The organism is Streptomyces sp. NPDC052079 (genome assembly GCF_040680275.1).
In the GTDB taxonomy this organism is placed as follows: Bacteria; Actinomycetota; Actinomycetes; order Streptomycetales; family Streptomycetaceae; genus Streptomyces.
This window is the reverse complement of the sequence record NZ_JBFAWL010000003.1, coordinates 113,070-338,778: the sequence shown is the minus strand read 5'-3', so window position 1 is coordinate 338,778 and position 225,709 is coordinate 113,070. Positions and strand designations below refer to the sequence as shown.

Annotated in this window: 208 protein-coding genes, 8 tRNA genes and 6 pseudogenes (1 of these 222 running past the window's edge); 76 read left to right on the top strand and 146 right to left on the bottom strand. The window is 71.1% G+C overall.

Annotation, left to right across the window (positions count from 1 at the left end; translation table 11 throughout):
* From AB0L56_RS08975 to AB0L56_RS08895, 17 genes are all read right to left on the bottom strand, one after another.
* Positions 1-935, bottom strand: the 5' portion of a protein-coding gene (locus tag AB0L56_RS08975; protein ID WP_365420558.1) for an aminopeptidase P family protein. 172 nt of this gene lie to the left of the window's left edge; the window shows 935 of its 1,107 coding nt (coding positions 1-935); it begins with the start codon at positions 933-935; the stop codon falls past the left edge of the window.
* A 484-nt stretch (positions 936-1,419) separates the two neighbouring features.
* Positions 1,420-2,184: a Pro-rich N-terminal domain-containing protein gene (locus tag AB0L56_RS08970; protein ID WP_365420555.1), complete on the bottom strand. Its 765-nt coding sequence runs from the start codon at positions 2,182-2,184 to the stop codon at positions 1,420-1,422.
* Positions 2,185-2,308: 124 nt separating this feature from the next.
* On the bottom strand, positions 2,309-3,403 hold the full coding sequence (aroB, locus tag AB0L56_RS08965; RefSeq protein ID WP_365420552.1) for a 3-dehydroquinate synthase: 1,095 nt from the start codon (positions 3,401-3,403) through the stop codon (positions 2,309-2,311).
* The gene (locus AB0L56_RS08960; protein WP_365420696.1) at positions 3,400-3,882 is read right to left on the bottom strand and encodes a shikimate kinase; all 483 of its coding nucleotides are present in this window, start codon (positions 3,880-3,882) and stop codon (positions 3,400-3,402) included. Before AB0L56_RS08960 ends, aroB begins: the two co-directional genes overlap by 4 nt.
* Before the next feature lie 26 nt (positions 3,883-3,908).
* Positions 3,909-5,093 (bottom strand): chorismate synthase, encoded by a 1,185-nt coding sequence (gene aroC, locus AB0L56_RS08955; protein WP_365420549.1) that lies wholly within the window; start codon positions 5,091-5,093, stop codon positions 3,909-3,911.
* Between the two features lie 162 nt (positions 5,094-5,255).
* Positions 5,256-5,579, bottom strand: coding sequence for a hypothetical protein (locus AB0L56_RS08950; protein WP_365420546.1), 324 nt, complete (start codon positions 5,577-5,579; stop codon positions 5,256-5,258).
* A gap of 51 nt (positions 5,580-5,630) precedes the next feature.
* Positions 5,631-6,458: a shikimate dehydrogenase gene (locus AB0L56_RS08945; protein ID WP_365420543.1), complete on the bottom strand. Its 828-nt coding sequence runs from the start codon at positions 6,456-6,458 to the stop codon at positions 5,631-5,633.
* Positions 6,458-8,137, bottom strand: a complete 1,680-nt coding sequence (gene mltG / locus AB0L56_RS08940; RefSeq protein WP_365420540.1) for an endolytic transglycosylase MltG — start codon at positions 8,135-8,137, stop codon at positions 6,458-6,460. Before mltG ends, AB0L56_RS08945 begins: the two co-directional genes overlap by 1 nt.
* A gap of 128 nt (positions 8,138-8,265) precedes the next feature.
* Complete coding sequence (ruvX, locus tag AB0L56_RS08935; RefSeq protein ID WP_361033520.1) at positions 8,266-8,730, bottom strand: Holliday junction resolvase RuvX; 465 nt, start codon at positions 8,728-8,730, stop codon at positions 8,266-8,268.
* 35 nt (positions 8,731-8,765) lie between these two features.
* Positions 8,766-11,438, bottom strand: coding sequence for an alanine--tRNA ligase (gene alaS / locus AB0L56_RS08930; protein WP_365420537.1), 2,673 nt, complete (start codon positions 11,436-11,438; stop codon positions 8,766-8,768).
* A complete protein-coding gene (locus AB0L56_RS08925) occupies positions 11,438-11,797 on the bottom strand; it encodes a hypothetical protein (RefSeq protein ID WP_361033260.1) in 360 nt (119 codons plus the stop codon). Before AB0L56_RS08925 ends, alaS begins: the two co-directional genes overlap by 1 nt.
* A gap of 7 nt (positions 11,798-11,804) precedes the next feature.
* Positions 11,805-12,257, bottom strand: coding sequence for a DUF948 domain-containing protein (locus AB0L56_RS08920; protein ID WP_365420534.1), 453 nt, complete (start codon positions 12,255-12,257; stop codon positions 11,805-11,807).
* 200 nt (positions 12,258-12,457) lie between these two features.
* Positions 12,458-13,072 (bottom strand): 30S ribosomal protein S4, encoded by a 615-nt coding sequence (gene rpsD, locus AB0L56_RS08915; RefSeq protein WP_019523761.1) that lies wholly within the window; start codon positions 13,070-13,072, stop codon positions 12,458-12,460.
* 303 nt (positions 13,073-13,375) lie between these two features.
* Positions 13,376-14,731, bottom strand: coding sequence for a replication-associated recombination protein A (locus AB0L56_RS08910; protein WP_365420531.1), 1,356 nt, complete (start codon positions 14,729-14,731; stop codon positions 13,376-13,378).
* A 43-nt stretch (positions 14,732-14,774) separates the two neighbouring features.
* Positions 14,775-15,443, bottom strand: a complete 669-nt coding sequence (locus AB0L56_RS08905; protein ID WP_365420528.1) for a vitamin K epoxide reductase family protein — start codon at positions 15,441-15,443, stop codon at positions 14,775-14,777.
* Between the two features lie 284 nt (positions 15,444-15,727).
* The gene (hisS, locus tag AB0L56_RS08900; RefSeq protein ID WP_365420525.1) at positions 15,728-16,990 is read right to left on the bottom strand and encodes a histidine--tRNA ligase; all 1,263 of its coding nucleotides are present in this window, start codon (positions 16,988-16,990) and stop codon (positions 15,728-15,730) included.
* A gap of 11 nt (positions 16,991-17,001) precedes the next feature.
* Complete coding sequence (locus AB0L56_RS08895; protein ID WP_365420523.1) at positions 17,002-17,712, bottom strand: MBL fold metallo-hydrolase; 711 nt, start codon at positions 17,710-17,712, stop codon at positions 17,002-17,004.
* Positions 17,713-17,896: 184 nt separating this feature from the next.
* On the opposite strand from AB0L56_RS08895, the gene AB0L56_RS08890 reads away from it, so the two are divergent.
* Positions 17,897-18,718: a peptidylprolyl isomerase gene (locus AB0L56_RS08890; protein ID WP_361033241.1), complete on the top strand. Its 822-nt coding sequence runs from the start codon at positions 17,897-17,899 to the stop codon at positions 18,716-18,718.
* Between the two features lie 137 nt (positions 18,719-18,855).
* Complete coding sequence (locus tag AB0L56_RS08885) at positions 18,856-20,085, top strand: DUF349 domain-containing protein (protein WP_365420520.1); 1,230 nt, start codon at positions 18,856-18,858, stop codon at positions 20,083-20,085.
* A 75-nt stretch (positions 20,086-20,160) separates the two neighbouring features.
* On the opposite strand, the gene relA is transcribed toward AB0L56_RS08885, so the two are convergent.
* From relA to pgsA, 15 genes are all read right to left on the bottom strand, one after another.
* The gene (relA, locus tag AB0L56_RS08880) at positions 20,161-22,695 is read right to left on the bottom strand and encodes a GTP pyrophosphokinase (RefSeq protein WP_361033235.1); all 2,535 of its coding nucleotides are present in this window, start codon (positions 22,693-22,695) and stop codon (positions 20,161-20,163) included.
* A gap of 194 nt (positions 22,696-22,889) precedes the next feature.
* Positions 22,890-23,438: an adenine phosphoribosyltransferase gene (locus AB0L56_RS08875; protein ID WP_365420517.1), complete on the bottom strand. Its 549-nt coding sequence runs from the start codon at positions 23,436-23,438 to the stop codon at positions 22,890-22,892.
* On the bottom strand, positions 23,435-24,547 hold the full coding sequence (gene secF, locus AB0L56_RS08870) for a protein translocase subunit SecF (RefSeq protein ID WP_365420514.1): 1,113 nt from the start codon (positions 24,545-24,547) through the stop codon (positions 23,435-23,437). Before secF ends, AB0L56_RS08875 begins: the two co-directional genes overlap by 4 nt.
* A gap of 3 nt (positions 24,548-24,550) precedes the next feature.
* Positions 24,551-26,353 carry a protein translocase subunit SecD gene (secD, locus tag AB0L56_RS08865; RefSeq protein ID WP_365420511.1) on the bottom strand — a complete coding sequence of 601 codons (1,803 nt, stop codon included), beginning with the start codon at positions 26,351-26,353 and terminating at the stop codon, positions 24,551-24,553.
* A 134-nt stretch (positions 26,354-26,487) separates the two neighbouring features.
* On the bottom strand, positions 26,488-26,988 hold the full coding sequence (yajC, locus tag AB0L56_RS08860; RefSeq protein ID WP_361033223.1) for a preprotein translocase subunit YajC: 501 nt from the start codon (positions 26,986-26,988) through the stop codon (positions 26,488-26,490).
* A 166-nt stretch (positions 26,989-27,154) separates the two neighbouring features.
* Positions 27,155-28,249 carry a Holliday junction branch migration DNA helicase RuvB gene (gene ruvB / locus AB0L56_RS08855; RefSeq protein WP_365420507.1) on the bottom strand — a complete coding sequence of 365 codons (1,095 nt, stop codon included), beginning with the start codon at positions 28,247-28,249 and terminating at the stop codon, positions 27,155-27,157.
* A gap of 42 nt (positions 28,250-28,291) precedes the next feature.
* The gene (gene ruvA / locus AB0L56_RS08850; protein WP_361033217.1) at positions 28,292-28,897 is read right to left on the bottom strand and encodes a Holliday junction branch migration protein RuvA; all 606 of its coding nucleotides are present in this window, start codon (positions 28,895-28,897) and stop codon (positions 28,292-28,294) included.
* Positions 28,894-29,460, bottom strand: coding sequence for a crossover junction endodeoxyribonuclease RuvC (ruvC, locus tag AB0L56_RS08845; RefSeq protein WP_361033214.1), 567 nt, complete (start codon positions 29,458-29,460; stop codon positions 28,894-28,896). The genes ruvA and ruvC overlap by 4 nt, the downstream gene beginning before the upstream one ends.
* 109 nt (positions 29,461-29,569) lie before the next feature.
* On the bottom strand, positions 29,570-30,322 hold the full coding sequence (locus AB0L56_RS08840) for a YebC/PmpR family DNA-binding transcriptional regulator (protein ID WP_361033211.1): 753 nt from the start codon (positions 30,320-30,322) through the stop codon (positions 29,570-29,572).
* A gap of 48 nt (positions 30,323-30,370) precedes the next feature.
* The gene (pdxT, locus tag AB0L56_RS08835; protein WP_361033208.1) at positions 30,371-30,979 is read right to left on the bottom strand and encodes a pyridoxal 5'-phosphate synthase glutaminase subunit PdxT; all 609 of its coding nucleotides are present in this window, start codon (positions 30,977-30,979) and stop codon (positions 30,371-30,373) included.
* A gap of 7 nt (positions 30,980-30,986) precedes the next feature.
* Positions 30,987-31,898 carry a pyridoxal 5'-phosphate synthase lyase subunit PdxS gene (pdxS, locus tag AB0L56_RS08830; RefSeq protein ID WP_361033205.1) on the bottom strand — a complete coding sequence of 304 codons (912 nt, stop codon included), beginning with the start codon at positions 31,896-31,898 and terminating at the stop codon, positions 30,987-30,989.
* Positions 31,899-32,036: 138 nt separating this feature from the next.
* Positions 32,037-32,579 carry a hypothetical protein gene (locus tag AB0L56_RS08825; RefSeq protein ID WP_361033202.1) on the bottom strand — a complete coding sequence of 181 codons (543 nt, stop codon included), beginning with the start codon at positions 32,577-32,579 and terminating at the stop codon, positions 32,037-32,039.
* A gap of 361 nt (positions 32,580-32,940) precedes the next feature.
* A complete protein-coding gene (locus AB0L56_RS08820) occupies positions 32,941-34,104 on the bottom strand; it encodes a glycosyltransferase family 4 protein (protein ID WP_361033199.1) in 1,164 nt (387 codons plus the stop codon).
* Positions 34,101-35,042, bottom strand: a complete 942-nt coding sequence (locus tag AB0L56_RS08815; RefSeq protein ID WP_365420499.1) for a phosphatidylinositol mannoside acyltransferase — start codon at positions 35,040-35,042, stop codon at positions 34,101-34,103. Before AB0L56_RS08815 ends, AB0L56_RS08820 begins: the two co-directional genes overlap by 4 nt.
* A complete protein-coding gene (gene pgsA, locus AB0L56_RS08810) occupies positions 35,039-35,776 on the bottom strand; it encodes a phosphatidylinositol phosphate synthase (protein ID WP_361033193.1) in 738 nt (245 codons plus the stop codon). The genes AB0L56_RS08815 and pgsA overlap by 4 nt, the downstream gene beginning before the upstream one ends.
* A gap of 240 nt (positions 35,777-36,016) precedes the next feature.
* Here pgsA and AB0L56_RS08805 point away from each other — a divergent pair, with 240 nt between their 5' ends.
* Positions 36,017-38,215, top strand: coding sequence for an elongation factor G-like protein EF-G2 (locus tag AB0L56_RS08805; protein ID WP_361033190.1), 2,199 nt, complete (start codon positions 36,017-36,019; stop codon positions 38,213-38,215).
* Positions 38,216-38,431: 216 nt separating this feature from the next.
* Complete coding sequence (locus AB0L56_RS08800) at positions 38,432-40,087, top strand: hypothetical protein (protein WP_365420495.1); 1,656 nt, start codon at positions 38,432-38,434, stop codon at positions 40,085-40,087.
* Positions 40,088-40,206: 119 nt separating this feature from the next.
* Here AB0L56_RS08800 and AB0L56_RS08795 read toward each other — a convergent pair whose 3' ends face one another.
* The 4 genes from AB0L56_RS08795 to AB0L56_RS08780 form a co-directional block, all read right to left on the bottom strand.
* Positions 40,207-40,752, bottom strand: a complete 546-nt coding sequence (locus AB0L56_RS08795) for an HIT domain-containing protein (protein ID WP_365420493.1) — start codon at positions 40,750-40,752, stop codon at positions 40,207-40,209.
* Positions 40,753-40,841: 89 nt separating this feature from the next.
* Entirely contained in the window at positions 40,842-42,818 is a 1,977-nt protein-coding gene (thrS, locus tag AB0L56_RS08790; protein ID WP_365420490.1) for a threonine--tRNA ligase, read from the bottom strand.
* A gap of 94 nt (positions 42,819-42,912) precedes the next feature.
* The gene (locus AB0L56_RS08785) at positions 42,913-44,148 is read right to left on the bottom strand and encodes a hypothetical protein (RefSeq protein WP_365420487.1); all 1,236 of its coding nucleotides are present in this window, start codon (positions 44,146-44,148) and stop codon (positions 42,913-42,915) included.
* Positions 44,145-44,711 carry a DUF4365 domain-containing protein gene (locus tag AB0L56_RS08780; protein ID WP_361033175.1) on the bottom strand — a complete coding sequence of 189 codons (567 nt, stop codon included), beginning with the start codon at positions 44,709-44,711 and terminating at the stop codon, positions 44,145-44,147. Before AB0L56_RS08780 ends, AB0L56_RS08785 begins: the two co-directional genes overlap by 4 nt.
* A 168-nt stretch (positions 44,712-44,879) precedes the next feature.
* Here AB0L56_RS08780 and AB0L56_RS08775 point away from each other — a divergent pair, with 168 nt between their 5' ends.
* Positions 44,880-45,605, top strand: a complete 726-nt coding sequence (locus AB0L56_RS08775) for a 3'-5' exonuclease (protein ID WP_361033172.1) — start codon at positions 44,880-44,882, stop codon at positions 45,603-45,605.
* A gap of 91 nt (positions 45,606-45,696) precedes the next feature.
* Here the strand turns inward: AB0L56_RS08775 and AB0L56_RS08770 are convergent.
* Positions 45,697-45,768: transfer RNA gene (locus AB0L56_RS08770), tRNA-Val, on the bottom strand.
* Positions 45,769-45,807: 39 nt separating this feature from the next.
* Complete coding sequence (locus AB0L56_RS08765) at positions 45,808-46,257, bottom strand: SRPBCC family protein (protein ID WP_365420484.1); 450 nt, start codon at positions 46,255-46,257, stop codon at positions 45,808-45,810.
* Here AB0L56_RS08765 and AB0L56_RS08760 point away from each other — a divergent pair.
* The gene (locus AB0L56_RS08760) at positions 46,256-46,591 is read left to right on the top strand and encodes a hypothetical protein (protein ID WP_361033166.1); all 336 of its coding nucleotides are present in this window, start codon (positions 46,256-46,258) and stop codon (positions 46,589-46,591) included. The genes AB0L56_RS08765 and AB0L56_RS08760 overlap by 2 nt on opposite strands.
* A gap of 116 nt (positions 46,592-46,707) precedes the next feature.
* Here AB0L56_RS08760 and AB0L56_RS08755 read toward each other — a convergent pair.
* Positions 46,708-46,779: transfer RNA gene (locus AB0L56_RS08755), tRNA-Val, on the bottom strand.
* A 79-nt stretch (positions 46,780-46,858) separates the two neighbouring features.
* Positions 46,859-47,317: a TIGR02611 family protein gene (locus AB0L56_RS08750; protein WP_361037240.1), complete on the bottom strand. Its 459-nt coding sequence runs from the start codon at positions 47,315-47,317 to the stop codon at positions 46,859-46,861.
* 191 nt (positions 47,318-47,508) lie between these two features.
* On the opposite strand from AB0L56_RS08750, the gene AB0L56_RS08745 reads away from it, so the two are divergent.
* Positions 47,509-47,922 (top strand): SsgA family sporulation/cell division regulator, encoded by a 414-nt coding sequence (locus AB0L56_RS08745; protein ID WP_004002642.1) that lies wholly within the window; start codon positions 47,509-47,511, stop codon positions 47,920-47,922.
* A 283-nt stretch (positions 47,923-48,205) separates the two neighbouring features.
* Positions 48,206-48,766, top strand: a complete 561-nt coding sequence (locus AB0L56_RS08740; protein WP_361037242.1) for a CGNR zinc finger domain-containing protein — start codon at positions 48,206-48,208, stop codon at positions 48,764-48,766.
* Positions 48,767-48,834: 68 nt separating this feature from the next.
* On the opposite strand, the gene AB0L56_RS08735 is transcribed toward AB0L56_RS08740, so the two are convergent.
* A complete protein-coding gene (locus AB0L56_RS08735; protein WP_365420702.1) occupies positions 48,835-49,008 on the bottom strand; it encodes a hypothetical protein in 174 nt (57 codons plus the stop codon).
* A gap of 130 nt (positions 49,009-49,138) precedes the next feature.
* A complete protein-coding gene (locus AB0L56_RS08730; protein ID WP_365420479.1) occupies positions 49,139-49,576 on the bottom strand; it encodes a hypothetical protein in 438 nt (145 codons plus the stop codon).
* A 193-nt stretch (positions 49,577-49,769) separates the two neighbouring features.
* On the opposite strand from AB0L56_RS08730, the gene AB0L56_RS08725 reads away from it, so the two are divergent.
* A complete protein-coding gene (locus AB0L56_RS08725) occupies positions 49,770-50,297 on the top strand; it encodes a DsbA family protein (protein ID WP_365420476.1) in 528 nt (175 codons plus the stop codon).
* A 13-nt stretch (positions 50,298-50,310) separates the two neighbouring features.
* On the opposite strand, the gene AB0L56_RS08720 is transcribed toward AB0L56_RS08725, so the two are convergent.
* The 3 genes from AB0L56_RS08720 to AB0L56_RS08710 are packed head-to-tail and all read right to left on the bottom strand — an operon-like array spanning position 50,311 to position 53,051.
* A complete protein-coding gene (locus AB0L56_RS08720; RefSeq protein WP_365420473.1) occupies positions 50,311-51,135 on the bottom strand; it encodes a GNAT family N-acetyltransferase in 825 nt (274 codons plus the stop codon).
* Between the two features lie 45 nt (positions 51,136-51,180).
* Positions 51,181-52,002 (bottom strand): aminodeoxychorismate lyase, encoded by an 822-nt coding sequence (locus tag AB0L56_RS08715; RefSeq protein ID WP_361037252.1) that lies wholly within the window; start codon positions 52,000-52,002, stop codon positions 51,181-51,183.
* On the bottom strand, positions 51,999-53,051 hold the full coding sequence (locus AB0L56_RS08710; RefSeq protein ID WP_365420470.1) for a chorismate-binding protein: 1,053 nt from the start codon (positions 53,049-53,051) through the stop codon (positions 51,999-52,001). The genes AB0L56_RS08715 and AB0L56_RS08710 overlap by 4 nt, the downstream gene beginning before the upstream one ends.
* A 165-nt stretch (positions 53,052-53,216) precedes the next feature.
* On the opposite strand from AB0L56_RS08710, the gene AB0L56_RS08705 reads away from it, so the two are divergent.
* The 5 genes from AB0L56_RS08705 (at position 53,217) to AB0L56_RS08685 (ending at position 53,679) form a co-directional block, all read left to right on the top strand.
* A tRNA-Gly gene (locus AB0L56_RS08705) sits at positions 53,217-53,289 on the top strand.
* Positions 53,290-53,326: 37 nt separating this feature from the next.
* A tRNA-Cys gene (locus tag AB0L56_RS08700) sits at positions 53,327-53,400 on the top strand.
* Position 53,401: 1 nt separating this feature from the next.
* Positions 53,402-53,473, top strand: a tRNA-Val gene (locus tag AB0L56_RS08695).
* Positions 53,474-53,492: 19 nt separating this feature from the next.
* Positions 53,493-53,564 (top strand) — tRNA-Val (locus tag AB0L56_RS08690).
* Between the two features lie 43 nt (positions 53,565-53,607).
* A tRNA-Val gene (locus AB0L56_RS08685) sits at positions 53,608-53,679 on the top strand.
* A 44-nt stretch (positions 53,680-53,723) separates the two neighbouring features.
* Here the strand turns inward: AB0L56_RS08685 and AB0L56_RS08680 are convergent.
* From AB0L56_RS08680 to AB0L56_RS08670, 3 genes are all read right to left on the bottom strand, one after another.
* Complete coding sequence (locus tag AB0L56_RS08680; protein ID WP_361037256.1) at positions 53,724-53,990, bottom strand: zf-TFIIB domain-containing protein; 267 nt, start codon at positions 53,988-53,990, stop codon at positions 53,724-53,726.
* Between the two features lie 99 nt (positions 53,991-54,089).
* On the bottom strand, positions 54,090-55,007 hold the full coding sequence (locus AB0L56_RS08675) for an aminoglycoside phosphotransferase family protein (RefSeq protein WP_365420466.1): 918 nt from the start codon (positions 55,005-55,007) through the stop codon (positions 54,090-54,092).
* A gap of 634 nt (positions 55,008-55,641) precedes the next feature.
* A complete protein-coding gene (locus tag AB0L56_RS08670) occupies positions 55,642-55,821 on the bottom strand; it encodes a hypothetical protein (RefSeq protein WP_184765605.1) in 180 nt (59 codons plus the stop codon).
* Positions 55,822-56,264: 443 nt separating this feature from the next.
* On the opposite strand from AB0L56_RS08670, the gene AB0L56_RS08665 reads away from it, so the two are divergent.
* Positions 56,265-57,566, top strand: a complete 1,302-nt coding sequence (locus AB0L56_RS08665; RefSeq protein WP_365420462.1) for a protein kinase — start codon at positions 56,265-56,267, stop codon at positions 57,564-57,566.
* Positions 57,567-57,604: 38 nt separating this feature from the next.
* Here AB0L56_RS08665 and AB0L56_RS08660 read toward each other — a convergent pair whose 3' ends face one another.
* The 8 genes from AB0L56_RS08660 to AB0L56_RS08625 all read right to left on the bottom strand — a co-directional run bounded on the left by AB0L56_RS08660 (position 57,605) and on the right by AB0L56_RS08625 (position 68,616).
* The gene (locus AB0L56_RS08660; RefSeq protein WP_365420460.1) at positions 57,605-58,423 is read right to left on the bottom strand and encodes an RNA methyltransferase; all 819 of its coding nucleotides are present in this window, start codon (positions 58,421-58,423) and stop codon (positions 57,605-57,607) included.
* Position 58,424: 1 nt separating this feature from the next.
* Entirely contained in the window at positions 58,425-59,657 is a 1,233-nt protein-coding gene (gene cobA, locus AB0L56_RS08655) for a uroporphyrinogen-III C-methyltransferase (RefSeq protein WP_365420457.1), read from the bottom strand.
* A 174-nt stretch (positions 59,658-59,831) separates the two neighbouring features.
* Positions 59,832-63,473, bottom strand: coding sequence for a nicotinate-nucleotide--dimethylbenzimidazole phosphoribosyltransferase (gene cobT, locus AB0L56_RS08650; RefSeq protein ID WP_365420455.1), 3,642 nt, complete (start codon positions 63,471-63,473; stop codon positions 59,832-59,834).
* A gap of 368 nt (positions 63,474-63,841) precedes the next feature.
* Positions 63,842-65,053, bottom strand: coding sequence for a precorrin-6y C5,15-methyltransferase (decarboxylating) subunit CbiE (gene cbiE / locus AB0L56_RS08645; RefSeq protein WP_361037268.1), 1,212 nt, complete (start codon positions 65,051-65,053; stop codon positions 63,842-63,844).
* Positions 65,054-65,180: 127 nt separating this feature from the next.
* Positions 65,181-65,819 carry a GNAT family N-acetyltransferase gene (locus AB0L56_RS08640; RefSeq protein ID WP_361037270.1) on the bottom strand — a complete coding sequence of 213 codons (639 nt, stop codon included), beginning with the start codon at positions 65,817-65,819 and terminating at the stop codon, positions 65,181-65,183.
* A 132-nt stretch (positions 65,820-65,951) separates the two neighbouring features.
* Positions 65,952-66,779 carry a MetQ/NlpA family ABC transporter substrate-binding protein gene (locus AB0L56_RS08635; protein ID WP_361037272.1) on the bottom strand — a complete coding sequence of 276 codons (828 nt, stop codon included), beginning with the start codon at positions 66,777-66,779 and terminating at the stop codon, positions 65,952-65,954.
* Positions 66,780-66,844: 65 nt separating this feature from the next.
* The gene (locus AB0L56_RS08630) at positions 66,845-67,582 is read right to left on the bottom strand and encodes a methionine ABC transporter permease (RefSeq protein ID WP_365420450.1); all 738 of its coding nucleotides are present in this window, start codon (positions 67,580-67,582) and stop codon (positions 66,845-66,847) included.
* The gene (locus AB0L56_RS08625) at positions 67,579-68,616 is read right to left on the bottom strand and encodes an ATP-binding cassette domain-containing protein (protein WP_361037276.1); all 1,038 of its coding nucleotides are present in this window, start codon (positions 68,614-68,616) and stop codon (positions 67,579-67,581) included. Before AB0L56_RS08625 ends, AB0L56_RS08630 begins: the two co-directional genes overlap by 4 nt.
* A gap of 625 nt (positions 68,617-69,241) precedes the next feature.
* On the opposite strand from AB0L56_RS08625, the gene AB0L56_RS08620 reads away from it, so the two are divergent.
* Positions 69,242-69,601, top strand: a complete 360-nt coding sequence (locus tag AB0L56_RS08620) for a hypothetical protein (RefSeq protein WP_365420447.1) — start codon at positions 69,242-69,244, stop codon at positions 69,599-69,601.
* A 1-nt stretch (position 69,602) separates the two neighbouring features.
* Positions 69,603-70,031, top strand: coding sequence for a hypothetical protein (locus AB0L56_RS08615; RefSeq protein ID WP_361037280.1), 429 nt, complete (start codon positions 69,603-69,605; stop codon positions 70,029-70,031).
* Here AB0L56_RS08615 and AB0L56_RS08610 read toward each other — a convergent pair whose 3' ends face one another.
* The 3 genes from AB0L56_RS08610 to AB0L56_RS08600 form a co-directional block, all read right to left on the bottom strand.
* Positions 70,032-70,529, bottom strand: a complete 498-nt coding sequence (locus AB0L56_RS08610) for a GNAT family N-acetyltransferase (protein ID WP_365420693.1) — start codon at positions 70,527-70,529, stop codon at positions 70,032-70,034.
* A gap of 57 nt (positions 70,530-70,586) precedes the next feature.
* Positions 70,587-71,099 carry a sigma-70 family RNA polymerase sigma factor gene (locus tag AB0L56_RS08605; RefSeq protein ID WP_365420445.1) on the bottom strand — a complete coding sequence of 171 codons (513 nt, stop codon included), beginning with the start codon at positions 71,097-71,099 and terminating at the stop codon, positions 70,587-70,589.
* Between the two features lie 77 nt (positions 71,100-71,176).
* Entirely contained in the window at positions 71,177-72,346 is a 1,170-nt protein-coding gene (locus tag AB0L56_RS08600; RefSeq protein WP_365420442.1) for a glycerophosphodiester phosphodiesterase, read from the bottom strand.
* Positions 72,347-72,762: 416 nt separating this feature from the next.
* Here AB0L56_RS08600 and AB0L56_RS08595 point away from each other — a divergent pair, with 416 nt between their 5' ends.
* Positions 72,763-73,434: a lysophospholipid acyltransferase family protein gene (locus AB0L56_RS08595; RefSeq protein WP_361037286.1), complete on the top strand. Its 672-nt coding sequence runs from the start codon at positions 72,763-72,765 to the stop codon at positions 73,432-73,434.
* A 22-nt stretch (positions 73,435-73,456) separates the two neighbouring features.
* On the opposite strand, the pseudogene AB0L56_RS08590 reads toward AB0L56_RS08595, so the two are convergent.
* The 4 genes and pseudogenes from AB0L56_RS08590 to AB0L56_RS08575 all read right to left on the bottom strand — a co-directional run.
* Positions 73,457-73,821: pseudogene (locus tag AB0L56_RS08590) on the bottom strand (MFS transporter); the annotation flags it as partial.
* A 3-nt stretch (positions 73,822-73,824) separates the two neighbouring features.
* Positions 73,825-74,796, bottom strand: coding sequence for an aldo/keto reductase (locus AB0L56_RS08585; RefSeq protein WP_365420438.1), 972 nt, complete (start codon positions 74,794-74,796; stop codon positions 73,825-73,827).
* 106 nt (positions 74,797-74,902) lie between these two features.
* Positions 74,903-76,333 carry an argininosuccinate lyase gene (gene argH, locus AB0L56_RS08580; RefSeq protein WP_365420435.1) on the bottom strand — a complete coding sequence of 477 codons (1,431 nt, stop codon included), beginning with the start codon at positions 76,331-76,333 and terminating at the stop codon, positions 74,903-74,905.
* A gap of 106 nt (positions 76,334-76,439) precedes the next feature.
* Positions 76,440-77,633 (bottom strand): argininosuccinate synthase, encoded by a 1,194-nt coding sequence (locus tag AB0L56_RS08575; RefSeq protein ID WP_365420432.1) that lies wholly within the window; start codon positions 77,631-77,633, stop codon positions 76,440-76,442.
* 136 nt (positions 77,634-77,769) lie between these two features.
* Here AB0L56_RS08575 and AB0L56_RS08570 point away from each other — a divergent pair, with 136 nt between their 5' ends.
* The 4 genes from AB0L56_RS08570 to AB0L56_RS08555 all read left to right on the top strand — a co-directional run bounded on the left by AB0L56_RS08570 (position 77,770) and on the right by AB0L56_RS08555 (position 81,442).
* Positions 77,770-78,363, top strand: coding sequence for a pyridoxamine 5'-phosphate oxidase family protein (locus AB0L56_RS08570; RefSeq protein ID WP_365420429.1), 594 nt, complete (start codon positions 77,770-77,772; stop codon positions 78,361-78,363).
* A 74-nt stretch (positions 78,364-78,437) separates the two neighbouring features.
* Positions 78,438-79,820 carry a ferredoxin reductase family protein gene (locus AB0L56_RS08565; RefSeq protein WP_361037296.1) on the top strand — a complete coding sequence of 461 codons (1,383 nt, stop codon included), beginning with the start codon at positions 78,438-78,440 and terminating at the stop codon, positions 79,818-79,820.
* A gap of 52 nt (positions 79,821-79,872) precedes the next feature.
* Complete coding sequence (locus AB0L56_RS08560) at positions 79,873-80,649, top strand: FMN-binding protein (RefSeq protein ID WP_365420425.1); 777 nt, start codon at positions 79,873-79,875, stop codon at positions 80,647-80,649.
* Positions 80,650-80,704: 55 nt separating this feature from the next.
* On the top strand, positions 80,705-81,442 hold the full coding sequence (locus tag AB0L56_RS08555; protein WP_365420690.1) for an FAD:protein FMN transferase: 738 nt from the start codon (positions 80,705-80,707) through the stop codon (positions 81,440-81,442).
* Positions 81,443-81,871: 429 nt separating this feature from the next.
* Here AB0L56_RS08555 and AB0L56_RS08550 read toward each other — a convergent pair whose 3' ends face one another.
* The 6 genes from AB0L56_RS08550 to AB0L56_RS08525 all read right to left on the bottom strand — a co-directional run bounded on the left by AB0L56_RS08550 (position 81,872) and on the right by AB0L56_RS08525 (position 88,778).
* A complete protein-coding gene (locus tag AB0L56_RS08550) occupies positions 81,872-82,414 on the bottom strand; it encodes an arginine repressor (RefSeq protein ID WP_361037300.1) in 543 nt (180 codons plus the stop codon).
* 7 nt (positions 82,415-82,421) lie between these two features.
* Positions 82,422-83,627 (bottom strand): acetylornithine transaminase, encoded by a 1,206-nt coding sequence (locus AB0L56_RS08545; RefSeq protein ID WP_365420421.1) that lies wholly within the window; start codon positions 83,625-83,627, stop codon positions 82,422-82,424.
* The gene (argB, locus tag AB0L56_RS08540; RefSeq protein WP_365420418.1) at positions 83,624-84,553 is read right to left on the bottom strand and encodes an acetylglutamate kinase; all 930 of its coding nucleotides are present in this window, start codon (positions 84,551-84,553) and stop codon (positions 83,624-83,626) included. Before argB ends, AB0L56_RS08545 begins: the two co-directional genes overlap by 4 nt.
* 74 nt (positions 84,554-84,627) lie before the next feature.
* A complete protein-coding gene (argJ, locus tag AB0L56_RS08535) occupies positions 84,628-85,779 on the bottom strand; it encodes a bifunctional glutamate N-acetyltransferase/amino-acid acetyltransferase ArgJ (protein ID WP_365420415.1) in 1,152 nt (383 codons plus the stop codon).
* Between the two features lie 88 nt (positions 85,780-85,867).
* On the bottom strand, positions 85,868-86,896 hold the full coding sequence (gene argC / locus AB0L56_RS08530) for an N-acetyl-gamma-glutamyl-phosphate reductase (protein ID WP_365420412.1): 1,029 nt from the start codon (positions 86,894-86,896) through the stop codon (positions 85,868-85,870).
* Between the two features lie 94 nt (positions 86,897-86,990).
* Positions 86,991-88,778 (bottom strand): helix-turn-helix domain-containing protein, encoded by a 1,788-nt coding sequence (locus AB0L56_RS08525; RefSeq protein ID WP_365420409.1) that lies wholly within the window; start codon positions 88,776-88,778, stop codon positions 86,991-86,993.
* A 245-nt stretch (positions 88,779-89,023) separates the two neighbouring features.
* Here AB0L56_RS08525 and AB0L56_RS08520 point away from each other — a divergent pair, with 245 nt between their 5' ends.
* Genes AB0L56_RS08520 through AB0L56_RS08475 form a run of 10 tightly spaced genes read left to right on the top strand, consistent with a single transcriptional unit; the run spans position 89,024 to position 99,147 of the window.
* Entirely contained in the window at positions 89,024-89,512 is a 489-nt protein-coding gene (locus AB0L56_RS08520) for a general stress protein (protein ID WP_365420406.1), read from the top strand.
* A gap of 52 nt (positions 89,513-89,564) precedes the next feature.
* On the top strand, positions 89,565-91,475 hold the full coding sequence (gene dnaK / locus AB0L56_RS08515) for a molecular chaperone DnaK (protein ID WP_365420403.1): 1,911 nt from the start codon (positions 89,565-89,567) through the stop codon (positions 91,473-91,475).
* Positions 91,476-91,484: 9 nt separating this feature from the next.
* Positions 91,485-92,102 carry a nucleotide exchange factor GrpE gene (gene grpE, locus AB0L56_RS08510; protein WP_365420401.1) on the top strand — a complete coding sequence of 206 codons (618 nt, stop codon included), beginning with the start codon at positions 91,485-91,487 and terminating at the stop codon, positions 92,100-92,102.
* 6 nt (positions 92,103-92,108) lie between these two features.
* The gene (locus AB0L56_RS08505) at positions 92,109-93,062 is read left to right on the top strand and encodes a J domain-containing protein (RefSeq protein ID WP_365420398.1); all 954 of its coding nucleotides are present in this window, start codon (positions 92,109-92,111) and stop codon (positions 93,060-93,062) included.
* Positions 93,059-93,466 (top strand): chaperone modulator CbpM, encoded by a 408-nt coding sequence (locus tag AB0L56_RS08500; RefSeq protein ID WP_361034246.1) that lies wholly within the window; start codon positions 93,059-93,061, stop codon positions 93,464-93,466. Before AB0L56_RS08505 ends, AB0L56_RS08500 begins: the two co-directional genes overlap by 4 nt.
* The gene (clpB, locus tag AB0L56_RS08495) at positions 93,457-96,096 is read left to right on the top strand and encodes an ATP-dependent chaperone ClpB (RefSeq protein ID WP_365420394.1); all 2,640 of its coding nucleotides are present in this window, start codon (positions 93,457-93,459) and stop codon (positions 96,094-96,096) included. Before AB0L56_RS08500 ends, clpB begins: the two co-directional genes overlap by 10 nt.
* Positions 96,093-96,551 (top strand): thioredoxin, encoded by a 459-nt coding sequence (gene trxA, locus AB0L56_RS08490; protein WP_365420391.1) that lies wholly within the window; start codon positions 96,093-96,095, stop codon positions 96,549-96,551. Before clpB ends, trxA begins: the two co-directional genes overlap by 4 nt.
* A gap of 6 nt (positions 96,552-96,557) precedes the next feature.
* A complete protein-coding gene (locus AB0L56_RS08485) occupies positions 96,558-96,818 on the top strand; it encodes a UBP-type zinc finger domain-containing protein (protein ID WP_361034255.1) in 261 nt (86 codons plus the stop codon).
* Entirely contained in the window at positions 96,818-98,602 is a 1,785-nt protein-coding gene (locus tag AB0L56_RS08480; RefSeq protein WP_365420387.1) for an FAD-dependent oxidoreductase, read from the top strand. The genes AB0L56_RS08485 and AB0L56_RS08480 overlap by 1 nt, the downstream gene beginning before the upstream one ends.
* A gap of 47 nt (positions 98,603-98,649) precedes the next feature.
* Positions 98,650-99,147: an Hsp20/alpha crystallin family protein gene (locus AB0L56_RS08475; RefSeq protein WP_365420384.1), complete on the top strand. Its 498-nt coding sequence runs from the start codon at positions 98,650-98,652 to the stop codon at positions 99,145-99,147.
* Between the two features lie 90 nt (positions 99,148-99,237).
* On the opposite strand, the gene AB0L56_RS08470 is transcribed toward AB0L56_RS08475, so the two are convergent.
* Positions 99,238-99,459: a hypothetical protein gene (locus AB0L56_RS08470; RefSeq protein WP_365420381.1), complete on the bottom strand. Its 222-nt coding sequence runs from the start codon at positions 99,457-99,459 to the stop codon at positions 99,238-99,240.
* Between the two features lie 145 nt (positions 99,460-99,604).
* Here AB0L56_RS08470 and AB0L56_RS08465 point away from each other — a divergent pair, with 145 nt between their 5' ends.
* The 3 genes from AB0L56_RS08465 to AB0L56_RS08455 are packed head-to-tail and all read left to right on the top strand — an operon-like array spanning position 99,605 to position 102,487.
* Positions 99,605-101,536 (top strand): MFS transporter, encoded by a 1,932-nt coding sequence (locus tag AB0L56_RS08465; protein ID WP_365420378.1) that lies wholly within the window; start codon positions 99,605-99,607, stop codon positions 101,534-101,536.
* Positions 101,537-101,556: 20 nt separating this feature from the next.
* On the top strand, positions 101,557-101,949 hold the full coding sequence (locus AB0L56_RS08460; RefSeq protein ID WP_365420375.1) for a DUF2267 domain-containing protein: 393 nt from the start codon (positions 101,557-101,559) through the stop codon (positions 101,947-101,949).
* A 34-nt stretch (positions 101,950-101,983) separates the two neighbouring features.
* The gene (locus AB0L56_RS08455; protein WP_361034273.1) at positions 101,984-102,487 is read left to right on the top strand and encodes a DUF2267 domain-containing protein; all 504 of its coding nucleotides are present in this window, start codon (positions 101,984-101,986) and stop codon (positions 102,485-102,487) included.
* Here AB0L56_RS08455 and AB0L56_RS08450 read toward each other — a convergent pair.
* Together AB0L56_RS08450 and AB0L56_RS08445 are read right to left on the bottom strand one after the other, a co-directional pair.
* A complete protein-coding gene (locus tag AB0L56_RS08450; RefSeq protein WP_365420687.1) occupies positions 102,450-103,643 on the bottom strand; it encodes a PP2C family protein-serine/threonine phosphatase in 1,194 nt (397 codons plus the stop codon). The genes AB0L56_RS08455 and AB0L56_RS08450 overlap by 38 nt on opposite strands.
* An 82-nt stretch (positions 103,644-103,725) precedes the next feature.
* Positions 103,726-104,175, bottom strand: coding sequence for a DUF1931 family protein (locus tag AB0L56_RS08445; RefSeq protein ID WP_361034279.1), 450 nt, complete (start codon positions 104,173-104,175; stop codon positions 103,726-103,728).
* Positions 104,176-104,386: 211 nt separating this feature from the next.
* Between AB0L56_RS08445 and AB0L56_RS08440 the strand changes: the two genes are divergently transcribed.
* From AB0L56_RS08440 to AB0L56_RS08430, 3 genes are all read left to right on the top strand, one after another.
* A complete protein-coding gene (locus tag AB0L56_RS08440; RefSeq protein WP_365420371.1) occupies positions 104,387-105,538 on the top strand; it encodes a hypothetical protein in 1,152 nt (383 codons plus the stop codon).
* A gap of 169 nt (positions 105,539-105,707) precedes the next feature.
* Complete coding sequence (locus tag AB0L56_RS08435; protein WP_365420368.1) at positions 105,708-105,890, top strand: hypothetical protein; 183 nt, start codon at positions 105,708-105,710, stop codon at positions 105,888-105,890.
* 105 nt (positions 105,891-105,995) lie between these two features.
* Positions 105,996-106,436, top strand: a complete 441-nt coding sequence (locus AB0L56_RS08430) for a DUF6314 family protein (RefSeq protein WP_365420684.1) — start codon at positions 105,996-105,998, stop codon at positions 106,434-106,436.
* Here AB0L56_RS08430 and AB0L56_RS08425 read toward each other — a convergent pair.
* The 3 genes from AB0L56_RS08425 to AB0L56_RS08415 all read right to left on the bottom strand — a co-directional run bounded on the left by AB0L56_RS08425 (position 106,418) and on the right by AB0L56_RS08415 (position 109,055).
* Entirely contained in the window at positions 106,418-107,011 is a 594-nt protein-coding gene (locus AB0L56_RS08425; protein ID WP_365420365.1) for a histidine phosphatase family protein, read from the bottom strand. The two genes, AB0L56_RS08430 and AB0L56_RS08425, sit on opposite strands and share 19 nt — an antisense overlap.
* A 129-nt stretch (positions 107,012-107,140) precedes the next feature.
* The gene (locus AB0L56_RS08420) at positions 107,141-107,578 is read right to left on the bottom strand and encodes a GNAT family N-acetyltransferase (RefSeq protein WP_365420362.1); all 438 of its coding nucleotides are present in this window, start codon (positions 107,576-107,578) and stop codon (positions 107,141-107,143) included.
* Between the two features lie 40 nt (positions 107,579-107,618).
* The gene (locus tag AB0L56_RS08415) at positions 107,619-109,055 is read right to left on the bottom strand and encodes a PLP-dependent aminotransferase family protein (RefSeq protein WP_365420359.1); all 1,437 of its coding nucleotides are present in this window, start codon (positions 109,053-109,055) and stop codon (positions 107,619-107,621) included.
* Between AB0L56_RS08415 and AB0L56_RS08410 the strand changes: the two are divergent.
* A pseudogene (locus tag AB0L56_RS08410) lies at positions 109,054-109,965 on the top strand (DMT family transporter); the annotation flags it as partial. The gene AB0L56_RS08415 and the pseudogene AB0L56_RS08410 overlap by 2 nt on opposite strands.
* A 15-nt stretch (positions 109,966-109,980) precedes the next feature.
* Complete coding sequence (locus AB0L56_RS08405) at positions 109,981-110,175, top strand: DUF1918 domain-containing protein (protein ID WP_361034469.1); 195 nt, start codon at positions 109,981-109,983, stop codon at positions 110,173-110,175.
* Position 110,176: 1 nt separating this feature from the next.
* Here AB0L56_RS08405 and AB0L56_RS08400 read toward each other — a convergent pair whose 3' ends face one another.
* Positions 110,177-111,403 (bottom strand): family 10 glycosylhydrolase, encoded by a 1,227-nt coding sequence (locus AB0L56_RS08400; RefSeq protein ID WP_365420357.1) that lies wholly within the window; start codon positions 111,401-111,403, stop codon positions 110,177-110,179.
* A gap of 212 nt (positions 111,404-111,615) precedes the next feature.
* On the opposite strand from AB0L56_RS08400, the gene AB0L56_RS08395 reads away from it, so the two are divergent.
* The 4 genes from AB0L56_RS08395 to AB0L56_RS08380 all read left to right on the top strand — a co-directional run bounded on the left by AB0L56_RS08395 (position 111,616) and on the right by AB0L56_RS08380 (position 116,755).
* Positions 111,616-112,476, top strand: a complete 861-nt coding sequence (locus AB0L56_RS08395; RefSeq protein WP_361034297.1) for a 3-hydroxybutyryl-CoA dehydrogenase — start codon at positions 111,616-111,618, stop codon at positions 112,474-112,476.
* 70 nt (positions 112,477-112,546) lie between these two features.
* Entirely contained in the window at positions 112,547-114,655 is a 2,109-nt protein-coding gene (locus tag AB0L56_RS08390; RefSeq protein WP_365420354.1) for a hypothetical protein, read from the top strand.
* Entirely contained in the window at positions 114,652-115,914 is a 1,263-nt protein-coding gene (locus AB0L56_RS08385) for a CHAT domain-containing protein (RefSeq protein WP_365420351.1), read from the top strand. Before AB0L56_RS08390 ends, AB0L56_RS08385 begins: the two co-directional genes overlap by 4 nt.
* 46 nt (positions 115,915-115,960) lie before the next feature.
* Complete coding sequence (locus AB0L56_RS08380; protein WP_365420349.1) at positions 115,961-116,755, top strand: hypothetical protein; 795 nt, start codon at positions 115,961-115,963, stop codon at positions 116,753-116,755.
* Positions 116,756-116,800: 45 nt separating this feature from the next.
* On the opposite strand, the gene AB0L56_RS08375 is transcribed toward AB0L56_RS08380, so the two are convergent.
* The 9 genes from AB0L56_RS08375 to infC all read right to left on the bottom strand — a co-directional run bounded on the left by AB0L56_RS08375 (position 116,801) and on the right by infC (position 127,050).
* A complete protein-coding gene (locus AB0L56_RS08375; RefSeq protein ID WP_361034308.1) occupies positions 116,801-117,343 on the bottom strand; it encodes an NUDIX hydrolase in 543 nt (180 codons plus the stop codon).
* Between the two features lie 181 nt (positions 117,344-117,524).
* The gene (locus AB0L56_RS08370; protein ID WP_365420346.1) at positions 117,525-118,865 is read right to left on the bottom strand and encodes a transcriptional regulator; all 1,341 of its coding nucleotides are present in this window, start codon (positions 118,863-118,865) and stop codon (positions 117,525-117,527) included.
* A gap of 612 nt (positions 118,866-119,477) precedes the next feature.
* On the bottom strand, positions 119,478-121,991 hold the full coding sequence (pheT, locus tag AB0L56_RS08365; RefSeq protein ID WP_361034314.1) for a phenylalanine--tRNA ligase subunit beta: 2,514 nt from the start codon (positions 121,989-121,991) through the stop codon (positions 119,478-119,480).
* The gene (pheS, locus tag AB0L56_RS08360; protein ID WP_365420342.1) at positions 121,991-123,112 is read right to left on the bottom strand and encodes a phenylalanine--tRNA ligase subunit alpha; all 1,122 of its coding nucleotides are present in this window, start codon (positions 123,110-123,112) and stop codon (positions 121,991-121,993) included. Before pheS ends, pheT begins: the two co-directional genes overlap by 1 nt.
* A 175-nt stretch (positions 123,113-123,287) precedes the next feature.
* Entirely contained in the window at positions 123,288-124,433 is a 1,146-nt protein-coding gene (locus AB0L56_RS08355; RefSeq protein ID WP_365420339.1) for an ATP-binding protein, read from the bottom strand.
* A gap of 90 nt (positions 124,434-124,523) precedes the next feature.
* Positions 124,524-125,384, bottom strand: coding sequence for an RNA methyltransferase (locus tag AB0L56_RS08350; RefSeq protein WP_365420336.1), 861 nt, complete (start codon positions 125,382-125,384; stop codon positions 124,524-124,526).
* 229 nt (positions 125,385-125,613) lie between these two features.
* Positions 125,614-125,997: a 50S ribosomal protein L20 gene (gene rplT / locus AB0L56_RS08345; RefSeq protein WP_004933571.1), complete on the bottom strand. Its 384-nt coding sequence runs from the start codon at positions 125,995-125,997 to the stop codon at positions 125,614-125,616.
* Between the two features lie 96 nt (positions 125,998-126,093).
* Positions 126,094-126,288, bottom strand: coding sequence for a 50S ribosomal protein L35 (gene rpmI / locus AB0L56_RS08340; RefSeq protein WP_361034327.1), 195 nt, complete (start codon positions 126,286-126,288; stop codon positions 126,094-126,096).
* A gap of 108 nt (positions 126,289-126,396) precedes the next feature.
* Positions 126,397-127,050 (bottom strand): translation initiation factor IF-3, encoded by a 654-nt coding sequence (infC, locus tag AB0L56_RS08335; RefSeq protein ID WP_361034472.1) that lies wholly within the window; start codon positions 127,048-127,050, stop codon positions 126,397-126,399.
* A 394-nt stretch (positions 127,051-127,444) separates the two neighbouring features.
* Between infC and AB0L56_RS08330 the strand changes: the two genes are divergently transcribed.
* Entirely contained in the window at positions 127,445-127,822 is a 378-nt protein-coding gene (locus AB0L56_RS08330) for a DUF1844 domain-containing protein (protein WP_361034330.1), read from the top strand.
* A gap of 18 nt (positions 127,823-127,840) precedes the next feature.
* Here the strand turns inward: AB0L56_RS08330 and AB0L56_RS08325 are convergent, their stop codons facing one another.
* Positions 127,841-128,572, bottom strand: a complete 732-nt coding sequence (locus AB0L56_RS08325) for an SseB family protein (RefSeq protein ID WP_361034333.1) — start codon at positions 128,570-128,572, stop codon at positions 127,841-127,843.
* Between the two features lie 62 nt (positions 128,573-128,634).
* Between AB0L56_RS08325 and AB0L56_RS08320 the strand changes: the two genes are divergently transcribed.
* The gene (locus AB0L56_RS08320) at positions 128,635-129,297 is read left to right on the top strand and encodes a serine hydrolase (RefSeq protein ID WP_365420332.1); all 663 of its coding nucleotides are present in this window, start codon (positions 128,635-128,637) and stop codon (positions 129,295-129,297) included.
* A gap of 327 nt (positions 129,298-129,624) precedes the next feature.
* On the opposite strand, the gene mycP is transcribed toward AB0L56_RS08320, so the two are convergent.
* Positions 129,625-130,815 carry a type VII secretion-associated serine protease mycosin gene (mycP, locus tag AB0L56_RS08315; RefSeq protein WP_365420329.1) on the bottom strand — a complete coding sequence of 397 codons (1,191 nt, stop codon included), beginning with the start codon at positions 130,813-130,815 and terminating at the stop codon, positions 129,625-129,627.
* Positions 130,812-132,032 carry a hypothetical protein gene (locus AB0L56_RS08310; protein ID WP_365420326.1) on the bottom strand — a complete coding sequence of 407 codons (1,221 nt, stop codon included), beginning with the start codon at positions 132,030-132,032 and terminating at the stop codon, positions 130,812-130,814. The genes mycP and AB0L56_RS08310 overlap by 4 nt, the downstream gene beginning before the upstream one ends.
* Positions 132,033-132,931: 899 nt before the next feature.
* Here AB0L56_RS08310 and AB0L56_RS08305 point away from each other — a divergent pair.
* Positions 132,932-134,134 carry an amino acid deaminase/aldolase gene (locus tag AB0L56_RS08305; RefSeq protein WP_365420323.1) on the top strand — a complete coding sequence of 401 codons (1,203 nt, stop codon included), beginning with the start codon at positions 132,932-132,934 and terminating at the stop codon, positions 134,132-134,134.
* Between the two features lie 4 nt (positions 134,135-134,138).
* Here the strand turns inward: AB0L56_RS08305 and AB0L56_RS08300 are convergent, their stop codons facing one another.
* The 4 genes from AB0L56_RS08300 to AB0L56_RS08285 are packed head-to-tail and all read right to left on the bottom strand — an operon-like array spanning position 134,139 to position 138,620.
* Positions 134,139-135,050, bottom strand: a complete 912-nt coding sequence (locus AB0L56_RS08300; protein ID WP_365420680.1) for a DUF2510 domain-containing protein — start codon at positions 135,048-135,050, stop codon at positions 134,139-134,141.
* A 28-nt stretch (positions 135,051-135,078) separates the two neighbouring features.
* Complete coding sequence (locus tag AB0L56_RS08295; RefSeq protein ID WP_365420320.1) at positions 135,079-135,861, bottom strand: 3-oxoacyl-ACP reductase; 783 nt, start codon at positions 135,859-135,861, stop codon at positions 135,079-135,081.
* Positions 135,862-135,867: 6 nt separating this feature from the next.
* A complete protein-coding gene (locus AB0L56_RS08290) occupies positions 135,868-137,241 on the bottom strand; it encodes an aldehyde dehydrogenase family protein (RefSeq protein WP_365420317.1) in 1,374 nt (457 codons plus the stop codon).
* 8 nt (positions 137,242-137,249) lie between these two features.
* A complete protein-coding gene (locus AB0L56_RS08285; RefSeq protein ID WP_365420314.1) occupies positions 137,250-138,620 on the bottom strand; it encodes a glutamine synthetase family protein in 1,371 nt (456 codons plus the stop codon).
* Between the two features lie 85 nt (positions 138,621-138,705).
* Here AB0L56_RS08285 and AB0L56_RS08280 point away from each other — a divergent pair, with 85 nt between their 5' ends.
* Positions 138,706-139,440: an FCD domain-containing protein gene (locus AB0L56_RS08280; protein ID WP_361034357.1), complete on the top strand. Its 735-nt coding sequence runs from the start codon at positions 138,706-138,708 to the stop codon at positions 139,438-139,440.
* A 112-nt stretch (positions 139,441-139,552) separates the two neighbouring features.
* The gene (locus AB0L56_RS08275) at positions 139,553-140,248 is read left to right on the top strand and encodes a gamma-glutamyl-gamma-aminobutyrate hydrolase family protein (protein WP_365420311.1); all 696 of its coding nucleotides are present in this window, start codon (positions 139,553-139,555) and stop codon (positions 140,246-140,248) included.
* A 317-nt stretch (positions 140,249-140,565) separates the two neighbouring features.
* On the opposite strand, the gene AB0L56_RS08270 is transcribed toward AB0L56_RS08275, so the two are convergent.
* From AB0L56_RS08270 to AB0L56_RS08250, 5 genes are all read right to left on the bottom strand, one after another.
* Positions 140,566-141,501 (bottom strand): LysR family transcriptional regulator, encoded by a 936-nt coding sequence (locus AB0L56_RS08270; protein WP_361034362.1) that lies wholly within the window; start codon positions 141,499-141,501, stop codon positions 140,566-140,568.
* A 9-nt stretch (positions 141,502-141,510) separates the two neighbouring features.
* Positions 141,511-142,245 (bottom strand): helical backbone metal receptor, encoded by a 735-nt coding sequence (locus AB0L56_RS08265; RefSeq protein ID WP_365420308.1) that lies wholly within the window; start codon positions 142,243-142,245, stop codon positions 141,511-141,513.
* On the bottom strand, positions 142,242-142,811 hold the full coding sequence (locus tag AB0L56_RS08260) for an XRE family transcriptional regulator (RefSeq protein ID WP_361034368.1): 570 nt from the start codon (positions 142,809-142,811) through the stop codon (positions 142,242-142,244). Before AB0L56_RS08260 ends, AB0L56_RS08265 begins: the two co-directional genes overlap by 4 nt.
* Before the next feature lie 402 nt (positions 142,812-143,213).
* Positions 143,214-145,832, bottom strand: coding sequence for an ABC transporter permease/substrate binding protein (locus AB0L56_RS08255; protein ID WP_365420305.1), 2,619 nt, complete (start codon positions 145,830-145,832; stop codon positions 143,214-143,216).
* Positions 145,825-146,916: a glycine betaine/L-proline ABC transporter ATP-binding protein gene (locus tag AB0L56_RS08250; RefSeq protein WP_365420302.1), complete on the bottom strand. Its 1,092-nt coding sequence runs from the start codon at positions 146,914-146,916 to the stop codon at positions 145,825-145,827. The genes AB0L56_RS08255 and AB0L56_RS08250 overlap by 8 nt, the downstream gene beginning before the upstream one ends.
* A gap of 179 nt (positions 146,917-147,095) precedes the next feature.
* On the opposite strand from AB0L56_RS08250, the gene AB0L56_RS08245 reads away from it, so the two are divergent.
* The 4 genes from AB0L56_RS08245 to AB0L56_RS08230 all read left to right on the top strand — a co-directional run bounded on the left by AB0L56_RS08245 (position 147,096) and on the right by AB0L56_RS08230 (position 150,808).
* The gene (locus AB0L56_RS08245) at positions 147,096-148,025 is read left to right on the top strand and encodes a 5'-3' exonuclease (protein ID WP_365420677.1); all 930 of its coding nucleotides are present in this window, start codon (positions 147,096-147,098) and stop codon (positions 148,023-148,025) included.
* 59 nt (positions 148,026-148,084) lie between these two features.
* On the top strand, positions 148,085-148,930 hold the full coding sequence (locus tag AB0L56_RS08240) for a siderophore-interacting protein (RefSeq protein ID WP_365420299.1): 846 nt from the start codon (positions 148,085-148,087) through the stop codon (positions 148,928-148,930).
* Between the two features lie 638 nt (positions 148,931-149,568).
* Complete coding sequence (locus tag AB0L56_RS08235) at positions 149,569-149,835, top strand: hypothetical protein (protein WP_365420296.1); 267 nt, start codon at positions 149,569-149,571, stop codon at positions 149,833-149,835.
* Between the two features lie 22 nt (positions 149,836-149,857).
* Complete coding sequence (locus AB0L56_RS08230) at positions 149,858-150,808, top strand: RluA family pseudouridine synthase (RefSeq protein ID WP_361034384.1); 951 nt, start codon at positions 149,858-149,860, stop codon at positions 150,806-150,808.
* Here AB0L56_RS08230 and AB0L56_RS08225 read toward each other — a convergent pair.
* The 17 genes from AB0L56_RS08225 to AB0L56_RS08145 all read right to left on the bottom strand — a co-directional run bounded on the left by AB0L56_RS08225 (position 150,802) and on the right by AB0L56_RS08145 (position 168,291).
* Positions 150,802-152,304, bottom strand: coding sequence for a cytochrome P450 (locus tag AB0L56_RS08225; RefSeq protein WP_365420293.1), 1,503 nt, complete (start codon positions 152,302-152,304; stop codon positions 150,802-150,804). The genes AB0L56_RS08230 and AB0L56_RS08225 overlap by 7 nt on opposite strands.
* Before the next feature lie 54 nt (positions 152,305-152,358).
* A complete protein-coding gene (locus tag AB0L56_RS08220) occupies positions 152,359-152,979 on the bottom strand; it encodes an ATP/GTP-binding protein (protein ID WP_361034390.1) in 621 nt (206 codons plus the stop codon).
* Positions 152,960-153,370, bottom strand: coding sequence for a DUF742 domain-containing protein (locus AB0L56_RS08215; RefSeq protein ID WP_361034393.1), 411 nt, complete (start codon positions 153,368-153,370; stop codon positions 152,960-152,962). Before AB0L56_RS08215 ends, AB0L56_RS08220 begins: the two co-directional genes overlap by 20 nt.
* Entirely contained in the window at positions 153,367-153,774 is a 408-nt protein-coding gene (locus tag AB0L56_RS08210; RefSeq protein ID WP_361034396.1) for a roadblock/LC7 domain-containing protein, read from the bottom strand. The genes AB0L56_RS08215 and AB0L56_RS08210 overlap by 4 nt, the downstream gene beginning before the upstream one ends.
* Positions 153,771-155,378 (bottom strand): ATP-binding protein, encoded by a 1,608-nt coding sequence (locus AB0L56_RS08205; RefSeq protein ID WP_365420289.1) that lies wholly within the window; start codon positions 155,376-155,378, stop codon positions 153,771-153,773. The genes AB0L56_RS08210 and AB0L56_RS08205 overlap by 4 nt, the downstream gene beginning before the upstream one ends.
* Before the next feature lie 387 nt (positions 155,379-155,765).
* Entirely contained in the window at positions 155,766-158,624 is a 2,859-nt protein-coding gene (locus tag AB0L56_RS08200) for a DEAD/DEAH box helicase (RefSeq protein WP_365420286.1), read from the bottom strand.
* A gap of 40 nt (positions 158,625-158,664) precedes the next feature.
* Positions 158,665-159,555 (bottom strand): diacylglycerol kinase, encoded by an 891-nt coding sequence (locus AB0L56_RS08195; RefSeq protein WP_365420283.1) that lies wholly within the window; start codon positions 159,553-159,555, stop codon positions 158,665-158,667.
* A gap of 31 nt (positions 159,556-159,586) precedes the next feature.
* Positions 159,587-160,456, bottom strand: a complete 870-nt coding sequence (gene tatC / locus AB0L56_RS08190) for a twin-arginine translocase subunit TatC (protein ID WP_365420280.1) — start codon at positions 160,454-160,456, stop codon at positions 159,587-159,589.
* 92 nt (positions 160,457-160,548) lie between these two features.
* Positions 160,549-160,830: a Sec-independent protein translocase subunit TatA gene (gene tatA / locus AB0L56_RS08185; protein WP_361034411.1), complete on the bottom strand. Its 282-nt coding sequence runs from the start codon at positions 160,828-160,830 to the stop codon at positions 160,549-160,551.
* Between the two features lie 643 nt (positions 160,831-161,473).
* Positions 161,474-161,668 (bottom strand): hypothetical protein, encoded by a 195-nt coding sequence (locus tag AB0L56_RS08180; protein WP_365420277.1) that lies wholly within the window; start codon positions 161,666-161,668, stop codon positions 161,474-161,476.
* Positions 161,669-161,677: 9 nt separating this feature from the next.
* A complete protein-coding gene (locus tag AB0L56_RS08175; protein ID WP_365420275.1) occupies positions 161,678-161,971 on the bottom strand; it encodes a hypothetical protein in 294 nt (97 codons plus the stop codon).
* The gene (locus tag AB0L56_RS08170) at positions 161,964-162,995 is read right to left on the bottom strand and encodes a WYL domain-containing protein (RefSeq protein WP_365420272.1); all 1,032 of its coding nucleotides are present in this window, start codon (positions 162,993-162,995) and stop codon (positions 161,964-161,966) included. Before AB0L56_RS08170 ends, AB0L56_RS08175 begins: the two co-directional genes overlap by 8 nt.
* 17 nt (positions 162,996-163,012) lie before the next feature.
* Positions 163,013-163,966 (bottom strand): WYL domain-containing protein, encoded by a 954-nt coding sequence (locus AB0L56_RS08165; RefSeq protein WP_365420269.1) that lies wholly within the window; start codon positions 163,964-163,966, stop codon positions 163,013-163,015.
* Between the two features lie 121 nt (positions 163,967-164,087).
* Positions 164,088-164,459, bottom strand: a complete 372-nt coding sequence (locus AB0L56_RS08160) for an FKBP-type peptidyl-prolyl cis-trans isomerase (RefSeq protein ID WP_361034426.1) — start codon at positions 164,457-164,459, stop codon at positions 164,088-164,090.
* Positions 164,460-164,521: 62 nt separating this feature from the next.
* Positions 164,522-165,523, bottom strand: a complete 1,002-nt coding sequence (locus AB0L56_RS08155; protein WP_361034429.1) for an FKBP-type peptidyl-prolyl cis-trans isomerase — start codon at positions 165,521-165,523, stop codon at positions 164,522-164,524.
* Between the two features lie 137 nt (positions 165,524-165,660).
* Positions 165,661-167,022: a Pup--protein ligase gene (gene pafA / locus AB0L56_RS08150; RefSeq protein WP_361034432.1), complete on the bottom strand. Its 1,362-nt coding sequence runs from the start codon at positions 167,020-167,022 to the stop codon at positions 165,661-165,663.
* A 9-nt stretch (positions 167,023-167,031) separates the two neighbouring features.
* Positions 167,032-168,291, bottom strand: coding sequence for an MFS transporter (locus AB0L56_RS08145; protein ID WP_365420264.1), 1,260 nt, complete (start codon positions 168,289-168,291; stop codon positions 167,032-167,034).
* A gap of 94 nt (positions 168,292-168,385) precedes the next feature.
* On the opposite strand from AB0L56_RS08145, the gene AB0L56_RS08140 reads away from it, so the two are divergent.
* Positions 168,386-169,399, top strand: a complete 1,014-nt coding sequence (locus AB0L56_RS08140; protein WP_365420262.1) for a LacI family DNA-binding transcriptional regulator — start codon at positions 168,386-168,388, stop codon at positions 169,397-169,399.
* A 389-nt stretch (positions 169,400-169,788) separates the two neighbouring features.
* On the opposite strand, the gene prcA is transcribed toward AB0L56_RS08140, so the two are convergent.
* The 6 genes and pseudogenes from prcA to arc all read right to left on the bottom strand — a co-directional run bounded on the left by prcA (position 169,789) and on the right by arc (position 175,668).
* The gene (gene prcA / locus AB0L56_RS08135) at positions 169,789-170,532 is read right to left on the bottom strand and encodes a proteasome subunit alpha (RefSeq protein ID WP_361034442.1); all 744 of its coding nucleotides are present in this window, start codon (positions 170,530-170,532) and stop codon (positions 169,789-169,791) included.
* A 45-nt stretch (positions 170,533-170,577) separates the two neighbouring features.
* The gene (gene prcB / locus AB0L56_RS08130) at positions 170,578-171,423 is read right to left on the bottom strand and encodes a proteasome subunit beta (RefSeq protein ID WP_361034445.1); all 846 of its coding nucleotides are present in this window, start codon (positions 171,421-171,423) and stop codon (positions 170,578-170,580) included.
* Positions 171,375-171,561 (bottom strand): annotated as a pseudogene (locus AB0L56_RS08125) (endonuclease domain-containing protein); the annotation flags it as partial. The pseudogene AB0L56_RS08125 and the gene prcB, both read right to left, overlap by 49 nt.
* A gap of 197 nt (positions 171,562-171,758) precedes the next feature.
* On the bottom strand, positions 171,759-171,977 hold the full coding sequence (locus AB0L56_RS08120; RefSeq protein ID WP_361034448.1) for a ubiquitin-like protein Pup: 219 nt from the start codon (positions 171,975-171,977) through the stop codon (positions 171,759-171,761).
* A gap of 179 nt (positions 171,978-172,156) precedes the next feature.
* The gene (gene dop, locus AB0L56_RS08115; RefSeq protein ID WP_365420257.1) at positions 172,157-173,668 is read right to left on the bottom strand and encodes a depupylase/deamidase Dop; all 1,512 of its coding nucleotides are present in this window, start codon (positions 173,666-173,668) and stop codon (positions 172,157-172,159) included.
* 233 nt (positions 173,669-173,901) lie between these two features.
* Entirely contained in the window at positions 173,902-175,668 is a 1,767-nt protein-coding gene (arc, locus tag AB0L56_RS08110; protein ID WP_361034454.1) for a proteasome ATPase, read from the bottom strand.
* Positions 175,669-175,913: 245 nt separating this feature from the next.
* Between arc and AB0L56_RS08105 the strand changes: the two genes are divergently transcribed.
* Entirely contained in the window at positions 175,914-176,219 is a 306-nt protein-coding gene (locus AB0L56_RS08105; RefSeq protein ID WP_361034457.1) for a ferredoxin, read from the top strand.
* A gap of 79 nt (positions 176,220-176,298) precedes the next feature.
* On the opposite strand, the gene AB0L56_RS08100 is transcribed toward AB0L56_RS08105, so the two are convergent.
* The 3 genes from AB0L56_RS08100 to AB0L56_RS08090 form a co-directional block, all read right to left on the bottom strand.
* The gene (locus AB0L56_RS08100; RefSeq protein WP_365420252.1) at positions 176,299-176,877 is read right to left on the bottom strand and encodes a hypothetical protein; all 579 of its coding nucleotides are present in this window, start codon (positions 176,875-176,877) and stop codon (positions 176,299-176,301) included.
* A gap of 198 nt (positions 176,878-177,075) precedes the next feature.
* Positions 177,076-177,978: a tRNA (adenine-N1)-methyltransferase gene (locus AB0L56_RS08095; protein WP_004933426.1), complete on the bottom strand. Its 903-nt coding sequence runs from the start codon at positions 177,976-177,978 to the stop codon at positions 177,076-177,078.
* Between the two features lie 99 nt (positions 177,979-178,077).
* Entirely contained in the window at positions 178,078-179,979 is a 1,902-nt protein-coding gene (locus AB0L56_RS08090; protein WP_365420248.1) for a site-2 protease family protein, read from the bottom strand.
* A 197-nt stretch (positions 179,980-180,176) separates the two neighbouring features.
* On the opposite strand from AB0L56_RS08090, the gene AB0L56_RS08085 reads away from it, so the two are divergent.
* A complete protein-coding gene (locus tag AB0L56_RS08085; protein ID WP_361033134.1) occupies positions 180,177-181,121 on the top strand; it encodes a RecB family exonuclease in 945 nt (314 codons plus the stop codon).
* Between the two features lie 14 nt (positions 181,122-181,135).
* On the top strand, positions 181,136-181,807 hold the full coding sequence (locus tag AB0L56_RS08080; RefSeq protein WP_361033132.1) for a response regulator transcription factor: 672 nt from the start codon (positions 181,136-181,138) through the stop codon (positions 181,805-181,807).
* 68 nt (positions 181,808-181,875) lie between these two features.
* Here AB0L56_RS08080 and AB0L56_RS08075 read toward each other — a convergent pair whose 3' ends face one another.
* The 4 genes from AB0L56_RS08075 to metH form a co-directional block, all read right to left on the bottom strand.
* The gene (locus AB0L56_RS08075; RefSeq protein ID WP_361033129.1) at positions 181,876-183,456 is read right to left on the bottom strand and encodes an ABC transporter substrate-binding protein; all 1,581 of its coding nucleotides are present in this window, start codon (positions 183,454-183,456) and stop codon (positions 181,876-181,878) included.
* Positions 183,457-183,521: 65 nt separating this feature from the next.
* Positions 183,522-185,129, bottom strand: coding sequence for an ABC transporter substrate-binding protein (locus AB0L56_RS08070; RefSeq protein WP_365420243.1), 1,608 nt, complete (start codon positions 185,127-185,129; stop codon positions 183,522-183,524).
* 443 nt (positions 185,130-185,572) lie between these two features.
* Positions 185,573-186,274, bottom strand: a complete 702-nt coding sequence (locus AB0L56_RS08065) for an HAD family phosphatase (RefSeq protein WP_361033123.1) — start codon at positions 186,272-186,274, stop codon at positions 185,573-185,575.
* A 344-nt stretch (positions 186,275-186,618) separates the two neighbouring features.
* Entirely contained in the window at positions 186,619-190,131 is a 3,513-nt protein-coding gene (gene metH, locus AB0L56_RS08060; RefSeq protein ID WP_361033120.1) for a methionine synthase, read from the bottom strand.
* A gap of 298 nt (positions 190,132-190,429) precedes the next feature.
* On the opposite strand from metH, the gene AB0L56_RS08055 reads away from it, so the two are divergent.
* Complete coding sequence (locus tag AB0L56_RS08055) at positions 190,430-191,194, top strand: IclR family transcriptional regulator (RefSeq protein WP_361033117.1); 765 nt, start codon at positions 190,430-190,432, stop codon at positions 191,192-191,194.
* A gap of 181 nt (positions 191,195-191,375) precedes the next feature.
* Here the strand turns inward: AB0L56_RS08055 and AB0L56_RS08050 are convergent.
* A pseudogene (locus AB0L56_RS08050) lies at positions 191,376-191,723 on the bottom strand (hypothetical protein); the annotation flags it as partial.
* Positions 191,724-192,171: 448 nt separating this feature from the next.
* On the opposite strand from AB0L56_RS08050, the gene AB0L56_RS08045 reads away from it, so the two are divergent.
* The 4 genes from AB0L56_RS08045 (at position 192,172) to AB0L56_RS08030 (ending at position 197,469) form a co-directional block, all read left to right on the top strand.
* A complete protein-coding gene (locus tag AB0L56_RS08045) occupies positions 192,172-192,966 on the top strand; it encodes an MIP/aquaporin family protein (protein ID WP_361033114.1) in 795 nt (264 codons plus the stop codon).
* Positions 192,967-193,049: 83 nt separating this feature from the next.
* Positions 193,050-194,609, top strand: a complete 1,560-nt coding sequence (gene glpK, locus AB0L56_RS08040) for a glycerol kinase GlpK (RefSeq protein WP_365420238.1) — start codon at positions 193,050-193,052, stop codon at positions 194,607-194,609.
* 9 nt (positions 194,610-194,618) lie between these two features.
* Entirely contained in the window at positions 194,619-196,235 is a 1,617-nt protein-coding gene (locus tag AB0L56_RS08035; RefSeq protein ID WP_361033108.1) for a glycerol-3-phosphate dehydrogenase/oxidase, read from the top strand.
* A gap of 241 nt (positions 196,236-196,476) precedes the next feature.
* The gene (locus tag AB0L56_RS08030; RefSeq protein ID WP_361033105.1) at positions 196,477-197,469 is read left to right on the top strand and encodes a PAC2 family protein; all 993 of its coding nucleotides are present in this window, start codon (positions 196,477-196,479) and stop codon (positions 197,467-197,469) included.
* Positions 197,470-198,067: 598 nt separating this feature from the next.
* Here AB0L56_RS08030 and mshC read toward each other — a convergent pair.
* The 4 genes from mshC to AB0L56_RS08010 form a co-directional block, all read right to left on the bottom strand.
* Positions 198,068-199,297 (bottom strand): cysteine--1-D-myo-inosityl 2-amino-2-deoxy-alpha-D-glucopyranoside ligase, encoded by a 1,230-nt coding sequence (gene mshC, locus AB0L56_RS08025; RefSeq protein WP_361033102.1) that lies wholly within the window; start codon positions 199,295-199,297, stop codon positions 198,068-198,070.
* A gap of 140 nt (positions 199,298-199,437) precedes the next feature.
* A complete protein-coding gene (locus tag AB0L56_RS08020) occupies positions 199,438-200,268 on the bottom strand; it encodes an SCO1664 family protein (protein WP_365420234.1) in 831 nt (276 codons plus the stop codon).
* Positions 200,232-200,822, bottom strand: coding sequence for a DUF3090 domain-containing protein (locus AB0L56_RS08015; protein ID WP_361033096.1), 591 nt, complete (start codon positions 200,820-200,822; stop codon positions 200,232-200,234). Before AB0L56_RS08015 ends, AB0L56_RS08020 begins: the two co-directional genes overlap by 37 nt.
* Before the next feature lie 119 nt (positions 200,823-200,941).
* Positions 200,942-201,628, bottom strand: coding sequence for a histidine phosphatase family protein (locus AB0L56_RS08010; protein WP_365420231.1), 687 nt, complete (start codon positions 201,626-201,628; stop codon positions 200,942-200,944).
* Positions 201,629-201,690: 62 nt separating this feature from the next.
* Between AB0L56_RS08010 and corA the strand changes: the two genes are divergently transcribed.
* Positions 201,691-202,686, top strand: a complete 996-nt coding sequence (gene corA, locus AB0L56_RS08005) for a magnesium/cobalt transporter CorA (protein ID WP_361033090.1) — start codon at positions 201,691-201,693, stop codon at positions 202,684-202,686.
* Positions 202,687-202,734: 48 nt separating this feature from the next.
* Here the strand turns inward: corA and AB0L56_RS08000 are convergent, their stop codons facing one another.
* On the bottom strand, positions 202,735-203,523 hold the full coding sequence (locus AB0L56_RS08000) for a ferritin-like domain-containing protein (RefSeq protein ID WP_361033087.1): 789 nt from the start codon (positions 203,521-203,523) through the stop codon (positions 202,735-202,737).
* Positions 203,524-203,764: 241 nt separating this feature from the next.
* A complete protein-coding gene (locus AB0L56_RS07995; protein ID WP_365420228.1) occupies positions 203,765-204,820 on the bottom strand; it encodes an LLM class F420-dependent oxidoreductase in 1,056 nt (351 codons plus the stop codon).
* A gap of 665 nt (positions 204,821-205,485) precedes the next feature.
* Here AB0L56_RS07995 and AB0L56_RS07990 point away from each other — a divergent pair.
* A complete protein-coding gene (locus AB0L56_RS07990) occupies positions 205,486-206,472 on the top strand; it encodes an aldo/keto reductase (RefSeq protein WP_361033082.1) in 987 nt (328 codons plus the stop codon).
* Positions 206,469-208,481: an ATP-dependent RecD-like DNA helicase gene (locus AB0L56_RS07985; protein ID WP_365420224.1), complete on the top strand. Its 2,013-nt coding sequence runs from the start codon at positions 206,469-206,471 to the stop codon at positions 208,479-208,481. The genes AB0L56_RS07990 and AB0L56_RS07985 overlap by 4 nt, the downstream gene beginning before the upstream one ends.
* 24 nt (positions 208,482-208,505) lie before the next feature.
* Here AB0L56_RS07985 and AB0L56_RS07980 read toward each other — a convergent pair whose 3' ends face one another.
* Positions 208,506-209,186: a hypothetical protein gene (locus tag AB0L56_RS07980; RefSeq protein ID WP_365420222.1), complete on the bottom strand. Its 681-nt coding sequence runs from the start codon at positions 209,184-209,186 to the stop codon at positions 208,506-208,508.
* A gap of 47 nt (positions 209,187-209,233) precedes the next feature.
* Between AB0L56_RS07980 and AB0L56_RS07975 the strand changes: the two genes are divergently transcribed.
* A complete protein-coding gene (locus AB0L56_RS07975; protein ID WP_004933366.1) occupies positions 209,234-209,422 on the top strand; it encodes a DUF5703 family protein in 189 nt (62 codons plus the stop codon).
* A 69-nt stretch (positions 209,423-209,491) separates the two neighbouring features.
* Here AB0L56_RS07975 and AB0L56_RS07970 read toward each other — a convergent pair whose 3' ends face one another.
* The 3 genes from AB0L56_RS07970 to AB0L56_RS07960 all read right to left on the bottom strand — a co-directional run bounded on the left by AB0L56_RS07970 (position 209,492) and on the right by AB0L56_RS07960 (position 212,074).
* Positions 209,492-210,196 (bottom strand): chaplin family protein, encoded by a 705-nt coding sequence (locus AB0L56_RS07970; RefSeq protein ID WP_365420219.1) that lies wholly within the window; start codon positions 210,194-210,196, stop codon positions 209,492-209,494.
* 167 nt (positions 210,197-210,363) lie between these two features.
* Entirely contained in the window at positions 210,364-210,597 is a 234-nt protein-coding gene (gene chpH, locus AB0L56_RS07965) for a chaplin ChpH (RefSeq protein ID WP_215205942.1), read from the bottom strand.
* A gap of 151 nt (positions 210,598-210,748) precedes the next feature.
* On the bottom strand, positions 210,749-212,074 hold the full coding sequence (locus tag AB0L56_RS07960; RefSeq protein WP_365420215.1) for a M20/M25/M40 family metallo-hydrolase: 1,326 nt from the start codon (positions 212,072-212,074) through the stop codon (positions 210,749-210,751).
* Positions 212,075-212,253: 179 nt separating this feature from the next.
* Here AB0L56_RS07960 and AB0L56_RS07955 point away from each other — a divergent pair.
* A tRNA-Leu gene (locus AB0L56_RS07955) sits at positions 212,254-212,341 on the top strand.
* A 119-nt stretch (positions 212,342-212,460) separates the two neighbouring features.
* On the opposite strand, the gene AB0L56_RS07950 is transcribed toward AB0L56_RS07955, so the two are convergent.
* Together AB0L56_RS07950 and AB0L56_RS07945 are read right to left on the bottom strand one after the other, a co-directional pair.
* Positions 212,461-212,679, bottom strand: coding sequence for a DUF397 domain-containing protein (locus AB0L56_RS07950; RefSeq protein ID WP_365420212.1), 219 nt, complete (start codon positions 212,677-212,679; stop codon positions 212,461-212,463).
* Positions 212,676-213,488, bottom strand: coding sequence for a helix-turn-helix transcriptional regulator (locus AB0L56_RS07945; protein WP_365420674.1), 813 nt, complete (start codon positions 213,486-213,488; stop codon positions 212,676-212,678). Before AB0L56_RS07945 ends, AB0L56_RS07950 begins: the two co-directional genes overlap by 4 nt.
* 312 nt (positions 213,489-213,800) lie before the next feature.
* Between AB0L56_RS07945 and AB0L56_RS07940 the strand changes: the two genes are divergently transcribed.
* Positions 213,801-214,187: an ATP-binding protein gene (locus AB0L56_RS07940; protein WP_365420671.1), complete on the top strand. Its 387-nt coding sequence runs from the start codon at positions 213,801-213,803 to the stop codon at positions 214,185-214,187.
* 82 nt (positions 214,188-214,269) lie between these two features.
* Entirely contained in the window at positions 214,270-214,644 is a 375-nt protein-coding gene (locus tag AB0L56_RS07935; RefSeq protein WP_365420210.1) for a YchJ family metal-binding protein, read from the top strand.
* On the opposite strand, the gene AB0L56_RS07930 is transcribed toward AB0L56_RS07935, so the two are convergent.
* Positions 214,641-215,342, bottom strand: coding sequence for a FadR/GntR family transcriptional regulator (locus AB0L56_RS07930; RefSeq protein ID WP_365420207.1), 702 nt, complete (start codon positions 215,340-215,342; stop codon positions 214,641-214,643). The genes AB0L56_RS07935 and AB0L56_RS07930 overlap by 4 nt on opposite strands.
* A 137-nt stretch (positions 215,343-215,479) precedes the next feature.
* Between AB0L56_RS07930 and AB0L56_RS07925 the strand changes: the two genes are divergently transcribed.
* Positions 215,480-215,998 carry a gluconokinase gene (locus tag AB0L56_RS07925; protein ID WP_361033052.1) on the top strand — a complete coding sequence of 173 codons (519 nt, stop codon included), beginning with the start codon at positions 215,480-215,482 and terminating at the stop codon, positions 215,996-215,998.
* 76 nt (positions 215,999-216,074) lie between these two features.
* Entirely contained in the window at positions 216,075-217,472 is a 1,398-nt protein-coding gene (locus AB0L56_RS07920) for a gluconate:H+ symporter (protein ID WP_365420203.1), read from the top strand.
* Between the two features lie 108 nt (positions 217,473-217,580).
* Here the strand turns inward: AB0L56_RS07920 and AB0L56_RS07915 are convergent.
* The 3 genes and pseudogenes from AB0L56_RS07915 to AB0L56_RS07905 form a co-directional block, all read right to left on the bottom strand.
* A pseudogene (locus tag AB0L56_RS07915) lies at positions 217,581-217,877 on the bottom strand (oxidoreductase); the annotation flags it as partial.
* A 76-nt stretch (positions 217,878-217,953) separates the two neighbouring features.
* Entirely contained in the window at positions 217,954-219,495 is a 1,542-nt protein-coding gene (locus tag AB0L56_RS07910; protein WP_361033046.1) for an APC family permease, read from the bottom strand.
* Between the two features lie 71 nt (positions 219,496-219,566).
* Positions 219,567-220,517: a hypothetical protein gene (locus AB0L56_RS07905; RefSeq protein ID WP_361033043.1), complete on the bottom strand. Its 951-nt coding sequence runs from the start codon at positions 220,515-220,517 to the stop codon at positions 219,567-219,569.
* Positions 220,518-220,719: 202 nt separating this feature from the next.
* Here AB0L56_RS07905 and AB0L56_RS07900 point away from each other — a divergent pair.
* The 3 genes and pseudogenes from AB0L56_RS07900 to AB0L56_RS07890 form a co-directional block, all read left to right on the top strand.
* Positions 220,720-221,232, top strand: a pseudogene (locus AB0L56_RS07900) (NUDIX domain-containing protein); the annotation flags it as partial.
* A gap of 24 nt (positions 221,233-221,256) precedes the next feature.
* Positions 221,257-221,703: a DUF202 domain-containing protein gene (locus AB0L56_RS07895; protein WP_365420669.1), complete on the top strand. Its 447-nt coding sequence runs from the start codon at positions 221,257-221,259 to the stop codon at positions 221,701-221,703.
* Positions 221,700-222,041 carry a DUF202 domain-containing protein gene (locus tag AB0L56_RS07890; RefSeq protein ID WP_365420199.1) on the top strand — a complete coding sequence of 114 codons (342 nt, stop codon included), beginning with the start codon at positions 221,700-221,702 and terminating at the stop codon, positions 222,039-222,041. Before AB0L56_RS07895 ends, AB0L56_RS07890 begins: the two co-directional genes overlap by 4 nt.
* Before the next feature lie 124 nt (positions 222,042-222,165).
* Here the strand turns inward: AB0L56_RS07890 and AB0L56_RS07885 are convergent, their stop codons facing one another.
* A complete protein-coding gene (locus AB0L56_RS07885) occupies positions 222,166-223,095 on the bottom strand; it encodes an NADP-dependent oxidoreductase (RefSeq protein ID WP_361033031.1) in 930 nt (309 codons plus the stop codon).
* Between the two features lie 196 nt (positions 223,096-223,291).
* Here AB0L56_RS07885 and AB0L56_RS07880 point away from each other — a divergent pair, with 196 nt between their 5' ends.
* Both AB0L56_RS07880 and AB0L56_RS07875 read left to right on the top strand, forming a co-directional pair.
* The gene (locus AB0L56_RS07880; protein WP_361033028.1) at positions 223,292-224,314 is read left to right on the top strand and encodes a phosphotransferase family protein; all 1,023 of its coding nucleotides are present in this window, start codon (positions 223,292-223,294) and stop codon (positions 224,312-224,314) included.
* 6 nt (positions 224,315-224,320) lie between these two features.
* Positions 224,321-225,535, top strand: coding sequence for an acyl-CoA dehydrogenase family protein (locus AB0L56_RS07875; protein ID WP_365420194.1), 1,215 nt, complete (start codon positions 224,321-224,323; stop codon positions 225,533-225,535).
* A gap of 13 nt (positions 225,536-225,548) precedes the next feature.
* Here AB0L56_RS07875 and AB0L56_RS07870 read toward each other — a convergent pair whose 3' ends face one another.
* Positions 225,549-225,695: a hypothetical protein gene (locus tag AB0L56_RS07870; protein WP_361033022.1), complete on the bottom strand. Its 147-nt coding sequence runs from the start codon at positions 225,693-225,695 to the stop codon at positions 225,549-225,551.
* Between the last annotated feature and the right edge of the window lie 14 nt (positions 225,696-225,709).

The following is a 225,709-nucleotide window of genomic DNA, read 5'->3' as shown; positions in this document are numbered from 1 at the left end:
GTCAATTGAGGGTCCTCGTCGATTTCGAGTCCTACGCCGTGACCGGTGACCGCGTGCAGGGCCTCGGCGTAGCCGGCGGAGTCCAGGACCTGGCGTGCCGCGCGGTCCACGTCGCGGCAGGCCGCGCCGGGGACGAGGGATTCCCGGCCGGCGCGCTGGGCCGAGAAGACGAGGTCGTACAGCTCGATCTGCCAGCCCGCGGGGGCCGTGCCGATGACGAAGGTACGGCCGATCTCGCAGCGGTAGCCGCGGTAGGTGGCGCCGAGGCAGACGGAGAGGAAGTCGCCCTCCTCTACGCGGCGGTCGGTGGGGCGGTGACCGGGGCGGCCGGCGTTCGGGCCGGTGGCGACGGAGGTGGGGAAGGCGGGGCCGTCGGCGCCGTGGTCGACGAGGCGGCGCTCCAGTTCCAGGGCGAGGTGGCGTTCCGTGCGGCCGACGAGGATGGATTCCAGGAGTTCGCCGAGGGCCTGGTCGGCGATTTCCGCGCCGATGCGGAGGCAGGAGATCTCTTCTTCGTCCTTGACGACTCTGAGCTGTTCGACCGCGCCGGCGATGCCGGTGAGGCGGAGCCGGGGAGCGACGGAGCGGATCTCGCGGTGGCGGGTGACGGTGAGGTGGTGCTCCTCGACGGCGAGGGAGTCGGTGCCCTGGGCGAGGGCGAGGCTGGCCGCCGCGATGGCGGGGTCGCCGGTGAGGCCGGGCATCACATGGATGCGGAGTGACTCGTCGGGGCGGGTGTGGGGGGAACGGTCGTCCGGTGGACCCGCGCATACGAGGACGTCCTCGGTCCTGCCGAGCAGGAGGACGGCGCCGTCGGGGGCGGCGCCGGCGAGGTAGCGCACATTGGCGGGGCGGGACACCAGCGCCGCCGCGCTGCCGGCCGCGGTGCAGCAGTCCCGTAGCCGCGTCCGGCGGATCGCGTAGACCTCTGACATTCTTCGAGCGTAGGAGCGGTGGCTGGATGTCGCCGGTCGAGCGGGGCCGAGTGGGGGTGCGGCGGGGGCGCGTGCGGTGTGTGGTGGGGTCGGGGGTGTGGGGGTGCGGCTCGCCCGCCGCAGTCGCGCCCCTCCGGCGCTGCCACAGTGCCCCGGCGCGGGGCCCAGCTAAGCGGCGGCCTCCGCCCCACCCCCACACCCCCTCCCGCCCGTCGGCGGCTGCGGCCCACCCCGCCCCCGCTGCGGGCAGTCGTGCCGCTGGGGCGGCACGGGTGGGCGCAACGGCACCCGCCAACGCGGGAAGTGAAACCCCCGACGGCCACCCACGACACGGGCCAGCCACCCCCGCCACGGGCACCCGCCATCGCCGGCTGCAGGCCGCCCCGCCGCAGCTGCGGGCAGTCGTGCCGCTGGGGCGGCACGGGTGGGCGCAGCGGCACCCGTTAACGCAGGGAGTGGAACCCGGTCGCCGGTGCCGACGCGGTCACCACTGGGGTGGGCTCGCTATGGAGCCGGTCAGGACGTCGTCCAGGATGCGGGCCGTTTCGGGTATGTCCAGCTGGGAGTTGTCGATGATGGGCAGGCCCGAGCCGTACCAGCCGGCCATGCGGCCGTGGATACGGGCAACTTCCTCGTCGCTGAGACGGCGATTGCCCGTGCGTTCCGCGTTGCGTTCGAGGACGATGTCCAGGCCCGGCAGGAGGACCACCGGGAGCAGCCCGGGACCCACGTGCCGCTTCCAGCCGCCGAGGCCGACGACCGGACGGTCGGGGAAGACCGCGTCGTCGAGGATGCACGAGATGCCGTTGGCCAGGAAGTTGCGCGCGGCGAAGCCGCAGGTGCGGCGGGCCAGACGGTACTGCGCCTCGGAGTGGTCGTTCCACCCGGACTGCGGATCGGCGAAGCCCGAGCGGACCCACTCACGTACGTCGTCGAGGCTGATGTGCGCGGTCGGGACCCGGCGGTGGTCCGCCCAGTACTTGGCCACACTCGTCTTGCCCGCGCCCGCGGGGCCGATGAGCAGGACGGCCATGATCGTCCCGGCGGGGTCGGGCGCGGCCGGTGCCTGCGGCATCGCGACCGGGCCGCCGGGCGGCAGCGGCACATGGCCGGTGGTGTCCGGGGGCGGGGGCGCGGGGAAGCCCCCGGGCGCGGGTCCCGGGTGGTGTGCGGCCGGTGACCAGCCGACGGCCGGTCCGTGCCCCGGCTGATGGGGCGGCGGCAGCGGAGAACCCACTGCGTGCTGCATCCGGTGCCACTCCGTCTCGTACAGGCGATGGGGCGCTGACAGCGGGGGTTCCCGCGTGTTACCGAACGGTACCGCCCCCTGCCGTCGTTGTGTGAACGGCCGGGGGCGGTGATGAGTGCCCGTGTTACTCCCCCACCTCGCCGTACGCGGCGAGCAGGACGGCCGGGTCGGGTCCTTCGAACACCGTGGGCTTGGCGAGCCCGTCGAGGACGATGAAGCGCAGCAGGTCGCCGCGGGACTTCTTGTCGACCTTCATGGTCTCCAGGAGCTTGGGCCACTGGTCGTAGCGGTAGTGCAGGGGCAGGCCGACCGACGCGAGGATCGTGCGGTGGCGGTCCGCGGTGGCGTCGTCCAAGCGGCCTGCGAGGCGGCCCAGTTCGGCGGCGAAGTGCATGCCCACCGACACGGCGGCGCCGTGGCGCCACTTGTAGCGCTCGTTCTTCTCGATGGCATGGCCGAGGGTGTGGCCGTAGTTCAGGATCTCGCGGAGGCCCGATTCCTTGAGGTCCGAGGAGACCACGTCGGCCTTGACCCGGATCGAACGCTCGATCAGTTCCGCGGTGTGCGGGCCGGCGGGGGTGCGGGCGGACTCGGGGTCGGACTCGATGAGGTCCAGGATCACCGGGTCGGCGATGAAGCCGGCCTTGATGACCTCGGCCAGCCCGGAGACGTAGTCGTTGACCGGGAGGGAGTCCAGCGCGGCCAGGTCGCACAGGACGCCGGCGGGCGGGTGGAAGGCGCCCACCAGGTTCTTCCCCTCGGCGGTGTTGATGCCGGTCTTGCCGCCGACGGCCGCGTCCACCATGGCGAGGACCGTGGTGGGGATGGCGATCCAGCGGACGCCCCGCAGCCAGGTCGCCGCCACGAACCCGGCCAGGTCGGTGGTGGCGCCGCCGCCCACGCCGACGATGACGTCGGTGCGGGTGAACCCGGACTGGCCGAGCGCCTTCCAGCAGTAGGCGGCGACCTCGGCGGTCTTCGCCTCCTCCGCGTTGGGCACCTGGATCGCGATCGCCTCGTAGCCCTGCCCGGCGAGGTCCACGCGCAGCGCGTCGCCGGTCTCGGCGAGTGCTTCGGGGTGCACGATCGCGACGCGCTTGGCCTTCTCGCCGATCAACCCGCCGAGCTCGCCCAGGAGCTGACGGCCCACCAGGACGTCGTAGGGCTCCGTGCCCGCCGTCGCGCCGATGTGGATGCGCGTCACTGCCTCGTTGCTCATGCTTCCTTCAGCTCCAGTGCGTTCAGGACGGCCTCGGTGACCTCTTCGGGCGTCCGGCCGTCCGTGGCGACCACGGCCTCGGCGACATCCTCGTACAGATGCCGCCTGGCCTCCATCAGCTCACGCCACTGCTTGCGCGGGTTGACCGCGAGGAGCGGGCGGGCCACGCCCAGGCCGGTACGCCTGACCGCCTCCTCGACGTCCATCGACAGGTAGACGACCGGCTGTCCGGCGAGCAGGGTGCGGGTGTCCTCGTCGAGGATCGCGCCGCCGCCCAGGGAAAGGACTCCGTCGTGCCCGCTGACCGCCGCGCGCACCGCCCGCTTCTCGAGCGCACGGAAGGCGGGTTCGCCCTCGTCGACGAAGATGTCGGCGATGGTCCTGCCCTCGGCCGCGACGATGTCGTCGTCGGTGTCGCGGTAGCCGACGCCGAGGCGCTCGGCCAGCAGTCGGCCGACCGTGGACTTGCCCACGCCCATCGGGCCGACCAGCACGACCAGCGGGCTCACCGGACGGCCAGGTGGTCGAGGTACGACGTCACATTGCGGCGGGTCTCGGTGACGCTGTCACCGCCGAACTTCTCCGCCACCGCGTCCGCGAGGACCAGGGCCACCATCGCCTCGGCGACGATGCCGGCGGCCGGCACGGCGCACACGTCGGAGCGCTGGTGGTGGGCGGCCGCCTCCTCGCCGGTGACGACGTCCACGGTCCGCAGCGCGCGCGGCACGGTCGCGATGGGCTTCATCGCCGCCCGTACGCGCAGCAGCTCACCGGTGGTCAGTCCGCCCTCGGTGCCGCCGGAGCGGCCCGACGCGCGCTTGATGCCGTCGGGGGTGGCGAGGATCTCGTCGTGCGCCTTGGAGCCGGGCACGCGGGCGAGGTCGAAGCCGTCGCCGACCTCGACGCCCTTGATGGCCTGGATGCCCATGAGGGCGGCGGCCAGGCGTGCGTCCAGGCGGCGGTCCCAGTGGACGTGGGAGCCGAGACCGACCGGGACGCCGTAGGCCAGCACCTCGACCACGCCGCCGAGGGTGTCGCCGTCCTTGTGGGCCTGGTCGATCTCCGCGACCATCGCCTTCGAGGCGTCCGCGTCCAGGCAGCGCACCGGGTCGGCGTCCAGCCGCTCCACATCGGCGGGGGTCGGGTACACGCCGTACGGCGCCTTGGCCGCGGCCAGCTCGACGACGTGGCTGACGATCTCGATGCCGGCCGTCTCCTTGAGGTACGACCGGGCCACCGCTCCCAGTGCCACGCGGGCGGCCGTCTCACGGGCCGAGGCGCGCTCCAGGATCGGCCGCGCCTCGTCGAAGCCGTACTTCTGCATGCCCGCCAGGTCGGCATGGCCGGGGCGGGGGCGGGTCAGCGGGGCGTTGCGCGCCAGGCCGGCGAGCACTTCGGGGTCGACCGGGTCGGCCGCCATGACCTGCTCCCACTTCGGCCATTCGGTGTTGCCCACCATGACCGCGACCGGGGAGCCGAGGGTCAGTCCGTGCCGGACGCCGCCGAGGAAGGTGACCTCGTCGCGCTCGAACTTCATCCGGGCACCGCGGCCGTAGCCCAGCCGCCGCCTCGCGAGGTGGTCCGCCACCATGTCGGTGGTGATCGGCACGCCGGCGGGAAGACCCTCCAGCGTCGCGACGAGTGCGGGACCGTGGGACTCCCCCGCGGTCAGCCAGCGCAACCTGCTCAACGGTGTTCCTCCGTGCTTCGCGCCCCGGTATGCCCTGCGTACGCGTCCCTTCGCGTACGGCGGTGGCGTGACGGGGTGCGCGGCCCCGGTCCGCCACCTCCGATCCTCCCATGTCCGGCCGGGGTGTCCGGCCGCCGGTCCATCAGGCGGACGGCGGAGAGATCACGCCGGGCCGTCGCCCTGCCGCTGTCCGGGTGCGTAGGCGCCGAGGAAATCGGCACCGCTCGGCTGCTGCGGCTGCGGCGCGTACGGGCCCAGGTGGTCGGCTCCGCTTCCCTGGCCGTGCGGGGCCGCGGCCCCGAGCGGCGGGCCCGAGCGGACGGCGCGGCGGTGTGCGATCCTGCGTTTGATCTTGATGACCCGGGAGGTCACGACGGCGAGCACGATCAGGGCCAGCACCGTGATCTGCACCCAGTCGGGCAGGAAGCCCAGCGTGGACTCGAGTATCTGGGTCTTCCAGGATGCCAGCGGTATGCCTGCGGACATGGAACGCGATCCCCTCCCGCGTTCCGCCCCCTGCGGAACCGACAGTGGATCTTAGCGGGCGGCGAGGGCCCGTTCTCCCGCTTTTCGCATGGCGTTCAGCGGTGCCGGTGAGCGCCCCGTCATCTGCTCCACCTGGAGGACCGCCTGGTGCACCAGCAGGTCGAGTCCGCTGATCACGGCTCCCCCGTAGGCGGACCAGCGGGCGGCGAGAACGGTCGGCCACGGGTCGTAGAGCACGTCGAAGAGGGCCGTCGGGCGTTCCGGGACCGCCCGGGCGAACAGGTCGGTGACTCCGGCCGGGGTGGTGCTGACGACCAGCGGGGCGTGCAGGCCCCGTTCGGCGTCGTCCCAGTCGGCGATGCGTACCGCGACGTCGAGCCGTTCGGCCCACTGGCGCATCTCGGCGGCGCGGGCCTCGCTGCGGACGTAGACGGTGACCTCGCCCGAGCAGATCCGGGCCAGGGCGGCCAGCGCGGAGGAGGCGGTGGCTCCGGCGCCGAGGATCGCGGCGGTCTCCACCCTGTCGATTCCGTGCTCGCGCAGGGCGGCGACCATGCCGGGGATGTCGGTGTTGTCACCGGTCCTGCGGCCGTCCGGCGTGAGGACGACCGTGTTGACCGCTTCGACCGAGGCCGCGGTCTCGCTGACCGAGTCCAGCAGGGGAATCACGGCTCGCTTCAGCGGCATGGTCAGCGACAGTCCCGCCCATTCGGGGCCGAGCGTGTCGAAGAACCCGGGCAGTGCCTGCTCGTCGATCTCGAAGCGGTCGTAGGTCCACCCTTCGAGTCCCAGTTCCCTGTACGCGGCGCGGTGCAGCACCGGAGACAGGGAGTGGGCGATCGGGGAGCCGAGGACGGCGGCCCTGCGGGCGGCCGGCATCAGTTGCCCCTCGACGCGTTGAACTTGTCGACGAGCTTCTGGTGCTCCTCGATGGTCTTGGCGAACTCGGTCTTGTTCATGCCGTCCGTGGCGACGAAGTACATCCAGCCGTCGCCGGTCGGGTTCAGCGCGGCCTGCAGTGCCTCCTCGCCCGGGTTGCCGATCGGGCCGGGCGGCAGGCCCTTGTTCGTGTACGTGTTGTAGGGGTCGGGGTTGCTGTTGATCTCCGACTCGGAGATGTCGATCTCGCTCTGGCCCAGGAGGTAGTTGAACGTTGAGTCGAACTGAAGTTCCTGGTTCGTCTCTGTGTTGGTGGTCTTGAGGCGGTTGTAGACGACCTCGGACATCTTGCGGAAGTCGTCGTGGGTCTTGCCCTCGGCCTGCACCAGACTCGCCACCGTGACCAGTTCCCACGGTCCGTCGAGGCCGAGGCTCTCGGCCTTCGTCTCGAAGCCCAGCTCCTCGTACTTCTCGGTGGCACGAGCCACCATCTGCTGCAGCACGGCCTCGGGTTTCTGACCCTTGGCGACGGCGTAACTGGACGGGTAGAGGAAGCCCTCCAGCGGATCCTTGACGTTCTTGTGGTTCACGGCCCAGTCGGGCAGTCCGAGGGTCTTCCACTTGGTCTCGGCGACCTTGGCCGTGGTGCCCTTCTTGAGTTCGAGGCGCTTGTCAATGAGCTGGTAGACGTCGGCGTTGCGCTTGCCCTCGGCGATGATCAGGTTGTTGCGGCTCTTCGGGCTGAGCATGAGCTCGACGGCGCTCGCGGCCGACATCTCCTTCTGGAGCGTGTAGACGCCGTCCTGGATGGCCTTGCCCTGTGGGTGGGACGCCTGGGCCGCGACGAACGCTTCGACGCTCTTGACCACGCCCTCCTTCTTCAGCGCCTGGCCGATGGCGTAACCGCCGGAACCCTTGGGGATGGTCACGGTCACCTGCTCACCGTTGCCGGCTCCCGCGAAGTCGGCGGGGCTGCCGAAACGATCCTGGTAGAACTGGTAGCCGAAGTAGCCGACACCGGCCAGGCCGCCGCCGAAGACCACGACCACCACGAGACAGGCCAGGCCGCTGCGTCGCTTCTTCTGCTTGCCGCCCCGGCGCTCCCCGCCTCCGCGCCGGTCGTCCGGCTCGTCGTCGCGGCCGTCATCGCCGTCGCCCGCGAAGAAGGCGTGTTCCCCCTGGTCGGGGCCCGGGTCCCAGTCGGTCTCCGGCTCGGGTTCGGTGCGACGCCGGCGGCTGGGCGGTTCGGGCGGCGGGTAGGCGTCGGGGGTTCCGTAGTCGTCGGTCCGGTCCCCGCCGTACGGCCCGGTCTGCTGCCCGTACGGGTCCGTGGGGCCGACGGCGTACGGATCCTGGGGGCCGGTCGCGTACGGGTCCTGTGGGTGGGAGCCCATGGGCCAGCCGTTCTGGTCGTACTGCGGCTGTTGCTGCTGGTGCGGCGCGTACTGCTGGTCGTACTGCGGGTACTGCTGCTGTCCGTACCCGTGCTGCTGCTCGCCGGTGACCCAGTCGCCGTACTGCTGCTGCGTCTGCGGCTGCTGCGGATAGTGCTGCGGCTGGCCGCCGTAGGGAGACCGCTGACCCTGCTGGGCCTGCTGTCCTCCCCATCCGCCGTCCCCGTACAACGGGTCGTCCGGATGCCACGGTTCGGAGCCTGGGCCCCGGCCATACTCAGTCATCGATCCCCTAGAGCCGCGAGGCGGCGGTCGCCCCGGCCACCTGACGACCACGGCTCCCGATCCGCCTCTCTTTGTGCGGCGGCTGTTCGAACACCGGCCGCATCGCGCGGAACGTTACCGTATCGCGATCAGATGACCACTTCGACGCCCTCGCCGGGTGGCTTGCCTGACACCCGTTCGGATTCCAGTGCCTGCTGGAGGATGATCACAGCGGCCGCCTGGTCGATGACGGAGCGTCCCTTCTTCGACTTCACTCCGGAGGCGCGCAGCCCCTGACTGGCCGTCACCGTCGTCATGCGCTCGTCGACGAGCCGCACGGCGACGGGCGTGATCAGGCGGGCGAGCTCCCGTGCGAAGCCGCGGACCTTGGCGGCGGCCGGGCCCTCGCCGCCCTTGAGGGAGCGAGGGAGACCGACGACGACCTCGATCGGCTCGTACTCCTCGACGAGCTGCTTCAGCCGGCGGTGCGCGGCGGGGACGTCCCGGCCGGGGACGGTCTCGACCGGTGTGGCGAGGATCCCGTCGGGGTCGCAGGAGGCGACCCCGATGCGGGCGTCCCCGACGTCGACGGCAAGACGGCGGCCACGGCGCATCGCCGGGCCGTCCGTCCGCTCCTGCTCGGGTCCGTTCACTTGGCGGTGTCCGCCACAAGGCGCTCGACGGCGTCGATGGCCGGGCCGACGGCGGCCGGGTTCTGGCCGCCGCCCTGGGCGACGTCCGGCTTGCCGCCACCGCCGCCGCCGAGGGTCTTGGCGGCGGTGCGCACCAGGTCACCGGCCTTGAGGCCGCGCTCACGGGCCGCCTCGTTGGTGGCGATGACCGTCAGCGGCTTGCCGTTGTTCACGGCGAAGAGGGCGACGACGGCGGGCCGGCCGCCCTGGATGCGTCCGCGCACGTCCAGGACGAGCTTGCGCAGATCGTCGGCCCCGGTGCCGTCCGGGACCTGGCCGGTGACGACGGCGACCCCGCGGATGTCCTTGGCGGACTCGGCGAGACCGGCGGCGGCCTGGAGCACCTTCTCGGCGCGGAACTTCTCGATCTCCTTCTCGGCGTCCCTGAGCCTGCCGAGCATGGCGGAGACCTTCTCCGGCAGTTCCTCCGAGCGGCCCTTGAGCAGTTCGGTCAGCTGGTTGACCACCGTGTGCTCACGGGCGAGGAAGTTGTAGGCGTCCACGCCGACCAGGGCCTCGATACGGCGCACACCGGAGCCGATGGACGACTCGCCGAGCAGCTTCACCAGACCCAGCTGGGCGGTGTTGTGCACATGGGTGCCGCCGCACAGCTCCTTCGAGAAGTCGCCGATGGTGACCACGCGGACGCGCTCGCCGTACTTCTCGCCGAACTCCGCGATGGCGCCCTGCCTCTTGGCCTCGTCGATGCCCATGACGTCGGCACGCACGTCGAGGTCGCGGGCGAGCACCTCGTTGATCTTCTGCTCGACGTCGAGCAGCACCGTCTGCGGCACGGCGGACGGGGAGCCGAAGTCGAAGCGGAACCGGCCGGGCTGGTTCTCGGAACCGGCCTGGGCGGCCGTCGGGCCGAGGGCGTCGCGCAGCGCCTGGTGGGTGAGGTGGGTGGCCGAGTGGGCGCGGGCGATGGCCTTGCGGCGGCGGTCGTCGATGGAGGCGTGGGCCTTGGCGCCGACGGTGACCTCGCCGACCTGGACGACGCCCTTGTGGACGTAGACGCCCGGCACCGGCTTCTGGCAGTCGCGGACCTCGATGACGGCACCGGAGTCGGCCCTGATCCGGCCGGTGTCGCCGATCTGGCCGCCGCCCTCGGCATAGAACGGGGTGCGGTCGAGGACGATCTCCACCTCGTCGCCCTCGGTGGCCGCCGGGGAGGAGACACCGTCGACGAGGATGCCGACGACCGTCGACTCGCCCTCGGTGTCGGTGTAGCCGATGAAGTCGGTGGCGCCGGCCCGGTCGGCGATCTCGCGGTAGGCGCCGAGGTCGGCGTGGCCGGTCTTCTTGGCCTGGGCGTCGGCCTTGGCGCGCTCCCGCTGCTCCTTCATCAGGCGGCGGAAGCCCTCCTCATCCACGGACAGGCCCTGCTCCGCGGCCATCTCCAGGGTGAGGTCGATCGGGAAGCCCCAGGTGTCGTGGAGCAGGAACGCCTTCTCGCCGGGCAGGACGGTGGAGCCGGCGGCCTTGGTGTCGGACACGGCGGTGTCGAGGATATTGGTGCCGGCCTTCAGCGTCTTGAGGAAGGCGTTCTCCTCGGCGACGGCGACCTTCTCGATCCGCTCGCGGTCGGTGATCAGTTCCGGGTACTGCTGCCCCATCATGCCGATGACGACGTCGACGAGGTCCTTGACGACCGGGCCGGTGGCGCCGAGCAGCCGCATGTTGCGGATGGCGCGGCGCATGATGCGGCGCAGCACATAGCCGCGGCCCTCGTTGCCGGGGGTGACGCCGTCGCCGATGAGCATGGTGGCGGTGCGCATGTGGTCGGTGACCACGCGCAGGGACACGTCCGAAGCCTCGGAGTCGCCGTAGCGGACGCCGGTCAGCTCGGTGGCCTTGTCGATGACGGCCATGGAGGTGTCGATCTCGTACATGTTCTGCACGCCCTGCAGAATCATGGCGAGCCGCTCGAGGCCGAGGCCGGTGTCGATGTTCTTGCTGGGCAGTTCGCCGAGGATCTCGAAGTCGTCCTTGCCGGTGCCCTCGCCCCGCACGTACTGCATGAAGACCAGGTTCCAGATCTCCACGTACCGCTCGTCGTTGACGGCGGGACCGCCCTCGACGCCGAAGTCGGGGCCGCGGTCGTAGTTGATCTCGGAGCAGGGTCCGCACGGGCCGGGGACGCCCATGGACCAGAAGTTGTCCTTCTTGCCCAGGCGCTGGATGCGCTCCTTGGGCACGCCGATGATCTCGTGCCAGATCCGCTCGGCCTCGTCGTCGTCCTTGTAGACGGTGATCCAGAGCTTCTCCGGCTCGAGGCCGTAGCCACCCTTGTCCTGGGGCGTGGTGAGCAGCTCCCAGGCGAACTTGATGGCGCCTTCCTTGAAGTAGTCACCGAAGGAGAAGTTGCCGCACATCTGGAAGAACGTGCCGTGGCGGGTGGTCTTGCCGACCTCTTCGATGTCGGGGGTGCGTACGCACTTCTGCACGCTGGTGGCGCGGGCGAAGGGCGGCTTGACCTCGCCGAGGAAGTAGGGCTTGAAGGGCACCATGCCGGCCGGGACGAGGAGCAGAGTCGGGTCGTCCGCGATGAGCGACGCCGACGGGACGACGGTGTGCCCGCGCTCCTCGAAGAAGCTCAGCCAGCGGCGGCGGATCTCGGCCGACTCCATCAGTGGTCCTCATTCCGGTTGTACGGGTACGTCTTGTACGTCAGGCCCTCGGCGTACGGGGGGCTGTTGCGGTTCTCGATGACGGCGTAGCCCCGGGGCGGGGGCAGTTCGCGGTCGACGCGGGCGTTCAGCCCGAGCGCGTCGCCCAGTTCGGCCTCGCGCCGGTCCATGTGGTCGCGGACCTCGAGGGCGAAGTCAACCGCGCGGTCCTTGAGCCGGCCGCCGGCCTCGATCGCCTTGTTGGCCGCGGTGACGGCCAGGTTCTCGGGGGTGAGCTGCTTGAGCTTCCGGTTGACCTTGGTGGTGGCCCACACGCCGGCGGCGACACCGGTGGTGAACCAGAACGTTCGGCGGAACATCGTCGGGTCAGTCCCTCTTTCCCCGGGTCCGCTTGCTACGCCGCGCGCCCGGGACGGTGCGGCCCACGATCACGTTGCGCCTCGGCTCCTTGGCCGGGGCGTCGTCCTTGCGGCCGCTCATGGCCCGGCGTACGCCGTAGCCGAAAGCGGCGACCTTGACCAGGGGGCCGCCGAAGGTGGAGGCCACGGTGGTCGACAGCGCGGACGCGTTGGAGGTGACCTCCTGGACGTCGGAGGCGATCGCGTCGACCCGTTCGATCTGGGTCTGCGCGGACCGCACCGCCGCGGAGGCGTCGGCCAGCAGCGGGACCGCCTGGTCGGTCACCTCCGCCACGAGCTTGGTGGTCGCCCGGAGCGTCTGGGCCAGCCTCGCCAGCGCGACGGCGAGGAAGGAGACCAGGATCGCCCAGAACACGGCCACCAGGATTCCGGCCACCTCGCCACCGGACACTGTGTGCACCCGCTCCCTTGAAACGCGCCTGAACATCGAGAAAGTCGTGTGCACGAGCCTATCGCGCCGGTGACGTCAGTCCGTACCGGATTACCTCCCGTCACCGGCACAGTCGCGGGACGCCAGGCGGGGACGGAGCGAGCCCGCCGCCTCGTCCGCCCGGAAGGGCGGGGAGACGGCGGGCTCGGGATACCGCGTGCCTGCTGGAATCAGCGGGCGTAGTACTCGACGACGAGCTGCTCGTCGCAGATCACCGGGATCTCCTTGCGGTTCGGCTCGCGGTCCAGGCGGAACGCCAGGGCCTTGAGGTTCACCTGCAGGTAGCGCGGGATCTCACCGTCGGGGGCGAAGCCACCCTCACGAGCGATCGTGAAGAGGGTCTTCTCCTTGCTGCGCTCGCGCACCTCCACGACGTCGTCCGGGCGGACACGGAAGGAGGGCTTGTCGACCTTCTTGCCGTTGACCTGGATGTGGCCGTGGGTGACCATCTGGCGGGCCTGGTAGATCGTGCGAGCGATGCCCGAACGCAGGACCAGGGCGTCGAGACGGCGCTCGAGCTCGATGACAAGGGCCTCGCCCGTCTTCATCGACGTCTTGGAGGCACGCTCGTAGGCACGGACGAGCTGGCGCTCGGAGAGGTCGTACTGCGCGCGCAGACGCTGCTTCTCCAGCAGACGGACCTTGTAGTCCGAGTTCTGCTTGCGGCCACGGCCGTGCTCACCCGGCGGGTAGGGGCGGGCCTCGAAGTACTTGACGGCCTTCGGGGTCAGCGCGATGCCGAGGGCACGCGACTTCTTGACCTTGGGGCGGGACTGGTTCGCCACTTCTCTTCCTTTTCCTTTTCGGCTGCCTCAGGGTTACGGGAGGTCGCATCCGCAGCCGGGGAATTCCCGGCAGGTCCGCGCGGGACTTGCCAGGCAGCCGCTCCCCTGGTCTGGGCACATACGTGCAGCACACGAACGGCCCACCGACCGGTCCCGGAACTCAACGGGTGGTGGTGGGCTGCCCGCGACACCTACGACGGTGCGCGACGCTCCTGGATCGAAGGATCCGGCTGGATGTCCCGCCTGAGGCGCCGACCGGGGCCGGACACGGGACGCAGCACTGCGGGACAGTCTACAGGGTGGTCAGGGCCGCTTCCGACCGAGGTGCTTCCTGGTCCACTCCACCGCGTCCGCGTAACGCGCCTCCGCGCCGTGCCGGGTGGGCTCGTAGTACTCACGGTCCTTCAGGGCATCCGGCGCGTACTGCTGCTCGGCGATGCCCTCGGGAAGGTCGTGCGGGTAGGTGTAGCCCTTTCCGTGCCCGAGCTTCGTCGCGCCCTTGTAGTGGCTGTCGCGCAGATGGGACGGCACGGGCCCGGCCAGTCCCTTGCGTACGTCGTCCAGTGCGGCGCCGATGGCGGTGGTCGCCGCGTTGGACTTGGGGGCGAGGGCGAGCGCGATGGTGGCGTGGCTGAGGGTGAGGGCGGCCTCGGGGAAACCGATCATGGCGACGGCCTGGGCGGCGGCGACCGCGATGGGCAGCGCGTTCGGATCGGCGAGGCCGATGTCCTCGCTGGCGGAGATCATCAGCCGGCGGGCGATGAAGCGGGGGTCCTCGCCCGCCTCGATCATGCGGGCCAGGTAGTGCAGGGCGGCGTCCACGTCGGAGCCACGGATGGACTTGATCAGGGCGCTGGCGACGTCGTAGTGCTGGTCGCCGTCGCGGTCGTACTTCACCGCCGCCCGGTCGACCGTCTCCTCCAGCGTGGCCAGCGCTATCTCCGCCTCGCCCTTGTCGAGTGCGGCCCCGGCGGCGGCCTCCAGGGCGGTCAGCGCGCGGCGGGCGTCGCCGCCGGCGATGCGCAGGAGGTGGCTCTCGGTGTCCTCGGGCAGGGTGACGGCGCTCTTCAGGCCCCGCTCGTCGGCGAGGGCGCGCCTCAGCAGGTCCCGGATGTCCTCGTCGGTGAGCGGTTCAAGGGTGAGCAGCAGGGACCGGGAGAGCAGCGGGGAGATCACCGAGAAGTAGGGGTTCTCGGTGGTCGCCGCGATCAGCGTGACCCAGCGGTTCTCCACGGCGGGGAGCAGGGAGTCCTGCTGGGCCTTGCTGAAGCGGTGGATCTCGTCGAGGAAGAGGACGGTCTCCTGGCCGTACCCGCCGGAGGCGCGGCGGGCGCCGTCGATGACCGCGCGGACCTCCTTGACGCCCGCGGTGATTGCCGACAGTTCGACGAAGCGCTTGTTGGTGGCCTTGGAGACGACATAGGCCAGGGTGGTCTTGCCGGTGCCGGGCGGCCCCCACAGGATCACCGAGGAGGGGCCCGCGGGACCGGACCCCCCTTCGCCCACCAGTCTGCGCAGGGGGGAGCCCGGCTTCAGGAGATGCTGCTGACCCACGACCTCGTCGAGGGTGCGCGGGCGCATCCGGACCGCCAGGGGGCTGCCGGTCGGGTCCTTCTCCTGGCGTTCTTCTGCTGCGGCGGTGAACAGGTCGGGCTCCACGCTGAAACCCTAAAGCACCGCACCGACAACCCGGGGCGGGCGGTCAGCTGGTCCAGAAGTCCCACCAGCGGGTCAGGATCAGCATCCCGATGATGCCGATGTGCAGGACCGGCAGGACCCAGGTGAACTCGCCGAAGAAGCTCTTCAGCCAGCCCGGAGCCGGCAGGAAGCCCTGGCGGATGTTGAACGACGTCACGTACCAGAACATGATGATCGTGGCGACCCAGGCCAGGCAGCACCACAGGCACAGCGCGTTGATCCGGTAGAGCGACTGGAACATCAGCCAGGCGCAGAAGACCACACCGAAGAGCGTGCCCGCGTTGAGGGTGAGCCAGTACCAGCGCGGGAAACGGGCCCCGGCGAGCAGGCTCATGCCGACGCAGACGACGATGCCGTAGGCGACGAGACCGAGCATCGGGTTGGGGAAGCCGAACACGGAGGCCTGGTCGCTCTCCATGACGCTGCCGCAGGAGACGACCGGGTTCAGGCTGCAGCCGGGGACGAACGTCTCGCCCTTGACCTTGGCCTCGAGCAGCTTGAACTTGTCGAGCGTGATCACCCAGGAGGCGAGCACACCGGCGGCACCGGTGATCACCAGGAGCAGGGCGAGCGCCCGGCTCGCGCCCTCCGTGCGCGGCGCGGAGGCGGTGCGCTCCGGCGGGGCCGCGGGCTCGGGCTCCATGTCGACGTCCCTGACTGTCGTCTTGCTCATACGCCGATTCCGTCACTGGGAGTGGGGACTGCTTCGGGCAGGGGCCATTGTGCCGTACGGGACTGTGGTCCGCCGTTGCGCGGGCATAAGGACCTACCGGTCGTCACCCGTGAGCGTTCGGTTTCGGCCGATGTCCGTCGGAGCGCCGTACGGGCGTTTGTCCGTGGGAGCGCCGTACGGGCGTTCCGCACCGCGTCCCCCGTCAGGGTGTTCCGGCGTTCCACGCGGTGGACGACGAAGGCGTCGGGCACCCCCGGAGGTGCCCGGCGCCTTCGCGAGCCGTGTCAGCCGAGGCGTGACTCCAGCTCCGCCACGATCTCGTTGACGCCGACCGCCGTCTGCTCGCCGGATTCCATGTCCTTGAGCTGGACGACGCCCTCGGCGAGGTCGCGTTCGCCGGCCACGATCGCGTAGCGGGCGCCCGAGCGGTTGGCGGCCTTCATCGCGGCCTTGAGGCCCTTGCCGCCGTAACTGAAGTCCGCGGCCACGCCGTTCTTGCGCAGCTCGGTGACCTTCGCGAACAGCACACGGCGGGCCTCCTCGCCGAGCGGTACGGCGAACACGCTGGTGGTGGCGGGAAGTTCGAGCTCGACGCCCTCCGCCTCCAGGGCCAGCACGGTGCGGTCGACGCCCAGGGCCCAGCCGACGGAGGGCAGCGCGGGGCCGCCGATCATCTCGGACAGCCCGTCGTAGCGGCCGCCGCCGCCCACCGCGGACTGGGAGCCCAGACCGTCGTGGACGAACTCGAAGGTGGTGCGCGTGTAGTAGTCCAGGCCGCGCACCAGCTTGGGGTCGTCCTCGAAGGCGACGCCCGCCGCCGTGATCAGCTCGCGGACCTCCTCGTGGTACGCCTTGCACGCGTCGCAGAGGTAGTCGCGCAGCAGGGGGGCGCCGGTCAGCTGCTTCTGCACCGACTCGCGCTTGTCGTCCAGCACGCGCAGCGGGTTGATCTCCGCGCGGCGCAGGGTGTCCTCGTCGAGGTCCAGGCCGCGCAGGAAGTCCTGCAGCGCGGCCCGGTACACCGGGCGGCACTCCTGGTCGCCGAGGCTGTTGAGCAGGATGCGGAAGTGCTGCAGGCCCAGCGAGCGGTACGCCTGGTCCGCGAGGATGATCAGCTCGGCGTCGAGCGCCGGGTCCTCCGCGCCGATCGCCTCGGCCCCGACCTGGGAGAAGTGGCGGTAACGGCCCTTCTGGGGGCGCTCGTAGCGGTAGTAGGAGCCGGAGTACCAGAGCTTGACCGGGAGGTTGCCCGCCTTGTGCAGGTTGGCCTCCAGGGCGGCGCGCAGCACGGAGGCGGTGCCTTCGGGGCGCAGGGCGAGGCGGTCGCCGCCCTTGGTCTCGAAGGCGTACATCTCCTTGGTGACGATGTCGGTGGACTCGCCGACACCCCGGGCGAACAGTTCGACGTTCTCGAAGCCGGGCGTCTCGATGTAGCCGTAGCCGGAGCGCCGCAGCGGGGCGGCGATGGCCTCGCGGACGGCGAGGTACTTGGCACTGTCCGGCGGGATGAGGTCGTACGTGCCCCTGGGGGCCCTGAAGGTGCTCACGGAAGGTCTCGTCACATTCCTCGTCGGGGAGCCTCAGTGGTGGCTCCCTGGCCGGCGGCCACCTGCCGCAGATACGGGTTGGTGGCGCGCTCCTGGCCGATGGTCGTCTGGGGGCCGTGGCCGGACAGGACCACGGTCGAGTCGTCGAGCGGCAGGCACACGCGGGCCAGCGAGTCGAGCATCTCGGCCATGTCACCGCCGGGCAGGTCGGTGCGTCCGATGGAGCCGGCGAACAGCAGGTCGCCCGAGAACATGATCGGCGGGATGTCCGCCGCCTCGGGCAGGCCGAAGGTCACCGACCCCTTGGTATGGCCCGGTGCGTGCGCGACGGAGAACTCCAGGCCGGCCAGCTTCAGCAGCGCGCCGTCGGTGAGTTCCTTGACGTCGTCCGGTTCCCCCACGGTCAGCTCGCCCATGAGCGGCATGCCGATGGCACGGCCGATGCCCTTCTCGGGGTCGCTCATCATGTACCGGTCCTCGGGGTGGATCCAGGCCGGTACGTCGTGCGCTCCGCACACCGGGACGACCGACGCGACGTGGTCGATGTGGCCGTGGGTGAGGACGACGGCGACGGGCTTGAGCCGGTGCTTGCGGACCGCCTCCGCGACGCCGTCGGCGGCCTGGTGGCCGGGGTCGATGATCACGCACTCCTCACCGGCGGCGGGGGCGACGAGATAACAGTTCGTCCCCCAGGCCCCGGCGGGGAACCCGGCAATGAGCACGATCGTCCTTCGTTTGGGTCGTTACGGGAGGCTTGCGACGGGGCTGCGCCCGTGGTCAGAGCCTACCGGCGCTGCCGATTCCTCAGCGAACCCATATACGGTACGGGGCACACGCAGGCGGTCGGCTCACCGCACGCACGCACGCGTACCGGCCGGCACACAAGACGCATGAGGAGAGAACCCGGTGGTCAGCCAGGAACAGCGGCGGCGTCAGCTCGCCCGGGAGAAGTTCTTGCGGCAGCAGCAGCGGCGCACCGAAGCGCGTCGCAAGTCGCGGATCCGCAACGCGGTGATCGCGTCGGTGCTCGGCGTGGTCCTCGTGGGCAGCGGCGCGCTGTACGCGACCGGGGCACTGCAGCAGGACGACGACAAGGCCAACGCGAACGCCGAGGTCTCGCCGAGCGCAGCGCCGACCACCAAGGCGCCGGACCCGTGCGACAAGCCCGCGGAGGGCAAGGTCAAGTCGCAGACCTGGAAGAAGGAGCCGGCGATGTCCATCGACACGTCGGCGAAGTACACGATGAAGCTCGACACGACCTGTGGCGAGATAGACCTGGCGCTGAACGCGTCGGGGGCGCCGCACACCGTCAACTCCTTCGCGTTCCTCGCCAAGAAGGGCTACTTCGACCACACCAAGTGCCACCGGCTGACCACGAACGGCATCTACGTGCTGCAGTGCGGTGACCCGACAGGCACCGGCACCGGTGGTCCCGGGTACACGATCCCGGACGAGAACCTGAAGGACAAAAGCCTGAAGGACAACGTCTACCCGGCGGGCACGGTCGCGATGGCGAACACCATGCAGAAGGACAGTGGTGGCAGCCAGTTCTTCCTCGTCTACCAGGACAGTCAGCTTCCGCCCAACTACACACCGTTCGGCACCGTCTCGGACGCCGGCATGAAGGTGCTGAAGAAGATCGCCGGCGCCGGGGAGAGCACCGGAGCCGGTGACGGGGCGCCCAACGCGACGGTCGTGATCGACAAGGCGACCGTCACCGCATCCTGACCCCCAACTGCGAAATTTCGGTCGCGCGGGATGCGGACAGGCATCCCGTCGGTCGCCTATGTTGGCCGTGACGAAACTGTGGACGATGCCCGGGGGAGCTCGCAGGCCCCTCGACGGCATCATGTGGAGGAGGCGCTGTGAGCAGCGACCCGTGGGGCCGCGTCGACGAGACGGGGACCGTGTACGTGCGTACAGCCGATGGCGAGAAGGTCGTCGGTTCCTGGCAGGCAGGCTCCCCCGAGGAGGCGCTGGCCTACTTCGAGCGCAAGTACGAGGGCCTGGTTGTCGAGATCGGCCTCCTCGAGAAGCGAGTGAAGACCACCGACCTGTCGTCCAAGGACGCCCAGACCGCGATCGAGCATCTGCGTGAGCAGGTGGACGCCCATCACGCGGTCGGTGATCTGGACGCCCTCAGGGCCCGGCTGGACAAGCTCGTGGAACTGGTGGAGGCGCGTCGCGAGGAGCGCAAGGCGCAGCGGGCCCGCCAGTCCGACGAGGCGCGCCAGGCCAAGGAGGCGCTGGTCGCCGAGGCCGAGGAGCTGGCACAGTCCGATCAGTGGCGGGCGGCCGGTGAGCGGCTGCGGTCCCTGGTGGACACCTGGAAGGGCCTGCCGCGGCTGGACCGCAAGTCCGACGACGAGCTGTGGCACCGGTTCTCGCATGCGCGGTCGGCGTTCTCGAAGCGGCGCAAGCAGCACTTCGCGCAGCTGGACGCGCAGCGCGAGGAGGCCCGCAGGACCAAGGAAGGGCTGGTCGCCGAGGCCGAGTCGCTGTCGAACTCGACGGACTGGGGCCCGACGGCCGCCCGGTACCGCGAGCTGATGACGGAGTGGAAGGCCGCGGGCCGCGCCCAGCGCGAGCACGAGGAGGACCTGTGGAACCGCTTCCGCGGCGCCCAGGACATCTTCTTCGCCGCCCGCAGCTCGGTCTTCGCCGAGCGTGACGCGGAACAGGCGGAGAACCTGAAGCTGAAGGAGGAGCTGGCCGGGGAGGCCGAGAAGCTTCTGCCGATCACGGACCTTAAGGCCTCGCGGGCCGCCTTCCGCACGATCAACGAGCGCTGGGAGGCCATCGGTCATGTGCCGAGGGACGCCCGCCCGAAGGTCGAGGGCCGGATGCACGCCGTGGAGCGGGCCCTGCAGGAGGCCGAGGAGGCCGAGTGGCGCCGGACGAACCCGGAGGCGCGCGCGCGTGCCGCGGGTCTTACCGGTCAGCTCCAGGCCGCCGTGGACAAGCTGAAGGGCCAGATCGAGCAGGCGCGGGCGCAGGGCAACACCGCCAAGGCGGACAAGCTCGAGCGTGAGCTGGAGGGCCGCCAGGCGCTTCTGGACCAGGCCCTGAAGGGTCTGCAGGAGTTCGGCGGCTGAGGGGCTGGGGCACACCCGCCCGCACAGCCCGGAAGGGGCCGGCGCACCCGTGGTGCGTCGGCCCCTTCCGTGTGACTACGTGCGGTTGCGCGCCGAGGTCACCCGGTAGACGTCGTAGACGCCTTCCACGCCGCGTACGGCCTTCAGGACGTGGCCGAGGTGTTTCGGGTCGCCCATCTCGAAGGTGAAGCGGGAGGTGGCCACGCGGTCGCGGGAGGTCTGGACGGCCGCGGAGAGGATGTTGACGTGCTGGTCGGACAGCACGCGCGTGACGTCCGAGAGCAGCCGGGAGCGGTCGAGGGCCTCGACCTGGATGGCGACCAGGAAGACGGAGGACTGGGTGGGCGCCCACTCGACATCGAGGATGCGCTCGGGCTCACGGGACAGCGAGTCGACGTTGACGCAGTCGCTGCGGTGCACCGAGACGCCGCTGCCGCGGGTGACGAAGCCGATGATCGGGTCGCCGGGGACCGGGGTGCAGCATCGGGCCAGCTTGACCCACACGTCCTCGACGCCCTTGACGATGACCCCGGGGTCGGCGCTGGAGCGGCGCTTGCGGCTGCGCCCGCGGGCCGGCGGGACGCTCTCGTCGATCTCCTCGGTGGCCGCCTCCTCGCCGCCGAGGGCCTGGACGAGCTTCTGCACGATGTTCTGTGCGGAGACATGGCCCTCGCCGATCGCCGCGTACAGCGCGGAGATGTCCGAGTAGCGCATCTCGTGCGCCAGCGTGACGAGGGAGTCGCCGGTGAGGATGCGCTGGATCGGCAGGTTCTGTTTGCGCATGGCGCGGACGATGGAGTCCTTGCCGTGCTCGATGGCCTCGTCGCGGCGTTCCTTGGAGAACCACGCGCGGATCTTGTTGCGGGCGCGGGGCGACTTGACGAAGCCGAGCCAGTCGCGGGAGGGACCCGCGCCGGCCGCCTTGGAGGTGAAGACCTCCACCAGGTCGCCGTTGTCGAGGGTCGATTCGAGCGGTACGAGCCGGCCGTTGACCCGGGCTCCTATGGTGCGGTGGCCGACCTCGGTGTGCACCGCGTACGCGAAGTCCACGGGCGTGGCCCCGGCGGGGAGCGCTATGACGTCACCCTTGGGGGTGAAGACGAACACCTCGTTGCGGGACAGGTCGAAGCGCAGGGACTCCAGGAACTCGCCCGGGTCCTCGGTCTCCTTCTGCCAGTCCAGGAGCTGGCGCAGCCACGCCATGTCGTTGAGGTGGTCGTCCTTGCCCTTGCCGGACGACTTCGGGGCGTCGCTGCGCACCTTGGAGGCGCCGGCCACGGCCTCCTGCTTGTACTTCCAGTGCGCGGCGATGCCGTACTCGGCGCGGCGGTGCATGTCGAAGGTGCGGATCTGCAGCTCGACGGGCTTGCCGCCGGGGCCGATCACCGTGGTGTGCAGCGACTGGTACATGTTGAACTTGGGCATCGCGATGTAGTCCTTGAACCGGCCGGGGACCGGATTCCATCGCGCGTGCACCGTGCCGAGGGCCGCGTAGCAGTCGCGGACGGTGTCCACGAGGACGCGGATGCCCACCAGGTCGTAGATCTCCGCGAAGTCACGGCCGCGGACGATCATCTTCTGGTAGACGCTGTAGTAGTGCTTGGGGCGGCCGGTCACCGTGGCCTTGATCCGGGCCGCCCGCAGGTCCTGCTGCACCTCGTCGGTGACGATGGCGAGGTACTCGTCGCGCTTGGGGGCGCGCTCGGCGACCAGGCGGACGATCTCGTCGTACATCTTGGGGTAGAGGATCGCGAAGGCGAGGTCCTCCAGTTCCCACTTGATGGTGTTCATGCCCAGGCGGTGGGCGAGCGGCGCGTAGATCTCCAGGGTCTCGCGCGCCTTCTTCTCCTGCTTCTCGCGCTTGAGGTAGCGCATGGTGCGCATGTTGTGCAGCCGGTCGGCCAGCTTGATGACCAGGACCCGGGGGTCCTTGGCCATGGCGACGACCATCTTGCGCACGGTCTCGGCCTGGGCGGCCTCGCCGAACTTGACCTTGTCCAGCTTGGTGACGCCGTCGACGAGGAGGGTGACCACGTCGCCGAAGTCGCGGCGCAGGTCCTCCAGGCCGTACTCGGTGTCCTCCACGGTGTCGTGCAGCAGTCCGGCCATCAGGGTGGGCGGGTCCATGCCCAGCTCGGCGAGGATGGTGGTGACGGCCAGCGGATGCGTGATGTACGGGTCGCCGCTCTTGCGCTTCTGGCCGCGGTGCCAGCGCTCGGCGACCTGGTAGGCCTTCTCGATCTGGCGGAGCGTGGAGTTCTCGATCTTGGGGTCGTTGCCGCGCACGATCCGCAGCAGCGGCTCCAGCACCGGGTTGTACGGGTTGGCGCGCTGCACGCCGAGCCGGGCGAGACGGGCGCGGACGCGGTTGGAGGAGCCGGAGCGGGGCGGCTGGCCGGTGTTGGGCCGGGTCAGGGGGGCGGGGCGCTCGGGCGGGCCCGGCTTGGGGCGGGGCTGCTCGGGCTTGTCGACGGGAGCGGACTGGGCATGCTGGACCGGCCCGCGCGTGTCGTTCTTCGTCGCGTGGGGCGCGCTCGGCGCGGGCTTCGCCGCGGCCGCCGAGGCGGGCTCGGGCTTGGCGGCGGTCAGGTGCTGGGCCTCGTCTGGCAAGAGGACTCCTCGTGCGCGATCCGGGTCCCCCGGTCAGGCTCCGGAGACCCCATGGTAGCGATCCGCTGTCCGCGGATCGCCTTCGGAGCAATGTGACGACCGTCTACCCCGGAAACGCACGAGGCGGACGCCGGATTCCTCCGGGTCCGCCTGTGTGGTGCGGTAAACGTCGGATTCGCCTGTTCGATGGCCGGTCAGAGGGTGAGCAGCGCCTCCAGCGGGGCGCCCGCCAGGGCCGGCTCCACCCGGGCGCGGCCGCCGAGGAAGCCGAGCTCCATCAGCACGGCGAGGCCCGCGACGTCGGCGCCCGCCCTGCGGATGAGCTGGATGGACGCCTCTGCGGTGCCGCCGGTGGCGAGGACGTCGTCGACCACCAGGATCCGGTCGTCGGCGCTCAGGTCCTCCGCGTGCACCTCGATCTCGGCGGAGCCGTACTCCAGGTCGTACGCCTGGCGGAGGGTCGCCCCGGGGAGCTTGCCCGCCTTGCGTACGGGGATGAAGCCGAGGCCGGCCTGGACCGCGACCGGGGCGCCCAGGATGAAGCCCCGGGCCTCCAGACCGACGATCTTGGTGGCGCCGGTGCTCCGGGCGATGCCGGCGAGGGCGTCGCTGAGCGCGGAGAACGCCGCGGGGTCGGCCAGGAGCGGGGTGATGTCCTTGAACATCACCCCCGGCTCCGGGTGGTCCGCCACGTCACGGATCCGGCTGAGCAGCAGGGCGGAGACGTCGGTGATCCCGGTCATCGGCGCTTGCCCGAGGGACGGCCCCGGCCGCGGGCGCGGGAGGCGGGCTGGCTGCGCGGACCGACGACCGCAGGGGCGTCCTCCGGCTCGTCCTGGTCCCCGCCGACGGTGACCGGGGCCGGCTGGGCCTCGCCCGCGTCACCCTGGGCGCGCTTGGCCATGACGCGCTTCTTCAGGCTCTTCATTCCCGGCTCGAGCTCCTTGAGGTCGGCGACGAGCGGGGTCGCGATGAAGATCGAGGAGTACGCGCCGGCGGCGAGGCCGACGAACAGCGACAGCGAGATGTCGTTCAGCATGCCGGCGCCGAGGACACCGCCGCCGATGAACAGCAGGCCCGCGACCGGCAGCAGCGCGACCACCGTGGTGTTGATGGAACGGACCAGGGTGCTGTTGATGGAGCGGTTGGCGATCTCGCTGTAGGTCCAGCGGGTCTGTTTGGTGATGTCCTTGGTCTGTTCCTTGAGGCTGTCGAAGACGACGACCGTGTCGTACAGCGAGTAGCCGAGGATCGTGAGCAGACCGATCACCGTGCCCGGCGTGACCTCGAAGCCGACGAGGGCGTAGACGCCGACGGTGATGGTGATGTCGTGGATCAGGGCGACGAACGCGGCGAGTGCCATGCGCCACTCGAACGCGATCGCCAGGTAGATCACCACGAGGAACATGAAGATGCCGAGGCCCTGCCAGGCCTTGTTGGCGATCTCCTCGCCCCAGCTGGGGCCGACCAGCTCGGCGTTGATCCGCTCGCCGTCGACCTTGAGGTCCTCCGCGAGCTGGTCCTTGATGTCGTCCGAGGTCTTGGTGTCGATGCCGGCGACCTGAATGCGCAGGCTGCCGTCACCGAGCTTCTGGACGATGGCGTCGTGGCCGGAGGCGTTCTCCGCGTACTCCTCGGCCGTGGCGACCGAGGCGCTCATGTTCTTCGGGGTGGTGAAGACCGCTCCGCCCTGGAACTCGATGCCCATGTGCAGGCCGCGCACCGCCAGGCCGAGGATGGCCGTGATGGTGATCAGGATGGAGATGCCGTACCAGATCTTGCGGTTCTTGACGAAGTCGTAGCCGATTTCACCGTGGTGCAACCGGGCGCCGAGGGTGCCGAGTTTCGACATCGCTCAGGCCTCCTTCGTCTGGGCGGGGGCGGAGGGACGGCGGGTGCGGCGCAGCGGTGGTTTGGCACCCAGCGCCTTCGGGTCGAGACCGGACCACTTGTGGCCGCTGGCGAAGAACTTGCGGCGGGCCATCAGCGTGAGCAGCGGCTTGGTGAAGAGGAACACCACCACGACGTCGAGCAGGGTGGTCAGACCCAGCGTGAACGCGAAGCCCTGGACCTTGCCGACGGTGACGACGAAGAGCACGGCCGCGGCGAGGAACGACACGAAGTCGGAGACCAGGATGGTGCGCCGGGCGCGCGGCCAGGCCCGTTCCACGGAGGGACGCAGCGTGCGGCCCTCGCGGATCTCGTCCCGGACCCGTTCGAAGAACACGATGAACGAGTCCGCCGTGATGCCGATCGCGACGATGGCGCCGCACACGGCGGGCAGGTTCAGCGCGAAGCCGATGGTCGGGCCGAGCAGCGACATGATCACGTAGGTGAGGGCCGCGGAGACCAGCAGGGAGGCGATGGCGATGAAGGACAGGCCGCGGTAGTAGACCAGCAGGTAGAGGACGACCAGGGCGAGGCCGATGGCACCGGCGATCAGTCCGGCCTGGAGCTGCTCGCCGCCGAGGGCGGCGGTCACGGTGGTGACGCTGTCCTCGCGGAAGGTCAGCGGCAGGGCGCCGTAGGACAGCATGTTGGCCAGTTCCTGCGCCGACTGCTGGTTGAAGTTGCCGGAGATCTCGGCGTTGCCGCCGGTCAGGGCCTGGCTGACGTAGGGGTCGGAGACGACCTCGTTGTCCAGGACGATGGCGAACTGGTTCTGCGGGGACTGCTTGGTGGCGAGTTGGCCGGTGATGTCGGCGAACTTCTTGGCGCCCCCGTCGGTGAACTTCATCGTGACGACCCAGCCGGCACCGGTCTGGGTGTTGAGGACGGCGTCGGCCTCGTCGACGTCCGTGCCGTCGACCGCGGCGGGACCTAGGATGTACTTCTGCCACTGGCCCTGGGCGTTCTGGCCGCAGGCCACGGTCGATTCGCCGGCCTTGGCGCCGTCACCGGCCTTGGCGCGGACGCTCTCCTTGGTGCAGTCGAGCGCGGCGTACTGGGCCTGGAGCTTGCCACCGGCGTCGCCGGGGGCACCGCCGGTGGCGGACGGGGAGGGGGCGGCCTTCTTGTCGGCCTTCTCGCCGGCCTTGCCGCTCGGGGAGGCGGCCGGGGTCTCGTCGGCCTTGAGGGCGTCAGTGACCGCGCGGCCCTGGGTGGTGGCGCTCGCCGACGGGCTGCCGGAGGCGGACGGGGAGGAGCCGTCGGTGGCCTTGTCCTTGCCCTTGTCGGTCGCCTTGTCCTTGCCGGAGTCCTTCTTGGAGCCGTCGCCGGTCGCGCTGGGCGACGGAGCGGCTCCGCCGCCGGCCAGCTCGGTGGTGACGACGGGGCGGAAGTAGAGCTTGGCGGTGGTGCCGACCTGTTCCCGGGCCTGCTTGGAGTTCGTGCCCTTGGGAATGTTGACGATGATGTTGCGGGTGCCCTGCGTCTGGACCTCGGCCTCGGAGACACCGAGACCGTTGACACGCCGCTCCATGATGGAGACCGCGGTCTTCATGTTGGTCTCGTTGATCGCGGACTCCTGGCCGGCCTCCGGCACCGCTGCCAGCGTGATGCTCGTGCCGCCGGCCAGGTCGATGCCGAGACGCGGGGTGGTGTGACCCGAGGCGAACATGCCTCCGGTGAGCGCCACGATGGCGATCAGGATCAGAGCCAGCGAGCGCCACGGCTTACTTGTGGCGCTCGCGTTCCGTCCCTTTTTGACTGCTGCCACCTTCTCGTACTCCCTCTCGGGCCGCCTCGCGCCGGGTCAGGGGTGCGGGCGGCCATGACATGGTGTCGGGATTCCGTGCGAGCTGGGCATGTCCCGGGGCGCGCGGGCCCTGCCCGCGCGCCCCGGGAACACGACTACTTCGCTTCGGAGTCGCCTTCGGACTTCTTCGGCTGTGCGTCCGCCTTGGCCTGGTCGGCGGTGTCGGCGTCGGCCGGCTCGTCGGCCGAGTCCATCTTGCCGAGGTCGACCGGCGTGTCGTCGGAGGCGGCGGCAGCGTCGGAGGAGTCATCGGTCTCGGTGAGGGAGGAGGCGTCGTCGGGGACGACGTCGGCGTCGGACTTCAGGTCGTGCTCGATGCCGTGGACGATGCGGTTGTACTCGTCGTCGGTGAGGACGGCACCGATCGAGTTCTTGGCGAACAGCAGTTCCACACCCGGGCCGGCGTCGAGGAGGACGGTGTCCTCGTTGACCTCCTTGACCGTGGCGTACATGCCCCCGATGGTGCGGACGCCGGAACCGGGCTGCATCTGGTTCCGCATCTCGATGGCCTGCTGCTGCTTCTTCTTGGCCGACCGGGTCATCAGGAACATGGCCCCGATGAGCACAATGAACGGGAGGAGGGTCAGGAGACTCACGGGTCGGAACTTCCTTCACACGACCGCGATGGTGAACGGCCTGATGGTTGGGGGTATGTGGTGCCGCCGACAAGGGGCGGCACCGGCGGAGTCTAGGCGAGTCCGCACCAAGGGAACAACGCTCAGCATGGCACCGGGGTTCCTGCCTGGGCCAGCGTGCTCCCCGTCACGCCCCGAACAGGTCCCCTTGTCCGTTTCCGGCGGCCCCTGAGCGGGGCGGTGCGAGGCCGAGGTGGGCCCACGCCGCGGGGGTGGCGACCCGTCCGCGGGGGGTGCGGGCGAGCAGTCCCTCCCGTACCAGGAAGGGCTCCGCCACCTCCTCCACGGTCTCACGCTCCTCCCCCACCGCGACGGCGAGCGTGGACAGGCCGACCGGTCCGCCGCCGAACAGCTTGAGCAGGGCCTGAAGCACCGCCCGGTCCAGCCGGTCCAGACCCCGGGCGTCGACCTCGTAGACGGCGAGGGCCGCCGCGGCGATGTCCTGGGTGATCAGGCCGTCGGCCTTGACCTGCGCATAGTCCCGGACGCGGCGCAGCAGGCGGTTGGCGATGCGGGGCGTGCCGCGGGAGCGGCCGGCGATCTCCGCGGCGCCGTCCGGATCGATCTCCACGTCGAGCAGGCGCGCCGAGCGGTGGACGACCCGCTCCAGTTCGGCCGGCTCGTAGAACTCCATGTGCGCGGTGAAGCCGAAGCGGTCGCGCAGCGGGGGCGGCAGCAGGCCGGCCCGCGTGGTGGCGCCGACCAGGGTGAACGGAGGCAGCTCCAGCGGGATGGCGGTGGCGCCGGGGCCCTTGCCGACGATGACGTCGACGCGGAAGTCCTCCATCGCCATGTAGAGCATCTCCTCGGCGGGCCGGGACATGCGGTGGATCTCGTCGAGGAAGAGGACCTCGCCCTCCTGGAGGGAGGAGAGGATGGCCGCGAGATCGCCGGCGTGCTGGATGGCGGGGCCGGAGGTGATGCGGATGGGGGCTTCCATCTCGGCCGCGATGATCATCGAGAGGGTGGTCTTGCCGAGGCCGGGGGCGCCGGAGAGCAGTACGTGGTCGGCGGTGGCGCCCCGCGCGCGTGCGGCGCGCAGCACCAGGTCGAGCTGTTCGCGGACCTTCTCCTGGCCGATGAACTCACCGAGGTCCTTGGGGCGCAGGGCGGCCTCGACGGCCTGGTCCTCACGGTCGGCGACAGATCCCACCAGCCGCTCCCCGGCGGGGCCCGCGAGGGGCTCGTCGTCGGAGGTGCCGGTCGTGTCGTCCCAGTTCATGTGCGTGTGCCTCAGCTCTCCGTACGGGTGATCGGGCGCGGGCTATCGGGCGCGGTTCAGCGTCTGGAGGGCGGCCTTCAGCAGCTGGCCCACCTGTGGGGCGCCCCCGGCGGCCTCGGCCTGGGGCGCGACGGCGGAGACGGCCTCGTCGGCCTCGCGGGTGGCGTATCCGAGGCCGATGAGGGCCGCGTGCAGCTGGTCGCGCCAGCCTGCGGTGACCGGTGCGCCGACGGCGGGGGCGCCGACCGGCTCGCCGAGGCGGTCCTTCAGCTCCAGGAGCAGCTTCTGGGCGCCCTTCTTGCCGATGCCGGGGACGGCGGTCAGCGCCTTCTCGTCCCCTGTGGCGACGGCTCTGCGCAGCGCGTCGGGGGTGTGCACGGCGAGCATCGCCTGGGCCAGCCGGGGGCCGACGCCGCTGGCGGTCTGGAGCAGTTCGAAGACCTGGCGCTCGTCGTCGTCGGCGAAGCCGTACAGGGTCAGGGAGTCCTCGCGGACGACAAGGGAGGTGGCGAGTTTCGCGGGCTTGCCGACGCGGAGCGCGGAGAGCGTGTTCGGCGTGCACTGGACGGCCATGCCGACGCCGCCGACCTCGACCACCGCGGCGTCGGGGGCGAGGGCGGCGACGGTGCCGCTGACGAAGGCGATCATGCCGTACGGCCTTTCGATGCGTGCGGGGAGTGGGGTGCGCGGGGGGCTTTGGAGGCGTGCAGGGCGGCGGCCTGCTGGAGCCGGTTCTGTGCGGGGGCGCGCCAGATGTGGCAGATGGCGAGGGCGAGGGCGTCGGCGGCGTCGGCGGGTTTGGGCGGCGCGTCAAGCCGCAGCAGCCGGGTGACCATGGCGCCGACCTGCGCCTTGTCCGCGCGGCCTGAGCCGGTGACGGCGGCCTTGACCTCGCTGGGCGTGTGCAGGGCGACGGGGATGCCCCGGCGGGTGGCGCACAGGATCGCCACCGCGCTGGCCTGGGCGGTGCCCATCACCGTACGCACGTTGTGCTGGCTGAAGACGCGCTCCACGGCGACGAACTCGGGCCGGTGCTCGTCCAGCCACTGTTCGAGGCCCTGCTCGACGGCGACGAGGCGGTGGCCGAGGCCGGCGTCCGCCGGTGTGCGGACGACGCCCACTGCCAGCATGGTGAGCGGCCGTCCGGCCACGCCCTCCACGACGCCGACGCCGCAGCGGGTCAGCCCCGGGTCCACCCCCAGCACGCGCACGCGTCCGCCCCCTTCCCTCGATCACCTGTTTGTGCAGGCTATCGGGTGCCGCTGACAAAGCGACGGGCCGGCGGAGTGTGTCCGCCGGCCCGTTCGAGCAGTGGACGCGTTACGCGTCGACCTTCTCCATGATCTCGTCGCTCACGTCGAAGTTGGCGAAGACGTTCTGCACGTCGTCGCTGTCCTCCAGGGCGTCGATGAGCTTGAAGATCTTCTTGGCGCCCTCCTCGTCCAGCTCGACCTGCATGGTCGGGACGAAGTTGGCCTCCGCGGAGTCGTAGTCGATGCCGGCGTCCTGCAGGGCGGTCCGCACGGCGACCAGGTCGGTGGCCTCGCTGAGCACCTCGAAGTTCTCGCCGAGGTCGTTGACCTCTTCGGCGCCCGCGTCCAGGACGGCGGCGAGGATGTCGTCCTCGGTCAGCTCGCCCTTGGGGACGATGACCACGCCCTTGCGGTTGAACAGGTACGACACCGAGCCCGGGTCGGCCATGGAGCCGCCGTTGCGGGTCATCGCGACGCGCACGTCCGAGGCGGCACGGTTGCGGTTGTCGGTGAGGCACTCGATGAGCACCGCGACACCGTTGGGACCGTAGCCCTCGTACATGATCGTCTCGTAGTCGGCGCCGCCGGCCTCAAGACCGCCGCCGCGCTTGATCGCGGAGTCGATGTTCTTGTTGGGCACGGACTGCTTCTTGGCCTTCTGGACGGCGTCGTAGAGCGTGGGGTTGCCGTCCAGGTCGACGCCGCCCATCCGCGCGGCTACCTCGATGTTCTTGATCAGCTTCGCGAAGAGCTTGCCGCGCTTGGCATCGATCACGGCCTTCTTGTGCTTCGTCGTGGCCCATTTAGAGTGGCCGGACATCTGCCTGTCTCCTTCGCGTAACCCATCTCTGCAACGAACGCAGGAATCCTACAAGGACTCGGCTGTCCGCTTCGCCCGTGTCATCTCGACGAACAGGGCGTGCACGCGGTGGTCTCCGGTGAGCTCCGGGTGGAACGACGTGGCCAGGGCGTTGCCCTGGCGCACCGCGACGATGTGTCCGCCGTGTTCGGCGAGCACCTCGGCGCCCGCGCCCACGGACTCCACCCAGGGGGCGCGGATGAAGACGCCCTCCACCGGTTCGCCCGTGATGCCCTTGACGTCTACCGCCGCCTCGAAGGACTCGTTCTGCCGTCCGAAGGCGTTCCGGCGCACGATCATGTCGATGCCGCCGACCGTCTCCTGCCCCGAGCGGGGATCGAGGATCTTGTCGGCCAGCATGATCATGCCGGCGCAGGTGCCGTAGACGGGCATGCCGTCCCGCACGCGCGCGCGGAGGGGTTCCATGACTCCGAAGAGGACGGCCAGCTTGGAGATCGTGGTGGACTCGCCGCCCGGGATGACGAGGCCGTCGACCTCGGCGAGTTCCTCGGGACGCCTGACCGGCCTGGCCACGGCATCGGCCGTGGCCAGGGCGGCGAGGTGCTCCCGTACGTCGCCCTGGAGGGCCAGGACGCCTATGACAGGTGCGTCGCTCATCAGCGGATTACCAGCCGCGGTTGGCGTAGCGCTCGGTCTCGGGGAGGGTGTCGCAGTTGATGCCGACCATGGCCTCGCCGAGGTTGCGGGACGCGTCCGCGATGATCTTCGGGTCGTCGTAGAAGGTGGTGGCCTTGACGATGGCGGCGGCGCGCTTGGCCGGGTCGCCGGACTTGAAGATGCCGGAGCCGACGAAGACGCCCTCGGCGCCGAGCTGGCGCATCAGCGCGGCGTCGGCGGGGGTGGCCACGCCGCCTGCGGAGAACAGCACGACGGGGAGCTTGCCCAGCTGGGAGACCTCCTTGACCAGCTCGTACGGGGCGCGCAGCTCCTTGGCGGCGGCGTACAGCTCGTTGTTGTCGAAGCCGCGCAGCTTGGCGATCTCGTTCTTGATCTGACGCAGGTGGCGTACGGCCTCGACGACGTTGCCGGTGCCGGCCTCGCCCTTGGAGCGGATCATGGCGGCGCCCTCGGCGATGCGGCGCAGGGCCTCGCCCAGGTTGGTGGCACCGCAGACGAAGGGGGTGGTGAACGCCCACTTGTCGGAGTGGTTGACCTCGTCGGCCGGGGTGAGCACCTCGGACTCGTCGATGTAGTCGACGCCGAGCGACTGCAGCACCTGGGCCTCGACGAAGTGGCCGATCCGGGACTTGGCCATGACGGGGATGGACACCGCGTCGATGATGCCCTCGATCATGTCCGGGTCGGACATGCGGGCCACACCGCCGTCCTTGCGGATGTCGGCGGGGACCCGCTCCAGGGCCATGACGGCGACGGCACCGGCGTCTTCGGCGATCTTGGCCTGCTCGGGCGTGACGACGTCCATGATCACGCCGCCCTTGAGCTGCTCGGCCATGCCGCGCTTCACGCGGGCGGTGCCGGTCTCGGGACCCTGGTTTTCGGAGAGCGTGCTGGACACGAATGACCTCGCTGAGGGGGGAAGGGGATTCTGCAGCACTGAGGAAACGTGAAGGGACCAGGCCACAGCAAGGGCCAATGTGAAGCCGGTGGATCCTTTTCGGTCGGCGGCGCTCTGCCGCGTGGCCGGATCCGGTCGCTACGCGGCCCGCTCGATCAGGGCGGCCGGCGGCTCGTCGTCCATCTCGAAGGCCATGGGGAAGGGCGCGTGTCCGGCCAGCCGGAACCAGCGGACCTTGCGATGCCGCCGCAGGGCGCGTGCGGCCCGTACGGCGTCGTTGTGGAAACGGCGGGCCATCGGCACCCTGCGGACCGCCTCGGCGAGCTCGAGGGCCGCGTCCTCGCCCCCCGGTGCCTCCTTGACGGCGTCCACCTGCTGCGCGTCGGCGAAGACCGCGCGCAGCGCCTGGGTCAGCTCGCTCTCGGCGACTTCGCGCTGTTCCTCCACCGCCTGCCGCGCGGCGTGCGCGGCCTCGTAGAGCACGATCGAGGCGGCGGGGTCGAGCACGCCCGAGGTGGCCAGTTCCTGTGCCACGGAGGCGCGGCGCAGCAGTTGCGCGTCGAGCGCCGCGCGGGCGGCGTCGATCCGGGCGTGCAGCCGGTCCAGGCGTCCCGCCGTCCAGCTCAGGTAGAGGCCGATGGCGACGAGGGCGACGAGGATCCAGATCAGGGTTGAGGTCACGGGCGGAAAGGCTAGTACCGGCTCGGCCGGTAGCGGTTTTTGGGGCGGCACCCCGGGTGCGGTCCGACGCCGGGTGCGGCCCGTCCGGGGCCGGTCGCGCAGTTCCCCGCGCCCCTGGGGACGTTCAGCCCCCGCCGTCAGCACAAGCTCCCGCCGCCTGCGGGCCGTACGCCGGGTGCGGCCCGTCCGGGGCCGGTCGCGCAGTTCCCCGCGCCCCTGGGGGCGTTCAGCCACCGCCGTCAGCACAAGCTCCCGCCGCCTGCGGGCCTCGCCTCCAGCGCTGTACCCGCGGCCAAGAGGGTGCCTCGCATCGTCGTACGCCGGGTGCGGCCAGCGCAGTTCCACGCGCCCCTTTGGGGCGTCAGTCCCGCGCCAGCCCCAGCCGGGCCCTCAGCCCCGTTGCCCGGTCGTCCGCCGCCACCGCCGCCGCGCCCGCCGTGACCGTCTCGTAGACCGACAGGATGTCCGCGCCGACGGTCGACCAGTCGAAGCGGCGGACGTGGGCGCTGCCGCGCTCACGCAGTTCCGCGCGGCGTCCGGGGTCGTCCAGGAGCCGCACCGCGGCGTCGGCGAGGGCGTCCGCGTCCTCGTTGGCGAACAGCTCGCCGGCCGCGCCCCGGTCGAGGACCTGGGCGAACGCGTCCAGGTCGGAGGCGAGCACCGGCGCGCCCGCGGACATCGCCTCGACCAGGATGATGCCGAAGCTCTCGCCGCCGGTGTTCGGCGCCACGTACAGGTCGACGCTGCGCAGGAAGCGGGCCTTGTCCTCGTCGCTGACCATGCCGAGGAACTCCACGCGCGGGCGCAGCTCGCGCGGCAGCGACTCGACGGCCTCCTTCTCGTCGCCGCGGCCGGCCACCAGCAGCCGCGTCCCCGGGCGGGCGGCGAGGATCTTCGGCAGGGCCTTCATCAGCACCGGCAGGCCCTTGCGCGGCTCGTCGATGCGGCCGATGAAGCCGATGGTGTCCCCCTGCCATTCGGGCCGGGGCTCGGCCTTGGCGAAGAAGTCGACGTCGACGCCGTTGGGAATGACCACCGCGTCGCCGCCCAGGTGCTCGACGAGGGTGCGCCGGGCGTACTCGCTGACCGCGATCCGCGCGCTGATCTTCTCCAGGGCGGCCTGGAGGATGGCGTACGCGGCGATCATCGCACGGGAGCGCGGGTTGGACGTGTGGAAGGTGGCGACGATCGGCCCCTCGGCCGCCCAGCAGGTCAGCAGGCCGAGCGAGGGCGACGTCGGCTCGTGGATGTGCACGACGTCGAAGCCTCCCTCGTGCAGCCAGCGCCGCACCCGCGCGGCGGACAGGAAGCCGAAGTTGAGCCGGGCCACCGAGCCGTTGTAGGGCACCGGCACCGCGCGGCCGGCCGAGACGACGTACGGCGGCAGCGGGGTGTCGTCGTCGGCCGGGGCGAGGACGGACACGTCGTGCCCCAGGCGGATGAAGTACTCGGCCAGGTCGCGGATGTGGAACTGGACGCCACCCGGCACGTCCCAGGAGTACGGGCAGACGATGCCGATCCTCACGAGGTCCCCTTCCGGTCCTGCTCCGGGGCCGTCGCGGGATCCCGCGCGGGGTCGAGGTCCTTCAGCCACAAGCGCTGCAGCATGTGCCAGTCCTCCGGGTGGTCGGCGATCCCCGTGGCGAAGGCATCGGCCAGCGCCTGTGTCATCACAGACGTCTTGTCGGCCCGCGTACCTGACACGGGGACCTCGACCGGCGGGTGGACCCGGCCGTGCATCACCGGCGGGTCGTCGTACCAGAGGGTCACCGGCAGCAGCCGGGCCCCGGTCTGCTGGGCCAGCAGGGCGGGACCGGCCGGCATCCGGGCGGTCTCGCCGAAGAAGCCGACCTCGACCCCGGAGGAGGACAGGTCGCGGTCGGCGACCAGGCAGACCAGTCCGCCGTCGCGCAGCCGCCGGGCCAGGGTGCCGAAGGCGGAGCCGCCGCTGTGCGGGAGCACCTCCATGCCGAGGCCCTCGCGGTAGGCGACGAACCGGTCGTAGAGCGTCTCCGGCTTCAGCCGTTCGGCGACGGTGGTGAACGGTATGCCCAGCTTCGTGGTGACCCAGGCGCCGGCGAGGTCCCAGTTGGCGAGGTGCGGCAGCGCCAGGATGACGCCCTTGCCGGCCGCCATGCCGTCGGTCAGATGGTGAAGGTCCTTGACATCCAAGGCGTCCCCGATGCGCTCCCGGCTCCAGGAAGGCAGCCGGAAGGACTCCATCCAGTAGCGCAGATACGACCGCATCCCCGCGCGGGACAGCTCGGCCAGCCGCTCCGGCGTCGCGTCGGGTACGACGCGCGCGTAGTTGCCCTCCAGCCGGAGCACACCCGTGCCGCGCTGTCTCCACGCCAGGTCGGCGATGGTCCTGCCGAGGCGGACGGCGACCGGCTCGGGAAGTTTCCTGACGGTGCCCCAGCCGGCGCCGTACAGGGCGTCGCTGAGCCGCTCCTGGGCACTCACTTCGCGGCCTCGCTCCCCCGCGTCTCCTGCGCCTCGGCGGCCTCCGCCGCCTCCGCCTCCGCGGACTCGCGGCGCACCGTGACGACCCGCTGGATCAGCGTGACCATGCTGCCCACGGCGACGATCCACAGGGCGACGGGCAGCAGGTACTGGATGCCGGGTACACCGAAGGCGTGCAGGCCCGCGAGGCCGGCCGCGACCAGCGAGATCACCAGCCGCTCGGCGCGCTCGACCAGACCGTTGACGGCGACCGGCAGGCCGATCGACTCGCCGCGCGCCTTGGTGTACGACACCACCTGGCCGCTGGCCAGGCAGAAGATCGACACCGCGCAGAGCGCGTTGTTGTCGCCGTCGCCCGCGTACCACAGGGCGAAGCCGCCGAAGACGGCGCCGTCGGCGACCCGGTCCAGGGTGGAGTCCAGGAAGGCGCCCCAGCGGCTGGACCGGCCCAGCTGACGGGCCATGTTGCCGTCGACCAGGTCGGAGAAGACGAACAGCGTGATCACGACCGTGCCCCAGAAGAACTCGCCCATGGGGTAGAAGACCAGCGCGCCCGCGACCACTCCGGCGGTACCGATGAGCGTGACCGTGTCCGGGCTGACCCCCCGCCGGATGAGAAACGCGGCGAACGGTGTGAGGACACGCGTGAAGAATGCACGCGCGTACTTGTTCAGCATGGCCTTCCCGACGGTCGGTGTGGCCGCATGGCCCCTGCTGGCCACCGGCGGGCCCAATCGTAGCCACGCGGACCTGCGGGCGAGGGCCGGGCACCCGAGCACACCTCGGGGCGCGGGCGGGGGCCCGCGGTCGTACGGCCGTGAACAGGACGGACGCCGGGATCGCGTCCTTCGTATGGACGCACCGTGACGGGAGTGGAAAGCTCGAATCACCGCGGGCGCCACCGGAGCCGCACCGCACGCGGGTTCCTCGGGTCCGCGCCCACAGTGACCTCACCGTGCACGGGAGGCAGGATCATGGGCGACAAGGCGCACACACACCCCGGAGCCGCCGGCAGGGCACAGGCGGCCGACCACCCCGCGTCCATACGGAATGTGGTGCTGGTCGGCCACTCCGGATCGGGCAAGACGACCTTGGTGGAGGCTCTCGCGCTGACCGCGGGGGCCGTGAACCGGGCGGGCCGCGTGGAGGACGGCGGCACCGTCTCCGACTACGACGACATCGAGCACCGTCAGCAGCGTTCGGTGCAGCTCTCCCTGGTGCCCCTCGAATGGGACGGCATCAAGATCAACGTATTGGACACCCCCGGATACGCCGACTTCGTCGGGGAACTCAGGGCCGGTCTGCGAGCGGCGGACGCGGCCCTTTTCGTCGTCTCGGCCTCGGACGGCGTGGACGGCTCCACCCGCATGGTGTGGGACGAGTGCGCCGCGGTCGGCATGCCGCGCTCCATCGTCGTCACGCACCTGGAGGCGGCCCGCGCGGACTTCGAGGAGATGACCCGGGTCTGCGCGGAGGCCTTCGGCGGGGACGACCCCGACGCCGTGCTGCCGCTGTACCTGCCGCTGCGCGGCCCCGAGGGGCCCGACGGACACGCGCCCGTGCACGGTCTGATCGGGCTGCTGACCCAGAAGCTGTTCGACTACTCCAGCGGCGAGCGCAAGGAGTCCGAGCCCGGCGGGGAGCAGCTGCCCCTCATCGAGGAGGCCCGCGGCCGGCTGATCGAGGGGATCATCGCCGAGAGCGAGGACGAGACCCTCATGGACCGCTATCTCGGCGGTGAGCAGGTCGACGTCGGGACACTGATCGAGGACCTGGAGCGGGCGGTCGCGCGCGGGGTGTTCTTCCCCGTCCTGGCCGCCGCCCCCGCCGCCGAGGGCGCCCGCCAGGGCCTCGGCACGGTCGAGCTGCTGGACCTCATCACGCGCGGCTTCCCCACCCCGCTGGAGCACGCCACCGTGGGGGTGACCACGGTGGACGGCAAGCCGCGCGAGCTAAAGCCGTGCGATCCGGACGCGCCGCTGGTCGCCGAGGTCGTGAAGACCTCCTCCGACCCCTACGTCGGCCGGATCTCCCTGATCCGCGTCTTCTCCGGCACCCTGCGCGCCGACCAGACCGTCCACGTCTCCGGGCACGGGCTCGCCGACCGGGGCCACGAGGACCACGACGTCGACGAGCGGATCGGCGCCCTGTCCACGCCGTTCGGCAAACAGCAGCGGCCGGTGTCGCACGTCATCGCCGGCGACCTCGCGTGCGTGGCGAAGCTGAGCCGCGCGGAGACCGGGGACACCCTGTCCGCCAAGGACGACCCACTGCTCATGGAGCCCTGGGAGATGCCCGATCCGCTGCTGCCGCTCGCCATCCAGGCGCACAGCAAACCGGACGAGGACAAGCTGTCGCAGGGCCTGGCCCGGCTGGTGGCCGAGGACCCGACGATGCGGCTGGAACAGAACCAGGACACCCACCAGGTGGTCCTGTGGTGCCTGGGCGAGGCCCACGCGGACGTGGCCCTGGAACGGCTGCGCAGCCGCTACGGCGTCCAGGTGGACGTCGTACCGCACCGGGTGTCCCTCCGGGAGACCTTCGGCGGCAAGGCGGCCGGGCGCGGCCGGCACGTCAAACAGTCCGGCGGACACGGGCAGTTCGCCATCTGCGAGATCGAGGTGGAGCCACTGCCGAACGGCTCGGGCATCGAGTTCGTGGACAAGGTGGTCGGCGGCGCGGTGCCGCGGCAGTTCATCCCCTCCGTCGAGAAGGGCGTACGGGCCCAGGCCGTCAAGGGCGTCGCCGCGGGACATCCGCTCATCGACGTGCGGGTGACCCTGCTGGACGGCAAGGCGCACTCGGTGGACTCCTCCGACGCCGCCTTCCAGACGGCGGGCGCACTGGCCCTGCGGGAGGCCGCCTCGGACGCGAAGATCCATCTGCTGGAGCCGGTCGCCGAGGTGAGCGTCTTGGTCGGCGACGACTACGTCGGCCCCGTGATGAGCGACCTGTCCGGCCGGCGCGGCCGGGTGCTCGGCACCGAGCAGGCGCCCGGCGGACGCACCGTCATCAAGGCCGAGGTGCCGGAGATCGAGATCGGCCGGTACGCCGTCGACCTGCGCTCCCTGTCGCACGGCACCGCACGCTTCAGCCGCCGCTACGCGCGGCACGAACCCATGCCGCCGCAGATCGCGGAACGGGTCAAGGAGGAGGCCCGCAAGGCCTCTTGACGCGCCGGGCGCGCGCCGGGTTTCCCGGCGCGCGCCCGCGTACGCGCCCTGTTCCGGGGTGACGTCGGAACGCTTCACTCACACCGGTGGGCCGCTTGGGCGGTCCGACGACGGACGACACCGGCTGCGGATACGCTGAAGACCTGATCAACAGGTGTGCGCAGCAGGGAAGTCGGGAAGGCCGCATGACGACAGTCGCGGCGATCGGGGGCGGGAATGACCGTTGAGAGCGGTTACGCGGAGTTCTTCGGTCCGCAGGTGCCGCGCACGGGCGACGACGGGCAGACGCCGACCTTCGCTCTGGCCTCGGCGGCGTACCGGGACAACGAGGCCGAGGAGATACTCAAGGCCAACAACGAGTGGCACAAGTCGGAGGTCGGCAAGCCGCGGATCAAGCTGTTCCGGCCCAACCTGGGCGAGGCGTTCTCCAGGGCGATCATCGACCGGATGCTGGGGGCGGAACGCGCACCGCTCATCCAGTCGTTCGGCACCCAGCCGCAGGTGGTGGTGGAGCACGCGCTGGCGGCGCACCGCATCCGCCGCGAGCGGGACAACTGGCTGAGCGCCGTCATGGTCCTGTGCGGACTGCTGTTCCTGCCCGGTCTGCTGGTGTGGCTGCTGGTCTTCCAGATCCGTACGACGATGGCCAGGCGCGAGGACAAACGGGCCGGCGCGCTGGCCACCACGCTGCTGCTCGCGGTGGGCGCCCTCGCCGTGCTGTTCCTGCTCCGCATGCCGTTCGACGGGTTCTGGGGCTGGTACGCGCGTGCGTCGATCGTCGCACCGGTGCTCGGCTGGTTCTGGGCCAAGCGGATCTGCGAGCGCACGGCGAAGGACCTGCGCGACCGCTGGGACAGTCTGCTCTCCGGCAGCAGCGTCGGCGCCAAGGTGCCCGAGGCGGTGCCGAGCAGCCCTGGCGAGACGGCGGCCGAGCAGCTGCGCCAGTCACTGGCCCGGCTCAGCGCCGAGCAGCAGTCCAACTCCGTCTTCTACGCCGGGCCCAAGGGCATACTCGGCATGGGCACGCGCTGGGGCAGCTGGCAGCTCGCCGAGGACCTGGTGCAGGCCGGCCCGGAGCGGGAGATCCACCCGTTCCGCAGCTGGGACGTCATCAAGTCGATCCACGACCGGCTGCGGATGCTGGAGCGCGGACCGCTGAACACCGGCGGCTTCACCAAGCCGTCGATACGGCACTGGATCGTCACGCCGATCGGGGAGAACGCCACGGCGGTGTCCCGGCCCGAGGGCACGGACGTCGAGGCGTACCAGATCAAGTCGCACGCCATACAGGAGATCTGCAACAAGCAGCAGTTCGGCGCGGGCGACCGGCACTACCTGGGCGTGCAGTGGACGCTCTGGGACGGCCAGTTGGTGATCACCATGCTGATCACCGTGACCGTGCTGCACGAGACGCTCCGCATCGAGGTCACGGGGCATGCGCTGGGTCCGGTGCACGCGCTGTTCACGACGAAGCCGGAGGCCAAGGAGAAGGAGGTCCAGAAGTCGATCAAGTTCTGGGAGACCCGGAAGGTGAAGCTCCCGCTGGTCGACTCGGACGAGGTGGTACGCCTGGCCGCCCGGGCGCCGCTGACCTGGTATCCGCCGCTGCTGTACTGGCTGGGCGGCAAGCTGACCCTGCCGGAGCCGTTCGGTCTGCGTCATGCGTGGGCGGACAAGCCGTGGCGGCACCGGTTCATGGCGGACGACGCGTTGCGGGCGGCCGCGCCGGTGCTGCGGGTGGTGCACTCGGCGGCGATCAAGGTGCTGGAAGAGAACGGGGTGGACACGGAGAAGTTCGGGGCGCGGTCGTCGTTCCTGAGCACGGCGGTGCAGGATGCTGCGCCGCGGCAGGCCGACGTATACGAAGCGTGAGGTCAGGCACCGCAGGTCGTGCTGCGCGGGGGTGGGTGCGCGGCTCGGCGCCGACGAGGTGCTGCTGCGTCCACCCCTGCCGCCCCTGCGGCACGAATGCCCGCAGCTGGACAGAACAACTAGGCCGGCCAGGCATCCGCCAGCATCTTCCGCGTGTCCGCGAGCAGCTGCGGCAGCACCTTCGTGTGGCCCACGACGGGCATGAAATTGGTGTCGCCGCCCCAGCGCGGGACCACATGCTGGTGCAGGTGGGCGGCGATGCCCGCGCCCGCGACCGTGCCCTGGTTCATGCCGATGTTGAACCCATGGGCGCCCGAGGCCGCGCGCAGGGCCGTCATCGCCTGCTGGGTGAGCCGGGCGAGCTCCGCCGTCTCCGCCGTGGTGAGGTCCGTGTAGTCGGCGACGTGCCGGTAGGGCACCGTCATCAGATGGCCGCCCGTGTACGGGTACAGATTGAGCACCGCGTACACCAGCTCACCCCGCCGGAGGATCAGCCCGTCCTCGTCGGACTTGGCCGGCAGCGAGCAGAAGGGGCAGCCGTCGTCGGCACCCGAGCCGCTGGGCTTGTTCTCGCCCTGGATGTAGGCCATCCGGTGGGGCGTCCACAGACGCTGGAACGCGTCCTGCGTGCCCACTCCCAACTGCTGCTCCGGCTCACTCGTCATGCGTGCAGCATATGGCGTCGCGAGGGGGGCGCGGAAAAGGCCCCCGGGATCGCTCCCGGGGGCCGAGCCCCGCGTGTGCGGTGACCTACTCAAACCTGAATACGACGCTCCACCACATCAACGAGCTTCGCCAGCGCCTGGTCACGCGGGATGCTGTTCTCCTGCGAACCGTCGCGGTAGCGGAACGACACCGTGCCCGCGTGCATGTCCTCGTCACCGACGATGATCATGAACGGCACCTTCTGCTTCTGGGCCGTACGGATCTTCTTCTGCATCCGGTCCGAGGAGGAGTCCACCTCGACGCGCAGCCCCTGGCGCCGTGCCTCGCCCGCGAACTCCTCCAGGTACTGCACATGAGCGTCACCGACCGGGATGCCCACCGCCTGGACCGGGGCGAGCCACGCCGGGAACGCGCCCGCGTAGTGCTCGAGGAGCACCGCGAAGAACCGCTCGATGGAGCCGAACAGCGCGCGGTGGATCATGACCGGGCGGGTCTTGGAGCCGTCCGCGGCCGTGTACTCGAGGTCGAAGCGCTCCGGCAGGTTGAAGTCGAGCTGGATGGTCGACATCTGCCAGGTGCGGCCGATGGCGTCCTTGGCCTGGACCGAGATCTTCGGGCCGTAGAAGGCTGCGCCGCCCGGGTCGGCCACGAGCTCCAGGTTCTGCTTCTCGGCGACCTGGCGCAGCGTCTCGGTGGCCTCTTCCCAGGCCTCGTCGGTGCCGACGAACTTCGTCTCGTCCTTGGTGGACAGCTCCAGGTAGAAGTCGGTCAGGCCGTAGTCGCGCAGCAGGTTCAGGACGAAGGTGAGGGTCTTGTCGAGCTCCTCGGACATCTGCTCGCGCGTGCAGTAGATGTGCGCGTCGTCCTGGGTGAAGCCGCGGGCCCGGGTCAGGCCGTGCACGACGCCCGACTTCTCGTACCGGTACACGGTGCCGAACTCGAACAACCTCAAAGGCAATTCACGGTAGGAACGCCCGCGCGCGTCGAAGATCAGGTTGTGCATCGGGCAGTTCATGGGCTTGAGGTAGTAGTCCACGCCCTCGTCGAGCTGCATGGGCGGGTACATGCTGTCGGCGTACCAGTCCAGGTGGCCCGAGGTCTCGAAGAGCTTCCCCTTCGTCGCGTGCGGGGTGTAGACGAATTCATACCCCTCCTCCTCGTGCCGCCTACGGCTGTAGTCCTCCATGACCCGGCGGATGATGCCGCCCTTGGGGTGGAAGACGGCGAGGCCGGAGCCGATCTGCTCGGGGATGGAGAACAGGTCGAGCTCGGCGCCGAGCTTGCGGTGGTCGCGCTTCTCGGCCTCGGCGAGGAACTCCAGGTGCGCCTTCAGCTCCTCCTTGGAGGGCCAGGCGGTGCCGTAGATGCGCTGGAGCATGGGGTTCTTCTCGCTGCCGCGCCAGTAGGCCGCCGCGTTGCGCATCAGCTTGAACGCCGGGATGTGGCGGGTGGTGGGCAGGTGGGGACCGCGGCAGAGGTCCTTCCAGCGCACCTCGCCCGTCTTGGGGTCCAGGTTGTCGTAGATCGTCAGCTCACCGGCGCCGACCTCGACGTCCGCGCCGTCGTCGTGCGAGGCGGCGCCCTTGAGGCCGATCAGCTCCAGCTTGTACGGCTCGTCGGCGAGCTCCTTGCGGGCCTCGTCGTCGGTGACGACGCGCCGGGAGAAGCGCTGGCCCTGCTTCTGGAGGGCCTGCATGCGCTTCTCGATGGCCTTGAGGTCATCGGGGTGGAAGGGCTTCTCGACGTCGAAGTCGTAGTAGAAGCCGTCCTTGACCGGCGGGCCGATGCCCAGCTTGGCCTCGGGGAACAGGTCCTGCACGGCCTGGGCCATGACGTGGGCGGTGGAGTGGCGCAGGATGTTCAGGCCGTCCTCGGAGGAGATCTCCACCCCCTCGACGGTCTCGCCGTCCTGGACTTCGTAGGAGAGGTCCTTGAGCTCGCCGTCCACACGCGCGGCGATGATCGAGCGCTCGCCGGCGAAGAGCTCGGCGGCCGTAGTGCCCGTCGTCACCACGCGTTCTTCCCGCTCGGAATCGCGTTGGATGATCACACGGACGTCTGACACCGGTCTCTCCTGACTGAAGGCTGAGGTTGCGGCGCCATACCGGAGCGCACGCATTGGGTGCGATGGTACCGACCCGGGACGGCCGACCGCGAAATCATTCCCCGCAGTCCGGCCCGCAGGCCTCTCCGAAGAAGGCCGCGGTCTCGGCGTTCGCCTGGAGCGCCTTGAGCAGCCGGTCCCGCTCGGCCTCGTCGACGGGCACCGGCACCAGCTCGCCCGCGCCGGTGAGCCGGCGGAAGCCGCCGCGGCTCTCCAGGCGCCCCCGCACGCGTACCGGCAGTCCGACCAGGTGCGCGTGTCCGGCGATGCGGTAGTCCTCCTCGCCGAGGGTGATCCGGACCTGGCCGATCTCGGCGCCGGCCAGCACCCGCAGCCGGATCGTGCCCTCGCCGCGAGGTCCGGAGCGGTGCATCCGTACGACGGTGCCGGTGATCCGCACGGTGACGGACGGTTCCGCGCGCCGGTAGCGCAGGCCGGCCTCGCGCAGGGCGGGCAGGTCGCCGGGCGAGAACTCGACGGGCTCCGCGGCGGCCGCGCAGCCCTCGGGCACCCCGGCGGCCGGGGCCCAGGCGACGCCGACCCGGGCGCCCTCGGTGCCCCGGACCAGGGCGACGAGGGCCTCGGTGAGCTCATGGCTGACGCCCGCGGCGACGGCCGTGTCGAAGGCGTCCATGCCGCCGGTCGCCCGGCGGTAGTCGACGGCCTCGCGGGCGGCGTGCAGGGCGTGGTGGAGGCAGACGGCGAGGGACCGGCCGGTGGTGACGGGGGCGAACGCGGTCAGCCGGCGGCCGCCCGGTGCGGGTCCGACGAGGACGGTGTCCAGCGCGGCGGCGGCCGGGCGGCGATGCCGGGCGCCGTGGAATCCGGCCCGGGCGCGGGTGGCGAGGGCGGCCGCGAGCAGGGTGCGGCGGGCGGCGGAGCGCAGCTGTTCCTCGGCGGTCCAGGCGGTGGCGCCGCCGGGGCCGGCCGGTATGTCACGCCACCAGTGGATCTCGTCGCTGGGCACGGTGAGGGAGAGCAGGATCTCGCGGGCGGAGGGTGTGCCGCTGCGGGACAGGGCGAGCAGGGCCTCGGTGAGCAGGTCCTCGCTGTCGGGGAAGGCGCGGCTCACGGGTACCAGCAGGCTGGTGCCGGTGCCCGGTCCGGGCGGGGTCCAGCGGCCGTAGCGCCCGGTGGCGCCGCCGCGTCGCTGCCAGCCGTGGCGGTGCAGCAGGGCGGTGAGCACGGCGGGGTCGATGTCGGCCGGCTCGGGCGGGGTGCCGTCGAAGAGGGTGTCGGCCGGATGCGGGCGCACGGGCCGCAGGGGATCCCTGGTCGGGCGGTGTGTCACGGTGTTCCTCCCGTCCCGACCCGCGTCATGATCTCGCACAGCGCCCGGTCGTCGAAGATGCGTGAGGTGGGGATCCGTACGGTGGTGCGGTGCCGGCCGGTGACCGGGTGTCCGGCGAGGTTGGTCCAGTAGCAGCAGTGCCGCAGATCGAGCCGGTCGTGGCCGGCGCGCAGCCAGTCGTCCTGCGAGCGCGGAACGATCATCACGACGAGGATCTTGTGCACCGTCACCGGTGTGCGGGCGAGCTTGGCCAGGTGGGCGTTGTCGAGCGTGAAGGAGAAGAAGCGGCCCGGTGGGTCGGGGGCGATCTGGTAGGTAGCCTTCAGCTGCACCTTGATGGTGACCTCGTCGTCGAGGATGTGTCCGGCGGCGCTGTGGCTGACGTGCCAGTCGATGCCGTTGTCCGGGAAGGGCTGCGAGAGTGAACAGCCCGCGGCTGCCGCGACGGCGTGGAGATAGCCGACCTGCAGCGTCTCCATGCAGGCGGTGGTGGCGAGGGTGCCGCGCGTAGGTGGCGTGCGCTCGGGCAGCAGCCCGCCCCGTTCGGGCTGCGCGATGGCCATGACCAACAGCCTTCCAGAACAGTGGTGTTCCCCGGGCGGGTCGCTGAACTGCGGCGACCCGTACTCCTGTTGTCTCCTTCCGGCGTACGGTGCAAACAGCCCGGGTATCACCGGATCGGGCAGTGGACGATGCGTCAACTGCCGATGGTGAACGAGGGGTTGTTGGGTATGGCGTGCTGGTATGAGGGGCCGTTGGCCGCTTTCGACACGGAGACGACGGGTGTGGACGTCGAGACCGACCGCATCGTGTCGGCCGCCCTCGTCGTCCAGGACGCGCCGGGCACCCGGCCGCGGGTGACCCGTTGGCTGGTGAATCCGGGGGTGCCGGTGCCGGCCGGGGCGACGGAGGTGCACGGGCTGACGGAGGAGCATCTGCAGCGCAACGGCCGCTGGCCGGCGCCGGTGATGTACGAGGTGGCGGAGGCGCTGGCCGAGCAGGCCCGGGTGGGCCGGCCGCTGGTGGTGATGAACGCGCCGTTCGATCTCACCCTGCTGGACCGGGAGTTGCGCCGGCACCGGGCGTCGTCGCTGAGCCGCTGGTTCGAGCGGACACCGCTGCTGGTGCTGGATCCATGGGTGCTCGACAAGCACCTGGACCGCTACCGCAAGGGCCGTCGCACGCTGACCGACCTGTGCGCGCAGTACGGCGTCGAGTTGGAGGCGGCGCACGACGCGGCGGCGGACGCGGTGGCGGCGCTGGAGGTCGCTCGGGCGGTCGGGCGGCGTTTCGCGTCCCGGCTGGAGCGGCTGTCCCCCGGTGAGCTGCACACCCTGCAGGCGGTGTGGCACGCGGCGCAGGCGCGGGGTCTGCAGGCGTGGTTCGCGCGCAGCGGCACGGAAGAGGTGGTCGACCCGGCCTGGCCCCTGCGCCCGGACCTGCCCGCGGCGGCGTGACCTCGTATCCCCTGCTGGGGGATGTGGCGCACAACACAAAGAGAGCGACGTGGTCCGCGATGTCTGCGGATACACGTCGCTCTCGCGAGCGTGGGCGATACTGGGTTCGAACCAGTGACCTCTTCGGTGTGAACGAAGCGCTCTCCCACTGAGCTAATCGCCCGGGAACGCACTGAACAATACAGGTCCGGGGACGCTTCCTTCAAACCGCTTCCAGGTATGCGGCCAGTCCGCGTCGGCCGGCCCGCATCATCCGTGCGTGGTTGACGCGGAAGACGGGCCGGCCCGGCACGGCGAGCAGGCGCAGCAGCGGCTTGCGGACGTCGACCTCCTGCTCGTAGTGGGCGAAGCAGCCGTGGGCTCCGAGGGGGGTGACCGTCCAGCGGGCCCAGCCGTCGAGGTCGCCGGACAGGCCCGCCTCCAGGACCCCGGTCTCCCGGTCGCGCCGTCCCTCCCGCACGGTCGAGGTCAGGTCGTACGGCAGGAGGGAGCGGATGGTGACGATGCCGCTGGTGTCGTCGAGGCGGGTGACCTCGCGTACCTGCGGCCACCACAGGGGGTAGTCCTCGATCCGTTCCAGTGCGCCGTACACCGTGGCCGCGGGCGCGGACAGGGTCCACAGACTGCGCAAGCGGTAATGGTTCCAGTCCATGGACGCAGTGTTCCCGCCCGCGCCTTGGGTAGCCGGTGTCACCGGTACTAGTCCCAGGTCCAGCCCAACTTCGCGTCCAGCCCGGCCTTTTGGAAGGCTGGCTCGGATTCCCGGCGTCCGCCTGCGTCTTGAGGTCGAGCAGAACACCGCGCTTGTTGTACTTGCGCAGGAAGCCCACCGCATTCTGGAAGACATCCGGAGGATTCCTTCCGGATACCTGGGTCTGGAACTTCCCCGGGAACGCTTCCTGGTCGGTGAATTCAGACCTCTTCCCGAAGACCGCGACCCTCTTTTTGATGGCGATGGTGCGCGGTTCACCGCGCACGACGCGTAACGGATCGTGACCGTCCGCTCTCCGAAACCGCTGCCACCGCCCGCGTCTGCGTACCCGGCGCACACGACGAAGCGGCCCGGCTCACGGGTCGTGAGCCGGGCCGCCTGATGATCCGGTGGGCGATACTGGGTTCGAACCAGTGACCTCTTCGGTGTGAACGAAGCGCTCTCCCACTGAGCTAATCGCCCGGACGCAGGAAGAAGATTACCCCATGTCAGGGGGTGCCCGTGACCAGCGGGGAGCGGTGCACCCGCCCCCCGCCGCGCCTCACTGGCCCTCGATCTTCCAGGGCATCACGAAGCCGAACTTCCACAGATAGGCCCCCGCCAGTCCCGCCGCGATCACCAGGCCGATCGAGGTCAGGATGATGTTGCGGCGCCGCACCTTGGGATCCAGGGCCCGCTGGGCCGCTTCGGTGACCTTGCGCTTGGTCCAGCGCAGCACCAGCTGGGCCCAGACGAACTCGGTCGCCCAGATCGCCATACCGCCGAAGATCACGACCCAGCCCGGGCCGGGCAGCACCAGCATCGCCGCACCGGCCGCCACGACCGCGAGACCGACTACGAAGACGCCGACCTGCCAGCTCAGATGCAGTGCGCGGCGCGCCTTGACGAACTCGGGCGCCCGCGATCCGAGCGGTCGCTCCTCCCGGTCTTCACTCTCGTCCACCGTCACCCCGTGGGCCACTGCCGCGGCCTCGCCAGACATATCACTCCCCGTGTTCATGCAGCCGAACACTACCGGAGCGAAACACATCACCGGAATGGGCGCATGCCGCGAACGATCTCTCGGCCGGAAGAGTTACGTAAACACACGCAAAACACTCAGAGGGGTTTACAACGGCACCGTAGGTGGCATGTCGATTTCGCCGACGTGCGAATCCCCGAGCGCACACTGAGCGAAAGGCCCTGGCGCTTATGAACACCACGGTCAGCTGCGAGCTGCACCTGCGCCTCGTTGTGTCGAGCGAGTCCTCCCTGCCTGTCCCCGCAGGCCTGCGGTACGACACGGCCGACCCCTACGCCGTGCACGCCACCTTCCACACCGGAGCCGAGGAAACCGTCGAGTGGGTGTTCGCCCGCGACCTCCTCGCCGAGGGACTTCACCGCCCCACGGGCACCGGCGACGTCCGCGTCTGGCCGTCGCGCAGTCACGGCCAGGGCGTCGTGTGCATCGCCCTGAGCTCACCGGAGGGGGAAGCCCTGCTCGAGGCCCCCGCACGGGCCCTGGAGTCCTTCCTGAAGCGCACAGACGCCGCCGTGCCGCCCGGCACGGAGCACCGGCACTTCGATCTCGACCAGGAGCTCTCGCACATCCTGGCGGAAAGCTAGGCGAGGCTCACCGAAGCCGCCCGGCGCCGTCGACTCGGGGAGACGGCTCGGGCCCGGACAGCCGCTTACGCGCAGTCGTAGGCGGCTCCAGCACAACGGCGCCGACGTCGCGGGTCTCCGCGGCCGGCGCCGTTGTGCTGTGCGCGACCGGGAACGACTGGGGGTGCTCGGGCGTTGGATTCGAAGCCATGTGCGGAGCGGGGAGGTGCGGGGTGCGCCGGAGCCACTACCATCGGCCAGCATCGGCGGGCGCCCGCCCGACCCCCAGGCCAGGGAGCGAATCGTGCTGATCACCCACGACACCCGGTGCGCGCTCGACACCGTGGTCGATCTGGTGAACACCGCGCCGGAGGACGACACGACGCCGGACGGACTGCCGGACGTCGGGGCCCTCGAGGTTTTCGTGCGGGACCACGAGGTCAGCGAGGTCGGGGTGCTCACCGAGTTCGACCTGGTCGCCGTGCGCAAGATCCGCGGCCGGTTCGCGTCGGTCTTCGCCGCGCCCGACGCCCGTACCGCGGCCGGACTGATCAACGAACTGATCGCGGCCGCGGGCACCACGCCCCGGCTCACCGACCACGACGGCTACGACTGGCACGTGCACTACTTCGCGCCCGGCGCCTCCGTGGCCGACCATCTCGCCGCCGACGGCGGGATGGCGCTGGCGTTCTTCGTGGTCGCCGGGGAGCAGGAGCGGCTGCGCCGCTGTGAGGCGCCGGACTGCCGGCACGCCTTCGTCGACCTCTCCCGCAACCGGTCACGCCGGTACTGCGACAGCCGCACCTGCGGCAACCGCCTCCATGTCGCCGCCTACCGGGCGCGACGCAAGGAAGCGGCGGGCTGACCGGACGCTTCCCCGGATGCCGTGCCGACGCGGTCCCGACGGGTGACGCCGGGTACCGCGGGTACGGCTCACAGCCACAGCAGGTCGTGCAGGGCAGCCGTGAGCAGCAGACACCCGATCACCGCAAGGAAGATCATCAGCGGTGGCTGGGAAAGGGCGAAGAGGCATCCGCGCGGCTCGTCCTGCTGCTGCGCGGCATCGCACTGTGTCGTGTCCAGCATCTCGCCGTGATGATGACGCATCGGGAGCGCACCACGCGATCAACACTCACGGAAAGAATGCGAGTTCGCCGAATCCGCAATCTACGGTTCGGGTTGTGATCACTTCCGGGCGCTCCCGGACGGCCTGTGACGCTTCGGCCGCCCCACCTCGTCATATGCCGTGCTTCTTGAGGATGGCCTCGATGTCACTGAAGTCGTCGTCACCCCGGGACGCCGGTGCCTGCCGGGACTCCGGGCGGGTGCTCCCCAGGGCAGGCGCGGAGGCACCGCGCGCCACGGCATCGGGGGCTTCTGCCGCCCTGGCGGCGGCCTTGCGCTCCTTGCGTGTGCCGCCACGGCGGCGCTCGACCGTCCGTGTGGTCGCGAAGAGGAACCAGGACAGACCCAGCACACCGAAGCCGGCCCAGGCAGTGGGGCTGAAGGCGGTGTCGGCCAGCCAGTCGACGACGCCGGTCATCACCAGGCCGATCGGCACGAGCGAGTACGCGGCGATGCGGGCGGCGGCGAGGAAGCGCTTGCGGTAGGCCGTGACCACCGCGATGCCCAGGCCTGCCGCGGAAACGGCGGAGCAGACGGTCTCGGCAATCATCCGGTCCTCCAGGCAGCGTGCGGTCGCGGCGGTACTTTCCTCCCTTCCATCCTGCACCTGCCTGACCTCGTGGGGCCATGCTCCGGCCGGACATCAGGGACATCTCCGGGTCGGCTCCTCCGCGGGTGCCGTGCGGCCGAAGCCGCCCGGGGCCGATTGGGTGGTCGCGGACCGGACTGGGAGACTGTGCCCCATGAGCGACTCCTCCCCCGTCCGCCCCGCGGCCCCTCCCGTCCTCGACGTCTGGTGCGAGCTGCAGTGTCCCGACTGCCGCGGCGCCCTCGATGACCTGCGCGCACTGCGGGCCCGCTACGGCGACCGGCTGGAGGTGCGGCTGCGGCACTTCCCGCTGGAGAAGCACAAGCACTCCTTCGCCGCCGCCCAGGCCGTCGAGGAGGCCATCGAGCAGGGACAGGGCTGGGCGTACGCCGAGGCCGTGCTGGAGCGGGTCGAGGAACTGGACCGCCGGGGCGAGGCCTTCCTCGTCGAGGTCGCCCGGGAGCTGGGTCTGGACGCCGAGGAGTTCGACACCGCCCTGATCGACGGACGGCACATCCTGATCGTGGACGCGGACCAGGCCGAGGGCAAGGCGATCGGGGTGACCGGCACCCCGACGTACGTCATCGACGGTGAGCGCCTCGACGGCGGCAAGAGCCAGGAGGGCCTGCGGGAGCGCATCGAGGAGATCGTGGACCGCCTGCTCGCCGGGCAAGAGGACTGACGACCGCCGACGGCTACACGAGCGCCTTGTAGACCGAGTACTGCGTCGTGGCGTAGCCGAGGGAGTCGTAGAGGCGCTCGGCCGGTGTGTTGCCGGCGAACACGTTCAGCGCGATGAGGCGCCGGCCCGCGGCGACCGCCTGGGCCTCGGCGAGCTGCATGAGGGTGCGTCCGTGCCCCCTGCCGCGGTGTGCGGGGTCGGCCTCGACATCGAAGACGTAGGCCCGCTTCCCCGTCACCGACAGCCACAGGGTGCCCACCGCGGTGCCGTGGTGTTCGAGGACGCTGAAGAGCATGCCGTCGGTGTCCCGCCCTCCGGGGAGCAGCACGGCGTGGTCCCGCACGGCCTTGGCCCGTGCCTCGGCCTCCGGCACGCCGCGCCGGGTCCAGTCGCGCGCGTAGGTGTCCTGGCCCCTGGCCATCCAGGGGCCGTACTCGGCCTCGGTCATGGGCCGTGCCACGCTGCCCTCGGGCAGGGCGGGCGGGGTGTCGCCGAGCGGCTTCTCCATGGTGCGGTTGCGTATGACGTAGCCGAGCGCCGTGGCGAGCGCGAGCGCCGTGCCGGAGTCCGCGGGGACGGTCGCCTCGATACGGCGGCACCCCCAGCCGCGCGCGACCTCCTCCGCGGCGAGGGCGGCCACCGTGCCCCGGCCGCGCCGCCGGTCCGGTTCGTCGATGCGCAGACTCATGATCCGGGCCACGGCATCGCCGAACACGGGATGCGTGCCCAGGTGCACGGCTCCGACGGGACGGCTGTTCACACACACCCGATAGCGGCGCGAACGCGTACCGTCGGCGTTCTGCTGAAGCGGCTCGGCCGGCCGCAGGGTCGTCGTCATCGGGGAAGTTCTACCCGCCCGTCCGTCGCCCACCACCGCCCCCGCTCACGGGTCGAGGTCGGCCCCGGAACGCTCGTCGAAGATGCGCATGGCCTTGGCGGTCACCGGGCCGGGCGCGCCGGACAGGTCGCGGTCGTCGACGCGGTGCACCGCCTGCACGTCGCGCAGGGTCGAGGTGAGGAAGATCTCCTCGGCCCGCTCCAGGACGTCCAGCGGCAGGTCGGTCTCCTTGGCGCCGGTCCATTCGGCGGCCAGGGCGCGGGTGATTCCGGCGAGGCAGCCGGAGGCGAGCGGCGGGGTGTGGATCTCTCCGTCGAGAACGACGAAGACGTTGGAGCCGGTGCCCTCGCACAGCTGCCCCACCGTGTTCGCGAACAGCGCCTCGGAGGCGCCTCGTTCCCGCGCGCGGGCGAGCGCGACGACGTTCTCGGCGTACGAGGTGGTCTTCAAGCCGGTGAGCGCGCCGCGCTCGTTGCGCGTCCAGGGGACGGTGATGACTGCGGTGGAGTCGGGGCGGCGGCTGGTCTCGCCGAGGGCGACCAGGAGGGTCGGGCCCTGCTCGCCGCGGTCGGAGCCGAGCGGGCCGTGGCCGCCGGTGTAGGTGATGCGCAGCCGGCCGAGCGGCATGGGGTTGGCCTCGATGACGGCGGCGCAGGCGCGGCGGACCTCGTCGAGGTCGGGGTCGGGCAGTCCGAGACCCCGGGCCGACCTGGTCAGCCGGTCGAGATGCCGGGTGAGCGCGAACGGGCGTCCGTCCACGGCCTTCACCGTCTCGAAGATGCCGTCGCCCACGGTCAGTCCGTGGTCGAAAACGGAGACACGGGCGGACTCGATGTCCTGCAGCCCGCCGTCGAGCCAGATCTTCACCGCTGGGTCCCTTCACTCACCTCGTACACTCCCGACGCTACCGCGAGCAGCCGGGAGGCCTTCAGTTCGGTCTCCCGCCACTCCCTCTCGGGGTCGGAGCCCCAGGTGATGCCGGCGCCGGTGCCGAACCGCAGGACGGCGGCGCCGTCCGGGCCCCGGTCGATCCAGAAGGTGCGGATGCCCACCGCCAGCTCACCGGTGCCGTGATCGGCGTCGACCCAGCCGATTCCTCCGCAGTAGGGGCCGCGGGGCGCCGTCTCCAGGGCGTCGATGATCCGCAGGGCGCTCGACTTGGGGGCGCCGGTGACGGAGCCGGGCGGGAAGGCGGCGCCGAGGAGCTCGGGCCAGCCGGCACCGGCTCGCAGCTCGCCGCGCACCGTCGACACGAGGTGGACCAGCCCGGGGTGCTTCTCCACGGCGCACAGATCGGGCACCGTCACCGTTCCGGTGCGGCAGACCCGGCCGATGTCGTTGCGGACCAGGTCGACGATCATGACGTTCTCGGCGTAGTCCTTCTCCAGCAGGTCGGCCTCGGTCCGGCCGGTCCCCTTGATCGGCCCGGACTCGACGGCCGACCCGTCCCGGCGCAGGAACAGCTCGGGTGACGCGGTGGCGATCTCCACGCCGTGCCCGGGCAGCCGGATCGTTCCGGAATACGGTGCCGGATTGCCCCGGGCCAGCAGGGCGGTCAGGGCGTCCACGTCGGCGTCCGGCGGCACGGGCGCGGAGAGCACACGGCAGAGGTTGGCCTGGTAGACGTCGCCGGCGGCTATGTGGTCCCGTATGCGGCGGACGCCCGCCGTGTATGCGGCGCGGTCCAGGGAGGACGTCCAGTCACCGGCCGCGGGACCCCGCCAGGCCCCCGGTACGGGTGCCGGGACCGGCCGCTCCCGGACGTCACGGAAGCGTGCACAGGTCAGCCGGCCCTCGAAGTCCGCGACGACCGCCCAGAAGCCCGTTGAGTCCAGGGCCGCGGGGTCGTCCGTGACGTCGAGGAGCCCGGTGGCGAGGCGCCGGCCGAAACGGGCAAGAGGCGGGAGGTCAAGCACGTGACGAGTCTATGGCGGGCATGCTTGGGTGACGTGGTCACGCCCGTCGGCACGTCCGTGAGCAGGCGCAGCGCAGCACGCTGGACAAACGGGTTTTTGTACTGGCCCCGGAATCCGCTAGAGTTCAGTTCGTCGCCGGGAAGCGCAAGCCGACCGAAACGACAGGCGGACGTAGCTCAGTTGGTAGAGCGCAACCTTGCCAAGGTTGAGGTCGCGAGTTCGAGCCTCGTCGTCCGCTCGAAGGAAGAGGGGGCTTCACGGTCCCCTGCACTCCTGGTGGAGTGGCCGAGAGGCGAGGCAACGGCCTGCAAAGCCGTCTACACGGGTTCAAATCCCGTCTCCACCTCCAAGGACGATTAGCTCAGCGGGAGAGCGCTTCCCTGACACGGAAGAGGTCACTGGTTCAATCCCAGTATCGTCCACTGGATCTCCGGATCCCCCGCGCGATTAGCTCAGCGGGAGAGCGCTTCCCTGACACGGAAGAGGTCACTGGTTCAATCCCAGTATCGCGCACGCAGTGCCCATGATCCGCTCCGTTGAGCGATCGTAGTCCCGAGGACGATTAGCTCAGCGGGAGAGCGCTTCCCTGACACGGAAGAGGTCACTGGTTCAATCCCAGTATCGTCCACACTTCGAAGCCCCCGGTCCTGCGACCGGGGGCTTCGGCGTGCGTCAGCTGGAGAAGAGCATGTGCCCGAAGCTCTTGTGACGGCGGTGACCGTAGTGGCCGCCGTGACCGGCGCCCCAGGCGGGCGGCTGTGGGGCCGGGTGCGCCTGGGGGGCGGGAGGTGCGGGCGGGGCCCACTGGGACTCCAGGCGGGTCAGCGACTCCAGCTCGCCGTAGTCGAGGAAGATCCCTCGGCATCCGCTGCACTGCTCGATCTGAACACCGTTGCGGTTGTAGGTGTGCATGGGGGCATGGCACTTCGGACACTGCATGATCGGTTCAACTCCTCGCCGGTCGTTCCCGCTTCGCGTATCGCCAGGACAGACTCCGCCCGGGCGCGGGTCGGTTGCACCCTACGTCGCGAAATTGGCTCAATCCGGCGGGGAGGACGGCATGCGCCCGCAGGCGTCGACGAGTTCCTGCTCCCCTTCGTCCAGCGGCCGCTCCGCGAGGACCGCCTTGGTGATGGCCCGGGCGGCGGTCTGCGCCGTGAGGGCGCGGGCCGGGACGTCCAGCACGGTCCAGGGATCACCGTCGGCGGGTACGGCGGGGCCGTCGGCCGCGCGGTAGGCGGTCAGAAAACGGTGCCACTCGTCGGGGGCGAGCAGTCCGCACGCGAACCAGGCCGCTGGACGGGCCAGGTCCCATGCGGGGACGCCGGTGCCGAGGTCGTCGGCGTCGATCAGCAGCCAGGGGCCGTCGGGGGCCGGGTGGCGTATGAGCTGGCCGAGATGGAAGTCGCCGTGGCAGAGGGTCGTGGCGTCCGGCATGGGGGCCTCGCCGCGGGCCCAGGGCGGGAGGGCGGACCAGGCCCGCAGTATCGGTGCGGTGCCGGGGTGGCGGGGGGCGGTGGCCCGGAGGCGGTCGACGGCGTGGGCGGCCTTCGCGGGGCCGCGCATCGGGGGTACGGCGATGGGGGGTGCGGTGCGGTGGAGGTGGGCGAGGAGTACGGCCGCGGGCTCCCAGGGGGCGGCCTCGGGGTCGTCCGGGTCGACGGGGATGCCGTACGGCCAGAGGGTGACGAACCGTCCGTGCAGTTCGACGGGCGTCGGGGCGAGTGGGGGGAGGAGGATGCCGGGGAGTCGGGCGGCGGTGGTGACACGGAGGCCCAGGTGGGCGGGGTCGGTGCCGGGGGCGTGGGCCTTGGCGACCGTGTCGGCGTGGCGGACGACGGTGGTGTCGTCGCGGGTTGTGAGGGTGGCTGCTGTGCAGGGACACGGGTGGGGTGCGCGGGCGTGGGCCGTTGTCGCGGCGTGCGCTGTCAGCGCGGGGAGGAGGTCCGTGGTCACGGGGGTGAGGGTACGGGGGCCTGCCGGGCGGGGTTGTATGGATGGCCTGGGTGGTCCGCGCGGACCTGCGCAGAGGGGGTGCCCCGGGGTGAGGGGGGCCGGGGGTGGTCCACGCGGACCGGTGCGAGCGGGGTGCACGGGGTGGGTGCTGGCCGGGGGGTGATTGCGCAGCCCGGCGCAAGCAGGGTGCCGTCGCGCCCACCCGTGCCGCCCCAGCGGCACGACTGCCCGCGGAGGGCGGCAGCGGCCCGCGGAAGCGGCTGCCCGCGGAGGGCGGCTGCCCGCGGATCGCGGCATGGGCGCGGGAGTGGCGGCGCGACTGCCCGCGGAGCACGGGAGGGGACGGGGTGGGGGTGCGGGGTGGGGGTGTTCGCCCGCAGTGGCTGGCGCGGCCGTGCCCTCGGCTTCATCAACAGGCACAGTCGCGCCAGTCCGAGGACGGACACCCACGGCCCGGCCCCGCACCACCCACCCGCCGTGGGCGGCAGCGACAGCTGCGCCGCAGACGAAAGCAATGCCGGCGCAGCTCCCCAGCTGCGCCGGCATTTTGCCGTCCGCCGCACCCCCGTCCCCACGGGGTTTCATGGGTGGATGTCCCCGCCCGGACCGCTCTTCCGGGCCTGGGGTCGCTGGATCAGCGCCCCAGCATCTCGCCCACGGACGACGCCTGTGTGGTCACCGTCTCCCACCCGTCGAAGACGAGGAGGAGCAGGACCGCCAAGGGAAGGGCCATCAGCGTCGCCACCAGCGGATGACGCCGGCCCTCGCCGCGCTCCCGCGTGCGGATCGCTGTCCGCGGTGCCGTGTGCGCCATGGCCCCTTCTCCTGACCGTTCTGTTGTCCTTGGCAGCGGCGGGCGTCTGACCTCGGGGGACGAGTACCGCACCCGCCGCTTGACCTCAAATCTAGGCGCCCGCCACTCCCCGGGCGTCATGCCCTCGTACCGATTGCCGGGCCTCCCGGAGGATGAGCTGTGACCTGCGCTGTACTCCCCTGGGTGGAGACGGGGTCCTACGTCTCAGGGACATCCCCGAAGCGCCGCCCGCTCCAGCCCCGGTCCGGGTGACTTCGCTCACTGCGACCACCCCTCACGTGATCAATCCCCCTGCGGCGTCGGGTGGTTGGGATCACCCGCCGTGCGAACCCGGCCTGCCCGTACGCTCCCTGACAATCGATCGGTTCGGGAGGGCGCGGCCTCTGCGCACCGGCCGCTGTGGAAACGTAAGCTGTGGCACGTCACAGGACCGGGCAGCGGGGATGAACATGGCGATGATGCGCCTGAGGCGCGAGGACCCGCGCGTCGTCGGCTCTTTCAGGCTTCACCGACGGCTCGGCGCGGGCGGGATGGGTGTGGTCTACCTGGGCTCCGACAAGAAGGGGCAGCGGGTCGCGCTGAAGGTCATCCGTCCCGATCTGGCGGAGGACCAGGAGTTCCGCTCACGTTTCGCCCGCGAGGTCTCGGCGGCCCGGCGCATCCGTGGCGGCTGCACGGCCCGGCTGGTCGCCGCCGACCTCGACGCGGACCGGCCGTGGTTCGCCACGCAGTACGTGCCCGGCCCGTCGCTGCACGACAAGGTCGCCGGGGAGGGGCCGCTCGGCGCGGCCGAGGTCGCCGCCGTCGGCGCGGCGCTCTCCGAGGGACTGGTCGCCGTGCACGAGGCCGGTGTGGTGCACCGCGATCTCAAGCCGTCCAACATCCTGCTGTCCCCGAAGGGGCCGCGGATCATCGACTTCGGCATCGCCTGGGCAACGGGCGCCTCGACCCTCACGCACGTCGGTACGGCGGTCGGCTCGCCCGGCTTCCTCGCCCCGGAGCAGGTGCGCGGGGCGACCGTCACCCCGGCCACGGACGTCTTCTCGCTGGGTGCCACCCTCGCGTACGCGTCGATGGGCGACTCCCCCTTCGGGCACGGCAGTTCGGAGGTGATGCTGTACCGGGTGGTGCACGAGGAGGCCCAACTGCACGGTGTACCGGACGCGCTGGCCCCGCTCGTCCGCGCGTGCCTGGCGAAGGACCCCGAGGAGCGGCCCAGCACGCTCCAACTGTCGCTGCGGCTCAAGGAGATCGCCGCGCGGGAGGCGCAGGGCCTCGCCGATGTCCGACCGCCCGCGCCACGCACCCCCGAGTCGGACCGCCCCACCGGACGCCTCGCGGACACCTACCCGGAGCGGGCACAGCGCCGGCAAGGTGGGCAGAGCGGGCAGGGAACACAGGGAACCCCACCCCCACGCGGACGCGGCCCCGCATCCCGGAACGACGGCTCGTCCCCCGGGCGCAAGAACCGAACCGTGCCCCCTTCGCGAGGCGGTGGCCCCGCCCGCGACGGTTCCCCGCGCGGAGGCACACCGTCCCGGAATGGCTCGCGCCCCACCCCGGCGTCCCGGAGCACCACGCGGTCCGGCAGCGGCGCCCGTCGCCCGGGCCCCCGGACGACGGGGACCGGCCTGCGCCCGGCCAACCCCCGCCTGCTCCGGCAGCGGCTGTTCGTGTTCGTCGTCGTGACGCTGGTCGTCGCCCTGGGCATCGCGCTGGTCCAGGGCTGCCAGGGCCCCGGCTGAGAGCGGCTGAGAACACCCGCCGAAGCCACCGATGCCGCCTACTCCCGCGGACGCCCCGTGGCCACCGCGTAGAAGGCGACCGCAGCGGCGGCTCCCACGTTCAGGGAGTCGACGCCGTGCGACATCGGGATGCGCACCCGCTCGTCGGCGGCGGCCAGGGCCCGGGCGGACAGACCGGTGCCTTCCGCGCCCAGCATCAGGGCGACCCGGTCCATGCGGTGCGGTGCCACCTCGTCCAGGGCCCTGGCCCCCTCGCCGGGGGTGAGGGCGAGCAGCCGGAACCCGGCCTCGCGCACCGACTCCAGCCCCCGGGGCCAGGCCTCCACCCGTGCGTATGGCACGGAGAAGACCGCGCCCATGGAGACCTTCACGCTGCGCCGGTACAGGGGGTCCGCGCAGTCCGGGGAGAGCAGGACGGCGTCCATGCCGAGTGCGGCCGCCGAGCGGAAGATCGCACCGATGTTGGTGTGATCGTTGACGGACTCCATGATCACGACCCGGCGGGCGGTCCGGAGCACCTCGGAGGCGGGAGGCAGCGGGGTGCGCTGCATGGAGGCGAGGGCGCCGCGGGGCACGTGGTAGCCGGTGACCTTCTCGGCGAGCGCGGGGTCCACCACGTACACCGGGGCGTCGGACCGGTCGATGACGTCCCGCATGACGTCGACCCACTTCACCGACAGCAGCATGGACCGCATGGCGTAGCCGGCTTCCCGGGCGCGGCGGATGACCTTCTCGCCCTCGGCGATGAACAGGCCCTCGGCGGGCTCGCGTCGGCGGCGCAGTTCGACGTCGGTCAGGCCGGTGTAGTCGTGCAGACGCGGGTCGTCCGGGTCCTCGACGATGATGGGCTCGGCCATGTCAGGCCGTCCCGCGCGGGCCCACGGCGACGACCTCGCCGATGACGATGACGGCCGGCGGCCGGACCTCCTGCGCGACGACGGTCTCGGCGACCGTGGCGAGTGTGGCGTCGACGCGGCGCTGGGCGGCGGTGGTGCCCTCCTGGACCAGGGCCACCGGGGTATCCGGGGACCTGCCGTGCGCCATGAGGCTCTCGGCGATCCGGCCGATCTTGTCGACGCCCATGAGGACGACGAGGGTGCCGGTGAGTTTCGCCAGCGACGGCCAGTCGACGAGGGAGCGTTCGTCGTCGGGGGCGACGTGGCCGCTGACCACCGTGAACTCGTGCGCCACTCCGCGGTGGGTGACGGGGATGCCGGCCGCGCCCGGGACCGAGATGGAGCTGGAGATGCCGGGGACGACGGTGCACGGGATGCCCGCCTCGGCGAGTGCCTGGAGCTCCTCCATGCCGCGGCCGAACACATACGGGTCACCGCCCTTGAGGCGGACCACGGACTTGCCCTTGCGGGCGTGTTCGATCAGCGCGTTGTTGATGGCCTCCTGGGCCATGAAACGGCCGTAGGGGATCTTCGCGGCGTCGATCACCTCGACGTGCGGCGGAAGTTCGGCGAGCAGGTGGCGCGGGCCGAGCCGGTCGGCGATGACGACATCCGCCTCGGCGAGCAGGCGGCGGCCGCGCACCGTGATCAGGTCGGGGTCGCCGGGGCCGCCGCCGACGAGGGCGACGCCCGCGGTGCGGGTGCGGTGGTGCGGGGCGACGAGGGTGCCGTCGCGCAGGCCTTCTACCACGGCATCGCGGATGGCGGCGGTGTGGCGGGGGTCGCGGCCGCGCGCCCGGGTGGTGAGGACGGCCACGGTGACGCCCTCGCTGGTGCCGGTGGCCGGGGTCCAGGCCGTGGCCGCGTCGGCGTCGTCGGCGCGGACGCACCAGACACGGTGCTGCTCCGCTTCGGCGGACGCGGCGGAGTTGGCGTCGGGGTCGCTGGTGGCGATGAGGGCGTACCAGGCGTCCGCGAGGTCGCCCTCGGCGTAGGGGCGCCGGTGCCAGGTGATCTCGCCGGCGTCCGCCATGGCCTCGACGGAGGGGGTGGCCTCGGGGGACACGACGTGGAGGTCGGCTCCGGCGGCGATGAGGGCCGGGAGGCGGCGCTGGGCGACCTGGCCGGCGCCGAGGACGACCACGCGGCGGCCGGTGAGGCGCAGGCCTACGGGGTAGGCGGGGTGTTCGGCCATCAGGGAGGCTCCTCGGACAAGCGGTGGGTCAGCGGGCGCGCTGCGGCGTCGGAGCGAGCCTGACGTGGGAATTTTATGTGCGCGTGGCAAGGGGGTGGGTGTGGTGTTTCCCCCACACCCGCCCCATGCCGTTCCGTTCCGCCCCGCGGAACGGCCGCGCACAGCCGCTCAGGGCTATTTCTCCGTCACCCCGGCCGAATCGAAGGTCGCCACCTCGTGCATGGCCCGTGCCGTGCTCTGCACGAACGGGAGGGCCAGCAGTGCCCCCGTGCCCTCGCCGAGGCGGAGGTCGAGGTCGACCAGGGGGCGCAGGCCCAGCCTGTTGAGGGCGGCGACATGGCCGGGCTCCGCGCTGCGGTGGCCCGCGATGCAGGCGGCCAGGACCTCGGGGGCGATGGCCCGGGCCACCAGCGCGGCGGCACCGGCGCTGACGCCGTCCAGGATCACCGGCGTACGCAGCGAGGCCCCGCCGAGGAGCAGGCCGACCATGGCCGCGTGCTCGAAGCCCCCGACGGCGGCGAGGACTCCGAGCGGGTCGGCCGGGTCCGGCTGGTGGAGTTCGAGGGCGCGGCGCACTACCTCGGTCTTGCGGGCGAGGGTCTCGTCGTTGATGCCGGTGCCGCGGCCGGTGACCTCCGCCGGGTCGGCGCCGGTGAAGACGGAGATGAGGGCGGCGGACGCGGTGGTGTTCGCGATGCCCATCTCGCCGGTGAGCAGCGCCTTGTTGCCGGCCGCCACCAGGTCCCGGGCGGTCTCGATGCCGACCTCGATGGCCTGCTTGGCCTCCTCGCGGGTCATCGCGGGACCGGTGGTCATGTCGGCCGTGCCGGGGCGGATCTTGCGCGGCAGCAGTCCGGGCGTGGCCGGGAGGTCGGAGGAGACACCCACGTCGACGACGCAGACCTCGGCACCCACCTGTGCGGCGAAGGCGTTGCAGACCGCTCCCCCGCCGAGGAAGTTGGCCACCATCTGGGCGGTGACCTCCTGCGGCCAGGGGGTGACGCCCTGGGCATGCACCCCGTGGTCGCCGGCGAAGATCGCGACGGCCGCGGGTTCAGGGATGGGCGGCGGGCACTGGCGGGACAGGCCGGACAGCTGGGCGGAGATGATCTCCAGCATGCCGAGCGCCCCGGCCGGCTTGGTCATGCGCTTCTGGCGCTCCCACGCCTCGCCGAGGGCCTTGGCGTCCAGCGGGCGGATCTGTGCGACGGTCTCGGCGAGCAGGTCGTGGGGGTCCTCTCCGGGCAGGGCGCGACGGCCGTACGTCTCCTCGTGCACGACCCAGGACAGGGGGCGGCGCTTGGACCAGCCGGCCTGCATCAGCTCGGGCTCGGCCGGGAATTCGTCGACGTAGCCGACGCACAGGTAGGCGACGACCTCCAGGTGCTCGGGCAGCTCCAGCGCGCGCACCATCTCGCGCTCGTCGAAGAAGCTGACCCAGCCGACGCCGAGGCCCTCGGCGCGGGCGGCGAGCCAGAGGTTCTCCACGGCGAGCGCGGAGGAGTAGGGCGCCATGCGGGGCTGGGTGTGGCGGCCGAGGGTGTGCCGTCCGCCGCGGGTGGGGTCGGCGGTGACGACGATGTTGACCGGGGTGTCGAGGATGGCCTCGATCTTCAGTTCCTTGAACTGCTTCGCCCGGCCCTTCGGGAGGGACTTGGCGTACGCCTCGCGCTGGCGCATGGCCAGTTCGTGCATCGCGCGCCGGGTCTCGGCGGAGCGGATGACGACGAAGTCCCAGGGCTGCGAGTGGCCGACGGAGGGTGCGGTGTGGGCGGCCTCCAGGACGCGCAGCAGCACCTCGTGCGGGATGGGGTCGCTGCGGAAGCCGTTGCGGATGTCGCGGCGCTCGCGCATGACCTTGAGCACGGCCTCGCGCTCGGCGTCGTCGTACCCGGGGGCGGCCGGACCGGCGGGCGGTGCCGCCTCCGGCTCGACACCGGCGCCCTGGGTGTCCAGGTCGTCGGGGTCCTGGGCGAGCTCGGGATCGGCTACGACGTCGGGGCCGGCCGCCTCTTGGGGCTCCTCCCCGGGGACACTCACGCCCTGCGGCGGGGTCGGCGCGAGCTGCGGTCCGGTGGGCACCGTGCCGTCCACGGGAACGAACCTGCCGAGGGGCTGGTCCGGCTCGGGCACGAGGGGGACGGTGCCGGGGAGCGGGGTGTCGGGGGCCTGCTGGGGACCCTGGACCGGGTTGGGGCCGGGCGGGGGCGGTGTGGGGCCCGCATCTGTAACGGTGGTGGGAGCGTCCGGGCCGTCGGCCACGGGGGTCTGGGGCGGCGCGGGTGCCTCGGCGGTGGCTGCGTCGTCCGTCGTTCCGGGGGCGTATTCGGCAGGCTCCGGTGCGGCGGGGGCCGCCTCGGCAATAGGCGAGGCGGTGTCCGGACCGGCGACGGCAACCTCGAGCGGTGCGGCGGTGTCCGGGGAAGGTTCGCTCTCGGGGGCCGGTGCCTGCGGTACGTCGTCGGCGTGGGCGTACTCCGGCGCGGCAGTCCCCGCGACGGTGTCCGCGTCCGGCACCTGAGCGGCACCGGGCTCCTCGGCCACCGGGGCGGGCTCCGGCGCGCCCGGCGCGGTGTTTTCGGCGCCGGGTACGTGAACGGCGTGGGGGTCCTCCTGCACCGGGGCGGTCCCGGGCACCGTCGCGTCCTCGGGCACCTCCGGCTCCTGCACGGCGGGCTCCGTGGCGGCGGCCTCCGCGGCCTCGGTCACGTCCGGTGTCGGGACAGCGCCGCCCGGTGCCTCGGCGTCCTGGGGGGCTCCGGCGGGAGCCACGCTGTCGGCCACGGCGTCCGCCGGCCGGCCGGTGTCCGGCGTCTCGACCGCCTGGACGGGCTCCGGCGCCACGGGTGCCGCGTCCGGCTCCGACACGTACTCCGGAGCCGCATCCTCCGCGGACGGAACTTCAGTGGCCCCCGGCGCCTCGGCACCCGGCGCGTACCCGGGCACGGTGGCCTCCGCGCAAACCTCGGCGGCCGCGAAGCCCTCCGCAATCGGAGTCGGGACCGCCTCGGACGTCTCCCCCGCAACGCTCTGCTCCGGCACGGCAACCGGCGTATCGGATCCCGCACCCGGTACCCCCGCACCCGGCGCCTCGCCGCCCGACGACGCCGGAGGCACCTGCGCGTACTGCGCCCCGGGCTCGGTGACGGCGACCCCCGCGACCCCCGCACCCTCCGCGACCCCCGCGCCCTCCGTGTCCTGTACCGCGACCGCCTCCGTCGCGACGCGGGTGACGACACTCTGGGCCGCATCGATCGGCTCCGCCGACGGAATAACCGTTTCGGCAGCCGGCGCCCCCGCACTCACCGTGGCCTGCGCGCCCCAGGGCGCCGCCGCCTGGGGTGCGGCCGCCTCCCGCGCGCGCGGGATGTCGAGGTACTCGGGGCCGAGGGTCGGCGAGGCCGCCTGGCGGATCGGCAGGTCCGCGGGGCCGCGGTCGGCGAGGGAGCGGACCGGGCTGGCGGAGACGTCGGGGATGGGCGGGCCGAGGTGCAGCGGGCGGCGCGGCGCGGCCGGGGCGGTCTCCGGCCGGTCCGGTGCGGGGAGCCGGACGCCGCCGAGGTCGACCGAGCCGCTGTCGCGGCCGGCCGTCTCGTGCGGGCCCGGTTCGTGCACGGTCTCCACGACCGGCTCGGGTGCGGGCGGAGCGATCTCGTTGCCCCAGGCGCCCTGGGCGCCGGGCAGCAACAGGTCCTCGTCCTCGGCAGAACTGTCGGAGAGGTAGGTGTACGCGTCGGGCGCGGGGACGCCCGGCTGCTCCACCATGCCTGCGTTCTCCGGCAGTCCCTCGCCCGGGACCTGGCCGGTGTCGGTCATGCGTACCCCTCGCCCATCGGTTAGTGCTCCTACGACCAGCTCACCCGGAACGGCGCACCGACCGCCCCACACTGAAGAACGAGCGTGCGTCCCCAGCGGCACGAACGGCCCGCCCGAAAAAGGCGACAAAGCCATTCACTCGCATTCTCGCGGTCGCACGGCCGTCGCGTCAGCTTGATCGGCGACGGTTCCGCTGTGGACTGCGCCACGTTGCGCGTCCTCGGGTTCCTGCCGTACCACGACCCACCCCAAAACGGGCGCGTTTTCCGGACATTGGCCGACGAAGCGTCGGGCGTCCGGCGCGGTACAACGATCGGCCAGCCTACCGCGCGCGGTACGACATTCCGATCACGGGGACGGTCATCGGATCAGTTGCCGCGCGCGGGCAGCACCCCGCTGAGCAGGAAGGCGACGCTCCGTTCCTTCTCCGTCCAGGCCCGGGTGTCGAGTTCGACGGACTGCAGCAGGGCGCACTCGACCTGATAGCCGTGTTCCGTCAGGTCCCGGCCGATGAGTTCCGCCTCGTCCCGGGTGGCGGCGTGGGCGACGATGCGCTGCGGGCGGCGGTCCGCCACCGCGGAGACCACGGCCGCTCCCCCGCCGCCGACCCGGACGACGTCGGGCTCCGGGAGGTTCTCCAGTACGTGCGGGGCGGTGCCGTGGACGATCTGGAGCTGGACTCCCTGCCGACGGGCGGCCGAGTCGGTGCGGGCGCAGGCGCGCGGGTCGCTGTCGACGGCGATGACGGCGGCGCCGGCCCGGGCGGCGTCGGTGGCGAAGGCGCCGCTGCCGCAGCCGATGTCCCAGACGAGGTCGCCGAGGCGCGGACCCAGCCGGGCGAGTTGGGAGGTGCGCAGGGGTTCGCGTTCCCCCTCGCCGAGTTCGCCGCCGTACTCCTCGGCGGGCAGCGTCCAGCCGCGCGGGCCGCGCGACGGGTCGCGTCCGGCGATCCAGCCGCCGGATTCGCCGGTGGCGGCCGTGCCGCCGATGACGATGACGACGTTGGGATCGCGCCAGGTGTGGTCGGCGGCCTTGTCGGAGGTCACGACGCTGACCTGCTCCCGCGGGGTGCCGAGTTCCTCGCAGATGACGAAGGTGCGGTGGATCCCCTCCAGGAGCAGGCCCAGTTCGGCGGGTCCGGCGCCGGGTGAGGTGAGAACCGCCACTTTGGTGTGGGCCCGGCATACGTTCACCGCGCGGCGCAGGGTGCGGGGATGTGCGACCACTACGTGGGCGTCGTCCCAGGGCATTCCGGCGCGGGCGAAGGCGGCGGCGACGGAGGAGACAGCGGGCACGACCTCGACCTCCAGGCCGAACTCCGGTGCGCGCAGGGTCCGTACGACGCCGAAGAAGCCGGGGTCACCGTCGGCGAGGACGACGGCCGTGCCGCGGTGGGCGGCGATACGGCGGGCGGCGAGGGCGACGGACCCGAGCCGGATGCGTTCGGCGCCGGCGGGCACTTCGGGGAGAGCCAGATGGTGGGCGGCGCCGGCCACCAGCGTGGCGGCGCCCAGCGCGGCGCGGGCCGCATCGGTCAGCGGCGAACCGTCCCAGCCGATCACCGTGACCCGGTCGGCCATCGTCGTCAGTCTCCTGGGGTTTGCGCAGGTCGTCGTCGGCTGTCCCGCTCGGGGCGGGTCTGCTGAGATTACCTGGTGCGGCCACGGACCGCTTCGGCGGGAGGGGCCGGCAGCGGGCTCCGGGAGATCAGTTCCAGTCCGTGTAGGTGGTGAACCCACCGGTGTCGGCCAGTTGACCGTCCGCACCCTCGATGTCCTCCGGCAGCAGGCTCCATACGATGTAGTCGGTCCGTACCTCGCTCCAGCCGCCGTCGTCGGTGCGGACGCGGGCTATGCAGGCGTTGCGCAGCACGCCCTCGCTGATGCAGCCGATCTTCTGGGCGACCTGCTGGGAGGCGGTGTTGTCGGCCGCGGTCCGCAGCTCGATGCGCTGAAACTTCTGGTCGCCGAAGAGCCACTGCGCGGTGGCGAGCGCGGCCTCGGAGGCATAGCCCTCGCCGCGGGCCCAGGGGGCGACGATGTACGACAGCTCGGTGGAGCGGATGTGCCAGTTCGTCTTGGTCAGCTGGACGACTCCGACGAGGCGCTGGGTGAGGAACTCGGCGACGGCGAGGTCCAGGCCGCGGCCCGACTCCCGTTCGGTGGGCGCGTACTCGGTGATCCAGGTGCGCGCGCCGTCCTCGGTGAACGGCTGCGGGACGGCCGTCCAGGCGGCGACCTGCTCGTCGTTCATCATCGCGGCCAGGGCGGGGACGTCGTCCGTGTCGAGGGGACGCAGCACCAACCGCTCCGTGCTGATGGAGATGTCGGGGAAGGTGCTCGTCATGCGCCGCTCCGTAACCTGAGGAACCGTCGGGTGCTGCTGAACTGCCCAGCATGCAGCATGAAAGCACTGAACCGCACCACGGGGCCCCTCCCTGCGCAGGGAGGGGCCCCGACGGGCGGCGGGCGGGCCGGATCAGAAGGAGGCGAGCACGGAACCGGCGTACTTGTCCTCGATGAACTTCTTCACCTCGGGGGAGGTGAGGAGCTTCGCGAGCTTCTTCACGCGCGGGTCGTCCTCCTGGCCCTCCTTGACGGCGAGGAGGTTGTTGTTCGGGTTGTCCTTGGCCTGCTCGAGGACGAGGGCGTCCTTCGCGGGCTTCAGGTCGGCCTCGATGGCGTAGTTGCCGTTGACGACCGCCGCGTCGACGTCTTCCAGGGAGCGGGGGGTCTGGGCCGCCTCCAGCTCCTTGAACTTCAGGTCCTTGGGGTTCTTGGTGATGTCGCCGGGGGTCGCGGCGGTGCCGACGCCGTCCTTGAGGGTGATCAGCCCGTTGGCGGCGAGCAGCTGCAGGGCGCGGCCCTCGTTGACCGTGTCGTTGGGGATCGCGACGGTCGCGCCCTTCTTCAGCCCCTCGGCCTTGTCGACCTTGTGGGAGTAGAGGCCGAGCGGCTCCAGGTGGACGTCGACGACGGACACGATGTGGGTGCCGTTCTTCTTGTTGAAGTCGTCGAGGTACGGCTGGGTCTGGAAGAAGTTGGCGCCCACGGAGCCGTCTTCGGTGGCCGTGTTGGGCGTGACGTAGTCGGTGAACTCCTTGACCTCGAGGTCGAGGCCGGCCTTCTCCGCCAGGTTGTCCTTGACGAAGGTGAGGATCTCGGCGTGCGGCACGGGGCTCGCGGCGACGATCAGCGGGCCGGAGGTGTCCGAGGCGGCGTCCTTGCCGGCTCCGCAGGCGGTGAGCCCGAGGGTGAGGGCTCCGGTGGCGAGGACAGCGGTGGTGATCTTGGCGGTGTTACGCACGAAAAGTGCCTTTCCTTGGGTGGTGCGGTGGTACGACCCCGGGGTGCGGGGAGTTCTGGGGGGAGTTACGCGACTTTGCCGACGTCGGCCGCGGCGGGCTCCTCGGCCTTGAGGAGCCGCAGCTTCGGGCCGGGTCCGGAGCGGGCGCCGCGGCGGTGCAGGGCGCGGGCCGCGAGGTCGCCGGCGAACTGGATGACGGAGATGACCACGGCGAGGATCGCGACGGTGATCCACATCAGTCCGCTGTCGAAGCGCTGGTAGCCGTAGCGGACGGCGAAGTCTCCGAGACCGCCGCCGCCGACGGCACCGGCCATGGCCGAGTAGCCGATGAGGGCGATGACCGTGGTGGTGGTGCCGGCGATCAGGGAGGGCAGCGACTCGGGGACGAGGACCTTGCGGACGATCGTCCAGGTGTTGCCGCCCATGGCCTGTACGGCCTCGACGAGCCCGTGGTCGACCTCCCGCACGGCCGTCTCCACGAGGCGCGCGAAGAAGGGGATGCCGCTGATGGCGAGCGGCACGATCGCGGCCTCGCTGCCGATGGACGTGCCCGTGATCCAGCGGGTGAAGCTCGTCAGGGCGACCATGAGGATGATGAACGGCATCGAGCGGCCGATGTTCACGGTCTGCCCGATGACCTTGTTCACCACGGTGTTCGGCAGCAGTCCGCTCTTGTCGGTGAGGACGAGCAGGATGCCGAGCGGAAGGCCGCCGGCGACGGCGATCACGGTGGACCAGCCGACCATCATCAGCGTCTCGATACACGCCTGTTCGAGCAGCGGCTGCATCTCGGACCAGGTCACTTGGCACCCTCCTTCACCAGCGTGGGCCGGTCGCGGTCTACGACGTCGATCTGGAGGCCCTGTTCGCGCAGGAAGCCGACGGGTACGACGTTGTCCTCGTAGCGGCCGGGCAGTTCGATGCGCATCCGGCCGACCTGGAGGCCGCCGACGGTGTCGATGGCGGCGCCGAGGATCGATATGTCGATGTTGTAGGTGCGCGACAGCTGGGAGATGACCGGCTGGGTCGCGCTGTCGCCGTGGAAGGTGACGTCGAGGACGGTGCGGTCGTCGCCGGAGGCCTCGCCGCCGACCGGGAAGAGTGCGGAGGCCAGCTCCGAGCCGGGGGTGGCGAGCAGGTCGCCGACCGTGCCGGACTCGACGATGCGGCCCCGGTCCATGAGGGCGGCCGAGTCGCAGACCTGCTTGACGACGTCCATCTCATGGGTGATGAGCAGGACGGTGAGGCCGAGCCGGCGGTTCAGGTCGCGCAGAAGCTGCAGGATCGAGCGGGTGGTCTCCGGGTCGAGGGCGCTGGTGGCCTCGTCGGAGAGCAGCACCTTGGGGTCGCCGGCGAGGGCGCGGGCGATGCCGACGCGCTGCTTCTGTCCGCCGGAGAGCTGGGCGGGGTAGGCCTTGGCCTTGTCGGCGAGGCCGACCAGGTCAAGCAGTTCCAGCGCCTTGCGGGAACGTTCCTTCCCCGAGATGCCGAGGATCTCCAGGGGCAGTTCGACGTTGTCCTGCACGGTGCGCGAGGACAGCAGGTTGAAGTGCTGGAAGACCATGCCGATGCGGCTGCGCGCCTGCCGCAGTTCCCGGCCGGCGCGCGGGCCGCGCCCGGCGAGGGCGGTGAGGTCCTGGCCGGCCACGGTCACGGTGCCCGACGTCGGGCGTTCCAGCAGGTTGACGCAGCGGATGAGGGAGGACTTGCCGGCACCGGACTGGCCGATGACGCCGTAGACCTCGCCTTCGCGGACGTGCAGGTCGACGCCGTCCAGGGCGGTGACCTCGCGGCCGCGTGAGCGGTAGACCTTGGTGAGGCCCGAGGTGGTGATCACGTGGATATCCGTCACTGTCGAGTGCGCGGCGCGTCGTGGGCGCCGGGCACGAGGCATTCAGGGTCGAAAGCAGCCGGGCGGCACGGCTCTTCGGACACGGCGGAGGAAACCGTGGGGAATCGTGCGCGCGGGGGCGTCGGCCCATCACGCATGCGGGTCATGCGGACGGACGCGAGCGGGCTCTCGCTTCGGGGCGCGAGGCTCAGCTGGTGCGGGGGCCCTCTAGAAGGCGCACATTCGGCTCTGACACATACAACGAGCACCGGGCGTCATGGTCGCCTCGGTCGCAGGGATGCGGTCGCTCGTCGTGGTCATGCGATCAGTAAAGCAGACGTTTGGTCCTCAACTGTCCCGGCCGTCCGGATGCTGGACAGCCGTGGACAGCGGCACGCGCACGTCAGGGGCGTACGGAGATCTCCACTGCCCCGTCCGTGACCAGTGCGGACAAGGCCGGGAGGTCCTTGACCACCAGGTCCCCGGCCGGCTCGTGCGCCGGTGGGTTGTGGCCAAGGCCACGGTGGTCGTGCCGGCGGCGCGGCCGGCCGTGCGGCTCGCGAGGGCGGCGGCCCGGACGGTGCCGGGGGCGGGCGCACCGGGGCTTTTCCGGCGTAATAAGGTCGCTGGCATGCTTGATGTCCTGACGCTGGTGACCGGTGTCACCGCGTTGTCGCTGGCCGCCTGGTGCGGCTGGGCCGCCTACCGTGATCAGCCGACGAAGGACTGGCACTTCATCGGGATGGCCGTGGTCACGCTGGTGGCGCTGGTGCAGCTGATCGTGGGGATCGTGCAGCTGGCCCGGGGCGAGAAGCCGGTGCAGGGCACGACGATCTTCGTGGCGTATCTGCTGGGCTCGTTCGCGTGCGTCCCGGCGGCGGGTTTCCTGTCGCTGGGCGAGCGCTCCCGCTGGGGATCGCTCACGGTCTCCGCGAGCGGGGTCGTGCTGGCCGTGCTCGAGGTGCGGCTGTATGACATCTGGGGAGGCTGAGATGGCCGCGACGCAGGACGAGCCGCAGCGGACGCGGCTGATCGGCGGGCCCGGACTGCTGCTGGTGTGGCTGTACGGGGTGATGGTCGTCGGCGCGGTGTCGCGCTCCGCGTACCAGATCGCCACCGAGTTCGACCGGGCGCCACTCGCGTACACGCTCTCCGCGCTGGCCGGGGTGGTCTACGGCTTCATCACCTACACCCTGGTCCGCGGCGGGGAGACGGCCCGCAGGGCGGCGCTGGTGTGCTGCGCCGCCGAGCTCGTGGGCGTACTGACCGTCGGCACCTGGACGCTGGTGGAGCCGTCCGCCTTCCCGGACGCGACCGTGTGGTCGGACTACGGGATGGGGTACCTCTTCATTCCCGTGCTGCTGCCCCTGACCGCCGTCTACTGGCTGCGCCGGGCGCGGCCGCGGCGGTCCGGGGACTGATCAGGCGGTCGTCGCGTACTCCTCCGCCTTCTTCTCCAGGACGATCATCGGTACGCCGTCCGCGCCCTGGGAGGTGCCCACCCGCTGGTAGCCGACCCTGCTGTACAGGCGCAGGTTGCTCTCGCTGCGGTGCCCGGCGTGCAGGCGGAACGTCCGGGCTCCGCGCTCGCCGGCGAGGGCGGCTTCGGCGGCCTTCAGCAGACGGGCGCCGATGCCGTGCCCCTGGAGGCGGGGGTGGACGCAGAGCTTGCCGATCGCGGCGGCGCCGTCCTCGGTGATCCTGCCGTGCACCGAGCCGACGATCTCGTCGCCGAGCCGGGCGACGAAGACGCAGTCGCCGGCGACCTCCTCGCGCACCGAGTCAAGGGTCTGGACGAGGGGGTCGATGCGGTAGTTGCCGTAGAGCGCCGCTTCGCTCTGGAAGCACAGGTACTGCAACCTGAAGATCTGCTCCGCGTCCTGCCCGGCGGCCGCAGAGATGGTCACGCTCATGCCCATGTGCGCATGCCTCCCGCTCACCTGATCACCTGTCGTTCCTCACTCCTATCCCCGTCCTCAGCGCGCCGCAACCTCCGGTGTGAGCAAACGACGTAGACATCCCAGGCATCTGGAACGTTCCGGGCCGAGACTGCCTTGTGAGATACCCAACTCCCCTGCGATTTCCCGGTATGTCGGATCCCCCGGGGACAGCAGCGCCTCCATCAGCCGCGGGCAGCGGCCGGGCAACCGCCGTACGGCGTCCCGCAGGGCGCGGCGGCGGGCGGCGGCGAGTGCGAGGCGTTCGGGATCGTGATGGCCGGCGTCCGCGGGCTCGCCGGTCAGCGCCGTTTCCCGGCGGGCGGTACGGCGGGTACGGCGGGCCTCGGTACGGACGGCCCGGCGCAGCCAGCCCGGCGGGTCCGGCGGCGGGCCGTCCGTGCCCAGGCGTTCCAGCAGGCGCAGCCAGACCGCCTGTTCGAGATCGCCCGCGTCGGCCCCGCAGCCCGGTGCCTCGGCCGAGGCCTCCGCGCTGAGCAGCGGACGGAGAAAGACGACCAGCTCGTACGCCATGACCGGCTCGTGTGTCATACGCGCAACGACGCGGCCGCCCCGGGCAGGGTTGCCCAAGGCGGCCGATGGTTCACCCCCACCGGGGGCACGGCGCGTCAGTCGTTGACGAAGTCCTCGCGGGCCAGCAGCCCGGTGTCCGGGTGGTCGGTGAAGACGCCGTCGATGCCGGTGGCGAAGTAGGTCCGGTAGGCGCCGAAGACGTCACCGTAGGCGTCGGGGTCGGTGCCCTTGCGGAAGTCCGCGGGCAGGAAGGGGTTCTCGTTGCGCATCGTGTAGGGGTGCAGGATCAGGCCGGCCCGGTGGGCGTCGCGGACCAGGTTGGTCGGCTCGGTGAGCCTGCCTCCCGCGTCGCGCGGGATGACCAGGTCGAGGGTGGGGCCGATGCCCTGCGCGTACGAGGCGATTTCGTGCAGGCCCTTGGGGGTGATGAGGTCGGCGACGGTGCGCGGGTCGCCCGACTCGACGAAGTCCCAGGGGCGCGTGTCCGCGCCGGACAGCAGCACCACGAGCGGGTTCTCCACGAGCCTGCTGAGCCGCTGGACGCCGGTCGGCTCGAACGACTGGAGGATGACCGGCGAGTTCCTGCGGTGCTTTCCGTGCTTGCGCAGGATCTTCGCGACCCGCTCCTCGAGACCGAGGCCGAGGCCCCGGAAGTACGTGGGGTGCTTGGTCTCGGGGTAGATCCAGACCTGCCTGCCGCGCTTGCGGGTCTGCTCGTCCTGCCAGCGCAGCACCTCCTCGAAGGTGGGGATCTCCCAACGGCCGTTGTAGAGGGTGTTGTGCGGGCGGTTGGCGGGGATGCGCTCGACGGCGCGCAGCCGCTTCAGTTCGGCGAGGGTGAAGTCCTCGGTGAACCAGCCGGTGACGGAGACGCCGTCCAGCGTCTTGGTGGTCCGCCGGCCGGCGAACTCGGGATGGTCGGCGACGTCCGTGGTGCCGCCGATCTCCGGTTCGTGCCGGCAGACGAGGTGACCGTCCTTGGTGGGCACCAGGTCGCCGGCCTCGACGACGTCCGCGCCCATGTCGAGGGCCAGCTGGTAGGAACCGAGCGTGTGCTCGGGCCGGTACCCGCTGGCCCCCCGGTGGCCGATGATCGTCGGGACGGGAAGGCTGCTCAGCCCCCTGCCGCCGTCGTGCCGGGCGTCGGCGGCTCTCGCCGTGCCGCTCGAACCGAGGACCGTTCCTGAGGCGCCCAGCACCGCCGCGCCGAGGAGGGCACGCCGCCCGGTCCCGCCCGTCCGTTCCTTCGACTCCCGCATGGCCATGAGTGTCCTCCTGGTGTCGGCTCGTCCGGTGCGGGCCGATCGTAGGTGGGTGTAGGTGATCTGCGGGAGACCCCGGACCGAACATACGGGTGACGTCGCACGGCCGGGTGCCCCTCATGTGGATGACGTACGTCTGGCGTATTCCGGCGGGGATGTGACGGCTCGTCCGGTTGGCCCGTCCGGGGGTGGGCACGCGTGCGGGGGTGCCGGTCCCGGCGAGGTACGTCACAGCGTGACGGCCGTGTTGCGCGCCGCCGGCGGACAGGCACCGCAGGTGAACCCGGGTCAAGAGTGAGTAAGACCTCGGTGAACTCCCATGAGCCCGATGTGCGCAACCACCCGGGCCGCGAGTAATGTCCTCACCTGCACAGACTCATACGGCATTCGTCGACGTCCGCTTCCCACCGGAGGGCCCGTTGTCCCGCTTCGCGCTCATCAAGGCAGTGCTCGGTCCGATCATGCGCCTGATGTTCCGCCCACGGGTGGAGGGCGCGGAGAACATCCCGGGCGACGGTCCGGTCATCCTGGCCGGCAACCATCTGACGTTCATCGACTCGATCGTCCTGCCCATCGTCTGCGACCGCCAGGTCTTCTTCATCGGCAAGGACGAGTACGTCACCGGCAAGGGCCTCAAGGGGCGGTTGATGGCGTGGTTCTTCACCGGCGTCGGCATGATCCCGGTCGACCGTGACGGCGGCCGGGGCGGGGTGGCGGCGCTGATGACGGGGCGCCGGGTGCTGGAGCAGGGCAACGTCTTCGGCATCTACCCGGAGGGCACCCGCTCCCCCGACGGCCGGCTGTACCGGGGCCGTACCGGCATCGCCCGGCTCACCCTGATGACCGGCGCCCCCGTGGTGCCGTTCGCCATCATCGGCACGGACAGGCTCCAGCCGGGTGGCGCGGGCCTGCCCCGGCCGGGCAAGGTCACGGTCCGCTTCGGCGAGGCGATGGAGTTCTCCCGCTACGAGGGCATGGACCGCGACCGCTACGTCCTGCGTGCGGTGACCGACTCGGTGATGGCCGAGGTGATGCGGCTGTCCGGCCAGGAGTACGTCGACATGTACGCGAGCAAGGCGAAGGCGGCGTAGCGCCGCACCTTGGGTTCGTCGGTCAGACGTTGGCTGCAGGTGCCCGCTTCTGGATCCGCTGGTCGCGGAGCATGAACCAGGAGGCGACCGCCGCTGCCGGCAGGACCGTTGCTCTCACGCCCGCGGCGCGGGTGAGGCCGTCGACGAAGAACTGGCGGGCCGCGTCCAGCAGGGGCTCGGCGACGTTCGCGGGCAGCCGGGACGCCGCTTCCGCCGCGCCGCCCAGCGACTCATGGCCCCCGCCGGGGTACCCGTCACGGTGGAGCCGAGTACGGCGATGCCGAGGGCCGCGCCGAGTTCGTAGGCCGTCTCGGAGACGGCGGATGCGGCGCCCGCCTGTTCCTTGGGCAGGCTGGAGAGGATCAGGTCGGCGGTCACCGTTGTGGTGGCTCAGTGCCACGGCAGCTGTGCGCGCCGCTCCCAGTAGGCTTCCGGCTCCTCGGCCAGGGTGGCGAGGCGGGCCGACTGCTCGTCGGTGAGGTCGACTGCGGCGGCGTGCAGGTTGGAGGCGAGCTGGGTGGTGGTCGCCGCTCCGGACAGGACGACGCCGGTCCACGGCTGCCGCAGGATCACCGCGAGGGCGACGGCGTCGGGGCCAAGCCCGGTCTCGTCGGCGACGGCGCGCAGCGCCTCGGGGGCGTCCGGCGCGGCCAGCCGGCCGTTGGCCATGCCCTCCTTGACGATCACCGTGAGTCCGGCGTCGTGCGCCTCGGCCAGCGCGGGGCCGGCGGAGGTCTCCAGCACGTTGTAGGTGGACTGCACGGTACGGAAGAGGGGTTCGCCGTCGACCGTGACGGCGAGGGCGGTGCGGATGGCGTCCGCCTGGGCCGGGCCGCTGGTGGAGAAGCCGATGGTGAGTCCCTGGGCCGCGGCCTCCGCGAGCCGGGCGTGCAGTTCCTTGTCGGTGAGGGCGGGGCTCTCGGGCGTCACGGAGTGGATCTGGTAGAGGTCGAGCCGGTCCCCGAGCAGCGCAAGGGACTCGGCGCGCTGACGCTCGTACGCGGCGAGCGAGTGGTCCTTGACCTCGTGCCGCTCGGCGTCGGTGGACCAGTCGGCGGTGTAGGTGTAGCCCCATTTGCTGCCGATGACTACGTCGTCGGCGTCGGGCCGCTTCTTCAGCCACTCGGCCAGGAACTCCTCCGAACGGCCGTAGGAGCGGGCGGCGTCGAAGTAGCGCACGCCCTGGGCGTAGGCGGCGTCGAGGAGTTCGTGGGTGCGGGTGCGCAGTGCCTCGACGCTGCGGTTGTCTCCTAGGTCGCGGTCCCGGCCGAGGTTGATGTAGCCGGGGCGGCCTACGGCGGCCAGACCGAGGCCGATGTGGCAGGTGGGGGTCGTCGCTGTTGCCAGTCGGGCGAAGGGCATCGCGGGGCTCCGTTGGTCGGGACCGGATCGGCGTTCCGACCAACGTAACCCGCGATGCCGCTCCGCTCAGGTAGCGGGGCGCCGAAGAGCCCGGGAGGGGGTTGTCCTACTGCTTCTTCGCCGTTGCCCAGGCGTGCTGGGCTGCCACGTCCGCCTTCACCTCGGCCAGCTGGGCCGCGACCGCGCTCGGGGCCGTGCCGCCCCTGCCGTTGCGGGAGGCGAGGGCGCCCGGGACGTTGAGGACCGTGCGCACCTCCGGGGTGAGGTGGGGGGAGATCTTGGCGAACTGCTCGTCGGTCAGGTCGTCCAGTTCCTTGCCCTCGGACTCGGCGACCTTGACGCACTCGCCGGCCACCTCGTGGGCGACGCGGAACGGCACGCCCTGCTTGACCAGCCACTCGGCGATGTCGGTGGCGAGGGAGAAGCCGGCCGGAGCCAGTTCCTCCATCCGCTCGCGATGCACGGTGAGGGTGGCCATCATGCCGGTGAACGCCGGGAGGAGAATCTCCAGCTGGTCGATGGAGTCGAACACCGGTTCCTTGTCCTCCTGGAGGTCGCGGTTGTACGCGAGCGGGAGGGCCTTGAGGGTGGCCATCAGGCCGGTCAGATTGCCGATCAGGCGGCCGGACTTGCCGCGCGCCAGCTCGGCGATGTCCGGGTTCTTCTTCTGCGGCATGATCGACGAGCCGGTGGAGAAGGCATCGTGCAGGGTCACAAAGGAGAACTCCTTCGTGTTCCAGATGATGACCTCCTCGGCGATCCGGGAGACGTTCACCCCGATCATCGCGGTGATGAAGGCGAACTCGGCGACGAAGTCCCGGGAGGCGGTGCCGTCGATGGAGTTGGCGGCGCTGCCGTGCTCGAAGCCGAGCTCCCTGGCGACCGCCTCCGGATCCAGGCCGAGGCTGCTGCCCGCGAGCGCTCCGGAGCCGTACGGCGACACCGCCGTGCGCTCGTCCCACTGGCGCAGCCGCTCCGCGTCCCGGGACAGCGCCTGGACATGGGCGAGCACATGGTGGGCGAAGAGCACCGGCTGGGCGTGCTGGAGGTGGGTGCGGCCCGGCATGGCCACGTCCGGGTGCGCCTCGGCGAGGCCGGTCAGCGCGTCCTGGAGGTCGGCGATCAGGCCGCCGATGATCCGGGCGTGGTCCCGCAGGTACATGCGGAAGAGGGTGGCCACCTGGTCGTTGCGGGACCGGCCGGCGCGCAGCTTGCCGCCGAGGTCGGGGCCGAGGCGCTCCAGCAGGCCGCGCTCGAGGGCGGTGTGGACGTCCTCGTCGGCGATGGTGCCGGTGAAGGAGCCGTCGGCGACGTCCGCCTCGAGCCGGTCGAGACCGTCGATCATGCGGGTCAGCTCGTCCTCGGTGAGCAGGCCCGCCGTGTGCAGCACACGCGCATGGGCTCGCGAGCCGGCGATGTCGTAGGGCGCGAGCCGCCAGTCGAAGTGGACGGACGCGGACAGCTTCGCCAGGGCCTCGGCGGGACCGTCGGCGAAACGGCCGCCCCAGAGCCGTACGTCACCGCTGTTGCTGCTCACTGCCTGTGCTCCTCAAAGATGGTGATGTAACCGCCCGGAAAACGGCGCGGGGAACGGCGCGACCAGCCGCAGCCACACCGCTCCACCGCGCCGTGACAAGGAACGCTCAGCCCAGATCCCGCTTCGCGGCGATCTTCGCCGACAGACTGTAGATGTCGATGAACCCCTTGGCGGCGGCCTGGTCGAACGTGTCCCCCGTGTCGTACGTCGCCAGGTTGAAGTCGTACAGCGACGACTCGGAGCGCCGGCCGGTGACGACGGCGCGGCCGCCGTGCAGGGTCATCCGGATGTCGCCGTTGACGTGCTGGTTGGCCTCGGCGATGAAGCCGTCCAGGGCGCGCTTGAGCGGGGAGAACCACTGGCCGTCGTAGACCAGTTCGCCCCAGCGCTGCTCGACCTGCCGCTTGTAACGGGCCAGCTCGCGCTCGACGGTGACGTTCTCCAGCTCCTGGTGGGCGGTGATCAGGGCGATGGCGCCGGGCGCCTCGTACACCTCGCGGGACTTGATGCCGACGAGACGGTCCTCGACCATGTCGATCCGGCCGATGCCCTGGGCACCGGCGCGCTCGTTGAGCTGCTGGATCGCCTGGAGGACGGTGACGGGCTTGCCGTCGATGGCGACCGGCACACCTTCCTTGAAGGTGATGACGACCTCGTCGGGCTCACGCGGCAGGGCGGGGTTCTGCGTGTACTCGTAGACGTCCTCGATCGGCGCGTTCCAGATGTCCTCGAGGAAGCCGGTCTCGACGGCGCGCCCGAAGACGTTCTGGTCGATGGAGTACGGCGACTTCTTGGTGGTCGCGATCGGCAGGCCCTTGGCCTCGCAGAAGGCGATGGCCTTGTCACGGGTCATGGCGTAGTCGCGGACCGGGGCGATGCACTTGAGGTCGGGCGCGAGGGCGACGATGCCGGCCTCGAAGCGGACCTGGTCGTTGCCCTTGCCGGTGCAGCCGTGGGCGACGGTGGTGGCGCCGTGCTTCTGCGCGGCGGCGACGAGGTGCTTGACGATCGTCGGCCGGGACAGCGCGGAGACCAGCGGGTAGCGGTCCATGTAGAGGGCGTTGGCCTTGATCGCCGGGAGGCAGTACTCGTCGGCGAACTCGTCCTTGGCGTCCGCGACCTCGGCCTCGACGGCGCCGCAGGCGAGGGCGCGCTTGCGGATGACGTCCAGGTCCTCGCCGCCCTGGCCGACGTCGACCGCAACGGCGATGACCTCGGCGCCCGTCTCCTCGGCGATCCAGCCGATGGCGACGGAGGTGTCCAGACCGCCTGAGTAGGCGAGTACGACGCGCTCGGTCACGGGTTTCTCCTCACAGTGCATTCGCTGATATGCATGAGTATGCAGGAGGCCGCATGATTCGTCAATCCGCTCACTCGGAGGGTCGCGGTGACAATTCCTTAGACAAGCGAAAGGTTTAGGTCCATCATCGTTGACCATGGGAAAGACCTATGAGCGCATAGACGGCCGCCTCCGTACGTTCATCGAGGAACAGCCGGTCTTCTTCACGGCCACCGCCCCCCTGTCCGCCAACGGCACGGTCAATCTCTCCCCCAAGGGGCTGAAGGGGTCCTTCGCGGTCCTCGACGAGCGCACCGTGGCCTACCTGGACTTCGCCGGCTCCAACGCCGAGACCATCGCCCATCTGCGCGAGAACGGCCGCATCACCCTGATGTGGTGCGCCTTCCAGGGACCCCCCAATATCGTGCGCATCCACGGCCGCGGCGAGCCCGTCTTCCGTGACGACCCCCGTTTCGCCGGGCTGGTCGCCCGCTTTCCCGGCATCGACCCCACCTCGCACGGCCTGCGCGCCGTCGTCGTCGTGACGGCCGAACTGATCCGCGACACCTGCGGGTACGCCGTGCCCTTCATGGCGTACGAGAAGGAACGCGACCTGCACGAGAAGCGGTTCGCGCGGGAGGACGACGCCTCGCTCGACGCGTACTTCACCAAGAAGGAGCACGTCGCGAGCAGCCTGGACGGACTGCCCGGATTGCCGTTGCCGCTGCCCCCGTCAACGACCCGGCACTGAACCCTGAATTCCTCTGAACGCGCAGGCGGTGCGGCACGTATCTGTGGGCCAAGGGTCAAGTCCACGGAGGAACCGTGACCACCACGCTCGCCGGCGGCCGTGCCGCCCGCCGCCAGACGATGCGCCGCATCCGTCCGCGCCGCTCCCCCGCCGTCCCCCTGCTGCTCGCCGTGGGCGCGGGCGCGGTGGCCGTGCTGTGGTTGTGGTGGACCAACACACCGTCCATCGCGGACACCACCGGGAAGATCATCGCCGCGGGCCGGATCACCGGCCTGCTCGCCGGCTATCTGATGGCCCTGGTGGTGCTGCAGATGGCGCGGGTGCCCGCCCTGGAGCGGCGGGTGGGTTCGGACCGGGTCGCCCGCTGGCACGCGATGAGCGGCCGCTACACCGTCAGCCTGGTCATCGCCCATGTCTTCCTCATCATGTGGGGCTACGCCCGCCAGGCGGGCAAGAGCCTCGGCGACATCGTCGGGCAGACCATCACCTCCATCAACACGCTGCCGGACATGGGCAAGGCCGCCATCGGCACCGGTCTGCTGTTCCTGATCGCCTTCCTCTCCGTCGGTCCGGTCCGGCGCCGGCTGCCGTACGACGGCTGGTACCACGTGCACCTGCTGACCTACGCGGCGGTGTTCCTGACGTTCTGGCACCAGATCACCACCGGCAACGAGTTCGCCGTCGAGCCGACCGCCAAGACCTTCTGGTACGGGCTCTACGGCGCCGTGACCGCGCTGGTCCTGTGGTACCGGATCATCACGCCCGTGCGGCTCAACCTGCGGCACCGGATGCGCGTCCAGGCGGTCATCGAGGAGACGCCGGGCATCGTGTCGGTGCTGATCAGCGGGCGCAGGCTGCACCGGATGGGGGCGGAGGCCGGACAGTTCTTCCGGTGGCGGTTCCTGGCGCCCGGGATGCGGTTCAGCTCCCACCCGTACTCGCTGTCGGCGGCGCCCCGCCCCGACACGCTGCGCATCACCGTGAAGGCGATCGGCGACCACACCTCCCGGCTGCGCGAACTGGAGCCCGGCACCCGGGTGTGGGCGGAGGGCCCCTACGGAGCGCTGACCGCGCAGCGCCGCAGCCGCGGAAAGGTGCTGCTGGTCGCGGGCGGGGTGGGCATCACCCCGATGCGTGCGCTGTTCGAGACGCTGCCCGGCGCCGCCGGTGACATCACCCTGCTCTACCGGGCCAACAGCACCCAGGACCTGGCCCTGTGGAGCGAGCTGGCGAAGATCGCCGATGAGCGGGGCGCGCGGCTGATGTACGCGGTGAACAGCCCCGACGGGGAACGCCCCGACATCTCGGCGGAGAGTCTGCAACGGAAGATTCCGGACGTCGACCGCCACGACGTCTTCATGTGCGGGCCGCCCGGGTTCGCCCAGTCCGTGTACGACGCACTGCGCGGCGCCGGCGTCCCCGCCCGCCGTATCCACCACGAGTCGTTCGAGATGTGAGCGACGGGTCATCCACCCGGGTCATCCACACCCATCAGGAGCTTGAGAAGCGATGAGGAAGAGTCACCCCGTCCGGCGCGCCGTGCTCGCGACCGCCGCCACCGTGTCCGGGATCGTGCTGCTGCTGTCGCTGAAGCCGGCGTCCGATCCGGGCTCGGCCGAGGCGGCGGGCGGCGCGGTCCCGCCCGCGGCGGCCCAGCCGCAGGGTGGTTCCCAGCCCGTCGGCGACGGCACGGTCACCGGGGACGCGGCGAGCACCCAGTACGGCGCGGTGCAGGTCCGGCTGACGGTGAGCGGCGGGAAGATCACCAAGGCCGAGGCGGTCCAGGCCCCCAAGGGCGGACAGAGCGACCAGATCACCTCCAACTCCGTGCCCAGGCTCAACCAGGCGGCCGTGGCGGCGCAGAGCGCGGAGATCGACACGGTGTCCGGGGCCACGTACACCAGCACGGGGTACAAGAAGTCGCTCCAGTCGGCGCTGGACAAGGCGCGGGCGGCCGGGGCGCAGGGGTCGTCGTCGGGTTCGGGTGGCGGCGGAGGCGGGGGCGCCGGTGAGGCGCGCACCGTCACCGGGGACGCGGCGCAGACGCAGTACGGGCCGGTGCAAGTCCGGATCACGGTCAGCGGCGGGAAGATCACCAAGGCCGAGGCGGTCCAGGCCCCCAAGGGCGGACAGAGCGACCAGATCACCTCGAACTCCGTGCCCAGGCTCAACCAGGCGGCGGTGACGGCCGGCAGCGCGGAGATCGACACGGTGTCGGGGGCCACGTACACGAGCACCGGGTACAAGCAGTCGCTCCAGTCGGCACTGGACAAGGCCGGTGGCTGACACGGTGGCGGAGCCGGCGGAGGCTCCCGCCGGGGTGCGTCATGTGGAGGAGACGATGGGGACCGTCTTCTCCCTCGACGTCCGCGGCGGGGAACCGGTTGCGGTCCGCGCGGCTCTGGAGGAGGCGGTCGCGGGGCTGCACCGGGTCGACGAGGTGTTCAGCACGTACCGGGACGACAGCCAGGTCTCCCGGCTGGCGCGGGGTGAGCTGGACGTCGGGGAGTGCGACCCCGAGGTCGCCGAGGTGCTGGAGCTGGCGGCGGAGGCGGAGCGGGTGAGCGACGGCTGGTTCAGCGCGCGCTACCGGGGGCGGCTGGATCCGACCGGGATCGTCAAGGGCTGGGCCACGGAGCGGGCCGCGCGGCGGCTCGCTGCCGCGGGGGCGGCGGGGGTGAGTGTCAACGGCGGCGGTGACGTGCAGTTGCTGGGGGCGCCGGGAGCGGGGCGGCCGTGGCGGGTGGGGGTGTCGGATCCGCTGCGGCCGGGCGGGCTGGCGGCGGTCGTCTCGGCGGCCGGGGCGGGCGAACTGGCGGTGGCGACGTCCGGGACCGCCGAGCGGGGGGATCACATCGTCGATCCTCGTACGGGGCGGTCGGCGGTGACGGATCTGGTGGCGGTGACGGTGGTCGCGCCGCGGCTGACGTGGGCGGACTGCTGGGCGACGGCGGCGTTCGCGATGGGGTCGCGGGAGGGGTTGCGGTGGCTGGAGTCGTTGCCGGGCGTCGAGGGGCTGCTGATCACCGCGGGTGACGAGGTGCGGTGTACGGGGGGCTTGGCGGGTTGGCTGGGCTGAGCGGTGCCGGCGGCTGAGGTACGGGCGTGTCACTCACGGCGTTCGCCGAGTGCCGCTGCGCCCACCCGTGCCGCCCCAGCGGCACGACTGCCCGCAGCTAAGCGCCCAAGGGGCGCGGGGAACTGCGCGATCAGCCACCACGCGCCCCAGCCGCGCCACGACTGCCCGCATCTACGGCGTCCTGGGGGCGGGTTGGCTGGGCTGAGCGGTGCCGGCGGCTGAGGTACGGGCGTGTCACTCACGGCGTTCGCCGGGTGCCGCTGCGCCCACCCGTGCCGCCCCAGCGGCACGACTGCCCGCAGCTAGGTGGGAGCGCCGCGACCAGCCGCCGACGGGCGGCAGGTCAACACCCCAAGGGGCGCGGGGAACTGCGCGATCAGCCACCGACGGGCCGCAGCCGCAGCACTGTCCCCCGCCCACGCGGAGTGGTTAGTGGCCGTTTTGGGAGGCCAGGCGTAGCAAGTGGTTGGCCAGTGGCTGGCCGCCTGTTGGGTCGCGGCTGATCAGCAGCACCGTGTCGTCGCCGGCGATCGTGCCGAGGATGTCGTGGAGTTCCGCCTGGTCGATGGCCGAGGCCAGGAACTGGGCCGCACCCGGCGGGGTGCGCAGCACGACCAGGTTCGCGGACGCCTCCGCGGAGATCAGCAGCTCCTGCGAGAGCCGCCGCATCCGCTCCTCCTTCGCCGACTCCCCCAGCGGCGCCCGGGGGGTGCGGAAACCCCCCTCGCTCGGCACCGCGTAGATCAGGTCGCCGTCGTTGTTGCGGATCTTCACCGCGTTCAGCTCGTCGAGATCCCGCGACAGCGTCGCCTGTGTGACGCTCAGCCCGTCGTCGGCGAGCAGCTTCGCCAACTGGCTCTGCGACCGCACCGGCTGCCGGTTGAGGATGTCCACGATCCGGCGGTGGCGTGCGGTGCGCGTCTGCGGCACAGCAGCCCCGGCGTGCTGGCCCTGGTCCTGCTCCTGGCTCATCGTCGTCTCATTCTCCGGATCGTCCTTCCCCGCCCGCCGTACCGGCCTCGTCCAGGATGCCGGGCAGCGCCTCGAGGAAGGCGTCCACCGCGTCGTCCCCGAGGGTCAGCGGCGGCATGAGCCGTACGACATCGGGGGCCGGCGCGTTCACGAGGAATCCGGCGTCCTGGGCCGCCTGTTGCGCCTGGGGTGCGAGCGGCTCGGTGAGCACGATACCCAGGAGGAGGCCCGCGCCCCGGACATGGTCGACCAAGGCGTGGCCGAACGCCTCGATTCCGTCGCGGAGTTTCTCCCCCTGCCGCTTGACGTTGTCCAGCAGCCCGTCGTTCTCGATGGTGTCGAGAACGGCGAGTCCGGCGGCGCAGGCGACCGGGTTGCCGCCGAAGGTCGTGCCGTGGTGGCCGGGTCCCAGCAGGTCCGCGGCCCGGCCGAAGGCGACCGTCGCGCCCAGCGGCAGGCCGCCGCCGAGGCCCTTGGCCAGCGTGACGACGTCGGGCAGAACTCCCTCGTGCGCCTGGTACTCGAACCAGTTCCCGGTGCGGCCGATGCCGGTCTGCACCTCGTCCAGCACGAGCAGCGCTCCCGTGGCCGCCGTGATCGCGCGGGCCGCCTTCAGGTACCCGGGCGGGGGTACTACCACCCCGTTCTCGCCCTGGACCGGCTCGATGATCACCAGCGCGGTGTCCTCGGTGACCGCGGCGGCCAGCGCCTGCGCGTCGCCGTACGGGACGTAGGTGACGTCCGCGGGCAGCGGCAGGAAGGGTTCCCGTTTGGCGGGCTGGCCGGTGAGCGCGAGGGCGCCCATGGTGCGGCCGTGGAAGCCGCCGTCGGTGGCGACCAGGTGGCTCCGCCCGGTCAGCCGGCCGATCTTGAAGGCGGCCTCGTTCGCCTCGGCTCCCGAGTTGCAGAAGTAGACCCTGCCGTCCCGGCCGAAGAGCTGCAGGAGCCGTTCGGCGAGCGCGACGGGCGGTTCGGCGACGAACAGGTTGGAGACATGACCGAGGGAGGCGATCTGACGGCTGACGGCCTCGACGACCGCCGGGTGGGCGTGGCCGAGCGCGTTGACCGCGATACCGCCCACGAAGTCGGCGTACTCCTTGCCGTCGGCGTCCCACACCCGCGCGCCCTCGCCGCGCACCAGCGGCAGTCGCGGGGTGCCGTAGTTGTTCATGAGCGCGCCCTGCCAACGCTGCGTCAGCTCTTCGTTGCTCACGACGTCCCCTGTTCGTCGGGCACGACCATGGTGCCGATGCCCTCGTCCGTGAAGATCTCCAGCAGGATGGAGTGCTGGACCCGGCCGTCGATGACGCGGGCGGTGGTCACGCCGTTGCGTACGGCGTGCAGACAGCCCTCCATCTTCGGCACCATGCCGGAGGACAGCTCCGGCAGCAGTTTCTCGAGCTGGGAGGCGGTGAGGCGGCTGATCACCTCGTCGCTGTCCGGCCAGTCCTCGTAGAGTCCCTCGACGTCCGTGAGGACCATGAGGGTTTCGGCGCCCAGTGCCGCAGCGAGTGCCGCAGCCGCCGTATCAGCATTGATGTTGTAGACATGGTGGTCGTCCTGGCTGCGGGCGATCGAGGAGACGACCGGGATACGGCCGTCGGCGAGCAGTGCCTCGATCGCGCCCGTGTCGATCTCGGTGATCTCGCCCACCCGCCCGATGTCGACCGGCTCGCCGTCGATCTCGGGCCGGTGCTTGGTGGCGGTGAGGGTGTGCGCGTCCTCGCCGGTGAGGCCGACGGCGAGCGGTCCGTGCCGGTTGAGCAGCCCGACCAGTTCCCGCTGCACCTGTCCGGCGAGCACCATGCGAACGACGTCCATGGCGTCCTCGGTGGTGACGCGGAGGCCGGCCTTGAACTCGCTGACGATGCCGTGCCGGTCGAGCGCGCGGCTGATCTGCGGGCCGCCGCCGTGCACGACGACCGGCTTGAGACCGGCGTGCCGCAGGAAGACGACGTCCTGGGCAAAGGCGGCCTTGAGGTCCTCGTCCACCATGGCGTTGCCGCCGAACTTGATGACGACGGTCTTGCCGTGGTGCCGGGTCAGCCAGGGCAGCGCCTCGATGAGGATCTGCGCCTTGGGCAGCGCGGTGTGCTTGCGGGTCGGGGACTTTCGCTCTTCTTTGGGATTGACCGTCATAGCCGACTTTCGGGAAGTTCTCGAATCAGCCGCCGGGAGGGCGGTGTTGGCCTGTGCGAGACCAGGCGGGCACGTCAGGAGGAGTAGGCGCTGTTCTCGTGGACATAGTCGGCCGTCAGGTCGTTGGTCCAGATCGTCGCCGACTCACTGCCCGCCGCCAGGTCCGCCACGATGTGCACCTCGCGGTAGCGCATGTCGACCCTGTCGCGGTCCTCGCCGACGCTGCCGTTCTTGCAGACCCAGACGCCGTTGATGGCGACGTTGAGCGCGTCGGGCTCGAAGGTGGCCTTCGTGGTGCCGATCGCGGAGAGCACCCGGCCCCAGTTGGGGTCCTCACCGTGGATGGCGCACTTGAGGAGGTTGTTGCGGGCAATGGAGCGGCCCACCTCGACGGCGTCGTCCTCGGTCGCGGCGTTGATCACCTCGACCTTGATGTCCTTGCCGGCGCCCTCGGCGTCGCGGATGAGCTGCTGACCGAGGTCGTCGCAGACGGCCCGCACGGCCTCGGCGAAGTCGTCGTGGGCGGGGCTGACACCCGAGGCGCCGGAGGCGAGCAGCAGCACGGTGTCGTTGGTGGACATGCAGCCGTCGGAGTCGACGCGGTCGAAGGTGACCCTGGTGGCCGCGCGGAGGGCCCGGTCCAGGCTCTCGCTGTCGACGTCGGCGTCGGTAGTGAGGACGACGAGCATGGTGGCGAGACCGGGGGCGAGCATGCCCGCGCCCTTCGCCATGCCGCCGACGGTCCAGCCGTCCTTGCTCACCACCGACGTCTTGTGGACGGTGTCCGTGGTCTTGATGGCGATGGCGGCCTTCTCACCGCCGTGCTCGGAGAGCCGGCCGGCGGCCGTCTCGACGCCCGGGAGCAGCTTGTCCATGGGGAGCAGGACGCCGATCAGTCCGGTCGAGCAGACGGCGACCTCGCCCGCGCCCACGCCCAGTACCTCGGCCGTCTTCTCGGCGGTGGCGTGGGTGTCCTGGAAGCCCTTCGGTCCGGTGCAGGCGTTGGCGCCACCGGAGTTGAGGACGACGGCGGTCAGCCGGCCGCTCTTGAGCACCTGCTCGGACCAGAGGACGGGGGCGGCCTTGACGCGGTTGGAGGTGAAGACGCCCGCGGCGGCGCGGCGGGGGCCGTTGTTGACCACGAGGGCCAGGTCGGGGTTGCCGTTCTCCTTGATCCCGGCGGCGATGCCCGCCGCCGTGAATCCCTTTGCTGCCGTCACACTCACTGTGTCTCCTCGTTCACTTCTCCGCCCGTGCAGCGCAGAGGTGCGGGCATCGTGCTCGTCTGCGGCCCGGCGGCTGCGCGTGCGTCGCTCACGGCGCGACTCCGGTCGTCGTCAGCCCGGTGGTCTCGTCGAGACCCAGGGCGATGTTCATGCTCTGGACGGCACCGCCCGCGGTGCCCTTGGTCAGGTTGTCGATGGCGCTGATCGCGACGATCCGGCCCGCGGCGGCGTCGTACGCGACCTGCACGGCCACGGCGTTGGAGCCGTACACGGAGGCGGTCGCGGGCCACTGTCCCTCGGGGAGGAGGTGGACGAAGGGCTCGTCGGCGAAGGCCTTCTCGTACGCGGCGCGCACCCCGTCGGCGGTGACGCCGGGGCCGGCCTTCGCGGTGCAGGTGGCGAGGATGCCCCGGGGCATCGGCGCGAGGGTCGGGGTGAAGGAGACGGAGACGCGCTCGCCGGCCGCCGCGCTGAGGTTCTGGATCATCTCGGGGGTGTGCCGGTGTCCGCCGCCCACGCCGTACGGCGACATGGAGCCCATGACCTCGGAGCCCAGCAGGTGCGGCTTGAGGGCCTTGCCGGCGCCGGAGGTCCCGGAGGCGGCGACGATCACCGCCTCGGGCTCGGCGAGGCCGGCGGCGTACGCCGGGAAGAGGGCCAGGGAGACGGCGGTGGGGTAGCAACCGGGCACCGCGACGCGCTTGGACCCCTCCAGCGCGGCGCGCGCACCCGGCAGTTCGGGCAGGCCGTAGGGCCAGGTACCGGCGTGCGGGGAGCCGTAGAAGCGGACCCAGTCGTCGGCGTTCCGCAACCGGAAGTCCGCGCCCATGTCGATCACGAGCACGTCCTCGCCGAGCTGCTCGGCGACGGCGGCGGACTGTCCGTGCGGCAGCGCGAGGAACACGACGTCGTGGCCCGCCAGCGCCTCGGGGGTGGTCGGCTCCAGCACGCGGTCGGCGAGCGGCAGCAGATGCGGCTGGAGCGCGCCGAGCCGCTGCCCGGCGTTGGAGTTGCCGGTCAGGGCGCCGATCTCGACCCCGGGGTGGGCCAGGAGCAGACGCAGCAGTTCCCCGCCCGCGTATCCACTCGCCCCGGCCACTGCGGTACGTACGGTCATGGATCCTCCTCCCACAGGGCATGACTATACGCAGCACCGCAGTTTTATGCAACGGCATCACGACAGCCGAGCCGGGCCCGGCGCCGTGGGCTCCTCAGCCGGACCCGCCCAGCATGATCTTCCAGACCCGGGTCGCGACCTGCAGGTTGAGGCGGTCCTCCACATTGGTGAGGTCATGGCCGCTGATCTCGCGGATGCGCTGGAGGCGGTAGCGAAGCGTGCTGCGGTGGATCGTGAGGGACTCGGCGGTCTCGGCGTAGTTGCCGCCGTAGTCGAAGTACCGGGACAGGGTCTCCACGAGCTCCGCACGGTGCCGGCCGTCGTAGTCGATGAGCTGTCCGAGCCACTCCCGGACGAACCCCTCCAGCTCCTGGTAGTCGTTCCCCGGCCCCAGGATGCGGTAGAGGCCCAGATCGTCGAAGAACGTCGTGCCGTACCGGCTTCGGGACTGGCGGCGTACCTCCAGGGCGCGCAATGCCTCTTGGTAGCGGCCGGGGATGACGCCGGGGGTGTCGCAGCGGGAGCTGACCCCGATCGTCCCGTCGATGGTTCCGGTCTCCCGGGCGAGCGCCTCGTACAAGGCGTGGTGGTCGGGCCTGCCCTCGGCGACCAGGACCACATGGTCGGAACGCCGGGTCACCAATGACGGCATGCCCACGCCCGAGGCCGTCCGGCCCACGGTCCGCACGAAAGCGTCGTCGGGGATCTGGCTCCCCCACCGCACGACGACCACGTACTGGGTGCGGTGCAGATCGTGTCCGAACGCCTCGGACCGGGCGTAGGCGCTCGCCTCGTCCGTGCCCGCCAGGAGATCGTCGACCAGTTCGCGGCGCAGTCGCAGCTCCGTCCCCGCGAGATGGCGCAGGTGCGACAGTTCCAGGGCGAGTGAGGTGGCGGCGTGCTCCAGAGCGAACACGGCGTAATCGTCGGCCTCGTCCCGGGGATCGACCAGGGCCAGCACTCCCAGGATCTCACCGCGGGGGCGCATCACGCAGATGAGCCGGTCCTTGATCCGCGCGGGTCCGCCTCTCCGGGCGACCCCCTGGAGCATTTCCTCATGGCGTGCGGGGTCCGGGTCCGGATAGGGGTCGGGCCGACCGGGGCCGGTCCAGGAGCGCAGCCGGCCGAAGCGGTCCTCCACCAGCACAGGAAATCCGGTGAGCTCGTGCAGGGCGCCGGTGATGGCCTTCTCGCCGCCGCCCGCGGCCGCGACCTGGGCGAGCGCCTCGTGCACGGCCCGCTGATATCCCGCCTTGACCTCGAGGGAGATCAGCCGCCGCTGGAGGGTTGCCCGTTCTTGTCGCAGTCGCTGCAGCTCCAGCGCGTCTTCCTGCCGGCGGCGGTGCGCGAGGGCAGCCGACAGGGCCGCGGCGGTGAGGCCCACCAGCAGGGCGAGCAGGACGTGCTGGGCATGGGTGGGCCGGGAGTGGGACGTCACCACGAGGTATCCGTGCAGTCCACCGGGTCCGTGGAGGGCCAGGGCGCGGCCCCGTGACCGGCCGGGAACGGCCACGGGGCCGTCCTGCCCCATCAGCTCGCGCACCGTCCGGTCGACGGCTGACGCATGGTCGGGCCCGCCCTGCGGATTGGGAACCAGCTGGACCAGCTGGCCGTGCACCTTGAGGTATCCAGCCTCGGCTCGATACGGGCCGACGTCCGACACATGGTCCATGGCCAGGCGCAGGATCTCGCCTTCGTCGCGGGTGTCGAACAGGGCGCGGGAGAGCGCCAGCAGTTCGTGTGGAGGGTCGGCAGGGCTGGGAGGGTGCGGGCGGGCCCCCGTCCACGGGGCCGTCGGGTACCGCCCGGGGCGGCCCCGTGGAAGGCCGGCTTCCTGGACGGGGCGGCCTCGGCGCATGTTCCGGGCCGAGTGACCGACCATGGGATCACTCCCTTTTCCGAGCTCTCACAGAGGTGAGCGGACTCTTCAGCTCCCACAGAGGTGAGCCGACTCCCGCGTACCCCTCTGCGACCGGCTCACCCGGGGCTTCGGAGTTTTACCTCATGCTCGCGGGGCGACCGGTTTCGCTGTTCTTTGACCTGCCGGGTGCAGGCGTACAGCTGCTCGGTTCGCGAGTCTGGAGGGTGTGCCGGGCGGCCGTGCACGCCGGCAGGAAGGACTGGGCCATGACCGAGCAGCCTCGCAGGCCGGTGGCCACGTACGAGACGTACCAGGAGGCCGAACACGCCGTCGACCACCTCGTGGACCAGGGGTTCCCTGTGGACAGGGTGGCCATCATCGGCCAGGACATCCGCCTCGTCGAGCGGGTCATCGGACGTATGGACTACGGCCGTGCCGCCCTGCACGGTGCGGCGACCGGGGCCCTTCCCGGTGCGCTGATCGGCTGGCTCTTCGGCTTGGTGGACTGGGTGGACCCGCTCGTCTCGGCCCTGCTCGTCGCCCTCTACGGCCTGATTTTCGGGGCGCTCGTGGGCGCGCTGTTCGGTCTGCTGCTGTACGCCATGCAGGGTGGCCGCCGGGACTTCGCCTCGGTCCGCTCGATGGAGCCCAGCCGGTACGACGTCGTCGTGGACGAAGACGTGGCCGATGAGGCCGAACGGCTGCTCGGCGGGCCCAAGACCAGCGGCGCCGGCGGACGTCCAGCCCATACGTGAACGATCGGATCCGCAGGGTGCGGCGCATGCCGCGCACCGGGAGGAGTTCCTCATGGCCAAGGCAGTGGGCATCGACCTGGGCACCACGAACTCGGTGATCGCCGTGTGGGAGGGCGGCGAGCCTTCCGTCGTGCCCAACAGCGAGGGCCACCGTACGACACCGTCCGTGGTCGCCTTCACCGACACCGGGGAACGCCTGGTGGGCCAGATGGCCCGGCGCCAGGCGATCCTCAATCCCAAGGGCACCATCTACTCGGCGAAGCGGTTCATCGGCCGGCACTACGACGAGATCTCGGACGAGGCCAAGGCGGTGGCGTACGACGTCGTCGAGGGCCCGGGCGGCGTCGCCCGCTTCAAGGTCCGCGACAAGCTCTACGCGCCCGAGGAGATCAGCGCCCAGGTACTGCGCAAACTCGCCGACGACGCCTCCAAGCAGCTCGGGGAGCGGGTCACGGAGGCGGTCATCACCGTGCCCGCCTACTTCAACGACGCCCAGCGCACCGCCACCAAGGACGCCGGGCGGATCGCGGGACTGGAGGTGCTGCGGATCATCAACGAGCCGACCGCGGCCGCTCTCGCGTACGGCATGGACAAGAAGCAGCACGAGACGGTGCTGGTCTTCGACCTCGGCGGCGGCACGTTCGATGTGAGCATCCTCGACGTGGGCGACGGCGTGGTGGAGGTGCGTTCCACGGCGGGCGACAGTCACCTGGGCGGTGACGACTTCGACCGGCGTCTGGTGGATTACCTCGCGGACGACTTCCAGAAGGAGAACGGCATCGATCTGCGCAAGGACCCGCAGGCCCTGCAGCGCCTGTTCGAGGCGGCGGAGAAGGCCAAGACCGAGCTGAGCTCGGTGACGCAGACGCAGGTCAGCCTGCCGTTCATCACGGCCGATGCCTCGGGGCCCAAGCATCTGACCGACTCGGTGATGCGGTCCACGTTCGAGCAGATCACCAGCGATCTGGTGGAGCGCTGCCTGGGACCGGTCCAGCAGGCCATGGGCGATGCCAAGGTCGGCGAGAGCGACATCGACGAGGTGATCCTCGTCGGGGGTTCCACCCGTATCCCCGCGGTCCAGGCGCTGGTGCGCCGGCTGACCGGCGGCAAGGAACCCAACATGAGCGTCAACCCCGACGAGGTCGTGGCCCTGGGCGCCGCGATCCAGGCCGGGGTGCTCAAGGGCGAGGTCAAGGATGTCCTGCTGCTCGATGTCACGCCCCTTTCGCTGGGTGTCGAGACACGGGGCGGCGTGATGACGAAGATCATCGAGCGGAACACCACCATCCCCGTGCGCCGCACCGAGACCTTCTCCACCGCCGAGGACAACCAGCCCGCCGTCGACATCGTCGTCCTCCAGGGCGAGCGCGAACGGGCCGCCGACAACCGGGTGCTCGGCCGCTTCCAGCTCACCGACATCCGCCCGGCGCCGCGCGGCGAACCGCAGATCGAGGTCACCTTCGACGTCGACGCCAACGGCATTCTCAACGTCACGGCCCGGGACAAGGACACCGGCAAGGAACAGGGCATCACCATCACCGAGAGCTCCAACCTCGACCGCGGCGAAGTCGAGCGCATGGTCCAGGAGGCCGAGCGCAACCGCGGCGAGGACCAGGCCCTGCGTGAGGCCGTCGACGCCCGCAACGAGCTCGACGCCGTCGCGTACCAGGTCGACAAGCGCCTCGCCGAGCTGGGCGACGCCGCACCCGCGCATGAGAAGGCACGCGCCGAGATGCTGGTGTCGGATGCCCGGGCGGCGGTCAAGGAGGAGGCAGGCGTGGAGCGGGTGCGGCCCCTGACCTCCGAGCTCCAGCAGGTGCTGTCGGCGCTGACGGCACAACCGGGCGGCGCCGCCGCGGGCGGCCCCGAGCAGGACACCACCGGGGGCGCTGCGACCGGTGAGGGCCCGAGTGGCGGTGGCGGTGAGGAGGACGTCATCGATGCCGAGTTCGACAAGGACTGAGGAACCGCCATGCCGATGCACCCCAGGCAATCCGACCCGGCCGTGCCGGACCCGGCCGACCCGGCTCCGGAGGGCGCCGTAAGCCCTCCCCACGAGGATCTTCCGCCCTCGGGCGGGCCGGCGGGGACGGGGCCTGACACGGATGCGGAACCCGGCCCCGACGCGGCCGGCGGCCCCGCCCCGGCCGAGGACGAGTACACGGCCGAGCTCAAGGAACTCGAGGACCGCTGGCGGCGCGCACTCGCCGACCTCGACAACCTCCGCAAGCGCCATGTCAAGGAACTGGAGCGGGAGCGGCTGACCGAGCGGTCCCGCACGGCCGCCGCCTTCCTGCCCGTCCTGGACAACCTCGAACTCGCCCTGAGTCATGCCGGATCCGACCCCGGCGCGATCGTGGAGGGCGTCCAGGCGGTCCGCGACCAGGCGGTGAACGTCCTCGAACTGCTCGGCTACCCGCGGCACGCGGAGACCGGCGTCGCCTTCGACCCGGCCCGGCACGAGGTGGTCGGCGTCGCCCACGACCCCGACGCAGCACCGGGGACGGTCGTCGAGGTGCTGCGTCCGGGCTATGGGGACGGTGAACGCCAGCTCAGGCCCGCCGCGGTGACGGTCGCGAAGCGGGAGTGACCGGTCATGGCACGGGACTTCTACGAGACGCTGGGCGTGTCGCGGAACGCGAGCCAGGACGAGATCCAGCAGGCCTATCGCAAACTCGCCCGCAAGTACCACCCCGACGTCAACAAGGACCCGGGGGCGGAGGAACGCTTCAAGGACCTCAACGAGGCATACAGCGTCCTGTCGGATCCCAAGACCCGGGCCCGTTACGACCGCTTCGGCGAGGACTTCCGGAAGGTCCCCGAGGACTGGGAGGAGCGGGTCGGTGCCGGCGCCGGACCCGGCGGCGGCTTCCGCGCTCGGAGGACGGCGGGTGCGGGCGGCCCTCGTGTCCGGTACGGCTTCGGCGACGCCTTCGGAGCGGAAGGCATCGACATCGAGGACCTGCTCGGTTCCATGTTCGGAGCCGGCGGCGCCCCGGGCAGCGTGCCCGGAGCGGACCAGGAGGCCGAGCTGCCGCTCACCGTCGAGGATGCGTACAGGGGCGGCCGCCGCACCGTCACGCTCGCCGGTCCCACCGGGCAGCCGCGCCGGTACGAGGTCGATGTACCGCCCGGCGTCATGGATGGGCAGCGCATCCGCCTGGCGGGCGAGGGCGGACGGGGCAGCGGTGGAGCCCCGCCGGGGGATCTGTATCTGCGGGTGCGTATCCAACCGCACCCCCGGTTCCGGCTGGACGGGCGGAACGTGTATGTGCAGCTTCCGGTCACCCCCTGGGAGGCCGCGCTGGGCGCCACGGTTCCGGTGCCCACCCCGGGCGGCCGCACCGCCAAGGTCACGGTGCCCGCGGGATCGTCAAGCGGCCGCCGGCTGCGGCTGCGCGGCGAGGGCATGCCGAACCCGCGCGGTGCCGACGGCGACCTGTACGCCGAGCTCAGCATCATGGTGCCGCCCAAGCTCAGCGACCGTGAGCGCGAGCTGTTCGAGGAGCTCGCCGCCACCTCTTCGTACGACCCCAGGAGGACGTCATGAGCGACCGAACCTCATGGGGGGCGTCCGGTGGTCGGACCGCCCGGGCCGACGCGGGCGGGCGTCCCGTACGGGCGAGCGCCGGCTCCACGGCCGTGCGGTACGCGCTCGTCCCCGTGCCCAGGCTTTCCGTGGACACCGCGGCAAGCCGCGCCGGCCTCCATCCCGACCTGGTCCGGCGGTTCGTCGCCCTTGGCCTGGTCGACGCCGAGCGCGACGCTGCCGGGCGCCTGGTGTTCGACTCCGCGGCCCCGGCGGTGCTCGCCCGCGTTCAGCGGCTGCGCTCGGGTCTGTGTCTCAACTACGCATCCATCGGTCTGGTGCTCGATCTGCTGGACCGCATCAGCCTGCTCGAAGCCGCACTGCGCCGCGCCGGTACGAGGAGTGACATACCGCCATGGACATGAACCGTCTCACCCAGAAGTCACAGGAAGCCCTCCAGGAGGCGCAGACCACCGCCGTCAGCATGGGCCAGACCGAGGTCGACGGTGAGCATCTGCTGCTCGCGCTCCTCGAGCAGGAGGAAGGGCTGATCCCGCGGCTGCTGCAACAGGTGGCCAGGAATCCCGAGGAGCTCCGTGCGGCTGTGGGTGACGAGCTTGCCCGCCGGCCCAAGGTGACCGGCCCGGGTGCGGCTCCGGGCCAGGTGTTCGTCACCCAGCGCCTGTCCCGGCTGCTGGACGCGGCCGAGCGGGAGGCCAAACGCCTCAAGGACGAGTACGTGTCCGTGGAGCACCTGCTGCTCGCCCTGGCCGAGGAGGGCTCGGCGACCGCCGCCGGACGGCTGCTCAAGGAGCACGGCGTCACCCGGGACTCGTTCCTGAGCGCGCTGACCCAGATCCGCGGTAACCAGCGGGTCACCTCCGCCAACCCCGAAGTGGCGTACGAGGCTCTGGAGAAGTACGGCCGCGACCTGGTCGCCGAGGCCAGGGACGGCAAGCTGGACCCGGTGATCGGCCGGGACGGCGAGATACGCCGCGTCACCCAGATCCTCAGCCGCAAGTCCAAGAACAACCCGGTCCTCATCGGCGACCCCGGCGTCGGCAAGACCGCCATCGTCGAGGGTCTGGCCCAGCGCATCGTCCGCGGCGATGTGCCCGAAGGCCTGCGCGACAAGACCGTGTTCGCGCTCGACATGGGCTCTCTGGTGGCCGGAGCCAAGTACCGCGGCGAGTTCGAGGAACGCCTCAAGGCGGTGCTGTCCGAGGTGAAGGCGGCCCAGGGGCGCATCCTGCTCTTCGTCGACGAGCTCCACACCGTGGTCGGCGCGGGCGCCGCCGAAGGAGCCATGGACGCGGGCAACATGCTCAAGCCGATGCTCGCCCGCGGCGAACTCCACATGATCGGTGCCACCACCCTCGACGAGTACCGCAAGCACATCGAGAAGGACGCCGCCCTCGAACGCCGCTTCCAGCAGGTCCTGGTCGACGAGCCGAGCGTGGAGGACACCATCTCCATCCTGCGCGGACTGCGCGAACGCCTGGAGATCTTCCACGGCGTGAAGATCCAGGACACCGCGCTGGTGTCCGCGGCCACCCTCAGCCACCGCTACATCACCGACCGGTTCCTGCCCGACAAGGCCATCGACCTCGTCGACGAGGCCTGCGCCCGGCTGCGTACCGAGATCGACTCGATGCCCGCCGAACTCGACGAGATAACCCGCCGCGTCACCCGCCTGGAGATCGAGGAAGCAGCCCTCTCCAAGGAGACCGACCCCGCGAGCCAGACCCGCCTCGAGGAACTGCGCAAGGAACTCGCCGACCTGCGCAGCGAGGCCGACGCCAAACACGCCCAGTGGGAGGCCGAACGGCAGGCCATCCGCCGTGTGCAGGAGCTGCGCCAGGAACTGGAGCAGGTCCGCCACGAGGCGGAGGAGGCCGAACGCGCCTACGACCTCAACCGCGCCGCCGAACTCCGCTACGGCCGTCTCCAGGATCTGGAGCGCCGGCTGAAGGCCGAGGAGGAGCGACTGGCCGCCAAGCAGGGGCAGAACCGGTTGCTGCGCGAGGTGGTCACCGAGGAGGAGATCGCCGAGATCGTCGCGTCCTGGACCGGCATCCCCGTTGCCCGTCTCCAGGAGGGCGAACGCGAGAAGCTGCTGCGCCTCGACGAGATCCTGCGCGAGCGCGTCATCGGTCAGGACGAGGCTGTCAAGCTCGTCGCCGACGCCATCATCCGCGCCCGCTCCGGCATCCGCGACCCTCGCCGTCCCATCGGCTCGTTCATCTTCCTCGGTCCCACCGGCGTGGGGAAGACCGAGCTGGCCAAGACGCTCGCCCGGGCCCTGTTCGACTCCGAGGAGAACATGGTGCGCCTCGACATGAGCGAGTACCAGGAGCGGCACACCGTCAGCCGGCTGGTTGGGGCCCCGCCCGGATACGTCGGCTACGAGGAGGGCGGTCAGCTCACCGAGGCCGTACGCCGCAAGCCGTACTCGGTCGTGCTGTTCGACGAGATCGAGAAGGCGCACACCGATGTCTTCAACACCCTGCTGCAGGTCCTCGACGACGGCCGCATCACCGACGCCCAGGGCCGCACCGTCGACTTCCGCAACACCGTGATCATCATGACGTCCAACATCGGCTCCCAGTACCTCCTCGACGGCGCCACCGCCGAGGGCGAGATCAAGCCGGACGCCCGCGCCCTGGTGATGGGCGAGCTGCGCGGGCACTTCCGCCCGGAGTTCCTCAACCGCGTCGACGACATCGTGCTGTTCAAGCCGCTCGGTGAGCAGCAGATCGAGCGGATCGTGGAGCTGCAGTTCGACGAACTGCGACGCCGCCTCGCCGAGCGTCGCATCACCGTGGAACTCACCGAGGCGGCCCGAGAGCTCATCGCCCACCAGGGCTACGACCCGGTGTACGGGGCCCGGCCGCTGCGGCGCTACATATCCCACGAGGTCGAGACACGTGTCGGGCGCGCCCTGCTGCGCGGCGACGTCCAGGACGGCGCGACGGTCCGCGTGGACGCCGAGCACGGAGAGCTGGTGGTGACCTACGAGCCGCCGGAGGAAGTGAAGGGAGCGAGTGCCGCGTGAGTACCGTGCAAGCCACCACCGCCACCTGCCCGCACTGCGGACGCACGAACCGGGTACCGGTGGCTGCCGAGGGCCACCCCAAGTGCGGCAACTGCAAGCGGCCTCTGCCCTGGATGGCCGACGCGGGCGACGACGACTTCGCCGAGGTCGTCGAGCGGGCCACTGTGCCCGTCGTCGTCGACCTGTGGGCCACCTGGTGCGGCCCCTGCCGCATGGTGACCCCGGCGCTGGAACAGGTCGCCACCGACCTCGCGGGAAAGATCAAACTGGTGAAGGTCGACATCGACAAGAACCCGCGCCTGGCGCAGCGGTTCGAGGTGCAGGCAGTACCGACGCTGCTGATCCTGGACAAAGGACAGACCATCGCCCGGCAGGCGGGTGCCGCACCCGCTCCGACCCTGCGGCGGTGGGTGGAGCAGTCGATCGCCGGCCGCGGGCCGGCCGGGAAAGGATGACCGGCCATGACCGTACGGACCGATCCCCACCTCGCCCTCGTACGCCCCGTCCTCCCTCGCGCCCGGGGGTGCGAGGAGTGCATGGCCACCCACTCCCCCTGGGTGCACCTCAGGGTCTGCCTGACCTGCGGCCACGTCGGCTGCTGCGACTCCTCGCCGAACCGGCACGCCCGCCGTCATGCCGCCGCCGACGGCCATCCGATCGCGGCGTCGCTTGAGCCCGGCGAGAACTGGCGGTGGTGCTTCGTCCACGAGGCGTTCGTGTGATGTCCGGCGACGAGACGCGGCCGGGCGCAGCACCACTGCCGGGCGAGCCGGAGGAAAGGGTCCCCTTCGAGACTCCCGACATCTACGGTGCCTATCCGCGCCTGTCGGACGCCGAGATGGCCCGCCTGGCACAGCGCGGCCGGCGGCGCACGGTGGACGCCGGTGATGTGCTGATCCGGGAGGGGGAGCGGTGCGAGGCGTTCTATGTCGTCCTCAGTGGGTCGATCGCCGTCGTCGAGGGCTACGGCACGCCCGGCGAACGGCTGCTACGGGTCCACGGCCCTGGCCGCTTCATCGGCGAACTCGGCCTCCTGACCGGACAGGTGGCCTTCTACACCGCCGTGGTCAGGGAGCCCGGCGAAATCCTGGAACTGTCCGTGGACCAACTGCGTGACCTGGTGACCCAGGATCCCTCGCTGGGCGATGTGGTACTGCGCGCCTGCCTGGGCCGCCGTGCCCTGCTCGTCGGGCAGGGCGCCGGTTTCCGCATCATCGGCTCGCGCTACTCGCCCGACACCCGGCGGATCCGCGAGTTCGCCGCCCGCAACCGGCTACCGCACCGCTGGATCGATCTGGAGACGGACCAGGAGGCCGAGGCGCTGCTGCGCCGCTTCGGGGTCGGTCCGGAGCAGACGCCGCTGGTGATCTGGCGGGACACGACCCTGCTGCGCAATCCGAGCAACGCCGAACTGGCCCGGTTGATCGGCCTGCCGCCGCTGCCGTCGGGCAACGGCCACGGCGATCTCCTCATCGTCGGCTCCGGGCCGGCCGGTCTCGCCGCCGCGGTGAACGCTGCCTCGGAGGGCCTCGGAACAACCGTGGTCGAGGCGCTTGCCACCGGCGGCCAGGCGGGGAGGTCCTCTCGCATCGAGAATCTGCTGGGCTTCCCGACCGGCATCTCCGGCGCCGAGCTCGCCGAGCGCGCTGTGCTGCAAGCACACAAGTTCGGCGCCCACATCAGCATTCCGGCGGAGGCCGCCCGGCTCGAACGGCGGGATGACCACTACGCCGTCGGGTTCACCGACGGCAGCGAGATCACCGCTCGTACCCTCGTCGTGGCCACCGGCGCCCACTACCGCCGCCTCGAAGTGCCCGGCATCGAACCGCTGGAGTACGCGAGCGTGCACTACTCGGCGACCGTCTATGAGGCCCAGCAGTGCCGTACCGACCCGGTGGCGGTGGTGGGCGGCGGCAACTCCGCGGGCCAGGCCGTGCTCTTCCTGGCCGGGTACGCGCCGCAGGTGTACCTGCTCGTCCGTGGGCCGAGCCTCGAGGAGCACATGTCCCGCTACCTGATCGATCAGGTCGAACGCCATCCGCGGGTACACGTGCTGCTGCGGACCGAGATCACCGAGGCCATCGGCGACAAGGTCCTGGAGGCGGTCACCGTGGTCGACCACCGTACGGGCGAGCACCGCCGCCTCGAGGTGCGGGCCCTGTTCGTCTTCACCGGCGCCGACCCGCACACCGAGTGGCTCTCCGGCGCGCTCGCCCTCGACGCGCGCGGCTTCGTGCTCACCGGCGCGGACGCTCAGGCCGCCTGCTCCATCCCCGACCTGTGGCAGAGCCAGGGCCGCGACTGCCTGACGCTGGAGACCAGCCTGCCCGGCGTCTTCGCCGCCGGCGACGTCCGCAGCGGCTCGGTGAAACGCGTGGCCTCCGCGGTCGGCGACGGCGCGATGAGCATCCACTTCGTGCACCGCTACCTGGGCCACACGGTCGAGCCCGGCAGCACCGACGACTCCCCGCAGACCCGTCCGAAGGAGTCCGCTTGGCTCGCATGACACCAAGGGGACGACGAGATCACCAGAAGGAGAAGGAGGCGATGGGAATGGCCACTCCCGTCCGGCACCACCGAGGTGCCGTAACGCCGGCCAGGCCGCTCGGCTGGGCACGCAATCCGCTGACGGAGTTCGACCAACTGCTCAACGAGATGAGCGGGCTGATCGAATCCACGGTGGGAGGTACGGCGCCCACAGTCGCGTGGACACCCCTGGCGGATGTCACGGAGACCGACGAAGCCTTCCACGTCGAGATCGAACTCCCCGGCGTCAAGAGCAAGGACATCGACGTCGAGGCGAGCGGCCAGGAGCTGGTGGTCACCGGAGAGATCAAGGAGAGGGAACGCCAAGGCGTCCTGCGCCGGAGCACCCGCCGCACCGGGGCCTTCGAGTATCGGCTGCGGCTGCCCGGAGAGGTCGACACGGACAAGATCAATGCGCAGATGTCGGACGGGGTGCTCAGCATCACCATCCCCAAGGCCGAGGTCGCACGGCCCCGGCGCGTCGAGATCAGCGAGACGAGTGAAGGAACCGGAAGCAACGGCTGACGCGCACGCCGCGGTTCCGGACACCCGTCCGGAACCGCGGCCGGGCCGGCGGCCGCGACATCCGGGGTGAGTCGTGCATGACGTCCTGTGTCACAAGCCCTCACGCGGTGGAGATTCGCCACCGGCCCGCTTGCGGCGCCGCAGGCGCCAGGCGCGCAGCAGCCGGAGGGGCAGCAGACCCAGCGGTGCTCGCCGGCCCAGGTCCGCCAGATCCTCGCGGTCGAATGCCCGTGCGTAACGCTCGGCGTCCTGCGGCGTCGGATACCGCTTGCTTCCCTTCGCTCCGCACTCACGCACGCAGTGCCAGAGCATCGTGTCGCCCTCGCTGAGAAAGCGATAACGGTGTCCGAGAAGGCGGCAGCGCAGCACAGAAGACACCCTAGACGGACCGGCCCACTCCGGCCTGTTCTGTTCCACTCATGGCAACAGTCCATGGCGCTGAACAAGGAGGCATGGCATGAGCACCACTGCCGAGCTTGGTGTCGTCACCACCAAGGTCCCCGCCCGGCTTGACCGGCTGCCGTGGTCCCGATTCCATTGGCGGATCGTCATTGGTCTGGGAACCGTCTGGATTCTGGACGGACTCGAAGTCACGATCGTAGGGGCGGTCGCCGCCCGCATGACCGAGCCGGGCAGCGGCATCAACCTGACCAGCGCCCAAATAGGGACTGCCGCCGCCATCTACGTGGCAGGCGCATGTGTGGGCGCACTCCTGTTCGGAAGGCTCACCGACCGCTACGGGCGCAAGAAGCTGTTCATGGTCACGCTCGGCATCTACATCCTCGCCACCGTCGCGACCGCGTTCGCCCACGACGCCTGGTACCTCTACCTCGCCCGGTTCGTCACCGGTATGGGCATCGGCGGAGAGTACGCCGCGATCAACTCGGCCATCGACGAACTGATCCCGGCCCGCAACCGCGGGCAGGTGGATCTGGCCATCAACGGCAGCTACTGGGTCGGTTCCGCGCTCGGCAGCCTGGTCGCCGTGCTGCTTCTCAACGAGAGTCTGCTGGCAGCCAACCTCGGCTGGCGGCTGGCCTTCGGTCTGGGCGGCATCCTGGGCCTGGGGATCCTGCTGGTACGCCGCCATGTGCCGGAGAGTCCACGCTGGCTGTTCATCCACGGGCGTGAAGACGAGGCGGAACGCATCGTCGACCGGATCGAGGCCGAGGTGCGCCAGGAGATCGGCCGCGAGCTGCCGGAACCGGGCGAGGCGGTGACCGTACGGCAGCGCAAGGTCATCCCGTTCCGGGAGATCGCCGGCACGGCTCTGCGGCGGTACCGGCGTCGCGCCCTTCTCGGTCTGGCGCTCTTCGTCGGACAGGCGTTCCTGTACAACGCGATCGTCTTCGACCTGGGCACGATTCTGAACGGCTTCTTCGACATCGGCTCCGGCACGGTCCCCTACTTCATGGCCCTCTTCGCCATCGCGAACTTCCTCGGGCCACTCCTCCTCGGCCGGCTGTTCGACACCGTGGGCCGAAAGCCGATGATCGCGGGCACCTACTTCGGCTCGGCAGTCGTGGCAACCCTCCTCGCCATCCTGATGATCAGCGGCTCCCTGACGGCATGGTGGTTCTTCCTGCTGGTCTCGGTGACCTTCTTCGTGGCCTCCGCGGGAGCGAGCTCGGCCTACCTGACGGTGAGCGAGGTCTTCCCCATGGAGACCCGGGCCTTGTCCATCTCGCTGTTCTTCGCGATCGGCACGGCCGTGGGCGGAATCACCGGCCCGCTGCTGTTCGGCCATCTGATCCAGAGTGGCAACGCGGACCTGGTGGCCATCGGATTCCTGGTCGGAGCGGCAGCCATGGCGCTGGGCGGGCTGGCCGAGGTCTTCTTCGGTGTCCGGGCCGAACAACAGTCCCTGGAGAACATCGCGCGGCCGCTCACCGCTGAGGAAGCCGACGCAGCCTGGCGCAACGAGCCCGCGCCCCAGGACGTACGGGACCGCAGCCGGCCCGAGCACGTTCGGCGGGCCGCGGAGGAGCGGAAACAGCGGATCGACGACCGCACCGCCCGCCGCCGGGAGCGGGAGAGCGCCGGCGCCCGCCGCTACCGTCCGGGCACCGGACCGGGCAGCAGGATGTACTCGCCGGGAATGGCAGGCACCACGGGAGCGGCAAGCCGTACGTCCGCCATGGCCGACCAAAGCCTCGACGACGAGGTCGAACAGATAGCCCACTCGCTCCAGGAATCCGGTCCGACGAGCCGCGAGCAACTCGAACAGTCCGTGGGCGGCCGTTCCTGGGGCCCCGGACGCTTCCGCCGTGCCCTGCGTGAGTCCGAGCGCGAGCACCGGGCCAAGGTCCTTGCGAACGGCAGGTACGCGCCGGGGGACGGATCCGACCGGCCCCCCAGCGCACAGGAGGGCCCCCGAGACCAGCGGTGACCGGGCAGTAGGAGGCAGCGATGAAGTACGACGAATTCCTCGCCCGTGTACGTGAGCGAGGCGAATACAAGGACAGGAACGAAGCCGAAGGCGTCACCAACGCCGTGCTGGAAGTGCTGGCCCAACGGATCAGCCCGGGCGAGGTCGAGGATCTCGCATCCCAGCTGCCCGGCCCGTTGGGAGACGTCCTGCTGCAGGCCAGGCCGGCGCAGGCCGAGAGCTTCGGGATCGAAGAGTTCTACCGCCGGGTCGCCGAGCGCACCAACGCCCGGCCGCGTACGGCGCAGTGGGACGCCAGCGCGGTCCTGACCACCGTTGCCGACGCTGTCACCGGCGGAGAACTGAATCAGATCATCAGCCAACTCCCCTCAGGCTATGCGGTCCTGTTCGGCAAGGCCGACCTGGCTGACTGAGGCCTGAGGCACACAGAACGAAAGGCCCACAGAAATGGTTGACACAGGTTTCTCCTCGTTCGACACCATGGTGGACAAGGCGAATCGGCTCCTCAAGGACATCGAGGAAGCCTTCGGATGGCCAAAGAGTCGGCGTAGGCAGTCCTACGCGGCGCTGCGGGCCGTGCTGCACCCGCTCCGGGATCGTCTCCCGGTGGACACGGCCGTACAGTTCGGCGCCCAGCTGCCGACCATCATCAGGGGCATCTACTACGACGGCTGGAAACCAGCCGAAGTGCCCGTGAAGATGCACAATGACGAGTTCCTCGCACGGGTCCGGCAGGAATTCCCCTATGCGGTGGAGGGTGGCACCGAGAGGCTGGTACGCACCACCCTGCACACTGTGGCCCTTCACGTGAGCACCGGCGAATGGGAGCATCTCAAAACCCGGGTGCCGGACTCGTTCGGCGCGCTCATGCCTGACGTGGAGGACGTGGAGAAGGAGAAGGAGGCGGAACTGGTCACGGATCAGGGGGCTGCCACTCGAACAGCAGAATAGTGGCGTCGTCGGTGAGTTTGTTGTGCCGGTGCTCGAGGATGGCATGGATCAGCAGGCGCAGCACTTCCGGAGCGTTCTGCCCCGCTGCCGTCGACCGGATGATGTAGTCGGTGAAGCGCTCCAGGCCGAACTCCTCGCCCTCCTCGTTTCGTGACTCCACGACGCCGTCCGAATAGAGCAGTATGCGGTCACCGGGTTCGAGGCCGATCTCGTGCACCTGACGGTCGGTCTCGGCGAGACTCGCGGGCAGACCCAACGGAGGCTCAGCCGGCCGCTCCAATGCCTTGTCGAGCAGACGGTGGCGACGGATGAGCAACGGAGCCGGATGACCGCAGTTGCACCATGTGAGCACACCGGTGCGCATGTGCAACTGCGTGAAGACACCCGTGCAGAACTGCTCCGGAAGCCACTTCGCCAGCGCGTCGTCCACTTTGCCCACGAGTTCGTTGAGGCCTGCCCCGTTGCGTCGGGCATTACGGCAGCCCGCCATGGCGACAGCGGTGGTCAGTCCGGACGCCAGATCGTGCCCCATGCCGTCAAGGATGGTGGTGTGCAGGATGTCCTCGGTGAAGACGTGGTCGAAAGCATCGCCGCCCAATTCGTACGCAGGCTCGAGAGCCGCCGTCGAAACAACCCGCCCGGTGCCGATCGACCGGGGCGGGAGAAAGGCCCTCACCATCTCCGTGTGCAGATGCATCGGCCTGGTCCGCATGCGCTGCGCGATGGTGTCGCTGTAGGTGCGCTTGGATGTGATGATCAGCGCGAGGAGCATCGCCGTCGTTCGGCAGCGCCGCAATGTGCGCCCGTCGAGGGTGCCCATGGTCCATTTCAGAACGCCCAGCCGCTCCGCTCCGTCGGCCAGGGGCAGCCAAACGTTCAGCTCGTCGGACGGGGTTTCCGCCACTCGGAGAGAGTTGGTGCGGTACGTCCATCCCGCCAGCGACGTCTCGAGATCCAGATCCGGCTCGCCCTCGACAAACGGCACCAGCACCCTTTGCTGGAGGTCGACCAGATAGATCGCTGCGGTCCCCAGGCCCATGGCCTCGGCGTACCGGTTCAGGACGATGGGCAATTCCGCGGGTGATGCCAGCTGGGCCGCCCTGACGAATTCCTCCAGCAGCAGCTCCGCCGACCCGACGGACGCGTTCCTGTCCATGCACTCGATGATTCCCGAGACGACCAGCCGCGCAAGCCGCACACCGGTCCGCCGGCTTCAGGGGGGCGGGGCCCGCCGCGGCTTACAGAAGCAGGTCGAAGACGGCTCGGGCTTCGTCCCAGTGCCGGGTCTGGGGGTTCTTCAGGTCGGGGTGGAGGATCTTGAAGCTCTCGGCAAGGGCGAGGCTGAGTCCGCCGATGATCTCCGGATAGGCGGCCTCGGTGTCCGGGTCGGGCGTGCGGTCGAGCGGGGGGTGGGTGGCCAGCTGTTCAAGGATCGGCTTGAGTTCTACTTCCTCGTCGATGTTCCGGAAGCGATGAATGCTCTCCTGCAGGCCTTTCGTGATCGGCAGGTCGGAGGTCTGGATGATGTCGCGCGCGTTGGCCTTGGCCGTGGCCTGGGCGACGGTCAGCAGATCGTAGAGCTTGGCGTCGACGAAGTCGCTGTAACGCTTGAGATCGTTCTTGTCGACGTCCAGCCCTGCGGCCGTACGGAAGAACCTCTCGAACCTGGCGATGGACATCACGGTCATGATGGCAACCTCCGGCTGCGGGCGCCGGGGCGGCTCCCAGCCGCCCTGTCTTTCAGCCAGGGTGGCCGATGGGGCGCGGGAACGCATGCGCACGCCGGGCCCAACCGGCCCAACCCGCATTGCCCTGTCAGGCCCAGCCGGCAGTCGCGGACCGTCCCGCGTGGCGACGACGCCGATCCGGGGGCATCATCTGTGGGGAACCTGCGGTCGCGTGGCAGCCGACGAGAAAGGTCCAGCCATGACGAAGTCGTCGGAGGGCGCTACGGTCGTGGCCCTCCTGGCTGATCCGGACGCGCCGACGGAGGTCGCTCAGCGTATCGCCCGGAGACTTCCTGATCGGCTCGCCAAAAAGTCGGGCGAGGAGCGACAGTTCGACGTCACGGTGGTCAGTGAGCCCATCACCGCAGGGGCCGCCGAGGACCCGCCCACCGTGATGCGCCGGATCATGGAACGCGCAAACGGAGAGGACTGGGACATCGTCGTAGCCCTCACCGACCTTCCGCTGCACTCGCACGGACGCAAACTCGTGGTGGATCTGAGTTACGAATACAGCCTGGCGCTGCTGTCCCTTCCCTCGCTGGGAGGCTGGCGGCAGGAGACGAGGGCCCTGAGGGCCGTGGAGAAGGCCGTGCTCAGCCTGGCGGGCCGTCGGGACGCCGAGGCTGAGGAAGAGACGCGAGGTGCACCGCCGCAGCGGCCCTTCGACGAGCCTCTCGCGCCCGTCCGTCCGGACCCGTTCGTTGAGGACGAGAGCGCCGATCTTCGGTATATCACCGGCGGTCCGCGCGGAAACATGAGGGTGCTCGTCGGCATGGTCCGGGCCAACCGGCCGTGGCGGCTGGTGCCGGGCTTGTCGAAAGGTCTGGCGGCCGCACTCGCGACGGGAGCGGTTGCCACCGTGAACGGCGTCATCTGGAGTCTGGCCGTTACCCTGAGCACGCCGCGTCTCGTGATCGCCATGGTGGGATCCGTCGCACTCATGACCGGCTGGCTGATCGTGGACGCGCACCTGTGGCACCGAAAATCGGAGGTCTCGCCGGAAGCGTGGAAGAGGGCGGTTCTGTACAACGCCTCGACAGTCCTGACCGTGGGTATCGGGGTGCTCGTCTGCTACGTGGGATTGCTGGTCATCAACCTTGCGTGGGCCTATTTCATCCTCACCGGCCAGGTGTTCACCATGTTTGCGCGGACCCCGTTGCGCGCCGGCGAGTACCTGACGCTGGCCTGGCTCGTCGCTTCGGTCGCCACGGTGGGCGGTGCGCTGGGATCAAGTCTGGAAAGCGACGAGGCGATCCGAGCAGCCGCCTACTCCAAGCGCGAACAGCAACGTCGCGAGAGGCTTCAGAAACACCGCGGTGACTAGCCGGGGTCCGAGGCGGGGCATACGGCGGTGGTAGGTCATCGTCCGGATGGAGGTGGCCTCCTCCGGGGGGCGGAGGCGGTCACGCCCTGGGAGGAGGTGCGGCGACCGTTGCTGCCGCCACGATCGAGAGGTGCCCGCATCCCGGAACCTCATCGATCGGAGTCACGTCGTGCCGAAGCCGGTTCTGTGCGCCGTCGCCGTTGTCGCTCTCGGCGCTACGGTGACCGCCCCGGCCGCCGTAGCGCCGCCCGAGCCCCCGCCGGCCGCCGCGGAGGCGGTCCGGGTGACCGTCGACGCCGCCTCCGGTGCGGGCGCCTTCCCCGCCCTGTCCGGGGACCGGAACCCCAGCTGACGACGTGCGGGCACCGGCCGCCGCCCTCACGGGGGGTGGGGCGGCGGCCGTCCGCTTGCCCGCTAGGGTCGGACGTGGGCGGAGAGCATGCGGGAGCGAGGCACCATGGGCGACTTCTGGCCGGTACCTGAGGCGCTGAGCTACCTGGAAGGCCGCTGGCGGGCGGAGCGGACCGTGCGGGACCTGGCGAGCGGCGACGGGGGCCGCTTCGAGGGGACGGTCGTCTTCGGCCCGCTGGTGGGCGGCGGCCTGCTGTACCGGGAGTCCGGCGACTTCACCTGGCGGGGCGTCACCCGGCCCGCGGAGCGGACCCTGCGCTTCCTGCCGGGGCCGGACGGTACGGCGGACGTACGGTTCGCGGACGGCCGGCCGTTCCACGACCTGGACCTCAGGACCGGCCGGTACGTCGCCGACCATCCCTGCTCGGCGGACCTCTACCGGGGCGAGTTCACCGTTCGGGACGCCGGCCACTGGCGGGTGGTCTGGCGGGTGCGAGGTCCCGCCAAGGATCTGGAGCTGACCACCGGCTACGCGCGCATCGGCTGAGCCGAGACCCCTTCCAGGCGCAGGCTCCAGCGGCCCGCCCGGCCGGTGACACTGATCGTCGACAGCGAGCGGACGTCGATGCTCCAGTACGTGGCGGGCGGCGCCTTGAGCACGTACACCAGGGCCGCGCGGATCACCGAGGGCTCGGCCACGGCGACGACCCGGCAGCCGTCCTCGACCGGCCGGGTGTCCAGCCAGCCGCCGACACGGCCGATGAAGTCCATCAGCGACTCCCCGCCGTACGGCGTGGCGCGCGGGTCGGCCAGCCAGGCGTCCACGGACTCCGGCTCCCGGGCCATCGCCTCGCCCAGGGTGAGCCCCCGCCACCGGCCCATGTCGCAGTCGCGCAGGGCCAGCTGCACCAGCGGTGCGTAGCCCAGCCCCTCCCCGGTGGCACGGCTGCGCGGGGCCGGGGAGCAGTAGCGCAGATCGGCCGCCGCGAGCGGCAGCAGTTCGGGCGCGGCCCGTTGCACCTCGTTCCATCCGGCCTGGTCCAGCGGCCGGAGGTCCTCGAAACGCTCCGCGAGCACCGAGGAGCTCCCCGCGGCGGCGACGAACGTGACCCGGAGTGCCATGCGGCGATCGTCAGTCGCCGGAGTCAACTGGTCAAGAGGTGCCGCCCCGCCGTCACTCCGGGTGGCCGTCGACTTACTGGCTGGTAAGGACGCGCCGGACAAGTCGCCCGAAACGTCGTCCCGCCGGTCTCACTCGAAGGCGAGCGCCAGGTAGTGGTCGGGCCGGTCCAGTGGGCGGAACCCCAGCTTCTCGTAGACGGCGTGCGCGTCGTGCGTGGCCAGCATGACGCGTTTCGGCCCGTGGGAGCGCAGCTCCTCCCGTGCGGCCGCGACCAGCGCGGTACCGATCCCCTTGCCCCGCGCCGACGGGTCGACGTACACATCGCACAGCCAGGCGAACGTCGCCCGGTCGGTGACGACTCTGGCGTAGGCCACCTGGTCCCCCGAGACCGTCTCGTAGACGCCGAAGTTGAGCGAGCCCCCTATCGCCCGGTCCTGCTTGTCCCGGGACCGGCCCAGCGCCCAGTACGCGTCGGTGGACAGCCACCGGTGCACCCGGGCGGCGTCGATCCTGGCGGGGTCCGTGGAGATCTCGTAGCCCTCGGGCAGGCGCGGGATGTCGGTCATGGCGGGATGCTCCCAGGCCGCCGGGCCCGGCGTCGAACCCTTATCCCAGCACCTCGTCGCAGGCGGTGCGCAGCCTCCGTACGCCCTCGGCGATCTCCCCTGTGCCGGCCACCGCCGCGAAGCTCAGGCGCAGGTGCCCGGCGGGGGGTTCCGCGCTGAAGTAGGGGCGGCCGGGGGTGACGGCGACGCCGGCGCGCAGGGCGGCGGCGGTCAGGGCGGGCTCCGCCGCGCCTTCGGGGAGCCGCAGCCACAGGTGGTAGCCGCCGGACGGGATGTGCGGCAGGGCGAGTTCGGGCAGCCGCAGGCGGAGGGCGGCCGTCGTGGCGTCCCGGCGGACCCGCAGCTCGGCGGAGATCGCGCGCAGATGACGCGGCCAGGCGGCCGAACCGACGAGCTCCAGCGTGGCCTCCTGCAGCGGGCGGGGCACGAAGAAGGTGTCCACGACCTGGATGGCCCGCAGCCGCTCCAGGACCGGCCCGTGCGCGGCCAGGGCGCTCACCCGGAAGCTTGGTGAGGTCGCCTTGGTCAGCGAGCAGACATGCACCACCACTCCGTCCGGGTCGTCGGCGGCGAGCGGTCGCGGCAGCGGGCCCGCGTCCTCGTGCACCAGACGCCGTACGAAGTCGTCCTCGACGACGAACGCGCCCGCCGCCCGGGCGATGCCCAGCACCTCGCCCCGCCGGCCGGGGGCGAGCACGGCGCCGGTGGGGTTCTGGAACAGCGGCTGGCAGACGAACACCCGGGCGCCGCTCGCCCGGAACGCGTCCGCGAGCAGCGCGGGCCGTACGCCGTCGGCGTCCACCGGGACGGGCACCGGGCGCAGTCCGGCCGCGCGGGCGATGGCCAGCATGCCCGGGTAGGTCGGCGACTCGACGAGCACGGGCGCGCCCGGAGGCGCGAGGGCGCGCAGGGCGGTGGTGAGCGCGGACTGTCCGCCCGACGTGACGAGCACCCCGGCCGCCGTCACCGGGCCGCCGATGCTCCGTGCGAACCACTCGCGCAGCTCCGGCAGCCCTTCCATGGGCGGCCGGCCCCAGGCACCCGGCCGGCGCCCGGCCCGGGACAGGGCCGCCGCCATGGCCCGCTCGGGCTGCAGGGAGGGATGCAGATAGCCGCCGCTGAACTCGATCACGCCCGGCGGCGGCGCGGCCAGCGAGACCAGCACGCCGGAGGCGTCCACCGAGCGCGGTACGAGGTCACCGGCGCCGTCGGCGCTGAGGGCGACCTCCTGCCAGGAGGTGTCGCCCGCGGGAGCGGCGGAGGCGCGGGGCTGGGCACGAAAGGCTCCGGCGCCGGGCCGGGTGACCACGAGACCCTCGGCGGCGAGCGTCGCCAGGGCCCGGGAGACGGTCACGGGACTCACCCGGAACCGCTCCACCAGGGCACGGCTGGACGGGAGCTTTCCACCGGGAGAGTAGCGGTCCAGCTCCCGCCGCAGCTGCTCTGCCAGCTCACCGACACTGCTACGCTCATGCATGAGAGCACAGAGTAGCGCTACTACCGCCCCTCCGATAGCAGTCACCGCTCCCCGGGACCGCGGCTTCGGCACCCTGCAGGCCGCCCTCGGCGTCGTCGCCTTCTCCCTCACCTTCCCGGCCACCGCCTGGGGCCTCGAGGGCTTCGGCCCCTGGTCGCTGGTGGCCGTGCGCAGTGTGCTGGCGGCGCTGATCGCGGGCGGCTGTCTGCTCGCGCTGCGCATACCGCCGCCGGACCGCAGGCACTGGCCGGGACTCGCGGTGGTGGGCGCCGGGGTGGTGCTCGGCTTCCCGATGCTGACCACCCTGGCGTTGCGGACCTCGACCACCGCACACGCGGCCGTCGTGGTGGGCCTGCTCCCGCTGACCACGGCCCTGCTGTCCGCCCTGCGCGTCGGCTCCCGTCCCTCGCGCACGTTCTGGGTGGCGGCCCTCGCCGGAGCGGCCGCGGTGGTGGCGTTCACCGTGCGGCAGAGCGGCGGCGCTCTGACCACGGCGGACCTGTATCTCTTCGCGGCCCTGCTGGTCTGCGCGGCCGGTTACACCGAGGGCGGCCGGCTGGCCCGGGTGATGCCGGGCTGGCAGGTGATCGGCTGGGCGCTGGTCCTCTGTCTGCCGCTCACCCTGCCCGCCGCCGCGGCCGCACTGGCTCTCGAACCCGTACGGCTGACCGCCCACAGCGTGACCGGCCTGCTGTGGGTGGCGGCGGGCTCGCAGTTCCTGGGGCTGATCCTCTGGTACCGGGGCATGGCGTCCATCGGAATCCCCAAGGCGAGCCAGTTGCAGCTCTCCCAGCCACTGCTCACACTGGTGTGGTCGGTGCTGTTGCTGAACGAGCACCTGACGGTGGCTGCCCCGCTGACGGCCGCGGCGGTGCTCATGTGCATCGCCGTGACGCAGCGGGCACGCGGTGGAGAGGAGGCCCGAATGCACGCAAGCGTGGGTGACCAGCTTGTCCAGCACGGCAGGGTGGTCGGCCAGCACGACAAGGTCGGAGAGATCGTCGAAGTGTTGGGCGAGGACGGCAACCCGCCCTTCCGCGTCCGCTTCGAGGACGGCCACGAGGGCGTGTGCTCACCCGGCCCCGACACGGAGATCCGGCACAGGACGCCGCAGCACTGAGTCAGCGCGGAGGGTTCGCGGACCGGCCGTAGTGGTCGGCGACCACCCGCGCCATCGCCCCGATCGGGTCGGCCGACACCTCACGGGCGGCGAAGAAGACGTGCCCGCGCACCTGCGGGTACGTCCCGGCCAGCGTGAGGTGGCGCGACAGCTCGGCCGGGTCCTGCCAGACCGCGGGCTGCGCCGGGCCGCCCGCCTTGTACAGCGCCTCACCGGCGTAGAGGCGCGTCCCGGAGCCCCGGACGACGTCGGCCCACCAGCGGACGAGCTCGGCGTAGTCGGCGGGGGCGAAGCCGATGTGCCAGTACAGCTGTGGGCAGATGTAGTCGATCCAGTTCTCCCGCGCCCATCTGCGGGTGTCGGCGTGCAGGTCGTCGTACGTCTGCACGCCCGCGCGGGTGGCGGAGCCGCGTGCGTCGGTCTCGGCGTTGCGCCACACCCCGAAGGGGCTGATGCCGAAACGCGTGCCGGGCCGGATGGCCCTGATCCCGGCGGCCATGTCGCGCACCAGCCGGTCGACGTTGTCCCGCCGCCAGGCCGCGCGGTCCGGGAAGGCTCCGCCGTAGGTGTCGTAGGCCAGGTCGTCGTCGAAGGTCTGGCCGGCAACCGGGTACGGATAGAAGTAGTCGTCGAAGTGCACCGCGTCGACCGGATACCGGCGCACCGCGTCGAGCATCGCCTCCCGCACGAAGGCGCGGACCTGCGGCAGTCCCGGGTTGTAGTAGAGCTTGCCGCCGTACCGCACGACCCAGTCCGGGTTGCGGCGCGCCGGGTGCGAGGGGGCGAGCCGGGCGGGGTCGGCGTGCAGGGCCACCCGGTACGGATTGAACCAGGCATGCAGTTCCAGACCGCGGGCGTGGGCCTCCTCGACGGCGGTGCCGAGCGGATCCCAGCCGGGATCGGCGCCCTGGGTGCCGGTGAGGTACCCCGACCACGGCTCGTGCGGCGAGGGCCACAGCGCGTCGGCGGTGGGCCGGACCTGGAGGATCACGGTGTTGAGCCGGGCGCGGACGGCGGTGTCGAGGACGGCGGTCAGCTCGGCACGCTGCCGGGCGGCGCTCAGGCCCGGCCGGGAGGGCCAGTCCCGGTTGGTCACCGAGGCCACCCACATGCCCCGCATCTCCCCGGCCGCACCGCCTCCGCCCCGCCCCGGGCCACCCGAGGCTCCGGGGCCCGGCCGGGGCGCGGCGGACGCCCGGGGCACCGTCGCCAGTGCGGCCGGCGCCATCGCCGTGAAGCCCCTGCGTGAGACCCGCCCCATCCCGCGCCCCTGCATACCCTCTGCATACCCTCGAAACAGCTGGTCGGCTACCGTCTCTCCCGGCCAGGACGCCCACCCCCGCGATCGATCATCGACATCTCGGAGTAACGTGCACGAACGGAGCAGGCGCCGGAACCCGGCACCCTGCCACAGCCGTAAGCAGTAGCGAAAGGGACGATGTGACCGACATCGAACGCGTCGGAGTGGTGGGCTGCGGTCAGATGGGCGCGGGAATCGCCGAGGTGTGCGCCCGGGCCGGACTGGACGTCATGGTCGCCGAAACCACCGGCGAAGCCCTCGAGATCGGCCGTACCCGGCTGTTCAACTCCCTGTCGAAGGCGGCCGAGCGCGGCAAGATCACCGAGGACGAGCTCGAGGCCACGCAGTCCCGGCTGAGCTTCACCACGGACCTCGGCGAGTTCGCCGACCGCGACCTTGTGATCGAGGCCGTGGTCGAGAACGAGCAGGTCAAGACCGAGATCTTCCAGGTGCTCGACCAGGTGGTGACCCGGCCGGACGCGATCCTGGCCTCCAACACCTCCTCCATCCCGCTGGTAAAGCTGGCGGTCGCCACCTCGCGGCCCGACCACGTCATCGGCATCCACTTCTTCAACCCGGCCCCGGTGCAGAAGCTCGTCGAGCTGATCCCGGCGCTCACCACCTCCGAGGGCACGCTGAGCCGGGCCCAGGTCTTCACCGAGAAGGTCCTTGGCAAGCACTCGATCCGCGCCCAGGACCGGTCCGGCTTCGTGGTGAACGCGCTGCTGATCCCGTATCTGCTCTCCGCGATCCGGATGTTCGAGTCGGGCATCGCCAGCCGCGAGGACATCGACAACGGCATGGAACTGGGCTGCGCCCACCCCATGGGCCCGCTGAAGCTGTCCGACCTGATCGGCCTGGACACGGTGGCCTCGGTCGCGTACTCGATGTACGAGGAGTACAAGGAGCCGCTGTACGCCGCTCCCCCGCTGCTCCAGCGCATGGTCGACGCGGGCCGGCTGGGCCGCAAGAGCGGCTCCGGGTTCTACACATACGGCTGACAACCCACGACCGGGGGGCAATTGGGGCGAAGCCCATGTGGCGGCGCCGGCCGGGGGGCAAGATGGCACGGTGCTTCCACCAAGGACGGCCTGGTCACGCCTGGCGATGTTCGGTTGCTCGTTACTGGCGGCCGGGTATGTGACCGGCTTCTACCTCAGCTCGGCGGACGGGGCGTTGCTGTCCGCACAGATCGCCGAGCAGCGGATCGACCGGCTGTCGTCCTATGAGCTGGGCGCACTGGTGGCCGGTGTGATCGTCAGCGCGTTGGTGTTGTCCGCTGTCCTGGCGGCCGTGCCGCAGGGCGTCCAGGACAGCAGGTCGTACTGGCGTGTCACCCGACTGCTGCGGACGTGGCACCGCCGGCGGCGGGACCACTTGCGGCTGCAGTGGTTGCGGCTGCGCCGCAGGGTCGAGGCCGACATCGCGTTACGCGGTCCCGTGTGGTGGTCCGGCACCCCCAATGACCAGGCGGAGCGGACGATCCGGGTGGACCGGATGGCCGAGACGCTCGCCGTCCGCTACCCGACGGACGACGCCCTGGTCCAGGCGACCGTAGTGGGCAATGTGCTCGCTGCCGCACGCCAGCGGATCGAGGACGTCTACGCGCTGGACGTCCTGCTCAGCTGGCCTCGTCTGTACCCGGTGCTGAGCCGGCGGATGCGCCGGGCGGCCGCTATGCAGCGCGCCGCTCTGGACGCGTCCGTGGCGGCGTGGGCGCTCGCCCTGGTCGTGCTGTGCGCGGTCCTTCCGGCGAACCTGGTGTGGGACAAGTACGACGTGCACGCCTGGGCGGCTCCGGCCGCGGTGGTGATCGCGGCCCGTATGGCGGCGGTACGGGCGGCGGTGCGGTACGCGACCACCGTACGGGTGGCTTTCGACCTGCACCGGTTCGACCTGTACGAGGCCCTTCACCTGCGCGCTCCGGCCGATCTGGACGAGGAGCAGGAGACCAACCGGGCCCTGTCCCGGCAGTGGCATCCGTACGGAGCCGCCCGGGTGCGGCACCCGGCACGGACCGGGGGCGTGCCGCGCGTGCCGTCGGCCGGCCCGGACGAGGCGTGGTGGCATCTCCCGGACGGCGACGTGACCCTGGGACGGGGTACCGCGGCTCCGGGCCGTACCACGCCCGCGGATGACGCGGATGACGCGTGGTGGGTGGCGGAGGAGGACGACGAGGGGTCCGCGTTCCGCGCCGGGACGCCGGACCTCCCGCCTCCCCCGTCCGTTCCCGGGGCACAGGGGCCGGTCTGGACGCGGCCCCCGTCGGGGGACGAGCACGGGGCGCAGCCGGTGCCCGGGCCTCCGGCGGAGGGGGAGGCCGGACCGGACGGGGACGAGGCGCAGCCGAGCAGCGCGGAAGCGGAGCAGGCCGCGCAGAAGACGGAGGAGGAGATCCAGAACCTCGCCTCCGCCGCGCGCGTGGGCGCGACCCTGGCCGCGGGCGGGACGATCGCGGCCGGAGTGAGCGGCGGTGTGGTGGCGACCGGAGGACTGGGAACCGTGGCCGGTGGAGTCATCCTTACCGCGGTCGCGACCTGGCTGAGCCTGCAGAAGTCGAAGAACGCCCCACCGGTCCCCGACACGGACGAGTCCCCCCTGCCCGCCCTCGGGTACGAGCACCGCGATACCGGCCCGTCGCTGCGGATCGAGGACTCCAGCCTGCGCAAGGCGCTGGATCCGCCGGCGCCCGTGGCGTTCCGCGGGGCCGTGGCGGTCACCATGGAGGACGCGGTCAGGGCCGAGGTGGTCGACGGCGAGCCGGAGTGGCGGCTGTGGCCGGGGCGGCCCGCGTCGCTCGTCGTCCTTCTCGCACTGGGCGCCATGGAGCAGAGCGCACCGCAGGCGCTGCTGGACGACGCCCCGGGCATCGCGGACGAGATGCTGGTGGTCGCGGGGCGGTCCGCGGGAGTCGTGGAACTGGACGTCGTACTGGACGCGCCGTTCCTCACCGTGACGCCGGGCCGGCACACCGTGCGCCTTCGGCAGGGGACGGACGGGGGCCCGGGCGGCACCCGGTGCCGGCACACGTCGGCGCTGATGGCACAGGAGCCGGGCACGTACGACATCCGGGTCGCGGTGTACGCGTCGGGCCGGCTGGTGCAGGCGCTGCCCGTGACCGTCGTCGTCGAGGACGGTGACGCCCCAGACCCTTCCGGGTTCTTGAGGGGCGTCGTGTGAGACGCCAGGCCGGATCACCGAACGTCACGATCGCCGCCCACGGTGACCGCGGCGGTCACCGGTTCCTGCTCACCGGGCCGGATGAATCGGAGGAGCCGCTCATCCTCGAGGTGGCCGACGGGGACGTGCTGCGCCACTGCACCGCCGGGTTCGCGCGGAGCGTGCAGCGCACGCGGGCGTTCTGGCTGCGGCCGTCCCGCATTCCGCTCCAGGACGCCGGTACGTCACTGCGGCAGCTCGCCGCCACAGGGCGCGTGCTGCTGACCAGCGTGCTGCGCAACGCCCGGGAGATCCACGACGAGCTGGGGGTCCGGATGCGCCGCTGGTGCCCCACCTGGGGGGACGAGGACGGAGCCGTCCCGGTCCTCCATGTGCAGGCGGGCACCCCGCAGTGGCTGCCGTGGGAGCTGCTGCCGCTCTTCGACCTCCACTGGGACGACAGCGTCGGGGACCACACCGAGCTCTGGCGGGCCGCCCGGATCTTCCCGGGACTGAGCACCGTGACGGAACGCGCGATGGAACGGCCGGGCCAGGCGGTGGGGCTGCGGGTCTCCGGTGGACGGCTGCCGCTGCGCTACCTCTGGCACGCGGGGTATCCGGGCGCGCAGGGCGAGTTGGGCTTCTTCCGCAGCCGCCCGGCCATCGCGCTGGAGGGGCCGTATCCGGGGGACGGCGGGCCGTACCCGGGGATGCATTCGTTCGCCCGGCATCTGGCGGACCCCGGCCTCGGCCCGGACGGCCGTCGGATGAACCATCCGCACCAGGTACTGCATATGTCGTGCCACACCACCGTCACCGGCGACGACGGCGAGGCGGCCAACAGGCTGGTGTTCCACCTGTCGTCCATGGCGAAGAGCGAGAAAGTGGTGGACGTGGAGGTCCACAAGGTGCTGTCCGACATGATCCCGGCCTGGGCCGCGGCGCCGAGGACCGTGGGTGGGCTCCCCCTCGTCTTCCTCAACGCCTGTTCGACCGCCCTCCATGATCCGCTGACCCTCCGGTCCCTCATGGAGCCGTTCGTCAAGAACCGCAATCCGAGTGTGATCGGCACGGTGGCCCATCTGCCGGACCGGATCGCCGAGTACTTCTCCCGGAGGTTTTACGAGGCACTGCTCGGCGGGCGGACCGTCGGCGAGTCCCTGCACACAGCGAAGTGGGACCTGCTGCAGACCCGGCGCAATCCTGTCGGGCTGTTGTACGCCCTCTACGGTGTCTCCACCCTCCAGGTGACGCCCGTGCCGGTGTCGGCGGCGTCCTGATTCCGGCTCTCCGCACAGCAAGGAAAGAGCGAGGAAAGGCAGCACGATGCAACAGGTCGGCAGTGTTCCGGAGGCGTTCTGGAACGAGATCCGGGGGCGCAACGAGCGGCTGCCGGTGTGGCTTCCCGGCACCCCGATGGAACTGGGTGACGTGGGGCGCTTCACCGGCAGCGGCTGGACCAAGTTCACCACGCTGGAGCGTCTGGGCGTGTCCGCCGGCCCGGAACCGGAAGGCGTGATGGGTGACTTCGAGTACGCGTCCCACGACGGGGTCCGGCGCACCGGTGCCCTCTCCGGCACGGCTGAGACCGCCGTCACGGCCGGGCGGGGCGCCGTCACCTACAGTTTCGAACGGGAGGGCTCCTTCGTGTTACGGGCCACCGGGGCGACGGTGCACCGGCTGGCGGACCTGCTCGATGTGGAGGAGGCCGTGCTGGAGCTGTACCGGCGCAAGAAGTGGCAGCGGGACCGGGTGGTCGTGACCGAGGTCGTGATGAGCGGGCCCAGCCTGGTGCTCGTGTCCGCGGGACGCCGGGCAAGCGTCACCGTGCGGATGAGCGGCGACACCGCGGTCGTCCCCGGCGCCCCGGGTGTGGCGGGCGCGGCGGTGAGGGCGCGTTTCGTGGTGGAGGAGCCGAGCAATATGGCGGCGAGCTTCGACGGCCCGGAACGGACGGCCGTGCTGTGGCGCGGCTTCCATGTCTCGGATCCGCTCTTCCGTAAGCCGCGTTTCGCCGAGCGGGGGGACGGGGACGGCGTCGTCGACGGGGTGGGGCCCTCCCAGGAGCCGTACTGCGAGGAGGTCGGGCATCTGCTGGACCTGGCGGAAGCGGGAGGCTGACGCGGGTGTCTCCCTCCCGCTCCCTCGGTGACCGGGGCCCGCGTGTCAGCGCGGGTCCTGGCCGAGCCGGAGGTGGTGCAGCAGGAGTAACGCGGCGGCCATGTTGGCGGCCGGGACCTCACCGGCGGCGACCAGGTCGGGAACCACCTTCAGGGGCACCCACTCCCGGCGGTCGGACTCGAAGTCGTCCACGGGGTGTCCGACGTACTCGCCTTCGCCGGCCCAGTAGATGTGGTGCCGGGCGTCGGTGAGTCCGTTGGACGGCTCGACGCTCATCAGATGGTGCAGGGGGCCGGGCCGCCATCCGGTCTCCTCCTCCAGCTCGCGTGCGGCGGCCCCGGCGATGTCCTCGCCGTCCTCGACCACGCCCGCCGCGAGCTCCCAGCCCCAGCTGTCGGTGATGAAACGGTGCCGCCACAGCAGCAGGACCTCGTTGGCCTCGTTCACCACCGTGGCCACGGCGACCGGCCGCAGTCGGATGAGGAAGTGGTCGAGGTGCTTGCCGTCCGGCAGTTCGACATCAGCGAGATTGACGCTGAACCAGCGGTTTGAGTACACGATTTGTTCGTTCTGTTTCGTCCACTGCATGGTTTTGCCACCTTCCGACGGGTTCCGGCGGGTCAGGGGCAATATCGCAGCAGCAGCCGTCCCGGCAGCAGGCGCACGGGAGGCCGCCCGCGGGGCAGTGGGAGGCGCGGCGGAGGCGCACGCCGGGCGGCGGTGTGCCTGAACTGCGGAAGTACGGAACTGCGTAAGTACGGACGGCCCGTCAGAGCGGTACCCGCAGCGCCCCGTCGATGAGTTCGGCCGCCTCGGCCGTGCCCGCGCAGCCGCTGCGCACCAGGTGCTCGCGCACCCCACGCAGCCGGTCGCGCAGCCGCTGCGACTCCATTCCCCGGGCCTGTTCGGCCATCTGTACGGCGATGACCACCGCCTTGTCGGCATTGCCCTGGCGCAGTTCGATGGTGCTCAGCATGGCCAGCCGGTGCACCCGGCCCCGGTCGTGCGCCGGGTTGTCCACGGCCGCCGCGGCGTGTTCCCCGGCCGCCGCCAGCTCGCCGAGGCTCAGCAGCGCCTCCGCCACCTGGACGTTGACCAGACCGGGCTGGACGTAACCGGTCTCGTCTGGTTCGTAACCGCGCCGGATGCGTTGCGCCGACTGCTCGGCCCGCCGGATGCACGCCAGGGCGCTGGTGCCGTCGCCGAGGTGCGCGTACGCCTTGGCCTGCATCGCGTAGAGGTCGGAGGCGAGCGCCGGGGTGATGTCGGCGCCGGCGGCACGCAGCGCGGCCTCCGCGAAGGCCACGGCCTGCCGGTACTCCCGCATGAACAGCGACTGGTTGACGAGCAGCGCGATCACATAGGCGCCGAGCCCCCGGTCCCCGCTCGCCTTCGCCAGCCGGAGCGCCTGGTGGAAGTAGCGCTGGGCGAGACCGTGCGCGTCCGAGTCGTACGCGCAGATGCCGGCGATGGCGACCAGGCCCCCGGTGGCCCGGTGCAGTTGGCGGCCGGTGGCGTCGGTGTAGCTGCCGCGCAGCAGCGGTGCGGCCTCCGCGTTGAGGAAGCCGACGATCCGGGCGCGGGTCGCCATGCCGCCGGCCTTGCGGTACATCTGCTCGTAGTGGGTGCGGGCGGCGCGCAGCATGTCGAGGTCGCCGGGGGTGACCCGGTGCCGGCCACCACGGGAGACGTCCACGTCCTCGGGCGGGTTCTCCCATTCCCACACGGGCATCACGGCGGGCGTGCCGGTGACCGCGGGCGCGCCGATGATGTGCGGGCGGCGCTGCTGGTCGGAGCGCCACAGGGCGGTGGCCCGCTCGACGAACCCGGAGAGCGAGCCGGTGTGCGGGACGGCCGGGTCGCCGGGCACACCGAGTCCGATGTCGTCGAGGGTGACCTGGCGTCTCAGTCGGGCGGCGAGTACCTCGCAGATCAGGTCGGGCACCTGTCCCCGGGGCCGCTGGCCCTTCAGCCACCGTGCCACGGCGGTGTGTTCGTATCTGAGGGTCAGACCGCGGGCCCGGCCGGCCTGGTTGACGTGCGCGGCGAGGCCGGTGTGCGAGATTCCGGCCTCGTCCAGGATCGCGTCGAGCAGAGTATTGGGCTGCATGCGGGCCCCCCGGTGGCTCAGTGCGGACAGGGTAGTGGCTGACCATTCACACGGGGTGTGAACGGAGTGCCCGGATCCGTAGTGTGCGCGCACTGTCGCGGAGAGTTTCCAGCCGGTTGACTGAATTGCCTCGAAAGAGGCCGGCCGGGCCGTCGGCTCCCCCTCGTACAGTGCGGCGGCCCGTTTGCGCGCCGTCCGCCCGGCTGCCTGCCCGACACTCCGTGGCGGGGCGGACGGCTCCGCCGGCCGCGGAAGCCCGGCTGTCCTCGCCCCCGCCGCCCCTTCCCGTCCCGTCCCCGGGGGCGCTGCCCCCGGACACCCGCTCCTCAAACGCCGGAGGGGCTGGATTTTTCAGCCCGTCCGGCGTTTGAGGACGAGGCCCGTTCAGGGCCGGAAGGAGGAGGCTGATGGGGCGTCAGCTTCTCAGTACCGCCCCGGTGTGGTGAGTTGCCAAGGCGACCGCCGCTTCGGCCCGTCCCTGGGGCTCCGCCGCAGACCCCGCTCCTCAAACGCCGGAGGGGCTGGATATTGCCGGACGGGCTGACACACCAGCCCGTCCGGCGTTTGAGGACGAGGCCCGTTCAGGGCCGAAAGGAGGAGGCTGAGGGGGCGTCAGCTTCTCAGGACCGCGCCGGTGCGGTCGGTTGCCAGGGCTACCGCCGCTTCGCGGGCCGCCGATGCCTCGTCGACGGTCAGCGTGCGGTCGTGCGCGCGGAAGCGGAGCGCGTACGCCAGGGACTTGCGGCCCTCGCCCAGCTGCTCGGCGTTCTCGTACACGTCGAACAGGCGGATGGACTCCAGCAGTTCGCCGGCGCCCTCGCGCAGGGCCGCCTCGACGTCCGCGGCCGGCACGGACGCGTCGACAACCAGGGCGACGTCCTGCGTGGCGACCGGGAACGTGGAGATGGACGGCGCCTGCGGGGTGGGGTCGCCGATCCGCTCCAGGACGTCCAGGTCCAGCTCCATCGCGCAGCTGCGCGCGGGCAGGCCCAGGGTCTTCAGGACGCGCGGGTGCAGCTCGCCCGCGTGGCCGATGACGCGCTCGGCGCCGTCGACGGTGACGGTCAGCTCGGCGCAGCGGCCCGGGTGCCACGGCCCGTACTGGCCCTTGCGGATGCCCAGTTCGGCGCCGGCCTCACGGGCGACGGTCCGGGCGGCCTCGACCGCGTCGGCCCACTCGGCCGGGCGGCCCTTGCCCCACCAGCCGGGCAGCTCACGGGCGCCGGCCAGCACCACGGCGACGTGCCGGGGCTGCTCGGGCAGCGCGGCGTTCAGCGCGGCGATGTCCTCCTCGCTCGGACGACGGTCGACGGGCAGGTTCGCGGCGACCTTCGGCTCGTCCTGCGGCCGGAAGACCAGGCCGGTCTCGAACAGCGCCAGGTCGTGCGAACCCCGGCCGTCGTTGCGGCGCAGCGCGCCGAGCAGTCCCGGCAGCAGCGAGGTCCGCAGCGCGGGCTCCTCGTCGCTGAGCGGGTTGACGAGTCTGACGACACGGCGGGCCGGGTCGTCGGGCTCCAGGCCGAGCTGGTCGAAGACCTGCTCGCTGACGAACGGGTAGTTCGGCGCCTCGACATAGCCGGCCCCGGCGAGCGCCCGGCCGACGCGGCGGTGCAGCCGCTGGCGGGCGGTCAGGCCCCGGCCGGCGGGCGGCCTGGGCAGGGTGGAGGGCAGGTTCTCGTAGCCCTCCAGCCGGATGACCTCCTCGGCCAGGTCGTTGGGGTCCGTGAGGTCGGGCCGCCAGGACGGGACGGTGACGGTCAGCTCGTCCTGTCCGTACACGTCGCAGCCGACCTCCTGGAGGCGGCGTACGACGGTCTCCCGGCCGTACGTCACACCCGCCACCTTGTCCGGGTGGTCGGCGGCGAGGGTGATGGTGTGCGGTGCGGTCGGGGCGACGACCTCGGTGACGCCGGCCTCCGCGGTGCCGCCGGCGAGCAGCACCAGCAGGTCCACGGTGCGCTGTGCGGCAGCGGCGGCGGCCTCCGGGTCCACACCGCGCTCGAAGCGCCGGGAGGCCTCCGTGGACAGCTTGTGGCGGCGGGCGGTGCGCGCGACGGACACCTGGTCGAAGTGCGCGGCCTCGATCACCACGTCACGCGTCGCGTTCTCGGCGTCGGCGTGGTCCGCGATCTCGGTGTCGGCGCCGCCCATGACGCCCGCGAGTCCGATGGGGCCGCGGTCGTCGGTGATGACGAGGTCCTCGGCGTGCAGCTTCCGCTCGACGCCGTCGAGGGTGACGATCTTCTCGCCCTCCTCGGCCCGGCGGACGCCGATGGTGCCCTGGACCAGATCGCGGTCGTAGGCGTGCAGCGGCTGGCCGAGCTCCATCATCACGTAGTTGGTGACGTCGACGGCGAGCGAGATGGGGCGCATGCCGACCTTCTGCAGGCGTCGCTGCAGCCAGATCGGGGACCGCGCCTCGGGGCTGAGGCCGCTCACCGTGCGGGCGGTGAAGCGGTCGCAGCCGGCCGGGTCGGAGACCTTCACCGGGTAGCCGAAGGCGTTGGGCGCGGGCACGTCGATCAGCGCCGGATCGCGCAGCGGCAGACCGTAGGCGATGGCCGTCTCGCGGGCGACGCCCCGGATGGACAGGCAGTCGCCGCGGTTGGCGGTGACGGCGATGTCGAGGACCTCGTCGACGAGCTCCAGCAGCTCGATGGCGTCCTTGCCGACCTCGGTCTCCGGGGGCAGCACGATGATGCCCTTGGAACCGTCGTCGCCCATGCCCAGCTCGTCGCTGGAGCAGATCATGCCGTGGGAGACCTTGCCGTAGGTCTTGCGGGCGCTGATGGAGAACCCACCGGGCAGGGTGGCGCCGGGGAGGACCACGACGACCTTGTCGCCGACGGAGAAGTTCCGGGCGCCGCAGACGATCTCCTGGGGCTCACCGGTGCCGTTGGCCTGTCCGACGTCGACGGTGCAGAAGCGGATCGGCTTCTTGAAGCCCTCCAGCTCCTCGATGGTCAGCACCTGGCCGACGACGAGGGGCCCCTTGAGGTCGGCGCCGAGGTGCTCGACGGTCTCGACCTCCAGCCCGGCCGAAATGAGCTTGGCCTGTACGTCACGGCCGGTCTCCGTCGCCGGCAGGTCGACGTACTCCCGCAGCCAAGAAAGCGGGATCCGCATCAGATCTCCATCCCGAACGGCCGGGTGAACCGGACGTCACCCTCGACCATGTCTCGCATGTCCTCGACGTTGTGGCGGAACATCAGCATCCGCTCGATACCGAACCCGAAGGCGAAGCCGCTGTACTTCTCCGGGTCGATGCCGCAGGCGATGAGCACCCGCGGGTTGACCATGCCGCAGCCGCCGAGCTCGATCCAGCCCTCGCTGGAGCAGGTGCGGCAGGGCCGGTCGGGATTGCCGACGGACGCGCCCTTGCAGACGTAGCACAGCATGTCCATCTCGGCGGACGGCTCGGTGAAGGGGAAGAAGTTGGGCCGCAGCCGGGTCTTCATCTCCTCGCCGAACAGCGACTGGACCATGTGGTCCAGGGTGCCCTTGAGGTCCGCCATGGTCAGGCCCTCGTCGATCGCGAGCAGCTCGACCTGGTGGAAGACCGGGGTGTGCGTGGCGTCCAGCTCGTCGGTGCGGTACACCCGGCCGGGGCAGATCACGTAGACCGGCAGCTCCCGGTCGAGCGCGGAGCGGATCTGCACGGGCGAGGTGTGGGTGCGCAGCACGACACCGGACTCCGTGCCGCCCTCGGGGCCCTCCACGAAGAACGTGTCGGCCTCGCCCCGTGCCGGGTGGTCCGGGCCGATGTTGAGGGCGTCGAAGTTGAACCACTCGGCCTCGACCTCGGGGCCCTCGGCGACCTCGTAGCCCATGGCCACGAAGATGTCCTCGATGCGCTCGGAGAGCGTGGTGAGCGGGTGCCGGGCGCCGGCCGGTACACGGTCGTACGGCAGGGTGACGTCCACGGCCTCCTCGACCAGGACGCGTGCGTCGCGCTCGGCTTCCAGCTCGGCCTGGCGGGCGGCGAGCGCCTTGTTCACCGCGCCGCGGGCCTGGCCGACGCGCTTGCCGGCGTCCGCCTTGGCGTGCGGGGGCAGGGCGCCGATCTCGCGGTTGGCCAGGGCCAGCGGGGAGGTGCCGCCGGTGTGGGCGACCTTGGCCTCCTGGAGCGCGTCGAGGGAGTCCGCGGCGGCGAAGGCGGCGAGCGCCTCGTCCCGCATGCGCTCGATCTCTTCCGGTTTCAACGCCTCGACCTCGACAGGGTCGTACGACTTATTCGGTGCCGACATCTCTTCCCGTGCTTCCGATTAGCTGGCTGATGGTCCCCGTCATCGACTCGTGGACGACTCGTCCGTCGCGCGTCATGGTGTCGTCGCGGCTTTCGTCCTCGGGACGCAAAGGTGCCAAAGGCCGAGTCTAACGGGGTGAGGGAACGCGAAGGCGCCCGTGGGGGCCGTCGGCGTCTCAGGTGAGATACGCCGGTGCCGCCACGGGCAACGTAAATCGGAACTCGGCGCCGCCGCCGGGGGCGCGTCCGACCGTGATGGCGCCGCCGTGGGCTTCGACGATGCCCTTGACGATGTACAGCCCGAGGCCCGTCCCGCCGCGCTTGCTGCCCCGCCAGAAGCGGGTGAAGACGCGGTTCATGGACTCCTCCGGAATGCCGGGCCCCTCGTCGCTCACCGTGACCGACGTGGCCGCGCTCTCGCCGTTCTCCCGCTCGCGCGGGGACGCCGAGGGCGTGATGTCAATGGTGACGGTTCCCTCGCCGTGGCGCACCGCATTTTCCAGCAGGTTGCTCAGCACCTGGTCGACCTTGTCGGGGTCGGCCCACAGATCGGGCAGCGGATGCTGCACGCGCAGCAGGAAGCGGTCGGCCGGCTGTCCCGCGGCGACGTAGGCCTGGATGTGGCGTCCGACGGCGGCCCCGATGTCGACGGGCTGGCGGCGCACCTCCAGGCGTCCGGAGTCGATGCGCGATATGTCGAGCAGCTCGGCGATGAGCCGGGTGACGCGGTCGGCGTCGGCGTCGACGGTCTCCAGCATCAGCCGCTTCTGGTCGTCGGTGAACCGTTCCCACTTGGCGAGCAGGGTGGCGGTGAAGCCCTTGACGGAGGTGAGCGGCGAGCGCAGTTCGTGGGCGACGGTGGCGATCAGCTCGGCGTGGCTGCGCTCGGTGCGGCGCCGGGCCTCGGTGTCGCGCAGGGTGACGACGACCCGGCGCACGGGTCCGGTGGGCCGGGTGCGGACGTAACGCGCGGCGACCAGGACCTCCCGGCCGCCGGGGAGCAGCAGGTTGCGTTCGGGCTGGCGCACGCGGATGGCGAGGCCGCCGTAGGGGTCGGTGAGCTGCCACCAGCGGTGGCCCTCCAGGTCCTCTAACGGCAGGGCGGTCTCCAGACTGCGTCCGAGGGCCTGCTCGGCGGGTACGGCCGTGATGCGCACGGCCGCCCGGTTGAAGCAGATGACCCGTCCGTGCTCGTCGGCGACGACGAGTCCGTCGGGCAGCTGGTCGGGGTCGATGCCGAGTTCGGCGAGATCACCGGGCCGGGGCGCGGGCGGGCGCGCGGCCCGCTGTGCTCCCGGTGCGCTGCTCGTGCCGACGCTCATCCCCGTACCCCACCTCTCGGAACTTCCGCGGGGCGCCCCGTGCTCGGGACCGGCCGAGAGCTGGGGAGGGTCCCCGGGCTGGTCAGCCTACTAGTTCATGGTGACGGAGCGGCACCCTCCGGCGGCGCGCTGTGCACGTGCCGACGCATAGAGACATACGGCGGCGGCGGTGGCCAGGTTCAGGCTTTCCGCCTTTCCGTGGATGGGGACGCGGACGACGGCGTCGGTGAGGGCGCGGGTCTCCTCGGGAAGCCCCCAGGCCTCGTTGCCGAAGACCCAGGCGGTGGGGCCGCCCATGGTGCCCTTGTCGAGCTCGTCGTCGAGGTCCCGGTCCCCGGCGCCGTCCGCGGCGAGCAGCCGCACGCCCGTGTCGCGCAGTCCGGTGACGGCCTGTTCGACGGGGACGCCGACGGCGACGGGCAGATGGAACAGGGAGCCGACGGAGGCGCGTACGGCCTTGGGGTTGTACAGGTCGACGGAGGCGTCGGTGAGGACCACGGCCTCGGCTCCGGCGGCGTCGGCGCACCGCAGCACGGTGCCGGCGTTCCCCGGGTCGCGTACATGAGCGAGGACGGCGACGAGCCGGGGCCGGGCGGCGAGGATCTCCCCGAAGGGCGTGTCCAGGAACCGGCACACCCCGACGAGGCCCTGGGGAGTGACGGTGGTGGAGATGTCGGCGATGACCTGCTCGGAGGCGAGGTGGATCCGGGCGCCGGCGTCCCGTGCCGCCCCGATGATGTCGGCGTACCGTTCGGCCGCCTCGGGCGTGGTGAACAGCTCGACGAGCGTCGCGGTGTCCCCGCTCCGATGCCCGGCGGCCTCCCGCACGGCCTGCGGCCCCTCGGCGAGAAACAGCCGCTCCTTCCCCCGGAAGTTCCGCTTGCCCAGCCGCCGGGCGGCAGCGACACGCGAGGACCGGGGAGAAATCAGCTCGGGGCTGACGGGCGCCATCTACTTCACTTCCGTGGGGATCTCAGACAGGCTTGACGTTCCGGGCAACGGGACTCCAGCACCCTCAGGGGCGCGGGGCTGTATCGATATGCGGCTCCGCCGCGTGGGCGCGACCAGCCAACACGGACCCGCGGCCGAACGACGACCGGAGCACCGCGAACAACAGGACCCGCAAGCTTCAAGCCTGCGGGTCCTGGAAACTCACGTCGGCTTCAAGCCAACGCAGTGCTTACGCGGCCTTGGGCGCGTTGACATCCGCCGGCAGCGCCTTCTGCGCCACCTCGACGAGCGCGGCGAACGCCGTCGCGTCGTTGACGGCCAGCTCGGCCAGGATCTTGCGGTCGACCTCGACGTTGGCGGCCTTCAGACCCTGGATGAAGCGGTTGTACGTGATGCCGTTGGCGCGGGCAGCGGCGTTGATGCGCTGGATCCACAGCTGGCGGAAGTCACCCTTGCGCTTCTTGCGGTCGTTGTAGTTGTAGACCAGCGAGTGGGTGACCTGCTCCTTGGCCTTGCGGTACAGGCGCGAACGCTGACCGCGGTAGCCGGAGGCCTGCTCGAGGATCGCCCGGCGCTTCTTGTGGGCGTTGACTGCCCGCTTGACGCGTGCCACTTGTTAACTCCTTGTAGCGGGGCCGTGGTTGTCCTCACACGGCCCGGAAACGATTGGGTCCCGGTGTCGGTGGGATCAGGCGCTGGGCGCCCGACCTCACTTGCCGAGAAGCTTCTTGATCTTCGCGGCGTCGCCCGGGGCCATCTCGGCGTTGCCCGTGAGGCGACGCGTCACACGGGACGACTTGTGCTCGAGCAGGTGGCGCTTGCCGGCGCGCTGGCGGAGCACCTTGCCGGAGCCGGTGATCTTGAAGCGCTTGCGGGCACCGCTGTGCGACTTGTTCTTCGGCATAGCGCCGTTCTCTCCTCGTCGGTGGCGCTCCGGTGCCCGGTCACGAAAACCGGGCACGTGGAGCGTCGTACTTGTTTCGGATACTCCTGGGGCTGTCGCCCCGGGGGGTCACGCCTCGGCGGGAGCCTCGGCCGGAGCCTCGGCGTCCGCGGCACTGGTCTCCGCGGCGTTCTGCGACTTGCCGGGGTGGGCCTTCGCCTCCGCCTTGCGGGCTTCCTGCGCCTGACGGGCCTCGGCCATCGCCTCGGTCTTCTTCTTGTGCGGACCGAGGACCATGATCATGTTTCGGCCGTCCTGCTTCGGGTTCGACTCGACGAACCCGAGGTCCTGGACATCCTCCGCAAGCCGCTGCAGCAGCCGGTAGCCGAGCTCCGGCCGGGACTGCTCGCGACCACGGAACATGATCGTGATCTTGACCTTGTCGCCCTGCTTGAGGAACCGGACGACGTGACCCTTCTTGGTGTCGTAGTCGTGCGGGTCGATCTTCGGCCGGAGCTTCATCTCCTTGATGACCGTGTGCGCCTGGTTCTTGCGCGCCTCACGGGCCTTCATGGCCGACTCGTACTTGAACTTCCCGTAGTCCATGAGCTTGCACACGGGCGGACGGGCGTTCGCCGCGACCTCGACGAGGTCGAGGTCGTACTCCTGCGCAAGCTCCAGGGCCTTGGCAAGCGGAACAATCCCGACCTGCTCGCCGCTGGGACCGACAAGTCGCACCTCGGGAACGCGAATCCGGTCGTTGATGCGGGGCTCGGCGCTGATGGATCCTCCTCGGTAGCACCACGCGACGGTCTGGCGGACAGCCGCGTAACGTCTGTGTACGTTAGACCTAACCGCGCCGAAGCAAAGAAAATGCCCCGGACGATCACAGGCGGGGCTCCTCGAACTACCGGAGCACCGCCGCGACGGCCGCGGGGCGCGATTTCGGGCGGATGCCGCCTCGGGGACGGAACCGCCTGACCGGTGACCCGCCGCCCTGAGGGCGGCCAGGTGGGAGTTCGAAGCCTCCACTTGTGGGCCGGGCTCGCGAGCCAAGAGGCATACGGGTCCGACCGGTCGTTACACAAGGTTAGCAGCTCCCGGTGAGGTGTACCAACCGGCCGTCTCCCGCCTCCTGGCGTCCGGGGGCGGTCCGGCTGCGCCTATCGTGTGGGGCATGAGTGACACCTCCCCCTCGGAGACCCCCGAGACCCCCGGCAACCCCGACTTCGACGCCATGGCCCGCGACATCGCCGAGGTCCCGGCGGTCGAGGTGATCGTGACGGTCGCCGTCAATCTGATGAGCGCCGCCGCCGTGAAGCTCGGTCTGACCGAGGAGGGCGAGCAGTTCAAGGACCTGGACGAGGCGCGCAAGCTGGTGCACGCGCTGGCCGGTCTGCTGGACGCCTCGGCGACCGAGATCAGTTCCTTCCACGCCGCCCCGCTGCGCGACGGCCTGAAGTCGCTCCAGCTGGCCTTCCGTGAGGCGTCCGTGGTCGCGGACGAGCCGGGCAAGGGTCCGGGCGAGAAGTACACGGGCGCAATCTACGGCTAAGCGTGCTGTCCCGGGACTTCAGGGACGTACGTACAGGGGCTCGCCGGGTGGCGTCGCCTCGGCCGGCAGGACTGCCAGGTCGAGGCCGCGCACCAGGCGGGCCCTCAGTGTTTCGTCGGCGGCGAGCCGGCGGGCCACGGCGCCGGCCGTCTCGGCGACGGGCGTGGCGGGGTCGAGCACGAGGGCGAGGGTGCCGTCGGCCTGTCCGGGCCCGAGGTGGGCGCGCAGCACGGCGGGCTCGGCGGCCACGGCGGCCCGTACGGCCGCGACGACGGCCGGGTCGGCGAGCGGGTCGGTGCTGGTACGGCCCTCGGCGAGGGCGAGGAGGGTGGGCCCGGTCAGTTCGAACGGCACGGGGCCGGACATGTCCAGGACCACCGTGTCCGCTTTCTCGTGCGCGGCGGCCTGGAGCGCCTGGTGCAGCGGTACGGCGACGGGGCGGGCGGACGGATCCCAGCGGGCGAGCGACTCGACGGACGTGAAGGCGGGCAGAGCGGTGCGGCCACCGGCCTTGAGGGTCGGTACGGCCATGTCGCTGGTCTTCTCGCGGCGCAGCCCGTTCTCGTCCTCCTCAGCCTCGCCGAGCAGGGCCACGACGGGGACGAGCAGGCGGGCCTCCTTCAGGGCCTCCAGGACGGGACCGACGGCGTTGCCGTCCTCGGCCCAGGCGGCGAGCGCGGCGCTCAGCCGGGGATCGGCGGTGCCGTCGTCGTCGCGGAACGGGGAGTCGGGGATGTTCTTGTTCGCCACGGTCACCGACCCTATCCGCCATCCGTGACAGGCTCGGCTGCGGCATGCGTAGGGAGGCACAGGTGGGGGACGGGGCGAGGGTGTCCGTGGCGGTGGTGGACCTCGGTTCCGGGGAGACCGTCTCCCACGGGGGCGGGGAGTTCGTCACGGCGAGCATCGTCAAGGTCGACATCCTGGCGGCCCTGCTGCTCGGCGCGCAGGACTCGGGACGGGAGCTCACCGGGGTGGAGCGGTCGTACGCGCGGGCGATGATCGTGCGCAGCGACAACGACGCCGCGTCGGCCCTGTGGGACGCCATCGGACGGGCGCCCGGCCTCAACGCCGCGAACGCCCGCTTCGGACTGACGCGGACCACGGGCGGCGACGGCACGCTGTGGGGGCTGACCCGCACCACGGCCGAGGACCGGCTGGTACTGCTGCGGCAGGTCTTCGGCGAGGAGTCGGAGTTGAGCGGGCCCTCGCGCGCGTATCTACGAAGACTGATGGAGCGGGTCGTCCCGGACCAGGCGTGGGGCGCCCCCACCGTCGCCGACCCGGGCACGCCCTGTGCAGTCAAGAACGGCTGGCTACCGCGCGACGCAACGGGCCTATGGGTCGTACACACCACCGGCTGCGTCACGGTAGCCGGCCGCACATACCTGCTCTCGGCCCTGTCCGACGGCAACAAGACAAAGCAGCGGGGCGTGACGCTGCTCGAGGAGGCGGTGATCACGGCGCTCTCATGAGCCGAGCAGGCCCGTCCCCGCCACCGTTCCCGCGGGCACTCGTGCCGCAGGGCGATGGGGGTCCCCCCGCTCGAGCGAAGCCGAGAGTGGGGGAGGGTGGGCGCGACGGCACCCCGCAAAGGGCGTGGCGCTGCTGGAGCACGCGGTGGCCGCGGACCTCTCTCATCAGCCGAACGGCCCGTCCCCGCCACCGCTCCCGCGGGCACTCGTGCCGCAGGGCGATGGGGGTCCCCCCGCTCGAGCGAAGCCGAGAGTGGGGGAGGGTGGGCGCGACGGCACCCCGCCCGCGCCGGGCTGCGCGACACCCCCCGGCCCGCACGCCCGGGGCTAGACGTCCTCGTGGTCCGGGCGGCGGGTGCGCCAGAGGATCACTGCGGCGACGAGCAGCACGCCGCCGACGCTGCCCGCCAGGGGGGCCGCCCAGTCGGCGGTGCCCTCGTCGGAGCCGTCGGTGTCCGGGCCGGGGCCGAAGTACTTCTGCCCGTCGTACCCGTAGGCCGCCGGCTTCAGGCCGCCCGGCGTCAGCCGCGCCGCCTCCCTGATCGCAGCGGCCGGGTCGATGAAACCGAAGCCACGGGAGTCGTCGCGACCGTCCGCGGGGGCGTTGCGGGCGGTGTCCTCGAGGAGCCGCTTGATCTGAGCCGGGGTCAGGCCCGGGTGCGCCGACTTGACCAGGGCCACCGCGCCGGAGACGAACGCGGCGGCAGCGCTGGTGCCCCACCCCTCGTAGTACTTGTGGTCGGGGTCGGCAATGATCACGTCGACTCCGGGCGCACTGACCGTGGCGTACCAGCGACGGGTGGAGAACGGCGCGCGGGTGCCGTAGCGGTCCACAGCGGTGGCGGTGATGACGCCCGGGTAGGCGGCCGGGTAGGAGATCCGGTCACCCTTCTCGCCGCCGTTCCCGGCGGAGGCGACAACGACCACGCCCTTGCGCAGGGCGTACTGGACGGCCTCGTCCTCGCCGGGATCGGGATGCGCGGAGGCGGAGTCGTCGCCGAGGGAGAGGTTGATGACGTCGGCGCCGTGGTCGGCCGCCCAGCGGATGCCCTCGGCGAGGGCGTTGCCGCGGGTGCTGCGGGCCTTGGCGCGGGAGGAGTCGCCGTCCTCGAGGATCACGCGCACGGGCAGGATCTTCGCCTCGGGTGCGATGCCCATGACGCCGTCGGCGTTGCCGGGGCCGTGTCCGTGACCGGCGATGATGCCGGCCATGGCGGTGCCGTGGCGGGCCCAGGCCCGGTCGCCCTCCTTCGCCCCGAAGCCGACCAGGTCCTTGCCCTCGAGGACGTTGCCGTCGAGGTCGGGGTGGTCGGCCTCGACACCGGTGTCCAGGACGGCGACGGTCACGCCCTCGCCCTTGGTCGTCTGCCAGGCCTCCTCGGTGTGCATGGCCTCCAGGGACCACTGCCGGACGCGGATGCCGTCGGCGTACGCGGGGGCGGCGGGCAGGAGGACGAGTGAGGTGGCGAGGAGGGCGCCGAGTGCCGCGGCGGGACGCCGCCCGGTGACGGGCCTCATGACGGCTGCTCCGTGGCGGTGCCCGCGCGCTTGCGCAGGGCGCGTTCGATGCGGTCGGCGAGGCCCCGCGCCTCGTGGCCGAGGCCGGCCTGTGCGGGGGCGGCGGTGGCTCCGGAATCCATGGCGTCCTCCGTGGGTTGCGGGGTGTCGACGGTGCGTCCGTCGGCCCAGCCGGAGACGGCGTAGACGACGACGGGGGCGTCCGTAAGGACGGAGATCGCCCAGGAGGCACGCTGTCCGGCGCCGAAGCCGGCGGCGGCGGTGCCCTTCGCCGCGTACGGCAGGGGCAGCAGATCGGTACGGCGGTCCAGACGTTCCGTGTCGAAGCGGCGGGCGAGGGCGGTCATGCCGGCGGCGTCGGCCTCGGTGAACAGCAGGCCGACGGTGGTGACGTGGCTCTGGGTGGCGTCGGTGTAGGTGGCGCGCAGCAGGCGCTCGCAGCCGACGGGGTCGAGGACCTTGCGCAGCAGGGGGTCGAAGGCGCCCCGGCAGCCGCTGTCGGGGGCGACGGCGATACGGGTCCAGGACCGGTCGGCGTCGCCGGGGCCGGCGCCCTTGCCCTGCACGGTGGGCGGGAAGAGCTGGTCGACGGGGACGTTGTGCCACAGGTCCCCGGCGGCGGCGAAGCCGTGCTGGGCGCCGCTCCCTTGGGACTCATCGGCGAGCCAGGCACCGGTGACGGCACCGCTGATGAGCCCTGTTCCGAGGACGAGGCAGGTCGCGGCGGCCACGATCTGCGAGCGGCTCCGCCGCCCGAACGGCCGCCGTCGGGCGCGCTCGTCGAACCGCTCCGGCTCCCCGAACGACACGAAGGCCGGCCGCACGCCGCCGGGGGCGCCGCCCGGTGACATGGGGGCGCTCCAGGAGAGCGAGGGGTCGGGAGCGCCGCCCCGGCCCTCGTCAGTGTCGCCGGGTGCGGGCCGCCGGGCGGAGTCGGCTGTGCTTGCCGGAGTGTGCTCGGAGGGGCGCCGCTCCCCGTCGTCCGGGCGCGAGCCGGGTACCGGCCGGGGCGGGGTCGTGCGGTCGGCTGGCACGGGGCGTAGCCGGGTGGTCGTCTCGGACGCGGTTGCGGAAGGCGCGCCCGGACGGGCCGCGGCGGGCCGGCGGGTGGGCTGCGGCGGTACGGAGGGCGAGGCGTCCGGGGCGCGCAGTCCCCGGCCCACGGTCGGCGGTGCGTCGGGGAACCGGGCGGAGGCGCGCGGCGGCGGGGGCGCCATGGAGTCCGTTCCGCTGTGGGCACGGCTCCCGGGGACCGGGGCACGCGGCCGCGGCGGGGCCGCACTTTCCTGGTCCACGGAGGCGACAGCCGCTCTGGGGCGTCCGTCGGCACGGCGCTCGCCTTCCTCACCGGAAGGACTCGCGGCCCCGGACCAGCCAGTCCCGTGTGCGGCTTCACCCAAGACGGCCGGCCCGCGGTCGGCGCGGCCGGAACCGGCCGGGTGAGCGCCGGACCGGTCGAGGATCCGGCCACGCGGCGCCGCCGGGCCCGGAAGCCCGTCACGCCCCTCCGCCCCCACGAACCGGTCACTCGCGGACTCACGACGTCCAAAGGTGCCGGACTCGCGTCGGCCGGCCGGCCCGTCCTGGTCCGTGCGGCGGCCGTGGGAGCCGGTCGTGTCATGACGGCCGTCCGTGGTCCCGGAAGGGGAAGCCGCGGGCTCAGGTATGTCCGGGCCCCGGTCGTCGGGAAGCGTGGCCGGACCGTGGGGTTCGCGGGTGTCGAAGGCGCCCGGGCTGCCCGACGTCCGGCCCTGGGGAGCGGGGTCGGCCTGGGCCGGTGGGTGGGCGGGGCGTGGAGGGACCGTGGGGCGCGGGGGGTGGGAGGCGCGACGCGCTTCCGTGCTCATGCACCCCCCGTTTCCTCGTGCCCCGGCCGTTGCTCATGCGCCGGCCGGTGCGCTGCCGCCAAGGGCCCGGCACGGACTCGTCCCGGGCACAGATACCCGCACGGACGGCGCGTCATCCCGCCCGGATGTCCGGGCCGGCCCCGTTCCGCCGTGCGTGCGCGTCACTCTACGGCGTGGTCCGCCTCGAACGGGAACCAGTCCGCAGGCCCGCGGCATCTGCCCGGAACATCCCCCTACCCTGCGGTAATCCTGTCTGGCAGGCTGCGGGCATGACAGCGCGCGCCGCCGACCGGGCTCGTTACGACCGGGCCACCGCCCAGCTCGACGCCCCTCTCGCGATCGTGGATCTGGACGCCTTCGACGCCAATGCCGACGACCTGGTGCGCAGGGCAGGGGGCAAGCCGGTCCGGGTGGCCAGCAAGTCCGTGCGCTGCCGTGCGCTGCTCGAACGGGTCCTGGCGCGGGACGGTTTCGCGGGCATCATGTCGTTCACGCTCGCCGAGTCCCTGTGGCTGGCCCGCTCCGGTTTCGACGACATCCTGCTGGCCTATCCCTCCGCGGACCGCGCCGGGTACGCCGAACTCGCCGCCGACCCCGAGCTCGCCGCCGCCGTCACGGTCATGGTCGACGATCCGGCGCAGCTGGACCTCATCGACGCATCCCGTGCGGGCGGCGACGAAGTGGTGCGGGTGTGCCTGGAGTTGGACACCTCGCTGAAGCTGTTCGGCGGGCGGATGCGGGTCGGTGCCCGCCGTTCTCCGCTGCACTCCCCCGCCCAGATCGCGGAGGTCGCGCGCGCGATCGCCCGGCGGCCCGGTTTCAAGGTCGTCGGGATCATGGCGTACGAGGGTCATGTGGCCGGTGTCGGCGACGCGGTGGCCGGGCATCCGCTGCGGTCCCGGGCGGTACGGCTGATGCAGACCGCCGCGCGCCGTGAACTCGCCGCGCGGCGGGCGGCGGTGGTGGCGGCGGTGCGGGAGGTCGTGCCGGATCTGGAGTTCGTCAACGGCGGAGGCACCGGCAGTGTGCAGTACACCGCCGCGGAGGACGCGGTCACCGAGGTCGCGGCCGGTTCGGGGCTGTATGTGCCGCGGCTGTTCGACAACTACACGTCGTTCAGCGGGCGTCCGGCGGCCCTGTTCGCCCTGCCCGTCGTGCGGCGGCCGGGGGTCGGCGCGGTGACGGTGCTCGGCGGGGGCTATCCGGCCTCGGGCGCGCCCGGCGCGGACCGGCTGCCGGTGCCGTATCTGCCCGAGGGGCTGCGGTACGACCCTCAGGAGGGGGCCGGCGAGGTGCAGACCCCGCTGCTGGGCCCGCCCGCCGACGACCTGCTGATCGGCGACAAGGTGTGGTTCCGGCACGCCAAGGCGGGCGAGCTGTGCGAGCGGTTCGACTCGCTGTTTCTGGTGGAGGGCGACGCTGTGACGGCGACCGTGCCGACGTATCGCGGCGAGGGTCATACGTTCCTGTAGCGGCTCAGTGCGTCGGGCCGACGCTGCTGCCGACGCCGCCGCCGGAGTCCGCGTCGGTGACCGAGCGGATGCCCTTGGTGATGCGGTCCATGTCGGACAGGGGCGGGGCGTCCTGCCCGGCGTCGAAGACGTAGCGGACGACCACCGGTGACTCGGTGCCGACGCTGGACGGGAACACCGTCGACTGCACATGGCCGCCGGGGCCCTCGCCGGTGGTGACGCGCCAGCGCACGAAGTACCCGGCGCGGCCCGCCACCGCGACCGGGCCGGACTTCACGACCTCATGCGACTTCAGGCCGCCGTACGGCTGTTCGCCGAGGGCGTTCTCACCGAAGGCCTCCTCGGCCGCGTCGGAGATGTCCTCCTTGGCGAGTGCCTCGGGGGAGGTCTGGTCGGTCTCGGTCAGGGTGCGGGAGATGACGAGGCCGTGGCGGCAGACGGAGCCCTCGCCGGGGCAGTCGTAGGTGCCGTCGGTGGTCATGACGACGTCGTCCTGGGCGACGTGCTTCGGCCGGACCCAGCCGTCGAGGAGCGGGAAGGTGATGCCGTTGAGCTGGTCCTCAACGACGTCCGGGTCTGCGGTCCCGGGCTCCGGTGTGGAGGGGGACGGGGGCGGCAGTCGGGTCGCGGAGGCGGTGGCCGCCGGGCCGGTCCGCGGCTGCGGTTCGCCGTCGTCCCCGCGGAGGAACACCGCGCCGGTGACGATCCCCCCGACGAGCACGGCGCCGGCGGTGGTGAGGGCGATTGCCTTGGCGCGTCCGGTGCCCGCCGTGCCGCCGGTGGTGCCCGTGGGCGGGGCCGGCGGCACGGCGGGCGTCTCCGGCGGGCGCCGGTGCTCGGTCCAGGCCGTGCCGTCCCACCAGCGTTCCAGGTGCGGGGCGTTCGGGTCGCGGTACCAGCCGGGCGGGGGCGTCATGCTCATCCGGGCACTGTAACGACGAGCCCTACAGGGGTGTGACGTACGCCCCCGAGATCCCGCCGTCCACAAGGAAGTCGGTGGCGTTGACGAAGGAGGAGTCGTCGCTGGCCAGGAAGGCGACGGCGGCGGCGATCTCCTCGGCGTCGGCGAACCGGCCGGCCGGGATGTGCACCAGCCGGCGGGCCGCGCGCTCGGGGTCCTTGGCGAACAGGTCCTGGAGCAGCGGGGTGTTGACCGGGCCGGGGCAGAGGGCGTTGACGCGGATGCCGTCGCGGGCGAACTGAACGCCGAGTTCGCGGGACATGGCGAGGACGCCGCCCTTGGAGGCGGTGTAGGAGATCTGGCTGGTGGCCGCCCCCATCCGGGCCACGAAGGACGCGGTGTTGATGATGGAGCCCCTGCCCTGGCGGCGCATGTAGGGGATGGCGGCCTTGCAGCACAGGTAGACGGAGGTGAGGTTGACCTCCTGGACCCGCTTCCAGGCCTCCAGCCCCGTCTCCAGGATGGAGTCGTCGTCGGGTGGGGAGATCCCGGCGTTGTTGAAGGCGATGTCGACACTGCCGTAGGTGTCGTAGGCGGCCTTGAACAGCGCTTCGACCTGTTCGGGGTCGGTGACGTCGACGTGCACGAAGGTGCCGCCGGTCTCCTCGGCGGCCGCTTTGCCCCGCGTCTCGTCCACGTCCCCGCAGACGACGTGCGCGCCCTCGGAGGCGAGCCGGCGGGCGCTGGCGAGCCCGATGCCGCTGCCCGCTCCGGTGACGACGGCGGTGCGGCCGGTCAGTCGGCGGCAGATGATCTCATCGCTCATGTGCGGTCAGGCCTCCGTGCTGATGAAGACGTTCTTGGTTTCGGTGAAGGCGGCCAGCGCGTCGGGGCCGAGCTCGCGGCCGACGCCGGACTGCTTGAATCCGCCGAAGGGGGTCCAGTAGCGGACGCTGGAATGGGAGTTGACGGACAGGTTGCCCGCGCGCACGGCCTGCGAGACGCGCAGGGCGCGGCCGACGTCCCGGGTCCAGATCGACCCCGAGAGTCCGTAGTCGGTGGCGTTGGCCAGGCGTACGGCGTCGGCTTCCGTGTCGAAGGGGAGGACGACGGCGACGGGGCCGAAGACCTCCTCGACGGCGACGGGTGCCTCAGGGTCGACGCCGGTGAGGACGGTGGGCGGGAACCAGTGGCCGGGTCCCTCGGGGGCCTTGCCTCGGATGCCGTCGAGGCCGTCGGTGACATAGGAGCGGACGCGGGCGAGCTGGGCGGCGGAGATCAGCGGGCCCATGTCCACGGTCTCGTCGGCCGGGTCGCCCACCTGTACGGCCTCGATCGCGGGGGCGAGCAGCTCCAGGAACCGGTCGTGCGCGGAACGCTCGACGAGGATGCGGGTGCGGGCGCAGCAGTCCTGGCCGGCGTTGTCGAGGAAGGACATGGGGGCGGCGGCCGCGGCGGCCTCCAGGTCGGCGTCGGCGAATACGATGTTGGGGCTCTTGCCGCCGAGTTCGAGGGTGACGCGCTTGAGGTGGTCCGCGCCCTTGGCCCACACCTGTTTGCCCACGGCGGTCGACCCGGTGAATACGATCTTGGCGACGCCGGGGTGTTCGACGAGGGCGTTGCCCGCGACCGGGCCGTGGCCGGGGAGCACCTGGAACAGGCCCTCGGGCAGTCCGGCGGTGAGGGCCAGCTCGGCCAGGCGCAGGGCGGTGAGGGGGGTGGTCTCGGCGGGTTTGAGGAGCACCGCGTTGCCGGCGGCGAGGGCGGGTGCGGTGCCCCAGGCCGCGATGGGCATCGGGAAGTTCCAGGGGGCGATGACGCCGACGACGCCGAGCGGTTCGGGGAAGGTGACGTTCACGCCGCCGGGGACGGGGATCTGACGGCCGGTGAGGCGTTCCACTCCCCCGGCCGCGTAGTCGAGCAGGTCGCGGACGTTGCCCGCCTCCCAGCGGGCGTTGCCGAGGGTGTGGCCGGCCTCGCGGACCTCCAGCCGGGCCAGTTCCTCGATGTGCTCGTCGACCGTGACGGCGAACCGGCGCAGCAACCGGGCCCTGTCGCCGGGCGCGAGGGCGGCCCAGGCGGTCTGTGCGCGTGCGGCGCGTACGACGGCGGCGTCGACGTCCGCGGGGGTCGCGGCGGGGACGGTGGCGATCACTTCCTCGGTCGCGGGGTTGTGTACCTGCAGCTCAGGGGGCTGGTCGGACAAGGAGGGCCTCACATGCGTTCGAAGGAGCGGCGCAGCTCCCAGTCGGTGACCGCGGCGTCGAAGGCGTCGAGTTCGACGCGCGCCATGTTGCGGTAGTGCGCGACGACATCGTCGCCGAAGGCCGCCTTGGCGATCGCGCTGTTCTCCCACAGCTCGGCGGCCTCGCGCAGGGTGGTGGGGATGTGCTCGTAGTCGCCGGTGTAGGCGTTGCCGGGGCAGGGGTCGGGCAGGTCCAGCTTCTGCTCGATGCCGTACAGCCCGGCGGCGACCATGCCGGCCACGGCGAGGTGCGGGTTGACGTCGCCGCCGGGCAGCCGGTTCTCGAAGCGCAGGGAGCGGCCGTGACCGACCACGCGCAGGGCGCAGGTGCGGTTGTCGCGTCCCCAGGCGACGGCGGTCGGGGCGAAGGAGCCCGGCCGGAACCGCTTGTAGGAGTTGATGTGGGGGGCGTAGAGCAGGGAGAACTCCCGGAGCGCGGCGAGCTGCCCGGCGAGGAAGTGGCGCATGACCTCCGACATGGCGTCCGGCTCGTCGGCGGAGTCCGGCATGACGGTGTCACCGGCCGCGTCCGTCAGGGAGAGGTGGATGTGGCAGGAGTTGCCCTCGCGCTCGTTGTACTTGGCCATGAAGGTGATCGAGACGCCCTCCTGGGCGGCGATCTCCTTGGCGCCGGTCTTGTAGACGGCGTGCTGGTCGCAGGTGACCAGGGCCTCGTCGTAGCGGAAGGCGATCTCGTGCTGGCCGGGGTTGCACTCGCCCTTGGCGGACTCGACGGTGAGTCCGGCCGCGGCCATCTCCTTGCGGATGCGGCGCAGCAGGGGCTCGATGCGTCCGGTGCCGAGCACGGAGTAGTCGACGTTGTACTGGTTGGCCGGGGTGAGGCCCCGGTAGCCGGCGTCCCAGGCCTGTTCGTAGGTGTCCCGGAAGACGATGAACTCCAGCTCGGTGCCGGCCTGGGCGGTGTAGCCGAGCGCGGCGAGCCGGTCCAGCTGGCGGCGCAGTATCTGCCGCGGGGCGGCGACGACCGGGGAGCCGTCGGCCCAGGCGAGGTCGGCGACGACCAGGGCGGTGCCCTCGTTCCAGGGGACGCGGCGCAAGGTGTCCAGGTCGGGGTACATGGCGAAGTCGCCGTAGCCGGTGTCCCAGGAGGACATCTCGTACCCGTCGACGGTGTTCATGTCGGCGTCGACGGCGAGCAGGTAGTTGCAGCCCTCGGTGCCGTGCCGGAGCACCTCCTCGAGGAAGAAGCGGGCGGCGAACCGCTTGCCCTGGAGCCGCCCTTGCATGTCGGGAAAGGCCAGGACGACAGTGTCGATCTCACCGCCGGCGACGAGGGCGTGCAGCTCCTCGACGGAGAGCGGGGGTGTGCGGTCTGCCACGGGAGAGCCTCCTCGGGCTTCTTCGGTCAGCCGGGAGCCATAAGGTATTGCGGAGAACCTTTGCTTGGGAAGGGGGCACGGCGGGATGCCGGAAGATGCGTTCGGCGCGGTGGGTGACCGCCTGGCGCCGGTGCTGCGGCAGGTTCGCGCGGGCAACGGCTTCGAGGAGGCGCTGGAGCAGATCCTCCAGGTGGTGCGGCTGGGCCTGGTGGCGGGCGGGGAGCGACTGCCGGCCGAGCGGGAGCTGGCGGAGCGGCTGGGGATCAGCCGGGTGACGCTGCGCGAGGTGCTGAAGGTGCTCCAGGACCAGGGCCTGGTGGAGTCGCGGCGCGGCCGGTACGGCGGCACGTTCGTGCTGCCCCGGCCGACGGACACGGGCGAGGAGGAGCTGCGGCGGCGGATCGCCGAGGTGGACATCGAGGACGTGCTGCGCTTCCGGGAGGTGCTGGAGGTGGGCGCGGCGGGGCTGTGCGCGGCGCACGGGCTGACGGACGAACAGGCGGTACGGCTGCGCGAGGCGCTGTCCGGCACGCAGGACGCCCCGCTGGGCGACTACCGGCGGCTGGACACGCTGTTCCACCTCACGCTGACGGAGCTGTGCGGTTCGCCGACCCTGACCGCCCAGTACGCGGCGGTGCGGGCTACGGTGAACGACCTGCTGGACTGCATTCCGCTGCTGGTACGCAACCTGGAGCACTCCCAGCAGCAGCACGCGGCGCTGGTCGAGGCGGTGCTCGAGGGGGACGCGGACGGGGCGCGGGAGATGATGCGCGAACACTGTGCCGGGACGGCGGCGCTGTTGCGGGGGTTCCTGGCATGAGGGCGTGACTTGCGTGTAGGGACCCACAAAGGTCTGGATCCATTCCATTGCGGCACTGGCGGCGGCCGAGGCAGAGTTGGCACGGGACGGACGGCAGAGGGAGGTGCCCGGAGTGACGGACAGGCCACTGATCGGCATCAGCACGTACGCGGAGCCCGGTGTGCGCTGGGGTGTGTGGCAGCTGGACGCCGCGCTGCTGCCGGCGGGGTATCCCCGGCTGGTGCAGCGGGCGGGCGGACTGGCGGCGATGCTCCCGCCGGACGCGCCGGAGCGGGCGGCGGCCACCGTGGCCCGCCTCGACGGCCTGGTCATCGCGGGGGGCTCGGACGTGGAGCCCGTCCACTACGGCGCCGAGCCCGACCCACGCACCGGGCCGCCCGCCCGGGCACGGGACGCCTGGGAGCTGGCGCTGATCGAGGCGGCGCTGGACCGCGGGGTCCCGCTGCTCGGCATCTGCCGGGGCATGCAGCTGCTGAACGTCGCCCTGGGCGGCACGCTGGTCCAGCACATCGACGGGCACGCGGAGGTACCGGGCGTCTTCGGCAGCCACCCGGTCAAGCCGGTCCCGGGCACGCGGTACGCGGCCGCCGTCCCGGAGGAGACCTCCGTACCGACCTACCACCACCAGTCGGTAGACCGCCTGGGCACCGCCCTGATCCCCTCCGCCCACGCCCCCGACGGCACAGTCGAAGCCATCGAACTCCCCGCCCCCCACTGGACCCTGGGCATCCAATGGCACCCAGAAATGGCAGAAGACCTCCGCGTCATGAACGCTTTGGTGACCGCCGCCCTAACCGCTGACCACTGACCGCGATCCGCGGGCAGTCGTGCCGCTGGGACGGCGGGCGGCCGCAGGCAGCCGCCATCCGCGGGCAGTCGTGCCGCTGCGGCGGCACAGATGGGCGCGGGCGGCACCCCGCAAACCCCGCGATCCGCGGGCAGTCGTGCCGCTGCGGCGGCACGGGTGGGCGCGACGGCACCCCGCAAGCGCCGGGCTGCGCGAACACCCCCCGGCCGACACCAACGCCGGGCCGCGCGAAACCCTGCCGCTGGGGGCAGCACGCGCAGGCGGCACCCCGCACACGCCGGGCAGCATCAACACCCCCCCCGGCCCGCACCCGCCACTCACCCCCGCGTAAGCGACAACAAATCCCGCGCCGGCCCCACCGGCGGATGCCCCACCGTCCACACCGCCCGCAAATCCCGCGCCAGCCCAACCCCCTGCACAGGCACCCGCACCAGCCGCCGCGTAGCCAACTCCTCCCCCACCGCCAGTTCACTCAGCACCGCCGGCCCCGCACCCCCCACCGCCGCCGCCTTCACAGCAGTCGTCGAGGACAGCTCGATCAACGGCCGCGCCAGCCCGCCCAGCGCGGCATCCAGCACCTGCCGCGTCCCCGACCCCTCCTCCCGCAGGATCAGCTCGGTGGCCGCCAGCTCCTCCGCGGCCAGCGTCCGTCGCCGCCGCGCCCACGCGTGCGACGGTGCCGCCACGACGATCAGCCGGTCGTGAGCGATGACCACGGAGTCCAGCCCCGTCGGCACCGTCAGCCCCTCCACGAACCCGACGTCCGCCTCTCCGGACAGCAGCCGCTCCGCCACCGCGGCGGAGTTCCCCGCGAGCAGCGACACCGCCGTGTCCGGCCGCTGCGCGCGCAGCGCGAGCAGCCAGCCGGGGAGCAGATACTCGGCGATGGTCATGCTCGCCGCCACTCGCAGCCGCGAGTCCCTGCGGTCCCGCAGCGCCTGCGCGCCCGCGTCGAAGGCCTCCGCCGCCTCCACGATCCGCCGCGCCCAGTCCGTGACCAGCGCTCCCGCGTCGGTCAGCCGCGAACCCCGCGGCGAGCGGTCGACCAGGGCCACGCCGAGCTGCCGTTCCATCGACCGGACACGACTGCTCGCCGCGGGCTGGGTGATGCCCAGCTCGCGCGCCGCCCCGCCCAGACTCCCCAGCCGCGCCACCGCCAGCAGCAGCTCCAGCGCCCCGAGGTCCGGCACCCTGTGGCCCAGCGACCCGGCGTTCGCGGGCCGGCCGTCGGCATGGTCTTCCGTCTTGCCCATAAACCCAGCTTATGTCGGCCGTGCGTCGCGCAGGGCGCGGCCCAGCACCGTCGGCGCCTCCGTCAGCGAGGGCCCGTACCAGGTGAGATGCCGGCCGCTGACCAGCGCGCAGGGCAGCCCGGGGAAGGCCTCCGGGCCGTCGTCGGCGGTGAAGCGGTAGGGCTCGTCGGGCAGGACGACGAGGTCCGCTTCCGCCGCGCGCAGCTCGTCGAGCGGTACCCGCGGATAGCGCTCCGCATGGCCCGCGTACACCTGCCGGACGCCGAGCCGGGTGAGCAGGTCGCCGGCGAAGGTGTCCCGGCCCAGCACCATCCAGGGGCGCCGCCAGACGGGCACGACCGCCGTCCGGCGGTCCGGGGGCGGGGGCAGGTCCGCCCAGGCGGCCTCGGCCTCGTCCAGCCACCGGGGCCGGGCCGTCACCCCGCAGGCCGTCAGCACCCGGGCCAGCTCCCCGAAGGCCTGCGGCAGCGTCCGCACCTCCGTCACCAGCACCTCGAGGCCCGCCGCGCGCAGGGCGGTGAGATCGGGCTCGCGGTTCTCCTCCTCGTTGGCGATCACCAGATCGGGGGCGAGGGAGGTGATCCGGTCCACCTTCGGATTCTTCGTACCGCCGACACGTACGACGTCCAGCCCGGCGGGATGCGTGCACCAGTCGGTGGCGCCGACGAGGGAGCCGGGGGCGGAGCGGGCCACGGCCTCCGTCAGCGACGGGACGAGGGAGACCACCCGGGCGGGACGGATCATCGGCGCGGCTGGTCCCGCAGGGCCTCGATGTGCTCGGCGACGGCGACGACCAGCAGCCGTGTCTCGGGCACCGTGGCCCGCCAGCGGTGCCGGACGCCTCCGGTCAGGTAGAGGGTGTCGCCGCGGCCGAGGCGGTAGGCGCGGCCCTCGGCCTCGATCTCCACGGCGCCGTCCGACACGTACATCAACTGGTCGTTGCGGAACTGCAGTTCACGCCCGGCGTCATGGTCGCCGGTGTACTCGGAGGCGTGCATCTGATGGTGCCCGCGCACCAGGGAGCGCACCCGGGGTTCCCCGCCCGGCTCGGTGCCGTCGGCGCGGACGACGTCCACGCTGCACGCCGGGTCGGCCGCGGCGAGGAGTTCCACGGCGGTGGTGCGCAAGGCGTCGGCGACCTTCTCCAGGGAGCTCTGGCTGGGACGCGCACGCTCGTTCTCGATCTGGCTCAGGAACGGGACCGACAGGCCGCTGCGCTCGGCCACGACGGCAAGGGTGAGGTCCAGCGCGCGGCGGCGGCGCCGCACGGCCGCGCCCACCCGCAGGGGCTGTTCTTTATGGTCGCCCATCGCTCCGGCTCCCTCCTCGCCGATCGTCCCGCACCCCGTGCGCCCCGATGCCGGCGCACTCCTCCTGATGAGTTGTCTGCACCCTACGCATGTTCGGCAAACCGTTTCAGGCGCCTGCCACGTCGCCGTCACCCGCGGCCGGTGCCGACCTAACAGTTCACGCCAACCGCCTGGCGGGCCCCTCGATTCCCCGCGCAAGCTAAAAGGGGTGTTCCGCCATTGTCTCCCCTTCCTCGGCGGAAGGTCACGGGGAGGTCCGGGCAGGGGTTTGCGCTCTGTGGTTGTCCGGATTCCTACCGTGTTCCTGTTCGGCTTCGGACGCTGCTGACATGCGCGTGGGGCGGGCCCGGCCGCCCGCGAGGGCAGGTCCGGGCCCGCCCCACGCGGCGGCCGGTACGGCGGCTACTGCGGAGTCATCCGCTCCACCATGTCCGGGTGCTCCTCGAGCCAGGCGGCGACGGCCTCCTCCTCGTGGCCCTGGCCACGGTTCTTGATCTCCGCCTCCAGGCTGCCCAGTTCGTCCTCGCTCATGTGCCAGCCCTTGATCCACTTCGTGAGCTGCGGGTACTGCCCGGGGAACTTCTTGCTCGCGATGGTGCGGATCGTGTTGCCCTCACCGAAGGCCTTCTTGGGGTCCTTCAGCTTGGTCAGCTCGTACTCGCTGTAGGCCCAGTGCGGCGACCACAGGGTGACCGCGATCGGCTCCTTGTTGGCGAGGGCGCGCTTGAGCTCGGCCAGCATCGCCGGCGTGGAGCCGTCGACGACCTCGTACTCGTCCTCCAGGCCGTAGCCCGGCAGGACCTCGTTCTTGAGAAGCTGCATCTCACCGGTGCCCGGCTCGATGCCGATGATCCGCCCGTCGAAGAGGTCGGCCTTGCCCTTGAGGTCCTCGAGCGACTTGACATCCTTGACGTACGACGGGACGGCGATCTCCAGCGAGGTGGGCTCGTACCAGGTGCCCAGGTCGGTGAGACTGTCCTTGCTCTTGTCCCAGTAGTTCTTCTGCGCGTACGGCAGCCAGGCGTCGAAGTTGAGGTCGAGGTCCCCGGACGCCAGGCCGGTGTAGACCGGGCCGACGTCCATCTGCTTGAGGTTCAGCCGGTAGCCGCGCCGCTCCAGAACGTTCTTCCACAGGTAGGTGACGGCGATGTCCTCGTCCCAGGGGAACCAGGCCACGTCCAGCGGCCGCTTCGCCTCGGCGGGGGTGTCGCCGGAACCGGACCCGACCGGGGCCAGCTCGTCGACGAGGCCGGGGTTGTTCTTCAGCCAGGCGCGGACGGCCTCCTGCTGCTTGCCCTGGCCGGCCTTGTTGATCTCGGCCTCGAGCCCGGTCAGCTGCTCCTCGGTCATCGAGAAGTCCTTCAGCCACTTCCCGACGACCGGGTTGTCACCGGCGAAGCCCTTGCGGGACACCAGGTGCACACCGTCGCCCTTGCCCCAGGAGCCCTTGGGGTCCTTCAGCTTCTTCAGGTCGTAGTCGCTGTACGCCCAGTGCGGCGACCAGAGCGTGACCACGACCGGTTCCTTCTTGCTGTAGGCGCGCTTGAGCTCGGCCAGCATCGCCGGCGTGGAGCCGTCGACGACCTCGTACTCGTCCTCCAGGCCGTAGTCCCCGAGCACCTTGTCCTTGAGCAGGCCCATCATGCCGGCGCTGGACTCGATGCCGGTGATCTTCCCGTCGAACGTGCCGGCCTTGCCCTTCAGGTCCTCCAGGGAGTCGATGTCCTCCATGTACGCCGGGACGGTCAGCTCCAGCGACGTCCGCTCGTACCAGGTGCCGAGGTCGTCGAGCTGCTTGCCGTACTTCTTCCAGTACGCCTCGTGGGTCGTGGGCAGCCAGGCATCGGTCTGGAAGTCGACGGTGCCCTGCGCGAGCGCGGTGTAGAGCGGTCCGGCCTCGAACTGCTTGGCCTCGACCTCGAAGCCGCGCTGTTCCAGGATCTCCTTCCACAGGAAGGTGGAGGCGACGCCCTCGTCCCACGGGATGTAGCCGATGCTGATCTTCTTGCCGTTGCCGACCTTCTTGCCGTCGGCGGCGGTGTTCTGCCCGTCGCTGCCGCCGCCGAACAGGCTCATGCCGCCCGCGACCAGCGCGAGGACGACGACGCCGATCACGGCGACCTGCGGACGCGGCCGGTAGGACCAGATCTTCAGGCCCTGGGTGGCGCGTGCCTTGGCGGCTGCGCGCCGGCCGAGCGGGGAGACATGGGTGCCCAGGGCGCTGGTCATGCGGTCCAGGTAGATCGCCAGGATGACGATGGCGATGCCGGACTCGGCGCCGAGGCCGATGTTCAGCTGGCCGATGGCCTCGATGACCGCGCCGCCCAGGCCGCCGGTGCCGACCATGCCCGCGATCGCGGCCATGGACAGGCCCAGCATGATGACCTGGTTGACGCCCGCCATCACCGTGGGCAGCGCCAGCGGGAGCTGGACGCGCAGCAGGGTGTTGCGGGGGGTGGTGCCGAACGCCTCGGCGGCCTCGACGAGTTCCTTGTCGACCTGGCGGATGCCGAGCTCGGTCATGCGCACGCCCGGGGCGAGCGCGAAGATCAGGGTGGCGACGATGCCCGGGGCGGAGCCGGTCCCGAAGAACAGGATCGCCGGGATGAGGTAGATCATCGCGGGCAGCGTCTGCATGAAGTCCAGGACCGGCCGGACCACGGTGCTCACCCGGTCCGAGCGGGCCGCCCAGATGCCCACCGGCACCGATATGACCAGCGCGATCACGGTGGCGACGATGACCAGCGCCAGCGTCACCATCGAGTCCTCCCACAACTCCATGGAGTCGAGGAAGGCGAAGCCGACGAAGGTGAGGACACCGGCGAAGGTGCCGCGCAGCCAGAAGGCGATGACCGCGAAGATGCCGCAGAGGATCAGCGGTTCTGGGGCCTGGAGTACGGCGTTGACACCGTCGTAGGCGCCGGTGAACACGGCCTTGAAGAAGTCGAACAGCCAGCTGACGTTGTCGAGCAGCCAGTCGACGGTGCTGTTGACCCAGTCGCCGAGCGGAATCCTAGGCACGGGCCATCACCTTCTCGCCGCCCTTGTCCCGCCGGGTGTCGCAGACGCCGGGGTCGGACTCCTCGTCACCGAGGAAGCCGACGAGCCGCTGCCGGGGCACGACCCCGACGAGTGCCTCCTCCTTGTCGAGCACCGCGACGGGGTGCGGTACGCGGGCGCTGATCGCGCACAGATCGGTGAACGATGTGTCGGGCGACGCGGTCTCGCAGCCGCAGTCGGCCTCGTCCCCGCGCACCTCGCGCTCCATCACCGCGCCGGCGGTCAGCACGCGGGAGCGGTCGACGTCCTGGGTGAAGGAGGCGACGTAGTCGTTGGCGGGCCGGATCAGGATGTCCTGCGCGGTGCCGATCTGCACGATGCGGCCATCGCGCATCACCGCGATGCGGTCGCCCAGGCGCATGGCCTCGTTGAGGTCGTGCGTGATGAAGACGATCGTCTTCTTCAGCTTCTTCTGCAGTTCGATCAGCTGGTCCTGCATGTCGCGGCGGATCAGCGGGTCGAGCGCGCTGAAGGACTCGTCCATCAACAGCAGATCGGCGTCGGTGGCGAGCGCGCGGGCCAGACCCACGCGCTGCTGCATACCGCCCGACAGCTCGTCGGGCCACGACTTCTCCCAGCCGGCCAGGCCGCACAGGGCGAGCGCCTCGTCGGCGCGGCGTTCGCGCTCGGCGCGGGGCACGCCCTGCACTTCAAGACCGTAGGCAGCGTTGTCCCGGACGCTGCGGTGCGGGAAGAGCGCGAAGTGCTGGAAGACCATGCTGATCTTCTGGGAGCGGACCTGGCGCAGTTCCCGGTCGGGCAGCGCGGTCAGGTCCTCACCGTCGAAGCGTACGTGTCCTGCGGTCGGCTCCAGCAGGCCGTTCAGCATCCGCAGCAGCGTCGACTTGCCCGAGCCCGACAGGCCCATGACGACGAAGATCTCGCCCGGCTCCACGGTGAACGACGCGTCGATGACGGCGGCGGTGACGCCGTCGGCACGCAATTCCTCCCGGTCTGCTCTCTGCTGGCGCAGTCGTTCGACCGCCTGGTCCGGTCGTCTGCCGAACACCTTGAACAGATGCTCGGCCTCAAGCCTTGATGACACGCGTACCTCTTGTCTCGACGGCAAAGGACAGGAGCGACGCGCGGCGGGCGGCTTATGCGTCTACAACAGTTGAATCCGTAACCGGCGTCGCTCCGAGCCGCGCCTCCCCGGTTTTACCCGGGGCAAACGCGTTTGTGAGCTGCGTCACAGGAGTCGCGTTGTCAGTACCGTGCGGCATGATGCGGGGCGTGACCGGACGACTGATGCTGCTTGACACCGCCTCCCTGTACTTCCGTGCCTACTTCGGCGTCCCGGAATCCGTCCGGGCCCCGGACGGCACACCGGTGAACGCCGTGCGCGGGCTCCTCGACTTCATCGACCGGCTGGTGAAGGACCACCGGCCGGACCACCTCGTGGCCTGCATGGACGCCGACTGGCGCCCCCAGTGGCGGGTCGATCTCATCCCCTCCTACAAGGCGCACCGGGTCGCCGAGGAGCGGACGGAGGGACCGGACGAGGAGGAGGTGCCCGACACGCTGTCGCCGCAGGTACCGGTCATCGAAACGGTGCTCGACGCGGTCGGCATCGCGCGCGTGGGTGTCGCCGGGTACGAGGCGGACGACGTGATCGGCACGTTCACCGCCCGGGCCACCGGGCCGGTGGACATCGTCACCGGTGACCGCGACCTCTACCAGCTGGTGGACGACGCGCGCGGGGTGCGCGTGCTGTATCCACTGAAGGGCGTCGGCACACTCCAGGTCACCGACGAGGCCGTCCTGCGCGAGAAGTATGGCGTGGACGGCAAGGGGTACGCGGATCTGGCGCTGCTGCGCGGTGACCCGAGCGACGGGCTGCCGGGCGTGCCCGGCGTCGGGGAGAAGACGGCGGCCAAGCTGCTGGCCGAGTTCGGCGACCTGGCCGGGATCCTGGCGGCCGTGGACGACCGGCGGGCCAAGCTCACGCCGACGCAGCGCAAGCGTCTGGATCTGGCGCGCCCGTACCTCGCGGTCGCTCCCAAGGTCGTCCGGGTCGCCGGCGACGTGCCGCTGCCGGACGTCGACACGGCACTGCCGCGGGCGCCGCGCAATCCGGGTGCGGTCGATGCCCTGGGCGCCCGCTGGGGGCTGGGCGGCTCGCTGCAGCGTCTGCTCAGGACGCTTTCGGTGTGAGCCGCAGGGGCGGGGTGCTAACTTAGGTTTACCTAACTCATCCGGCTGGGAGGCACCTCATGGCAGAGCGACCGGGACGTGCCGCGCGCACGCTGCATACCGCCGAGGTCGTCCGCACCGAGCGGCTGAGCCCGCGTATGCAGCGCGTGGTGCTCGGGGGCGAGGGCCTGGCCGGCGTCGTGGCGGACACCTGCACCGATCACTACGTCAAGCTGCTGTTCCCGGCCGCGGGAGTGGCCTACCCGGAGCCCTTCGATCTCCAGCGCATCCGTGAGGAGTTCCCGCGCGAGCACTGGCCGGTGACGCGGACGTACACCGTGCGCCACTGGGATGCCGAGCACCGTGAGCTGACGCTGGACTTCGTGGTGCATGGTGACGAGGGGCTGGCCGGGCCCTGGGCGGCCAACGTACGCCCGGGTGAGGTCGTCCGCTTCCTGGGTCCCGGCGGCGCGTACGCGCCGGACCCGAGTGCCGACTGGCATCTGCTGGCCGGTGACGAGAGCGCGCTGCCCGCGATAGCGCGTTCGCTGGAGGCGCTGCCCGATGGTGCCCGGGCGTTCGCCTTCGTGGAGGTTTCCGGGCCCGAGGAGGAGCAGAAGATCGACTCCGACGTGGAGGTGCGCTGGCTGCACCGCGGGGGCCGGCCCGTGGGCGAGGCCCTGGTGGAGGCTGTGCGGGGGCTGGACTTCCCCGAGGGCCGGGTGCACGCGTTCGTCCATGGCGAGGCGCACTTCGTGAAGGAGCTGCGCCGACTGCTCCGGGTGGAGCGCGGCATCCCGCGCGAGAACCTGTCGATCTCCGGCTACTGGCGCCTCGGCCACAACGAGGACGGCTGGCAGGCCTCCAAGCGCGAGTGGAACTCCCGCATGGAAGCCGAACAAGAAAACACCGCCGCCTCCGCATGAATCCGGGTGGGCGGGATGCCTGCGGCGCGGCTACCGGTGGGGTGGGGTGCGCGTAGCGCCCACGGTGGGTGGGTGGTGCGGGGCCGGGTCGGGGATGTCCGTCCTCGGACTGGCGCGACTGTGCCTGCTGATGGAGCTGAGGACGCGGACGCGCCAGCCACTGCGGGCGAACACCCCCGCCCCACCCCCTCCCCGCCGTCGGCGACTACCCCGCGCCCACCGCGACCCGCCGCCGCCATCCGCAGGCAGCCGCCGCCGCCATCCGCAGGCAGCCGCCGCCATCCGCAGGCAGCCGCTGCCGCCATCCGCGGGCAGTCGTGCCGCTGGGGCGGCACGGGTGGGCGCGACGGCACCCCGCATGCGCCGGGCTGCGCAGATACCCCCTGGCCAGCACCCACGTGGGGCAGTTCTCAGGCGCCGGGCTGTGCAGACGCCCCCGGCCGAACCCACGCGGCCAGCGTTCAGGCGCCGGGTTGCACAACCCACCCCCGGTCAAGCCCCCGCACGCACCGGGGTGCGCAACCCACCCCCGGCCCACACCCCACGCGGGCCGGTCGGGTGAACCCTTGCTGACCGGCCGGGAGGCAACGGCGTGGCGAGCCCGCCCAAGGCTCCGCCCTGCCCCAGGATCCGGCCGCGTGGCATACACCTTCGACGAGCTCGTCGCCAAGCAGCGCGCCGCGGACGAGGCACACGCACGCGTCCAGCAGCTGCGGGAGACCTACGACCCATCCACCCGGACCACGTGGAGCGGGCACCAGACCGCCACCTGGGAGACCGCTCAGCGCGCCTGGAGCGACCTCGCCCGTGACTTCCGCGTCGCCGTCGCCGAGTACGCCCGGGCCGAGGGCAGACCCCTCCACGAGATCGAGACGGAGATCAGACGGGCGGCGGACCAGGACTGAGCGCCCCGTACGCTTGCTCCATGTGAGACGCAGACGGCCGATTCCGCCCTCTCCGCTGCCGCAGCGCGACGGTGTGGATCCCGTGCGGCTGCGGCTGCCCGCCGGTAAGCAGTGGGCGACGGTGCGGGAGCACCTGGTACAGCGGCTGTCCGCGGCGGCCGGCGTCGTGGACGGGATGTTCGCCGGGGGGCTGATCGTCGGGGCGGACGGGCAGCCGGTGGCGGCGGACACACCGTACGCACCCGGGATGTTCCTGTGGTTCCACCGGGAGCTGCCCGCCGAGGTACCCGTGCCGTTCCCGATGGAGGTCGTCCACCGGGACGAGCACATCGTCGTCGTCGACAAGCCCCACTTCCTGGCGACCACCCCCCGCGGCAGCCACGTCGCCCAGACCGCGCTCGCCCGGCTCCGCCGTGAGCTCGGCATCCCGCGGCTGGGCGCCGCACACCGCCTCGACCGGCTCACCGCGGGCCTGGTGCTGTTCACGGTGCGGCCCGAGGAGCGGGGCGCCTACCAGACGCTGTTCCGCGACCGTCTGGTGCACAAGGAGTACGAGGCGGTCGCGCCCCACGACCCTGCGCTGGAGCTGCCCCGGACGGTACGGAGCCGGATCGTGAAGGAGCGCGGGTCGCTGACCGCCCAGGAGGTCGAGGGCGAGCCGAACGCCGTGACCCGGGTCGAGATCGCCGAGGCCCGCGCGGACGGCCTCGCACGGTACCGGCTGGTGCCGGGCACCGGGCAGACCCATCAGCTGCGGGTTCATATGAACGCCCTCGGTGTGCCGATCCTCGGCGATCCTCTGTACCCCGAGGTGACCGGCCCCGTCCCGGCCGGAGACTTCCGGCGCCCGCTGCAACTGCTGGCACGGGCACTGGAGTTCACCGACCCGGTGACGGGAGAGGAGCACCGGTTCACCAGCGGCCGGGTGCTCGCCGCCTGGACGTCGTACGAGGCATGGGCGGCCGGTCAGTAGCCGCGCCACCAGCGCAGGAAGCGCTGCCACGCGTTCCGTGGCGGGGCCGGTTCCGGCACCGTGGGGGGCGGCGGCAGCGGCACGGGGGGTTCCATGTGCGGGGGCTGCGGCGCCGGTTCGGCCGTCCGCTGCGGCGGGGCCGCGCCGATGTGCCAGTCCTGCTGCACGGGCGCGTCCTTCTCGTAGGTGGGCCGCTTCTTCACGTCCTGCTGCGGCCGGGGCGTGAAGTGGACGGGCAGCTCAACGAGATGCCGCGAGGCGATGGACTCGGTGAAGGTCAGTTCCTCCTCGTCGACGCTGAGCTCCACGTCGGGCAGCCGCATCAGCAGGGCGTCCACGCCGACCTCGGCGATGGTGCGGCCGATGTCCTGACCGGGGCACTCGTGCGGGCCGCCGCCGAAGGCGAGGTGGGAGCGGTTGCCCATCATGTCGGCGGTCGGGTCGGGGCGCACGCGTGGGTCGACGTTGGCCGGGGCGGGCGCGAGCAGCAGCGCGTCGCCCTTGCGGATGCGTTGGCCGCCCAGCTCCGTGTCCTGCTTGGCGAAGTAGGCGAAGATGGTGCTGAACGGCGGTTCGTCCCACAGCAGTTGCTCCACCGCCTGGGGCACGGTCATCTGGCCGCCGTTGAGCTGGGAACGGAAGCGCGGGTCGACCAGCACCTGGCGCAGCACGTTGGCCAGGAGGTTGGCGGTGGCCTCGTAGGCGGCGATCAGCACCACCCTGAGGTGCTGGCTGACCTCCTCGTCGGTCAGCCCGGCCGGGTGGGCGATGAGATGGCCCGCGAAGTCGTCCATCGGCTCGACACGGCGGCGGGCGGTGAGGCGTTGCAGCGCCCCCATGATGTACGCGTTGCTGGCGATGGCGGTCTCGGTGCCCCGGAGCATGTCGCGGGCGGCCTGCACGATGCGGTCGTTGTACTCGTCAGGCATGCCGAGCACCTGGCACATCACGGCCATCGGCAGATGCTCGGCGTACTGGCCGACCAGATCGGCCTCGCCGGCCTCGCAGAACCGGTTGACGACCCGCTGCACGCTGCGGTTGACGTGCCGGCGCAGGCTGCGGAAGTCGGTGGCCGCGACGGCGGCGTCGATGGCGCCGCGCAGCCGCAGGTGCTCGTCGCCCTCGGCGTGCGCGCACATCGGCTGCCAGGCGATGTGCGGCATCAGCGGGTGGTCGGGCTTGACCAGGCCCTCGGCGAGCGCGGACCAGATGCGGCTGTCCTTGCAGTAGTGCGCGGGGGTGCGGACCAGCTGCTGGCTCTCGGCGTGGCCGAGGACCACCCACATCGGTACGTCGTCGTGGATCAGTACGGGCGCCACCGGGCCGTGTTCGGCGCGCAGTTCCTCATACAGCTTGCGCAGGTCCTCCGACTCGTGCAGCCGGGCGCGCCCGCCGGGGCCCAGGCCGTGCGCGGGACAGCCGGGGGGCGGCCCGGGCCGGGGGCCGTCCGTGCCGGTCGGGGAGTCTCCCGTCAGGGAGTGGGATTCAGGCGTCACAGTGGCGCTCCGGAAGGGGAAGCAGGGGTCTGGGGAGGGGACGGATCCCGGGAATCAGGTGAGCGAGCCCGTCATGGCGAGGGAGTGCAGAAACCGCGTCAGGGTCATCAGGACGTCGCGGCTGGAGGCACGGCGCCGCACATCGCACTCCATGATGGGGATCTGCTCGGACAGATCGAGGGCGGCCCGCAGGTCGGCGACGGGGTAACGCGGGGCGTCGGGGAAGGAGTTGACCGCGACGACGAACGGCACGCCGCGTTCCTCGAGCCGGCCCATGACGTCGAAGCTGACCTCCAGGCGCCGGGTGTCGACGAGTACGACGGCGCCGAGCGCCCCCTCGAACAGCCCGTTCCAGAGGAACCAGAAGCGCTCCTGGCCGGGTGTGCCGAAGAGGTACAGCACCAGCTGGTCGGTGATCTTGATGCGGCCGAAGTCCATGGCGACGGTGGTGGCCGTCTTGGACGCGGAACCGAAGTTGTCGTCGACCCCGATGCCGGCCTGGGTCATGGTCTCCTCGGTGGTCAGCGGTTTGATCTCGCTGACCGAGCCGACCATGGTCGTCTTGCCGACGCCGAAACCGCCGACGATGACGATCTTGACCGCGGCCTGTGCCGTGTGCGGCAACTGATCCTCGGCCCGGGGTCCCGGGATGGTCTCAGAGCCTTTGAAGTCCATGCATCACCGCTTCGAGAAGGGAACGGTCGGGGAGCGCCTTGCGGACGATGGGTAGGCGCGCCTGGACCAGTTCCGCCGTCAGCATCTCGGTGAGCAACACGGTCACCACGCTGAACGGCAGGCTAAGGTAGGCCGACAGTTCGGCCACGGACAGGGGGGCGGCGCAGAGCCGGAGCAGCGCCGCCTGCTCGGGGGTGGCGGAGGGCGGGGGGTCCGGGGAGCGGGCCACGATCAGCGTCACGAGGTCGATGTCCGCCCGCTGGCCGTCCGGTCCGGCGACGACGTACAGCCGCTCGGGGTTGCCGCCCTGGCCCTGCTTGCCGGCGGGTTCGGCCGGCTGCGGAGGGGGTCCGCCCTGGGGGGTGCGCCTCTGGCGTTGCGGAGGAGTCATACGGTCTGCCCGTTCCGTCGCGGCGGACTGGTCAGATGGGCGCCGATGCGGACGACGAGGTCGCGCATCATGCCGCCCATGCGGCCGGGTTCGCAGGTCATGTCCGAGAGCACCGCGAGATAGGCGTTGGCGCCGGCCGCCATCAGGTAGAAGTAGCCCTGGTTGATCTCGATGAGCACCATCTTCATCTCGCCGTCGCTGTGCGGGAGTTCCTGGGCGACGGCCCCGGCGAGGCTCTGTACGCCCGCGCAGGCGGCGGCGACCCGGTCGGCGGCGTCCGGCTCGCCGCCGTAGCGGGCGATGCGCAGACCGTCGGCGGAGAGCACCACGATCATCTCGACGCCGGGTACGCCGTCGGCGAGCTCCTTGAGCATCCAGTCGAAGTTGGCTCGTTGCTGGATCACTTGAGGTCCCCCTCGTCCTCGGCCTCGGTGCGGGCCGGTTCGTTGATGAGATGCAGGTAGGCGGTCGGATTCCGGGTGAAGTCGGTGGGGTGGACGCCCGGGTCGAGGTCCTTCTTCAGGCCCTCCCAGAAGGCGTCGACCCACAGGCCGGGTTCGCGGTCGTTCTGCTTCTTCTCGGGCTCGGGCGTGGCCCAGATGTCGTGGTACTCCTCGCCGCGCTCCTTGGCCTCCCGCTCGGCCCGCTCGGCGGCGGCCTGCTCGGCGTACCGCTGGGCCAGGGGGGTCTTCACCCGGCTGCGGCGCTGCGGCAGACCGCCCGCGGTCCACTCGGTGACCTCGGGGACGTCGTCCTCCATGGAGACCGTGGCGGGGATGCGGGGGCTGGTGGGGCGGCGCTTCTTGGGTGTGCGCTCCGGGCCGGGGAGGGCGTCGACCGGGCGGGGCACGGCCGTCGCCCCGATGCCGTGGGCGAGGCCCACACCGGGCTCGTCGGTGATCATCTCGCTCGGTACGACGAGGACGGCGCGGACGCCGCCGTAGGCGGAGGCGCGCAGCGAGACCTTCATGTCGAACGCGGTGCACAGCCGGCCGACGACGGCGAGGCCGAGGCGCGGGTTGGCCCCGATCTCCTGGAGGTCGACGCCTCGCTGGGCCTGTTCGAGGATGCCCTCGATCCGGGCGCGGGCCTGTTCGTCGAGGCTGACTCCGGCGTCCTCGATCTCGATGGCGACGCCGGTCTGCACCGCGGTGGCGGTGACGCTCACCTTGGAGGTCGGCGGCGAGTAGCGGGTGGCGTTGTCGAGGAGTTCGGCGGCGGCGTGAATGACCGGCTCGACGTAGATGCCCTTGATGTTGATCTTGGCGATCGACTTCAGGTCGATGCGGCGGTACTCGAGGATGCGGGACATGGCGCCGCGCAGCACGCTGTAGAGCGCGACGGGCATGGGCCACTGGCGTCCGGGCCGGCCGCCGCCGAGCACGGAGATGGTGTCGGCGAGGCGGCCGATCAGCGCGGTGCCGTGGTCGATGCGCAGCAGGTCGTCGAAGACCTCGGGGTTGCGGCCATGGTCCTCCTCCATCTCGCGGAGTTCGTTGGCCTGCTGGTGGACGATCGCCTGGACGCGGCGGGCGATGCTGACGAAGGAGCGCTGGGAGGAGTCGCGCAGGTTCTCCTCGTCGTCGATGATCTTCAGTGTCGTCCTGAGCAGCTGGATCTGGTACTTCGGCAGGTCGCGCCAGGACGGGTTGAGCGTGGGCAGGGCGCGGATCACCTCGTCGGGGTCGTTGCCGCTGTGCAGGTGGTCGAGGGCCGCCGGCATGACCTGCTGGCTGAAGTACTGCGTCTCCGTGTCGTGGGAGGCGATCCGGGCCTCGAGATACGCACGGTGACGGTCGTATGCGGCTCGGGCCTCCCTCAGCGTGCGGCCGCGGCGCGCCGCCTCGGCTGCGGCGGCGGTCACCAGCAGGGTGGCGACGGCGCCGCACACAGCGACGGCGGTCCGGGCGGGCTCCGTCACCAGGGCGACGGCGACTCCGGTCGCCGCGGCCATCACTATGGCCGGCAGCAACAGCACGCGTGCGTAAGGAAGTTGGACACTCGCCATGTGAGCCCTCTGAAGCGAATCGACTGATGGTCGGGGAACGTGCACATAGGGGAACAAGCGCACGAATTCAGCTCAACTCGGTGCGCTGCGGGCGAGCTTAGTCCGACGGGATCATCGCCATGTCATATTCAGCAAGTGCCGGAAACGGCCCCTGGGGCAGGAGTACGCTCGGGGTCATTTGCACGGTGCGCCGCTGTTCGAACACAGCACGTCACGGGGCACGGGCGTACGAGAATCACTCACCGTCATGGGTGAGGGAGGGCCCTGCGGCAACCCGATCCTGCCCACGAGGACGGCCGGTGATGCGGCCGGCGAGGGCGCACGGGACGCAAAAGCCCGGCGCGCGGGGAGCGCACCGGGCTGTCGCGTGGTGTCGGGGGCGGGGGGTCAGCTCACGGAGGAGTAGGCGACCACGCCGCGCAGCAGTCCGTCGACCGCCTTCCGGGCGCTCCTGGCGACCGTCGAGCCCTCCGTGGACGGTGCCGCCGCCGCGATCTGGCCGAGCACGTCGATGACCTGCTTGCACCAGCGCACGAAGTCGCCGGCGGGCATCTCCACCTCGCGCAGCACCTCGTCCAGGCCCTTGCCCGAGGCCCACATGTAGGCGGCCCAGGCGAAGCCGAGGTCGGGCTCGCGCTGCCCCACACCTTCCGTCTGGCTGATCCCGAAGTCCTCCTCCAGGGCGTCCAGCCGGCCCCAGATGTGGACCATCTCGCCGAGCGCCGCCTTCGCCTTGCCCGAGGGCAGCTTGGGCACCATCGCGTCGTCGGAGACCCGGGCCTCGAACACCAACGCCGAGACGCACGCGGCGAGTTCGGCGGGAGCGAGCCCCTCCCAGACGTCCTCGCGCAGGCATTCGCTGGCCAGCAGGTCGAGTTCGCCGTACAGCCGGGCCAGCCGCTTACCGTGCTCGGTGACCTCGTCACCGCGCAGGTAGTCCATCTCGGTCAGCAACGCCACGATCCGGTCGAAGGTGCGCGCGATGGTGTTCGTCCGGCCCTCGATCCGGCGCTCCAGCTGCGCGGTGTCGCGCTTCAGCCGGAAGTAGCGCTCGGCCCAGCGCGCGTGGTCCTCGCGGTCCTGGCAGCCGTGACAGGGGTGCGCCCGCAGCGCCTTGCGCAACCGCGCGATCTCACGGTCGTCGGCCGCCTGGGAACGCTTCTTGCGGTGCCGGTCCACCGTGATGTGCCCGGCCTTGGTGCGCAGCGCGGAGGCGAGGTCCCGGCGCGACTGCGGGGAGCGCGGGTTGAAGGACTTCGGGATCCGCATCCGCTCCAGCGCCTCCACCGGCACCGGGAAGTCGATCGACGCCAGCCGCTTGACCTGCCGCTCCGCGGTGAGCACCAGCGGGCGCGGACCGTCGTGGTACTCGACGCCGCGGTGCCCGTTGGAACGGCCCGCGGGCAGCCCCGGGTCGAGCACCAGCGCCAGCCCCGCGTACTTGCCGGTGGGTACGTGGATGACGTCGCCGGGCTTGAGCTTCTCCAGCGCGACGGCGGCCTCGGCCCGCCGCTGCGCCGCGCCCTGCCGGGCCAGCTCGTTCTCCCGTTCCTTCAGCTCGCGGCGCAGCCGCGCGTACTCCTCGAAGTCGCCGAGGTGGCAGGTCATGGAGGCCTTGTAGCCCTCGAGACCCTCCTCGTTGCGCTGTACCTGACGGGAGATGCCCACGACCGACTTGTCCGCCTGGAACTGCGCGAAGGACGTCTCCAGCAGTTCCCGCGAACGGTGCCGGCCGAACTGCCCGACCAGGTTGACCGCCATGTTGTACGACGGCTTGAAGCTGGAACGCAGCGGATATGTGCGCGTGCCGGCCAGCCCCGCCAGGTACTCGGGGTTCATGCCGCGCTGCCACAGCACGACGGCGTGGCCCTCCACGTCGATGCCGCGCCGGCCGGCCCGGCCGGTCAGCTGGGTGTACTCGCCGGGGGTGATGTCGGCGTGCTGCTCGCCGTTCCACTTGACGAGCTTCTCCAGCACCACCGAGCGGGCGGGCATGTTGATGCCGAGCGCGAGCGTCTCGGTCGCGAACACGGCCTTCACCAGACCGCGTACGAACAGCTCCTCCACGACCTCCTTGAAGGTCGGCAGCATGCCCGCGTGATGGGCCGCGATGCCGCGCTCCAGGCCCTCCAGCCACTCGTAGTAGCCCAGGACGTGGAGGTCCTCGGCCGGGATGGAGGAGGTGCGCTCCTCGACCAGGGCGCGGACCTGGGCCCGCTCCTCCTCGTCGTTGAGTCTCAGGCCCGCGTACAGGCACTGCTGGACGGCGGCCTCGCAACCGGCGCGGCTGAAGATGAAGGTGATGGCGGGCAGCAGACCCTCGGCGTCGAGCCGTTCGATGACCTCCGGCCGGCTCGGTGTCCACACCCGCGAGCGCTGCCGGCGCTCCCGCTCCCGGTCGGCCTCCCGCATATTGTTCCGCCCGCGCCGGCGGTCGGGGTAGGACGGGCGGCTGGCCTCCATGCGGGCCAGGCGGGTCAGGTCGGGGTTGACGGCCCGCTTCCCGCCCTCGGCCTCCTCGAACAGGTCGTACATGCGCCGGCCGGCGAGCACATGCTGGAACAGCGGCACGGGCCGGTGCTCGGAGACGATCACCTGGGTGTCACCGCGGACGGTGTCCAGCCAGTCGCCGAACTCCTCGGCGTTCGACACCGTCGCCGACAGGGAGACCAGGGTCACGGACTCGGGGAGGTGGATGATCACTTCCTCCCAGACGGCGCCGCGGAAGCGGTCGGAGAGGTAGTGCACCTCGTCCATCACCACGTAACCGAGGCCCAGGAGGGTCTGCGACCCGGCGTAGAGCATGTTCCGCAGCACCTCGGTGGTCATCACGACCACCGGGGCGTCGGGGTTGACGCTGTTGTCACCGGTGAGCAGGCCCACCTTCTCCGCGCCGTAGCGGCGGCACAGGTCGGCGTACTTCTGGTTCGACAGGGCCTTGATGGGTGTCGTGTAGAAGCACTTCTTGCCCTGCTGGAGGGCGAGGTGGACGGCGAACTCGCCGACGATCGTCTTGCCGGAGCCGGTCGGCGCGGCGACCAGCACGCCCTTCCCCGCCTCGAGCGCCTGGCAGGCCTCGATCTGGAAGGGGTCCAGGCCGAAGTCGTACATCTCGCGGAAGGAGGCGAGCGCGGTGGCCTGCTCGGCAGCGCGCCTGCGTGCTGCCGCGTACCGCTCGGCCGGTGAGAAATCCTCTGTCATCGTACTTTCGAGCGTACCCGGCCTCGCCCACAACAGAACGATCATTATCGGGAACGGTCCCGGTGAGCGGCGGTGGCAGCCCCGTTCAGGGGCCCACCACCCGCAGGGCGCCCGGCACGCACCGCGCGGTGAGCGGCAGCGGTCCCACCGGTTCCCCGTCCGCATACCCGGTGACCTGTTCGGCGGCCAGCTCCACGGTCGCCGCACGCAGCACGGTGATCGCGGGATGGTCGATGTGCGTGCCCCGGTACACCCGGGGGAAGACCCGCAGCAGCGTGGCCCGGCTGCACTCCCCCACCACCGTGATGTCGAACAACCCGTCGGTGAGATCCGCCCCGGGGCATATTCGCATGCCGCCGCCGTACGACGGCCCGTTCCCGACGGCCACCAGCGTCGCCTCGACCTCGCGGACCTCGCCGCCGTCGAGGGTGATGCGGTACGGCAGGGGCCGGAAGGCGGCCAGCTCGGCGACCACCGCGAGGTCGTACTTGAAGCGGCCGAGGGGCATCCGCATCCGGTTGCCGCGGTCGTTGACCCGGGAGTCGAAGCCCGAGGCGAGCACGGCGCCGAACCAGCGCTCCCCGATGCGGCCGAGGTCGATGTCGCGGACGCGGCCGGACTTGAGGGCGTCGGCGATCATCCGCCCGGCGGCGGCCGGCTCCCGCAGGGGCATGCCCAGCGCGCGGGCGAAGTCGTTGCCGGTCCCGGCGGCGACCAGCCCGAACGGGGTGCCGGTGCCGACGACGGCCTGCAGGGCGAGGTTCACCATGCCGTCACCCCCGACGGCGATCAGGGCGCCGGTGCCGTCCTCGATGGCGGCGCGCGCCCGGGCCAGGGCGTCCTCGGGGTCGTCGCCGAGGACGGTCCGCACCGAGAAGCCGGCGTCCCGCAGCGCGGCGGCGGCCGGCAGCGCCGCGCGGGCGCCCCGGCCGCGGCCCGCGGTGGGGTTGACGAAGAGGGTGATCTCGCTGGTCACGGGAGTGACCCTATGAGCTGAGAGGCGGTCCTCAGGTCACGTCGTCATAACCGTTGACCCGGTCCTTCGTGACCTGCTCGGGGAGGGCGGCCACGGGTTCCGCGGGTTCGACGGGCTCGGGGGTGAGATCCAGCTCGGAGGCCTCGTCGTCGGCGGGGCCCGCGGACTCCCTGCGGGCGCGCCGTCTGTCGTTGAGCAGCGAGAACGCCACGGCGACGAAGTAGAGGACGACGATGGGTCCGGAGAGCGCGATCATCCCCACCGGGTCGGTGGTGGGCGTGGCGACCGCGCCGAAGACGAAGACGCCCATCACGACCCCGCGCCACCAGCCGGCCATGCGGCGGCCGGAGACGATGCCGACCATGTTCAGCATGATGAGCAGCAGCGGGAGCTCGAAGGCCAGACCGAAGACCAGCACCATCCTGATGGTGAAGTCGAGGACCTCGTCGAGCGAGAGGATGTTGGCCGATCCCCCGGGCGTCAGGCTGAGCAGCACCTTGATGCTGACCGGGAGGATGACGTACGACAGGTAGGCGCCGCCGACGAACAGGGGAACCGCCGCCGAGACGAAGACGTAGGTGTACTTCTTCTCGTGCTGGTGCAGCCCGGGGGCGACGAAGGCCCAGAGCTGGTAGAGCCAGACCGGGCTGGAGACGATCAGGCCGGCCATGAGGCTCACCTTGATCGTGGTGGTGAACGGCGAGGTCAGTGTGTTGAACGAGACGATGGCGCAGTTGCCGCCGTCACTGTTCGCCAGGTCCTCGCACTTCGGCACCGGCTCGGCGAGGAACTGCATGAGCTGCTCGCTGTAGAACGCGGCCGCGATCGACACGATGACGATCGCGAGGACGGCCTTGGCGAGCCGGTTGCGCAGCTCACGCAGGTGCTCCACGAGGGGCATCCGCCCCTCGGGATCCCTCTCCTGATTGCGGGCAGACTTGAGCAACCCACGTTCCCATCTCGTGCGGCGGGCCGGTGGTCACCGGCCCTGCGTCAGCGCTTGGTCGTGTCCGTCGGCTCCGTGACCGGGCGGGAGCTGGTCACGTCGCCGGGGGCCGCCTGGATGGTGCGCTGCGCCGGGGGCTGCTCGCCGGTGGCCGGCGGGTCGGCGGGGGCGGTGGACTTGTTGTCGTCCTTCATCGCCTTGGCCTCGCTCTTGAGGATGCGCGCGGACTTGCCGAGCGAGCGCGCCATGTCCGGAAGCTTCTTCGCACCGAACAGCAGGATGATGACGACGAGGATCAGAATGATCTCGGTAGGTCCGAGCCGTCCCATAAGTCTTTACCTTCTCACCGAGGCGGGTGGGTGGGTGGCTGTCCGACCGGTCGGACAGGAGTCCGAACGACGGTGCTGACAGCGATCGTAACCCTCAGGGGCAAACGCCAGGCAATCCCCGCGCGTACTCCCCTCTACGGCCCGTGCCTCGCTCCCCGAACCGCGACCAGCAGCGTACCTGCCACCCCCACCCCAAAACACCCCACGCCCTACCCACCACCCACGGTCACCACTACGCCGCTACCGCGATCCGCGGGCAGTCGTTCGTGCCGCTGGGGCGGCACGGGCGGGCGCGACGGCACCCCGTTGCGCGCGATCCGCGGGCAGTCGTTCGTGCCGCTGGGGCGGCACGGGCGGGCGCGACGGCACCCCGTTGCGCGCGATCCGCGGGCAGTCGTGCCGCTGGGGCAGCACGGGCGGGCGCGACGGCACCCCGTTGCGCGCGATCCGCGGGCAGTCGTGCCGCTGGGGCGGCACGGGCGGGCGCGACGGCACCCCGTCGGCGCCGGGCTGCGCAAACCACCCCCGGCCCACACCAACCCGGTCACCCGCAAACCCCGGTCACCTGCAACAGCCCAGACACCCGGCACCCGGCACCGATCGCACACCGGCACCGGTCACACCGCAAAACCGCGGAAGCCGCTCAGAGCGCTTCCGCGGACCGCACCGCCCCACCAGCCGCCCGCTCCAACTCCTCCGCCGCCCGCCCAATCCGGCGAGCCGACTCCGTGACCTGCCTCCCCAGCCGCTCCGCCTCGACGAAGACCCGAACGGCAAGCACCCCGAGCACCACAAGCCCCAGGAACCCCACAGCAACCGCGAACATCGGCCAGAACATGAGGCGAGCCTAGACCGTCGAGTGCAGCCGCAGCGTCCGGACCCCGCCACCGGTCAGCAACTCCACGATCCGCTCCCCCGCCGGCTTGCGGACGGCAGCCCCGCACCGGGGGCAGGTGAAGGAGTAGAACGTCGTCCGGCTGCTCGCCCCGATGGCCAGCCGCAACGCGCTCGCGGCGAGCTCGAACCGCTCCCGGCAGTCCGGACACCCCGCCCGGAACATCACCGGGGCGACACTCCTCATCCCGGCGAACGCGGACGCCGCCGTGATACCCCGCGCTCCGGGGTTCGCCGACTCACTCAAGGCCCTCGCTCCTGCCTGTCGTCCCGGCCTCCTCGATCCCGTCGAGCCCGTCGTACGCCGCCAGCGCCACGCGGGCCACCTGACGGGCGCTGTCGGCCAGCTCAGGCGGCTCGACGATGCGGCCGTCGCGGCCGAGCCGCAGGGCCAGCCGTCTGAGCGAGGCGGGATCGGGGGTGCGCAGAGTGATACGCAGTCCGCCGTCCGGAAGCTCATCCGCGCTGTCGTGCGGGTAGTACTCGGCGACCCAGCGCCCGCCCGGCGCGACCTCGACCACCACCTCCGGATCCTCGGCGGCGGGCTGCACCAGCCCTTCCGACAGGTCCCGCAGCTCGACCTCGGGCGGCGCGGACGGCTCGTCGAGGATCCGGATCTCGGCGACCCGGTCGAGCCGGAAGGTGCGGCGCGCCTCGGAGCGCCGGCACCATGCCTCGACATAGGTGTGACCGACGCTGACCAGGCGGATCGGGTCGATCTCCCGCTCGGTGACCTCGTCGCGCGCGGGCGAGTAGTAGCGGATCCACAGTCTGCGGCGCTCGGCGATGGCGCGGTCGACGTCCGCGAAGACGCCGCCCTCGGACTCGAAGGTCACCGAGAGGCGGGAGCTGGCGCCCGCCGCCTCACCGGCCGCGGTCTCCACCTTGGCGGTGGCGCGCAGCAGCGCCTGCCGGTCGCTCTCGCGCAGTCCGGGGAGCGTCGCCACGGCGCGGGCGGCGACGAGCAGGGCGGTGGCCTCGTCGGCGGCCAGCCGCAGCGGCTCGGCGGCCTCCGCGCCGAGGGCCGCCGGGTTGTGCCACCAGATGCGCTCGCCGTCGGTGTCGATGTCCAGCAGATCACCGCCGCGGAAGCTGGTGCCGCACATGGGCAGCACATCGAGGTCGGAGACCAGCTCGTCTTCGGTGATGCCGAAGGCGCGCGCCACGTCCTCGACCCGGGCGCCGGGGCGCTCCCGCAGATACGTCACCAGGGAGAGCATCCGCCGGGTCTGGTCGATGGCGTTCACGGGCCTGACCGGTTTGCCTGCCACGTCTTGTCCGCTCCCCCTCAGCCCTTGGCCACGGCGCGCAGCCGGTCCACCACGTCGGCCCGCAGTTCGGCGGGCTCCAGGACCACCACATCGGGCCCGAACTCCACCAGCCAGGCATCCAGGCCGTGACCGTACGGAATCTCCAACTCGTCCCAGCCGTCACCCAGTTCCCGCACCGAGGTGGCCTTCGCCCGAAGGGGGTAGCCGGCGTCGGAGCGCAGCCGGATGCGCGCCGAGCGGTCGGCGGTCTCCCCGGCCCAGCTCGCGACGGTCTCCCGCACGGTGACGACGTCGGGGACCGGGACGGTGAACCGGCCGCTGCGCGAGCGGACCTTGCCGGTGATCCGGGAGAGCCGGAAGACCCGCTCGGCGCCCCGGTCGCGGTCCCAGCCGGCCAGGTACCAGTGGCCGCGCCAGCACTCCAGCGCCCACGGTTCGACGTGGCGCTGCTCGGGGTGGGCGGCGTTGGCCTTGCGGTAGTCGAAGACGACCGCCCGGCGGTCACGGCAGGCCAGCATCAGCGGCTCGAACGCCGCCTCGTGCACGGGGATGCGCGGTTCCAGCGCTCCGTGGGCGCCATACGGGTCGACGTCCTCCGGGAGGCCCGCGGCGCGCAGCTTCTGCAGGGCGCCGCTGGCGGCTCCGGCGAGCCGGGCCTGCTGCCATACCTTGGCGGCGAGCCCGAGGGCGGCGGCCTCCTCGGCGTCGAGGGTGATGGGCGGCAGCCGGTTGCTGTCGCGGCGGGCGAGATAGCCGGTCTCCCCGTCGAGGTTCTCGACGGTCTCGATGACGAGTCCGAGTTCGCGCAGGTCGTCCTTGTCGCGCTCGAACATGCGGTTGAAGGAGTCGTCGGACCCGGCTTCCAGATAGGCCTCGATGGACTCCCGCAGCTCTCGCTTGCTGAGCGGCCGGCGGGTGCCGAGCAGACACAGCGCCAGATTCATCAGCCGCTCGGCCTTGGCAATCGCCATCGACGCGCTTCGCCTCCCTATGGTGCTTAGACCGATGACCGTACCGTCCCCGGTGGCGCGGTAAAAGCCGAGGGCCCATGCCCGGACAGGCATGGGCCCTGGACGATCGACTCCGGTCGGATCAGACGCCGAGCAGGTCGACCACGAAGATCAGAGTCTCACCGGGCTTGATCGCCGGGGTGGGGCTCTGGTCGCCGTAGGCGAGGTGGGCGGGGATGGTCAGCTGACGGCGGCCGCCGACCTTCATGCCCTGCACGCCCTGGTCCCAGCCCTGGATGACCCGGCCGGCGCCCAGCGGGAAGCGGAAGGGGGTGCCGCGGTTCCAGCTGGCGTCGAACTCCTCGCCCGTGCTGAAGGCCACGCCGACGTAGTGCACGGTGACCGTCTGGCCGGCCCGCGCCACCTCGCCGTCGCCCTCCCAGATCTCCTTGATCTCGAGGTCCGCCGGGGGCTCGCCGCCCGGGAAGTCGACCTCGGGCTTGTCGATGTTCACTTCTTGAAGCTCCTGCTTGTCTGCGGAAAGGCGAACACGCACAGTCTTACATCCCTACGGCGTCACAGCTTGGCGAGGATGTCGACGGAGAAGACCAGCGTGGAGTCCTTCTTGATGTCGCTGCCCTGCGGCGGGTTGTCGCCGTAGCCCAGCTCCGGGGGGATGACGATCAGGACCCGGCTGCCGACCTTCTTGCCGGTGAGACCCTGGGCCCAGCCCTTGACGACCTGCTGGAGCGAGAACGACGTCAGCTGTCCCCGGTCGTAGGTGGAGTCGAATTCCTTGCCGCTGTCCCAGAGCACGCCCTTGTACTGGACGAGGACGCTGTCGTCGGCGCCGACCTTCTCGCCGTCGCCCTCCAGGATGTACCTCGACACGAGCTTCTTCGGCGGGTCGGTGTCGGGCACCTTGATGGAGGGCGCCTTGCCGTCGGTGTTGGTGCCGACCTTGGGCAGGTCCTTGTTGTCCTGGGCGACTTCCCTGCCGTCGGCGGAGCTCTTGGCGTTGAAGGTGTCCTGCACGTCGACCACGAACACCAGGGTGTCGGTGCCCTTGATGCCCGCCTGCTCGTTGCCCTGCTCGCCGTAGCCCCAGGTCGGCGGTACGGCCATCTCGACCCGGCTGCCGCTCTTCTTGCCGATGAGCCCGTACCGCCAGCCGTCGATGATGGTGCCCTGGGCGAGCTGGATGGCCAGCGGGGTCTTGCGGTCGTAGGAGTTGTCGAACACCTTGGCGGTGCTCCACACCTGACCCAGGTAATGAGCGACGATGAAGTCGTTCTCGGCGATCGTCCTGCCGCCGCCCGCGATGACCGTCCTGACCGCAAGGTCCTTGGACGGTTCGCCGGTGCCCTTGGCGACCGTCGGCTTCTCACCGAACTTCTTGCCCGCCGTGATGGGCGGCAGCGGTCCGTCCACGATCTTCGGCGACGGCGCGGCGGACGTCTCCGGCGCCGACGGCGACGCGCTGTCACTGGCCTTGTCCGAGTCGGACCCGTCGTCGCCGCACGCGGCGAGGGTGGCCAGTCCAGCGGGAACGGCAATGAGAAGTGAGCGTCGGCGCACGGTGGGGGCCTCGTAATCATCGATCTTGTGGATGGCGTCCGCGCAACTCTACGGCGTGAGAAGGGCGCCGCACTGTGTAACGTGCGGCGCCCGTGTGACGTTCCGGGAATCTCGGGGTCCCGCGAGGAACGCGTGTCTCACATTCCGGCGATCAGCTTCTCCACCCGTTCGTCCACCGAACGGAACGGGTCCTTGCACAACACGGTGCGCTGGGCCTGGTCGTTGAGCTTGAGGTGCACCCAGTCGACGGTGAAGTCGCGACGCTGCTCCTGGGCGCGCCGGATGAAGTCGCCCCGCAGCCGGGCGCGAGTGGTCTGCGGCGGTACGGACTTACCCTCGAAGATCTTCAAATCGTTGCAGATCCGGGCGGCTTGTCCCTTCTTCTCCAGCAGGTAGTACAGACCCCGTCGGCGGTGGATGTCGTGGTAGGCGAGGTCTATCTGCGCGACCCGGGGGTGCGACATGGTCATGTTGTGCTTGGTCCGGTACCGCTCGAGCAGCTTGTACTTCATGACCCAGTCGATCTCGGTGCCGATGCGGTCGAGGTCCTCGGACTCGATCGCGTCCAGCGTACGGCCCCACAGCTCGAGCACCTGCTCCACTGTGCCGGTGCGGATGCCGCGGCGGTCGCAGAAGTCCAGCGCCTTCTCGTAGTACTCGCGCTGCACCTCGAGCGCGGAGGCCTCCCGGCCGCTGGCCAGGCGCACCTTCCTGCGCCCGGTGATGTCGTGGCTGACCTCACGGATCGCCCGGATGGGGTTCTCCAGGGTGAGGTCGCGCATCACGGTGCCCGCCTCGATCATGCGCAGTACCAGGTCGGTGGCGCCGACCTTGAGCAGCATGGTCGTCTCGGACATGTTCGAGTCGCCGACGATGACGTGCAGGCGGCGGTAGCGCTCGGCGTCCGCGTGCGGCTCGTCACGCGTGTTGATGATCGGCCGGGACCGGGTCGTCGCCGAGGAGACGCCCTCCCAGATGTGTTCGGCACGCTGGCTGACGCAGTAGACGGCGCCGCGCGGCGTCTGCAGCACCTTGCCCGCACCGCACAGCAGCTGCCTGGTCACCAGGAACGGGATGAGGATGTCCGCGAGCCGCGAGAACTCCCCGTGCCGGGCCACGAGGTAATTCTCGTGGCAGCCGTAGGAGTTGCCGGCGGAGTCGGTGTTGTTCTTGAAGAGGTAGACGTCGCCCGCGATTCCCTCCTCGTGCAGGCGTCGTTCGGCGTCCACCAGAAGTCCCTCGAGAATGCGCTCGCCGGCCTTGTCGTGGGTGACCAGTTCGGTCACGTTGTCACATTCCGGCGTTGCGTATTCGGGATGTGACCCTACGTCGAGATAGAGGCGGGCGCCGTTCCGCAGAAAGACATTGCTGCTTCGGCCCCATGACACGACACGGCGGAAGAGGTACCGCGCCACCTCGTCAGGCGACAGGCGGCGCTGTCCCCTGAACGTGCACGTGACGCCGTACTCGTTCTCCAGCCCGAAAATGCGGCGGTCCATGAGGGAACATTACGCCCGATCCCCCGAGCTGAAACGAGGTTCGAGGGCACGGTTCGGATCATTTTCGCTACGAGCCGCAACCACCGCCCTCCCCGCGGGAGCTGCCATTACCCGGCTTGTGGCGATCAAAACCACCAGAGATACGCCACCCGCGGCACCGGGCACGGCGAAGCCCCACAGCGCCCCGCCCGCCTCGACCACCGGGCCGGTGAGGCCCGTGCCGACCGACGCGCCGACGGTGAAGGTCGTCACCAGCCAGGAGAAGGCCTCCGTGACGGTCCCGCGCGGCGCGTGCCGGTCGACGAGCACGAAGGCGCAGGCGATCGCCGGCGCCAGGAAGAGTCCGGCGACGACGGTGAGCAGCGTCATGGCCACCGGGCCGGGCATCAGCATCAGTGGCAGGTAGCAGAGCGTGAGAAGGGCCACGATCACCTGCAGCCGCCGCGCGGGCTCGCCGGCCCACTGCCGCGCCCCGTACGCCACACCGCCGACCAGGGCGCCCAGCCCGATGCCCGCCATCAGCCAGCCGTACACATGGTCGCCGCCGTGCCCGTCCGCGTAGGTCATGGCCGCCACGGTGATGGACCCCAGCGCCATGCCCACCGCCAGGAGGGCGCCCAGCAGCGCGAGCAGCCCCGGCGAGCGCAGGGCACCCAGCCAGTGGGCCTCGCGCGGCGCCGACCGCCAGGCGCGCGAGGGAGGCGAGAGAACCACGGAGAGAGCCCCGAGCACCCCGATGGCGTTCAGCACGAGCAGCGCGGCCTGGGCGGACCACAGCGAGGCGCACACCGTCACCAGCAGCGGCCCGACGGTGAACATCACCTCCTGGGCCACGGCGTCCATGGCGTACGCCCTGTGGACGTGGTCCTCCTTGGGCAGCACGGAGGCCCACAGCGCCCGCAGCCCGCCCTCCAGCGGGGGAGTGAAGAGCCCCGCCGCGGCGACGGCGCCGTAGGCCACCGCCGGCGGCTCGGTTCCCACGAAGGCGAACAGTGCCATGGCCAGCGCGGACAGCACGGCGGCGGGCAGCTGCACCCGCGGCTGCCCGCGCAGATCCACCAGCCGTCCCAGCACGGGCTGCCCGACGGCGTTGGCGACGCCGTACACGGCCGCCAGGGCGCCGGCCAGGCTGTACGTGCCGCCCTCCGCGCGCACGAACACCACGATCGCGATGGCCGCGGTCGCATTGGGCAGCCGCCCCACCAGGGTGCCGACGAGCAGCCGGGCGGCGTGCCGTGCCCGGAGGATCTCCAGGTATCCCGTGGCCATCCCGGCTCCTCCGCTGTAAGTTTTACGTATAACTACGGCGTCCATACGTACCATGTCGGCTGTCCACCAGTCCAGACGAAGGAGCGGCCCGACGATGCCCCGAGCCGGCACCCGCCCCACGAGCCGGGACGTCGCCCGGGCCGCCGGCGTCTCCCAGGCCGCGGTCTCCCTCGTCCTCGGCGGCAAGTGGCGCGGCCGGGTCTCCGAGGCCACGGCGCAGCGCGTCCGCGAGGCCGCCCGCACCCTGGGCTACCGCCCCAACCTGGCGGCCCGCAATCTCCGCCTGGGCCGCACCCGTACGGTCCTCCTGGTCGTCCCCGCCCTCACCACGGAGTTCTTCGCGGGCGTCTACACCGGGGCCGCCCGGGTGGCCGCCCAGCACGGCTTCGGCGTGGTCCTCTACTCGTCCCCCGTGGGCATCGGCCCCGCCCGGGACCCCTTCGCGTCCGCCGAGGCCGCCCTGGACGGCGTGATCGCCTCCTCCATGGCGGCGGAGGCCCTCACCGCGATCCGCGGCGACCAGCTCCCCCTGGTGATGCTGGACAGCGATCCCGAGGGCAGCGTGGGGGCGGCGACGGTCAACCTCGACATCGCCGACGGTGTACGCCAGATCACCGACCATCTGCTAGGCCTGGGCCACCGCCGCTTCCTGCATCTGGCGGCGGATGTGGCGTCCTGGACCTTCGAGATGCGTGCGCGGGAGCTGTCGGCGCGGCTGCGGGCGGTGCCGGGCGCGTCGTTGCGCACGGCGCGGGCGCCGATCTCCATCCGGGGTGCGGAGGCCGCTGCGGAGGCGGCGCTCTCGCTGACGCCGGACCGGGCGACGGCGGTCTTCTGCGACGACGACCAGCTGGCGGCGGGGGTGTACAAGGCCGCGCGGCGGCTGGGGCTGCGGGTGCCGGAGGAACTGTCCGTCACCGGGATCGACGATTTGGCGCTGGCGACGGCGATCGATCCTGAGCTGACGACTGTGCGGTTGGACGCGGAGTTGTTCGGGGAGCGGGGGATGGGGGCGCTGCTGGCGGTGCTGGAGGGACGGGACCCCCCGGCGAGCGCCATCTCGGTCGAACTGATCGTACGGGGTTCAACGGCGCGAGTCCCTGGCTGACCGGGGGGTATCTGCGCACCCGGCGCATGCACGCTACCCCGCATCGGTGCCGGCCGGGGGTGGGTTGCGCAGCCCGACGCCGGCGGGGTGCCGTCGCGCCCACCCTCCCCCACTCTCGACTTCGCTCGAGCGGGGGGACCCCCATCGCCCTGGGGGTACCTCCCAGGCCCTTAAGGCACTGGGGGAGGCACGACTGCCCGCGGAAGCGGCGGGGCGGCGGGCCGCGGGGAAGCCGCCTACGGCGGGGAGGGGACGGGGCGGGGGTGTTCGCCCGCAGTGGCTGGCGCGTCCGCGCCCTCGCCTCCACGAACAGGCACAGTCGCGCCAGTCCGAGGACGGACACCCCCGGCCCGGCCCCGCACCACCCACCGCCCGTGGGCGCTACGGCGCTACTCGTCGGTGTCGGACTCCGCCTCGGAGGCTGTTTCCGCGCCGCCTGTCTCTAGCAGGCGCGCCAACTGGCGTCCGCCGATTCGCTTGAACTTTCGCTTCTGTGGCCGTGTCCGGTCCAGCACCGCTACCTCCAGCCGCTCCGCGGGAATCTCGCGCTCACCGCCGTTGGTGTCCCGCGACAGCGCCTGCACCGCCAGCTTCAGCGCCTCCGCCAGCGTCATCCCGTCCCGGTGCCGCTGATCGAGGTACCCGCTGATCTGCTCCGCGTTGCCGCCCACCGCCACCGAGCCGTGCTCGTCCACGATGGACCCGTCGTGCGGCAGCCGGTAGATCTGGTCCTGCTCCGGGGTCTCCCCGACCTCGGCCACCACCAGCTCCACCTCGTAGGGCTTCTCCCCCACACTCGAGAAGATCGTCCCCAGCGTCTGCGCGTACACGTTCGCCAGACCCCGGGCCGTCACATCGTCCCGGTCGTAGGTGTAACCCCGCAGATCGGCGTACCGCACGCCCCCGATCCGCAGATTCTCGTACTCGTTGTACTTGCCGGCCGCGGCGAACGCGATCCGGTCATAGATCTCGCTGAACTTGTGCAGCGCACGGGACGGGTTCTCGCCGACGAACACGATCCCGTCGGCGTACTGCAGCACAACAAGGCTGCGACCGCGGGCGATGCCCTTCCGGGCGTACTCCGCCCGGTCCGCCATCGCCTGCTGGGGTGAGACATAGAACGGCGTCGACACCGGTTATCCGTCCCTTTCCTTAGAAGTCACTGATAGACCACCCTGTTACAGCAGCGAGGCCCGTGGACCGTCCGGCTGCTCCAGCCGCCGCTCCAGCACCGACTGGGCGATGGCGGACGCCTCGTCCTCGGTGAGCCGGCGGAAGCCGTCCTCGGTGATCACGGTGACGATCGGATAGATCCGGCGGGCGACATCGGGACCACCGGTCGCCGCGTCGTCGTCTGCCGCGTCGTACAGCGCCTGCACCACCAGCGTGGTGGCCTCGGCCTCACTCAGGTCGTCCCGGAACAGCTTCTTCATCGCACCGCGCGCGAAGACGGACCCGGAACCGGTGGCGGCGTACCCCTGCTCCTCGGAACGCCCGCCCGTGACGTCGTAGGAGAAGATCCGCCCCTTCTCCCGGTCCACGTCGTACCCCGCGAACAGCGGCACCACGGCCAGCCCCTGCATGGCCATGCCCAGATTCGAGCGGATCATCGTCGACAGCCGGTTCGCCTTGCCCTCCAGCGACAGCTGCGCGCCCTCGACCTTCTCGAAGTGCTCCAGCTCCAGCTGGAACAGCTTCACCATCTCCACGGCCAGCCCCGCCGTACCGGCGATGCCCACCGCGGAGTACTCATCGGCGGGGAACACCTTCTCGATGTCCCGCTGCGCGATGACGTTCCCCATCGTGGCCCGCCGGTCACCGGCGAGCACGACACCGCCCGGGAAGGTCACGGCCACGATGGTGGTCCCGTGCGGCGCTTCGATCACGCCTTTCACCGGCGGCAACGACCTCTTTCCCGGCAGCAGTTCCGGCTGATGCTCGGAGAGAAAGTCCATGAACGAGGAAGACCCTGGCGTCAGGAAGGCAGCCGGCAGACGCCCGGTGCTACGAGTGTTGGCTTCCACGAAGTTCCTTCCAGGTAGGCAGCTGCCCGACGAACAGCGTCGGGATCATCTCCCAACTTGCCGATGGCCGAATCGCAGTTGAAGCGTTGAGCACAGTACGCCACGGACCCTACCCGTCCCACGGCAATGATCCACATATCCGACGAAGGCTTTCGGGCAGCTCCCGCAGCGCGAACCCCGGCCCCGCCCGGCCCCCGCAGCGCGAACGCTGCCCGCGGCCGGCTCCTTCCGGCCCACGGACAGCGCCCTGCGCCACTGGGGGTTCTCACCCCGAATCCCACCCGGACTCTCGCCCGGAACGCCACCGGACCCTTCGATCCGAAGGCTACAGAAGGCTACTGGCCACCCTTCTGCACAAAGGACCTCACGAAATCCTCGGCATTGGACTCCAGCACGTCGTCGATCTCGTCCAGGACGTCGTCCACGTCCTCGCCCAGCTTTTCCTGACGCTCCTTGAGGTCCTCGGAAGCCTGCGTCTCCGCCGCCTGCTCCTCGACCTCCTCGGTGGACCGGGTTGCCTTCTGCTGTCCGCCGCCGGTGTCCTTGGTAGCCATCACCCTCACCCCGCTCGGTTCGCCCGACACACTTGCTCGGTCAAGGTCAGACCCTACAAGCCGGGTCCGACAATGCCCCCGCAGTTGCTCCAACGTACGGGGACCACCTCGATGATTCCCGGACCGGGCGTTTTCCACCCTGTCCGGCCGGCTCTTCCCCGGGGTACCCCGATACCCGCTCAGTTCCCCGACAACACCCTGACCAGGTCCTCTGCCGTGCGGCAGCGGTCGAGGAGCTCCTTGACGTGATTACGCGTTCCGCGAAGCGGTTCGAGGGTTGGAACCCGCTGGAGCGAGTCCCTGCCCGGCAGATCGAAGATCACCGAGTCCCAGGAGGCCGCCGCGACATCGTCCGCGTACTGCTCCAGACACCGCCCGCGGAAGTACGCACGGGTGTCCTCAGGAGGCGCCGTACGGGCCCGCTCGACCTCGCCCTCGTCCAGCAGCCGCTTCATGCGCCCGCGGGCCACCAGACGGTTGTACAGGCCCTTCTCGGGGCGCACGTCGGCGTACTGCAGGTCCACCAGGTGCAGCCGGGCGGCGTCCCAGTCCAGGGCGTCCCTGCGCCGGTAGCCCTCCATGAGCTCCCGCTTGGCGACCCAGTCCAGCTCTCCGGCCAGGCTCATCGGGTCGTTCTCCAGCCGGGTGAGCGTGTCCTCCCAGCGGGCCAGCACGTCCTTGGTCTGGTCGTCGGCGTCCGCCCCGAACCGCTCCTCCACGTACTTGCGAGCCAGCTCGAAGTACTCCATCTGGAGCTGCACAGGGGTCAGCGTCCGCCCACTGCGCAGCGTGACCAGCCCCTTCAGGGTGGCGTCGTGCGAGACCTCGTGCAGGGTCCGCACGGGCTGGTCGACCGCCAGGTCCACCGCGATGAACCCGTCCTCGATCATGGACAGCACCAGAGCCGTCGTGCCCAGCTTCAGATACGTCGAGATCTCGGACAGATTCGCGTCGCCGATGATCACATGCAGCCGCCGGTACTTCTCGGCGTCGGCGTGCGGCTCGTCGCGCGTGTTGATGATGGGCCGTTTCAGCGTCGTCTCCAGGCCCACCTCGACCTCGAAGTAGTCCGCGCGCTGGCTGATCTGGAACCCGTGCTCGTGCCCGTCCTGGCCGATGCCGACGCGGCCGGCGCCGGTGAAGACCTGCCGGGAGACGAAGAACGGCGTCAGGTGGCGCACGATGTCCGAGAAGGGGGTCTCCCGCTTCATCAGGTAGTTCTCGTGCGTCCCGTAGGAGGCGCCCTTGTTGTCGGTGTTGTTCTTGTAGAGATGGATCGGCTGGGCGCCGGGAAGCTGGGCCGCGCGCTCCGCCGCCTCCGCCATGATCCGCTCCCCGGCCTTGTCCCAGAGGACGGCGTCGCGCGGGTTCGTGACCTCGGGCGCGCTGTACTCCGGATGCGCGTGGTCCACGTAGAGCCGCGCGCCATTGGTCAGGATGACGTTGGCCAGGCCGATGTCCTCGTCGGTGAGCTGGCTGGCGTCGGCGGCCTCACGGGCCAGGTCGAAGCCTCGCGCGTCCCGCAGCGGATTCTCCTCCTCGAAGTCCCAGCGGGCCCGGCGGGCCCGGTGCATCGCCGCCGCGTAGGCGTTCACGATCTGGGACGAGGTGAGCATGGCATTGGCGTTGGGGTGGCCGGGGACGGAGATCCCGTACTCCGTCTCGATGCCCATTACTCGCCGTACGGTCATGCGGCCCTCCTTGCCCGGCGGCGTCCCCGGTCGGGGGCGCTGCTGTACCGCTGGCGCTCCGGTGCGTGTGCGGTGCCCGTCCCCGCACTGCGCGACACGGCGGTACGGACGAGCCTAGAACGCCTTCGCCCTGGTGGGGAGATCATTTGCGTCATTGCTGTGCTCCAGCCGTGGCCCCCAAAAACAGTCGGCTGCGGGTACCCCGCTGAGGGCACCCGCAGCCGCCCTGGCTTTTACAGGTACTGACCGGTATTCGCCACGGTGTCGATGGAGCGTCCGGTGTCCGCACCCTGCTTTCCGGTGATGAGCGTACGGATGTACACAATCCGCTCGCCCTTCTTTCCGGAGATGCGGGCCCAGTCGTCCGGGTTGGTGGTGTTGGGCAGGTCCTCGTTCTCCTTGAACTCGTCCACGCAGGCCTGGAGCAGGTGGGAGACGCGGAGACCCTTCTGGTTCTTCTCCAGGAAGTCCTTGATCGCCATTTTCTTGGCGCGGCCCACGATGTTCTCGATCATGGCACCGGAATTGAAGTCCTTGAAGTACAGGACTTCCTTGTCACCGTTGGCGTAGGTGACTTCCAGGAAGCGGTTCTCCTCCGATTCGGCGTACATCTGTTCCACCGCGGTCTGGATCATGCTCTGGACCGTCATGGACTTGTCGCCGCCGTGCTCGGTGAGGTCGTCACCGTGCAGCGGGAGGCGCTCGGTGAGGTACTTGCCGAAGATGTCCTTGGCCGCCTCGGCGTCCGGACGCTCGATCTTGATCTTCACGTCCAGCCGGCCGGGCCGCAGGATGGCGGGGTCGATCATGTCCTCACGGTTGGAGGCGCCGATCACGACCACGTTCTGCAGGCCTTCCACGCCGTCGATCTCGGCGAGCAGCTGCGGGACGATGGTGTTCTCCACGTCCGAGCTGACGCCGGAGCCACGGGTGCGGAAGAGAGATTCCATCTCGTCGAAGAAGACGATGACGGGGGTGCCCTCGCTGGCCTTCTCGCGGGCCCGCTGGAAGACCAGGCGGATCTGCCGCTCGGTCTCGCCGACGTACTTGTTCAGCAGCTCGGGGCCCTTGATGTTGAGGAAGAAGCTCTTGCCGGCGGCCTGTCCGGTGACCTCGGCGACCTTCTTGGCCAGCGAGTTGGCGACGGCCTTGGCGATGAGCGTCTTGCCGCATCCGGGGGGCCCGTACAGCAGCACACCCTTGGGTGGCCGCAGTTCGTGCTCCTTGAACAGGTCCGGGTAGAGATAGGGCAGCTCGACCGCGTCGCGGATGGCCTCGATCTGGTTGCCGAGGCCGCCGATCTGCTCGTATCCGATGTCGGGGACTTCCTCGAGGACGAGCTCCTCGACCTCGCTCTTCGGCACGACCTCGTAGACGTACCCGGAGCGGGGCTCCAGGAGCAGGGCGTCGCCGGCGCGGATGGTGACGTCCATCAGCGGCTCGGCGAGCCGTACCACCCGCTCCTCGTCGGTGTGCCCGAGCACCAGGGCCCGCTCGCCGTCCTCGAGGACCTCCTTGAGGGTGACGATGTCGCCGACGCGCTCGAACTCCATGGCCTCGACCACGTTGAGCGCTTCGTTGAGCATCACTTCCTGGCCGCGCCTGAGCTCCTCGAGCTCGACGCTGGGGCTGACGTTCACCCGCAGCTTTCTACCGCCGGTGAAGATGTCGGCCGTGCCGTCCTCGTTCGCCGTGAGGAAGACACCGAAGCCGGCCGGGGGCTGTGCGAGCCGGTCGACCTCTTCCTTGAGGGCCACGATCTGGTCACGGGCCTCACGGAGCGTGCCCGCGAGTCGCTCGTTCTGGGCGGACACGCCGGCCAGGTTGGTCTGCAGCTCGACGATCCGCTCTTCGAGAATCCTCGTGTGTCGCGGAGAGTCGGCGAGCTTGCGTCGCAGGACGGCGATCTCCTGCTCAAGGTAGGCGATCTGCCCGGCCGGGTCGTCGGACCCGCGTCCCGGGCGGATGCCGCGGTTCATGTCGTCGTCGTGGGCTGCCACGGTCCTCACCTCCTCCAAGGGGAGCTGGACGCTTCCAGACCCTACCTGGGCGGGTGTCGATTGAAACCCCTAGATCACAAAGACGGTCGGGGTGTGTCCGATCTTCACCCTTGCGCTCTCCCTCACGCCAGGGGAATACCCACCGATGATGATTGGAACCCAGGCGGCGGTAGGGTCGACGTGTTCAACACCCGTCGGAGCTGGCCTGATTCCCGTTCGGCCCGGCGCAGGAAACGGCAGGAGAGATGAGCGTGCAGCAGGAGGCCGGAGTCCGCGGCGAGGCCCTGGAGGTCTGGATCGACCAGGACCTGTGTACCGGCGACGGCATCTGCGCCCAGTACGCGCCCGAGGTGTTCGAGCTGGACATCGACGGTCTGGCGTATGTGAAGAGCCCGCAGGACGAGTTGCTGCAGGACAGGGGTGCGACAACGCCCGTGCCGCTGCCGCTCCTCACGGATGTGATCGACTCCGCGAAGGAGTGTCCGGGCGAGTGCATCCACGTCCGCCGGGTTTCGGACAGGGCCGAGGTCTACGGGCCGGACGCCGGGTGACCGTTATGGCACGGCGCGTCACGGCCGTCTGACTTCTCACCCTCCGGGGTGCGCGCGCCGACGCACGCCCGCGCGCGGGTCACACGCTCCTGGCTCCGGCCGGGGCGGACCGCACGAACGCCCCGTCCTCCCACCGCCATTTCACGCGCTCGCGCACATCGGGACAGCAACTGGGCACGTCCTCGGACGAGTAGCCGAGGAGGGTGGCGGTGACCTCTCCGTCGCGTACGGCGAAGTCGTCGACGTTGGTGCGGTCCTGGGGGTCGGCGAGCGTGGCGACCACGCGCGGCGCGGCGCTGCCCGCGGCCTGGGTGATGACGTACACGCCGTCGGGCGGGGTGCCCATGGGGGCGTCGCAGTGCACCACCGCGACGGTCTCCGGCCGCCCGTCGCCGTCGAGGTCGCCGGACGCCTTCTTCTTCACCACCGTCTTCACCGGGCCGCAGTCGAGCGGGAACTCGACGGACGCCGGGTCGGGCGGGGCGATGTGCGCGGGGGCGCTCTTCGTCTGCGGTCCCGGGGTCGGGGCCGCGGTCGCGGCGTCGGGCCCCAGGACGGAGGAGAGCGCCACGACACCGGAGAGGGCCGTGGCGGTGGCGACCCAGTGGATCGGGCGTGCATGGGTGTGAGCGAGCTCCGGGACGGCGGAAGGCTGCACGAGGAGGGTCTCCTGTGAGGGCTGTGCCGGTGGGGGTGGCCAGCATCGTGCCACACGTCACAGTCCGGGGGGAACGGCGGGGTGTGCGGTTTCGGTGCGGAGAACCGGAATTCAACGCCAAAGCGCCGTGGCGCAGTTCCGGGCGGTTGCCGGGAACTGCGCCACGGCGCCTGTACGTTGCGGGGGTGACGGGCCGCGTCAGCGGGCGGCGCCTCCGTCGGCGTTGGGGCCGGCGTAGTCCTCGCCGTAGGCGCCCTTGGCGGGGCGGCGGCGGCGCATGGGCGGCTCGACGCCGTCGGCGAGGCGGCGTGCGGTGAGCAGGAAGCCGGTGTGGCCGATCATCCGGTGGTCCGGGCGGACGGCCAGGCCCTCGATGTGCCAGTTGCGGATCATCGTCTCCCAGGAGGTCGGCTCGTTGAAGCAGCCGATCTCGCGGATGGACTCGACGGTCCGGGCGAGCTGGGTGGTGGTGGCGACGTAGCAGCAGAGGATGCCGCCGGGGACGAGCGCCTTGGAGACGGCCTCCAGGCACTCCCAGGGGGCGAGCATGTCGAGGATGACGCGGTCGACGTCTGCGTCGGACAGGTTGTCCTGGAGGTCGCCGACGGTGAGCTGCCAGGCGGGGTGCGGTCCGCCGAAGTAGCGCTCGACATTCTGCCGGGCGATGTCGGCGAAGTCCTCGCGGCGCTCGTAGGAGTGCAGCATGCCCTGGTCGCCGATGGCGCGCAGCAGGAAGCTGCTGAGCGAGCCGGAGCCGACGCCGGCCTCGACGACGCGCGCGCCGGGGAAGATGTCGGCGAAGGCGAGGATCTGTCCCGCGTCCTTCGGGTAGACGACGGCTGCCCCGCGGGGCATGGACAGGACGTAGTCGGGGAGCAGGGGGCGCAGCGCGAGGTAGGCGACGTTCCCGGTGGTGCGGACAACGCTGCCCTCGGGAGCACCGATCAGTTCGTCGTGGGGGAAGGAACCCTTGTGGGTATGGAAATTCTTCCCGGCCTCGAGCGTGAACGTGTAGTGGCGGCCCTTGGGGTCGGTCAGCTGAACCTGGTCCCCGACCTTGAAGGGCCCGCGCCTGCGGGCGGCACCGGTCGGTTCGGACATGTGACCAGCCTACCGTTCCCCGGGGCCCGCCCGGACCGTAGGCGGCCGGTGCGGGTCCCTCGTGGCCGCGCGGTCCCCCGCGCCGCTTCGGGGCGCGGTTCAGCTGGGTCTTGCCATGGCCTTCACGAAGGCGCGCTCCACGTCCGCCGCGGACAGGACCCCGTAGATCTCGCCGGTCTCCTCGACCACGAGGTACTCGGTGGCCGGTGCGGCGCGCAGGGCGTCCAGCAGGTCCTCTCCGGCGAGCTCCGCGGAGACGCGCATGCCGTCGGTGAGGTCCTGGGCGAGGCTGCTGACCGGGACCCAGGGGCGGCGGTGTTCGGGGACGCCGGCGATGGCCGCCTCACGGACCAGGGAGAGGGGCACGCCGTCGGCGTCGACGACGACCAGGGCGCGGGCCCCTGCGGCGTTGGCGCGGCGCAGGGCTTCGGAGAGGGGGGTGTCGCTCTCGACGGGTACCGCGCGGCGGGTGAGCGTGCGGGCGCGCAGCTCGGGCAGGTGTTCCCGCAGCCGGGCCATGCGCAGGCTGTTGCCGGCGCCGGTCCAGATGATCGCGGCGAGGATGGCGGCGAGCAGGGCGTCCAGGACGGTGTCCATGCCGACGTTGTCGACGGCGTCGGAGCCGAGGGCCCCGGACTGGGTGAGTAGCGGGAGGCCGATCAGGACGGAGACGGCGAGGGCGCGGCCCACCCATGCGGCGGCGACGGTGCCGGTCATCGGCTTGCCGGTGATGGCCCAGACAACGGCGCGGAGCATACGGCCGCCGTCGAGGGGGAGGCCGGGCAGGAGGTTGAAGACGGCGACGATCAGGTTGGAGACCATCAGGCCTGCCAGCAGCACCCCGGGGATGCTGCTGGGGTCGACCGCGAGCAGGGCCAAGTAGAACAGGCCGGACAACGCCAGGGAGAGCAGGGGGCCGACGAACGCCAGCACGAACTCCCGGCCGGGTGTCTCGGCCTCCTTCTCGATCTCGGAGACACCGCCGAAGAACTGCAGCTGGATGCGGCGCACCGGCAGCTTGAAGCGGAGGGCGGCGAGGGTGTGGGCGAGCTCGTGGACCAGCACGGAGGCGTAGAAGGCGACCGCGAAGAACAGAGAGACCAGATAGCTGGCGGCGCCGAGTCCGGGCAGCACGCGGTCGATCTGTCCGCCGAAGACCCAGGTGATGAGGATGGCGACGAGGAACCAGCTGGGCGCGACGTACACGGGCACCCCGAACGGCCGCCCCATCAGCAGTCCGCCCCGCTGCCGCTCCTCCGGTCGCTGCGGCCCGGGCCCCTTGCCGCCGCCGGAGTGGGCCGGCGTGCGGTGGGCGTGGTGCCGGTTCTCGGGGGGACCGGCGGGCGGGGCCGTCGGCGGGCCCGGGTCCGGGCCGGCGGCGGGGGCTTCGGGACGATCCGCTCCGTGCGGCGTGCCCTCCTGCGGCCCGGGCGTGGGGCTCCGGTCACCGGGACCGGCGGGCGGAGCGGCCGGCCGGTCCGGGTCCGGGCCGCCGGCGGAGGCTTCGCGACGGTCCGCTCCGTGCGGCGTGCCCTCCTGCGGCCCAGGCGTGGGGCTCCGGTCACCGGGACCGGCGGGCGGAGCCGTCGGCGGGCCCGGGTCCGGGTCGGCGGCGGGGGCTTCGGGACGGTCCGCTCCGTGCGGCGTGCCCTCCTGCGGCCCGGGCGTGGGGCTCCGGTCACCGGGACCGGCGGGCGGGGCCGTCGGCGGGCCCGGGTCCGGGTCGGCGGCGGGGGCTTCGGGACGGTCCGCTTCGTGCGGCGTGCCCTCCTGCGGCCCGGGCGTGGGGCTCCGGTCAGTGGGGACGGCATGGTCGGTGCGGTCGGTGTCCTGGGCGGGGTGACCGGCCCCGGCGGTGCCGTCGGCGGGCTCGGCGGGGGGTGTGGGGTGTGCGCCGGTATGGGGGAGGGCGTCGTCGGTGGCCGGGGCCTGGGGCCCTGTGCGGTCGGCCGACTCGTCGTTGCCGGGCCGCGGCTGCCCGCGCCCGCCGCTTACGTCCACCGGTGTCCCCTCGTTCGCTGCGTATCCGGCGCCTGCCGGACGGGAGGTCTCACGTCGATGGTATGCGGCGATCGCCGCCCGTTCCGCCCCGGCACCCCTGTCTCTACCCCCCTCCTTCCCCTTCTCTCCCTACGGTCACGCCTTCTCTCCCTTCCGTCACGCCGCACTGTCAGTGGCGGGCCGTAAGGTCTGTGGTCATGGAGACGAGCACCGAGGGCGCGGCGCGGCCCGACAGCAGCGCGGTTACGGCGGAGACGGCAGTGGACGCGGTCGTGGTGACCGGGGCTTCCGTCATACCGCCGGCGTCGCTGTCGCCTTCGCGTGCGAGCGACTTCATGCAGTGTCCGCTGCTGTACCGGTTCCGGGTGATCGACCGGCTGCCGGAGAAGCCGAGCGAGGCGGCGACCAGGGGCACGCTGGTGCACGCGGTGCTGGAGCGGCTCTTCGACGCCCCCGCGGCCGAGCGCACCGCGCCGCGGGCGAAGGCGCTGGTCCCGGGCCAGTGGGACCGGCTGCGCGAGACCCGTCCGGAGGTCGTGGAGCTGTTCGCCGACGACCCCGACGGCGAGCGGCTCGCCCGCTGGCTGGCGGAGGCGGAGACGCTGGTCGAGCGCTGGTTCGCGCTGGAGGATCCGAGCCGGCTGGAGCCCGCCGAGCGGGAGCTGTTCGTCGAGGCGGAGCTGGAGTCGGGGCTGCGGCTGCGCGGCATCATCGACCGGGTCGACGTGGCGCCCACGGGCGAGGTGCGGATCGTGGACTACAAGACGGGCAAGGCCCCGCGCCCGGAGTATGCCGAGGGTGCGCTGTTCCAGATGAAGTTCTACGCGCTGGTCGTCTGGCGCCTGAAGCGCGTGATCCCGCGCCGGCTCCAGCTCGTGTATCTGGGCAGCGGTGACGTGCTGACCTACGACCCGGTGCTCGCCGATCTGGAGCGGGTCGAGCGCAAGCTGCTCGCGCTGTGGGACGCGATCCGGCTGGCGACGGAGACGGGTGACTGGCGTCCGCGTCCGACGAAGCTGTGCGGCTGGTGCGACCACCAGGCCCATTGTCCCGAGTTCGGCGGTACTCCCCCGCCGTATCCCCTCCCCGTGAGGGCGGCTGAGTCGGGCGGGGGTCACCAGGGCAGAATGGGGCCGGACTAGCGAAGGAGACTTACGTGGCCATCCGCGTCCTACTGGTCGACGACCAGCCGCTGCTGCGTACCGGGTTCCGGATGATTCTGGAGGCCGAGCAGGACCTCGCGGTCGTCGGCGAGGCCGGAGACGGCCTCCAGGCCCTGGACCAGGTGCGGGCGCTGCAGCCCGATGTGGTGCTGATGGACATCCGCATGCCGCGGATGGACGGGGTGGAGGCGACCCGGCAGATCACCGGGCCCGAACGGAACGGGCCGGCGAAGGTGCTGGTGCTGACGACGTTCGACCTCGACGAGTACGTGGTGGAGGCCCTGAGGGCGGGGGCCAGCGGCTTTCTGCTGAAGGACGCCCCGGCCAATGAGCTGGTGCAGGCGATCCGCGTGGTGGCCGCCGGTGAGGCGATGCTCGCGCCCAGCATCACGCGCCGACTGCTGGACAAGTACGCCACGCATCTGCCCTCCGGTGACGAGCCCGTACCGGACACGCTGCACACGCTGACCGAGCGTGAGGTGGAGGTGCTGAAGCTGGTGGCGCGCGGACTGTCCAACGCGGAGATCGCCGCCGATCTGTTCGTCAGCGAGACCACCGTGAAGACGCATGTCGGTCATGTGCTGACCAAGCTGAGCCTGCGCGACCGGGTGCAGGCCGCGGTCTACGCCTACGAGAGCGGACTGGTGCGCCCTGGCGCGCAGTAGCGCCACGAATACGACACCACGAGGGCGCCCTCCCGTCGAGGAGGGCGCCCTCGTCGTGCTCGTACGGCTCAGTTCTTGCTGAGTTCCCAGAACCGGAACACGGTCGAGGCGTCGAGGCAGTACTCCACGCCGTACACACCGTCCTGGACGACCGCGTACTGCTTGGCCTGCCAGACCGGGAGCACGGGGATGTCCTCGGCGACGATGTCCTGGAGTTGGCCGAACTCCTTGTCGGTGGCGGCGCGGTCCCGCTGGGCGGCGGTGCGCGGGAGGAGCGACTCGGTGATGGTGCTGTTGTCGTAGCGGTTGTCCAGCACGTTGCCCTTGCCGAAGAAGGGCCCGGTGAAGTTGTCGGCGTCCGGGTAGTCCGGGACCCATCCCTTGACGTAGACGCCGTACTTGCCGGCGGCGATGTCCTTCTCGTACTGGGCGAAGGGGACGGACTGGACGTCGGCCCGGAAGAGGCCGCTGGCGTTGAGCTGTCCGGCGATCGCCTGCAGTTCCTGGTCGGTGGCGGGGCCGTAGCGGGACGGGGTGGACCACAGGGTCAGCTTCACCTTGCCGCTGATGCCCTCCTTCTGCAGTGCCGCGGCGGCCTTGGCCTTGGAGGGGCGTGCGCCGTAGGTGTCGAAGAAGGCCGTGTTGTGCCCCGCGATACCGGCCGGGATGATCGAGTACAGCGGGGTGGCCGTGCCCTCGTAGACGTCCCGGATGAGGGCGTCACGGTCGAGGAGATGGGCGATGGCCTTGCGTACGCCGGGCTTCCCGGCGACCGGGTCGTCCATGTTGAAGACGAGGTGCTGGACCTCGGCGCTGCTGCCTTCGACGACGTCGATGCCGCCGGTGCCGCGGTCGGCCTCCTCGATGTCGGCGATGGCCTGGGCGGTGAGACCGCGGTAGGCGATGTCGACCTCGGCGTTCTCGACGGCCTGCTGCAGCCCCTTCTGGTCGCCGTGGAAGAACTCCAGCGTCACGCCGGAGTTCTTGGGCTCCGCGGTGCCCCGGTAGTGCTCGTTGACGGAGAACACGGCACGGTCGTCGCCGAACGACTCCAGCTTGTACGGGCCGGAGCCGACCGCTTCGCCGTCCTCACGGAGTCCCTTGGCGTCGTACTCGCGGTGGTCGACGATGGCGCCGGCGCCGGAGGCGATCTTGCTGGGGAAGGTGGCGTCGGCCGTGTTGAGCTTGAAGACGACCGTCTTCTCGTCGGGGGTGCTGACGTTCTCCAGTGTGGGGAACATGACCGCCGGGCCGTCGGGGTCGTTGATCTTCAGCATGCGGTCGAAGGAGAACTTCACGTCCTTCGAGGTGAGCGGGTCACCGTTGCTGAACTTCAGCCCGTCCCGCAGGGTGCAGGTGTAGATCTTGGTGCCGGTGCCCGAGAAGGCGCACTTCTCCGCGGCGTCGGGCTGTGGCTCGGTGGCTCCCTTGGGGAAGCTCAACAGCGACTGGAAGACGTTGTTGAACAACAGCCAGGAGCCGGGGTCATAGCCGGAGGCCGGGTCGGTGGCCAGGACGTCGTCGGACATCCCCACCACGATGCCGGAGCCGTCGGCTCCCTGGCCGTCCTCGGTGCCACAGCCGGTCAACAGGCCGGAGGCCAGCCCTGCCACGAGGGGCAGGACCGGCCACTGGTTGCGCAGATTCACGTGCTTTGCCTTCGTCGTTCTGTGTGCCCGGAGCGTGTGGACGATCCGGACACCGTGCAGGTCCGTCAGCCGCTGGCGCCGCGTCCGAGCTCCCACAGCTGGAGAGTCGAGGACGAGTTGAGGGCGTAGGCGGTGCCGGTGATGCCGTCGCGTGTGGCGATGTACTGCTTGCCCTGCCACAGCGGCAGCACCGGGACGTCGTCGGCGACGATGTCCTGGATCTCCGTGAGGCTGCCGGACGCTGACAGACGGTCGGCCTGGCGGCGCGACTGCGGGATCAGATCCTTGCGGATCTCGTCGTTGGCGTAGGGCGAGTTGAGGAAGTTGTCCTCGTCGAGGAAGGGGGAGATGAAGGCGTCGGCGTCCGGGTAGTCGGGGAACCAGCCCATGCCGTAGACGTCGTACTTGCCCTTGCGGCCACCGGGGCTGAACTCGCTCCAGGGCACGCCCTCGATGTCGGTCGCGAACAGCCCGCTGGCGTTGAGCTGCTTGCTCAGCTGCTCGAACTCGGCCTGGGTCGCGGGACCGTAATGGTCGGTCGTGTAGTGCAGCGTCAGCTTCACCGGCGTGCTGACGCCGGCTTCCTCGAGCAGCCGGCGGGCCTTGGCCACGCTCGGGTCGCCGTACTTGTTGAAGAACGCGTTGTTGTGGCCGGTGACTCCGGCGGGGACCAGCGAGAACAGGGGCTCGGCCTGGGTGCCGTAGACGTTGCCGACCAGCTTGCTGCGGTCGATGATCTGGGCCATCGCCTGGCGGACGGCCTTGTCCTCGACGGTCTCGGCCTCGGTGTTGAAGGCCAGGTACCGGATTTCCAGACCCGTCGACTCGACCAGTTCGATCTCGCTGTCAGCGGCGTTGGCGAGCTTCTTGACCTGGTCGGGCGACATGGAGCGGGTCATCACCTGGATGTCGCCCTTCTCCAGCGCCTCCCCCATCTCCTCGGCGGTCTGGTAGGTCTTCATCTCGACCTTGTCGTTGTTCACCTCCAACGCGCCCTTGTAGGACGGGTTCTTGTTGAAGGTCGCCTTGACGATCTGGTTGTCCTCGACCTCGGCGTCCAGGGTGTACGGCCCGGAACCGCTGACCTCGAAGCCCTCGCGCAGCTTGCTCTTCTCGTAGTCGTCCGGGTTGACGATGCCCGCGACCGGAGTGGACAGCTTGTACGGGAAGGTGGCGTCGGCTGCGTTGAGGTGGAAGATCACCTCGTTGTCGCCCTGCGTCTCCACGGTGTCGATGGTGGACAGCAGCGCGAACACCTGGCTGTCGGCCTCGATGGAGAGGGCACGCTCGATGGAGTACTTCACATCGGCCGCGGTGATCGCGTCGCCGTTGGAGAACTTGAGACCCTCGCGCAGCTTGCAGCTGTACCGCTCGTTGCCGGCGTCGGTGAAGCCGCAGGACTCGGCCGCTTCGGGCACCGGTTCACCGTCGCCGCGGGGCTGGACCATCAGGGTCTGCACGGTCTGGCGCAGGATGTTCCAGGTGCCGACGTCATAGGCGAATGCCGGGTCGAGCGGCGCGAGGCCGTCCTCCTCGGATGCGGTGAACCGGTCCGTGGTGCCCACGACGATCGCATCGCCGTCGCCGCTCCCGCCCTCGGTGTCGCCGCAGGCGGCGAGCACGGGCGCGAGCAGGCCCATCGCGGCCGCCAGCACCAAAGTCTTGCGGTTCATGCTCGAGTTTCTCCAGGACTGTCGACTCCGTGTATCCGGCATGCAGGGGTTGTTGCAGCGGATCACATGGAGGGGGCGAGGTTCTCGCGACGACATTAGTCCGCGCCCGTAGGAGGGTTCGCGGCGGCCGGAGTTGACCGCTCATCACGCAGTGAAACCGGGTGTGAACGGATCGGCGAAGGTGACCGGGGAAGGATTAGTGCAGGTTCCCACCAATCAGGACACAAGGGCGCACCGGTGACGTCCGAAATCGGGCGGACGGCACACCCGGACATCGTTGTCGACCCCCTTGCGTGTGGTGAACCTCACATGTGAAAAGGGCTCGGGGGCGCCGGAATTCGGCCACCGGTAACCGGAAGGAATTCTTTCGGGCAACTGCCCGTCACCGGCAACCGAGTGGCGGAAATTCCGGTTTCCCGCGCCGTGGCACACTGGGTGAACGCCTAGCGCATTTCCGTCATCAGCCCGCGCAAGAATGTCAGGTCCACGACTTCCAACGAGGGGACGACGGTGCGCCGGGCGGCCGGGGTGATCGGGCCCACCGAGGGCACCGCCACAACCTGGCAGCCCGCCGCCTCGGCGGCGGTGACGCCGGTGACGGTGTCCTCGACGACGGCGCACCGCAGGGGGTCCGCACCGAGTCCCGCGGCGGCCGCGAGATAGGGGTCGGGGTGCGGCTTGGTGCGCGGCACCTCGTCACCCGCGATCGACAGCGCGAAGTGCTGCGGCCCCAGCGAGGCCAGCACCCGGTCGATGATGCGCCGGTGGGAGGCGGAGACGAGCGCCGTGGGGATCTCGTGCTGGGAGAGCTCGGCGAGCAGCCGCGCGGCGCCCGGCATCAGCGGCAGGGCGCGGTCGATGCGGTCCTCGAAGCCGTCGTTGAGCAGCACCGTCAGTTCGGCGAGATCGATGTCGGCACCGGTCGCCTCGATGAGAAACCGCGCGCTGCGGGTCATCGGGCCGCCGACCACGACATGGCGCCAGGCGTCGTCGAGGGTGTGGCCGAGGGAGGCGAACACCTCGACCTCGACGTCCCACCAGAAGCCCTCGGTGTCCACCAGGGTGCCGTCCATGTCCAGGAGCACCGCCTGGAGGGCCGAGCCTTCGGCCGTAAGAGTTCCGAGCGCGGGGACCGTACTGGTCATCCACGTACCTCCTTGAGGGGAAGATCAGGCCGGTTCCCAGGAAGGGAACCGGCCTGCGGTGGACGGACCAGTCTACGTCGTGCGGTCCTGGAATGCCTGATGTGACCTGTGCGGTACGTCGACCATAAGGCCTGTCCGGCGGATCATGCCGGGGACGCGGGGCCTGGCACGCCCATCTGCGGCGTTGTCGTCGGTCGCCGACTCCCCCACTCTCGACTTCGCTCGAGCGGGGGGACCCCCATCGCGTCGACTCCCCCCTCCGCCTTGCAGCTGGACGCACCAGACCCCGCTCACCTGGGTTGTAAGGCGCCGCCCCTTTCCCCGACTTCATCCGCCGGACAGGCCTAGCGGGCGTTGAAGTACTTGGCCTCCGGGTGGTGGATCACGATGGCGTCCGTGGACTGCTCGGGGTGCAGCTGGAACTCCTCGGAGAGGTGGACGCCGATGCGCTCCGGCCGGAGCATGTCGGCGATCTTGGCTCGGTCCTCCAGGTCCGGGCAGGCGCCGTAGCCGAGGGAGAAGCGGGCGCCCCGGTACTTCAGGGCGAACATGTCCTCCATCTCGGCCGGGTCCTCCGCCGAGAAGCCGAGCTCGGAGCGCACCCGGGCGTGCCAGTACTCGGCGAGCGCCTCGGCCAGCTGCACGGACAGCCCGTGGAGCTCGAGGTAGTCGCGGTAGGCGTTGGCCTCGAACATCCGCGCGGTCTCCTCGCCGATGCGGGAGCCGACCGTGACGACCTGGAGACCCACGACGTCGGTCTCGCCGGACTCCTCCGGCCGGAAGAAGTCCGCCAGGCACAGATGCCGGCCGCGGCGCTGGCGCGGGAAGGTGAAGCGGGTGCGCTCGTTGCCCTGCTCGTCCAGGATGATCAGGTCGTCGTCCTTGGAGACGCACGGGAAGTAGCCGTACACTACGGCCGCCTCCAGCAGGTTCTCCGTCTGCAGCCGGTCCAGCAGCCCGCGCAGCCTCGGCCGGCCCTCGGTCTCGACGAGCTCCTCGTACGTCGGTCCCGTACCGGTGCGGGCCTGCTTCAGGCCCCACTGGCCCTTGAAGAGGGCGCCCTCGTCGAGCCAGGTCGCGTACTCCTTGAGCTGGATCCCCTTGATCACGCGGGTGCCCCAGAAGGGCGGCTCGGGGACCGGGTTGTCGGTCACGACGTCGGAGCGGACATGGCCCGCCTCGGGACGCTCCTCGATCTCCACGGCGGCGGCCCGGACCCGGCGCTGCTTCAACTCGGGGAGCTGGGCTCCGGGAACGCCGCGCTTGATGCCGATGAGGGCGTCCATCAGGCGCAGGCCCTCGAAGGCGTCGCGGGCGTAGCGGACCTCTCCCTCATAGATGGCGTGGAGGTCCTGCTCGACGTAGGCGCGGGTGAGGGCGGCGCCGCCGAGGATGACGGGGTAGTCGGCGGCCAGTCCGCGCTGGTTGAGCTCTTCGAGGTTCTCCTTCATGATCACGGTGGACTTGACCAGCAGGCCGGACATGCCGATGACGTCGGCCCTGTGCTGGTCGGCGGCGTCCAGGATCGCGGAGACGGGCTGCTTGATGCCCAGGTTGACCACGTTGTAGCCGTTGTTCGACAGGATGATGTCGACGAGGTTCTTGCCGATGTCGTGCACGTCGCCGCGCACCGTGGCCAGCACGATCGTGCCCTTGCCCGCCTCGTCGGTCTTCTCCATGTGCGGCTCCAGATGCGCCACCGCACTCTTCATCACCTCGGCCGACTGCAGCACGAACGGCAGCTGCATCTGCCCGGAGCCGAAGAGCTCACCGACCACCTTCATGCCGTCCAGCAGGGTGTCGTTGACGATGTCCAGCGCCTTACGGGACTCCAGGGCCTGGTCCAGATCCGCCTCGAGGCCGTTGCGTTCCCCGTCGATGATCCGCCGCTTCAGCCGCTCCTCCAGCGGCAGCGCCGCCAGCTCCTCCGCCTTGCCGGCCTTGAGCGACTTGGCGGTCGCGCCCTCGAAGAGCTGCATCAGCTTCTGCAGCGGGTCGTAGCCCTCACGCCGCCGGTCGTAGATCAGATCCAGGGCGGTGGTGACCTCCTCCTCGCTGAACCGGGCGATCGGCAGAATCTTGCTGGCGTGCACGATCGCCGAGTCCAGGCCCGCCTTGACGCACTCGTCCAGGAAGACCGAGTTCAGCAGGATCCGGGCGGCCGGGTTCAACCCGAAGGAGATGTTCGACAGCCCCAGCGTGGTCTGTACGTTCGGGTGGCGCTCCTTGAGCAGCCGGATGCCCTCGATGGTGGCCAGACCGTCGCGCCGGGACTCCTCCTGGCCGGTGCAGATGGTGAAGGTCAGGCAGTCGATGAGGATGTCCTCCTCACGGATGCCCCAGGTGCCGGTCAGGTCGGCGATCAGCCGCTCGGCGATCTCCACCTTCTTCTCCGCGGTACGGGCCTGGCCCTCCTCGTCGATGGTCAGCGCGATCAGCGCCGCGCCATGCTCCTTGGCCAGCCGCGTCACCCGCGCGAACCGCGACTCCGGACCGTCACCGTCCTCGTAGTTCACCGAGTTGATCACCGCACGCCCACCGAGCTTCTCCAGCCCCGCCCGGATGACGTCGACCTCGGTGGAGTCCAGCACGATCGGCAGCGTCGAGGCGGTGGCGAACCGGCCGGCCAGCTCCTCCATGTCGGCCACACCGTCCCGGCCGACATAGTCCACGCACAGATCCAGCATGTGCGCGCCCTCACGGATCTGCTCCCGGGCCAGCTCCACGCAGGTGTCCCAGCGGCCCTCGAGCATGGCCTCCCGGAACTTCTTCGACCCGTTGGCGTTCGTCCGCTCACCGATCGCCAGATACGACGTGTCCTGCCGGAACGGAACCGTCTGGTAGAGAGAGGCGGCGCCCGGCTCGGGGCGCGGTTCGCGCTCGGAGGGCGTCACGTCCCCTACGCGCTCCACCAGCTGCCGCAGATGCTCGGGGGTGGTGCCGCAGCAGCCGCCCACCAGCGACAGCCCGTAGTCCCGTACGAACGTCTCCTGCGCGTCCGCCAGCTCTCCCGGAGTCAGCGGATACCGCGCGCCGTCCTTGGTCAGCTCCGGCAGACCGGCGTTCGGCATGCACGACAACCGCACCCGGGAGTGCCGGGCCAGATAGCGCAGGTGCTCGCTCATCTCGGCCGGCCCCGTCGCGCAGTTCAGGCCGATCATGTCGACGCCCAGCGGCTCCAGCGCCGTCAGCGCCGCGCCGATCTCCGAGCCCAGCAGCATCGTGCCGGTGGTCTCGACCGTGACGGACACGATCAGCGGGACCTCGAACCCGGCGGTCTCCATCGCGCGGCGGGCGGCGATCACGGAGGCCTTGGTCTGCAGCAGGTCCTGCGTCGTCTCCACCAGCAGCGCGTCGGCGCCGCCCGCGAGCAGACCCTCCGCGTTCTGCTGGTAGGCGTCGCGGATGGCGGTGAAGGTGGTGTGGCCGAGGGTGGGCAGCTTGGTGCCGGGGCCCATCGAGCCCAGGACCCAGCGCGGCCGGCCGTCCCGCGCCGCGAACTCGTCCGCCACCTCGCGGGCGATGCGCGCGCCCGCCTCGGACAGCTCGGTGATGCGCTCGGGGATGTCGTACTCGCCCAGGGCGGTCAGGTTGGCGCCGAAGGTGTTGGTCTCGACGCAGTCGACTCCGGCGTCGAAGTACTCCGAATGGACCGAACGGACGATGTCCGGGCGGGTCAGGTTCAGGATCTCGTTGCAGCCCTCGAGGTTCTGGAAGTCCTCGAGAGTGGGGTCCTGGGCCTGGAGCATGGTGCCCATCGCTCCGTCGGCGACCACCACGCGGGTGGCGAGCGCCTCACGGAGAGCGGACGCACGGGTCCGGCTGTCGGCGGAAGGGGTCAGCGGCAACGAGGCCATGAAAGGGGCTCCCTCAGGTGCGACGGCTGTCGGCTTTGCGGCTGTCCGGAAAGCTTCTGATCGCGCTCCCCGGCAGGACGCACGCCGTCAGGGTATCCGGGAGCGCGTCCTGATGTTCAGGACGTCCACGGGGCGGACGATGATGGCCGACGGGCGGTGTGCGGAGGAGGAGTTGCCGAAACGATCCCGGCGGACCATTAGCGAGGGGTCGGCATCGACCGGTAGTGTTCGGCATTGCCGAACGGCGGCAGCGGCGCGTCGCGGGTCGACGGTCGAAGGGGACGGAGGCAGGACGGCGATGGCACGGAACATCCAGTCGCTCGAACGGGCGGCGGCGATGCTGCGGCTGCTCGCGGGGGGCGAGCGACGGCTCGGCCTGTCGGACATCGCCTCCTCGCTGGGCCTCGCCAAAGGCACCGCCCACGGCATCCTGCGCACCCTCCAGCAGGAGGGGTTCGTCGAGCAGGACGACGTCTCCGGGCGCTACCAGCTGGGCGCCGAGCTGCTGCGCCTGGGCACTACCTATCTCGATGTGCACGAGCTGCGGGCGCGCGCCCTGGTGTGGACGGACGACCTGGCGCGTTCCAGCGGCGAGAGCGTCTATCTCGGGGTGCTGCACCAGCAGGGCGTGCTGATCGTGCACCACGTCTTCCGGCCCGACGACAGCCGGCAGGTCCTGGAGATCGGGGCCATGCAGCCGCTGCACTCCACGGCCCTGGGCAAAGTGCTGTCTGCCTACGACCCGGTGGCCCACAGCGAGGCCCTGGAGGCCGACCGCAAGGCCTTCACCGACCGCACCGTGTGCGACCTCGACGCCTTCGAGGGCATCCTCGACCTCACCCGCGCGCGCGGGTACGCGGCGGACGTGGAGGAGACCTGGGAGGGTGTCGCCTCCCTCGCCGCCCCCATCCACGACCGGCGGCGGATGCCGGTGGGCGCGGTCGGCATCGCCGGGGCGGTGGAGCGGCTGCGCCGGGGCGGCGAGCTGCGGCCCGAACTGATCGCGGCGGTCCGGGACTGCGCCCGCGCGGTGTCGCGGGACCTGGGCGCCGAGCGATTCTGAGCCCACGACGCACAACGACCGGGGTGCCGTACGGCGTTCCGGTCACCTTCGCATGCGGGCGTACGCACGCGGGCGTGCCCGCCTTTCCGGGAGGCACCGAACCCGCGCGGGAACCCCTTCCGGCAGGGCACAGGAACCCGCGTGGGAACCCCTTCCCAGCAGGACGCCCGAGCCCTCGCGGGGCCGCCGCATGACAGCCGTGGTGGTGCGGGGCGCGCCGGACCGCCGCCTCCCACAGCTCCTCGAAGTAGATGTGGCCGGCCCGCGCACCACGGGCGTGGTCCAGGGCCAGCCGCCACGGCACCGGGTCCCGGTTGTCCGCCCGGGCGGCGGCCGTGATCAGCGGGCTGACCTCGCGCAGCAGCTCGGCGCGCGCGGGCGAGTCCCAGACGCGGTCCACGGCCCGCTGGGCGTCCACCAGCAGCCCTCCGGGATCGTGCGGGGCGAGGGCACGCCAGGTGTCCAGCCACTCCGGGCGGGAGCGCGCGAACCCGGCAAGCCGCCGCACATACCGGTCCCGGCGCTGCCACAAACCCCTTCCCGGCAGGACGCCCGAACCCCCGCGGGAACCCCTTTCCGGGACGGCGCCGGAACCCGCCTGGGGACCCTTTCCGGGACGGCGCCGGAACCCGCTCGGAGACCGTCTCCGGCAGGACGCCCGAACCCGCGCGGGAACCCCTTCCGGCAGGACGCCCCAACCCGCGCAGCGAGCGTTTGCGGGAGGGCGCCGGAACCCGCGTGGGGACCGGCGACTCGGGACGATCAGTAACGATCGCGTTTCCGCCAACCAGACTCTTGACGCATTCGTGGCGTCGGGAAAGACTCCCGTCCATCGGTCGGCATTGTCGAACACCTACCGGCAATACGCGCTAGAGTGTGGCAACGCCAAGGGCCGGCATCGCTCTCACCACTGAGGGCGCCAATCCCCGGTGGGACCCGGGGGTCGGCTCCCTGGACGAAGGACAAAGGAGTCGCGGGTGTCCAGCTCCGACATCTTCATCGGCGAGACCATCGGTACCGCCATACTCATCCTGCTCGGCGGCGGCGTGTGCGCCGCCGTGACGCTCAAGGCCTCCAAGGCCCGTAACGCCGGCTGGCTCGCCATCGCCTTCGGGTGGGGCTTCGCCGTCATGACGGCGGTGTACATCGCGGGGCCGCTCTCCGGGGCGCACCTCAATCCGGCCGTGACCGTGGCGCTCGCCATCAAGGACGGCGACTGGAGCAACGTTCCGACCTACTTCGCCGGAGAGTTCCTCGGCGCGATGATCGGTGCGACTCTGGTCTGGGCCGCGTACTACGGCCAGTTCCACGCCCACCTCACCGACAAGGAGATCGTCGGCGGTCCGGGGGCGCAGGCCACCGCCGCCAAGTCGGTCGAGGCGCAGGAGAAGGGCGCGGGCCCCGTGCTCGGCGTCTTCTCCACCGGTCCGGAGATCCGCCACACGGTGCAGAACCTCACCACGGAGATCATCGGCACCGTCGTGCTGCTGCTGGCCGTGCTCACCCAGGGCCTGAACGACGCGGGCAACGGCCTCGGCGTGCTGGGCGGTCTGATCACGGCGCTCGTGGTCGTCTCCATCGGTCTGTCCCTCGGCGGCCCGACCGGTTACGCGATCAACCCGGCCCGTGACCTCGGACCGCGCATAGTGCACGCCCTGCTGCCGCTGCCCAACAAGGGCGGCTCCGACTGGTCGTACGCCTGGGTCCCGGTGGTGGGGCCGCTGATCGGCGGCGCCCTCGCGGCCGGTATCTACAACGTCGTCTTCGCATAGGTGACCAGGTCGCCGAAAACAGCGAATGTTGTAGACGCGCCGCACATACAGCCCCGTAACCAAGGATCAGCCAGGAGCACACAGTGACCGACGCCAACACCGCCGGCATCGCCTCTCACGGCCATGGGCCGTTCATTGCCGCCATCGACCAGGGGACCACCTCGTCCCGCTGCATCGTCTTCGACCGCGACGGACGCATCGTCTCCGTCGACCAGAAGGAGCACGAGCAGATCTTCCCCAAGCCGGGCTGGGTCGAGCACGACGCCACCGAGATCTGGACCAACGTCCAGGAGGTCGTCGCCGGAGCCATCGACAAGGCCGGCATCACCCGCGACGACATCAAGGCCATCGGCATCACCAACCAGCGCGAGACCACCGTGCTGTGGGACAAGAACACCGGTGAGCCCGTCCATAACGCCATCGTCTGGCAGGACACCCGCACCGACGCCCTCTGCCGCGAGCTCGGCCGCAACGTCGGGCAGGACCGTTTCCGCCGCGAGACCGGTCTCCCCCTCGCCTCCTACTTCGCCGGCCCCAAGGCCCGCTGGCTGCTCGACAACGTCGACGGCCTCAAGGAGCGCGCCGAGGCGGGCGACATCCTCTTCGGCACCATGGACACCTGGGTCATCTGGAACCTGACCGGCGGTGCCGACGGCGGCCACCACGTCACCGACGTCACCAACGCGTCCCGCACGATGCTGATGAACCTGCACACCATGCAGTGGGACGCGAAGATCGCCGAGTCGATCGGCGTCCCGCTGGCGATGCTGCCCGAGATCCGCTCCTCCGCCGAGGTCTACGGCGAGATCAAGGGCGGCAAGCTGGGCGACCTGCTCGGCGGCATCCCGGTCGCCTCCGCGCTGGGCGACCAGCAGGCGGCCCTGTTCGGCCAGACCTGCTTCTCCGAGGGCGAGACCAAGTCGACCTACGGCACCGGCACCTTCATGGTGATGAACACCGGTGACAAGATCATCAACTCCTACAGCGGGCTGCTCACCACCGTCGGCTACAAGATCGGCGACCAGGACACGGTCTACGCCCTGGAGGGCTCGATCGCCGTCACCGGCTCCCTGGTGCAGTGGATGCGCGACCAGATGGGCCTGATCTCCACCGCCGCGGAGATCGAGACCCTCGCGCTCTCCGTCGAGGACAACGGCGGAGCCTACTTCGTGCCGGCCTTCTCCGGCCTGTTCGCCCCGTACTGGCGCTCCGACGCCCGCGGTGTGATCGCGGGCCTGACCCGGTACGTCACCAAGGCGCACCTCGCGCGCGCCGTGCTGGAGGCCACCGCCTGGCAGACGCGGGAGATCGCGGACGCCATGACGAAGGACTCCGGCGTGGAGCTCACCGCCCTCAAGGTCGACGGCGGCATGACCTCCAACAACCTGCTGATGCAGACGCTCTCGGACTTCCTGGACGCCCCCGTGGTGCGTCCGATGGTCGCCGAGACCACCTGCCTCGGCGCCGCCTACGCCGCCGGCCTGGCCGTCGGCTTCTGGAACAGCACCGACGACCTGCGCGCCAACTGGCGGCGGGCCGCCGAGTGGACGCCCCGCATGGACGCGGAAACCCGCGACCGTGAGTACAAGAGCTGGCTCAAGGCCGTCAAGCGGACCATGGGCTGGCTCGAGGACGAGGAGTAAGAAACCGCCATGACCACCCAGTCCACCCTGCAGTCCGTGCCTGCCCTGGGGACGCACCCGGCGTCCGGCTCGAACCCGAGCCGTGCCGAGACCCGGGAGCAGCTCTCCAAGGCGTCGTACGACCTTCTTGTGATCGGCGGCGGCATCCTGGGCATCTCCACCGCCTGGCACGCCGCGCAGTCCGGCCTCAGGGTGGCTCTGGTGGACGCCGGTGACTTCGCCGGCGCCACCTCCTCCGCCTCCTCCAAGCTGCTCCACGGCGGTCTGCGCTACCTGCAGACCGGCGCCGTGAAGCTGGTGGCGGAGAACCACTTCGAGCGCCGTGCGGTCTCCCGTCAGGTGGCCCCCCACCTGGCGAACCCGCTCACGTTCTACCTCCCCGTGTACAAGGGCGGGCCGCACGGCGCGGCGAAGCTCGGGGCCGGCGTCTTCGCGTACTCGGCGCTGTCCGCCTTCGGTGACGGCGTCGGCCACCTGCTCTCCCCGGCCAAGGCCGCGCAGGACGTGCCCGAGCTGCGCACCGAGAACCTCAAGGCCGTCGCCGTGTACGGCGACGACCAGATGAACGACGCGCGTATGGCCCTGATGACGGTCCGCGCGGCGGCCGAGTCGGGCGCGGTCGTCCTCAACCACGCCGAGGTGACGGGTCTGCGCTTCACCAAGGGCCGGGTCACCGGTGCCGAGCTGCGCGACCGCCTCTCCGGCGACGAGTTCGGCGTCAACGCCCGCCTCGTCCTGAACGCCACCGGCCCCTGGGTCGACCACCTGCGCCGTATGGAAGACCCCGATGCCGCGCCGTCCATCCGTCTGTCGAAGGGCGCGCATCTGGTCCTGAAGCGGACCTCCCCGTGGAAGGCCGCGCTCGCCACGCCGATCGACAAGTACCGGATCACCTTCGCCCTCCCCTGGGAGGACATGCTGCTGCTCGGCACCACCGACGAGGAGTTCGAGGGCGACCCGGCGGATGTCGCGGTCACCGAGAAGGACACCGCGCAGATACTCGACGAGGCCGCGTTCTCCATCCGCGACCAGCAGCTCGACCGTGACCTGATCACCTACGCCTTCGCCGGGCTGCGGGTGCTGCCGGGCGGCCCCGGGGACACCGCCAAGGCCAAGCGGGAGACGGTCGTCACCGAGGGCCGGGGCGGGATGCTGTCCGTCGCGGGCGGCAAGTGGACCACGTTCCGCCACATCGGCCGGACCGTGATGCAGAAGCTCCAGGCGCTGCCCGGTCACCCGCTGGGCGAGGACTTCGAGCCGGTCTCCTCGCTGCCGAAGAAGCTGCCGCTGCCGGGTGTGGCCAATCCCCGCGCGGTCGCCCACCGGCTGCTCGTGGACGGTCCGGCGCCCGGCCCGCGCATGGCGGCGGACACCGCCAAGCACCTGGCCACCCACTACGGCTCGCTGGCCTTCGACATCGCCCGGCTGGCCAACGAGGACCCGGCGCTGGGCCGGCGCGTCCACCCGGACGCCCCGGAGATCTGGGCGCAGGTCGTCTGGGCCCGGGACCACGAGTGGGCGGAGACCGTGGACGACGTGCTGCGGCGCCGTACCACGCTGACGATCCGGGGCCTGGCCACGGACGAGGTCCGCGCGAACGTCCAGGAACTGCTCGACAGGAAGTGACCGGCGGTCCCCCGGTTCCCCCGCACGGGAGCCGGTAGCAGGAGAGGGGCGGCTCCGCGCGGAGCCGCCCCTTTCGCGTGCCGCCTTGTGGCTCCGGGCCCCGGGAACCGGCGAGGGGTGTTTCAGGGTGCCGCGCGGGGCAGTGATGGGGGCACCCCCCTTGTCGGGGGGCTGCGGGCGCCCCGCCGGCACGCCGTAAGGTTGAGGCCGTACGCGAGGGCACGTCGGAAGGAGGCGCTGGGTGATCGAGCTCGAGGGGGTTCCCGAGCTGATCGACCCGGTCATGGTGGCCGCGTTCGAGGGCTGGAACGATGCCGGCGACGCCGCCTCCACCGCGGTCGCGCACCTGGACAGGGAGTGGAAGGGCGAGGTGTTCGCGGCACTGGACGCCGAGGACTACTACGACTTCCAGGTGAACCGGCCCACGGTGTTCATGGACGGCGGCGTCCGCAAGATCACCTGGCCGACGACGCGACTGTCGGTGGTCCGGGTCGGCGGTGAGAAACCGCGCGACCTGGTACTGGTCCGAGGCATCGAACCGTCCATGCGCTGGCGCTCGTTCTGCAACGAGATCCTCGGTTTCGCGCACGAACTCGGCGTGGAGCTGGTGGTCGTGCTGGGCGCGCTGCTCGGCGACACCCCGCACACCCGTCCGGTCCCGATCAGCGGGACCACGTCCGACCCGGACCTGGCCCGCCGCATGGAGCTGGAGGAGACCAAGTACGAGGGCCCCACGGGCATCGTCGGCATCCTTCAGGAGGCGTGCACTCATGCGGGCGTGCCCGCGGTGTCGCTGTGGGCGGCGGTCCCGCACTACGTCTCGCAGCCGCCGAACCCGAAGGCCACGCTGGCCCTCCTCAACCGCCTGGAGGACCTGATCGACGTGCGCATCCCGCTGGGCGAGCTGCCCGAGGACGCGCGTGCCTGGCAGGTGGGTGTGGACCAACTGGCCTCGGAGGACAGCGAGGTGGCCGAGTACGTCCAGACGCTGGAGGAGGCCCGGGACACCGCCGAACTGCCGGAGGCGTCGGGCGAGGCGATCGCCCGCGAGTTCGAGCGCTATCTGCGGCGCCATGACGGGGCGTCGGGGCCGCCGGGCGGGCATGCCACGGCGGACGGCTCGGACGGGTCGTCGTACCGGCGGGAGGGCCCGGGCGGGAAGGCCCGGCCGCCGAAGCCGCAGCCGCCCAAGCCGGAGAGCGGCGCGGACGGCGAGGAGTCGTCGGAGGACTGAGCGGAGCGCGTTGACGCGCGGAGCGCGAACGAGGGCGCCCCTTCCTTGCGGGAGGGGGCGCCCTCGTTCTCGGTTCGCGCTTCGCACGTTGGTCGTTCTCGGTTCACGCCTCGCCGTTCGCCGTGCGCGGTTCACGGCTCGCGGCTCGCGGCTCGCGGCTCGCCGTGCGCGGTTCACGGTTCGCCGCTCGCGGCTCGCCGTGCGCCGTGCGCGGTACGCGGTGCGCGGCTCGCCTTCGCCGCTCGCGGCTCGCCGTGCGCCGTGCGTGGTACGCGGTACGCGGCTCGCCTTCGCCGTTCGCCGCTCGCGGCTCGCCGTGCGCCGTGCGCGGTACGCGGCTCGCCGTGCGCGGTTCACGGTTCGCGGCTCGCCGTGCGCGGTTCACGGTTCGCGGCTCGCCGTGCGCGGTTCACGGTTCGCGGCTCGCCGTGCGCGGTACGCGGCTCGCCCTTCGCCGTTCGCCGTGCGCGGCTCGCCTTCGCCGTTCGCGGCTCGCCCTTCGCCGCGCCGTTCGCGGTTCGCCTTCGCCGTTCGCCGTGCGCGGTACGCGGCTTGCCGTGCGCGGTTCGCGGCTCGCCCTTCGCCGTTCGTCGTTCGCTTACAGTGCCACGCCGAGTAGTGCGTCCACCGCGCGGGAGACGATGCCGGGTGCGCCGGTGTCGGTGCCGCCGGTCTCCTCCTGGAGGACCGTCCAGCGGTCGACGGCCGCCAGTGCGGCCGGGGCGTCCAGGTCGTTGGCGAGGGCCTCGCGGATCTCCTCGACCAGCGCTTCGGCGGGCGGGCCGTCGGGGCGGGAGACGGCGGCCCGCCAGTGTTCCAGGCGGGTCACGGCGTCCTGGAGGACCTGGTCGGTCCACTCCCAGTCCGCGCGGTAGTGGTGGGCGAGCAGCGCCAGCCGGATGGCCGCCGGGTCCACGCCGTCGCGCCGCAGTTGCGACACGAACACCAGGTTGCCTTGGGACTTGGACATCTTCTCGCCGTGCAGGGCGACCATGCCGGCGTGGACGTACGCCTTGGCCATGGGGAATTCGCCGGTGAGCACCTGGGCGTGCGAGGCGCCCATCTCGTGGTGCGGGAAGATCAGGTCGGAGCCGCCGCCCTGGACGTCAAAACCCATGCCGAGGTGGTCGAGGGCGATGGCCACGCACTCGATGTGCCAGCCGGGGCGGCCCCGGCCGAGGGAGCCGCCGTCCCAGCTCGGCTCACCCTCGCGGGCGGCCATCCAGAGGATCGGGTCCACGGGGTTCTTCTTGCCCGGGCGGTCCGGGTCGCCGCCGCGCTCGGCGGACAGCAGGCGCATGGCGGCCGCGTCGAGGTGGGAGACCTTGCCGAAGTGCCGGTCCGATTCGACGGAGAAGTAGATGTCGCCCTCGATCTCGTAGGTCGCGCCGAGCTCGCGCAGCCGTTCGACGATCGGGACGATGCCGGGTATCGCCTCCACGGCGCCTATGTAGTGCCGCGGCGGGAGCATCCGCAGGGCCGTCATGTCCTCACGGAACAGCGCGGTTTCGCGCTCGGCGAGCGCGGTCCAGTCGAGGCCCTCGCTCTCGGCCCGCTCCAGCAGCGGGTCGTCGACATCGGTGACGTTCTGGACGTAGTGAACCTGCCGCTTGGTGTCGAGCCACACGCGCTGCACCAGGTCGAACGCGTTGTAGGTCGCCGCGTGTCCGATATGGGTGGCGTCGTAGGGGGTGATGCCGCAGACGTAGATACGGGCGACGGGGCCGGGGTCGAGGGTGATCGGACCCCCGGTCGCGGTGTCGTGGATCCTCAGGTCGCGGCCCTGACCGGGCAGGGCGGGGACCTCGGAAGCGGGCCAGGCATGCATGTCATGAGCCTAACCGGACCGGAGTTCCGGATACGAACCGGAGCAGGCCTGATGACCAGGAAGGCCCTCTTGCATACGCCCCGCGCGGTGTGCTCTCCGCGCATGCCGCCCGGTGCGCTCGGTGATCTCCAGCAAGGCGGTCAGACCGGGGGCCAGGGGATGGCCGGCCAGTCGGTGCCCGGTTGCGGGTGCACGCCGGTGGTGAGCAGCAAGTCGACGCGGGCGCGTGTGGCATCGATCTCCGCGGGGGTGATCAGGGGGGTCAAGACCGCGGTCAGCGGGCCCTCGGCGGTGAGGGCGTGCCTCAGGCGCTCCAGGACGTCGAGGGCCTCCTGCGGCAGGGGCTCCCCCGCCCAGCCCCACAGCAGCGTGCGCAGCTTGTCCTCGGCGTTGAAGGTGACCCCGTGGTCGATGCCGTACAGCCGTCCGTCCGCGGTGGGCAGGAGGTGGCCGCCCTTGCGGTCGGCGTTGTTGATCACCGCGTCCAGCACGGCCATCCGGCGCAGCCGCTCGTCGTCGGCGTGCACCAGCAGGGCGGGGCGGCCCTCACCGGTCTCCGCGAAACCGATCGCCTTCCAGCCCCGCTCGGGCTCCTCGCCGTCCACCAGGGCGAGGAGTTCCGTGCCGGGTGCCGTGTCGATCCACAGCTGGCACATGCCCTCGCCGTACGGGCCGTCCCGCAGCACCGTGGGCGGTACGATCCCCCACCCGGTCGCCTCCGAGACCTCGTACGCGGCGACCTCCCGCGCGGCGAGCGTGCCCTCGGGGAAGTCCCACAGGGGCCGCTCCCCCGCGACCGGCTTGTAGATGCAGGTGGCCTCGCGTCCCTCGTGGGTGACGGTGCAGTACAGCGCCGCGTTCGACGCCTCACGGATGCGTCCGCGCACGGTGAGCTCGCCTCGGGCGAGCAGCTCCGCGGCGGGGTCGGCGGTCGTCACGCTCCGCGGCGGTATCCGTTCTGGCGCGGACATACGTGTCCCTCCGGGTCGAGCGGGAGGCTGCACAGCGGACACGGCGGCCGCCCCGCGTTGACGACGTCCAGGGCGCGCTTGGCGAAGGCCCGGGCCTGCGCGCCGGTGAGCCGGACGCGGAGCATCGGGGGCCCGTTCTCCTCGTCCTGGAGCAGCCGCTCCTCGGCCTCGGCCAGGTCCTCCTCGGATTCGGCGTCCAGTTCGACGAGCGCCTGCGCCTCGACGATCATGCGCTGGTCCTCGCCGTCCCAGGCGAGCGCCATGGTGCCGACGCGGAACTCCTCCTCGACGGGGGTGTCCAGCGGGGCGGTGTCGGCCACCTCGGTCGGCGCCATGGCGGGCACCGCGGCGCTGCCGCCGCTGCGGCGTACGACCTCGTCCAGGAGCTCGTCCATGCGCTCGGCGAGCGCGGCGACCTGGGTCTTCTCCAGGGCCACGCTGGTCACCCGGGAGCCGGCGGAGGCCTGGAGGAAGAACGTACGGCGCCCTGGCAGTCCGACCGTACCGGCCACAAAACGTTCCGGCTGGTCGTAGAGGAACACCTGACGGGACACGTCCTGTCTCCATTGAGAGTCGTGGGCGGGTGGGAGTCGTGGGAACGGGCTGGCTGTTCACGGGCGGTACGAACGAAATGCGCACTCCTGCGATCGCTTCACCCTACTGCGGCCGACGATCACGGTGCGCCCGCGTCGCCCCCGACCGTCGCCTCGTCGGCGGGCGGCTCCTCGCGCGGCGCCAGGGACGCGAAGTCGCCGGTGTCCCCGAGGCGGACGAGAAACGGGCGCAGCCGTGTGTAACGGATCGCGGTGATGGAACACGGTTCAACGGCAATCCGCTGGAAGAGGTCCAGATGAAGTCCCAGTGCGTCCGCGACAAGAGACTTGATGATGTCGCCGTGCGAGCACATGAGGTACATGGCGTCGGCACCGTGCTCGCGCTCCACACGCGCGTTCCACTCGCGCACCGCCTCGGCGGCGCGCGTCTGCATCGCGCGCATGGACTCCCCGCCGGGGAAGGCCGCCGACGACGGGTGGGCCTGCACGCTCTCCATGAGCGGCTCGTCCTTGAGATCGGCGAGTTTGCGGCCCGTCCAGTCGCCGTAGTCGCACTCGCCGATGCGCTCCTCGGTGTGCGCCTTCGCGCCGGGGCGGGCGTCCAGCAGCGGCCGGATCGTCTCCCGGCAACGCTGGAGCGGGCTGGTGACGATCTCGGCCAGCGGCAGCTCGGCGAGCCGCCCGGGCAGTGCGGCGGCCTGTGCGGCCCCGCGGTCGTCGAGGGCGACGCCGGGCGTCCGGCCGGCGAGCAGTCCCTCGGTGTTGGCGGTGGAACGTCCGTGCCGGACCAGGAGCAACGTGGGCATGCGGCCCAGGGTAGGCGTACGCGCGTATCCCGTGTCCGCGACGAGGAAGGAGAACACGTTTCGTGATCGTCGACTGTGCCATCTACCGGAAGGGGCATCGGTCGGAGGGGCCCCGCGACTTTTCCGACGCGCTGGACGAGGCGCGGTCGGTGGGGGGCTTCGTCTGGATCGGGCTGCATGAGCCGACGGCGGAGGAGTTCGATCTGGTCTCGCAGGAGTTCGCGCTGCATCCGCTGGCCGTGGAGGACGCCCTCAAGGCGCATCAGCGGCCCAAGCTCGAGGTGTACGACGACTCGCTGTTCATGGTCCTCAAACCGGTGGTGTACGAGCCGCGGAGCGACACCGTCTCCTCTGGCGAGATCATGATCTTCCTCGGTGACTCGTTCGTGGTCACCGTGCGGCACGGGGAGGGTACTCCGCTGGATGTGGTGCGGAACCGGCTGGAGCGGGAGCCCGAGCTGCTGGACGAGGGGCCCACTTCGGTGCTGTACGCGGTGTCCGACGCGGTCGTCGACCACTATCTGGAGGTGGCGATCGAGCTGCAGACCGATCTGGAGGGGCTGGAGGCGGAGGTCTTCACTCCGGAGGGGGGCGGATCGCGCAACATCGCCTCCCGGATCTACGACTTCAAGCGCCAGATCCTGGAGTTCCGGCGCGCCACGGGGCCGTTGGGGCTGCCGATGGCACGGCTGGCCGGGGTGGGCACGGTCGGGGGGAGCGTGCCGTTCGTGGAGGACAAGGCGCGGCCGTACTTCCGTGACGTGCACGATCACCTCACCCGCGTGAACGAGTCCGTGGAGGGGCTGGACCGGCTGGTCTCGGACATTCTCTCGGCGCATCTGGCGCAGATGAGCGTGCGGCAGAACGACGACATGCGGAAGATCTCCGCGTGGGCGGCGATGGCCGCGATCCCCACGATGATCGCGGGGATCTACGGGATGAACTTCGAGCACATGCCGGAGTTGCGGTGGGAGTGGTCGTATCCGGTGGTGATCCTGGTGATGGGTGGGCTGGAGGTGCTGTTGTATCGGCTGTTCAAGCGGCGGGGGTGGATGTAGAGGGGGGGTGGGGCTGAGGTGGAGGCGGGGGTGGGGTGGTGCGGTTTGTCAGGCCGCTTCCGGTTCCGGGGTCGCCGGGCCGCCCAGTGCGTTCCGGCGGTCGGGCATTCTGAGGGAGACCATGCGGCGCCAGCCCCCCAGGCGTTCGTACGCGTACACGGCGTGGATGCCCGCCGCCAGGATCGCCGCCTTGGGCTTGGGCCAGCCCAGGATGCGGCCCATGTGGGCCATCACCGCCAGGCTTACGTCCCGGTAGATGCGGATCTCCGCGAGCGCGCACTCGCGGAGGGTGCGCTGGATGGTTCTGCCGTGTCCGGCGTACGCGAACCGAAGCAGCTCCTCGTGGCAGTAGGCGAGGTGGTTGTCCTCGTCGTTCGAGATCATCCTGACCGCGCGGCCGAGGTCCGGGTGGTCGGCGAAGTGCTTGCGGAGCAGTTCCATCTGCTCGGAGGCGCGCTGTTCGGTGACCCTGCTGTGGGCCAAGTAGGTGACGATGTCCCGGACCGTGAGTGGCTCCTCGCGTTTGAGCTGCTCGTGGGCCAGGCCGATGCCGTGTTTTTCCAGGAGCATCGTGTAGTCGGTCTCGGGGGGCACCGGGACGGGCTGCAGGCCGCGCTTCTTCATCAACGCGTTGAAGATGCGGCCGTGCTTGTCCTCGTCGGCGCCGTGCCTGGTGATCTTGGGGGCGAGTTCACGCTCGGTCTCGGGGACCAGCGCGGCGATGCGGGCGTTCTCCCAGCCTCCTTGGGACTCGCCGCTCGCCGCGATGGAGCAGAACAGGGCGAACGACTCGTCGTTGTCGAGAATCTCCTGGAACAGGCTCTTCGCCGAAAGCATGATGGGCCACCTCTCCGCGGGCTTCGCGGTGCTGAACTGCTGCGGTTCCGCAAAGAACGAGTCAAATGCGAGCGGCCGGGTGCGGCAACATGCGTGTCGGACAACTCCGCCAAAAGGAGTACGTGCGCGGGTGCATCAGGGCGTGACCGTGGGAGCGGCGGGGCGTTGTTGTGGGTGACGGCCGTGGCGGGGTGGACCCCCGAGCCCCCACCACGGCCGCGGTGACGTCTTGGTTGCGGGATCAGGCGAGGCCGGCCCGCTCCAGGGCCTCGGTGCCGGCGCGGAGCGACGCGAGGCGCTCGTCGAGCGTGAAGCCGGCCGGGGCGAGGGTGAGGGTGGTGACTCCGGCGGCGGCGTAGGCCTTCATGCGGTCGGCGATGCGGTCGACGGAGCCGAGGAGTGTCGTCTTGTCGATCAGGTCGTGGGGGACGGCTGCTGCTGCGGCCTGCTTGTCGCCGGACAGATACTTGTCCTGGATGTCGGCGGCCTCCTGCTCGTAGCCCATGCGCTGGGCGAGCTGGTTGTAGAAGTTCTGCTTGCGGCTGCCCATGCCGCCGACGTAGAGGGCGGTGTAGGGGCGGAAGGTGTCGGCGAGGGTGGTGACGTCCTTGTCGTCGCCGACGGCCAGGGGGACCGTGGGGCAGATGTCGAAGCCGTCGAGGGTCTTGCCGGCCTTCTCGCGGCCGGCGCGGAGGTGGCGGACGGCGGTTTCCTCGAGGTGGTCGGCGGAGGGGAAAATCAGCAGGGCGCCGTCGGCGATCTCGCCGGTCTGTTCGAGGTTCTTCGGGCCGATCGCGGCGATGTAGAGGGGGATGTGCTCGCGCTGCGGGTGCACGGTGAGCTTGATGGGCTTGCCGGGGCCGCCGGGGAGGGGGAGGGTCCAGTGTTCGCCGTCGTAGGTGAGGCGTTCGCGGGTCATGGCCTTGCGGATGATCTCGACGTACTCGCGGGTGCGGGCGAGGGGCTTGTCGAACTTGACGCCGTACCAGCCCTCGGAGACCTGGGGGCCGGAGACGCCGAGGCCGAGGCGGAAGCGGCCGCCGGAGAGGGAGTCGAGGGTGGCCGCGGTCATCGCGGTCATCGCGGGCTGGCGGGCGGGGATCTGGAAGATGGCGGAGCCGACGTCGATGCGCTGTGTCTGGGCGGCGACCCAGGTGAGCACGGTGGCGGCGTCGGAGCCGTAGGCCTCTGCGGCCCAGCAGACCGCGTATCCGAGGCGGTCGGCTTCCTGGGCCACGGCGAGATTGTCCGCGTCCATTCCGGCGCCCCAGTAGCCGAGGTTGATCCCTAGCTGCATGGCCGTCTCCCCTTACCGATGAGTAACGTCGCTTGTGCGGAGACCTTATACCTCCGGTGGGTGCGGGGATGCCTGCGGCGCCGCTGTCCCTCCGGTGGGGGCTTGGGTAGCGCCCCCGGTGGGTGGGTGGTGCGGGGCCGGGCCGGGGGTGTCCGTCCTCGGACTGGCGCGACTGTGCCTGTTGGTGGAGGCGCGGGGCGCGGACGCGCCAGCCACTGCGGGCGAACACCCCCGCCCCGCCCCCTCCCCGCCGTAGGCGGCATACCCGCGGCCACCCACCGCCGTCATCCGCGGCACCGCCGCACCGCCGCTCCCGCGGCCCGCCGCCATCCGCGGCTCCCTGCCGCGATCCGCGGGCAGTCGTGCCTCCCCCAGTGCCTTAAGTGCCTGGGAGGTACCCCCAGGGCGATGGGGGTCCCCCCGCTCGAGCGAAGCCGAGAGTGGGGGAGGGTGGGCGCGACGGCACCCCGTCAGCGCCGGGCTGCGCAAACCACTCCCGGCCCACACCAACGCCGGGCACCCTGGGGAACGCCGGATGGGCAGCCCACCCCCGGGCACCCTCTGCCGGCGCCGGCCACCCCCGGTGCAGACCCGCGCCGGGCGCCTGGAAATCGGTTGTCCACAGGCCCCCACTCCCCCGCCTCCGGCCAGTAATCTCGGCGTTCATGGAGCAGAGGCATCTCGGCCGCACCGGCCTGCGTGTGTCACGGATCGGGCTCGGGACCCTGACCTGGGGTCGGGACACCGACGAGCACGACGCTGCGGACCTCCTGAAGACCTTCTGGGAGGCCGGCGGCACCCTCGTCGACACCGCCGACGTGTACGGCGACGGAGAGGCCGAGTATCTGCTCGGAAGGCTGATGGACGGGCTCGTCCCCCGCCGGGACCTCGTGATCTCGACCAAGGCCGGCAGCGTCCCCGACCCCGACCGCCGCTTCGACGGCTCGCGCGGGCATCTGCTCGCGGCACTGGACGCCTCGCTGTCCCGCCTCGGCACCGACTACGTCGACGTATGGCACATCCACGCCTACGACCCCGCCACCCCGCTGGACGAGACGCTCCAGGCCCTCGACATCGCCGTCGGCAGCGGGCGCGTGCGCTACGCCGGAGTCTCCAACTTCTGCGGCTGGCAGCTCGCCAAGGCGGCGACCTGGCAGCTGGCCGTGCCGGGCACGCGCACCCGGCTGGCGAGTACGCAGATGGAGTACTCACTGCTGCAGCGCGGTGTGGAGCGTGAGGTGCTGCCCGCCGCCCTCGATCTGGGCATAGGCCTCCTGCCGTCCTCACCGCTCGGACGGGGCGTGCTCAGCGGCAAGTACCGAGGCGACGCCACCCCGCCCGATTCCCGGGGCGCCTCGGAGCACCTCGCGCCCTTCGTCGCGCCGTACCTCGACGACACCGCGAGCCGGATCGTGGACGCCGTGACGACGGCGGCGGACGGGCTCGCCGTGACGGCACTGCAGGTGGCACTCGCCTGGGTCCGGGACCGGCCCGGTGTGGCCGCTCCCATCGTCGGCGCGCGCAATGCTCAGCAGCTCACGGCGGCGTTGTCAGTGGAGGCCCTTAGTCTTCCTGACGAGATCTGCCGGGCGCTGGACGATGTGTCGGCGCCCGTGCACCGTTATCCCGATCATGACTGGAGCACGCTGTGAGCACCGAGGACGCCGAGCCGAAGAGCCCCGACGCCGAGGGTGCGCACGTGTCCGAGGCCGAGGCCGAACTGGCCGCCCAGCGCCTCGAGCGGGAGCGGATCGAGCGGCGGAAGGCCGAGCGGGGGCCGATCGAGGCCGGCGCCAAGCTGAGCGGCACGGCCGCCGACCTGCTGGCCGCCGTGCGGGCCGTGGAGAGCGGGGAGAAGCCGGCCGCCACCGTGTTCCAGGAGGCCCGGCCCGCGAGGCGGCGGCCCGCTCCCGAGCCCGTGCGGCGGGCGCCGGCCGAGGCTCAGGGCGAGGCTCAGGGCGGTGCGCCCGCCGCCGGTACCGTCGAGGACGTACGGGAGGTGCTGGTCCAAGGGGGCGCTCCGGAAGGGCTCGCCCCGGGGGTCGCCGGCACGCTGGGCGAGGGGGCCGCCGAGGTGCTGCGGGCCGATCCCTGGCAGTTGCTGCGGGTGACCGGGGTGCGGCCCGAGCAGGCCGACGGGTTCGCCCGGGCGCTGCTCGGCGCCGAGGCCGGGCCGGGTGACGAGCGGCGGGGGCGCGCGGTCGCCGTGTGGCTGCTGGAGCAGGCGGCGTTGGCCGGGCACACCGTTCTCGAGATGGCCGCGCTGGCCGACGCGCTCGGGCGGCAGGGGGTGCCGGAGCCCGAGGGCGCCGTGCAGAACGCCATTGCGGAGGGGGACGTTCTCGTTTTCCAGGACGGCCTTGAGGGGGACGAGGAGCAGCCGGTTCGCGTTCTGGTGGGGCTGGAGCGCTTCGCCATGGCCGAGGAGAGCCTTGCCGACGGCCTGGCCCGGCTGGTCAACTCCGTGCCCAAGCAGGAGGGCGAGGAGTGGGAGCGTGCTGCCGCTGCCGCTGAGGGCTCCGCCGCCGAGCTGATCCGGGCGGCCGCCGGGCACGGACTGGTGCTGCACACCGGCGGGCAGGCCTCGCTGGCCGAGCCCGCGGCCCTGCTGAACGCGGCCCACGGTCTGGGGCTGCGGGTCTGGGCCGCGGCACACGGCCCGACGGGGCGTGCGCGGTTCGCGGAGCTGGTCGAGGGTCCCGGTGTCGCCACTGTCGCCGGGCTGCTGTCCGGCGCCGAGGGCCCGGGGCGGGACGCAGATGGTGCGCTGGACGTCGATCTGCTGGTGGTGCTGGACGCTCCGCAGCTGGATGTCGAGGCCGCCGCGCTGGTGACGGAGTCGCTGCCGGACGGGGCGCGGCTGGTGCTGGCGGGTGATCCCGGGGTGCTGTGGTCGATCGGGCCCGGGCGGGTGTTCGCGGACCTGCTGGCGGCGCGGATCTGTCCGCAGATCGCCTCGCGGCGCCCGGACCCCGGGCCGCTCGGCGAACTGGTCTCCGGGATCGGCGTCGGCGAGCTGAACCAGGTGGCCGCGCCCGGCAAGGAGGTCGTGATCGTGCCGGTGCGGGACGCGGGCGAGGCCGTGCACCGGACCGTGCAGCTGGTGGCGGACTCCGTGCCCCGCGCGATCGGGGTACCGGCGGAGGAGACCCAGGTGATCACCCCCGGCCACGGGGGTGCGGTGGGGACGCGCGCGCTGAACGCGGCGCTGAAGGAGCGGCTGAATCCGGGGCCGGGGCGTTTCGGCGGATTCGATCCGGGTGACCGGGTCGCCTACTCCCCCGCTCCGGGACACACGCTGCCGGGGAGCGTGGTGAGGGCCGACAGTGAGGGGCTGCATCTGGTGTGCGGCGGCGAGGAGATCGTCGTACCGCGCGAGCAGGTGGAGCGGACCCTGCGGCACGGCTGGGCGCTGACCGCGCACCAGGCGGTGGGGTGCCAGTGGCCCGCGGTGGTCGTGGTGCTGCCCGGTGATGCCGCCCAGGCACTGAGCCGGCCCTGGGTGTACACGGCCTTCAGCCGGGCCGGCCGGCATCTGTCCGTCGTGCACGGGGTGGAGCAGGCGCTGCCGCGCGCCGTGGCCGAGGTGCCCGCCAAGCCGCGGACGACCCGGTTGCCGATACTGCTGGCACCCCAGGTCCCGGCGGGCGCCGAAAGCTGAGGTGCCGCCCACCTCGCGCGAGGGTCAGCGGTCCGCGTCGAGCGGTTCCAGGTCCTCGTCCTCGTCCTCGTCCAGGGTGGGGACGAGGTCGTCCTCCAGGTCGTCGTCGATGTCGTCGTCGAAGACGGCGCTGACGTCGAAGCGGCAGATCACGTGCTGCGGGTCCACGTCTTCGAACGGTGCGTCGAGCCACTCGCCGGGCTCCGGGGCTTCGTCCGCTGCCGTCACCCAGAGCGTGGAGTCGCCTTCCTCGAGGCCGAATTCCTTGTGCCGGGAGGCGATCTCGTCCGGCTCGAATTCGCCGAACAGCAGCCCGAGCGCGCCGTGGACGGTCCCCGAGGCCTCCGAGCCCTCGTCGTCCGCCGCCTCGATCCGCTGGGCGTGCGCCAGCAGCCGCTGCGGTTCCGCGACGGCGTAGTCACGGCGGATCAGCACGCTGACCGTGTTCGGCTCCTCCGGGCCGGTGTACGGCACGGTGTCCTCGGCACCGGGGATCTCGAAGGGGGTGACCTCGTCGTAGCGGTCGTAGAGCAGTTCGTCGTACGTCTCCGCGGCCGCGGCCAGCTGGTTGAACGCCTCGTAGACGGCCGGGTCGTCCTCCCCCGACCGGCGTTCGACCGCGGCCAGGTGGCGGTCGAGCGCGGTCTTGACCGCCTCGGCGGCGGCGCGTACCTCGGCAGCGGTGGACTGCGCAGCATCAGACATAGTGCAGACGCTATCCGTACCGGGGCCCGGCCCGCACAATAGATGCGATGCCGGAATACGAATTTGTCGACGTGTACGTGCCGCGCGGGGTCTCCCGCAAGGAGACGGCACGTCTGCTGACGGACCATGCCGAGTACGGTCACTGGGAGCTGTACCGCCTGACGCTGATGCGTGACGGCAGTCGCAGGGTGCGGCTGCGGCGGCGGATCATCCGCCAGGTGCGCGCCACCTGGTGAGGTGCGGCACCCGACCGGAATCAGACACGGAGCGGGCCCCGCGGTCGCGGGGCCCGCTTCGTGTGCCGGTCAGGCGGCGCTGCGGGCCTTGCGGTAGAGGACCGCGCCTGCGAGCAGCGCGCCCGCGCCGGTCGGCAGGGCGAGGCCCATGGGCAGCTCGCTGCCGGTGCGGGCCAGCTCTGCGTCGGCCTGGGGCCGGGTGGCGGTGTGGGTGTCCGGCTGGTTGCCGCGCGGGGTGTCCTCGGCCGGGGTGGCCGGGGTGCTCGGCTCGTCGCCGGGGTTGTCCGGCCGCTCGGGGTTGCCCGGGTTGCCGGGCTTCTCCGGCGTCTTCTGGCCGGCGGTGCCGTTGGTGCAGTCGTTGCCCTCGGTGGCGTTGCCGGCCGCGAGGACGTTCACGCTGTTGCCGCAGACGTTCACCGGGACGTGGACCGGGGCCTGGATCTGGTTGCCGGAGCCCACGCCGGGCGAGTCGCCTGTGTGGCCGTCGGCCTGTGCGCCCCCGGTGCCGTCGTCTCCGTGGGAGGAGGCGCCGCCCTTGTTGGCGCAGGAGTTGCCCACGGACGGGTTGAGGAGACCGGCGACGTTGACCGTGTTGCCGCAGACGTTGACCGGCGCGTGCACCGGCGCCTGCACCGTGTTCCCGGAGAGCACGCCGGGCGAGCCGGCCGCGGTGCCGGCCGCACCGGAGTCGGCGTGGGCGGCCCCGCCCGCGGCGGCGAGCACACCCGTGGCCGCCGCCATGGTCATCAGGCCCTTGCGGGTGACCTGTCGCATTGCTGAATTCCCTGCCTTCGACCTGGTGCCGGGAATCGGTGTTCCCCTTGAATTCCCGGTGTTCCGACGTATTCACATACCGGCCGGCCCCGGAGCGCATGGCGCGCGCTCCGGGGCCGGCCGGCTCGAACCCTCAGCGGGCGTGCCCTAGAGGGCGAGGCACAACGTCACGCGTTGACGCAGGTGTTGCCGAAGGCCGGGTTGAGCAGCCCGATCACGGAGACCGTGTTGCCGCAGACGTTCACGGGGATGTGAATGGGCGCCTGGATGACGTTGCCGGAAACGACACCCGGGGAGTGCACGGCGGCACCCTGGGCGCCCGAGTCGGCGGCGGCCATGCCCGCGCCCGCGAGAACCAGACCACCGGTGGCGGCCGCGACAGCGACGACCTTCTTGAGCATTGTTCCTCCTAGTTGGCAAAGCGATCCAAGTCGCGGATCACATCACGGGTAACGAGGAGGGAGTAATGAGGCTACGAGCTTATGGTCGCATTCACCCTTTCCAGTCAGCTCCGTACGCCTGCACGAATATCTAGTTCATCGGATCACCGTCTCAGGAGGCGTCCAGGAAACGGTCGAGCACCCGCACGCCGAACTTCAGGCCGTCCACCGGGACCCGCTCGTGGACCCCGTGGAACATGCCCGCGAAGTCCAGCTCCGGGGGCAGCCGCAGCGGCGCGAAGCCGAAGCAGCGGATGCCGAGGTCGTCGAAGGACTTGGCGTCGGTGCCGCCGGAGAGCATGTACGGCACGGCCCGGGCGATCGGGTCCTCGGCGCGCAGGGCGGTCTGCATGGCGTCGACGAGCCGGCCGTCGAAGTCGGTCTCCAGGGCCTTGTCGGAGTGCACGTCCTCGCGCCGCACGCGCGGGCCCAGGATGCGGTCGAGGTCGGCGAGGAACTCCTCCTCGTAGCCGGGCAGGAACCGGCCGTCGACATGCGCGGTGGCCTGGCCGGGGATGACGTTGACCTTGTAGCCGGCGGCGAGCTGCGTCGGCGCGGCCGAGTTGCGCAGGGTGGTGCCGATCATGCGGGCGATGCCGCCGAGCTTGGCGAGGGTCTCGTCCATGTTCTCCGGGTCGAGCTCGGTGCCGAGCGCGTCGGAGAGTTCGTCCAGGAAGGCGCGCACGGTCTTGGTGACCCTCACCGGCCACTTGTGCCGGCCGAGGCGGGCCACGGCCTCGCACAGTTCGGTGATGGCGTTGTCGTCGTTGGTCATCGAACCGTGGCCGGCGGTGCCGTCCACCGTGAGCCGCATCCAGTGCATGCCCTTCTCGGCGGTCTCGACGAGGTAGAGACGCAGCTTCTCGTTGACGGTGAAGGAGAAGCCGCCGACCTCGCCGATCGCCTCGGTGACGCCCTCGAACAGCTCGGGGTGCTTGCGCACCAGGTGCTTGGCACCGTACGTGCCGCCGGCCTCTTCGTCCGCGAGGAAGGCGAGGACGATGTCGCGCGGGGGCTTGCGTCCGCTGCGCAGCCGGTCGCGGACGACCGCGAGGGTCATCGCGTCCATGTCCTTCATGTCGACCGCCCCGCGGCCCCACACGCATCCGTCGGCGATCTCACCGGAGAAGGGGTGGTGGGTCCAGTCGTCCGCGTTGGCCGGTACGACGTCGGTGTGCCCGTGGATGAGCAGGGCGGGACGGGACGGGTCCTCGCCGTCGATCCGGGCGACCGTGGAGGCGCGTCCCGGGTGGGACTCGAAGATCTGCGGTTCGAGACCCACCTCGGCGAGCTTCTCGGCGACGTACTCGGCCGCCTTGCGCTCACCGGGGCCGGAGTGGTCGCCGTAGTTGCTGGTGTCGATCCGGATCAGCTCGCGGCAGAGGTCCACGACCTCGTCCTCACCGGTGACGCCCCTGGCCGTGTCCGTCTGGCTCACGTGCTTCCTCCCGCTGCTGGTGTGTCCGCTGGTGGCTTGTCCTCATCCTCTCTCCCCCGCGGACGGGCCCCAAGACCCGGTCCGGCCGGTCCGCCGCGGGGCGGGTTGATCGGCCACCCTGAACACCTGGTAATGTTTACGTCGTCGCCGCGGGGGGAAGCCCGCGCGACAGACACCTTGTCCGGGTGGCGGAATGGCAGACGCGCTAGCTTGAGGTGCTAGTGCCCTTTATCGGGCGTGGGGGTTCAAGTCCCCCCTCGGACACCAGCAAGACCATTGAAGGGGCCCTTGGTGACCAAGGGCCCCTTCAATGTTTCCCAGTCGGCCATCCTCCTCTGCGGACAGCGGTCACGGGGGACTGCAGGAGGCCTTCAGGCGGACCGGGGTCAGATCTCGCCACCGGGGCGCGCGGCGAAGCCGGTGAAGGCCGTCCATGCGGTGGGGGTCACGGTGAGCGCAGGACCAGTGACGCTCTTGGAGTCACGGACGTGGACGGCCTGCCGCGAAGCGGCCACTTCTACGCACTGGCCGCCCTCGGCACCGCTGTAGCTGCTCTTGAACCATCGCAGGTCCTGGGCCATGGTCGTGATCCGTCGGGCGTTCATAGCTCCCTCAGCAACTTCTCGATGTAGGCCAGAGACTCACACGGGGTGAGGGCCTGCGCACGGATGATCCCATAGCGTGCGGCGAGCGCGCGGACCTCTTTGCGAGAAGTCACCAGTGTGCTACGTCCCTGCGCTTCTGTGTAGCCGATCTGCTCTCCTCCCTCACGGGAAAACACCGTGAAGCCGCCGTCCACACCAGCGTTGTCCTCCCGATCGAGCGGCATCAGTTGCACCTCGACGTTGCGCTTCTCTCCGATCAGAAGGATCTGCTCCAACTGTCCCCGCATCACCGAGGTACCTCCGAGTCGCCGCAGCACCACGGACTCCTCCATGACGAAACTGAACAGAGGCGCGGGCCAGTTGTCGAAAATCTCCTGGCGAGCCAGACGCGCTGCTACCCGCTCTTCGATCGTCTCTTCCTTCAGGAGCGGTCGGCGCATACGCAGAACCCCTCGCGTGTACTCTTCCGTCTGCAGCAGGCCGTTGACCATATGGGTGTCGTACACCTGCAACTCGACCGCCTCGGCCTCCAACCGCGCTGCATCCCGGAAGAACGCCGGATACCGCGCCCGCGCGACCTCTTCCTTCATCGCCCGCAGGACGCCCCCGGCGTCCAGTACCTCGTCCGCGTTGTCGATCAGCTCCGGTTTGGGGATGCGTCGGCCGAGTTCCACCGACGTGATCTGGTCCTCGCCGTAACCGAGCCGGGACCCCAACTCTCTCCGCGTCAACCCGGCCCGCTCCCGCAGAAGCTTCATCTGCCGCCCGAAGCACCGCAGGAAGTTCGCCCCGTCGTCCTTTTCCACCATGCCCGCCGCCTCCGGCACCTCATCGCCCACGTTCTGGTGCGCGGCCGTACAGGCTGAGGCCGTGCAGGCAGCGCGAAGCGTCACGCTACGAGCAGTGACGAAGGGCCGGCCCCCGAACGCCCACAGGTTCCCTCGTACGAGAACTCACCTCAGTGTGTACGCACTTGGCAGCGGACCTGTACAACCGCAGCCAGTACAGGCGTTTCCGCTGGTCAGCGCCGCATCGCCTTCGGCAGGCTCGTCGCCGTGAAAACCTCGGACACCACCACCGCACAGGCACCGGAAGTTCCGGCCACCCCGCACGAGTTCGCCATGCAGTTCACCTCCACCCCGCGCGGTGCCCGTCTCGCCCGGCGTCTCGTCTCCCACCGGCTCGACCAGTGGGCACACCCGTACGACTCCCGCGTCAACGAGACCCTGACCCTGATCGCGGCCGAACTCACCTCCAACGCGGTGCGGCACGGTCATGTCCCCGGCCGGGACTTCCACCTCCGGCTGACCGCAGCGCCGGAGGCACTCCGCATCGAGGTGACGGACACCCGCACCGAGCAGGTGCCGCCCTCGTCCGTCCATGAGGCGCCCGGCGACGCGGAGTCGGGCCGGGGCCTGCTCCTGGTGGCCCGGCTGGCCACCCGCTGGGGCACCGACGCGCGACCCTCCGCGCCCGGCAAGACCGTCTGGGCGGAGTACACCCTGTAGACACCCAGCTCAGCGCGCCATTGACCACTGCTGCACGGCTCCCTGGATCCCGGCCTTGAGGCGATCGGACAGAATGGTCGCCATGACCACACGTTCGTGCCCCTGCGGGCTGCCCGAGGCGTACGAGGCCTGCTGCGGGCGTTTCCATGCGGGAGCCGTCGGCGCTCCCACCGCCGAGCGGCTGATGCGGTCGCGGTACTGCGCGTTCGTGCGCCGGGACGGCGCGTATCTGCTGCGGACCTGGCATCCGCGGACACGGCCGGAGCGGATCGACTTCGATCCCGGGCTGCGGTGGACCGGGCTGGAGATCCTGGCCGGCGAGGGCGGGTCCGCCTTCCACTCGACCGGGACCGTGACCTTCCGCGCCTCCTACCGGGGCGGTTCGCTCCACGAGCGCAGCCGCTTCGAGCGGGTCGACGGGGCGTGGGTGTACGTCGACGGGGAGATTCTGGACTAGGGCGCCAGGATGTCCAGTTCGTGGAGGGCGCCCTCGGTGATTTCGCGGGTGAGGCGTTCCGCGCGGGCTCCGTCGCGTTCGCGGACGGCCTCGGCGAGTTGGACATGCAGGGTGACGGCGGCCGGGTCGGGGTCCTCGAACATCACGTCGTGGTGGGTGCGGCCGGCCAGGACCTCGGCGACGACGTCGCCGAGGCGGGCGAACATCTCGTTGCCGGAGGCGTTCAGGATGACGCGGTGGAAGGCCACGTCGTGGAAGAGGTATCCCTCCAGCTTGTGACCGCGTGAGTGGGCGACCATGCCGAGGGCGCACTCGGTGAGTTCGGCGCACTGCTCGGCCGTGGCGTTACGGGCGGCCAGGCTCGCCGCGACCGGTTCGATCGCCGAGCGCAGCACGGTGAGCGAGCGCAGTTGCCGCGGACGGTCCGCGCCGGCCAGGCGCCAGCGGATGACCTGGGGGTCGTAGACGTTCCACTCGCTGGTCGGTCTGACCGTCACGCCGACGCGGCGCCGGGACTCGACCAGGTGCATGGACTCCAGGACGCGGACCACCTCGCGCATCACGGAACGCGACACGTCGAAACGCTGTGCGAGCTCGTCGGTGCGCAGGACACTGCCGGGCGGATACTCGCCGGCGGTGATCTCGGGGCCGAGGGTGTCCAGAACGCGGCCGTGCAGCCCCCGGCCCGTGGTGCTCATGCACTCAGAGTACGGGGCGGATCACCCTCATAAAAAGTCAGACTTATACATCACAGGCTCTTGAAGTTGTCCGATTAATAGGCTTCAGTTGCCGTCGACATCACGCGTCGACGAGGACAGCAGACAGTGAGGCAGCGATGAACACCACCGAAGTCGTCGTGATCATGGGCGTCGCGGGCACCGGCAAGACCACCGTCGGTCCCCTGCTGGCGGCCCGGTTCGGCGTTCCGTACGCCGAGGGCGACGACTTCCACCCGCAGGCCAGCATCGACAAGATGACGGCCGGGACCCCGCTCACCGACGACGACCGCAGGCCCTGGCTGGACGCCATCGGCGCGTGGGCGCACGAGCGGTCGGGGCAGGGCGGGGTGGTCAGCTGCTCGGCGCTGAAGCGGTCGTACCGCGACCGGCTGCGGGCCGCCGCGCCCGGTGTGGTCTTCGTGCACCTCACGGGTGACCGCGCGCTCATCGAGGACCGGATGTCGCACCGGCAGGGCCACTTCATGCCCACGGCACTGCTCGACTCCCAGTTCGCCACGCTCCAGCCGCTGGAGCCGGACGAGGCCGGGATCGCCGTGGAGGTGACGGGCAGCCCCGAGGAGATCGCCGAACGGGCGGCCGCCGCCCTCCAGGCCCTCCCCGAGCCCACCCCGTAGCACCCTGCCGGACCCTCCCGGGGCGCCCCCACCTCCCCGGTTCCTCCCCAATCCCCGCACACACTAGGGAACCACCGTGACCAGACTCAGCGTTGAGATGCTGGCAGCGGACGCACCCGAGCCGATCACCTCGGCCGGCCACGCTCAGCTGGGCATCGCCGTCCTGGCGGGCATCGCCGTCATCGTCCTGCTCATCACCAAGTTCAAGCTGCATGCCTTCCTGTCGCTGACCATCGGGACGCTGGCCCTCGGCGCGTTCGCCGGGGCGCCGCTGGACAAGGTGATCGCCAGCTTCAGTGCCGGACTCGGCTCCACCGTCGCCGGTGTCGGCGTCCTGATCGCCCTCGGCGCGATCCTCGGCAAGATGCTCGCCGACTCCGGCGGTGCCGATCAGATCGTCGACACCATCCTCGCGAAGGCGAGCGGCCGCACCATGCCGTGGGCGATGGTGCTGATCGCCTCGGTGATCGGCCTGCCGCTGTTCTTCGAGGTCGGCGTGGTGCTGCTGATCCCCGTGGTACTGATGGTCGCCAAGCGGGGCAACTACTCCCTGATGCGCATCGGCATCCCGGCGCTCGCCGGTCTGTCCGTGATGCACGGACTGGTGCCGCCGCACCCCGGTCCGCTGGTCGCGATCGACGCCGTCGGCGCCAACCTCGGTGTGACGCTGGCCCTGGGCGTGCTGGTCGCCATACCGACGGTGGTCATCGCCGGTCCGCTGTTCTCCAAGTACGCCGCGCGCTGGGTGGACGTCCCGGCCCCGGAGCGGATGATCCCGCAGCGGCCGTCCGAGGACCTCGAGAAGCGGCCCGGCTTCGGCCCGACGCTGGCGACGATCCTGCTGCCGGTCGTGCTGATGCTGGCCAAGGCGCTGGTCGACATCGTCATCGACGACCCCGAGAACTCCGTACAGCGCGTCTTCGACGTGATCGGCTCCCCGCTGATCGCGCTGCTCGCGGCCGTACTGGCCGGCATCTTCACGCTGGGTGTGCCCGCCGGGTTCAGCCGGGAGCGGATCTCGTCCCTGGTCGAGAAGGGGCTCGCGCCCATCGCGGGCATCCTGCTGATCGTCGGCGCGGGCGGCGGCTTCAAGCAGACGCTGATCGACACCGGCGTGGGCCAGATGGTCCTGGACATCTCCAAGGACTGGTCGATCCCGGCGCTGCTGCTGGCCTGGCTGATCGCGGTGGCGATCCGGCTGGCGACCGGGTCGGCGACCGTGGCGACCGTCTCCGCGGCCGGTCTGGTGGCGCCGCTCGCCGCCGACATGTCGACCACCCACGCCGCCCTGCTGGTGCTCGCGATCGGTGCCGGTTCGCTGTTCTTCAGCCATGTCAACGACGCCGGCTTCTGGCTGGTGAAGGAGTACTTCGGACTGAACGTCGGTCAGACGATCAAGACCTGGTCGGTCATGGAGACCATCATCTCGGTGGTGGCCGGCGGGTTCGTGCTGCTGCTGTCACTGATCATTTAGCCGCTCCGGACCGGCGTACGGCATCGAGGCCCGCCCGCTCCCCGTCGAGGGGCGGGCGGGCTCGTCCGTGTGCGGGGACGGGCCCGGGCGCCACAGCGGGTGCTCGCCGACGAGGCCGACGACGGTGAGGCGGTAGGTGTCGGCGTTCCTCCGCGGGACGGACGAGGTGACCGAGTAGTAGCGGAAGCCTCCGCCGTTGGGGAGGAGTCCGGTCGGGCCGGTGGGGTCCTTGCCGGAGGCTCCGGCGAGGAAGGACTCCAGGCCGCGCTGGAGGGTGGGCGCGGTGATCACGCCGAGCGCGCCCAGGCCGAGGGTGCCGAGGAGGACGCGGCGGCCGACGGGCTTGCCGCGTGCGTCCGGTGCGTCCGGCGGTTCGGCTTCTTCCGGCGGCTGTTCGGAGTTCACCGCTCCATTCGAGCACCCGCGCCCCGGTCGGGCCAGGGTTCGCGGGTGCCCGTCGGACGTCCGTGAGCACCGCGTCCTACGCGTTGCGCTCCGCCTCCTGGTCGAGCCGGAACGCCTCGTTGCCGAGGCCGATGCGGGCGTGGGTCTCGGGGGCGCGGGAGCGCAGGACGGCGCCCTGGACCAGGCCGACGACGAGGGCGAGGCCGATGACGCCGGGCAGGATCCAGCTCAGGGAGGAGTCGGGGCCGGCGCCGACCAGCACGTCGAAGTCCTTGACCGTGTAGCCGGCGATCACCACCAGGGCGAGGCCGGCGAGGCCCGAAGTGACCAGCCGCCAGGCCTGTGCGCCGGCGGCGCCGCGCCGAACGAAGAAGACCACGACGGACAGGGAGGCGATGGCCATCAGGACGATCACGCCGAGCGCACCGATGTTGCCGCCCCAGGTGAACAGGCGCAGCACCGGCGCGGTCGGGTCGCCGGTCGGCTTGTCGTCGGTGAGCGCGAAGGCGAGGACCAGCACGGCGGCGATGCCGGTCTGGAGCAGGGAGCCGGTGCCGGGCGCGCCGCTGCTGCCGGTGGTACGGCCGAAGGCGGCGGGCAGCAGGCCCTCGCGGCCCATGGCGAAGGCGTACCGGGCGACGACGTTGTGGAAGCTGAGCATGGCCGCGAACATGCCGGTGACGAAGAGGACATGCAGGACGTCGGTGAAGGTGGCGCCGAGCCGGTCCTCGGTGAGGAAGAACAGCAGGCCCGCGCTCTGCTCCTGGGAGGCGGCGATGATCCCGGAGGGGCCGGTGGCAACGGTGAGCGCCCAGCTGCTGATGGCGAAGAAGACGGCGACTCCGGCGACGGCGAGGAACATCACGCGCGGCACGACCTCGTGCGGCTTGCTGGTCTCCTCTGCGTAGACGGGGGCCTGTTCGAAGCCGAGGAAGGCCGCGATGCAGAAGCACAGGGCGGTGCCGACGCCGGCGCCGGTGAGTGTGTCCGGGTTGAAGGCGTGCAGCGAGAGGCCCTCCGTGCCGGGGTCGGCGATGGCGGCGACGTCGAAGACGACGACCAGGAGCACCTCGATGACCAGCAGGACCCCGAGGACGCGCGCGTTGACGTCGATCTTCAGCCAGCCCAGCGCGCCGACGGCCAGCACGGCCACGAGCGAGGGAATCCACCAGGCCATCTCGATGTCGGCGTAGGTGGCGAAGAGGCCGGAGACCTCGAAGCCGAAGATGCCGTAGATGCCGACCTGGAGGGCGTTGTAGGCGACGAGGGCGACCAGGGCGGCGCCGGCGCCGGCGGTGCCGCCGAGTCCGCGGGAGATGTACGCGTAGAAGGCGCCGGCGTTGTGGACGTGCCGGCTCATCTCGGCGTAGCCGAGGCTGAACAGGATCAGCACGAGGCCGAGGACCACGAAGAGCAGGGGCTGGCCGACGATGCCCATCACCGCGAAGGTGGTGGGCATGACACCGGCCACCACCATGAGGGGGGCGGTCGCGGCGAGGACGGAGAGCAGCAGGCCCCCCGTGCCGAGGCGGTCGGCGCGCAGGGCGCGCTCCTGCCCCTTGAACGTACTGATGCCGTCGGCTGTTGCTCTGCTCTTGCTCGAACTGTCCGTCGTCATCTCGAGACCGTCCTTGGGTCGGGGTGGTTGCGGCGGGGTGCGGGGGGTCGGTGCGGGGGGTGAGGCTGGGGTCAGGCCGTGCCCAGGGCGGCGGCGCGGGAGGTGCGGAAGGCGGTCAGGGCGTCACGTGCGGGGTAGGACCAGGGTTCCGGTGTGGCGTGGTCGCCGATGCGGTGGAAGAGGGCGGCCGCCTCGGCACCCCGGCCTTCGCAGACCTTGGCGTGGGCGAGGAAGTTGAGGTCGACGAGGCGGCGCGGATGGTCTTCGCGCTCCCATTCCAGCCACCAGTCGAAGGCGGCCTTCATCACCTGCCGGGCGCGGCGGCCGACCCAGTGGCCGGAGGCGACCGGGTCGGCGGGCTCATGGCCCGCGGCGGCCAGGGTGCGGTAGCGCTCGGCGTGCGCGATGACCGGCAGGATCGCCAGCGGTGAGTCGGCGGGCGCCTGTTCGGCGGCCCAGTTGGCGAAGTCGTAGACCTCGTGCAGCGGGTCCGGGCCGGCCTCCACGCGTCGCTCCGCGAGCCAGGCGACCACCAGGTGGTGGGCGTGGTGATGGTCCGGGTACCGGGTGCGGACCTGCTCGAAGACGCGCACCACGTCCCCCTCCGCCCCCAGGGAGCACTCGAGGAGGAGCAGGCCGAGCCAGGGGGTGGGGTCGGCGGGCAGCAGCTCCGCGGCCTGCCGGCAGCTTTCGCGGACGCGGTCCGGTTTCTCCTTGCCACGCAGCGCGCGGCGCACCTGGGCGAGGGCGAGCAGCATGGTCGCGTCACCGGAGTCGGGCTCGGCGAGCAGCCACTCGCGCGCCCAGGCGGCGGTGTGCGACTCCCGCGCGAGCACCGTGATCCGGTGGCCCCGGCGGTCCCAGTCCTCCCCCGTACGGCCGAGCAGCGAGCGGGTCTTCTGCCAACGGCCCTGCGCCAACGCGGCCCGCGCTGCGACGAGTTCGGCGTCGTCGAGAGCCTCGTCGAAGCCCTGTGCCCCGCGTTTGCGGGCACGGCCGAGGGGAGGCGGGGGTGGGGACACCGCGGAACTTCCTCACGCGCTCTTCTTGTGGTTCGGCTCACGGCGGGCGGTCGGTACGGCAGTGGTCGGCTGCCGATCGCCATGAGCTGATCACAGACAGCAAACCGTCAGCCAACGGATCACGTCAAGGGCGCCCGGGCCGTTACACGCGTCAACTGCGGTCATGAACAGGCCACTTGTGGTGCGTTGCTTGGATGGAGGTATGAGTGCTGACGAGATGATCGACATCGTCGACGAGAACGACCGGGTGGTGGGGCGGTCGCCCCGCGGCGAGGCGTACGCGCGGGGCCTGCGGCACCGGTGCGTCTTCGTTCTCGCCCGGGACGCCGAGGGGCGGATCTTCGTCCATCGCCGGACGCCGGGCAAGCTGATCTTTCCCTCCCTGTACGACATGTTCGTCGGCGGGGTCGTGGGCGCGGGCGAGGACTACGACGAGGCGGCCTTGCGGGAGGCGGAGGAGGAGCTGGGCGTGAGGGGGCTGCCGCGTCCCGATTACCTGTTCAAGTTCCTGTACGACGATGGGGCGGGCCGGACCTGGTGGTCGGCGGTGTACGAGGTGCGCTGCGAGGTGCCGGTGCGGCCGCAGGCGGAGGAGGTGGCGTGGCACGGGTTCCTGTCGGAGAGCGAGGTGGAGCGGCGGCTTGGTGGGGGTGAGTGGGAGTGGGTGCCGGATGGGCTGGCGGCGTATGAGCGGCTCAGGGGGTGGCGGTCGGGGGGTGGGGGTTCGGGGGCCCGGGGGGTGCCTAGGGCCCGGGTCCGGGATCGGCTGAGCCGCGCCGGTAGGGTCGCCGGCGTGATCGAATTTGTGCGGAACGTTCGGTTGTGGTTCGCGCCCGCGGCGGTGCGGGATGAGGGTGAGACGCCCGATTACCGGTTTTCGCTGGCCAACGAGCGGACGTTCCTCGCCTGGCTGCGTACGGCGCTGGCACTGATTGGCGGCGGGTTCGCCGTGGACCAGTTCCTGCCGGATCTGCGGTGGGGGTGGCGGGTGGGGCTGGCCCTGGCCCTGCTCGCCGCCGGGGCGCTGTGCGCGCTGCGGGCGGTCAATCACTGGGTGCGGTGTGAGCGGGCGATGCGGCGCGGTGAGGATTTGCCGGTGTCCCGGTTTCCGGCGCTGCTGAGTCTGGTGGTGGCGGTGGTGGCCGTGGCGATGGTCGTGGTGGTGCTGGTGGGGTGGGAGGGGTGAGCGGGGCGGTTGCGCCGGTGGCGGAGCGGGATCCTGGGTTGCAGCCGGAGCGGACTCGGTTGGCGTGGCGGCGTACGACGCTGTCGAGCACGGTGGTGGCTGTGTTGGCCGGGAAGACGGCGGTGGCGGGCGGGGGGCCGGTGGGCGTGGGTGTGGTGGCGGCCGGTGTGGTGTGCTGCGTCTGTTGGGTGGGGTTTCTGGTGGTTGCCCATCGGCGGATTCGGGGGCTGGCGGCTAGCGCTGTGCCTGCGGCGCTGGGGCGTTGGTATGCGGTGGCTGCGGTGGGGTGTGTGGTGGTGACGGTGGGGTGTGGGGTAGGGCTGGTGCTGCGGGGGTGAGGGTTTGGGGTTTTTCGCCCCCGCCGCCCCTTCCCGTCCCGCCCCTGGGGGCTGCGCCCCCAGACCCCCCTTTCGGCCCTTCGGGCCTCGTCCTCAAACGCCGGACGGGCTGAAAAAGGCGGGGTTATTCGGGGAGCGTTACCACGATTTTGCCTCTTGTGCGGCCCTGTTGGTTCAGGCGGTGGGCGTCTGCTGTGCGTTCCAGGGGGAAGGTTTCCGAGACGTGTACTCTCACCGCGCCCTCTTCCGCCAGGTCGGACAGGTGGGCCAGGTCCTGGGGGTCCGGGCGGACGAACCAGTACTGGCCGCCGTGGGTCACCACCTCGGGGTCGGTGACCGAGACCAGGCGGCCGGCCGGGGTGAGGAGGTTCACGGAGGCCTCCAGGGCCTCGCCGCCGATCGTGTCGAACACCGCGTTCACGCCCTCGGGGGCCAGCTCGCGCACCCGTTCCGCGAGGCCCTCGCCGTAGCTCACGGGTTCCCCGCCCAGTTCGCGTACGAAGTCGTGGTTGCGCTCGCTCGCCGTGCCGATGACCCGGGCGCCGAGGTGGGTGGCGAGCTGTACGGCGATGGAGCCGACCCCGCCGGCCGCGGCGTGCATCAGGAGGGTGTCGCCGCGTGCGACCTTGAGGACCCGGTGCAGCGCCTGGTAGGCGGTGAGCCCCGCGAGGGGAATGCCGGACGCCTCCTCGAAGGACAGGTTGCGCGGCTTGCGCGCGAGCGTGCGTACCGGGGCGGCCACGTACTCGGCGAAGGTGCCCTCGGAGAGGAAGTCCTTGCGCACATAGCCGATCACCTCGTCGCCTTCGGCGAACTCCGGGACCGCGACCCCCGCCCGGACCACCACGCCGGAGACGTCCCAGCCGGGGATGACCGGGAAGACGGGCCGCAGGACGGAGTCGAGGTAGCCCTCACGGCACTTCCAGTCCACCGGGTTGACCGCCGCCGCCCGTACCTTCACCAGCACCGAATCCGGGCCGACCCTGGGATCGTCGACCTCTCCTAAGCTGAGCACTTCGGGGCCGCCGTACCGTGTGTAGCTGATCGCCTTCATGCGTTCGACCCTCTGGCGTCCGCTCCGGCTGTGCAAGCCGGACGGTCCGATACAGGCCATTCGCGTGGTGGCGCAGGCGCGGGCGGTGCGGTGAGCGCCTATCGTAAGCCCGATCACGTTTCGCTCCCGCTCTGGACGACATACCGACCGGTCGGCATCATTGGCCGGGTACGGTCACCTGCCTCAAGGAGCGACGATGAGCCCCGACCACCCGCCCGGACTCGATCTCGACCGGCTCCGCGGCCTGCTCGAACGCGAGCGGCCCGGCCTGGTGAACGGCCCGCTCACCGGCCGGCTGATCGAGGGCGGCAGGTCGAACCTCACGTACGCGGTCTCGGACGGCGGTTCCCGGTGGGTCGTACGGCGTCCGCCCCTCGGCCATGTCCTGGCCACCGCGCACGACATGAAGCGCGAGCACCGGGTGATCAGCGCGCTGCACCCGACCGCCGTGCCCGTGCCGCGTCCCGTGCTGCTGTGCGAGGACGAGGAGGTGCTCGGGGCGCCCTTCTACGTCATGGAATTCGTCGAGGGCACCCCGTACCGCACGGCCGGCCAGCTCGCCCCGCTCGGCCCCGCGCGCACCCGGGACGCCGTGCTGAACCTGGTGGACACGCTCGTCGAGCTGCACGCCGTCGATCCGGGCGAGGTGGGGCTCGCGGACTTCGGCCGGCCCGAGGGGTTCCTGGACCGGCAGCTGCGGCGCTGGGGGAAGCAGCTGGACGCCTCCCGCAACCGGGAGCTGGCCGGGATCGACGAGCTGCACGCCGCGCTCGGCCGCGAGCTGCCCTCCTCCCCCGCGCCCGCCGTGGTGCACGGCGACTACCGCCTCGACAACGCGCTGATCGGTGAGGACGACCGGATCAAGGCCGTCCTCGACTGGGAGATGTCCACCCTCGGGGACCCGTTGACCGACCTGGGGCTGCTGGTGATGTACAGCATGCCGCTGAGCATGCCGGACTCCCCCGTCTCCACGACCGCTGAGGCGCCCGGGCACCCCGCGCCCGCCGAGCTGGTCGAGCGCTACGCCGTGCGGTCGGGGCGCGATGTCTCCGCGGTGTCCTGGTACACGGCGTTCGCCTGGTTCAAGCTCGCCGTGATCCTCGAGGGCATCCACTACCGCTACACGCTGGGCCAGACGGTCGGGCGCGGCTTCGACCGCATCGGCGATCTGGTCCCGGTGTTCATCGAGCACGGTCTGACCACTCTTCAGGAAGGCTGACGGCACATGGACTTCGCGTTCGACGCGCGCACCGAGGAACTGCGCACCAGGCTTCTCGCCTTCATGGACGAGTACGTGTACCCGGCCGAACAGGTCGCCCACGAGCAGCGTGAGCGGTCCGCCTCGCCGTGGGACACCGTTCCCGTGATCGAGGAGCTCAAGGCGGAGGCCCGCCGGCAGGGCCTGTGGAACCTGTTCCTTCCCGACTCCGAGCACGGCGCCGGGCTGACCAACCTGCAGTACGCGCCGCTCGCCGAGATCATGGGCCGCTCCCCGCAGATCGCGCCGACGGTCACCAACTGCGCGGCGCCCGACACCGGGAACATGGAGGTGCTGGCGCAGTTCGGCGACGAGCGGCAGCAGAAGCAGTGGCTCCAGCCGCTGCTCACGGGTGAGATCCGTTCGGCGTTCGCGATGACCGAGCCCGAGGTGGCCTCCTCGGACGCCACCAACATCACCACGCACATCGAGCGGGATGGCGACGAGTACGTCATCACCGGCCGCAAGTGGTACATCTCCGGGGCGATGCACCCGGACTGCAAGATCTTCATTGTGATGGGCAAGACGGATCCGGACGGGGCGGACATCCGCCGGCAGCAGTCCATGGTGCTCGTCCCGCGCGACACCCCGGGTGTCACGATCAAGCGCGCGATGCAGGTCTTCGGCTACGAGGACCACTACCACGGCGGCCACGCCGAGGTGATCTTCGACCACGCGCGCGTGCCGGTGTCCAACCTGGTCGGCGAGGAGGGCGGCGGCTTCGCCATCGCCCAGGCCCGGCTGGGTCCCGGCCGGATCCACCACTGCATGCGGCTGATCGGCATGGCCGAGCGCGCCATCGAGCTGATGTGCCGGCGCGCGGTGTCCCGGGACGCGTTCGGCAAGGCGCTGGCCCGGCAGGGCGTGGTGCAGAACTGGATCGCCGACGCGCGTGTGGCCGTCGAGCAGCTGCGGCTGCTGGTGCTGAAGACCGCCTGGATGATGGACACGGTCGGCAACCGGGGCGCGCACACCGAGATCCAGGCCATCAAGATCGCCACCCCGCGAACGGTCGTGGGCATCCTCGACCGGGCGATCCAGCTGTACGGCGCGGGTGGGGTCAGCCAGGACTTCCCGCTGGCCGAGCTGTACGCCGGTGCCCGCACGCTGATGATCGCCGACGGGCCCGACGAGGTGCACCAGCGGTCGCTGGCGCGCCGGGAGCTGAAGAAGCACATCTAGCTAGATGCGGTCGCTAGTAGCCGCCGAACGGTGTGTGGTCCGTCAGCGCCAGCGCGTGCAGGAAGTCCCGCAGACGCAGGAGCCGGCGGGCCAGGAGGCGGGGTGCGGTGGGGGCGTGCGGGGAGTAGGCGGTGGTCCACAGGGCCGGGATCAGATCCATGGCGCCAGCATCGG

Excerpts from the sequence above, each read along its gene's own strand:
- AB0L56_RS08970 (WP_365420555.1), bottom strand. The coding sequence starts at position 2,184 with ATGCAGCACGCAGTGGGTTCTCCGCTGCCGCCGCCCCATCAGCCGGGG.
- aroB (WP_365420552.1), bottom strand. The coding sequence starts at position 3,403 with ATGAGCAACGAGGCAGTGACGCGCATCCACATCGGCGCGACGGCGGGC.
- AB0L56_RS08960 (WP_365420696.1), bottom strand. The coding sequence starts at position 3,882 with ATGGGCGTGGGCAAGTCCACGGTCGGCCGACTGCTGGCCGAGCGCCTC.
- AB0L56_RS08950 (WP_365420546.1), bottom strand. The coding sequence starts at position 5,579 with ATGTCCGCAGGCATACCGCTGGCATCCTGGAAGACCCAGATACTCGAG.
- AB0L56_RS08945 (WP_365420543.1), bottom strand. The coding sequence starts at position 6,458 with ATGCCGGCCGCCCGCAGGGCCGCCGTCCTCGGCTCCCCGATCGCCCAC.
- mltG (WP_365420540.1), bottom strand. The coding sequence starts at position 8,137 with ATGACTGAGTATGGCCGGGGCCCAGGCTCCGAACCGTGGCATCCGGAC.
- ruvX (WP_361033520.1), bottom strand. The coding sequence starts at position 8,730 with ATGCGCCGTGGCCGCCGTCTTGCCGTCGACGTCGGGGACGCCCGCATC.
- alaS (WP_365420537.1), bottom strand. The coding sequence starts at position 11,438 with ATGGAGTCGGCCGAGATCCGCCGCCGCTGGCTGAGCTTCTTCGAGGAG.
- AB0L56_RS08925 (WP_361033260.1), bottom strand. The coding sequence starts at position 11,797 with ATGTTCCGCCGAACGTTCTGGTTCACCACCGGTGTCGCCGCCGGCGTG.
- AB0L56_RS08905 (WP_365420528.1), bottom strand. The coding sequence starts at position 15,443 with ATGAGCAAGACGACAGTCAGGGACGTCGACATGGAGCCCGAGCCCGCG.
- AB0L56_RS08875 (WP_365420517.1), bottom strand. The coding sequence starts at position 23,438 with ATGACCGGGATCACCGACGTCTCCGCCCTGCTGCTCAGCCGGATCCGT.
- secF (WP_365420514.1), bottom strand. The coding sequence starts at position 24,547 with ATGTCGAAACTCGGCACCCTCGGCGCCCGGTTGCACCACGGTGAAATC.
- ruvB (WP_365420507.1), bottom strand. The coding sequence starts at position 28,249 with ATGAACTGGGACGACACGACCGGCACCTCCGACGACGAGCCCCTCGCG.
- ruvA (WP_361033217.1), bottom strand. The coding sequence starts at position 28,897 with ATGATCGCCTTCGTCAGCGGCACCGTCGCCGCCCTCGCCCCCGACGCC.
- AB0L56_RS08840 (WP_361033211.1), bottom strand. The coding sequence starts at position 30,322 with ATGTCCGGCCACTCTAAATGGGCCACGACGAAGCACAAGAAGGCCGTG.
- pdxT (WP_361033208.1), bottom strand. The coding sequence starts at position 30,979 with ATGAGCGACGCACCTGTCATAGGCGTCCTGGCCCTCCAGGGCGACGTA.
- AB0L56_RS08805 (WP_361033190.1), top strand. The coding sequence starts at position 36,017 with ATGGGCGACAAGGCGCACACACACCCCGGAGCCGCCGGCAGGGCACAG.
- AB0L56_RS08800 (WP_365420495.1), top strand. The coding sequence starts at position 38,432 with ATGACCGTTGAGAGCGGTTACGCGGAGTTCTTCGGTCCGCAGGTGCCG.
- AB0L56_RS08795 (WP_365420493.1), bottom strand. The coding sequence starts at position 40,752 with ATGACGAGTGAGCCGGAGCAGCAGTTGGGAGTGGGCACGCAGGACGCG.
- AB0L56_RS08780 (WP_361033175.1), bottom strand. The coding sequence starts at position 44,711 with ATGGCCATCGCGCAGCCCGAACGGGGCGGGCTGCTGCCCGAGCGCACG.
- AB0L56_RS08775 (WP_361033172.1), top strand. The coding sequence starts at position 44,880 with ATGGCGTGCTGGTATGAGGGGCCGTTGGCCGCTTTCGACACGGAGACG.
- AB0L56_RS08760 (WP_361033166.1), top strand. The coding sequence starts at position 46,256 with ATGGACGCAGTGTTCCCGCCCGCGCCTTGGGTAGCCGGTGTCACCGGT.
- AB0L56_RS08765 (WP_365420484.1), bottom strand. The coding sequence starts at position 46,257 with ATGGACTGGAACCATTACCGCTTGCGCAGTCTGTGGACCCTGTCCGCG.
- AB0L56_RS08750 (WP_361037240.1), bottom strand. The coding sequence starts at position 47,317 with ATGAACACGGGGAGTGATATGTCTGGCGAGGCCGCGGCAGTGGCCCAC.
- AB0L56_RS08745 (WP_004002642.1), top strand. The coding sequence starts at position 47,509 with ATGAACACCACGGTCAGCTGCGAGCTGCACCTGCGCCTCGTTGTGTCG.
- AB0L56_RS08735 (WP_365420702.1), bottom strand. The coding sequence starts at position 49,008 with ATGCGTCATCATCACGGCGAGATGCTGGACACGACACAGTGCGATGCC.
- AB0L56_RS08730 (WP_365420479.1), bottom strand. The coding sequence starts at position 49,576 with ATGATTGCCGAGACCGTCTGCTCCGCCGTTTCCGCGGCAGGCCTGGGC.
- AB0L56_RS08725 (WP_365420476.1), top strand. The coding sequence starts at position 49,770 with ATGAGCGACTCCTCCCCCGTCCGCCCCGCGGCCCCTCCCGTCCTCGAC.
- AB0L56_RS08720 (WP_365420473.1), bottom strand. The coding sequence starts at position 51,135 with ATGACGACGACCCTGCGGCCGGCCGAGCCGCTTCAGCAGAACGCCGAC.
- AB0L56_RS08680 (WP_361037256.1), bottom strand. The coding sequence starts at position 53,990 with ATGCAGTGTCCGAAGTGCCATGCCCCCATGCACACCTACAACCGCAAC.
- AB0L56_RS08670 (WP_184765605.1), bottom strand. The coding sequence starts at position 55,821 with ATGGCGCACACGGCACCGCGGACAGCGATCCGCACGCGGGAGCGCGGC.
- AB0L56_RS08665 (WP_365420462.1), top strand. The coding sequence starts at position 56,265 with ATGAACATGGCGATGATGCGCCTGAGGCGCGAGGACCCGCGCGTCGTC.
- AB0L56_RS08660 (WP_365420460.1), bottom strand. The coding sequence starts at position 58,423 with ATGGCCGAGCCCATCATCGTCGAGGACCCGGACGACCCGCGTCTGCAC.
- cobA (WP_365420457.1), bottom strand. The coding sequence starts at position 59,657 with ATGGCCGAACACCCCGCCTACCCCGTAGGCCTGCGCCTCACCGGCCGC.
- cobT (WP_365420455.1), bottom strand. The coding sequence starts at position 63,473 with ATGACCGACACCGGCCAGGTCCCGGGCGAGGGACTGCCGGAGAACGCA.
- cbiE (WP_361037268.1), bottom strand. The coding sequence starts at position 65,053 with ATGGCCGACCGGGTCACGGTGATCGGCTGGGACGGTTCGCCGCTGACC.
- AB0L56_RS08640 (WP_361037270.1), bottom strand. The coding sequence starts at position 65,819 with ATGACGAGCACCTTCCCCGACATCTCCATCAGCACGGAGCGGTTGGTG.
- AB0L56_RS08620 (WP_365420447.1), top strand. The coding sequence starts at position 69,242 with ATGCTTGATGTCCTGACGCTGGTGACCGGTGTCACCGCGTTGTCGCTG.
- AB0L56_RS08615 (WP_361037280.1), top strand. The coding sequence starts at position 69,603 with ATGGCCGCGACGCAGGACGAGCCGCAGCGGACGCGGCTGATCGGCGGG.
- AB0L56_RS08610 (WP_365420693.1), bottom strand. The coding sequence starts at position 70,529 with ATGGGCATGAGCGTGACCATCTCTGCGGCCGCCGGGCAGGACGCGGAG.
- AB0L56_RS08605 (WP_365420445.1), bottom strand. The coding sequence starts at position 71,099 with ATGACACACGAGCCGGTCATGGCGTACGAGCTGGTCGTCTTTCTCCGT.
- AB0L56_RS08600 (WP_365420442.1), bottom strand. The coding sequence starts at position 72,346 with ATGGCCATGCGGGAGTCGAAGGAACGGACGGGCGGGACCGGGCGGCGT.
- AB0L56_RS08585 (WP_365420438.1), bottom strand. The coding sequence starts at position 74,796 with ATGCCCTTCGCCCGACTGGCAACAGCGACGACCCCCACCTGCCACATC.
- AB0L56_RS08570 (WP_365420429.1), top strand. The coding sequence starts at position 77,770 with ATGGGAAAGACCTATGAGCGCATAGACGGCCGCCTCCGTACGTTCATC.
- AB0L56_RS08560 (WP_365420425.1), top strand. The coding sequence starts at position 79,873 with ATGAGGAAGAGTCACCCCGTCCGGCGCGCCGTGCTCGCGACCGCCGCC.
- AB0L56_RS08555 (WP_365420690.1), top strand. The coding sequence starts at position 80,705 with ATGGGGACCGTCTTCTCCCTCGACGTCCGCGGCGGGGAACCGGTTGCG.
- AB0L56_RS08550 (WP_361037300.1), bottom strand. The coding sequence starts at position 82,414 with ATGAGCCAGGAGCAGGACCAGGGCCAGCACGCCGGGGCTGCTGTGCCG.
- argB (WP_365420418.1), bottom strand. The coding sequence starts at position 84,553 with ATGACGGTCAATCCCAAAGAAGAGCGAAAGTCCCCGACCCGCAAGCAC.
- argC (WP_365420412.1), bottom strand. The coding sequence starts at position 86,896 with ATGACCGTACGTACCGCAGTGGCCGGGGCGAGTGGATACGCGGGCGGG.
- AB0L56_RS08525 (WP_365420409.1), bottom strand. The coding sequence starts at position 88,778 with ATGGTCGGTCACTCGGCCCGGAACATGCGCCGAGGCCGCCCCGTCCAG.
- AB0L56_RS08520 (WP_365420406.1), top strand. The coding sequence starts at position 89,024 with ATGACCGAGCAGCCTCGCAGGCCGGTGGCCACGTACGAGACGTACCAG.
- dnaK (WP_365420403.1), top strand. The coding sequence starts at position 89,565 with ATGGCCAAGGCAGTGGGCATCGACCTGGGCACCACGAACTCGGTGATC.
- grpE (WP_365420401.1), top strand. The coding sequence starts at position 91,485 with ATGCCGATGCACCCCAGGCAATCCGACCCGGCCGTGCCGGACCCGGCC.
- AB0L56_RS08505 (WP_365420398.1), top strand. The coding sequence starts at position 92,109 with ATGGCACGGGACTTCTACGAGACGCTGGGCGTGTCGCGGAACGCGAGC.
- AB0L56_RS08500 (WP_361034246.1), top strand. The coding sequence starts at position 93,059 with ATGAGCGACCGAACCTCATGGGGGGCGTCCGGTGGTCGGACCGCCCGG.
- clpB (WP_365420394.1), top strand. The coding sequence starts at position 93,457 with ATGGACATGAACCGTCTCACCCAGAAGTCACAGGAAGCCCTCCAGGAG.
- AB0L56_RS08485 (WP_361034255.1), top strand. The coding sequence starts at position 96,558 with ATGACCGTACGGACCGATCCCCACCTCGCCCTCGTACGCCCCGTCCTC.
- AB0L56_RS08480 (WP_365420387.1), top strand. The coding sequence starts at position 96,818 with ATGTCCGGCGACGAGACGCGGCCGGGCGCAGCACCACTGCCGGGCGAG.
- AB0L56_RS08475 (WP_365420384.1), top strand. The coding sequence starts at position 98,650 with ATGGCCACTCCCGTCCGGCACCACCGAGGTGCCGTAACGCCGGCCAGG.
- AB0L56_RS08470 (WP_365420381.1), bottom strand. The coding sequence starts at position 99,459 with ATGCTCTGGCACTGCGTGCGTGAGTGCGGAGCGAAGGGAAGCAAGCGG.
- AB0L56_RS08465 (WP_365420378.1), top strand. The coding sequence starts at position 99,605 with ATGAGCACCACTGCCGAGCTTGGTGTCGTCACCACCAAGGTCCCCGCC.
- AB0L56_RS08460 (WP_365420375.1), top strand. The coding sequence starts at position 101,557 with ATGAAGTACGACGAATTCCTCGCCCGTGTACGTGAGCGAGGCGAATAC.
- AB0L56_RS08455 (WP_361034273.1), top strand. The coding sequence starts at position 101,984 with ATGGTTGACACAGGTTTCTCCTCGTTCGACACCATGGTGGACAAGGCG.
- AB0L56_RS08450 (WP_365420687.1), bottom strand. The coding sequence starts at position 103,643 with ATGGACAGGAACGCGTCCGTCGGGTCGGCGGAGCTGCTGCTGGAGGAA.
- AB0L56_RS08445 (WP_361034279.1), bottom strand. The coding sequence starts at position 104,175 with ATGACCGTGATGTCCATCGCCAGGTTCGAGAGGTTCTTCCGTACGGCC.
- AB0L56_RS08430 (WP_365420684.1), top strand. The coding sequence starts at position 105,996 with ATGGGCGACTTCTGGCCGGTACCTGAGGCGCTGAGCTACCTGGAAGGC.
- AB0L56_RS08425 (WP_365420365.1), bottom strand. The coding sequence starts at position 107,011 with ATGGCACTCCGGGTCACGTTCGTCGCCGCCGCGGGGAGCTCCTCGGTG.
- AB0L56_RS08420 (WP_365420362.1), bottom strand. The coding sequence starts at position 107,578 with ATGACCGACATCCCGCGCCTGCCCGAGGGCTACGAGATCTCCACGGAC.
- AB0L56_RS08415 (WP_365420359.1), bottom strand. The coding sequence starts at position 109,055 with ATGCATGAGCGTAGCAGTGTCGGTGAGCTGGCAGAGCAGCTGCGGCGG.
- AB0L56_RS08405 (WP_361034469.1), top strand. The coding sequence starts at position 109,981 with ATGCACGCAAGCGTGGGTGACCAGCTTGTCCAGCACGGCAGGGTGGTC.
- AB0L56_RS08400 (WP_365420357.1), bottom strand. The coding sequence starts at position 111,403 with ATGGCGCCGGCCGCACTGGCGACGGTGCCCCGGGCGTCCGCCGCGCCC.
- AB0L56_RS08380 (WP_365420349.1), top strand. The coding sequence starts at position 115,961 with ATGCAACAGGTCGGCAGTGTTCCGGAGGCGTTCTGGAACGAGATCCGG.
- AB0L56_RS08375 (WP_361034308.1), bottom strand. The coding sequence starts at position 117,343 with ATGCAGTGGACGAAACAGAACGAACAAATCGTGTACTCAAACCGCTGG.
- AB0L56_RS08370 (WP_365420346.1), bottom strand. The coding sequence starts at position 118,865 with ATGCAGCCCAATACTCTGCTCGACGCGATCCTGGACGAGGCCGGAATC.
- pheT (WP_361034314.1), bottom strand. The coding sequence starts at position 121,991 with ATGCGGATCCCGCTTTCTTGGCTGCGGGAGTACGTCGACCTGCCGGCG.
- pheS (WP_365420342.1), bottom strand. The coding sequence starts at position 123,112 with ATGTCGGCACCGAATAAGTCGTACGACCCTGTCGAGGTCGAGGCGTTG.
- AB0L56_RS08355 (WP_365420339.1), bottom strand. The coding sequence starts at position 124,433 with ATGAGCGTCGGCACGAGCAGCGCACCGGGAGCACAGCGGGCCGCGCGC.
- AB0L56_RS08350 (WP_365420336.1), bottom strand. The coding sequence starts at position 125,384 with ATGGCGCCCGTCAGCCCCGAGCTGATTTCTCCCCGGTCCTCGCGTGTC.
- rpmI (WP_361034327.1), bottom strand. The coding sequence starts at position 126,288 with ATGCCGAAGAACAAGTCGCACAGCGGTGCCCGCAAGCGCTTCAAGATC.
- AB0L56_RS08330 (WP_361034330.1), top strand. The coding sequence starts at position 127,445 with ATGAGTGACACCTCCCCCTCGGAGACCCCCGAGACCCCCGGCAACCCC.
- mycP (WP_365420329.1), bottom strand. The coding sequence starts at position 130,815 with ATGAGGCCCGTCACCGGGCGGCGTCCCGCCGCGGCACTCGGCGCCCTC.
- AB0L56_RS08310 (WP_365420326.1), bottom strand. The coding sequence starts at position 132,032 with ATGGCGCCCCCGCCGCCGCGCGCCTCCGCCCGGTTCCCCGACGCACCG.
- AB0L56_RS08305 (WP_365420323.1), top strand. The coding sequence starts at position 132,932 with ATGACAGCGCGCGCCGCCGACCGGGCTCGTTACGACCGGGCCACCGCC.
- AB0L56_RS08300 (WP_365420680.1), bottom strand. The coding sequence starts at position 135,050 with ATGACGCCCCCGCCCGGCTGGTACCGCGACCCGAACGCCCCGCACCTG.
- AB0L56_RS08295 (WP_365420320.1), bottom strand. The coding sequence starts at position 135,861 with ATGAGCGATGAGATCATCTGCCGCCGACTGACCGGCCGCACCGCCGTC.
- AB0L56_RS08280 (WP_361034357.1), top strand. The coding sequence starts at position 138,706 with ATGCCGGAAGATGCGTTCGGCGCGGTGGGTGACCGCCTGGCGCCGGTG.
- AB0L56_RS08270 (WP_361034362.1), bottom strand. The coding sequence starts at position 141,501 with ATGGGCAAGACGGAAGACCATGCCGACGGCCGGCCCGCGAACGCCGGG.
- AB0L56_RS08265 (WP_365420308.1), bottom strand. The coding sequence starts at position 142,245 with ATGATCCGTCCCGCCCGGGTGGTCTCCCTCGTCCCGTCGCTGACGGAG.
- AB0L56_RS08260 (WP_361034368.1), bottom strand. The coding sequence starts at position 142,811 with ATGGGCGACCATAAAGAACAGCCCCTGCGGGTGGGCGCGGCCGTGCGG.
- AB0L56_RS08245 (WP_365420677.1), top strand. The coding sequence starts at position 147,096 with ATGCGGGGCGTGACCGGACGACTGATGCTGCTTGACACCGCCTCCCTG.
- AB0L56_RS08240 (WP_365420299.1), top strand. The coding sequence starts at position 148,085 with ATGGCAGAGCGACCGGGACGTGCCGCGCGCACGCTGCATACCGCCGAG.
- AB0L56_RS08220 (WP_361034390.1), bottom strand. The coding sequence starts at position 152,979 with ATGGACTTCAAAGGCTCTGAGACCATCCCGGGACCCCGGGCCGAGGAT.
- AB0L56_RS08215 (WP_361034393.1), bottom strand. The coding sequence starts at position 153,370 with ATGACTCCTCCGCAACGCCAGAGGCGCACCCCCCAGGGCGGACCCCCT.
- AB0L56_RS08205 (WP_365420289.1), bottom strand. The coding sequence starts at position 155,378 with ATGGCGAGTGTCCAACTTCCTTACGCACGCGTGCTGTTGCTGCCGGCC.
- AB0L56_RS08200 (WP_365420286.1), bottom strand. The coding sequence starts at position 158,624 with ATGATCGTTCTGTTGTGGGCGAGGCCGGGTACGCTCGAAAGTACGATG.
- tatC (WP_365420280.1), bottom strand. The coding sequence starts at position 160,456 with ATGCCCCTCGTGGAGCACCTGCGTGAGCTGCGCAACCGGCTCGCCAAG.
- tatA (WP_361034411.1), bottom strand. The coding sequence starts at position 160,830 with ATGGGACGGCTCGGACCTACCGAGATCATTCTGATCCTCGTCGTCATC.
- AB0L56_RS08180 (WP_365420277.1), bottom strand. The coding sequence starts at position 161,668 with ATGTTCTGGCCGATGTTCGCGGTTGCTGTGGGGTTCCTGGGGCTTGTG.
- AB0L56_RS08165 (WP_365420269.1), bottom strand. The coding sequence starts at position 163,966 with ATGGCGATTGCCAAGGCCGAGCGGCTGATGAATCTGGCGCTGTGTCTG.
- pafA (WP_361034432.1), bottom strand. The coding sequence starts at position 167,022 with ATGGACCGCCGCATTTTCGGGCTGGAGAACGAGTACGGCGTCACGTGC.
- AB0L56_RS08145 (WP_365420264.1), bottom strand. The coding sequence starts at position 168,291 with ATGGCCACGGGATACCTGGAGATCCTCCGGGCACGGCACGCCGCCCGG.
- AB0L56_RS08140 (WP_365420262.1), top strand. The coding sequence starts at position 168,386 with ATGCCCCGAGCCGGCACCCGCCCCACGAGCCGGGACGTCGCCCGGGCC.
- AB0L56_RS08120 (WP_361034448.1), bottom strand. The coding sequence starts at position 171,977 with ATGGCTACCAAGGACACCGGCGGCGGACAGCAGAAGGCAACCCGGTCC.
- dop (WP_365420257.1), bottom strand. The coding sequence starts at position 173,668 with ATGACCGTACGGCGAGTAATGGGCATCGAGACGGAGTACGGGATCTCC.
- AB0L56_RS08105 (WP_361034457.1), top strand. The coding sequence starts at position 175,914 with ATGAGCGTGCAGCAGGAGGCCGGAGTCCGCGGCGAGGCCCTGGAGGTC.
- AB0L56_RS08095 (WP_004933426.1), bottom strand. The coding sequence starts at position 177,978 with ATGTCCGAACCGACCGGTGCCGCCCGCAGGCGCGGGCCCTTCAAGGTC.
- AB0L56_RS08085 (WP_361033134.1), top strand. The coding sequence starts at position 180,177 with ATGGAGACGAGCACCGAGGGCGCGGCGCGGCCCGACAGCAGCGCGGTT.
- AB0L56_RS08070 (WP_365420243.1), bottom strand. The coding sequence starts at position 185,129 with ATGAACCGCAAGACTTTGGTGCTGGCGGCCGCGATGGGCCTGCTCGCG.
- AB0L56_RS08065 (WP_361033123.1), bottom strand. The coding sequence starts at position 186,274 with ATGACCAGTACGGTCCCCGCGCTCGGAACTCTTACGGCCGAAGGCTCG.
- metH (WP_361033120.1), bottom strand. The coding sequence starts at position 190,131 with ATGGCCTCGTTGCCGCTGACCCCTTCCGCCGACAGCCGGACCCGTGCG.
- AB0L56_RS08055 (WP_361033117.1), top strand. The coding sequence starts at position 190,430 with ATGGCACGGAACATCCAGTCGCTCGAACGGGCGGCGGCGATGCTGCGG.
- AB0L56_RS08035 (WP_361033108.1), top strand. The coding sequence starts at position 194,619 with ATGACCACCCAGTCCACCCTGCAGTCCGTGCCTGCCCTGGGGACGCAC.
- mshC (WP_361033102.1), bottom strand. The coding sequence starts at position 199,297 with ATGCATGCCTGGCCCGCTTCCGAGGTCCCCGCCCTGCCCGGTCAGGGC.
- AB0L56_RS08020 (WP_365420234.1), bottom strand. The coding sequence starts at position 200,268 with ATGTCCGCGCCAGAACGGATACCGCCGCGGAGCGTGACGACCGCCGAC.
- AB0L56_RS08010 (WP_365420231.1), bottom strand. The coding sequence starts at position 201,628 with ATGCCCACGTTGCTCCTGGTCCGGCACGGACGTTCCACCGCCAACACC.
- AB0L56_RS08000 (WP_361033087.1), bottom strand. The coding sequence starts at position 203,523 with ATGCTTTCGGCGAAGAGCCTGTTCCAGGAGATTCTCGACAACGACGAG.
- AB0L56_RS07995 (WP_365420228.1), bottom strand. The coding sequence starts at position 204,820 with ATGCAGCTAGGGATCAACCTCGGCTACTGGGGCGCCGGAATGGACGCG.
- AB0L56_RS07990 (WP_361033082.1), top strand. The coding sequence starts at position 205,486 with ATGGAGCAGAGGCATCTCGGCCGCACCGGCCTGCGTGTGTCACGGATC.
- AB0L56_RS07980 (WP_365420222.1), bottom strand. The coding sequence starts at position 209,186 with ATGTCTGATGCTGCGCAGTCCACCGCTGCCGAGGTACGCGCCGCCGCC.
- AB0L56_RS07975 (WP_004933366.1), top strand. The coding sequence starts at position 209,234 with ATGCCGGAATACGAATTTGTCGACGTGTACGTGCCGCGCGGGGTCTCC.
- AB0L56_RS07970 (WP_365420219.1), bottom strand. The coding sequence starts at position 210,196 with ATGCGACAGGTCACCCGCAAGGGCCTGATGACCATGGCGGCGGCCACG.
- chpH (WP_215205942.1), bottom strand. The coding sequence starts at position 210,597 with ATGCTCAAGAAGGTCGTCGCTGTCGCGGCCGCCACCGGTGGTCTGGTT.
- AB0L56_RS07950 (WP_365420212.1), bottom strand. The coding sequence starts at position 212,679 with ATGAACGCCCGACGGATCACGACCATGGCCCAGGACCTGCGATGGTTC.
- AB0L56_RS07945 (WP_365420674.1), bottom strand. The coding sequence starts at position 213,488 with ATGGTGGAAAAGGACGACGGGGCGAACTTCCTGCGGTGCTTCGGGCGG.
- AB0L56_RS07940 (WP_365420671.1), top strand. The coding sequence starts at position 213,801 with ATGCAGTTCACCTCCACCCCGCGCGGTGCCCGTCTCGCCCGGCGTCTC.
- AB0L56_RS07935 (WP_365420210.1), top strand. The coding sequence starts at position 214,270 with ATGACCACACGTTCGTGCCCCTGCGGGCTGCCCGAGGCGTACGAGGCC.
- AB0L56_RS07930 (WP_365420207.1), bottom strand. The coding sequence starts at position 215,342 with ATGAGCACCACGGGCCGGGGGCTGCACGGCCGCGTTCTGGACACCCTC.
- AB0L56_RS07925 (WP_361033052.1), top strand. The coding sequence starts at position 215,480 with ATGAACACCACCGAAGTCGTCGTGATCATGGGCGTCGCGGGCACCGGC.
- AB0L56_RS07910 (WP_361033046.1), bottom strand. The coding sequence starts at position 219,495 with ATGACGACGGACAGTTCGAGCAAGAGCAGAGCAACAGCCGACGGCATC.
- AB0L56_RS07885 (WP_361033031.1), bottom strand. The coding sequence starts at position 223,095 with ATGAAGGCGATCAGCTACACACGGTACGGCGGCCCCGAAGTGCTCAGC.
- AB0L56_RS07880 (WP_361033028.1), top strand. The coding sequence starts at position 223,292 with ATGAGCCCCGACCACCCGCCCGGACTCGATCTCGACCGGCTCCGCGGC.
- AB0L56_RS07875 (WP_365420194.1), top strand. The coding sequence starts at position 224,321 with ATGGACTTCGCGTTCGACGCGCGCACCGAGGAACTGCGCACCAGGCTT.
- AB0L56_RS07870 (WP_361033022.1), bottom strand. The coding sequence starts at position 225,695 with ATGGATCTGATCCCGGCCCTGTGGACCACCGCCTACTCCCCGCACGCC.